This is a genomic window from Bacillus cereus group sp. MYBKT14-1, assembly GCF_051915185.1.
Lineage (GTDB): Bacteria > Bacillota > Bacilli > Bacillales > Bacillaceae_G > Bacillus_A > Bacillus_A cereus.
Genome location: NZ_JBQAEF010000003.1, coordinates 230,687 through 461,372 on the forward strand (window position 1 = coordinate 230,687; position 230,686 = coordinate 461,372).

The window sequence follows — 230,686 nt, forward strand, 5'->3', positions numbered from 1 at the left end:
GAACGTTTAGAGAAGTGCGTGCAAACGACATCTGTAGACAATCTACACTTTTTAGCGTGTGGTCCAATCCCACCAAACCCGGCCGAATTGTTAGGTTCGAAATCAATGAAAGAACTTCTTGGGCAAGCATACAGTATGTATGATTTAGTTATTTTTGATATGCCACCAATTTTAGCTGTTACCGACGCACAAATTATGGCAAATGTATGTGATGCTTCTATTCTTGTAGTTCGCAGTGAATCAACAGAGAAAGAAACCGCAGTAAAAGCAAAAGGTTTATTGGAATCTGCAAAAGGTAAATTGTTAGGTGTTGTTCTAAACGACCGTGAACGTGAACAAGGCTTATATTATTATTATGGCGCAAACTAATTAAAAGGGTGAGATATGTTTCAACCATATCTCCTTTTTTCCCTTGAATATGAGACGTCTCATATTCAAGGGAAAAAAGACTGATAGGAGAGAGGGAGGCTGAAAGAATGATTGATTTACATTGTCACATTTTGCATGGCATCGATGACGGTGCACAAACAGTAACAGATAGTTTAGCGATGGCACAACAAGCCGTTTCAGAAGGAATACATACAATTGTCGCAACGCCGCACCATCAAAATGGCAAATATATAAATGAACGTACCTCAATTATTCATCATGTAAAACAACTAAATGATGAACTACAACAATATAATATTCCGCTTACTATTTTACCTGGGCAAGAGATTAGGCTATATGGCGATTTATTAGAAGACTATGAAGCTGGTAAAATTGTTACTTTAAATGAAACAAATAAATATATATTCATTGAATTTCCGTCGAATCACGTACCTCGTTATGCTGAACAACTATTATATGAACTGCGCGTTAAGGGAATGATTCCAATTATTGTTCATCCGGAACGTAATGCCGAGTTAATCGAGCGGCCAGATAAGTTATATAATCTTGTAAATAAAGGGGTATTAACGCAAGTAACGGCAGGCAGTTTATTAGGGAAATTCGGGAAGAAAATTAAAAAGTTTTCACTACAACTAGTCGAACATAATTTAACCCATATGGTTGCTTCAGATGCACATAACACAACATCAAGAGGATTTCATTTAGCGGAAAGCTATGAACTAATTGAGAAAGAATTTGGAATGAATGTTATGAGTGATTTGAAAGAAAATCCGTACTTATTAATTAGCGGGAAGGCAATTTACAAAGAAGATCCAGAACAAATTCGTCGTAAAAAATTGTTCGGTATTTTTTAAATAAGAATTGGTGATGTCTCCTAACCGTTATCAATGGGGGCACTCGGTCGTGCTGTGGGTAGAAATTTTATTTCATGCCTACCTTAGACGCTTGTCGTCGGGAGTATGACGTGAGGATGGGTTAGATGCCCATAATTTATTTCTAATAGAAACTCTACCTATGGAGTTATAAAAATGACTCTATAGGTAGGGTTTTTGTTATTGTTACATACAAATAAATAGATTTATAGGGGGAGTATAATTGAAAAAAGTAAGAAAAGCAATTATCCCAGCCGCTGGTCTTGGGACAAGATTTTTACCAGCAACGAAGGCGATGCCAAAAGAAATGTTACCTATCGTCGATAAACCGACAATTCAATACATAATAGAAGAAGCAATTGAATCAGGAATTGAAGATATTATTATTGTTACTGGAAAAGGAAAGCGCGCGATTGAAGATCATTTTGATCATTCTTTTGAATTGGAGCAAAGTTTACTAGAAAAAGGGAAGCATGAGATGTTAGAAAAAGTACAAGCTTCTTCAAAAATTAACATTCATTACATAAGACAAAAAGAACCAAAAGGTTTAGGGCATGCAGTATGGTGTGCTCGTAAATTTATTGGAAATGAACCATTTGCAGTACTACTTGGTGATGATATTGTCCAAGCAGAAACGCCTTGTTTACGCCAATTGATGGATCAATATGAAGGTACACAGTCGTCAGTTATTGGTGTACAAACAGTGCCTGAAAACGAAACGCATCGCTACGGTATTATCGATCCGGTTGAACAGAATGATCGCCGTTATCAAGTACGACAATTTGTGGAAAAACCAGCTCAAGGAACGGCACCATCAAATTTAGCAATTATGGGACGTTACGTATTAACACCAGAAATCTTTATGTTTCTTGAGAATCAACAAACAGGCGCTGGTGGCGAAATTCAATTAACAGATGCAATTCAACGTTTAAATGAAATTCAGCGAGTGTTTGCTTATGATTTTGAAGGAACTCGTTATGATGTTGGGGAGAAGTTTGGATTTATTAAGACAACGATTGAAATGGCATTACAGCATGAAGAATTAAAAGAAGACTTGATGAAATATATGAATACAATAGTTGGCAAAGAGAATGTATTCATATAAAAGGGAGGAAGGGAAAAGTTGGAGGAAAGAAATTTAATAAATAAATCTGCAACGGAAACTATCGATACTGTTAGAAAGCAAAATGTTTTGTATTTATTAATGAAAAGGGCAATAGATATTGTAGGTGCAATTATAGGTTTAATTATATTCTCCCCATTTTTTATTATAATCCCTATTCTTTATATGCGTGGAGAGGGAAAAGGGCCGGTATTTTTTAGGCAATCTAGGATAGGACAAAATGGTGAAACTTTTGGAATATATAAATTCCGTTCTATGGTAATTGATGCAGAAAAGAAGTTAAAACAAAATGAAGTGCTTTATAAAAAGTATATAGATAATAACTATAAACTTGAACCGGAAGAAGATCCTCGTATTACGAGTGTAGGGCGTTTTTTAAGGAAAACGAGCTTGGATGAATTACCCCAGTTTATCAATGTTCTTAAGGGCGACATGAGTTTAGTTGGACCAAGACCAGTAGTTCAAGAAGAGCTATTAGAATATGGGGAAAGAAAAAGTGACTTTTTATCTGTGAAACCAGGAATTACAGGATACTGGCAGGTTAGTGGAAGAAGTGATGTTGGATACCCTGAAAGAGTAGATTTAGAATTGCATTATGTATACAATGCATCATTATTTTTCGATATAAAAATTCTGTTTTTAACTGTAGTAAATGTGGTATTAAGAAGAGGAGCTTATTAATTAACTTTATTGTTGTAAAATGGAAAGGGTGTTACAGATGAATGAAAAAATTTGTGTAGTAGGATTAGGTTATATTGGATTACCAACAGCAAGTTTATTGGCCACTAAAGGATTTCAGGTATATGGCGTAGATGTCAATGAATCTGCTGTAGAAATGATTAATAGCGGAAAAGTACATATTTATGAACCGGATTTAGATATTATGGTAAAAGCCGCTGTGCAAAGTGGAAATTTAAAGGCAGGAGTTGTACCAGAAACGTCGGATATTTTCATATTAGCTGTTCCAACACCGTTTAAGGGTGATCATAAGCCAGATTTAACTTATGTTGAACAGGCAACGAAAACAATAGCACCATACATAAAACCAGGTGATTTGGTGATTTTAGAATCTACAAGCCCAGTAGGAACAACAGAAAAAGTGACGGAATGGATTTTAGAAGAACGCGAAGATTTAACTGTGACAGAAGAAATTAACTCGAATAAGGGTGTTTTCTTTGTAGCACACTGTCCTGAAAGGGTATTACCAGGACATATTTTAAGAGAATTAGTAGAAAATGATCGAATAATAGGTGGTATTAATCAGAATTCTACGAAGAAAACAGTAGATTTTTATAAGAAATTTGTCAAAGGTAAAATCCTTGAAACAAATGCTAGAACAGCAGAAATGGCGAAATTAACAGAAAACTCATTCCGAGATGTGAATATTGCATTTGCTAATGAATTATCTATGATTTGTGATGAACTTCATATTAATGTTTGGGAATTAATAAGTTTAGCAAATAGACATCCTCGTGTGAATATTTTACAACCAGGACCGGGAGTGGGTGGACATTGTATTGCTGTAGATCCTTGGTTTATTGTAGACGCAGCACCAGAACAAGCTAAGCTTATCCATACAGCTCGGCAGGTAAATGATTATAAGCCAGGTTATGTTGTAGATAAGATTCGTGAAAAGGCAGACAAATTTAAAAATCCTATAATTGCTTGTTTAGGTTTAGCATTTAAGGCTAATATAGATGATTTACGTGAAAGTCCATCTGTTGAAATTGTAGAATATTTAGCTAGTCAGCAATTAGGAAAAATTATTGTATCTGAACCCAATATTCAACAATTACCTGAGAAATTAAGCAAGTTAGGAATTGAATTAGATTCTACAGTTTCTACTATTTCAAAGGCAGATATAATTGTATTATTGGTAGATCATGACGCCTTTAAAGATATTGACCGTTTAACATTAAATGAAAAGGTTGTTATTGATACTAGAGGCGTATGGAGATGAAAAAGAATAAATATTTTTTAATTGGCCCTTATCCCCCCCCTTTAGGAGGGGTAAGTGTCTATATTTATCGTTCAAAAAAAAGATTAGAATCGATGGGTGTTGAGGCTGAAGTAATAGATTTTTCGAGGATGTCACGTTATGAGAAGATTAAGTTTTTGTTAATCACGAGTTTTCTATCACCGTCGTATCATACATTTCATTTGGACGGATTTAAATTTCCTTTAATGTTAATGTTAATTTTTAGGCCATTTAAATCCCATATCATTTTACATCATCACTCAATTCGAAGATTAGATAACTTAAGTAGGATTCAAAAATGGATTGCTAGAATATTCGTAAGAAAAATAGATGAATGTATTATGGTAGGAGCTCATTTGAAGGATGGTTATGTAAAAAATAACCTTCAATTACCAAAGAAAATAACTATTCAATCACCCTTTGTACCACCCCCAATGGAAGATGAACAAAAAATTATGGATACTTATTCATATGAAACTAAAAAATTTATAGCACAAGCAAATCCTCTTATAGTAGGCAATGCTTCTGTAATTACATTTCATAACGGTTTTGATTTATATGGTTTAGATATAAGTATTAAAATGGTTGATAAATTAAAAGAAAAGTATAAAGATATTGGATTAATTTTTGCGCTTGCAGAAATTGGTGACGAGGGTTATTTTAATGAAATTAAAAAAGAGATAAATTTAAGTGGGCTTGAAAATAATATTCATTTCATTACAGGACAAAAAGAATTATGGCCGCTTTTTAAACATGCAAATTTAATGGTGCGCCCAACATATAGTGATGGATATGGAATTAGTATAGAAGAAGCGTTATATTTAGAATGTCCAGCAGTTGCTAGTGATGTGTGTAAGAGACCGGAAGGAACAGTACTGTTTAAAAATAGAAATTTAGATGATTTTATAACTAAAGTAGAAAATAGCATAGGCCAGATGAATGAGGTATCGAAGGAGAAAGTATAATATGAAGCATCGTTTAATAACCCTTATTAAAAAGATACGTAATAACCTAGTACAGCTAGGTAAAAAGGGTTTTTTTAGTTTGTTACTTACTAAATTCTTGATCCAATTTTTAGGATTCGGGAGTATTATATTAGTTGCTAAATTTATTAATCCTGAAAGTATGGCACAAATAAGAAGCTTACAAACATATTTAACACTAGCTGTTATACTAGGAACTTTCGGTCTAGATACCGCTATATTAAAGTTTTGCGCTGAGAAGAGAGAAGACAACCAAAAAGAGAAAATCCTTTCGCATTCTATTCGGAATAGTTTGTTGTTTTCTTTTTTATCCATTCTGTTATTTAATTTATTTTTAATACTTACCTCTAAACAATATTCGATTCATTGGGGTATATATACTTTATGTGTACCAATATTAGCTTTAACAAATATATTAATTAATTATCTCCTGGCTTTAAAAAGGGTAAATAAAATGGCTAGTATACAAGCGATTATAAAAGTGCAGGGTGCATTGTTTATAATTATTGGTACTTGGTTATTTGGTGTGAAAGGTTTTATTATCTCTACGGTTTTAGGATTGGTTATTGGTTTATACCCTCTATTTAAAGAGGCAAATCTTGTGAAGAGATTAGATAATTCAAACATAGATATACCTAAGCAATTTTGGGGAATTGCTTTTTTTAGTTTTTTGGCTAATTTTGTAAATAACATAGGGAACTATGCAGATATTATTGTTATGGATAACTTTATAACTGATCGTGTTGAAATGGGATATTATTCAATTGCCACAATATTTCTTCTAGGTGCTACTCAAATCACAGCAACTTTACAAAATATATATACACCTTATTTGACAGAAAAAAGCAATGATTATAAGAGCTTAAAAGAGATGGCCTTTAATCTTCAAAAGAAGGCTATTATTTTAAGTGTAATTGCAGGATTAGCTGTGTATATTGGCTCTTTAGTATTTGTTCCTTTCTTTTATGGGGAATCATACAAAAGTACAATCACATATACAGGAATACTTATGATTAAATATGTGTTGTATTCATCTTATGCTATTATGGGTGTTACATTATTAGCGATGGGTAAGATGAAAGAAAATTTTTATGTGACACTTATCTCAGCACCTATTGCCTTATTAATTAATTATGCAGCTTCACAATACTTTGGCATTATAGGAGTTGCATGGGCGCAAATAGCTAATGGTGTCATTATGTTGACTTTACAATATACAATAGTAATCCGTGTATTTAAGAGATTAGATAAGTAAAAAGAACTTTTAAAATTTAGAGAGATCATATAAATAGGAGAAGAATCTTTTATGCCTTATTATTTAAAAAAGGTTAAGGAATTAACCCCTAAAGAAGTAGTAGATAAAGTTAATAAGAAAGTGAAAAATAAAATATTAAAAAAAACAGAAGAGTTAGTAGATAGGCATACTTCTACGTATTCCAGAAACATTAATGGTTATGAAATTGAGAGCCTATTATCCGAGTATGTAATATATAATTTTTCTGATACAGAAATCTTACAAATCCGAGAAATAACATCATTATATCTTAATCATTACTTTGATTTATTAGGGTCTGGTTGGGAGAATATAAAATATAACATGGACTGCAAAGGAATAGAAGAATTTAAATATAAAGCTCCTGTAGTAGATTTAAATAATGATATTACATGTCTCATTAATGAAAAAAATAGGGAATATAGTAAATATTTGAGGAATATGATATCTACTCACTATATTCCAATTGATTGGCGCTTAGATTTTAAGTCAGGTTATTATTGGGATTCACATATACATTATTCGAAAGTTTCCTATGGAAAGGATATAGGAGTAGATGTTAAGGTCCCGTGGGAATTATCACGTATGCAGCATTTAGTTCAATATGTTTGGGCATATTTACTAGCCAAGCAAGGAAAAAGGGGTTTCGAAGAACCTAAAATATATGTGAAAGAATTTCAGGATGAAGTATTAGATTTTATCTCTATGAACCCTCCTAAATTCGGTGTGAATTGGGTTTGTACTATGGACGTTGCAATCCGAGCGGCAAATTGGCTACTGGTTTATGATTTATTTAGGGTACATGGTGTGACTTTTTCTCAAGAATTCCAAAAAGTATTTAGTCTCTCTATATATGATCATGGAAAATTTATTTATAATCATTTAGAACGTGATGGCGAGGTACGCAATAATCATTACTATTCTAATATTGTAGGGCTATTTTTTATTGCAGCATATCTACCGGTAACAGGGGAAACAAAAGAATGGCTGTGTTTCGCATTTCAAGAAAATATTCAAGAGATGCAAGCACAATTCTATAAAGATGGAGCAAATTTTGAGCAGTCAACAGCATATCATCGCTTATCAGGGGAATTAGCACTATATGCGACTTCTTTAGGATATGCATTGTCAGAAACTAAAAAAGATATTTTAAGAAAATATAGTATAGAGAAACATCTTTCAATTTGTAAGAAGAAAGGTTTTAATCATGACACAAAAGATTTTTGGGAAGTACAAGAAGATGTATTGTTTCCTGATTGGTATATAGATAGATTAGAAAAAATTGCAGAATTTACTATGGATATAACTAAGCCTGATAAGGAAATTATCCAATTTGGTGATAATGATAGCGGACGTTTTTTTAAGATACAACCGATATACCAGAAAATGTATGTAAAAAATGCCAAAGAGTTATATTTAAATTTAAAGAATTATAATGCACTTGGTGATCATGAAATCTACTGGGATGAGAAATTCTTAGACCATCGCTATTTAGTAGCTGGAATTAATGCATTTTTTGAAAGAGCTGATTTTTACCAGTATGTAAATGGGGAATCGATAGAATATAAGATAGTAAAAGATTTAATAAAAGGAAGAGTTAAAGGGCAAAATAAACAAAGCCAACATATAAGCTATAAAAATACATCGATAAATCTATTAAATAAAGTAGATGAGAAAAATATACGTTTATTTAAAGAAAAATCACAATTTGTTGAATATGTCTATCCAGCGAATTTGAACCTGATAGATAACCTAAAAATTATTTCTTATCCCGAGTTTGGTATGTATATTTACACTTCAAATAATTTATATTTAGCAATTAAATGTGGACCTCTTGGAAGTAGTGGAAAAGGTAGTCATGATCATAATGATCAACTTAGTATTGAATTGACGATTGATGGGAAAGAAATTATAAAAGATCCTGGAACGTATTTATATACAGCTATTCCTGAAAAAAGAAACTTATTTAGATCTACGGGTGCACATTTTACAATTCAAATGGATAATAAAGAACAAAATGATTATTATCAAGGGTTACCGGGATTATTTATGTTAAAAGAAAATACAGAAAGCAAATGTTTAGAGTTTGATTTAACAAGATTTATAGGATGCCATAGTGGATTTGGAGAAAAAGTATATAGAGTTATAGACATTTTGCATGATAGAGTAGTTATTTCTGATTATGGTTCTAATCAAAAAATTACGGGTTTTAATTATTATTCAAATGGTTATGGGAAAATTACTAGTCTAATAGAAACTTAATTTTGGAGGAAATATGAGGAGAATACATGAGTTAGATTCCTTAAGGGGAATAGCAGCTGTTACGGTTATGTTTAGCCATTATCTTTTAATTTTCCCAGCATTCTTTTCTAGTGAAAGGAATGAAATAGGAGTTAATGTGATGAAATACACCCCTTTGCATATTTTCTGGGCGGGGCATGAAGCTGTTATCTTATTTTTTATACTAAGTGGATTGGTTTTAACAATTCCTTTTATTAATAATGAAAAGATTAATTATGGAAATTATATATTTAAAAGGATTTTCAGAATATATATACCTTATATATTTGCTGTGTTAATAGCTATAATATCTAGAGTTCTTTTTTACACTGGACCAAAAAATGGACTAAGTGACTGGTTTAATAATCTTTGGAGTAATGGTTTTGAGTATAAATTGTTTTTCGAACATGTATTATTTATAGGTAGCTTTAATAATAATGCTTATGATCCAGTACTATGGTCGTTGATACATGAAATGAGAATATCATTGATTTTTCCTTTTATTATTTATATTGTGAAAAGATGCAGTGTACAAAAAAGTCTTTGTATAGCCATGATTTGCTCGATTATGGGTATAAGTCTAACAAAAATATCAAATTCTAGGTTGGATATTGATGTAGATTATTTTATGACGCTACATTATACTGCTATGTTTATCGTGGGCTCACTTTTAGCCATAAACTTAAATAGAATATTACAGAATAAATATGTAAAAAAATCTGGAATCTATTTATTCTTAGGGGGAATATTATTTTACACTTATAGATGGTGGTTTTTCCCAAAAAAAACAATTTTTCATAAAGAAATAATAGGAGATTGGATGATTGTTTTAGGAGTAGTATTAATAATTTGTTGCCTTTTAAGGGATCCTTTCTCAAGTTTTATGAAACATTCTGTGTTTCAATTTTTAGGGAAAATATCATATAGCCTGTATCTTTATCATTCTATAGTAATGTTAACACTGATACATTTACTGTATGAATATCTTAATATTTATATGATACTAATAATTTCTATAATAGGGTCGTTATTAGTCGCATTCTTAGCTCATTATTTTGTTGAAAGAAATTCAATAAAACTAGGGAAAAATCTTAGTTTAATAGAGTATAAATTAAAATATTTTAAAGGTAGTTAGGGTGAATAGGTTGCAAGATTATACTATTATTACAAAAAGCTTGATTATAAAAACATTTATATTTTTAGCGGCTTTTTTAGCTTTTCTAACACTCGAGCCTTTTTTTGTATGGGGAAATAAATTAAAAGAGGTAGTGGGCTGTGTTTATATTACATATTTCTTTTTAATTGCTGCTAAATACAATGTTATTTCAAGGAAAGATATAAAGGTAGCGTTTTTTACAATTTTTTTAATTTTACTATATAGTTTTAGATACGACGAAGTATATAAAATTCTATATAGTTTTTTATTTTTATGTGCTGTACTTGTTCCATTTGTACTATTAATAAATGAAATAAAATTAAAGATATATGATTGGTTTATTAAAATAATAGCTATCTCATATATTCCTGCAATAATTGTTGCATTCTTATTACTATTGGGCATTGATTTAAGTTGGGATAATTTAATTAGTTATTCTGCAAGTAAATCAAATTATCGACAATATTTATGGAGTGCAAACTATGCAGTATACTATGGGTTTTCTGAGCAGTACTTTTTCTCGTATGGAGGAAGTATTGATAGAATATGTGCTATGTTCAATGAACCGGGTGTAGTTGGAACAGTGAGTGCTTTAATTTTAATTTCTAAAAAATTAAAATTAGGTAGGTTATACGAAAAAATAATATTAATAGCAGGAATTTTATCTTTATCTATGGCTTTTTATACTTTAATTGGATTGTACCTGTTAATAAAAAATAAAAAGCACTTAATTTTATTTTTTATTGCTTATATCCTTCTATTTTCTTTTACCCCAAAAGATTCTTATTTATACAATAGAATACTTTATAGATTTGAGATAAATTCAGAAGGTTTGGCTGGAAATAATCGAACTAACGAAGGGTTTGAGTATGTATACAAAGACTTTAAAGCAGGAAATATAAAAGAGCAGTTCTTGGGGATAGGAGAGAAAGAGTATTTTAACAAGGCGTTAAATTATAAGTCAGAAGCACTTTCCTGGAAAACGTTCATGGTTATTAATGGATATTTACTATTTATACTTCATGTGCTATTTTTCCTATATTTATGCCTTAAGGAAAAAAAGAAGGCAAGTATTATTTTTGCAGTTTTTTATTTCATGGCTATATATCAAAGGCCTTTCGACTTTTCACTAGGATATTGGTTAATATTCTTTGCTGGTATTCTATACAGTTTAAATAAAGAAGAAAATACAGTTGATAATAAAAGTTTATCGAGGGGAAATATAAATGAAGAAAAAAGCATTATTTGCAACTAGTAATTATTGGAATTCACCGTTCCAAGTAGGTACTCATCATATTGCGAAAGAATTAGTGGGAAAAGGGTGGGAAATTGCTTATATTTCAGCACCAATATCACCTATTCATCGAATGTTCTCACCTACTAAGGAATTCTATGACCGATATGAGATTTACAAAAAAGGTGGGGAAACTTTTGAGGACGGAAAGATCTGGTCGTACGTACCTGGGGCTTTATTAACACCAAATAATAAACCTATTTTAAGAAGTGAAATTATATATAATCATTGGAATAAACTCGGATACCCTAATATAAAAAAGTTAATAGAACTTAAAAATTTTAGGGAAGTGGACTTACTTTATTTTGATAATGGTCTCCAAAATTACTTGTTAGATTTTATAAATTATAAAAAATCAGTTTTTAGGATGGCAGATAAAAACTCTGGTTTTTCTAATAGTACAAAAGCGCTAGAGAAAGCAGAAACAAAGTTATCTCAAAGTGTAGATCGAGTTTTATATACTGCACATACGTTAGAGGATCATGTAAATGGTTTAAAACCTAAAGATACATTATATTTCCCAAACGGTGTTAACCTAGCGCACTTTTTAGAAAAAAAAGAGCAACCTGTTGAATATAAATCTATCGATAAACCAATTGTTGTTTATGTAGGTGCTATAGAAGAATGGTTTGATTTTAACTTATTTAATGAGATGGCTAAAAAAATGCCAGACTTTGCTTTTGTAGTAATAGGTCCTGATAAATTAGCTAAGCAGCACATTAATGAAATTGAGAATGTTCATATTTTAGGTAGAAGGAGTTATGATCAACTCCCAGCATATCTTCAATATGCTAACGTGGGGATTATACCTTTTAATGTTAAAGAGCACTCTCATTTGTTAGATTATGTAAATCCATTGAAGTTGTATGAATATATGGTTTCAGGTATTCCAGTAGTTAGTAGTAAATGGAAAGAGCTGGAGTTAATAAATAGTCCAGCGCAATTAGCTGAAAACCTAGATCAATTTATAGAAGCAATTAAAGAAGCGGTGAGAGATACGGATAAAGAAAAATATATTAACTTTGCAAAACAACATAGTTGGACTAGTAGGGTAGATAATTTGCTAGCAGAAGTATTAGAATAGGGGATTAATTGTGAAAAAAAAAGTGCTATTAATAACGGTTAGAGCAGATTATGGTGGAGGGCCTGAACATGTATATCGGTTGATAAAGAATATGGATTCCAATATAGAGTATTATGTTGCTTGTCCAGAAGAAGAACCATATTGGGATAGATATACACAGCTATTAGGTGAAGGAGAGTTAATAAAAATTCCTCATAGAAAATTCAAATTGAAATACTATTTGGAAATGCTAAGTTTTGTAAAGAAAAATAATATTGATATTATTCATTCACATGGAAAGGGAGCAGGTATTTACAGTCGATTATTAAAAGTTTTTGCTCCAAAAAATGTAAATATTGTACATACTTTTCATGGTATACACTTAGATTATAAGAATTTTATAAATAAGATTTATATTTTTATAGAGAGATTTTTATCTTATTTCACAGATTCTTTCATTTGTGTGTCAGATGGAGAACGGGATAAAGTAAATAATGTGAAATTAGTTCAAAATAATAAACTCAATGTTATTGTAAATGGTGTGGAAATTCCAAGGGATCATGTAGTTAATAATAATCAAACTTTTAACATCGTTTCAGTAACGAGGTTTGATAATCAAAAAAACTCAAAAAAATCTATAGAGATAATGGAAACTCTCATTAAAAGGCATGGGTATGAAGATTCTACCTTAACTTTTATAGGTCAAGGACCTCAAATGAAAGAATTACAAGATTATGTAAAAATGAGGAAACTGGAGAGGAATATTATATTTTTCGGTCCTACGCAAAATGTAATAAAGGAAATGCAGAAGTATAACATGTATTTATCATCTGCAAAGTGGGAAGGTATGCCTTTAGCGGTATTAGAGGCAATGTCAGTGGGGTTACCTGCAGTATTGTCTAATGTAGTTGGAAACCGAGATATTGTGGAACATGGTAAAGATGGTTATTTATACGAATTAGATGATACGGATAAAATAGTTGACTTAATGGTTCAATTAAAAGATGAAAAATGGATTGATATGTCGACTAAAGCGAGAGAAAAGATTGTTAGTAAATATAGTGTGCAGCAAATGGTAAAAGGTACAAAACAAATATATTCTAAGATTAGTGGTGTTTCTAAATGAAAATAGCAATTGTACATGATTGGTTTGTGACATATGCGGGTGCTGAAAAAGTTGTAGAGCAAATGTTAGATGTTTTTCCAGAAGCGGATTTATTTAGCGTTGTGGATCATCTAGGGGAGAATAGAGGATTTATAAAAAATAAAGAAGTAAAAACTACCTTTATTCAAAAATTACCTTTCTCAAAGAAAAAATATAGAAATTATTTACCATTAATGCCTTTAGCAATTGAACAATTGGATTTATCTCAATATGATGTAATCCTTTCTAGCTCACATGCTGTAGCAAAAGGAGTCTTAACTGGTCCAGATCAGATACATATTTCATATGTACATTCTCCTATTCGTTATGCTTGGGATTTGCAACATCAATATTTAAGAGAGTCTAAATTAGACAAAGGAATTAAAGGATTAATAACAAAATCCATTTTACATAAGGTTAGAAATTGGGATTACCGTACTGCAAATGGCGTTGATTATTTCATTGGTAATTCAAATTTTATTGGGCGTAGAATATGGAAGGTATATAGAAGGGAATCAGAGGTAATATATCCGCCTGTTGATATTTCTGCATTTACATTACATGAACAAAAAGAAGATTTTTATTTAACGGCATCACGTATGGTTCCATATAAAAAAATTGATTTAATTGTAGAAGCCTTTGCAAATATGCCAGATAAAAAGTTGGTTGTTATTGGAGACGGACCAGATTTTGAAAAAGTGAAAGCTAAGGCTAAAGGTAATATTCAAATTTTAGGTTATCAATCATTTGAGGTACTTAAGGATCATATGCAACGTGCAAAAGGCTTTGTATTTGCTGCAGAAGAAGATTTTGGGATTACACCAGTGGAAGCACAGGCTTGTGGTACACCTGTTATTACATATGGTAAGGGTGGTGCTACAGAAACTGTTTTAGATTTAAATCATGAGAAACCGACTGGTCTATTCTTTAAAGAGCAAACTGTTGGAAGTATTGTTGAGAAGATTAATGAATTTGAAAAAAGTTATGATAAGTTTACTCCAACTAATTGTAGGGAGAATGCTATAAGATTTTCTCCGGAGAGATTTAGAGAAGAGATTAGAAGTATTGTAGAGGAAAAATATAATGAAAAATTTCTAGGGTGAGGAGATAATATCTTCACCTTTTTTATTTTTGGTAAGGGAGTGGAAAAATGAAATTAATATTATTATCTGGTGGTTCAGGAAAACGTCTATGGCCATTATCAAATGATTCGCGTTCCAAGCAATTTTTAAAAGTACTTAAAAATGAGAATGATGAAATGCAATCTATGGTTCAAAGGGTATGGGGCCAATTAACAAGCTTAGGTATTGAAAATGATGCAGTTATTGCTACAAGTAAATCTCAAGTAGATATGATTAATAGTCAACTAGGAAATGATGTACCTATTATCATCGAGCCAGAACGTCGTGATACATTCCCGGCAATCGCTCTTGCTGCTTCATATCTATATTCTAAAGAGCACGTTGATTTGGATGAGGTTGTAGGGGTATTACCTGTAGATCCATACGTAGAAAATAGTTTCTTTGAAAGGTTATTGGATTTAGAAAAGGCACTAAACTCTTCAAATGCAGATCTAGGTTTAATGGGGGTTACCCCTACATATCCATCTGAAAAATATGGTTATATTGTTCCTGATATAGAGGAGAGCACACAGGAACTCATTCAGGTAAGTCATTTTAAAGAAAAGCCAGCCGCTACCGAGGCGGAAGAGTTACTAAAACAAAATGCGCTTTGGAACAGCGGTGTATTTGCATTTAAATTAGATAAAATTATCTCCCTATTAGATCAAAAAGGACTTCCTGTTCAATATGATGTTTTAGTTCAACGATATGCAAGTTTACCAAAGATAAGTTTTGACTATGAGGTAGTAGAGAAAACAGAAAATATTATTGCACTTCCTTATAACGGTTCATGGAAAGATCTTGGAACTTGGAATACCCTTACAGAAGAAATGGGGATGAACATCCTTGGTAAGGGGAATATGGGGATTGAATGTGAGCAAAACCATATTATTAATGAGCTAGATATCCCAGTTTCTGTACTAGGTCTTTCTAATATAATTGTAGCTGCTAGTCCAGATGGTATTTTAGTTTCAGAAAAAGATGCAAGTCCTCGAGTGAAAGAATTAGTGGGGGATTGGGATCAAAGGCCAATGTATGAAGAGCGTCGCTGGGGTTGGTACCGTGTACTAGATCATACTAAATATGATGATGGAAACGAAGTATTAACAAAGCGCATTGGTATTACAGCCAGTAAAAATTTAAGCTATCAATATCATCATAATAGAAGTGAAGTTTGGACAATTGTAAAAGGTGAAGGTATTTTTGTATTAGATAATGAAATACGAGTTGTTCGGCCTGGGGATGTGTTAGAAATTCAGCCGAGACAGAGGCATGCAATTAAGGCTGTTACAGATTTAGAGTTTATTGAAGTACAATCAGGTAGCGAATTAGTTGAGGAAGATATTGTTCGGATTTATATGCAATGGAAAGAAATAGAGGAAGTTTGTTATTTGAAAGGTTAAAAATTAGTAGTGAGAGTAGCTAGAGGTGGAGTTATTTTGTATAAAGAACCGTTATTTTTTCAACCCGTGTTGCAGGAAAGGATTTGGGGGGGAGAATCTTTAAAAGAATTTAATTATGATTTACCTTCCCAAACGGTCGGTGAGTGTTGGGGGATTTCTGCTCATTTAAATGGTCCAAGTATTGTAATGGGTGGTAAATATAAAGGCTTAACATTAAAGCAACTGTGGGATGAACATAGAACATTATTTGGAGACCATCAAGCTGAACGATTTCCGTTACTAACTAAAATTTTAGATGCAAAGAAGGATTTGTCTGTACAAGTACATCCAAATGATGAATTTGCAAATATTCATGAAAATGGTGAGTTAGGAAAAACGGAATGCTGGTATATTATTGATTGTGAAGAAAATGCTGAAATTGTTTATGGTCATACTGCTAAAAATAATGATGAATTTAAATATATGGTTGAAAACAGTGACTGGGGTCGTTTATTATGCCGTAGATTAATTAAGCCAGGGGATTTTTTCTACGTACCAAGTGGAACTATCCATGCGTTATGTGAAGGAACATTAGTATTAGAGACACAACAAAGTTCAGATACGACATATCGTGTGTATGATTATGATCGTATTGATAGTGATGGGAATAAGCGAGAACTACATGTTGAAAAATCAGTTGCTGTATCAACAATTCCCCATGAGGATTATAAGGTTTATCCTGAAATTGAAAAAAAGAATGGTGCCATTATTACTAAGTATGTAAGGGAAAAGTACTTTTCAGTTTATAAATGGGAGATTCAAATAGAAGCATCTTTTCAGCAAAATCAACCATTTCAATTAGCCAGTGTAATTGAAGGTGAAGCGACATTAAGAACCGTAAGTGGTGAATTTAGTATAAAAAAAGGAGATCACTTTATTCTTCCTGCTGGAATTGAAAGTTTTGTTATAAAAGGAAATGTGACTTTAATTATCTCTCATCCATAGGATAGGTCAAATTAATTTTGGAATTTAACTTTAATATTTAGTATTATTGCTATAATATAATGAAGAGGTCTTAGTATTTTATTTGTAATTATAAGCAAAGAGGGTATAGAAATGAAAAAGAAAATTTTATTTTGGATTCTCGGTATAATAGGAGTGCTGATTATTGGTGGTGGAGCGTATGCTTACCATGTTTATTCTAATGTATCTAACACGTTAGATGCTGTGCATAAACCGTTAGATCGTGAAAAGTCAGATAAACGATCGGAAAAAGTAGATGTAGCAGATAAAAAACCAATCTCAATTTTGTTAATGGGAAGTGATCAACGAAAAGATGAGGTAGGACGATCAGATTCTCTAATGTTGTTTACTTTAAATCCAAAGACAAAGTCTATGAAAATTACAAGTATACCACGTGATTCTTATACAGAAATTGTTGGGAAAGGTAAAAAAGATAAGATTAACCATGCTTATGCATTTGGTGGTATTGATATGGCTGTGAAAACAGTTGAGAATTTTCTTAATGTACCAGTTGACCATTATATTGAAGTGAATATGGCTGGTTTTAAAGATATTGTGGATGCTGTTGGTGGAGTAGATATTAATAATGATATGGACTTTACAATTGATGGCGTTCATTATGCAAAAGGTGAATTACATTTAAAGGGAGATAAAGCATTACTATATTCTAGAATGAGATATCAAGATCCACGCGGTGACTTTGGTCGTCAGATGCGTCAACGTCAAGTTATTCAAGCTGTAATTAAAAAAGGTGCAAATGTATCTTCTCTAGCAAACTATGGTGACGTGTTAAAAGCAATTGAGAAAAACGTTAAAACAAGTTTAACGCAAGAGCAAATGTTTGATATTCAAAAGAACTATAAAGACTGTATGCAGAACAGTGAAGAAATCCAAATCCCAGGTGACGGCCATAAAGCCGCTGATGGTATTTGGTACTATTATGTTCCAGATGCAGCGAAACAAGATTTAACGAATAAGTTAAGAGCGCACCTTGAATTGACTAAGTAATTATGTAATAACCCAACTCCTTTGGAAGGAGTTGGGTTTATTTTTGCATAGATTTATATTAGTATTATATATTGTGAGATTAATAGATGAGGTGAATCGATGAATAAGAAAGCAGTACTTGTTCTTGTTGTTTTTGTATTGTTTGTTGCTTCGATTGTGAGCGGTAAATTGTACTGGAATAAGAAAGTTGCAAATGCAACGGGACAGAAGAGTGAAGTGACGAAAACAAAGGCTGAAGTGAAAGATAGCGGAGCGAAGAAAGAAGAGAAAAAACAAGATGCGAAGCCATCTTTTAATGAAGCATACGCGAAGAATTTACCAGATGAAGTGAAAGAGAAGTTGAAGAAAGCTTCTGAGGATAAAAAAGCTGTAAATCTTGTTATTGTTGGTGATGAAGCTTCTTCATCTGAAAAAGGTGCTTGGGCAGCCAAGTTAACGGCTAATTTAGAAACTGCTTACGGTAAAGGTTTATGGAATGTAAAGGTAAAGGAATATAAGGGCGAAAGCACAGAAGAATTAATTACGAATAAACGTGATAAAGAGATTGCGAAAGAGAATCCAGATGTGATTTTATTTGAACCGCCATTTATTACTGATAATGGTAAAACTGGTAATGGAAACTCTGTAGTAAATACACAGAAGTTCGTTCAAGCACTTTCTACTAGTGCAAAGGGTGCTACGATTATGATTCAACCATCAAATCCAGTGTATGGTGCGAAGAATTATCCGAAAGCGATTGAAGCATTAAAACAATTTGCTACGCAAAATAATTATACATATGTTGATCATTGGGGGGCATGGCCGGATGCAACAACAAAGGCTATCCTACCATATTTAAAAGAAGAATTTGGTTTCCCAACTGCTAAGGGTCATGAAATTTGGGCGCAATATGTAACGGATTATTTTGTGGCTAAGTAATGAAGAAGATATAAAAGGTATACGAGCGCTCGTATACCTTTTATATTAGTGGATTAATTAAGAAATGCTAGTATATATGTAGGAGGAAAACAATGAATTCAATCTTAATCTGCGGCGGAGCAGGCTATATCGGCTCTCACGCTGTAAAAAAATTAGTAGACGAAGGTTTATCGGTAGTAGTGGTAGATAACTTACAAACTGGTCATGAGGATGCAATTACGGAAGGTGCGAAGTTTTATAATGGCGACCTTCGTGATAAAGCATTTTTAAGAGATGTTTTTAAACAAGAAAATATTGAGGCGATTATGCATTTCGCAGCGGATTCTTTAGTTGGAGTCAGTATGGAGAAGCCTCTTCAATATTATAATAATAATGTGTATGGTGCACTTTGCTTATTAGAGGTAATGGATGAGTTTAAGGTAGATAAGTTTATTTTCTCTTCTACTGCGGCAACGTATGGTGAGGTAGATGTGGATCTTATTACTGAGGAAACGATGACAAATCCAACGAATACGTATGGAGAAACGAAGTTAGCAATCGAAAAGATGCTTCATTGGTATAGCCAAGCTTCTAATTTACGTTATAAGATTTTCAGATACTTTAACGTGGCTGGTGCAACTCCAAATGGTATTATTGGGGAAGATCATCGCCCAGAGACACATTTAATTCCTCTTGTATTACAAGTGGCGTTAGGTCAACGTGAGAAGATTATGATGTTTGGTGACGATTATAATACACCAGATGGTACTTGTATCCGTGATTATATTCATGTTGAAGATTTAGTGGCAGCCCACTTCTTAGGGCTTAAAGACCTAAAGAACGGCGGAGAAAGTGATTTCTATAACTTAGGGAATGGTAATGGTTTCAGTGTAAAAGAAATCGTTGATGCAGTTCGTGAAGTTACAAATCATGAAATTCCTGCAGAGGTAGCACCGCGCCGTGCGGGAGATCCAGCACGTTTAGTTGCTTCTTCTCAGAAAGCGAAAGAGAAGTTAGGATGGGATCCTCAGTATGTAAATGTGAAGACAATCATTGAGCATGCTTGGAATTGGCATCAGAAGAAACCTAATGGTTATGAAAAGTAATAATTTTTTAAACCTCAAAAAGTAGTTTCAACTACTTTTTGAGGTTTTTTGTTTATGTAAAAATGAACAAATTTCAAACAATAAAATCCCGTAATTCACCAACACACCAATGTGTTATGATAAATGCACTATGTTAGTAACATATGGGGTACAAAGGATAGAAGAAACAGGTGAAGCAGATGAATAAAAGACAACAGGAAATTTTACAAGTTTTATTATCTGAGTCTAATGAGTATTTGTTAGTGCAGGAGCTTGCTGATAGGATAGGTTGTTCGGAGAAGACGATTCGTAATGATTTTAAGGTGATTGAGGAATATTTAGAGAAGTATTCAGATGCACTTCTTATTCGGAAACCAGGTTTAGGTGTCTGTTTAGAAATTAAGGATTATGATAGAGCGAGTTTGTTTAATAAATTGTATGCTGTAAAACAGAATGTAAGCTATGCATCAGACGAGGAGAGAGTGTTGCAAATAGCGTATAGTTTGTTGATGAATGTTAAGCCAGTTACGGTGCAGGAGCTTGCCGAGCATTATTTTGTTAATAGAGCTGCAGTTAAGAAAGATTTAGATAGAATTGAAGAGTGGCTCGAGGAACTGGGATTAGAGTTAATTTTAAAGCAGAGGGTAGGCTTAACGGTAGAAGGCGATGAGAGAAATAAGAGAAAAGCATTAGCTAAACTATCAGATTTAATTCATAATCAGGAGTTAATGAATCAATTTATTAAAAAGCAGTTTTTGTATCATGAAATTGAATTTGTAATGACTGAATTGAAAGCGTTACAAAAAAGATACGCTATATTTTTTACAGATGATACGTTAGAAAATCTTTTATTACATACGTTAATTATGGTGCGGAGGATGAAGCTAAAGCAACCAATTTCAATGTCTACAGATGATTTGAACATTGTGCGAGAGACGAAAGAGTATGGGTGGACATTAGATTTTTTAACAAGGTTAGAGTTTGTATTTACTGTTCATTTTACTGAAGAAGAGATAGCGTATTTAGCCATTCATATTTTAGGTGGAAAAATCCGCTATCAAGATGAATGGGAAAGAAATAAGTTAAATATGAGTAGTCCTGTGCTTTCACAAGTTGTATCGCATTTAATAGATCGTATGTCTAAGTTGAATGAAATCGATTTCGATAAGGATACATTTTTAGTAGAGGGACTACAGATGCACTTGTATACGACATTAAATCGTTTGCAATATAATCTTTCTGTCTCGAATCCGATGCTTCATGAAATTAAGCGCATGTATCCGTATATGTTTGATATGTTAATTCATGAGCTGGATGATATGAATCAATCATTAAGTTTACAAATCCCTGAGGAAGAGGCAGCCTATCTTACTTTGCATTTTCAGGCGGCAATGGAGCGCTTGAACGATAAAAAGGTATCAAAAAATGTAATTATTGTTTGTCATATGGGGATAGGGATGTCGCAATTATTACGGACAAAAATTGAAAGGAAATTCCGGCATGTCCATGTGATGGATTGTATCGCAAAGTCCGATTTGGAAGAATACTTAATGAAAAATAAAAAGGTAGAGCTTATTATTTCTACGATAGATCTTCCACAGTTAAAGATTCCTCATTGTGTTGTATCTCCTTTATTAGAGCGGAGTGAAGAAAGTAAGTTAGAGAATTTTATGAAGAAATTAGATGAACTACCATCTAACGAAAATAAGGACTTTGTTTTATTGAATTATACAACTCCTTTTTTAGTTTTTTTACAACAGGAAGTAGAGCATCGTTACGAATTAATTGAAAGATTAGCGAGATCTCTTTATGAAAAGGGATATGTAGAGAAAGAGTATGTTGAAAGTGCGATTGCTAGAGATAGAATGTCAGCAACGACAATTGGTGCAGGAGTCGCCATTCCGCACGGAAGTCCTAAGTTAATTAAACAATCCGCAATTGCAGTGGCTACGCTGAAGGAGCCGCTAGACTGGGGAATAGAGAAAGTATCGCTTGTATTTATGTTAGCAGTTAAGAGTGATGGGAAGGAAGTTACGAAACAGTTATTTCATGAGTTGTCTTTTATAAGTGAACAACCTGTTTTTGTTCAGAAGCTTATAAAGGAAAAGAATATAATGAAGTTTTTATCTTATTTAAGATATGAATAGGTAAGGCGAGAAGCCTTACTTTTTTGTTTGCTCCGGTAAAATAATGTTTTTTCCGGAGGTTACGGTAAAAAAGAAAACTTTTATGAATCGAATATTGATATATAGTATTTGTAGGCGCTTACATAAGGGTGAGGAGGATTAAAATGAAAGTATTAGCGATTACATCGTGTCCAAATGGGATTGCCCATACGTATATGGCTGCAGAAAACTTGCAAAAAGCAGCGGATAAATTAGGGATTCAAATGAAAGTTGAAACACAAGGTGGTATAGGTGTTGAAAATGAACTTACTGAGCAAGAGATTCGTGAAGCTGATGGCATCATTATAGCTGCGGATCGAGTAGTAAATAAAGATAGATTCATAGGTAAAAAGTTATTAGTTGTAGGAGTTAAAGAGGGTATTCGTAAACCAGAGGAACTCATTCGAAAAGTAATAGATGGCAATGTTCCTGTGTATCATTCGGATGTGCAAAAAACAGGAAATGATTCGCAAGGAAAAAAACAAAACCCTATATACCGTCATTTAATGAATGGTGTATCATTCATGGTTCCTTTCATTGTTGTTGGGGGATTATTAATCGCAATTGCATTGACACTTGGCGGCGAAAAAACTCCTGGCGGTTTAGTAATACCAGAAGGATCTTTTTGGAAAACAATTGAGCAAATAGGTGGAGCTTCATTTGCATTCATGGTGCCAATTTTAGCTGGTTATATTGCGTATAGTATAGCTGATAAACCTGGACTAGTTCCTGGTATGATTGGCGGATATATCGCAGCAACGGGAAGTTTTTATGGTAGTGAGAGTGGGGCTGGCTTCCTAGGTGGAATTATCGCAGGTTTCTTAGCTGGTTATGTAGCTCTGGGAATCAAAAAGTTAAAAGTGCCAAAAGCAATTCAACCAATTATGCCAATTATTATTATTCCGGTATTTACATCACTTATTGTAGGTTTAGCGTTTGTGTTTATTATTGGTGCTCCTGTAGCGCAAGTATTTGAATCGTTAACAGCTTGGTTATCTGGTATGCAAGGTTCAAGTTCGATTCTTTTAGCCTTAATTTTAGGTGCAATGATTTCATTTGATATGGGTGGTCCAGTAAATAAGGTGGCATTCTTATTTGGTTCCGCAATGATTGGAGAAGGAAATTATGAAATTATGGGACCGATTGCAGCAGCAATTTGTATTCCGCCAATTGGGATGGGACTTGCTACATTTATAGGAAAGAGAAAGTTCCAAGAGTCGGAAAAGGAAATGGGGAAAGCCTCATTTACGATGGGCTTATTCGGTATTACAGAAGGAGCTATTCCTTTTGCAGCGCAGGATCCATTACGTGTTATTCCAAGTATTATGGCTGGTTCGATGACAGGTGCTGTTATTGCAATGATTGGTAACGTAGGGGATAGAGTAGCGCATGGTGGACCAATTGTTGCGGTACTAGGAGCTGTAGATAACGTGTTGATGTTCTTTATTGCTATTATTGCAGGTTCTCTTGTTACAGCGGTTATTGTGAATGTATTAAAGAAAGATATTTCAAAAGCTGAAGAAACACAGGAATTAAAAGAAATGAAAGAAGTGTCAGCAACAAAGGAAGGAGCAGAATTTCAAGAGCAAGTAATAGAAAAGCAAGCTGAAAAGGTTGAAATTCAGAAATTAGCAGATATAACGAGTCCGGAGCTAATTGATATTAATTTAGCAGGAGAGACACGTGACGATATTATCGATGAAATGATTGAGAAATTAAATGCTGTAGGTGTTTTACATTCTGATTCGGAGTTTAAGCAAGCTATTATGAGTCGAGAAGCAGAGAGTAGTACAGGAATTGGAATGAATATTGCAATCCCTCATGGAAAGTCGGATGCAGTAAAAAAACCAAGTGTTGTATTTGGAATTAAACAATCGGGGGTAGATTGGAAAAGTTTAGACGGAACGGATGCAAAATTAGTATTTATGATTGCAGTTCCGAAAGAGAGTGAAGGAAATGAGCACTTGAAGATTCTTCAAATGCTTTCACGAAAGCTTATGGATGATAGTTATAGAGAGCGGTTAATATCTGTCCAAACGAAAGAGGAAGCATATAAATTATTAGACGACATCGTATAACATGGAGGATTTTAATCATGACAGAACCATTATTTTTTGCACCCATTTTTAAAGAAAGACTTTGGGGTGGTACGAAATTAACTTCTTTCGGATATGAAATACCATCAGAACAAACGGGAGAATGTTGGGCTTTTGCTGCGCATCAAAATGGACAAAGTGTAGTTAAAAATGGAAAGTATAAAGGCTTGTCTTTAGGACAATTGTGGAATAATCATCGAGAATTATTTGGGGATATTGAGGGGGATTGCTTCCCCCTTCTTACAAAAATTTTAGATGCAAATCGTGACTTATCTGTTCAAGTGCATCCAAATGATGAGTATGCACGTATAAATGAAAATGGTGAGCTAGGAAAGACTGAATGCTGGTATATCATTGATTGTAAAGAAGGTGCTGAGATTATTTATGGGCATCACGCAAAGACAAAAGATGAACTAGTAAATATGGTCGAACAAGAAGAATGGGACAAGCTATTACAACGTGTGAGAGTAAAGCCAGGTGATTTCTTCTTTGTTCCAAGCGGAACGGTTCATGCAATTGGTGAAGGTATTTTAATATTAGAAACACAACAAAACTCTGATACTACTTATCGATTATATGATTATAATAGAAGAGATTCAGAGGGGAATTTACGTGAACTTCATCTTGATAAAAGTATGGAAGTAATAGAAACACCATTTGTTTCAAGTCAACAAGCTGTTCAATATGAAGAAATAGAAGATTTATGTGTAACCAAGTTTATTGAGTGCTCTTATTTTTCCGTGAATAAATGGAATTTAGATGGAGTGGTTAATTTAACGCAAAAAAGTCCATTTCTTCTCTTAAGTGTAATAGATGGAGAAGGAGAGTTAATACATGGTAATGAAACGTATCGATTTGAAGAAGGCGATCATTTCATATTACCAAGTAACTTTGGGGAATATAAGATTATAGGGCGTGCTGAAGTTATTGTTGCGAGTGTGTAAGAGAAAATATAACAGGAGAGGGTATCGTCGACAAAATATGTTCGACAATACCCTCTCTTTTTTTATAGGATTTTTGCTATACTAAACTGTACTATAATACATGATGGAAGGAGGAGAATGATGAAAATACTTGTGGTGGATGATGAATCGAGTATTCGTAATTTGATTCGGATGCAGTTGGAGATGGAAGGTTATGAAGTATTGGCAGCGGCTGATGGGAGAGAAGCTTTAGAGAGATGGAATGAAGGGCCGGATGTATTGATTTTGGATGTTATGCTTCCGGATACGGATGGGTATGAGTTGCTTCGTTTGTTCCGTGAGAGGGATAGGGATATTCCGGTGCTTATGTTAACGGCAAAGAGTCAGATGAATGATAAGTTGCTGGGCTTGCAGCTTGGTGCTGATGATTATGTGACGAAGCCGTTTAATTATGCGGAGCTTATTCTTCGGGTTAAGAATATGGCGCGGCGTGTAAAGAAGACGGAGGCGGCTGTAAGTCATGAAGTAATTGAGGCTGGAGAGATCGTGATTTGTCCTAAGGAAAGAAAGGTACATGTGAGTGGACAGGAGATTCAGTTAACGTACCGAGAGTTTAATTTATGTCAGTTATTTGTTTCAAATCCGCAGCGTGTGTTTATGAGGGATGAGTTGCTTGAGAAAGTATGGGGATTTGAGTATATCGGAAATACGAGAGCAGTTGATATTATGGTGCAGAGACTTCGCAAGAAGCTTGGGACGAGCGGAGAATATATTAAGACAATTTATGGCGTTGGCTATAAACTGGATTGTTAAGTGGTGATGGTATGTCTTTAAAGCGAAATATGGTGTTCGGAATAGTTGGGCTGTTAATTCCGATTTTTGTTCTTTTATATGCAGTTGTTTATATTACGTTAGAAAAGAATATGTATCATAACGCAGCAGATTCTTTAGAAAAGTTAAGTGTAGAAGCGCAAATTTATACGATGAATTATTTAGAGAAGGAAGCAGAAGTGGATACGCTTGGTCCGAATTCACTTTTAATTGCGTCGTATTTAGCGAAGCGTATGGATGTCCGTGTGCAGATGATCGGGAAGAATGGCGATGTTGTTGCAGATACACAAAAAGGAGCATTGCTTCACCGTAACATCGACATTGAGAGTTCCTTGAAGGGGAAGAAGTCTTATGTTTTCGAGGAGGCGGATCCCGCTCCCATTCTTTTGTTTTCAAGCCCGGTTTATTATGGAAACGATGTCATTGGAAGTATTCGTTTTATAAATGAGTTAACGGGTGAGAAGGAAGTTTTAACAAATGTGAGCTGGACTTTCTTAATGACGTCTCTTTGCCTAGTAGCTACCGGTATTTTCTTTGCAATTCGTTTGGCGAAGTCTCTTCATAAACCAATTGATCAGTTGAGACAAATGGCACAGAGGCTCGCGAATGGTGATTATAAGAGTAAGATTGAGTTAAATGAGTACGTGGAAATCGCTCAGCTTTCAGCATCTTTTAATGCGATGGCTGATGGAATTGAGCTGCATATTAAGCAATTGCAGGAGGAGAAAGAGAAGCAGAAAGATTTCCTAGACCGCATTACGCATGAGCTAAAAACACCGCTAACGGCAATTATCGGTTATGTTGATTTAATTCCGAAGTTACAATCGAAAGAAGATGTACAGGAAAGTCTTCGTTATGTGGCGGTGGAAAGTGAGCGTTTATTATCACTTGTAGAGGAACTGCTTAAGTCTTCGAAATATGGGACGAGTACGTTTGAGGTGTCTCCTACAGTTGTGAATATAAAGGAATTGGCAGAAGAAGCCGTTTCAATTGTGAAACCTCGTCTAAATCAGTTTGAAATTGAAGTGATAAATGAGTTAACGGATGTACATGTTGTTGCGGATTTTGATAAGACGAAGCAAATTTTCTTAAATGTGCTTGATAATGCAATTAAGTATAGTGATGCTTCGCACATTCGTATGAATGTAATTGTAAATGAGCATGAAGCGAAGGTTTTTGTTCATGATAATGGGATCGGTATAGATGAAATGGTGCTTGCAGAGTGGAATGAGTCTCCGAAAGGAAAGGCACTTCCTTCTAGTTATGGGAATGGTTATGGTTTGTATATTTGTCAGGAGATTATGAATAAGCAGGGCGGAAGCATGCGGATTGAGAGTAGTGAAGAAGTAGGTACTACAATATTCATTACATTTTTGCTTCCGAGAAGGATGGAAGACATAAAAAACTTGAAAGCGGTTAAATGATACATTTATGAAACAATTATGCGGTATTTTCGAAACAACGTTTTTTTATCTTGGAGGTAGGCAGAAATGAAAAGGCTATCATTTCAAATTCTTATGTTTGTCATTTGTATGATTGTTTCTCTTGTTTTGTTTTATGTTATGGAGAAGCAAATCTATAATCGAATCAACATTGTAAATGATAAACAAGCCGTTTTACAAAGGGTGAATGAATCTCTTCCAATTGAAGTGAAAGTAAGACATGAAAAGTGGGGAGAAATTGTTGTAACGGATGAAGTTCGTTTGCATACGATTGTTTCATTCTTTGACCGAATTCGAATAGAGCCTGAGGGCGTTAAGAGCCAAGAACAAGTATTTACTGGAGAAGTAACGTACTTGAATGGACATAAGCGTACTTTTGCAGTAGGTGACTTGTTCCAGTATGGGGAAAATGTATACGGAAAGAATGGCATGGATCCGATGATTTCAGCACTTCAAACGTATTTATTAAGCCTGTATTACACGCCAGAGCGTATTAGTGATTTCTTTGCTTCAGCAAAGGATGTCGTAGTACGTCAAGGTGATGTGGTACGTACTATCAATCTTACGCACATACTTGATTCTATTCGATACGCAAAGCAAATTACAGATTACGGAGAAATTCAGAAGTTATTACAATCGCAGAATGAAGCGATTGCTTATATTACAGCTTATAAAACAGGTAAGCGTGTAAAGAATGATCGTGAAGATATTCTTACGATTTCTGTGTATCCATCGTACTTTGTTGTGCAATATCTCGGTGATAATAACGGAAATGTCATGTATATGAAAAGCTCTCTAGCAGAGTTATTCGTAAAGGAGAATGCGTCATGAGAAAGATAGCCTTTTTCTTCTTTTTGCTAGTAATTGGAGGAGCGATGTCTAGTTGCTCTCGAGATACAACCTCTATTAAATATAGTAAAAATGGTCTCCCTATTTTGGATGATCGTCATATTGTTGCGTATGTAGCGGCTCGTGAGGAAGTTGGTGAAGCGTTACTTTCATCATTTTGTAAGCCGCGCGGATGTACGTATGAATTTATTCGTCTTTCAACAGAAGAACTTCTTCGTAGAGTGGAAGAAGAAGCCGGAAATCCGAAGGCGGATATTATTATTGGCGGTACAGTAGATGCGCATCAAATGATGAAGCAAAAAAATCTTTCTATTCCTGTGATAAGCCAACATGCAAATCGTATTTCAAAAACTGTTAAAGATAAAGATGGTTATTGGTACGGTTATGAAGTGGAGAAGCTGGCAATTGCGATTAATAAAGAGCGGTGGAACGAGGAAATAGCGCCGCTCGGTCTCTCGTATCCGTTAAGATGGAAAGATTTATTGAATCCAGTATATAAAGGAAAGATTGTCATGCCCGATCCAAATGTTTCAGGTACAGCATATACGTTTTTTCAATCACTTATTGATATGTTAGGTGAAGAGGAAGCGAAGGGATATGTGAAGAATCTGGCGGAACAAGTTGGAGAAGTAACAGTGAATGGTTACATCCCAGCAGAACTTGTTGCGAGCGGTGAATATATGATAGGCATCAACTTTATGGGAGATCAGAGAATGCTTCAAAAACAAGGCTTTCCGATTTTAAGTAACGAACCTGAGCAAACAGGGTTATCTGTTAATGCGATTTCGAAACTAAAACGTGCACCGAGTGGTATTATTGCGGATTTATTTATTGATTATTGTTTATCAGAAGAAGCGGGTCATATTTTAGAAAAGGTGTCGTTTGGCGTACCAACGATGTTTGCGAAGAATGAGAAAGAAATAGAAGGACAGCCGGTTAGAAGGACGAACCAAAATATATCAAATAGCGGAATAATCGAGATATGGAATAGACAGCGTCTCTCTCTGAAGTGAGAAAAGGAGACGAAAATATATGTTTAAATGGCTTAAGCCAGCACCTGCAATTGAGAGATTGCCAGCGGATATGATCGATCGTGTATATCGATTACTACGTATTCGTGTGTTAATCGGGATTTCAGTTGGATATGCTGCTTATTATTTAGTTCGTAGTAACTTTACGTTATCAAGTACGTATTTAGTACAAGAATATGGTTTTAGTACAGCTGAAATTGGTCTACTAGGCTCAGTAATGGCAATTGTTTATGGATTTAGTAAGTTCTTTATGGGTAATTTATCAGATAAAGCTTTCGCCCAGCGCTTTATCGCAGTCGGTTTATTCTTATCAGGGCTTGTAAATATTTGTTTCGGTTTTGCATCATCATTTGGGATGATTGTTACATTACTTGTTGTTAACGGTATTGTACAAGGTATGGGAGCACCACCTTGTAGTATTGTTATGACGAAATGGTTCTCGAAGAAAGAACGTGGTACGAAAACAGGCCTTTGGAATATTTCACATAACGTTGGTGGAATGCTTGTACCACCACTTGTCGGAATTGGTGTAGGTATTTTCGGTGAAAATCATTGGCAAGGCGGCGTGTTTATTTTCCCTGCGATTATCGCAATGGTAATTGCAGTACTTGTTTGGATCAATGCGAAGGATACACCAGAATCTGAAGGTCTTCCTCCAATTGATGAGTATCGTAATGACTATGAAAATCTTGAAAAAGCAGATAATGCTAACAAGATGTCACCAAAAGAAATTTTAATGAAGTATGTAGTGAAAAATAAATTTGTATGGTTCTTATGTATTGCGAATGCTTTTGTTTATTTAATTCGTTTCGGTGTTATTAACTGGGTTCCACTTTATTTAACGACAGTTAAAGGATTTTCAAAAGCAGAAGCGCATGCGGCATATGCAATCTTTGAAGGTATGGCAATTCCAAGTTCATTAATCGTTGGCTTTTTAAGTGATAAATTATTTAAAGGAAAACGTATGCCATTATGTATTATTAGTATGGTTGGAGTTGTTATTGGTACGTTTATATATTGGCAAGCAACTAGTGTACTTGTTGTAAGTATTGCAGTTTCTATTATCGGTTGTTTAATTTATGTACCACAGTTCTTAATCGGTTTAAGTGCGATGGAATTAGTACCGAAATTTGCAGTAGGTACGACAGTTGGTATGTGTGGTCTATTCGGTTATGTAGGCGGAAGTCTTGTAGCTAACGCAGCAATTGGTGTTATTGTTGATAGTTCTGGCTGGGATGGTTGTTTCATCTTACTATTAACAGGTGCGGTTTTATCAACAATCTTCTTATTTATTGTTCAACGTGGACATGAGAGAAAAGATCCTAAAGTAGCGTAATATTTTGTTTGAAAAAGCTATCCAATTTTTATATTGGATAGCTTTTATATTTTTATTTAGGAAAAATAAATAGTATGTAAAATTGCAGTTTAATATGTAAATAATTTTTATTACTTAATATAATTTTTTTAGATTCCATAAACCAAATAGATACATGGTTGTACCGAAAAATCCGCCAGCGCAGCTCCAAAGCATAACATCAAATAAAGAAATAGAGATTTCTTCTGAACCTACATAGGGAAGGATATAATTCATAAAAACAAACATTTGAAAGCCCCAAAGCACACCTGCTTTTAAGCCAGCTTTTCTTAATTTTTTCTTGTGTTGTAAATATTCTTCTTTTGTTGCACATTCAGTATCACTTAAACCTTTTTTCTTGAATTTAAAGGCTAAGTAATTAGCATAAATCATATTAGATAGAAAAATGAATATTGTCCCTATAGATATTGTGTGATTCATAGTATCAACAAGTAACATAATAAGCATTACCAACATATTTAACCACCACAAACCAATTCCAGCTACAGATAACTCTTTATTGATTTCTTGTTTTTGGTATTCATCTCTCTCACTTATTGTTCCAACAAAACTATTATAAACTCTTTCTTTCCATTCAATTTTCATCATTTAATCTCCCTCCCAAAATAGACTATTTAAATCTGTTTTTAGTGCTTTTGCTAATTCGATACATAAGGCTAAAGAGGGATTATATTTATTGTTTTCAATTAAATTTATTGTCTGTCTCGCCACGTTAACTTTTTTAGCTAACTCTAGTTGCGATAGCCCTTCAGATTTTCGATATTGTTTAACGTTATTCAAATATAACCCTCCCATTGTTGGTTGTAGACCTCGTGTACCAAAATGTCATTTATATGTGACATTTTATAATTGAATAGATGAAATGTCAAATATATATGACACAATAGCGATGGTGCAATTAGGAAAATGATTTTAATGATTCATTTTGGCAAGAAGTTTGTTAATAAAGAATGGCTTCTATTCAATTAAAATTGCTCTTTTTCCTTTCCTTAAATCTATCTTAAAAGATATAATGTCATATTTCTAATCATTGGAATTTTTGTTACAATATAATTGGATGTGTAAAACTTTGTAAAAATAATGTAATAATATGTAATATATTTTCAGAAAGTTTTATACAATTTTTATATTAAACTATTAAGTTGTAAAAAGGAGAGAGACTATGTTACCAAATACGGTTCGTACTCCAAACAAGAAGAAGAAATGGATTATTATTGGGGTTATTGCACTAATTGTTATTGTAGCGGCAATTAATATTTTTGTTATGCAAGGTAAGAAGAAGGGTGCATCAACAAATGCTGATGCTGTAAGTTTTGAGAAAGTGACAGAGCGTAAGCTGAATAATACGAAGTTAATTTCTGGTCAGGTGAAGCCTGGTAATATTGAAAGCTTCTATGCAGATCCGGCCAAAGGGAAAGTGAAAGATATTGAGGTAAAAGAAGGGCAAGAGGTAGAGAAAGGCACGAAGTTATTCTCTTATGATAATGAAGAGATTAACCTTCAAATGAAGCAAGCTGAGCTTGATCAGAAGATGGCGGATATGCGTTATGATCAAGGAAAAAAGAAGATTGATTCGTTGAAGAAAGAAATTAAGAAGGCGAAAGATAGCGGAGCTGGGAAAGAAGTAACAGATCCGATGGACGAGCAAGTAAACGAGTTAGAGATAGGACAAAAAACAATTGACCTTGAGAAAGAAAAAGGAAAGTTGCAGAAAGAAGAGTTAAGTAAGAAGCAGAAAGAACTTACGATTTATAGCAATTTTGCTGGTGTTGTTCAAAAGTTAGATAAAGATGCGGCACAAAGTTCATCTCAAGCGTTAGGTGGTCAAGGAAAAGCGTTTTTACAAGTAGCTTCTAAAGATCCATTCCAAGTTCAAGGTACGTTAACTGAGCTTCAAAAGTCACAAATTCAAAAAGATCAAACATTCACTGTAACTGCGAAAGCAAATAATAAGAAGAAGTGGACAGGTAAGATTACAGAGGTAAGCGAATTCCCAACGAGCGCAGAGATGGCGCAAGCTGGCGGCGTGGGTGAAGCAACTCAAAATATGTCTCAGTATACATATAAAGCAAGTCTTGATAGTCAAGATGGTTTATCTCCAGGTTATCATGTTTCATTGCAAGTAAACTTAGAGAATAAGAAGATGATTGCTGTCCCAAGTAAGAGCATTGTAGCAAAAGGCGATGATGCATTTGTTTATGTTGAGGATAAAGGGAAGCTTCGTAAACAAAATGTGAAAAAAGGTTCTACTGATGGGGACTGGACAGAGGTTGTAGAAGGCGTAACAGTGGGGCAAAAGGTGGTTAAAAATCCTTCCGACGATGTGTATGACGGAATGGAAGTGAAAGAGAAATGATTACGTTAAATAATATTGCTAAAACGTATTATCAAGGAAAATTGGCGGTGCCGATTTTGCATGGTATTAGTTTAACAATTCAGAGCGGTGAGTTCGTTTCGATTATGGGACCGTCTGGTTCTGGTAAGTCGACGCTTATGAATATTATCGGTTGTTTAGATCGTCCAACAGAAGGCGAATATATGCTGAATGACGTGAATATCTTAACAGCAGACGAGTCAAAGCTTGCTTTAATTCGTAATGAATATATTGGCTTTGTATTCCAGCATTTTAATTTACTGCCTCGTCTTTCCGCAGTGGAAAATGTTGAGCTTCCGCTCGTATATGGTGGCGTGAAGAAAGCGGAGCGTCGCAAGCGTGCTTTGGAGGCGTTAGGTAAAGTTGGATTGGCAGATCGCGTGCATCATTTACCAAATGAGTTATCAGGTGGACAGAAGCAGCGTGTAGCGATTGCAAGAGCGATTGCGAATAATCCAACGTTCATTATGGCCGATGAACCGACTGGTGCACTTGATACGAAGTCTGGTGAGCAAGTTATGGATATTTTCACGAAGCTTAATGCAGAAGGTACGACGATTGTTATGGTTACGCATGAAGAGGAAGTAGCAGCGTATTCTTCCCGCCGCATTGTACTGCGAGACGGGAAAGTTACAGAAGATAGAAGGTGTGCGGTATGAGTTTACTAGATAGTATAAAAATTGCCTTATCTTCTATTTTAGCTCATAAACTACGTTCTGCTCTTACGATGCTCGGTATTATTATCGGGGTAGGTTCGATTATTACTGTCGTTGCAATTGGGCAAGGCGGAGAAGCGATGCTGAAGTCGAAATTCGCAGGTTCTGGTGGTAATAACCTTATGCCAATTCAATTTAAACCAGATATTAATGATGAGTTTGCTATAGGTGGATTTGAAATGCCGAAGTTAACGGAAGAGGATATTTTGGAAGTAAAACAAGTGAAAGATGTTTCACATGTTATTACGACAAACCAGACGACAGAGGTGCTTGATGTAAATGATAAAAAAGCAAATTTGAATGTTATTGGTCTTGATAATGAATATTTTGCGGTTAATAAAGTAAAGGTCGTAAAGGGACGTACTTTAAATGAATCAGATATTTCTCATGCAAATAACGTTGTGATGATTAGTACAAAAACAGAAGAGACGTTATTTAAGGGTGTAAATCCAGTAGGACAAATTATTGAGATGAAAGGACAACCGATGCAAATTGTCGGTGTGTATACATCTGATAATGAATTTATGGGATTTGAAATGGAAGAAGCGTTAATCCCTCTTACGTTATGGCCTGTTTTATACGGAACAGATGAAATTCAAAGTATCGCAATTCAAGCTAAAAATGTAGACGATTTAGAAGCAGCAGGGAAACAAGCTGTGGATGTATTAAATAGCCGTAAGCCAAGTGAAATTCCGGGTAAATATGAACTGGTTAATTTAAAAGAATTCCAAGAAAATGTTTCTAAAGTTACTAACATTATGACAATGATCATCGGTGGTATCGCTGGTATTTCATTAGTCGTTGGTGGTATCGGTGTTATGAACATCATGCTTGTATCTGTAACGGAGCGTACGCGCGAAATTGGGATACGTAAAGCGCTTGGAGCAACGCGTAGTAAAATTTTATTACAGTTTTTAATTGAAGCAGTTATGTTGACGCTTCTAGGTGGTTTAATCGGAATTGGCCTTGGGTATGGCGGAGCATATATCGTTTCTACATTCGCAAAATGGCCACCACTCGTTTCATGGGAAGTTGTCGTTGGAGGCGTACTGTTCTCGATGACACTTGGTATTATTTTCGGATTAATTCCAGCGAACAAAGCTGCGAAATTAGATCCAATTGAAGCATTGCGTTATGAGTAATTAATAGTGTAGTAGAACTACACATTACCGTTCTAGTGGGCGGTTCGTAGCCTCTTGCGTGAGGAAGTGAACCGCCCGTTAGAACGGGTTATATAAATAGAAGGAGGCGTTATAATGGAAGCAAATATTAATACGCAAGATGTAGGTGCGAAGAAGCCATCATTATTAGGAATGATTACTTCTCCAGGTGAGCAATTTGAGAGAATGAAGACGAAAAGTCCAGTATGGGGGGCATTTTTCCTTTTCATTATATTAACAGCTGTAATTGCAGGGATTAGCATGTATCAAGTAATGAATCATCCTGATGTAATGAGTGAGGTGCCTGATGCTGAAACGGCTAAAGTTGTTGGTTACTTCGGAATAGGAGCAGGTATTGTTGGAGGGCTATTTGGTACTGCGATTTGGTTCTTCATTGCGGCAGCTATTTATAAAGTGATTATGATGTTTATGAGTAATGATACTTCATACATGAAATTATTATCTATTTATGTCTACACATATACGATTTCAATTTTAGGTGCAATTGTGAACTTTATTATTAGAATGATTCTTGGTGGAGATATTGAAACTTCTTATACAAGTTTAGCAACTTTATTTGAGCCAGGTACAGTTGCTCATGGTGCTGCTTCATCATTCGAAGTTTTCAATATTTGGACATTAGTTGTAATGGGATTAGGATTACATATTACGGCTGGATTAAGTAAAAAACAAGCAACGATTTTAATTGTTATTTTCTTTATTCTTTCAGTTGGATTTACTAGTTTAAGTGGTCTAGCTCCAAAATTTGGTGCATAATTTATTCTTTTAGAAAAAGGTGGCTCTTCCAAGAGTCACCTTTTTTATTTTTACCCCTATTTCAAATACCACCAACAAAATTTCAAATACTATCTAGTGTAATTTCAAATTCCGTCGGTAGTATTTGAAATTACTCACAGTGAAATCTTTTCTTTATTTTTATATTGTGAAGGTACCGCGGAATACTAGAAAGGTATACCTTTTAGAAACGGGTACTGTGTGAAGCCAGCGACTTTTAAAGAGGCAGTTGTTTTGTATGAAGGGATGATTGTAAATCAAATAAAGAAATTAGGTATTCGTAAAGATTATGAAGAGTATTATCAATGTGGTTTAATCGGTCTTTGGCATGCGTATGAAAGATTTGATGAAAAGAAGGGGTATTTCCCTGCATATGCAGTTGTAACGGTGCGAGGTTATATATTAGAGAGATTGAAGAAAGAGTTCGCAGTGCAGGAGAGATGTGTATGTGTAGGAGAGTATGAGGATATCTTTCATTTTGAGGACGTTGAAATAAGAGTGAAGGATTTTATGAGCGTGTTAGATGAGAAGGAGAAGTATATTATTTTTGAACGTTTTTTTGTAGGGAAGACGATGGGAGAAATCGCTTTAGAGACGGAAATGACATATTATCAAGTAAGATGGATGTATCGGCAAGCACTCGAGAAAATGCGAGATAGTGTAAAAGGATAAAAATAGAAAATAGAATGGAAGGTAAGGAAATACTACCTTCCATTCTATTTGTTATTAAGGTGATGAATCTTGCATGTTCATTTGGGATAATACATATCCAGCTTTCCATAATTGCTGGCTTAACTTATGGGGACTAATTTGTATCGTTACGGTAGCTCCGTTTGAAAAATGAATTTTAGCTCGTTTAGCTTTTTTGAAAAACTCTATTGTATGAACATGTTTGAAGAAAAGCCAAATACAATTTGGAGAAGCAGGAGATTCTGTTGGGAAAGCACAAATATATTCTCTATGATTGATCGGAATTGGAACGTTTTGTTTAAATTTAAATTTTGTTTTTACAGCATTACGTCTCCCTTGATAAGTAGAATGAATATTTGTTAGACAAGATTTCTGTATAAGTTGGAGAGCAGTTTGACAGGAGTAAAGATGGTTTCCGCTACTGTCGATAATTTTTGTGCGGTAATAAGGGTGTTTACATGGTTCAAGCATCATTGTAGAACTAGAAATAAAAATGTTGTTTTCATTATCCATAATTCTATATCCTCCCTTATAATTTTCATTCCGAATATAATTATATATAAATTAAGTAAATTTACTGTTAATATTCTATTTCATATTGTAAATTTTGGCTATTCGTTTACAATCAATAGGTGATAGTCTTTCTAATTTGCATCGCTTGTACATATATATGAAAATAGAAAAGAGTAGGCGGTGATATAGTATGAAGAAAAAGTATATTATTATGGCTTTAGTTGTCGTTCTCCTAGTATATTTAGCAAACAGTAATCCGAGTAAGGGAGAATATACAGAATGGGCAGCGAAGCAGTTTATGAAGCGTAATGATGTGAGTAAGAAGCTAGATGAAGTTCAAAAAGAGAATGAAGAGGGTCTCCTTGGCGACTTGGCATCGGCCGGTAAAAAGTTAGCGAAAAAGTATGTTGAGCCACAAGTTGGGTTATTAATTGATCATTATACGAAGCGAAATGATTATATATTCTTCTCAACATATACGACTGAGTTTGATATAGGTGAAGAACATTATAAGTACGTATGCGTCGGTTTTTCAAAGATTTTTATTCCGATTGAAATGCCGAAGAAAAAAGACGAATCTGCAAAATGATGCAGATTCGTCTTTTTCATTTTATAGAGTAATTGGAACTTCAGATACATTTTTTTCTAAAAGGCGAGCTCCCTTTTTTCGTGTATTTTCATCAATGGATGAAAATACAGATGAGGCGAGGATTGTATCCATTACTTGATTTACGACTTGTGCATCGATTGGTGTGATGGGCGTATCGATAGAAAAAACGACTGTTTTTCCATCTTCTTTTGCGAAAATCAACTCTAGTACTTGCATGTGTTATTCCCTCCTTTGTATTTATCAAGCTATTTATGGGATTCGGGTCTGCCGGTTAAATTGCGGTCTAATAATCAGCGGGGATGAATAAAATCCCCACTGATCCGAGTTTTACTTTATAGTTTAGAAAGATCTGATGTGCTTACAAGTTGTACAGCGTGAAGTGGTGATGCTTGTAAGGAAGCTAGAGCATGAGCTACATTGTGTACTTGATCTAAGCTCGCATTTGTTTTAACACGTTTAAATTGTTTGCTCTTGAAAACTGTTTTTCCGTTCTTATCTAATCCGTTGTTTAAGACAAGACGTAAAGTTAAATCCATTACGATTGTTTCAATTGCCATGTGTATCACCTCCTTTCACTTTATAAATAGGGTACAAATGTCATGTTTTGGCGTGAAATTTTTTCTTTTTTTTGGTACCCTTAAAAGATTAAGAGAGGAGAATTCTGGATAATGAATCGTAAATGGTTATTTTGGATTCCTGTATTACTATGGATGGGGCTGATTTTCTATTCTTCGGCACAACCATATAAAAAGCAGGATATGCGTTCAGATATTGAACAATATGTAAATGTTGAATTTGTGAAAGAGCATTTTTCATGGGTATCTATCGATTATGGTGGAGGAACCCCTGTTAGTATTGCGAATAAAGGTGTAGGCGGATTTATTGAGTTTTTCCTTCGTAAAGGTGCTCATTTTATGGTGTTCTTTATGCTAGGTTCATTGATTTATTACGCTTTTCATCGATCAGGTTATTCGAGGAAAAGATGTTTTATATATGCCCTTCTTTTCGTTGCGGGTTATGCAACATTTGATGAAATTCACCAATGGTATACGGGAGACCGTACACCAATGTGGCAAGATTCATTGCTTGATACGTGCGGCGGATTAACGGGAATTATAATAAGTAATTGGTTTTGGAATAGAAAAAAGCGCTAATCTCAAATGAGATTAGCGCTTTTTTTGCGGGGAGTAAAACCTCCACTGATTAAAGTTTCACTTTATACACCAAGTAATTCTTTTAGTTCGTCTGTTGATAGTTCAGTCATCCAGCTATCGCTTGTGATGACCGCATTGTTTAGAGATTGTTTTCTTTCTAGCATTTCATCAATTTTTTCTTCTAATGTTCCTGTTGTAATAAGTTTGTGAACATGAACAAATCGTTTTTGACCAATGCGATATGCGCGGTCTGTTGCTTGATTTTCCACAGCTGGATTCCACCAACGATCGTAGTGAATGACATGGTTGGCAGCGGTTAAGTTTAATCCTGTTCCGCCAGCTTTTAAGGATAAGATGAAAATGTCATACGTTCCGTTTTGGAACTCCTCAATCATCTTGTCGCGATCTTTTTTCGGCACACTACCGTTTAAGAAGAGGACACGCTGGCCGAATTTTTCTTCTAGCACACGTTTTAGCATGTTCCCCATGCCGATGTATTGAGTGAAGATGAGGCAACTTTCATTTTGATCTTTTATATTTTCGATGAGCTCCATTAACGTTTTTGTTTTCATAGAACGTTCAACGACATTTTGTGGCTCTTCTTCTTTTAAATAAAGAGCTGGATGATTACAAATTTGTTTTAGCTTGTTCAGCATAAGTAATATAAAGCCGCGTCTTTCAATTCCACTTAATCCCGCAACATTTTGCAGTGTATCTTGAACAAGTTGTTCATATAAGGAAGCTTGTTCACCAGTAAGGGGACAGTAAGCCTTTTGTTCTTGTTTATCTGGTAAATTTAATGCGACCGTTTGATCTTTCTTCGTTCGGCGCAGTAAAAATGGTGAGATAAACCGTTGAACTTGCTGGATTTTTCCTTCATCACGATCCTTTTCAATCGGTGTGACGAAGCGGCGTTGGAATTGCCCTAAGCTTCCGAGATATCCATGATTAATAAAGTCGAAAATGGACCAAAGTTCAGCGAGGCGATTTTCCATCGGCGTACCAGTTAAAGCGATTTTGTGATTTGCTTGTAAGTTTCGTACTGCTTTCGACTGTTTCGTATGTGGGTTCTTAATATTTTGTGCTTCATCCAAAATAACAGCATCCCAGCATAATGAAGTTAGTTCTTCCTCATCGAGTTGAGCCAATGCATAAGATGTTAATACAACATCTGCTGATTGAAGGAAATCTTCAAAAGAATTGCCCTTATCTCTATTACTTCCGTAATGTAATTGAACACGTAAATTCGGTGCGAAACGCTCAAATTCTTTTTGCCAATTTCCAAGAACAGATGTCGGCGCTACGATTAATGCAGGGCCTGTTTTGAGATTATTTTCTTTTATATATAGTAAGTAAGAGATTGTTTGAATACTTTTCCCGAGTCCCATATCGTCAGCTAGCAATGCTCCAAATCCAAGCTTTCGTAAATATAACAACCATTCAATGCCGTGTTGTTGATACGGACGAAGTGTTGCGTTTAGTGAAGCAGGGACATCTACTTTTGGAATATCTCCAATATGAAGTAGCTTTTGGAATAGTTCCTCATAATATCCATCTAGTTCGATTTCAATATCAGTAAACGGACTATCATCTTCTACAATTTCTGTTTCAGCCGTATTTGATAAATGTTGCTGCAGGACATCTTTCATCTCTAGTCCGTATTTATCGGCACGGTTCATGAGTTTCCTTACTTCTTCGATAAAGGCTGGATCTAGTCGCATCCATTGACCGTTTATATTAAATAGACGTTTGTTTTGTTCAACGAGTTCGAAAAATTCGCTTTCTGATAAATCAATGCCATTCGTAGAAATGCGCCAGTCAAAATTAACGAGCGTATTCATACCGAAGAACGATTGTGTTTGTACTGTATTTTGCTTCAGTTGAACACGTAATTTCGGTTTTGTTGCTTTTAAATTTTGCCACCATGATGGTAGTAAAATTGTAATGCCGGCTGCAAGTAATTCATTGCTTGCTTCTGTTAAGAAGTTCCAAGCTTCTGTTTCAAAGAGCTCATTTCGGAATGTATCTCCTTCTTTTAACCACGGTATGAGCTTACTAAAACCTTCTTGTGTTTCTGTAATCCGTTCTTCGTAATCGTGCCATCTTTTCGGTAAGGAATCGATGTTTTCATATACATATATGCGATGCGCCCCGCGCTTTGGTGTCACGATTGTTTCAAGTTTCCACATTTCAAATTCTTCTTGTGGTTCTTGCAGTCTTAGCCCGATTGTAAACGGAAGATCATCTTCAATATAACCAATTTTTCGAAGCCAATCTTCTTCATGTAGTGCTGTTTCCAATTGTCTTTTCGTAAAGTCGTAATGTTCATATAGTCTTTTAGCATCTTCCCAGCCGTCATTTGAACGATTATCTTGTAATATGCTTTCATTAACTGCTGCTGAGAAAAGAGATGCTAATGTGTCATCTTCAATTGGCGTATTTTGAACTTTCCAAGATGGTTGTTTGGGCCAGTGCTCCATATCTGGTACGAAGCTACCACTCGTAAAGGCATCCCATAATTCATTTGCATCTTTTGTAAGTGCTGTAATAGGGCCGTTCAGTTGAATATGTGCAAAGGAATTCATCGGTTTGTTTGCAATGTATTCAAAGGCTTGTGCATTTGTTAGCAGCACACCTTGTTTTCCTTCGAAGGTTGCTTCTTTTAGAAACGTACCGTAGAAAGAAGTGGAGTGCCATGTGAATGCATTTCGTTTCCAACTTGTTACGGATAATGGAGTACCGCTGTCATCTTCTCCCCAAAGGAACCAACCTTGACTAACATGCTGGAGCCTAATTGTTACTTCAGTTTGATTGATCATCGATTAATTTTCCTTTCCGTAATTCCTCTTGTAGTGCACGCAGACGTGAATGGAGATTGGCGATGTGAATAATGAAAGCATCCCATTCATCGGTGCGTTTTAATCGTTTATATAATGTACGTAATTTCTTTAAGTAACGAACTGCGCGTCTATATGATTTACGATTTCGTTCTTCAATTGCTTCTACAGCAGCAAGATGATAAAGAGGAAGTGCTGCTTCTGGCGCTTCTTTTTCAATATCTTTCAGTGGTTCTTTTAACAGTTCAATTGCTTCAAACCCATATAAGAGATGAAGCTCTGCCCATGTACGATACTGTTTTTTCGCGAGTACGTACTGTTCATAGTTTGTGAAACTATACGGTAATAGTTCCTGCAAGATCATTTCAAAACCAGCTTGTTCATTTGTATGTGTTGCATATGTTTCATACATGATTACAAATAGCCGAACGATATCTTTTATAAAAATCGTATTTTCGTGATCTTGGATTGTTTTCTTTACTTGTTTATACGTAAAGGAAAGCCAGTTTTTCGCACGATCCCACTGCATGGCACTTAATAGTTCTTCTAACCAATAGAAGTATAGACTCACAACAGAAGCAGGCTGTTTTTTTAGTAAGTCCATCGCTAGTAGATCTTCTTCATTTAAAAAGAGAAGGTGAGAAGACGCTAACGCTTTAGATAGTGGATTAATTTTCGTATCGATTCGTTTTTCTTCCTCTTGTATTTTCTCTTTATTGTTTAAAAGTTCACTCCATATGTGGCGATAAATGAAAAATCGCTCTTGCGTATAAGCGTCGGTAGAGAAGAATACTTCATGAACGAGACGAGCTGTTTCTTGCAAAATTATTTCAGACTCTGAAGGAATCGCTTCTGATTGTAAGTCCCGAACGATGGATTCCACTTTGTCTACAAATAGGCGAACGACATTAACAGGTTGGTGATAAGAATATGTTTTGTTTGCTTCGAATGCCTGGATTTCTTCTAATAATTTTTGAAAGCAGTAAAGTGCTGCATGTAACCTGAATAATTCATGTATGGCGATTACGCGCGGAGCTTTCCGCTCAAGTTTCGTATAGAAATCTGTAAAGATACTCATAAGAAAATACATTTGTTTATAAGTAAGGCGAGCTTGTTCTTTTTTAAATGATTCATATTCTTTTTCAAAATACGATTCCCAACTTTTATAATCCGTTTCTTCAAAAGCTGATGATTGCAATACTTGTCTTGCAGTTCGAATAGGAGGAAGGGAAGGTTTCGTATTATTTTTAAATAAAGTTAATACATCTCCTACTTGCCCGAAACTAGACGCTGCAGATAGTAATACAGCGAGCATATGCTCACATTGTGTTGGTGCGAAGCAATCACAATAACTTTCAGCGACATTACGAATCGGAATATGAACGCTATATACGTTGCCTTCCGCATCTACAGTTCCTGATAGTGTATAACCATCAAAGTCAACGTTGTAGACAACACCACTACGATATAGGTGCCGAGCTGTAGCGACATGTTCCTGATCAGCTGTTTGCTGTGGATCTAGTCCTTGAACGAACTCATTCGCAATCATCATAATTTCATCTTTCGTAATTGAGTGTTGCAGCATAATATTCCTCCGTACACATATTTCTTTCCTTTACCATTATAAACAAAAAATGCTCAAAACAGAAAAAATGAAATTTGGATTACATAACTTGAAAATCATGGTAATATATAAAATGTTAATTTCATATATGAATATATATGTATAGGAGGAGAAATGATTTGTCAGATTTACAGACGAAGTTAGGTAGTGGAATGAATAAGTTACAAGAAGGAATAGAACAAGGGAAAATGAAGTTGCAAGTTGCACAAGAAATTGCTCAATTGAAAAAGGGAATGCAAGTGCAAATGCAGAAAAAAGCAGAGGTTCTATTAGAGGTTGGACAGCAAGTGTATGTTCAATTAAGAGGAAGTGGAGTAAATGAAGCGAGCTTAAAAGAAATGATTGCTCCAGTTCAAGAATTTGATGTAGCTATTTATCAAGCAAGAAAGCGCATTGTTGAATTGCAAAAACAACAAGGTGAAAAAGCTACATGTGAATGTGGTGGACCTTTATCAATAAATGATAAGTTTTGTGGTTCGTGTGGAAAGCCTAACCCGATGTTAACAGTAGAAAATGAAGGTGAAACGGTAAATTGTATTTCATGTAATGAGCATATCGATAAAAACTCTACTTACTGTCCAGTTTGTGGAATTAAGCAAAGTGGGGAGTGAATTAAATGTATTGTCGCACATGTGGAAAACAACATGGTGAAGAAGTAAATTATTGCCCAAATGAAGGTAGTATGGAGATTGCAGGAGCTATAGATGCAGTAACATTAGAAAAAGATACTGCAAAATACTGCAGAGGTTGTGGCAGTGAAAATGCTCAAAAAAATTTATATTGTCAAAAGTGTGGGTATTCTTTATCTGTTGTGAAGAAAAAAGAACAAACTGTAAAATTGCCTACAATGGATGGTGCTCCTAAAGTTGAATTTAAAGCAGATAAAGCCGTTTTACAAAAAGGTTTTATTGGTGGGGCTGTTGCAAGTATTCTCATGTTAATTGCTGGTTGGATTGGTAGTTTATTATTTGCCTCTATGTTAAGTGAGATGTTTAGCAAATTTGCGAAAGAATTAGAAATGTTGCCAAGTTTTTATTCGAGTGCAACTTCTACGATGTTAAGTTATCATTTACTTGGTTTTACAGCTAACGATGATAGTGGATTGATATTTTCTTTATCTTGGCATACTCCATTTACATTACTATTAATCATTCCATTTATTATTTTCGCTGGTACAGGAATTTGGTTAGGGAAACAGCGTGTCGCGAAAACGATTAAAGATCAAATCTTTATGTCAGCAACAGTTGGTATTATTTATGGCGTCTTTTTATTCATTATAAGTTTTATAGCATCACAATCTTTTGCAATTCCATTCTCAGAAGCAGGTAAGATTACGGTTGGCTATTCAGCGATGAAGAGTTTATTGAGTGGTTTTGTATGTGGGACATTATTTACCTTATTAGGATTTATTGCTCATACAAGCAAAAACAATATGGCAGCAGCATTTCAAGAGTTAATGCCATATGGAGCGTCTGTTTATTACGGTGTTTCGGCTATGATAAAAGGACTTTTAGTAACAGCAGTAGCGGTTTGTATTATGGCGTTAGTAAGTAAGGAAGACGGTATTGAACCATTAAAAGAAATAACAACTTTAAAATCTGAAAGTACATTATTAGCATTAGAGTTAACACCTCAATTATGGAGTATGGCTCATTTTGCGCCGTTAGAAGTATCAAGTCCAGCACTTAGTAAGGAATTTACTAGAATTGGTAAGAAATCAAATGCATATGAGAGCACACTATCGTTTTCATTTATATCAGGCGTCTCTGTAAATGGCGTAGAGCTTAGAGAGATATTGATTTCAAAAGGAGCAAATGAGGAAAGCCTTGCAGAATTTGATAGAGTGAATAACGTATTCCATTACGGTTTATTACTGCTTATTATTCCATTGTTCTTTATGTTTAGAGCGGGAAGAAAGTTAGCTAAATTACCGACTGCCAATATATATATTACATTAGCGGTATGCAGTGGTTCTTACACAATTATGATGATTGTAATGAATATGATTTCTAAGTTCCAAATTAATGTTTCAGGAACGGTAACAAGTTTATTTGGAACAAGCGGAACAGTACTATCTATGCAAAATTCATTTACATATTTAATTTTGTTTAGTTTTATTGTGACATATGTAGCAGCATTTGCTGGAATGAAATTAGCTAAAAAATAGGAGGAGAGCACGTTGAAGTTTTGTGGAACATGTAAAAAGAACGTTGCAGACCATTTGAACTTTTGTCCTGAGTGTGGGAGTAAAGTAGAAGTAATCGTTGATAACACTGCTGCTTCATATACAGAATTACAAAGTGAGACAAAATCAGTGAAAAGTAAGAGAAATTTATTTTTAATCATTGGTTTTGCCATTATTGCTGCATTATTATTTGGGGCGTATAAATTTGGCGCATATAAGTTTTCAAAAGAAAAGCAAGTGAATGTAATGATTGAAGCATTCCAAAATAAAGATATTAATGCAATTGATGAGTTTGTAAAAGCGAATGATTCAAGCTTAAAGATTAAGACAGAGGATATTAAAGCGTACATGCGTTATTTAAAAGAGAATCCTTCTTACAACAAACAATTACTGTCTTATTTACAGAAAGAGACAGTAGATCAAAAGTTAACAAAAGATAAATCTTCATTTAAGGACGGGGAAATAGTAGAAGAGGGAAAAGAGTGGTTCTTATATCCAAAGTATAAGTTCAGCATGAAATCTTATTATATGAGCGTTAGTACAACTGCAAAAAATGCAGAAATATATGTGAATGACAAAAAAGAAGCAGAGCTTTCTAGTGATAAAACTTCGAAAGAGTTGGGGCCATACTTCCCAGGTACATATGTTGTAAAGGCAACGGCGAAGACAGAACTTACTGAATTAGAAACAGAGAAAGAAGTAGATTTAGCGGATGAACAGAGCGAGAAGGTGAAAGTGGATTTATCGCTTGAAGGCAAGTATGTAAGCATTTCTTCTGATGAAAGTGATGCAACTGTATTTGTGAATGGGAAAAAACGTGGAAAATTAAATTATGGAAGTTATAAGCTTGGCCCTGTATCCACAGATGAAACAGTAGAAGTACATTTAGAGAAAACTACTGATTTTGGTGTGATGAAATCTGAAAGTGTTAAAATTGGAGACCAAAGCACATATTACTTAAAATTCCCGAAAGAAACATCAAGTTCAGCAGTGGGCGAATTTGTAAGAAATCATATTTATGATAACGTACGTGCAATTTCATTAAATGATTTTAGTTTAATTGAAAATAATTATGATAAGAGCGGGAAATCGTATAAGGAAGACCATGATTATATACAGTATTTACACAAAAAAGGAATTACAGAAGACTTATTAACGATGGAAGTTCGTAATGTAGAGCGTCAAAGTGCTACGAAATATAAAGTAACGACATATGAAGAGTATCATATTCGTTACGGTGATGGATCTGTGAAGTTCAAAAGTTTTAATAACGAACATATTGTAACTGTGAATGGAAATGGAAAGATGTTGTATCATTCTCTTGGTGCAAATAATACGTTGAAATCAGAAGATGTATCTGGTCCAACTCGTTAATATGAGAGAAGCTGTTCAATATTTGAACAGCTTCTTTTTTGTAGCTAAATCGATATTTCGTGTCGAACCGTTGATATATCGTAAGTTATGATAGATATAATCGGAAAATCGTTGATATATTGCGATTTATGATAGATATAATTGAAAAATCGTTGATATATTTTTTTACAATTATGAGTGTGTTTCCTTTAGTATCGCTTGTACATACGAATCATGTAATATTTGCTCTATAATGGGTAACATGTTTTGTTCAAATGGAATGTCGATAGGAAATGGTTTTTGAGAGCCTGGTTTTATTCCATATTGCACAATTTTGTAATGTGTATTGTTTTCAGACTTGAGCACAATTAACTTATAGCGATTATCATCGCCAGCGAGTGAGAAATCAATAGAAGTAGCGTTATATGTTACTTCATCTTTATATATGTACGGTTTTGGCGTACCAATCCAGTCTACTTTTGCTTGTACATTCATGGGCGTAGCCTCCTTATATGTATTATAAATAAATAAAAGCCAGCTCTCAATAAAGAGAACCGGCTTGTAATTTAGCAGTCATTGGTTATTTTAAAATTTTCACTTTAACAGTTTTGCGTCCCCATTTTTGAGCAGCGCTATCTGATCCAAGTAAGATATCAATACGGTTACCTTTAATTGCACCACCAGTATCTCCAGCGATAGCTTCTCCGTAACCTTCTACCCATACTTTAGATCCTAATGGGATTACTTTCGGGTCAACAGCGATCATTTTCATGTTTGGATTCGCAGTTAAATCATGACCCATTGCAGTTAATACACGGCCGCCATATGTGCCACCGTTTTCGCTCGGGTGAGCTGTATATGCTGTAGCTACAACTGTTAACTCACGACCACCAGATGGTGTGTTAGTTTCAGCAGCTTTCACAGCAGGCTTAGCAGCTGGTTTTGCTTGTGCTACAGGTGTTTGAGCCTTAGCTGGTGCTGCAGCTTTAGCAGGAGCAGTTGTTTCTTGTTTCTCAATTACAGGTGCTGTACCTGTTAAGAAAGGAACATGAACATAAGCTGTTTTCCCGTTATATTCAAATTGTAACCACTCATTTTGTACTTGGTTCGTTGTTTCGATTACATCGTCTTTCTTCAACTTTCCAAGAACCTCTGAGTTTGTGTTCGCTTCAGCACGTACGTTTAATACGTTAGCTGTTACGTAGTAGATGCTTTTTGTGAACTCTGCACTTACGAATGCGTCTTTACCGTCTAAAGTAATTTTTGACCATCCGTTCTCTGTATTTTGAACATCTATTTTATTACCGTTTAGTAATTTACCGACAACTTTTGATTCAGTAGTAGGGTTTTCGCGTACGTTTAGTACGTCTGTTGTTACAACAGTTTCTGCATTAGCAGATGATGTGAAAATCCCAAGACCAAAAACTGCTGCTGTTGCTATACCAATTAATTTTTTCATGATAGCCTCCATTGCGTTTGTTTTCGTGTCCTCATTATAGCAACAGATTTTTTCGGATTTGGGGAAAACACACAATTACAAACCATTCGTAATAAGTCGTTAACATCCTGTAATATAACAAAAAATATAGGAAAGCGTTTTTCATTCTATATGACTCATAGGTTTCTAGTTATATTAAAAATATTTAATACAACATGTTTTTTTCGACGAAAATAAGAATATTACAGGAATGTTACATGATGTTTACTAAACGATTACATTCCTTGAGTATTTTACCGTTTTATGGGTAATATAGTTATATAAACATAAACATTTTGTTTGTGAAGCTATAAACACGTGCTATATACTAGCAAAAAAACCGCATAATTGTTACAAAACGAAAGGGTTGCAAGGAAGAACTTTGCCCTTTTTTACATATGTAACACATCCTTTTTTAGGAAAATACATTCCTATCCGCGTTTTTCTCACACAATTTGACAGCAGTATTTCTAACTTGTAGCTCTTGCAGAGTGAAAAGGTTATACGAAAGGTAAGGCTGTCCATAAGAATTCGAATTGGTGAAGGTGAAAGTAAGAAAATCACCGCAAAATTATAGTTTTCTATCCGATTTTACATATCGGAATTTATGTTGTTTACAAAAACGAAACCTACGAAGGGGGATTTGATGAGGAAACTGACAAAAACATTCATCGTTTCATTAACATTATGTATTGCATTTACAATTTGGGGGATTATTCCCGAATCTATTATTGGAAAAGGTAGCTTAGGAAATGTAACAACCGCAATTCAAACTGCATTAGTTAGTAAGTTCGGGTGGTTTTATATTATTTCCGTGTCTATTATTTTAGGTGTGTCTATCTTTTTAATTGTTTCGAAATACGGTTCTATTCGTTTAGGTAAAGATGATGACGAACCTGATTATAGTTATATGACATGGTTTGCTATGTTATTTAGTGCTGGTATGGGTATCGGCTTAGTTTTCTGGGGCGTTGCTGAACCATTAAACCATTTATACGCACCTCCGTTTGGAGATAGTGCAACTGAGGAAAGTGCGCGCCTTGCACTGCGTTTTTCATTTTTCCATTGGGGATTACATCCTTGGGGACTATATGCGTTTGTAGCGTTATGTATTGCTTACTTCACCTTTAGAAAAGGAAAAGCAAGTACGATTAGTGCGACAGTAGGACCGTTATTTAAAGGTGGGGACCACGGACGTATTGCTCATTTATTTGACGTGTTAGCTGTTTTCGCGACTGTGTTTGGTGTTGCAACGTCATTAGGTCTTGGTGCGAAACAAATTGCAGGTGGTGTTAGTTATTTAACATCTATCCCGAACTCATTAACCACTCAGTTAGTTATTATTGCAATCGTAACAGTATTATTTATGTTATCTGCGCAAACAGGTCTTGATAAAGGAATTAAATATTTAAGTAATACGAACATTATTTTTGCGTTTGCACTTATGATTATTGTATTATTTGCGGGTCCAACAAACTTTATTATGAATTACTTCACTTCAACAATCGGTTCTTACATTCAAGAATTGCCAAGCATGAGCTTCCGTTTAAGTCCATTAGACGAAGGTGGAAACCAATGGATTCAATCGTGGACAATCTTCTATTGGGCATGGTGGATTGCATGGTCACCGTTCGTAGGTACGTTTATTGCTCGTGTTTCACGAGGTCGTACGATTCGTGAGTTTGTTATCGGTGTGTTACTTGTGCCGACCGTAATTGGTGCACTTTGGTTCTCTGTTTTCGGCGGAACAGGTATTCATATGGAGCTGTTTGGTGATGCACATATCTTTGAAAAAATTAAAGAGATGGGAACAGAAGTAGGATTATTTGCTATGTTTGATCAGATGGGAAGCTTTGGATCAGCTTTATCTGTTCTAGCGATTCTTCTTATTTCTACATTCTTTATTACATCTGCAGATTCTGCGACATTCGTTTTAGGGATGTTAACGACACATGGTAGTTTAAACCCACCAAATCGTATTAAAATGATTTGGGGTATCGTTCTAGCCGCGCTAGCTTCTATCTTATTATATGTTGGTGGATTAGAAGCCTTACAAACGGCAGCTATCATTGCAGCATTCCCATTCGTCTTTGTTATTTTCTTTATGATGGCAGCATTATTTAAAGAGTTACAAAAAGAAGGACGTAGGAAGCGTCATTAACAATAGAAGGAAAAGAGCTGATTTCATATCAGCTCTTTTTTATTTCTCTATTTGCCTGTAAAAGTACGATTGGTGATGGCTAATGAAAGTTTCACTTTATATAGAAGGAATTTGAAATGCGGGTAGGGGAAATAAAATACTTTACCATATAAGTAGTATGCCTTTTATACGAAGAAAAAACGATAGGTTTCGACAATATTCGATATCTTACGAATTCTATTCGTATTTTTGTCAAAAATATGTCGGAAATGTGTTGTCACGTTTATATATATGTGCTATATTATTTCCTGTAAGCGATTTCAAATAGTTTTAAAGCGCATTCAAGGGGGACATCTAGAATAATGAAACGTTACGAAAGAAAGTGGAAGCATATTTGTTTGAAACGTGTGGCACATCGTAGTGTCCAAGAAAGCACGGAACCTAAGACTGAAACGCGCAAAGAACAGCAAGAGAAGCAATTGGTTCTACAAAAATAGCAATCACTTTTTCGTATATAAATGAAGGTCGATCGTTCGTTGGGGGATGGACGTGAAATTACTTTCAGCTAAGGGGTATTGTCTGATATATAATTTATACGGCAATAAATAAGCACAGAGCATACGGCGCTCTGTGCTTATTGTTATTATTTATCTTTTTTGAATCGAACTGTCTTATCCCAGCCAATGACTTGTTTCTTGCTCTTTGCACGTAAGTATAAGATTAAGCTACGAATAAATAAGTACGTAAAGAGCTGTGCGTACGTAAAGTACATAATAACGCTAATGAAAATATTAGTCGGTGTAAAGGTTCGTTCAACACTCTGGGCACTAAATAATTGAGAAACATATGTAATATATGCGACATACCACATAAATAGTAGCGGAATGCTATATTGAATTTGGAATATCCCGAGTAGCCCAATTACAAACCAAACGTTTGAAATGATTAGGAATAGCCAAAATACAACATACACTAGAACTTGTTGTAAGGAATGAACAAGCAGCTTTCCTTTAAAGAAACTTAATGATGAGAACATTTTTTCTAAAATGTATAAATTCCCTTGTAGCCAACGTGTACGTTGTTTAATAAGAATTTTTAAATGCTCTGGTTCTTGTTCCCAAGTAACTGATTCTGGGACGATTGGTAAGAGGTAACCTTTTTGTGTAATTCGTAATGTTAATTCAGCATCTTCTGCAATTGCGTAAGGGTCATAGCCACCAAGCTCTTCTAGTGCGGAGCGACGAAGAAGCATATTTGTTCCTGTCAGTGAGCCTGTTTGGAATAGTAACCAGCGTCCAGATTGCATAAGGAGCTGGAAGATTTGGAATTCCAGTGAAATCATTCGCGTCAGCCAGTTTCGCTTTTCGTTTACTGTACGAACATGTCCAACAGCTCCAACAGCATCTTCAGTTGTTTCAGCGTGCTCTACAAGCATTCGCAGTGCGTGTGGTTCAGGCTGGTTATCTGCATCGTAAACACAGAAGTATTCACCATCTGAAATACTAAGCCCATAGTTTAGTACACGTGATTTACCCTTCGGTTCACCGGGTGGAACACGAATATGGCGAATATGAGCATAAGCTTTGTCGAAATCATCGCCGATTTCAGGTGTTTCATCTTGAGAGTTATCATTTAATAAATAAATAGTTAGCTTTCCTGGATATTCAATCTTCGCCATCGCCTCTAAAGTATCTTTAATAACGACGCCTTCATTATGGGCAGGTATGAAAATATCGACGCTCGGATAATGTTCTAGCGTACGATCTTTTCGTTTGCTATTTCGGTGAATTAAGCCCGCAATTGTTAAGAAAGAGTAGTAAACGAGTAAGCCAGAGAATAGAAAGGCCGTAAAAATAAGTACATATTTAATTGAAAATGTGATACTAATCCAAAAAACGAGTACGCAAAACAGAAGGAATAAAAGAAGTATAACGAGAGTCATCATAACAGTGTCTGTCCTTTGTTTCCAATGTGCTCGCGTGAAATTTTTATATCTCGGATTGCTTCAGCAGCAAGCCATTGCTCCATTTTTGGCTTTAGGCGGTTCATTACAATGTCAGCACCAGCTTCATTTGTGTTTTGTAATAAAATAACTAGCGTATTATTATCATATTCAGCAGCAAGGTCAAAATCATTCCTTACCGTTTCAACTAATAAGGAAGCTACACGGTCCATAACACTTTCCTTCGTATATTTACTAAAGGAAGTGAAATCAAAGTAAATGATAACGCCTGTTTCATTACGACGATTCATTGCAGTCGTTAATAACGCTTGGCGTCTCTCGAATTCTTGTCTTGTTAGTAATTTGGATTCTCCAATATATTGTTCCAATGTTCTCACACGCTCAGTTAAAGTTTTATTTTCATGAATCACTTTTTTCAATAGGTGAGTTGTTATATATACAATGAAGAAGTTAGCTGCCATCAGGAAGTGGGTAATCATATATTGCCATTGATCTGATGTACTCCATAAGTGAAGCCATGCTTGATAGAACAAATAAAATACGGAAATAATGGTTCCTAGTATGAAGAAAACAAATGCTGTTTTGTCAGCTAAAAATAAGAATAGTACATTTACGATTACGTATATTATTGTAAAAATGAGAGCATGCTCATATTTCGTCACATGTACAGTAGTAAAATAAAATACAATTTGTAAAATCCACATAGAGAGGATTTTATAGAACTTATCTTTCACAAAACTTTCCTCCTTAAAGCTATTTCATCAATAGATACTTGTAGTATGCGCAATTATTAAGAAATTGACTATGTCGTTACATTCTTTTGAAGGGCAACAACAAGTAGTATCTCTATTTTCATAAGAAAAATAAAAAGACTTAAACATTATTGTATCATAATGTACTTATATTTAGGATAAATTGATTAATAGATACATAAAAGACGCTTGGATTGCATGAAAAAAGTCTCCTCTTGTAGAAAGAGAAGACTCTATATAAGTTTATAGGAACATCATACCTGCAACTGCTGCATTTAAGAAGTTCGCTAATGTACCAGCGATAACTGCTTTAATCCCTAATTGTGCAATTTGTTTACGGCGAGTAGGAGCTAGCGTTCCTGTTACACCTAATTGAATTGCGATAGAAGAGAAGTTTGCGAATCCACAGATTGCGAATGTTAAAATTAGATTTGTTTTGTCAGAGAACTCTGCCATGTGTGGTCCTAAGTTTGCGTATGCAACGAATTCGTTGATTGCAAGTTTTTGACCAATAAAGCTTGCTGCTTGTACAGCTTCACCAGGAGAAACCCCGATTAAGATTGCAAATGGTGATAATAAGTAACCGAAGATTAAATCAAGGCTAAGTTTAATATCGAACAGAGAACCAATCAATCCTAATAATCCATTTAATAAAGCGATTAATGCGATGAAAGCCATTAACATTGCTGCTACGTTAATAACAAGTTGCATACCTTCAGATGCACCGCGTGCAGCTGCGTCGATAACGTTTGCGTCTTCACGTTCTGTAGAAAGTTCAACGTTATTATCTACTTTTTCTGTCTCAGGCATAATCAGTTTCGCAATTAATAAGCTTGATGGAGCTGCCATTATTGCAGCCGCTAATAAGTGCTCTAACGGAATACCCATTGCTGCATAACCGACGAGAACAGATCCAGCAACAGCTGTCATACCGCTTACCATAATAGCGAAGAATTCACTATTTGTTAAACGTGCTAAGTAAGGTTTAATTAAAATTGGAGCTTCAGTTTGTCCTAAAAATACAGTCGTTACTGAGTTTAAGCTTTCTGCTTTAGAAGTTCCAAGAAGTTTACTTAATGCGCCACCAACGACGCTAACAAATTTCTGCATAATACCAAAATGATATAAGATGGCTACTAATGAACTAATAAATACGATTGGAAGTAGTGCTTGAATAAAGAATACAAATCCCCAAGGTCCTTTTGCGTTGACTAAATCCCCAGCAACGAACTTAATTCCCTCGTAAGAAAAATTAATTAATCCTTGAACACCGTCAGCAGCGTGTTTTAAACCTGCTTTACCAGCATCCCATCGTAATACGATAAATGAAAATGACATTTGTAATGCTAGCGCGATTAAAATTGTGCGCCAATTAATAGCTTTGCGGTTGGAAGATAGTAAGAATGCAATTGCTAATACTCCAATCACGCCGCCAATTCCCCATAAAAGATTCATGCAGTGTATGCTCCTTCCTCATAGTAAAAACAGTGTATAAACCAGTTGTCTATACGTTTACGAATATAACATCTTAAGTAACTTATCATAATGGACATCGGAGGTCAAACGTCTAATGAAAAGTTTAAATAAAAAGAAAATTCTTCAAAAAAACACATATGAAATAAATAGACATGAAATAGGTTATGTTTTTTATGGGAATATATACATTATGATAACGTTATGGATTGTTTTTGCAGAATAAAGTGTATGAAATGGAAGAATAGATACATTATTTTTGTAGAGGGAAGCTAGGGGAAAGGGAGTAATATGTTGAACTCATAGCAAAAAGCCTTCTAGTAAACTAGAAGGCTTTGAAACTATTAATTAAGGTGCTTTCGTGTATCCTAAGAAGTGGCTCTTCCAATAAGAGTTACTTAATGAAGCGATTGCTACACCTTTATCTCCAGCTTGGATAAATGATCCGCCCCCAAGGTAGATACCCATGTGAGAAGGACCAGATTTATAAGTGTTTTGGAAATAAATTAAGTCACCAGGTTGTGGACTTGAAGTTTTTGGTAGGCTACTCCAATATCCTGCAACACTTTGGCGGCTAATGTTATGACCAAATTTCTTAAATACGTGGTAGATGTAACCACTGCAGTCAACACCGTTAGCAGAAGTTCCGCCCCAAACGTATGGTACACCTTGCATTGATTTTGCGTATGCAAGTACGGAAGAACTGTCGCCGCTATTATTACCTGTATTATTATTGTTGTTATTGTTTTGATTGTTATTTTGGTTATTGTTAGGCTTATTATCTACTGCGCCTCCAACTGGTGTTTTAGATAGGTAACGTGTTCCGATATAACCAGTTTGACCGTTGTAGTTAATTTTGCTCCATCCAGAGTTTTCAGAGATTACTTGAACCTTCTGACCTTGTGGAAGTGCGCCTATGATTCTATAGTTTGTACCTTCGCCGCTACGTACATTTAGTGCAGAAGCATTAATGTAGTAGTCACCAATTGCACCTTGGTTAGGTTTTTCAGGTTGTTTTGGTTGCTCAGGAGTAGTAGTGCCACCTTTAACGAATTTTACAAATTCGCTACTAACAAAGCCTGTTTTTCCTTGGTAATTTACTTTAAACCAACCGTTTTCAGATCCAACTACGTTTAATGTTGTACCGTTTAAAACGCCACCAATTACACTATGGTAAGCGGCAGGGCCTGTACGAACACGTAAAGATGTAGCGTTAACTACGTAAGAACCGCCAGTTTGAATAGTTCCATTATTGTTTTGCTCTTGTTTGTTGCCTTCTGTAACGTTTTCGTTAGAACCGCCTTTTGTTACGTAGTCTTTGCTTATATAAGCAGTTTGTCCTGCGTAATTGATTTTGAACCAATCTTGAACTTCGCCAACAACTTGTACTACTTGTCCTTTTTTGACAGAACCTACAGTTGTGTGAGAAGTGCTAGGACCTGTACGAACGCGAAGGGAAGATACATTTACTGTATAATTTCCGCTTGCTGGTTTTACTTCTTGGTTGTTATTATTCGTATTGTTGTTTGAAGAACCCGCATTAGAAGAAACGCCAGATACGAATTCGCCACTTACATAACCTACTTGTCCATTATGGTTAATTTTCACCCAACCATTTTCTTGTCCAATTACGTTTAATGTTTGTCCTGCATATACACGTCCAGAAACAGAACTAGAAGTGTTAGGAGCTGTACGTACACGTAATACATCAGCGGTAACTTTATTGTTTCCACCTGTGCTTACATTGTTGTTTGCTGCTCCACTTTTTGATACAAATTCGCCACTAACAAAGCCTGTTTTTCCGTTAATGTTAATTTTGAACCAACCATTTTCTTCGCCAATCACGTTTAGTGATTGACCGTTATAAACACGTGAGATGATGTCGTGAGAAGTGCTTGATCCCGCACGAACATGTAAGACGCTCGCGTTTACCGTATAAGATGAGTTGTTTGACGCAGAAGCTTGGACAGTTGTAGCAGCTTTTTGTGTATTTTGTTCAGGTGCAGCTTGAACACTATCAAGTGTAGGTGCTGCTCCTCCTGCTACAGACACTGCCGCAAGACCGGCAAGATACTTTTTCATAATTTGTCGATTCCTTTCTGTCTGTAATGTAGTGAAGAAATATTTACCAACTGTTAAAAATTCTAAAGAGCATGTCGATTACTGTCAAGGCTTATGTGGGAATCTGAATATGACAAAAAGATTACAAGAAAAAATCAAGGTATAAATTTACACCTTGATTTCCATTTAAATGCATATATTGAATATAAAAGGACAGAAATTATTCGTGTTTAAGAAGATGACATATTGGATTGTAACAAGATTTTATTAAAAGATTTTTGCAGTTTTTTGGTGATAGGTCCAACTTGCCCATCTTGAATCGCGGTTCCATCAAGGTGGGTCATTGGTAAAATTTCAATTGTTGTGCCTGTAAAAAAGCATTCATCTGCTTGATAAACGTCACGAACGCTGAAAAGTTCTTCCTGTACAGGTATGTGAAGAGTATTCGCTAAAGAAAGGACATATTGACGAATAATGCCATTTAAAATAAGGTGATTGGCTGGATGTGTGTAAAGAGTTCCATTTTTAATTAAAAAGAAGTTGGAATGGCTTCCTTCCGTTACAATACCATTCCTTACGAGAAGTGCCTCTTTACAACCTTTCCGTTCAGCTTTCGTAGCAGCTAGTACGTTTGGTAATAAATTTAATGATTTAATGTCACAGCGTAGCCATCGAGTATCGGGTTCTGATATAGCGCGTATACCATATTCAATCCATAAGGCTGGTCTTTCTTTTTTTGTAATATAGGCATAAATTGTCGGAGGGGTGTCATATGAAAATACATGTGTGCGAGCTTGTACACCGCGAGATACTTGCAAATAAATTGTGCCATCTTCGTGGAAATGGTTTCGTTCAATTAATTTGTAAAGTAAAGTGATGAGCTCAGCTTTTGAGAAAGGGAGCGATAATTCTACTTCTTCCATGGATCGATATAATCTCGTTATGTGCGGATCTAATAAGTGAAAGTTCCCTTTATATAGGCGAATAACCTCGTAGACACCATCTCCAAACTGCAAACCTCTCTCTTCAAGTTCTATGTACGTTTGTTGTTTTGTTGTATCAATAACTTCATCATTCCAAAGTACAAATTTTTCGTATGCCAATTTCCGTCCCATCCTTTCGTAAGTACGTAAGTAACGTGAAACTTTCATTCATGCGAGATAAAAATCACTATAGTAATTTTTATGTAAGCAATTCTCTACATATGACCGTATATGTATTTGTAAATCATAGAGAAGTAAGGATGGTTTACCCCGCATTAACGGGCAGTAAAACTCCTACTTAAAAATTCGGGTGGAGCAAAGAAGTGAATTGGGCGAATAACTGCCCGTAGCTGCCCGATTGGTGAGGGCTGATTAAAGTTTCACTTTACAGCATTTTGTATATACAAATTCGAAAATAAGAATGAGAATCCTGCTTTTAAATAAAAAAAAGCAACATTCTTATGGAATGCTGCACAAGGAGGGTAGCTATCTTTCATAGGGACATTGTCTCGTTGAATGTTTTGTGTATGGAAACAAAACATGTTGAAAGACAATTATAAGAAAGTAGAAACAAAAGATTTACACACTTCTTTAAGGGATCTTACGAAAGATGAGAGATAAGAAATATGTAGAACCTCGTTTACATATTTTATTATAGAGATTCTTCATTAACACTATGTGAATATTTGGTAAAGGTTATGTAATTTTAAAGTTAATGAATATAAGTAGTTGTATGGAAGAAAATAAAAAAAGAGGCTGAGATTACTCAGCGCTCTTCTTTTCTTCTTTAATAACTGTTTTTACTTCACCAGTTTTGATCTTATTACTTTCAGAGAAGCGAAGTAAGTCACCTTCAATGATTTTATCAGACATGTTCAATTCATTTTGGGCGCGATCAATTAGTGGTTGAGATTCTTCTTTCGGTAATTGTACAACTTCGCCAGTAGCACGGTCATAGAATGTACTGTTTGTGTACATGTATTTATCTGTAACGAAGCTACCGTCACGAAGAACAACGAATCCTTTATTATCAGGTGAGAATACATCATGACCGAATCGAACGTCATTTGTAGAATCTACACCAAGTAAGTTTAGAATAGTTGGTTTAATGTCAATTTCACCAGTTGGTTTCGAAATTGTTTTACCTTCTTTTTGACCTGGAACGTGAATAAACATCGGTGTTTTTTGTAAGTTCATATGGTCAAATGCAGTGATTTCTTCTTTTCCTAAGAACTGTGCCATTGCACGGTTATGGTTTTCAGAAATACCGTAGTGGTCACCGTAGAATACGATTACTGAGTTGTCGTAAATACCTTCTGCTTTTAGACGCTCAATAAAGTGTTTCATTGCTTCGTCTAAGTAACGAGCAGTTACCATGTAACGGTCAAATACTCCATCACCAGAATTGTATTCGTCGATTAATTTTGTACTGTCATCGTAAGTGAATGGGTAGTGATTCGTTAAAGTAAGGAAGCGAGTATAGAATGGTTGCTTCACTTGTTTTAACATATCAATAGATTGATCGAAGTACTCGATATCTTTTAATCCCCAGTTTAATTTTGTTTCTGGGGTAATCTTGTAGTCAAGTTCGTTGTAGTAACGATCATAACCAAGTGCTGGATACATAATGTTACGGTTCCAGAATGTTGCGTTGTTTGCGTGGAATACCGACGTGTGATACCCTTGCTGACGTAAAATTTCTGGAGTTGCTGTATATTCATTGTTACCGTGTGTGAAGAATACAGCACCGCGGTCTAGTGGATATAACGAAGTATCTACTAGGAATTCAGCATCAGATGTTTTACCTTGACCAGTTTGATGGAAGAAGTTATCAAAGTAATAACTTTCTTTCGTAAATTGGTTTAAGAATGGTGTAACTTCTTGTCCGTTAACTGTTGCACCAATTAAGAATGTTTGTAATGACTCAAGAGAGACAACAATTACGTTTTTCCCTTTTGCAGTACCGAACATATTTGGATCTGGTTTACTTTGTGTTGTTTTTACGTAGTTTTCTGTTTCTTGTAATTTACTACCGTCAGCGAACGCTTTTTGTGAACTTGATTTTGCTTGTAAGCCAAGATCGTATACTTGGTGTACATATAATCCTAAGTTTTTAACAAGCATAACGCGGTCGAATGAACGTGTTAATAGTTCTGGGCGTTCAGCTTCTGCAAGTCCTAAGTTTGCGAAGAAAATAGCAACTGTTGATACGAAGTATAGAGAACGCATCGGGCGTGCTACACGCTCTGTAGGTGCAAAGTTCTTCATTTTCTTTAATAGAACGAAGAAAACGATAATGTCTGCAAATGCAAGGATAATTTTGTAGTTAAATAATTCTTTCACACTAGAACCTAAACTTCCGAAGTTAGATGTTTGTCCTAGCACCGGTAATGTAACGAAGTCATTGTAGAATCCGTAGAACATTACGTTACCAACAAGAACGATTGTTAAGACAAAATTAATTCCAAGTGCTATATAGTTACGTTTTTTCCCTTTTGCAAATAATGCAAGACCAACAAGCAGTAATGATGCTGCTAATGGGCTAAGGAATAAAATGAATTCTTGCATGAAAGATTCAAGTTTTAAGTCAAAGCTTGTGCGTGTAATAAGGTAAGTTTTTAGCCATAAGGCTAAAGCTACGAATACAGTGAAACGCACATTTTGAAATTGTGATTTCAAGGTTTCTTTCATTCATTTCCACCCTTTCTCTATCAGGCTTGGTCGATTTTGGAGCGAAAAATGCTAAAATAAAAAATACATAGTTTTCTTGGCCATAATTAAAGGTTCTATATTCACCCATATACGACTATAACTATGCATACCCTTTTGGTTTCTTTTGTTGCTCATAAGCATAACGTCATTTCTGTATTATACAACAAAATTCATTTCTGAGAAACACTATAACATTTTACATTTTTTGTATAAGATTTGTCACTACCAGAGAAAACTTTAACATTCGTTTATATGTCCGTCAACTAGAAAATATAACAAAGGTAGAGCAGAATGTTAAGTAGAAGTGAAAATTTTCTTTGTTGAGAAATAAGAAACGAAGATGGGTAAGGGTTATCTAGAAATCTATTATATGAAGGAAATTGTGTGAAAATTAACGAACACTTGTTCTTTTTTAGTTTGTTTGTTACAATAAAAGTTCATTGATAGGTTTTGTGTAATTTCCATGAACTTTTACTGATAACATATTGTAGCTTATTTCTTTTTAAAAATAGGGAGGCTTTTTACATGAAACAAAAATTTTCAGTTGAAGCGTTTTGGAAGAAAGTAAAACATGTTGCAAAGCAAGCTGGGCAGTCGGTCATTTATGCAAGTTTATTACTGTTTTACGTTTTGCAAAGACCAGATGTTCCAAAACGAGTGAAAATTATTGTAATTGGAGCACTTGCTTATTTTATTGCACCGATTGATGCGATTCCAGATTTCATTGCTGGAATTGGCTATACGGATGATTTAGGGGCGTTAACGGCCGCACTAATACAGGTGTCGTTATACGTCAATGAAGATGTGAAAGATAAGGCACGAGTGAAGTTGGCAGAATGGTTTGGTTCGGATATAGACACAACATTTATCGATCAGAAATTAGGTCAATAGGTGAAACCTGTCATAAGGTGACAGGACGAACGTAAGCGAGGAAGTGCATTATGCCATCAGGAAGAACGCATACGAAAATAAACTTAATATCCCTTCCGGTTGTTTTGTTTTTGCTCTTTTCGTATGGATTAACAAATTTTGATTTTTTATTAACTTTTGCAATTGGTTTTTTAGTAGGTACTTCATTTTTAACACCAGATTTAGATACGTACAGTAATGCTTATAACAAATGGGGTTTCTTACGTATATTTTGGTATCCTTATAAAAAAGTAATGCCGCATCGATCTTTCTTTACGCATACGATTATACTTGGTGATGTGATTCGTATTGCGTACATGTTAATTGTCTTTTCTCCATTTTTATTACTATTAAATGTAATCGCATTGGATGGTAATTTAATAGAAATTGCGCAGAAACATGAGGTTGAAATTGTAACATTCTTAATGGGAATTGTTGTGGCAAGTACGCTCCACATTATAGCGGATAAAGTGAATACGCGCCGAAAGAAAATGATGAGAAAAAAGAAGAAACGCAGAAGATAAAGTAAACGAATTAGGAAAAGGGCCCTTGCAATTTGCAAGGGTCCTTTTTTAAACAAACATTTGTTTAAAATTAAGCTTTCAGTACTTTAATTCCTTTTACAATGTTCCAGATGAAGTAGTATAAGCTGATGATTCCGCAAATAGCTAAGACAATCATTGATCCAATTCCAAGTGTTACATCTGCTTGGTCAGATCCAAGACCCATAATTCCTAAAATAGTTACGCCAATGAATGTAGCGATACTTGGAATGATGTGTGTCCATAGAGCACGTTTTGCATGTGGTTTTGTTTCAGCGTCTCCTACAATCCAAACGATAATAGGGAATAAGATAGGGGCAAATAGTACACTAAAGTATGATAAAGCTGCTAATATTTTATTTCCGTTCATATATATCACCTCATAAATAATTTCTGTTGTTATACTATTATTATGCAATAATTTTGGCAAACTTCCTATCGATGAACATTACAAGAACATGACGATTTTGTAAGATTTTCTGTTAAATAATAAAATTTTCAAAAAAATCTTTTTTAATAGAAATTGTTATGGTACAGTATAAATGAAAGTTGTTGAAAACGTTTTCTTAAACGTTTTTTTATTTTAGACTTAAAGGTATGATGACCTGATAGTCTATTGATGAGGTTATTGTATTTAAAAGGGGATTCTTTAGGGGGAGAGAACAATGAACACATGGACACAAGTTTATGATCCATTCGGAAACATTTGGATTTCGGCAGCGGTCGCACTTATTCCGATTATCTTTTTTTTCTTAGCTTTAGCAGTTTTCCGCATGAAGGGGTATGTAGCAGGATTTATTACAGTTGTACTTACAATTTTAGTAGCGTTATTCGCTTATAAAATGCCGTTCACGATGGCAATGGCAGCGACCGGATATGGTTTCTTATACGGATTATGGCCAATTGCTTGGATTATCATTATGTCGGTATTTTTATATAAAATTTCTGTGAAAACAGGTCAATTCGATGTGATTCGTGCATCGGTATTATCGATTACGAACGATCATCGTCTACTCGTTATTTTAATTGGATTCTCATTTGGAGCATTTTTAGAAGGAGCGGCAGGATTTGGGGCACCAGTAGCGATTACAGCAGCACTTCTTGCGGGGCTTGGCTTAAATCCTTTATACGCAGCAGGTCTTTGTTTGATTGCAAATACTGCACCAGTGGCGTTCGGAGCGATGGGAATTCCGATTACAGTTGCTGGACAAGTAACAGGTATTGATCCACATAAAATTGGACAAATGGCTGGGCATCAATTACCGTTCCTATCATTATTTGTGCCATTCTTTATCGTATTTTTAATGGATGGATTTAAGGGGATACGACAAACGTGGCCTGCGTTATTTGTAGCGGGTAGTTCATTTGCGATTACGCAGTTCATTACAGCGACATTTTTAGGACCAGAACTTCCGGATATTACATCGGCACTTGTAAGTTTAATTAGTTTAGCGCTGTTCTTAAAAGTTTGGCAGCCGAAAGAAACTTATCAATCTGGGCAAGCAAATAGTGAAGTAGCAGCAACAACGACAGCGGCATCGATGCCGAAATTAACGTTTGGAAAAGTAGTGAAGGCATGGTCCCCATTTATCGTATTAACGGTTATGGTAGTCATTTGGAGCCAAAGTTTCTTTAAGGCATTATTCACTCCAGGAGGGGCTTTAGAAAGTCTTGTATTTAAGTTTGAAATTCCAGGTCTGCATAATCTAGTAATGAAAGCAGAGCCAATTGTAAATAAACCAACGCCTTACGAAGCGATTCTGAAGTTTGATGTATTATCGGCAACCGGAACAGCGATTTTAATTGCGTGTATCATTTCCATGTTTATTTTGAAAATGAATGTAAAAGATGCAGTAGTGACATTTAAAGAAACGTTAAGCGAATTAAAAATGCCAATTCTATCTATCGGATTCGTACTAGGGTTTGCATTTATCGCAAACTATTCTGGTCTATCTTCTACGTTAGCGTTAGCATTAGCCGGAACTGGCGGACTATTCCCGTTCTTCTCACCATTCTTAGGCTGGATTGGCGTATTCCTAACAGGGTCTGATACGTCTGCGAATGCACTGTTCTCAAATTTACAAGCCATTACAGCGCAGCAAGTCGGCGTATCTGAAGTGCTTCTCGTTGCAGCAAATACAACAGGCGGTGTAACAGGTAAAATGATTTCCCCACAGTCGATTGCGATCGCTTGTGCAGCGGTTGGTCTTGCTGGAAAAGAATCGGATTTGTTCCGTTTTACAGTGAAGCATAGCTTATTCTTCGTAATTATTGTTGGTATTATGACGTATGTTCAAGCATATTATTTAACGTGGATGATTCCATAAAGAGAAAAAGAAATAACCTTTGCATTTTTCAGATTATCGTGTATGATGGGAAAGTATTGAAAATTAAATCAGTGATAAACTAGGGGTGCCTAACGTATGCGTAGGCTGAGAGAGAAGCGCGTGAACTTCTTAACCCTTTGGACCTGATCTGGCTCGTACCAGCGTAGGGAAGTTAACGGCTTTACATAATGATGTCTTTATGAGCCAGGTCCTTATTTTTTTATGGACCTGGCTCTTTTTATTTTGGCATGCGCTGGCCATATCTCGTCCTTGTCACGAACAGGGGGGCAATAAAATTTATGAAACAATCTGTTTCAGCTGAGCAAATTGAATTGAAATCGAGTTTACCAGGGAGTAAGAAAGTATATGTGGATGGACCACGAGAAGGCATGAAAGTACCGATGCGTGAGATTGAACAAAGCGAAACGAATGGCGTTCCAAATCCGCCAATTCGTGTGTATGATACGAGCGGCCCTTATACGGATCCTGAGTATAAAGTGGAGTTAGAAAAGGGGATTCCAACGCCGCGCCACTCTTGGATTATGGGGCGTGGTGATGTAGAAGCATACGAAGGGCGTGAAGTGAAACCAGAGGATGACGGTGTGAAAGTGGCTTCGAAACATACACCTGTTTTCCCGCAGATGGATCGCAAGCCACTTAGAGCAAAGCAAGGTGCAAACGTTACGCAAATGCACTATGCACGTAATGGCATTATTACTTCTGAGATGGAATATGTTGCGATTCGTGAAGGGGTAGAGCCGGAGTTTGTTCGTAAGGAAATCGCAGAAGGCCGCGCTATTTTACCAGCGAATATTAATCATCCAGAAGCTGAACCGATGATCATCGGGCGTAACTTCCATGTGAAGGTAAACGCGAATATCGGAAACTCAGCTGTATCTTCTTCGATTGCAGAAGAAGTAGAGAAGATGACGTGGGCTACTCGCTGGGGTGCAGATACGATTATGGATTTATCTACAGGTAAAAATATTCATACGACGCGTGAGTGGATTATTCGTAACGCGCCTGTACCAGTTGGAACTGTACCGATCTATCAAGCGCTGGAAAAGGTAAATGGAATTGCAGAAGATTTAACGTGGGAAGTGTATCGTGATACGTTAATTGAGCAGGCGGAGCAAGGCGTTGATTACTTTACGATTCACGCTGGTGTATTGCTTCGATACATTCCAATCACGGCAAAGCGTACGACAGGTATCGTTTCGCGCGGTGGTTCGATTATGGCGCAGTGGTGTCTATTCCATCATAAAGAAAATTTCCTATATACTCACTTTGAAGAGATTTGTGAAATTATGAAGCAGTACGATGTTTCGTTCTCTCTTGGAGATGGATTACGTCCAGGTTCGATTGCAGATGCAAATGACGAAGCACAGTTTTCTGAGCTTGAAACACTTGGTGAATTAACGAAGATTGCTTGGAAACATGATGTGCAAGTTATGATTGAAGGGCCTGGGCATGTACCGATGCATTTAATTAAAGAAAATATGGAGAAAGAGCTTGATATTTGTCAGGGCGCGCCGTTTTACACACTTGGGCCGCTAACGACAGATATTGCACCAGGTTATGACCATATTACATCGGCGATTGGAGCTGCTATGATTGGCTGGTTTGGAACAGCGATGCTTTGTTATGTAACGCCGAAAGAACATTTAGGTTTGCCAAACAAAGATGATGTACGCACGGGTGTTATTACGTATAAAATTGCAGCGCATGCGGCTGATCTTGCGAAAGGACATAAAACGGCTCATCAGCGTGATGATGCACTTTCAAAAGCACGCTTCGAATTCCGTTGGCGCGATCAATTTAATTTATCTTTAGATCCTGAACGTGCGATGGAATATCATGATGAAACGTTGCCTGCAGAAGGGGCAAAGACAGCTCACTTCTGTTCAATGTGTGGACCGAAGTTTTGTAGTATGAGAATTTCGCATGATATTCGTGAGTATGCAAAAGAAAATGATTTAGAAACGACAGAAGCAATTGAAAAAGGAATGAAAGAGAAAGCAGAAGAATTTAAAGAAGCTGGTAGTCATTTATATCAATAATATGTTACACCTCTTTACTTGATTGATCACACTGTAGTACCTAACTTTATTATAGAAGAAGCCCCATTTGCTAAGACGGCAGCAAATGGGGCTTCTGTTGTTTATAAGGCAAAGAAGAGATGTACCCAGTAGAATAAGAGGAATAGTGTGACGACTGTTGTGAGCGGGATAACGATAAGGGATACACTTAAATAGTCTTTCCATTTTACTTTAATTTTGTTTTGTTTCAGAATATACATCCAAATGAGTGAGGCTAGTGTACCAATTGGTAGTAATAGTGAACCGATGTCACTACCAATGATGTTTGCAAGATAGATTGTTTTTAATGTGACTGGATCTAGTCCCATTTCTGTTAATGTGATTGTACCAATCATAAGGGCAGGATGGTTATTGAAGACGTTAGAGAGGATGGATACAAGTCCGCCCATTGCAAAGCTAGCATAGAGTAGATGCTGATTCACAATTGGCTCGAGCCATTGTACAAGTGCAGCTGTTAATCCTGCGTTGTGGAGTCCGTAAATAATGACGTACATAGAGAAGGCGAAAATTAAAATGTGCCACGGTGTCTTTTTCAAAATGTCGACAGGATTTGTTCGTAAGTAGTACCATCTCCAAATGAGAAGAACGAGTGAACCAAGTACTGCAACGATTTCAATTGGGATGGATAAGAAGGATGCAACGAATAGAAGACAGCGCATCAGGAAGACGAAACCTAATACTTTTAACATGAATCTTGTCCGTTTTTGTTTCGTATCAACAGAATTATTTCCTTTTAGTGGATGGAAGTTTTTCGTGAAGAAAATTTCTTCAATATCATATGAAGAAACAGGTAATTTTTTCGGAAGTTTTTTCTTCAAAACTGTATACATGAGCCATGACATAAATAATAAGCCTAATGTTGCAGGTACAAACATCATAGCAGTATGCATATAAAGAGTCATATTAACGATATTTAATGCAATTAAGTTTACGATATTACTTACACCAATTGGTGCACTAGATGCGGTAGCGATTAAAGCTCCGCTTAATAAATAAGGAATTTGTTGATGTGGTTTTAATTGAAGGTTTTTTAGAAGAAGAATTAAAATGGGAGTTGTAATTAAAATACTACCGTCGTTATTAAATAAAAGAGTCATAAGAAAACACAATAATTGAATATACCAGTATAGACGGCGTCCAGAACCTTTCGCTAGATTTGCCAGTTTCGCTGCCGACCAATGGAAGAAGCCGAAGCTTTCTAATATAACTGCCATAACAATAGTGGCTAATATTGTTATGGAGGCTCCTCCTATTTTACTAACAATATCTATGACGTCTGGTTTTGACACAAGTCCAGTAATTAGGATAATGCCAGCACCGATTGCTGCTGGCCATGCCTCATTTAAGCCGTGGGGTCGCCAAAAGATAACGATCATCGTTAAGAAAAATACAATAATAGTAATCCATATTTCAATGCTCATATTTTGCCTACCTTTCTATTTTCCCTTGAACAGATGTAGCTTGTCTCAAGTTTATATTGGTAGTATATTCAGCAAAAATAAGAAGAACTAGACGTATAACGAGATGAAGCGAATATGTGTTTTTCATGCTAAAGGACAAGTGTCACGAATAGTGAAATAACTATTATGAGAGGAGTCTATAAATTATTGGGGCAGTAAGATAGTAAATGAAATTTATATGGGCGATTATGGAGATATATCAGCGCAACTTAAAATATATCAGCGATTTTTAAAATATATCGACTTATCGACAAAACATGAAAAAAGGAGCCCATGCCAAAATGCCTTTTGGAATAGACCCCAATGCTATATTATTTTTCCTTCAAAAAAGTACGATCCTTCAAGAATAAATTCCAGAAGAAAATAAATCCTGGTAATAAAATTGCAATCCCAATTGCGTATAGAATGAGCAGTGCATAGAACGTTTCTTTCGTTGTAAAGCTTGTAAATACAGTTACGTCAGGATAAATAATATAAGGTAAATGCGCGACGCCGTAAGCGTAGCTTGCAAATGCATATTGAGCGACGACAGCTAAAACGGCAATGCGAGGGTATCCTAGTGTATTGTATTTTTTGTTTGTCCACCAAAGGGATGAGTATCCGATAACGAATAAAACAATAGAAACTGTAAACCACGGGAATTGCTTTATTAATCCTTGCATAAGCCAATGTGTTTCTGGATCCATTACAACGAGAGCGATGATCGCTGTAACGAGTGTTGCAGGACCAAGGATGATGGCATTTCTTCTATAAATTCTATACGTATCTTCTGAACTTTGTTCTCTCGCAAAATCAGCGAGAAAGAGAGAGGAGAGAAACAGTTCAGACGTTAGTCCGAAGAGCATATAACAATAGATAACCGGGCTAGAAAGAAGTTTTCCATACAAGAGTACTTCTTTTCCTTCAGACATTGTAATATAGGCCCCCTCTGTAACGGGTAAAACGGTAATTAATAGTGCTGGAATTAAGAGACCAGTAATGCCTGAAATAACCCGAAGAAGGTACTGATATTTTGGTAAGGAGTAAGCAAATACCATAAACGTACTACGTACTGCAACGAGCACTAAAATTAACATAACTGGTACGAACATTACTGTCGCAAGAGTAAAGGCCGCTTTCGGAAAGAAGCCGAGAAATGCGACAACGACGAAAACAAGAAACGTATTTGTTACTTCCCAAGTGGGTGATAAGTACCGATTCGCAAGTTTGGCAGCGAGAGTTGGATGTTTGGCGTATACCATGCCCCAAAAACCAGCTCCAAAATCGATGGACCCTAATATACTGTATACGAAAATAAGGGCCCATAAGATGATGATTGCAATACTTTCCTCATGCATGAGAATCGCCTCCTTGGTGTTGTAAATCATTCTTTAATGGATGTCTTCTAAAGAATGTCCGTAGAACAATGACTGTTAAAATAGCGAGTCCAATATATAAAATGATGAACAAAACAAATAAAGGACCGACGAAATCGGCGCGTGTAGATGCATCGACGGTACGTTGCATACCATAAATTGTCCATGGTTGACGACCGCTACAACTGAAAATCCATCCGAATTCAATACCGAGCATCATAATTGGTCCGCATGCGGCAGCCCCCCAAAGTAGCCACTTCGGTAGTTCTGTTCCCTTTTTTCGGTAAACGAAGTACCAATATAAGAGTGCAATTGCTGCAACTGCAAAGGTAAACGCAGCAGTGCCTACCATTAAGTTGAATAGTGTATGTGTATAAAATGGTGGCCATGTTTCTTGTGGGAATTCATTTAGACCTTTTACGACAGTGCTAGGGTCTAGCCCCACTAGTAGGCTAAGCATGTTAGGAATTTCAAGTGCATAGTTTAGCTCAAGTGTATTAGGATCCACAACGCCGCCAATGGATAGCGGTGCGTGTGATGTCGTTTCAAATAAAGCTTCAGCAGATGCAAGTTTTTCAGGTGAGTGTTTATGTAAGGCAATCGCTGATTCATGTCCTGAAAGCCACATCGTAGCGCCTGTAATAAATGTAACGACAAGCCCTAATAGTAGCCCTTTTTTATGATAAGCAATTTCACGTGTACTTAAATTTTTCTTCAATAATTTAAATCCAGCGATAGAAGCAATGACAGCCGCACCAGTTGCATAAGCTGTAATAACGACATGGAATGCACTTGTGCCAAAGCTTGGATTGAAGAAAGCTTTCCACGGATCAACGTTAAAAACAGATCCATCTGGATTCATTGAAAATCCTGCTGGTGTATTCATCCATGTATTTGCTGATGTAATAAGTACGGCGGATGCAGTGGCACCAAGCATGACGAAAAATAGCGAGATTAATCTCATAAATGGAGGAAGTTTATCGGCTGCATATACGTAAATCGACATGAATAAAGCCTCCAAAAAGAAGGCGAAAATCTCAATTTGGAAGGGAACAGAGATAACTTGCCCAACAATTTTGGCGAAACCAGGCCAAAGAAGTGAGATTTGCACACCAACAATTGTTCCAGTTGGAATTGCTACACCAAGAAGAATAGCAAACGCCTTTGTCCATCTTTTCGCCATAATGGCATAGTCGGAGTCTTTCTTCCAGTGATAGAGTATTTCGCTTATAAAAATCATCAATGAAAGACCGACACCAAGTGTTGCAAAGATAATGTGGAATGCTAATGAAGAACCAAAAAATGCTCTTGCTAATGTTACCGTATCCATATGTAAACTCCTCTTCTTTTTTGCCATTATTTTCTGATTGAATTGGAAGATTTATTCAAAAAAACTACCAAAAATATATATGTATTTAAAAAGTGAATATGATAATATAATGTTGTAGTATTTTGAATAGAAAGAAATAAATGGTTGGTCATGTTTTGTTTGTTTTTTGCTCAGGAATCTTTTATAATCTTTTATGCGAACATAAGTTCTGTTTTCGGAATCAAGAAGTTTATGTGAAATGGAGAGGGTGTTTTATGTATCCTGAAGTCATTAAAAAGATGGCATTTTCAAAAGAGCATAGAGATTTATTATTGAAGCTATATAATAAAGAAATTACACGTCGTGAATATGATCGACTTGTACAATCGCTATATAAACCTTCTAAAGAGGTTTGCGGGGGATAGAAATGCGGGAGACAATCTAATAGATTGTCTTTTTTAAATTTATGTATGTTCTGATAAAATTAAGGTTAGCCTTACTAGGGAGGTGAAAAGATTGCGGAAACGTTTATATATAGGGATTGGAGTTATCTTCTTAATCGCTTTAGGTGGAATTGTATTTTGGTCAGCTTTACAAGGAAACCGTACAGAAAATTTTATTTTAAGACATATGGTGAATGACAATGGAACACTTGCCACGTATCGTTTAGTAGATACTAAGGCAGGTACGGGTGAAGCTAAGGGACGTGAAGCTTTATCAGAATCGGCGGGATTATGGTTACAGTATACACTTGATAAAGATGATCAGGCGTTATTTGATGAGCAAGTAAAGGTTATTCAAGATAATTTCATATATAAGAATCATATCGTTTTATGGAAACTCTCTGAAAAGGGAGAGAGGCAGTCAGCTACAAATGCACTTATAGATGATCTTCGTATTATAGAACAATTATATCGTGCTTATGAAATGTATAAGGAAGAGCGTTATAAAAACCTTGCCGATCAATTAAGTGATGCTGTACTTCGTTATAATAAAAAAGATAATTATTATGTTGATTATTATGATGCAGATGCAGGAAAACAAAATAATTTTGTAACAACATCATACATAAATCCGCGTGCATTTTCCTATATGAAGAAGTACGGAAAAGTTTCTGCTCAGCAATATCAGGAAGTCGTTCAATTTTTAGCAGATTATCCAAGGCATGGCTGGGCATTCCCAAAAGAGTATAAAGAAGATGGTACATTTACGTACGATAAAGAAGTGAATCTTATTGACCAATCATACGTTGCATATCATCGAAGTTTAGGTGGTCTTTCATCAGCTGCTTATTTGGAATTTATAAAGAAGAAGTTTCAGGAGGATGGAAAGCTATACGGTCGTTACAATTTAGAAACGGGAAAACAAACTGTGAATTATGAATCGCCGGCCGCGTACGGACTAACGATTTTGTACGTACTACAAACAGGTGATACAAAGTTTGCGAAGGAATTGTATGATCATATGGCCACATTCCGAAATGACAACGTATTTAGTAGATATTACGGTGGATATGTAACAGGTGAAAATAATAATACGCATATTTTTGATAACGTATTGCCGCTTTTAGCTGAAATGGAATTAAAAAAGAGTGAACAATAAAAGGTGCCACCATATGAGGGTGGCACCTTTTATTTGTTCATATAATTTTATGTCCTAATATTAGAGAAGTAGTCAATCACGAATTCACGGAATTGCCGAGCTGTTTTTGATAAGTAGCGTTTTTTTGACCAACTTAATCCGATGGTTCGCTGACAAGTGGGTTCAATAATACGCAACTTGCTTGATGCTAAAGTAGAGTTTTTTAATAAAGTTAAACTTGGAACAAAAGCGATGCCGAGACCTTGCTTAATGAGGTCGCTAATCACGGTCGGTTCATCGACTTCAAAAGCAATATGTGGAGTGAAACCAGCTTCTTTACAAAATTCATCCGTTAAGTGCCGAAATCCATAGCCAGTGTTCATACTAATGAACGGTTCGTCTTTTACTTCATACAGGTGGATATTTTCTCGGCCTGATAAACGATGGCCTGAAGGGACGACTAAGAAAATTTCTTCTGTAATAAGTGGTTCCCAAACAATTTCTTCTCCTTCAATTGGCACAGAGGAGATACAAAAGTCAATTTCTATATTATCTAGTTGTCGTTTCATAGAAGGAGTGGATGCCAGAAATTGTTGGAACCGAACGTTAGGATGTTCTAGTAAAAAAGAGCCAAGTAGTTCTGGCAATATTCTCGGAATAGAAACGGCTAGTGTAATAGAGCTTTGTTGTAATTCGGCTAAATCTTTAATTTCTCGTTCCCCTTCACTTAATTCATGAAAAATACGCTCTACTCGTTTTAAAAATACTTTTCCGAAAGAATTTAAAGTAATCTGTCGGCCTTGGCGATCAAATAAAGGGACGCCTAAATCCTTTTCGAGTCTAGCGATTGTTTTGCTGAGTGAAGGTTGCGCGATATGCAATTCTTCAGCTGCCTTTGTCATATGTTCTAGTCGTGCAACTGTCTGAAAGTATTTTAACTGGAGCAGTTCCATTTCGAATCTCCTTTCTATAGACCAAAAGGAATGAATTGATAATTAAAGATGTATTATACAGTATGGAAAGTGACGTGTATAGTAAATCTGTTAAACCATTCTAATGGTGTTAAATTCGGAGAAGGAGTATGTTTCATGAAGGGAATTCAACTTATATTTAAAGATTGGAAAGCGATGTGGCACCATAAACATGGACGTATCGCTTTAATTTTTTTATTAATCGTTCCGTTAATTTATTCAGGATTCTTTTTAGCTGGATATTGGGATCCGTACGGAAGATTAGATAAATTACCTGTTGCAGTTGTGAACTTAGATAAGGGTGCTATGATGGATGAAAAAACAATTCATGCAGGAGACGATTTTGTTAAAAATTTAAAAGAGAATAAGGAACTAGCTTTTCATTTCGTATCAGAAAAAAATGCAGATGAAGGGTTAAAAGAAGATAAATATTATATGGTTGTTACGATTCCAGAGAATTTCTCTAAAAAGGTAAGTACACTTATGGATGAGAAACCAGAGCCGGCAAAGTTGCAGTACAAAGTAAATCCAGGTAAAAACTTTGTAGCAGCTCAAATTGGAACGACAGCTGTTGAAAATATGAAAACAAAAATCTCGAATAGTATTACGAAATCTTATACAGAAGGTGTGTTTTCAAAGTTTCAAGACTTAGCACAAGGGTTGAGTGATGCAAGTAATGGTGCTGGGAAGTTACATGAAGGAACGACAGATGCAAGAAATGGGGCAAATCAGCTTGCAGATGGTATTCATCGTTTAAGTGACGGGACATCAAAAGTGAAAGAGGGAAGTGAAAAACTTGCTTCTAGCAAATCAGCCTTAACTGACGGAGCGAATGAGCTAAGTCAAGGAGCAACTTCACTTCATAGCGGTATGGAGTTATTAGCACAAGGTGAAAAAACGTTACAATCTGGGGTTAGTGAATTAAGTGCTGGTACAAATGAATGGATGAGCGGAAGTGAGAAGCTTGCTGAAGGCCAAGTAAAAGCGGATGGTGCAGCTAATAGTATAAAACAACAATTAGAAGAGTACGTGAAAAATCATCCAGAAGTGCAGCAAGATCCCGCTTTTCAAAAACTTGTTGCTACATCTAACGGACTAGCTAAAGCAACAAGTACTTTAAATAATAGCCAACAACAATTGACACAAGGTGCGAAGAAGCTTACTGACGGTCAACATAAGATTGAAGAAGGCATGAATACATTCGGAGTTAAGTTAAATGAAGCTACTGCTGGAACGCAAAAGATAGCAGATGGTGCATCGAATTTGGCTGATGGATTTACGAAGTGGGGAAATGGATTTACATCATTGCAAGAAGGTGTAAACCAGCTTGCGAGTGGTGGAACGGAGCTGAATAACGGTGCTAGTAAATTAACAAATGGACTTGTTAAACTGGATGATGGTGCGAAAGAACTTTCTGCGAAATTGGGAGAGGGTGCAGAGAAGATAGCGAATGTTCGTAATGATGATGCACGTAATACGATGTTCTCAGAGCCAGTTCAGTTAGTGAAGTCAACAGTTTCTGACGTTCCTAACTACGGTTCAGGCATTGCACCATATTTCCTATCGCTTGCATTTTATGTTGGCGGAATTATGGCATCGAATATTTTACCGCTTGGCCGCAGACAAAATATGAAGGTAAGCGGAACGGTACATTTTATTAATAAACTAGGATTGGTATATTTAATTGGACTTATTCAAGCGCTACTCGTAGATGTAGTTGTGCTAGGTGTTATGAAATTAGAAGTCGCAAGTGTGCCACTCTTTGTTTTATCAAGTATTGTTATTTCCTTTACGTTCATGACATTTATTCTTATGCTAGTAACAGTATTTGGTCTTGTTGGAAAGTTCTTAGCGGTAACCCTTCTTGTCCTGCAATTAGCGACGAGCGGAGGTACTTTCCCAGGAGAATTAAATATAGCTGTTCTTAGCAAAATTGGACAATTTCTCCCAATGTCTCATTCTCTTAGAGGATTACAAGATGTTATCTCTTTAGGAGATTGGACACAATTACAAATGCAAATTTTAATATTGTTATGTTACCTCGTTATTGCCGGTGGAATTGCTTGGATCACGAGTCATATACAGCATAGAGAAACGAATGCAGAACAAGTTTCTTAAAATGAAATAAGCTATCCGATTTTTTCGGATAGCTTATTTTTTATTTACGTTCCATTACTGCAAAGTAATTATTTTCATTATCAGCAAAGTTGAATGCTCTACCAGTAGGTAAATCTACAACCTGTCCAACTGTGACATTTTTCTCAGAAAGATCTTTATATAGACGGTCTAAGTCATTTGAGAAGAACATAAGTGAAGGTGTATTTAGGTTTAGTTCAGGTTGCAACTTCGCGATTAACGCTTTATCGTGAAGGACGATGCTTGTTCCTGCTTCTTTCGCCGGTGCAATTTCAATCCAGCGGAATCCGTTTCCGTTATTTTCTTCCCCAATGATTTGGAACCCTACTTTTTCTGTCCAAAATTGTACTGTTTCGTCTTGGTTATTTACATATAGCATAATTTGTCCAACTTGATTAATCATAGGTGTCTCTCGCTTTCTTTTTATATGCGTATCATTATATCAAATATATGGCTTGAATAGTTTTTTATGATTTTTTCGGAATACAACCTTCGTCCATTTCATCTTTGTTGTAGGAGAAGGACCTGTAATCCAAGTATGAAATGGTATTGTGCTACAAATGACCATTGTTGAAATAGAGATAATAGCCGTTAACACAAATAGTAATAGGCTATATAATATAGTATTTTCTTGCAGTGTGAATAAAGAAAGAAACTTTGTGCATAGTTGCAAGAAGAATAAGTGAGCTAAATAAGCACCATACGTGTAATTTCCAATGAAACGTAACGTTTTATATAAGAAACCACGACGCTGTACTATCATAATAGATAACACATACAGTATGATAATTTCGCATACGATATATAAAAACATAGATGGTTTTAAATAGGTAGAAACAGTTAAATGAATAGAGTTTGCTCCGTAAAAACTAAACAACTCATAATTGATGAATAAAAATAAGATGAAAAATAATATTGTTATAAGCGGGATATGTTTCATGACGAATAGCCGCCAAGTTTTTAGTGCTACAGCGGCAATGCCGCCCATAACGAAATAGAATGAGTAGAATAGAAATGATCGATCTGTATAATGTAAAATTGTTGAACTTGTTAATTTTTCTCCATTAAAAATATAGTGAGAAGAGAACCACATTAATAGAAAATATAGGCAAGCGAAAAAGGTCATATATTTATATATGTCTTTTTTATTTTCTGTTCGTTTTTGAAACCAATAAAAAAGTGTGCATAGTAAAGGGAACAATAAGTGAATTTGGAACATCATAATAACGTACCAAAGATGGGGCGCGGCTGTTCCGAGTAATAAACTTTTTATTCCGCCTTGTAATGTAATAAGATCGTTTGTTGTTAATAAGTAAAGAATAGACCAAAAGAAATAAGGAATGAGTAAGTGTGTCGCTTTTTCAGAAATATATTCTTTATATACTAATTGCTTCGTATAGTGACGAATTAAGTGAAATCCAACGATAAATATGAATGCTGGTGCTGAGAATTTTGCAAGATTAAATAGCATACCCATAATGAGGGATTGCTCAAGTAAGACATTTCCTTGATTCATTGTATATAATAACGAACTTTGCAAAACGACAGCGAGAAATGCAATGCTTTGCAAAACTTTAAATTCAGGTGCGCTTTGTGTCATCGTGTTCATCTCCTTTTCCATACATGATTATAGTACGGAGAATGGATAATGGATGTGGAATATTTGTGAAGATTGTAACAAATTTGTGGCGAGAGGAAATATCAACTTATCAACAAATAAAGAAAGAGGATGCTCTAAACGAGCATCCTCTTTCTATTAAGCAAATTTGTTTTTGATCCAATTCTTACCTTCTACAAGGCGAGCTGTCATTACCGCACAAGCGTTATCTGCTGTTACGTTTAACATCGTTGCAGGTGGATCAATGATTGTACTAATTGCCGCGATAATTGGCAGTGCTTCTGGCGGGAAACCGTATAGAGATACGATTAACATTTCACCGATCATACCGCCGCCGGGAATAGCACCCATTACTGTTCCTACTAATAGAGAAACAACAAGCGCGATTGCTAATGTTTTCGGTCCTTCGAATTCCATGTTGAAAATACCGAATAAGAAAGCAATTTTTAATACGCCACCTAAAACAGATCCGTCTTTATGAAGTGTAGAACCAAGAAGGACAACTGTTTCACGAACGTCTGAAGAAATACCCATTTTCTTCGTTGCTTCTAAATTCGCTGGAATACTTGCGGCACTACTACAAGTTGCAAGTGATGTAACTGTAGGAGAGACCATGTTCTTCCAAAATACTTGTACACCTTGTTTGCGACCTGCAAGGTATGCATAGAACGTGAAGAATACAAAGAAGTAGATAAGAGAAGCTGGATAGTATACCATTGCTGCTCGGAAGTAAGTTCCAAGAAGTTGTGGTCCGAATTCGCCAACTAATGCTGCGAAGTAAGCAGCAAGTCCGATTGGAGCGTAGTACATAATGAAGGATACAACCTTCATTGAAATCTCTGCACCAGCCTGTAGGAATGTAGCGAATGGTTTTCCTTTTTCGCCAACTGCTGAAGTTGCAATCCCCATTAAGATAGAGAAGAAAATAAGAGCTAACATATTTTCACGAGATAGTAACTTCGAGAAGTCAGATACTGTTAAAATGCCGACGATTTGATCTGCAACACTAACAGCTTTGCCGGCTTTGTCAGGTTGTGTTAGTTCTAGTACAACACCTTGTGCTGGCGGGAATACTTTCACGACAATAATCATAAAAATAGCAGCTAAAATACTTGTAAATAAGAAAGTCCCAGCCATACTAGACATAATTTTACCGAAACGTTTTAATCCATCCATATTAGCAATAGACGATGCGATGCTAAAGAACACTAGAGGTACAACAATCGTAAACATTAAGTTTAAGAAAATGTCACCAAGCGGCTTTAAAGCAACTGCATCGGCACCCATGAAATAACCAATGAAACCACCAATTAGGATAGAAGATAATAAAATAAGTGGAAAGCGATATGCCTTCATAAATATATCCTCCTATCAATTAAAAAAATCATACTGAATCATTATAGCGAGTTAGAGTCCTCTTTACTAGGAGAATACGGATAAATGGAATAGCGTGAAAACCAAGAAATTTTTGTTTTTAAGCTCGGCATACAGCAGGAAATCTAGACATATATATTTGTAACCTAGTGGTGGCAAGGGATGCACCATAACTTAGGTTTAGAAAAAGGGGGAGGGAAGCGGAATGAATATTTTGCTTTGCTGTGCAGCGGGAATGTCTTCCAGTTTGATTGTTACAAAGATGGAGAAAGCAGCAGAGGCAAGAGGGATAGAAGTGAAAATCTGGGCAGTATCAGGTTCTGAAGTGAATAGTCATATTGATAAAGCTGATGTCCTTTTACTTGGACCGCAAGTCCGTTATTTATTACCGAAAATGAAAGAATTATGTAAGGATAAAGGGATACCTGTTGATGTCATTCAATCCGTTCATTACGGACTTTGTAATGGAGAAGCTATCTTGCAAGCAGCTTTGTCAATGAAACCATGAGGAGAGTGGGATAGATGATACGGTTTTTAGAGAAGTACGTGATGCCGGTAGCAGGGAAGGTTGCAGAGCAGAGACATTTGCAAGCAATTCGAGATGGAATTATTTTAACGATGCCTTTCTTAATTATTGGATCGTTTTTCCTTATTATTAGTGCACTGCCGATACCCGGATATAACGAGTTTATGGCAGGTTTGTTTGGTGAGAATTGGCAGAGAGCTTTAGGGTATCCAGTTAGTGCAACTTTTAATATAATGGCTTTAATAGCTGTTTTTGGAATCGCTTACAGGCTTGGAGAGTATTATAAAGTGGATGCTTTAGCATCCGGGGCATTGTCGCTTGTAACGTTTTTACTTGCGACTCCATTCCAAGTTGCATATATTATACCAAGTACAAAAGAAAGTGTACTTGTAGAAGGTGCTATCCCAGCTGCATTAATGGGAAGCCAAGGGTTATTTGTAGCAATGATTATTGCACTTATATCTACTGAACTTTATCGATTTATTGTACAAAAAAAGATAATTATAAAGATGCCAGAGACAGTTCCACCAGCTGTCACGCGTTCATTTGCGGCACTTGTTCCAGGATTTATTGTTGTAACAGTTATTTGGATTTTACGCTTAATTATAGAAAATACTTCTTTTGGCAGTATCCATAATATTGTAGGACAAATTTTACAGGAACCACTTAGTGTACTTGGTGCTAGTCTTTGGGGCGCAATAATAGCAGTTATTCTCGTTCATGTTCTTTGGTCGTGTGGAATTCATGGTGCTACTATTGTTGGTGGTGTAATGAGCCCCGTTTGGTTGTCGTTAATGGATCAAAACCGAGTTGCTTTTCAAGCTGGGCAAGATGTACCAAATACGATTACGGCACAGTTTTTTGACTTATGGATTTATATGGGCGGTTCTGGTGCAACGCTTGCTCTAGTTGTTGGAATGTTACTATTTGCACGAAGTCAACAATTAAAAAGTTTAGGGAGATTGTCAATTGCACCTGGTATATTTAATATTAATGAGATGGTAACTTTTGGTATGCCGATTGTAATGAACCCACTTTTACTAATTCCATTCATATTAGTTCCAGTTGTGTTAACAATTGTTTCTTACTTTGCAATGGAATGGGGATGGGTCGCACGTCCGAGTGGGGCCGCTGTACCTTGGACGACACCTATTCTTTTTAGTGGATATTTAGGATCGGGCGGGAAAATTTCAGGTGTTATTTTACAACTTGTTAACTTTGCGCTAGCATTCTTCATTTATTTACCGTTCTTAAAAATATGGGATAAACAAAAACTGGCGGAAGAAAAGGGGGAGTAAAGAACTACAATGGATACGATAGAGACGAAAGCTTTTCATTTAATCTTGCATGGGGGAAACGCGAGAAGTTGTTCAATGGAAGCAATTGATTGTGCGAAGCGTGGGGAGTTTACAGAAGCTGAAGCTAAATTACAAGAAGCACTAGAGGAATTAAAAGAGGCGCACCGTGTACAAACGGAGCTTATCCAGAAAGAAGCTGGTGGCGAAAAGACCGAGGTTACTCTTTTAATGGTACACGCGCAAGATCATTTAATGAATGCAATTACGGTGAAAGAATTAGCGAGTGAGTTTGTAGAGTTATATAGGAAGATGTCGGTGGATGAATGAACCTTGCTTATGCAAGGTTTTTTTATCCCGCATTAACGGGCAGTAAAACTCCCACCTCAAAATGTGGATGGAGCAAGGAAGTTAGGAGGGAGCTTAACTGTCCGTAAAGGCCCGATTGGTTCAACTAATAATTAGTGGGAGATGAACAACCCCCCCACTAATTAAAGTTTCACTTTATGTATGTGTCTGTACCATCAGTGGAATGTTCGTTCCACTGATGGTATTTACACTCCTCCTTTTTACAAATGAATAAGAGCGGTATTTAATCAATATTTACAATTTCTCCTATACCACGAATTAATTTTTTTATATGCATCCGCTCCGGTTTTAATATATTTACGATATAATCAATCGCTATTTGCGGTTCAACGGTCGTACCGCAAGTATAACAGTCGATAGCTGCAAAGTTTTTTTCTGGATAAGTGTGAATAGAAAGGTGGCTTTCTGATAGTAAAACTAAAATAGTAACACCATGCGGATCAAATTCTTTTGTACTTACGTTTAAAATGTGGGCACCAGATTGATCAGCAGCGTTAACTAAATGATGTTCTAAAAAGTACATATCATCTAGTAGGGAAAAATCCACCCCCCATAAATCTACTATTATATGCTTGCCAAAAGTAGAATATTCCATAAGGTAGTACTCCTTCCTGTGATATCGTCAAAACTCCATTTCCTTTTTGTAACATTGGTGTAGGATAAGGTTTGATTCTGAGTTTAGAAGAGCGAAATTACGTTGTTCTAGATGTTCTTCTTTAAATTGAAATAAAGGAAAAAGAAGAGAAGGCAATGTTCGAGGAGTTGGTACTACATATAATTGTTCAATTTGATCGAGTACATGTGCAGAATTAGTAGCAATATGAAATCCCCAGTCAGTTCCGAAAGAAGGAACGATTGTATGATAACTTTTCACAGTTAATCCAGCATGTTCAATTGTGTTACCGATACTCCAATATACTAAAGGTGCATCAGCAGGTGAATTAGATTGGCAGACGAATGCGCCATCTTCTGTTAAGAATGTAGCTATACGAGCAAAAAGTTCGCTTGTATATAAAGTACTTAACAACTCTGTCGCTGGGTCTGGAAAATCAATAATGATTACATCGTATAAAGAGGAAGGAGAGCTTAAAAATTCTTTTGCATCACATACGTGTGTATTTACACGATTATCAAAAAATGCACTTTTGTTTAAAGAAACTAATTCAGGAACATTACGAGCCATATCAATCATCAATCCATCTAAGTCAACAAGGTCTACATGTAGTACAGTTTCATATTTTAAAACTTCTCGCAGGGCAAGACCATCGCCACCGCCTAATATGAGAACACGTTTTGGATCAATTACTTTTGACATAATTGGATGTACAAGTGCTTCATGGTAAATTTGCTCATCGACGGAGCTGAATTGTAGTTGCTTGTCCAAGTATAAGCGAACATCGTTTACTTGGACTAAATTAATATTTTGATAATCACTCTTTTCTTTAAATAAATTTGTATGTTCACCAGCTTGTATTTCCTTTAGAGAAATTTCATCCCATACATCTAAGTTGTGTGAACTTGTTTCTATTATGGGTTCCAACTGTTCTTGTTTATTTTGTTTTTCCTGTTTACCATGTTTGTCTTGCTTATTTTCTGTTTCCTGCTGTTCTAGTTTAAATTTGTCAGAGTCTAATTCAGAGCGCTTGTCTTTTTTATAGCTTGTTATTCTATAAATCTTTATTTTGCTTTGTTTTCTATGTTTTGGCATAGGAATCCCCTTTCGAATTTTGTTATTTTATTCTATTCTATGTAATTTAGTAGAGTTTGCTTGGACAATAGAATAGATAGAAGACTGAGCCCAAGAAAATGTTGTTTTTTACTAGATTCCTACGATAAAAAAGTTTTTTTAGTGTTTTTTCATATTAAACACAACTAGACAACTAAACACTAATCTATTTTCATACAGTTATGTGTTAAAAGCGTGTTGTTTTATAACACACTGTGTGTTTTTTGAACGACACACTAATTGAAAGCGCTAACACACAAAGGAAACAGTCGAAAAAGCACTGATTTTAGTGCTTTTAAAAAGTTGGCACGCTAATTGCATTAATAAATAGCGTAAAGAAAAATAAATAAAACATAAATTTTTTATACTACACAAGGGGGATTTTCAAATGAATATTTTATTATGTTGCTCAGCAGGGATGTCTACAAGTTTACTAGTTACAAAAATGGAAGCGGCTGCAAAAGCTCGCGGTCTAGAAGGAAAGATTTGGGCTGTATCTGGGGACGCAGTAAAAACAAATATCGATCAAGCAGATGTATTATTATTAGGACCACAAGTTCGTTACATGCTTTCTTCAATGAAAACGCTTGCTGATGAGAAAAACGTTGGAATCGACGTTATCAATCCAATGCACTACGGCATGATGAATGGAGAAGCAGTTTTAGATCACGCATTAACACTTAAAAAATAATTAGGGGGGAAGCGAAATGCAAAAGTTTATTGCATTTATGGAGAAGTACATGGTTCCGATTGCTGGTAAAATCGGGTCGCAACGTCACTTAGCTGCGATCCGTGACGGATTTATTGCAGTTATGCCACTTATTTTAGTGGGTTCTATGGCAGTACTAGTTAATGGTTTACCAATTCCAGCATTCCAAGATTTTATGAAAGATTTATTCGGTGAAACTTGGACACAAATTGGTGGTGGCATGTGGACAGGATCCTTTGGGGTATTAGCTCTGATGGTTGCGGTTACCACAAGTTATAACTTAGCAAAATCTTACGGTGTTGATGGATTGTCAGCTGGTATTATTTCATTTGGTGCTTTAGTTATTCTTACACCAACAACACCAAAAGAGGGTGGTTTAAACTTAGCTTGGACTGGTGCACAAGGTTTATTCGTATCATTAATTGTTGCAATCTTAGTTACAGAGGTATTTAGATTCTTCGTACAAAGAAACATTACAATTAAAATGCCTGACGGTGTACCACCAGCAGTAATGAAATCTTTCGCTGCGTTAGTTCCAGCATTTGTGATTTTAACAGGTGTTGCAAGTATTCAATTAGCAGTAAAACTAGCAGGTACAAGTGTTCATGAGTATATCTTTAATACGTTACAAGTCCCATTACAAGGTTTAGCGGGTACGTTACCAAGTGCAATTGTTATTGCATTATTAGTACATGTACTTTGGTTCTTTGGTTTACATGGTCCAAATATTGTTGGGGGTATTATTGAGCCACTTTACTTACCGGCATTAGAGAAAAATATTAAGTTATTCCAAGATGGTACATCTGCATTTGATGTTCCAAATATTGTTACAAAACCATTCTTTGATACTTTCGTATATCTTGGTGGTTCTGGTGCAACATTAGCATTCTTAGTTGTTGTATTAATTGTAGCGAAAAGTGCACAATTACGCGGTGTATCTCGTTTATCAATTGGTCCAGGTGCGTTCAACATTAATGAACCAGTAATCTTTGGTACACCAATTGTTTTAAATCCAATTTTATTCATCCCATTCGTATTAACACCTGTTGTGTTAGTTATTACATCTTATACAGCAATTTACTTAGGATGGGTACCAAAAACAGTAGCGATGGTTCCATGGAACGTTCCACCAATTATTAGTGGATATCTTGTAACAGGTTTACATCCTTCTGGTGCGATTTTACAATTATTCAACTTTGTTATTGCAATGGCGATTTACTTCCCATTCGTTGTCGCATGCGATCGCTCAGTTATTCGTACTGAAAAAGCAGCACAAGGAAATAACAATTCTGTACCTATGTAACATAATAATTGTTCTCACAGACAACATGATCTGTGAGAACAATTACCTTTATATCATGTTCAAAAAGATGAAACTCATCTACAAGAACACCAAACTATCATTCATAAAATAATAATGTAATAGAAATGTTCAAACTGAAGGGGTATTTAAATCGGTTGAACCTTATAGAGAGGGCGGTAATTATGATGACTACAGCAGAACAAATTCCATTCCAATTGATTTTAAATAGTGGTAACGCACGAAGCTTTGCGATGGAGGCACTTCAATTTGCCAAACAGGGGAAAATGGTAGAAGCAGATGAAGCGATGGTAAAGGCAAAAGAAGCGATTAATGAAGCGCATCATTTCCAAACAGAGCTCATACAATCAGAAGCAAGAGGAGAAAAAACAGAGGTTAGTGTTCTTTTAATTCACGCACAAGATCATTTAATGAATGCGATTACAGTGAAAGAATTAGCAGCAGAGTTTATCGATCTTTATAAAAAGCTTGAAGCGAAAGGGGAATAAAGCATGACTGGAATTAAAATTGCTACAATCGGCGGTGGATCTAGTTATACACCAGAGTTAATTGAAGGATTTATTAAGCGTTATGATGAGCTTCCTGTTCGTGAAATTTGGTTAGTAGATATTGAGGCAGGAAAAGAGAAGTTAGAAATCGTTGGTAACTTAGCGAAACGTATGGTGAAAAAATCAGGTTTACCAATCGAGGTACATTTAACACTTGATCGTCGCGAGGCATTAAAAGATGCTGACTTCGTAACAACACAACTTCGCGTTGGTTTATTAGAAGCACGTGCAAAAGATGAAGCAATCCCATTAAAATATGATGTAATCGGTCAGGAAACGAATGGTCCTGGTGGTTTATTCAAAGCGTTGAGAACGATTCCTGTTATTTTAGATATTTGTAAAGATATGGAGGAGCTCTGTCCGAATGCATGGTTAATTAACTTTGCAAATCCAGCTGGTATGGTAACAGAAGCTGTTCTTCGTTATACAAATATTCAAAGAGTAGTTGGTCTATGTAACGTTCCAATCGGAATTCGTATGGGTCTTGCAAAATTACTTGAAGTAGATGCGAGTCGTGTTCACGTTGATTTCGCAGGTTTAAATCATATGGTATATGGATTAGACGTATATTTAGATGGCGTGAGTGTAATGGACCGTGTGTTAGAGCTTGTGACAGATCCAGAAAAGCAAATTACGATGGAAAATATCGCAGCGCTTAACTGGGAACCAGACTTTATTCGAGGACTTCGTGCAATTCCATGTCCATACCACCGTTACTACTACAAAACACGTGAAATGTTAGAAGAAGAGAAAGAAGCTTCTGTTGAAAAAGGTACACGTGCAGAAGTAGTAAAACAATTAGAAAATGATTTATTTGAGTTATATAAAGACCCGAACTTAGATATTAAACCACCACAATTAGAAAAACGTGGCGGAGCTTATTATAGTGATGCAGCATGTAGCTTAATTACGTCTATTTACAATAATAAAGGTGATATCCAGCCTGTTAATACACGAAACAACGGAACAATTGCAAGCTTACCACATGATTCAGCTGTTGAAGTGAACTGTATTATTACGAAAGAAGGCCCAAAACCAATTGCAGTTGGAGACCTTCCAGTACCAGTTCGCGGTTTAGTACAACAAATTAAATCATTCGAGCGCACAACAATTGAAGCTGCTGTTACAGGGGATTATCATAAGGCGCTGCTTGCTATGACAATTAATCCACTTGTACCATCAGATAAAGTTGCAAAACAAATTTTAGATGAAATGTTGGAAGCACATAAAGAGTATCTTCCGCAGTTCTTCAAAAAGGTAGAGAAGTAAAAGCGGCGCTATTTAGCCCGCTTTTTTTATTCTATTAGGAGGTATTATGATGATTAAGTTAATTGTAAATGCAGATGATTTCGGTCTTACAGAAGGTACAAATTACGGCATTATTGATGGGCATATAAATGGACTTGTAAATTCAACGACGATGATGATGAATATGCCAGGAACAGAGCATGCGGTACGCTTAGCGAAAGAGTACAACCTACTCGGAGTAGGCGTACATCTCGTATTAACGGCAGGAGAACCACTGTTAAAGGATGTACCGTCACTTGTAGGGGAAAACGGATCGTTTCATAAACAAAGTGTTGTAAGGGAAGGGAATATAAATCCAGAAGAAGTTGAGAGAGAATGGACTGCTCAAATTGAGAAGTTTTTATCTTACGGATTAACACCAACTCATTTTGATAGTCATCATCATGTGCATGGTTTACCGATCTTGCACGATGTTCTTGAGAGATTAGCGGCTAAATATAATGTTCCAATTCGTCGTTGTGAGGAAGATAGAGCGGTGCATCCATTTTCTGATGTGTTTTACAGTGACTTTTACGCAGATGGTGTGACGGAAGATTACTTTGTGAAGTTAAAAGAAAGAGTACAAGGTGAACAAACGGTAGAAATTATGGTTCATCCAGCATATATTGATCCAGAGCTTGTGAAGCGTTCTTCTTACGTAATGGATCGTGTGAAGGAATTGCGTATTTTAACAGAGAGTGAGTTACCAGAAGGGGTAGAGCTTGTAAAGTTTTAATAGAAAAAAAGACGGCTATATCATGCCGTCTTTTTTTCTATTTATAAAATGGACAGAATATATCCGCCAAAGGCTCCGAGTATAACGATAACCCAAGGTGGCGTTTTCCAAAAAGCTAGTAAGCAAAAAAGAAGCGAAGCGAAAACGAAATCTGAAGCATTTATAATTGTACTCGTCCAAATAGGATCATAAAAAGCGGCAATTAAAATACCGACAACAGCGGCATTGACTCCAAGTAGTGCGCCTTGTATGAAAGATATTTTTCTCACACTGTTCCAAAATGGTAAAACACCAATAACGAGTAAGAAAGCAGGGAGGAAAATCGCAATTGTTGCGAGTGTTGCCCCAAGCGTCCCGTTTAACACTGCTCCTATATACGAGGCGAATGTAAATAGTGGTCCTGGTACTGCTTGTGTTAATCCGTATCCAGCTAGGAACTGTTCTTTCGTCATCATCCCGTTTTGTACGAACTCACCTTCAAGAAGGGGCAGCACGACGTGTCCTCCTCCAAATACAAGTGCGCCAGAGCGATAGAAACTATCAAATAAAGCGATGTAGTAAGAGAACGGTCTTAATATTGGTAGCAGTAGTAATAGTCCAAAGAATAAGACGAGACAAGAAACTGCTATTTTTTTTGAAATAGGTACTTTTATATTTTGAGATTGGCTAATTGGTTGGTTGCGATATAAAAACCAGCCGATAAAGCCACATATTATAATGAGGATCACTTGCGTCCAGCTACTTGGCCATAATAAGGCGATTGCGGCAGTTACAATCGCAATCGTCGCACGGTTGCGATCTGGAGTTAACTTTTGCGCCATTCCCCATATGGCATGAGCGACAATAGCGACTGCTACAAGTTTGAGTCCATGAATCCAGCCAGCACTTCCAAGATCGAACTGATTAAGGAATGAGGCGAAGAAAACCAAAACAAGGACAGACGGTAAAGTGAATCCAATCCATGAAATAATAGCTCCTAAAAGCCCGCTCCTTAATAATCCAACGCCCATACCGACTTGACTGCTGGCAGGACCAGGAAGGAATTGACATAATGCTACTAAATCTCCATAGCTTCGTTCATCCATCCATTTTCTTTTTTGCACGTATTCGTGGTGGAAATAACCGAGATGAGCGACAGGACCGCCGAATGAAGTAAGTCCTAATTTAAATGAGACGAGAAAAATCTCTAATAATGTGTGAAAGGTGTGTTTGTTTTTTTTCAAAATAACCTCCTATAATGTTTTTCTATGTGCATTATACAAGAAGTGGTAAAGCAAAAGGAATGATTCTAATGTAAAGATTTTGTGAATCTTTTCTTTGTAATTAAAATTGAAAAAGTCATAAATGATTATGTCTAAACCATAAAGTAGTAGAAGTAGTGCTGGGAAATTTATATAAGGAGAATGCCTTATGACAACACATTTCTTTGCCAGGTTAACAGGTAAGAGGGAAGTGCCTCCTGTAAATACAGAAGCTTTTGGGGTAGCAGAGTTTATTTTTAGTGATGATTTAACGAAATTGCATTACAGAGTAATACTAAAAAATATAGAAAAGGTTACATCGTGTCAAATTCATTTAGGGAAGTCTACTCAAATTGGTCCTGTTGTTTTATATTTGTATGGTCCACTGGAGCAAGGGATTAGCTTGAACGAGGGAAGTGTTACTGGTGTAGTGAATGTAGAGGATTTTGAGGGACCTTTACAAGGGAAATCATTTGTACATTTACTTCAAGAAATTATTCAAGCAAATGTATATGTTAATGTCCATACGAAATCACAAAAAAGGGGAGAAATAAGAGGGCGAGTTAGAAAAGTAAAGAAGTAGAGGGAAAGGCTGTCCATATGTTGGAACAGCCTTTTCTTATTATATAAGGTGCTAGTTTTAGCGATTATTGTCGGTAAATCGATATGTTTTGAAAATCGCCGATATAACTCACGTTACGGTCGATATTTTTTAAAAACGGCCTCAATTAATTTTTAACAGGCTGATTTTTAATAAAGAAGTCCATAACGTAAAATACTTCGTCATCGGGTATTTGTATTTCAAATGTATTTTCAATTGGTTGCAATGCTTTTTTCACTTTCATATACATCCAGTATTCATCTTGTCTTCTTTTCTCTTTATCAGGGTGAGGAAGAAGGTTTTCTCCTTTTTGAAGACGGTCAACCATACAGCTCATATGCAGAATAACACCCATTAAGCTATCAGGAGTTAGCTGTAAGGAAATTAATTCTTGAATTGTATTTAATGCGTAACGAATTGTTTTGATAAGTAATGCTCCATCTTTACGCTGCATTTGTTGTTCAAGAATATCCGCCATTTTTGCATATGTTTCTTCATACGTAATTAATTCTTGAATCGGCTGAATCGCTGTGTAGTTTACAATGTCTTGGAAATGATATGTTAAGCACGGCACTTGCACATCGAAATTCGTGACGATACAAATGATGTTACGCTCTTTTTTTATGTTCTCGATCATTTTCGTCAAATCTTTTTCATGGACGATACTAATCGGAATAATTTCAATTAAGTCTTTATCAAATCGTAAATAGTTCTCTAACATTTTTTGAATAGCTAAAGCACTTCCTTCACCAGTTAAACAAGCTGTTAAAATAACAGATTTCATTGGAGAGAGAGGTTTTTTCTTTTCTTCTTGTACGTTTAAGTAAAACGGTGTTAAATTTTTTACTGTTTCATATAGCGCATCTAATGAATAACCGAGCTGGGCTTTTCGAGCTGCTTCTAGTGCGTGTGGTGTGCTCGTCATCGAGAGAACACGTACAGGGATTTTGAACTCCGTTTCTAATATGTCACCGATATAAGCAAGTGACCCCATATCAACGAGTAAGAGAAGCCCATTTACATTTTGTAGTGTTTTCATATACACTTTCACACGTTCTAAGAAATCTTTCGGTGATTCGTGTAACGGCATATCAATACCGGTTACTTCCTCAATGCCGAGAAGTTCGTTTGCAACGTTTGCCATTTCAGTTGCGATGCCATTACCGTGTGCTAATATTAATACTTTTACTTCTGTTTGTGAGGCAGGAATTGGATCAACAACGAAGAACATTGTTAAAAAGCCAGCTTCATCAATAGGCATTGTTATTTGTAATTCTTCCTCCAGTAGTTGAATGCATTGCATAGCTACGGAAAAAGCTTCTTTATATTTCGTACGAATTTGATTTAATTGTGGGTGATGTATTTGTTTTCCGCTTTGTAAACGTTGTAGAGTTGTCTGTACATGTAAACTTAAAGCAAGAAATACTTTTTCATCAAACGTCTTAGATAAATGCTTTTCAGCAAGTTCCGCTATTTTTTCACATACGGAAACGATATTACGATCCACAATTTTAAAAACATTTTCATGGCTTGTTTTTTTGGATATTTGATTAAAATATTGTACGAAAAAGCTTTGAACATCATTTTCTATTAGTAATTCTAATTCTTCCTCTTCAATACCACGTGCTTGAAGTTCTTCGTATTTATAGTCAATATAATCGTAAATAGAAGAGCGTTTTTCATCTTCTGTTTTATGATTACTCCAACCTTCCTCACCTGTAAATACAAATGTTTCATTTGGTATTTGGTATAAGTGACGGCTCTTCCTTTCAATGAACAACCCTTCTTTCATATACCAAGGTAAATCTGTACTTGAAACATAGACAGAATCACGTTTCTTTGTGACCAAATCAGAATAGGCTTTCGCACAGGCAATTTGAACATCTGTTTTTAATTGACCGATGTTATTGGGACAATTGTAAAAGACGAAAGCACGCATTGCATTTGGGCTAACGTGAATGTCTTTTCGCAGCCGAATTGCTTCATTTGTGAAAAATAGCTGTAGTAAAGCAAAGCGCTCTTTATGTGTACGCTCACGAAGTGGTGGCAGCGTAACAGTCATCGGTATACGTCTTGTAAATGTTTTTAATAAAAATGAATTTGGTTCTTCTGTTGTTGCAGTAATGATTAATACTTGTGCTTTACGTTCGTTCTCTGTTTCTCCAAGGCGGCGGTATACTCCGCGGTCAATAAAGGTGAAAAGCATTTCTTGTCCCTCTGGAGGCAGGCGATGTACTTCATCTAAGAAAAGAATTCCTTCATGTGCTTTTTCAATTAACCCTTTTTGATCACTTGCTCCTGTATAAGCTCCTTTTTTAATCCCAAATAATTGCCCGAGTAGTAACTGGGGATTATTTGCATAATCAGCACAGTTAAAGACGATAAATGGTGCATCTTTGGGAAGCTGTTCAACTTCAATTGCATATTCGTGCATTAAAGAAGCAAACATAGACTTTCCGACCCCTGTTTCTCCCAGTAGTAAAGTATGCATACCGTTTGGAGGATAGAGAATAGAAGCTTTCGCTTTTTCAATTGCAATTTTAAGGCTCGTATTTTCAATTGCAAATGTATCTAATGAAGTTATGTCTTTTGAATGCGTTTCCAACGAAGTGTTCGTTTCTATGTAAAAACGAACAGGTCGCGTATTTGTTTTTAATAAACGTTTATCTTTTACAAGTTTGTTTAAATCGCTACTTACATTGGCGCGATCTAGTTGCAGAAATGTAGCGAGTTCTGATGCGGTTACACCTTCTGTATAATTGCCTTTTTGTATTGCGTTAAAAATGAGATCTATTCGTTTCATTTCTATTCACCTCGAAACTTCATCACTATTTAAAATTTTACACAAAAATGGGAAGGGTGGGAAGAGAAAAATAAAACAGCTTTAGCACATAGGCACTAAAGCTGTTACAATCTTGTGTCTTTCCAAAAATTCACCTTGAGATGAGAAGAAGGATTATAGGGAAGAAGTTTGTATCCTTGTGACTGTAAATAATCAATTACTTTTGGCAGTATTTGTACGGTTACACTCGAATCATGCATTAAAATGACTTCGACTTGTTCATCACTTTGATTACGTACTCTTTCGAGTATGGCAGAAGGATTGTCATAGCTTTTCCAATCGTATGTATCGATCGTCCAATCCCACATTTTATACTGGGCCGATACAAGTGCGTCACGGTAATTCTTTTTTAAGTAAGGCATACTACCATATGGAACGCGAACGAGATGTGTATTTAATTTCGTAACTTGCTGGACAATGCTTTGTGTTTGCTCCATTTCTGCAATTAAAGTGGAGGGGTCACCAGTGTAAAGGCGTTTTACATCATGTGACATACTGTGGAGCCCGATATAATGTCCTTCTTTAATTAATCGTTGCATCGTTTTTGTGTAATGCGGCACTTTTCCGCCAATAACAAAGAAAGTTGCTTTGCCGTTCTTTTCTTTTAAGATGTTTAAAATTTGTGTAGTATATTTGTTTGGCCCGTCATCAAATGTTAAGTACGCAATTTTTTGTGTAGGAGAAGTTGTTTCAGTATTTGGATGATATTCAGCAGGAATAACAGTTGTTGCTTCAGTATTAGATGATGCGTACATAGTAATCGTTAAAAATAAAATAATACATTGAAATATTCGCTTGATCATAACATTCACCCTCAGTTTGACAATCAAGATGTAAAAAAGAAAACTTGATACTTTTCTTATTATGTATATCTTTCTCCAATAGAGGAACTCTCAAACAATCTATATTTTGGAAATATAAAATGAGGAATAAAAAATAGCATCCTCTTATAAGAAAGAGGATGCTATTTGAATATTTCATAATTGAAAAGGTTATACTACAATTAGTCTTCGCGTTTTTTCACTTTTTTATAAAAGGAAATGATTGGTTTGTAGCGTTCATGTACAAGCCCGATTATTTCAGCGATGATTTCTGTGAAGAAAATCAAAGCGAAAAGAAGAATAATGGATAACCATAACGTTGCAGTAGTGAAAATAATGGCATTTACACTAAAGAAAATACCGAATGCGTATATAATTAGTACCGTTTTGCGATGAGAGAATCCCATTGCAAGTAAGCGGTGATGTAAATGCGATTTATCTGGTGCTGAAATAGGTTTTTTATTTACGATACGACGGATAATTGCAAATATCGTATCAAATATAGGTACACCTAAAATGATAATTGGAACGATAAAACTGAATAACGTTACACTTTTGTATAATCCAAGTAACGATATAACAGAAATACAGTATCCTAAAAATAGTGCTCCTGTATCTCCCATGAAAATTTTTGCTGGATGGAAGTTGTAGAATAAAAATCCAATTGTACTTGCTAATATAATTAATGCAAGTGGCAATATAATAGCTGTTCCAGTACCCCATGGGCTAGTGAAGGCCATATATGCTAGCGTTGCAAGTACGATAGATGAAATCCCAGCAGATAATCCATCTAAGCCGTCAATTAAGTTGATTGCATTCGTAATACCTACAAGCCAAAATACTGTAATTGGATAAGCAAGCCATCCAAGTTCAGTATCCCCAATGAATGGGATATATAATACTTGCACTAATAATCCACTTTTTACAATCATAATGGCAACTAACAGTTGTCCACCGAATTTTACTCTCGCAGATAACTCGTACATATCATCTAAAATTCCGATGATTACAATGATAATTGCACCTAGCGTTATCGATAACATTCTTTGCTCATATAAGCCACCGACAACAAATCCTACAGCTACACCAATAAATATTGCTAACCCGCCAAGACGTGGCATAATCTTTTGGTGCACTTTACGTGCGTTTGGCTTATCTGTCGCTCCTATTTTAAAAGCTAATTTAATAACTAAAGGAGTAACGACAAGTACAGTGATGAAAGATGCCAAAATGGCATAAATCACTTGTGAGTCCATTAATACCCCACCCTTTATAGTCTAACGTAATTTTTTTTTTTGAAAATATATTTATCTGAAAATTATGATGTTTGTTTACAGGCTCATAACATATGGTATCACAAAAAGATTAGAATTCAATCTTTTTTTCTTTTTACGGTTAATGGAAGCGAATAAAATATATGACAATTGTATATAGAATGTTGAATCATATAAGAAGGTTAATCGTACTGAACCTTGGAATGTGACATTTTCTTTTTTTCTTCGATAGTGAATACTTTTATTTCAGTATTATAAGTGTTGCACGTAGAAATGAGTAAGTCTCGTGTTAAAATGTGGGAATTTATTACGCGTGAACTGGCAGCTTCATTCTTACTGATTAAGTTTTACTTTATAGTGCATTTAATTTTACAAAAACTTTAAAAAAAATAAGAGAAGTAATTCATATAATGAAAAAGGAAAAGGGTTTTCTCATTTTTAACGTGAGAGGGGGAAGCACAGGGAGAATTCTAATTTTCATATCTTTTCTATTGTAAATTCCTGTGCGAAAAAGAAATGAAAATTACGATAGTAGGTACTGGATATGTTGGATTGATTACAGGAGTGGGATTGGCAAAATTAGGGCATTCAGTTACATGTTTTGATATAGATGATGAAAAAATTGAACGGATAAAACAAGGGGATTTACCTATTTATGAGGTTAGATTACATGAATTAATAAATTATGCATATGAGAATAATGCTTTAATTTTTACATCAAATAAAGAAGAGGCATTTGATGATGTAGAGTTTATATTTATTGCAGTTGGAACACCACCTTTATTAGATGGGACGGCAGATTTAACGTATATTCAGAGTGCTTGTAACGATATTGGATTATATGCGACGAACGATATTATTGTTGTTACGAAAAGTACAGTTCCAGTAGGTACAAATGATGTAATGAAGGGATGGATTGAGGAGAAGTTAAAAGGGAGGCATACAGTACATATCGTATCGAATCCAGAGTTTTTGCGTGAAGGTTCAGGTATTTATGATTTCTTTCATGGAGATCGTATTGTAATTGGAGCGGATAGTGAGGAAGTAGCAAGAAGAGTAGAGAGTTTGTATAGTGAATTATGTTTAGAAACGTATGTTACAGATATTAAAAGTGCAGAGATGATTAAATACGCGTCGAATGCCTTTTTAGCTACAAAGATTAGTTTCATTAATGAAATTTCAAATATATGTGAGAAGGTAGGCGCGAATGTATTAGATGTTGCCAAAGGGATGGGAATGGATAAGAGAATTGGTGCATCTTTTTTAAATGCGGGCATTGGCTACGGAGGGTCGTGTTTTCCGAAAGATACGAAAGCGCTGGTGCAAATTGCGGGAAATGTTGCTCATGATTTTCGTTTGTTAAAAGCGGTTATTGAAGTAAATAATAAGCAACAGCTGCTATTGATTGAAAAAGCGAAAAAAGTTATGAACATGAGTAAAAAGCGGATTGCAGTTCTTGGCGCATCCTTTAAACCGAATACGGATGATATTAGAGAGGCATCATCTCTTATTATAATAGAAGCATTACTTAATATAGGTGCAGAAATTGTCCTTTACGACCCAAAAGCAATTCAATATGTGAAAAATATATTTGGAGATGCTATACAATATAGTAGATGTATAGATGAATCGATTAGAGATGCGAGTGCGGCTTTTATCGTAACAGAATGGAAAGATATTCAAACATATCCGTTAGAAAAGTACGTACAACTTATGAGGGAGCCTATTTTATTTGATGGGAGAAATTGTTATACTGATGAAGATGTTAAGAAACAAAAGATAGATTATTACTCGGTGGGAAGAAAAAGTATTTGTAATAGAAAAGTTTCTGTTATGCTTTAAAAAGGGAAGTACTCATGCATATTTTTATATGTCATAATAGAAGCTGTAATTAGTGAAAGAAAAGAGGCAATCACATGACTGAACGTTTAAAAGTAATGACAATTTTCGGGACACGTCCAGAAGCAATTAAAATGGCACCTCTTGTATTAGAGTTGCAAAAACACCCAGAAAAAATTGAATCGATTGTGACTGTAACAGCACAACATCGCCAAATGTTAGATCAAGTATTAAGTATCTTTGGAATTACGCCAGATTTCGATTTAAATATCATGAAAGACCGCCAAACTTTAATTGATGTTACAACGCGTGGTTTAGAAGGTTTAGATAAAGTAATGAAAGAAGCGAAGCCGGATATTGTACTTGTACATGGTGATACAACAACAACATTTATTGCAAGCTTAGCTGCTTTTTATAATCAAATTCCAGTAGGTCATGTTGAGGCGGGCCTTCGTACGTGGGATAAGTATTCTCCATATCCAGAAGAGATGAATCGTCAATTAACAGGTGTAATGGCGGATCTTCATTTCTCACCAACAGCAAAATCAGCAACGAACTTACAGAAGGAAAATAAAGATGAGTCACGTATTTTCATTACAGGAAATACAGCGATTGACGCGCTACAAACGACTGTAAAAGAAACATATAGTCATCCTGTACTAGAGAAACTTGGAAATGATCGTCTTGTACTTATGACAGCTCACCGTCGTGAAAACTTAGGTGAACCGATGCGTAATATGTTCCGTGCAATTAAGCGTCTTGTAGAAAAGCATGAAGATGTACAAGTTGTGTACCCTGTTCATATGAACCCTGTTGTTCGTGAAATAGCAAATGAAATTTTAGGTGAACATAACCGTATTCATTTAATTGAGCCGCTAGATGTAATTGATTTCCACAATGTTGCAGCTCGTTCATACTTAATGTTAACGGATTCTGGTGGTGTACAAGAAGAAGCTCCATCACTTGGTGTACCAGTTCTTGTTCTTCGTGATACAACAGAGCGCCCTGAAGGTATTGAAGCAGGTACGCTGAAATTAGCAGGAACAGACGAAGAGACAATCTTTGGCCTTGCTGATGAGTTGTTATCAGATAAAGAAGCTCATGATAAGATGGCGAAAGCATCTAACCCTTACGGTGATGGTCGTGCATCAGAGCGCATTGTAGAAGCAATTTTACAACACTTTAATAAGTAAATAAAAAGGGCCCAATCGGATAGATTGGGCCTTTTTGTTACGGCTGATTGCGCATAATCCACTCTGCATGAGCATTTGTAGAAGGTGGTGGATCAGTTGGTGTTTTATTTTGGTTTGTTTCTTTTTTTGTTTGTTCGTTAGAGTTAGAACTTGAATTTGAATCAGGATTTGAGTTGTTTTTTGTAGCTGGATTTTTTGCTTTTTCTCCTAATTCTTTTTCAATTTCGTTACGCACCGTTTCTACACTGATTGGATCTGGAAGGAAGTAATAAATACCGCCTATCTTTTTGTCTTCGCCCTCAAGCTTTAACGTTTGCATTGTAGAAGGATCAAATCCAGAAATTTTATTGTAAAGAGCGAGTCCGTCTGAAATAGGAATGTCGGTTTTTATATATTTTCCAACGACAGCTGTTAAATCTTTAATTTTAAATACAGTAGAGGTGGAGTTTAGTTTATGAGCAACAGCGGCTAGTAATTGTCTTTGTCTAGCAGCTCGACCATAATCGCCATTTGGATCTTGCTTTCGCATACGGACGTAAGCAAGTGCTTCTTCACCGTTTAAATTTTGCTGTCCTTGCTTAAATTGAATTTTTTTGTAGTAATCCACGTCAGAGCGCTCCCAGAAATCGAAGGGTACGTCAACGGTAACGCCGCCAACAGCATCAACGATACCTTTAAAGCCTTGGAAATCAATTTTAAGATAATGGTCTACAGGAACTTTTAGAAAGCCTTCGACAGTTTTGATTGCCATTTCTTCTCCGCCGTAAGCATGGGCAGCGTTAATTTTGTCTTCCTTATTTTTGCCAACAATTTTAACTCGAGAATCACGAGGAATACTCATAAGTGAAATCTTTTGCGTTTTTGGATTGACTGTTGCAAACATTAATGAGTCTGTACGACCATTTTGACCGTCTGTCGCATAATCTTCTATACCCATAATGAGAATTGTAAAAGGTTCTTTTGTAATTTCTACATCTTTGTCTCTTAAATCTGATTTTTCACGAGTAAAACCACTATATATCCCCATAAGAGAAGAGTAAGAATTTAACACATAAACTCCTATACTGCCAAATAAAAATGCGAAAATAAGGAAGAAGAAAAGTTTCCTTCTTCGCTTCTTTTTTATTCTGCTATTTTGGAGATGATAATAACGTTCTTCCATATATAATCTCCTTAGTTCGTTAGTTCATTTGTAGGGAAGTAATTCACTACATTAATCTTTGAAGGTGATAAATAGGGTTATGCTTAGATAACATCTTGTTCTAAGTACAACATATCTCCTTCTGTAATTGTACATTTCCCGTTTGTTAATTCAATCATCCAATCTGTAAATGCTTGTTTGCCGTCTTCTTCTACATACGTATCAAATGTGACATTTTCTAGATAATGAATATCTTTAATGGCATATTTTGAATTGCGTAATTCATTTTCCACTTTGCCAAGTAATGTGTAATCAATCTCGGTTTGCATCACACGCATTAGTTTTCGCTGGACAACACCTACATGATTAATGCCTTCGCTTGTACACTTTCCATATGCACGAATTAATCCACCTGCACCAAGTTTAATGCCACCAAAATAGCGTGTTACGACAACAACGGTATCTTTTAGTCCACGTTTTTTTAGTACTTCCAGCATTGGTACGCCAGCTGTACCGCTAGGCTCGCCGTCATCATTTGCTTTTTGAATATGATCTTGTTCGCCAATTAAATAAGCGGAACAATTATGTGTTGCATTCCAATGTTGTTTTTTTATTTTTTGTATAAATTCTTGAGCCTCTTCCTCAGTCGTTGCTCGGCTAATATAACAAATAAATCTTGATTTTTGAATGACGATTTCGTGTTCGCCGTAGTCTTTGATTGTTAAATATTGTAATAGCACTTGTGTACGCCCCTATCTATCAAAATGACTAGTACTTTCCATTTTAAAAGCGAGCCTTTTTATATTCAAACATTTTTTCTAAATATGCTGAAGTTTTTGGTGAGTATTTTATCTTTTTGTTGTAATTTGTCGAGATGGTAGGTATAATTTCAACCGGCATTTTCATGTATGGATGCACCATTTGTAGTTTTCGTGTAAAATTAGGAAATAAAACTTTTTATAAGGCAGGTACGAAAATGAAAATAGCTATTGTTACTGATAGTACGGCATATATACCGAAGCAAATTCGCGATGAACTCAATATATATATGATTCCATTAAACGTTGTGTTTGGAACAGAATCTTATCAAGAAGAAGCTGAAATTTCAGCAGATGATTTTTATGTGAAAGTACGTGAACAAGAGGAACTTCCAAAAACTTCTCAACCAGCAATCGGAAAGTTTGTTGAGCTATATGAAGAACTAGCTAAAGATTATGATGCAGTTATTAGTATTCACCTATCAAGTGGAATTAGTGGTACATATCAAACATCAACGACAGCTGGACAGATGGTAGAGGGTATTGATGTATACACGTATGACTCTGAAATTAGTTGTGAAGTACAAGGATTTTATGTGCGTGAAGGTGCAAAGTTAGTAAGTGAAGGAAAGAACCCAAAAGAGATTATCGCTCGTTTTGATGAAATGAAGAAAACGATGGACGCCTATTTTGTAGTTGATGATTTACATCATTTACAGCGTGGTGGTCGATTGAATAGCGCGCAAGCTTTCATCGGCAGTCTGTTACAAGTGAAGCCAGTTTTATATTTTAGAGATAAAATCATTATTCCGTTTGAAAAGATTCGTACACGCAAAAAAGCATTAAAACGTATCATTGAAATTTTTGATGAGCAAGCAAGTAAAGGTGTACCTATGGAAGCAGTTATCATTCATGCGCAACGTGAAGAAGAAGCGAATGAATGGAAGAAAGAATTAGAAGCAAAATATCCTCACGTCACAATTCGTACAGGTTATTTTGGAGCTGTAATTGGTACGCACTTAGGTGAAGGTGCATTAGGTCTTGGATGGTATACGAAGTAATAAAGATATAAAAAGCTCTCTTTTTAAGAGGGTTTTTTTACGGGTATGTTACGTTTAGTTGACAAGTTAATATTTGGAAATGGTAAAATGTACGTAAAATAAAATAATGAGGAAAGTTTTATAACTTACTTTTTACAAGAAACTATATTATAATAGAAGAGAGGTGAAACATATGGAGCATAATTCTTGTTTATGTCCAAAGTTTGAGTCAGCTTTTACTCTGCTTAGTAAGAAGTGGACTGGCTTAATTATTAAATCTTTGCTTGAAGAGTCGAAACGTTTTAGAGAAATCGCAGATATTATCCCAAATATGAGCGATCGTATGTTGTCAGAGCGTTTGAAGGAATTGGAAAGCGAGGGCATTGTAGTTCGTAATGTCTATCCAGAAGTACCAGTTCGAATCGAGTATGGCTTAACTGACAAGGGAAAAGCGTTAGAAAGTGTTATGGATGAGGTCCAAAATTGGGCTGAGAAATGGATGAAGTAGCATTTCATTTGTATTCGTATATTTAATAAAACGTAAGGGATTCCTTACGTTTTTTCTTTGTTTATAGAAGTGAGAAAAGTATGTAAATTTCTACACATACATACAAAAATATACGCATTTTGCGCTAGAGCTACATATAATATTACATTTGTTTTACAAAAACGTAACATTAGCAAAAAAAATCCCGAATTATGGTATAAATTTTATAGGTTATATACGGAAAAAGAAAAAAGAAAGCGGTGTAAAAAATAAAATGAAAAAGCTAAAAATGACATCTTGCGCATTAGTTGCAGGGTTAATGTTTTCTGGGCTAACACCAAATGTATTTGCAGAAGATAAAATTTCTGACGTGAAATCACAAATTAATACACAAAATGACACTTTACATAAACAACAACAAGAACGTGATGAATTACAAAAACAAATGAATGACTTAAACAAAACAATTCAAGGTTTAGATAAATCTGTTCAAGAGAATGCTGCAAAGCTTGATGAAACAACGAAAAAAGTTTCTGATACTGAGCAATTAATTGAAAAGAAAAATAAAGATATTGCAGAATTACAAACAAAGATTGCAAAACGTGAAGAGCTATTAAGAAAGCGTTTAGTTGCACTTCAAGAACAACCAAATACGAACGTTGTAACAGAAGTTCTTGTAAACTCTAAAAACGTTGCAGATTTAGTTGATCGTTTAACTTCTGTTTCTAAAATTCTTGAGTCTGATGAAGATATCATGAAAACACAACAAGAAGATCAAGCTAGTGTGAAAAAAGATGTTGCAACGGTAAAAGAGAAACAAAAAGAATTAAAAGAAGCACAAGCTCAAATTGAAACTGCTAAGAAAGAACTTGACGCTGAAAAAGAGAAAAAAGCAGCAGCGGTAAACGATTTAAGCGGTAAAATGGATACAGTTGTAACTTCAATGACAAGTACGGAAGGTCAATTGAAAGAGCTTGAGAAACAAGCACTGCAATTACAACGCATTGCAGAAGAAGAAGCACAAGCAAAAGCTGCACAAGAAGCTGCTGCTCAAAAACAAGCAGAGCAAGCTGCTAAAGCTGCACAAGCTCAGCCAGCACAAGCACCTGCAGAGCAAGCTGCACCAGCAAACAATGGTGGACAAGCTCAAAAAGAAGAGCCTAAAAAAGAAGAACCTAAAAAGGAAGAGCCTAAAAAAGAGGCACCTAAAGCAGAAAAGAAAACACCAGAGCAAAACTCAGCACCAACTCCACCGGATACTGGCGTAATTGGTAAAGCTAAGCAATATTTAGGTAAGCCATATGTTTGGGGAAGTGCATCTCCATCAAACGGTGGTTTTGACTGTAGTGGATTCATTTCTTACATTTTTGGTGTAGGTCGTCAAGACGTTAATGGTTACTGGAATTCTGTTTCAAAAGTAAGTAGCCCGCAACCGGGAGACTTAGTATTCTTCCAAGGTACTTATAAAGCAGGTCCATCTCACATCGGTATTTACGTTGGTAATGGCCAAATGATCCATGCTAGTGATAAAGGAATTGCGTACGGTGATATTAACAGTTCGTATAACAAAAAACATTTCTTAGGATACGGTCGATTCTAGGATTTATAAAAGAATAAAACAAGTGTATAAAGTCGATAGCTTACTATTTTATAAGTAGGTTATCGGCTTTTTTGAGTTTTTACGAGATGATGAGAAAGGTTTATAGTAGTGCTGGAGGTGATTGTTGATGGTAGCGGGGAAACAGTTGCTATTAGAAGAACTTTCTTCAGATTTACAGAGGAAATTAAACGATTTGAAAAAGAAGGGAGAGGTCGTGTGTGTACAAGGTGTAAAAAAGAAGAATTCTAAATATATGTGCCAACGCTGTGGAAATGTAGATCGGCGGCTATTTGCGTCGTTTTTATGTAAAAGGTGCAGTAAAGTGTGCACATATTGCAGGAAGTGTATAACGATGGGGAGAGTAAGTGAATGTACTGTACTTGTTCGCGGGATTGCTGAAAGAAAGAGAGAAAAGAATTCAAATTTGTTACAGTGGAACGGGACGTTGTCTACTGGCCAGAATTTGGCGGCGCAAGGAGTTATAGAGGCTATTAAGCAAAAAGAATCATTTTTTATTTGGGCTGTATGCGGGGCTGGGAAAACAGAGATGTTGTTTTACGGTATTAACGAAGCGCTTCAAAAAGGAGAAAGAGTTTGTATCGCAACGCCAAGAACGGATGTTGTTTTGGAATTAGCACCGAGATTACAAGAAGTATTTCCATATATAAAGGTAGCGGCTTTATATGGAGGGAGTGTAGATAAAGAAAAAGATGCAGTACTAGTCGTTGCGACCACGCATCAATTATTACGTTATTATAGGGCATTTCATGTCATAGTTGTAGATGAGATAGATGCTTTTCCATATTGTGCAGATCAAATGTTACAGTACGCGGTAAAACAAGCGATGAAAGAAGAAGCGGCGCGTATTTATTTAACTGCGACTCCAGATGAAGCGTGGAAGCGAAAATTTAGAAAAGGTGAACAAAAAGGTGTTATTGTTTCTGGACGATATCACCGTCATCCGTTGCCAGTTCCTCTATTTTGCTGGTGCGGAAATTGGAAGAAAAGCCTCAACCGTGAAAGAATTCCTCGAGTTTTACTACAATGGTTAAAGATGTACTTAAACAAAAAGTATCCTGTTTTTTTATTCGTTCCCCATGTACGATATATAGAAGAAATAAGCTCGTTATTGAAATCATTGCATAATAAAGTTGAAGGGGTACATGCAGAAGATCCGATGAGAAAAGAGAAAGTCGCAGCGTTCAGAAAGGGAGAAATCCCATTATTAGTTACAACGACAATTTTAGAGCGAGGCGTAACGGTGAAAAATTTGCAAGTTGCAGTTTTAGGGGCGGAAGAAGAAATATTTTCAGAAAGTGCGCTCGTACAAATTGCGGGCCGAGCAGGGCGGAGCTTTGAAGCACCATATGGAGAGGTCATTTATTTTCACTATGGCAAGACAGAGGCGATGGTGCGCGCGAAAAAACATATTCAAGGTATGAATAAAAATGCGAAAGAACAAGGATTGATCGATTAATGCATTGTTTACTTTGTGATGAGTGTTTTGTAGAAAAGGTTAGTTGGTACACTTTTTTTGTAAAGTGTCATAGAAAATATATATGTGATAGATGTGAGCAGAAACTTTCCTATATTATAGGAGAAATTTGCATGGAGTGCGGGCGACCTTTAGAATTTGTTCCTGCCTCATTTCAAGAAGACGGTATTTGTATAGATTGTATAAGGTGGATGAAAGAGGAGAAGTATCGTTCTTTTAAAAACCGTTCGTTATATATGTATGATGATGAGATGAAAGAAATAGTAGCGCAGTTTAAGTTTCAGGGGGATGCAGAGTTAGTGCACATTTTTTATCGTCCTTTTCGAAGTTTATTTCAAAAGTGTTTTGCCAATGTTTCAACTGTTATCGCTGTTCCGCTTAGTAAGGAAAGGGAAATTGAACGTGGTTTTAATCAAGCTGAGTTATTAGCAACTTGTTTGCCTGTCAAAATTTCTTATCCATCATTAAGAAGAAGGGAAACAGAAAAGCAAAGTAAGAAGACACGTAAAGAAAGGGTGTCAGGAAGCAATCCTTTTTATTTTCAGGGAGAAGAGATGTTTTCTGGGCAACATATTTTACTCGTTGATGACGTGTATACGACAGGGATTACAGTTAGGCAAATCGGAAGTTTGTTATATGAAAGAGGGGCAAGGGAAGTATCTAGTTTGACACTTTGTAGAAGTTAATATGACAGTGTCGAAAGGGATAATAAAAAGGCGATAAGTCTTCTTTGACTTCATATGTTGTCATTCGTTATAGTCAAAATATGGGGCAAATGCCCTGATTTTTAGAGTGAAGGGAATGGAATGAACATGCAAGGAAGAGTGAAATGGTTCAATGCAGAAAAGGGATTTGGGTTTATTGAGCGTGAAGATGGTGACGATGTATTTGTCCATTTTTCTGCTATTCAACAAGATGGGTATAAGTCATTGGAAGAAGGGCAACAAGTAGAGTTTGACATTGTAGATGGAGCACGTGGACCACAAGCAGCTAATGTTGTGAAACTGTAGGGTATATTGTTTTGGGAAGAGAAAGCTGCGTTTGTGGCAACGTTATATATATGTAGTAGAACCTCTTGTTTTTCGCAAGGGGTTTTTGTTATAGGGTAAGTTGTCAAAAAGTTGTTTCTTTTCTGTAACGAATTGTCCACAGAAATATTCGTTATTCACGATGTTAATAGGATAAAATAAAGATAGAAACGATGCATCTTTTCATTTCAACAAAAAACGATAAAAAAATCGCAATTCCACTAATTTTTTTAAAAAAGTTAGAAGGAGTTTTTAAGCCAATGTCGAAATTATAGTACATAGGCTTGAAAGGAGGAATTCATCTATGAAATTCAACATTCGTGGTGAAAATATTGAAGTAACTCCAGCATTAAAGGAATATGTAGAGAAAAAACTAAGTAAGTTAGAGCGTTATTTTGATACATTCCCAGAGATTAAAGTTAATTTAAAAGTATACTCTGACAAGCAACGTGTCGAGGTAACAATTCCATTTACTGATTTATTACTTCGTGCAGAAGAAACTAATAGCGATATGTACGCTGCTATCGATTTAGTAGTTGATAAAATTGAGCGACAAATTCGTAAACATAAAACAAAAGTAAATCGTAAGTTACGTGAGAAAGGTTCTATAAAAACGAACTTTATCCTTCCAGAAGCAGTAGCTGTTTTGGATGAGGTAGAAGAAGATGAATTAGAACTTGTACGTACAAAACGATTCGATTTAAAACCGATGGACGTTGAAGAGGCAATCCTACAAATGGATATGCTAGGACATAATTTCTTCGTCTTCACAAATGCTGATACAAACGAAACTAATGTTGTATATGGCCGTAAAGATGGGAAGTACGGTTTAATCGAAACTAAATAATAATTCGAAAGCGTAGCCGAAATGGCTGCGCTTTTTTTGTATTGAGATTTTGAATGTGATTATCTCCATAAGTATGTACTTGTTAGGAGTATACTAATTTTGTTTAATTTAGCAATATTTTATAATTGTAAATAAAATATTAAGTTTTCTGGAATCAATTGATAGTGTATTTTGCTTTTGTTATCTTAAAATTGCATTATATAGATTTACTTTGTTTCTTTAGTAAAAAAATAAAATCAATATAATGCTACAAATTATCGGAGGTGCTTTTAGTGAGCATTAAGAAAAAAAGTCGTTTTATGTTTGGATCTGTTTTATCGTTAGGTATTTTAGCTAGTACTTTTGCTTTAATCGAACCTGCTAAGGCTGATACAAAGGATGATCATGTAGAATTTACCTTTAGACTTTGGAATGCATATGATTTTACTAATGCACGTCCTAAAGAGACACCTACTTCTATGTATATGCGTGTAAAGAGTAGTGAGAAGGGCGGTGGTTCTTTTAACGTTTGGACAGAAGCTGATAAAAATAAATGAGGTTTCTTTCAAAATATATTTTAGTTTGTTTTTTTATATTGAGTATTAGTTTCTTAGTTTCTTGTCAAAAGAAAGTAGATGAACCGATTGTAAATATTGAAGATACTTTAACGGAAAAAGATAATTTGAAAAGTATTCAGTTACAAGAAATTAAGAAAAATACTATTGTTGAACAAGTGTTTTTGAAAAGTGAAAATGGTGATGATTTCTTTCAAGGTCAAATAGAAAGAAATGATAGCTTAATAGAGGATAAGCTTTCAAATAAAAAATTAAAGTCAGGAGTGATACCAGAAAATTATTATGTTTTTTTAACGGGTGTGACGAATAAGAAAAAACCAACGTATCTTTTGGGACGGATTGAACAAATTGATGGAAAAATAATTCAGTGGAAACAAGAAGTTAAGAGTGTAAAAAGAAAAGGTACAAATGATGTTTATCAGTATGAAGTTGAGTTTCCTAAATTTGAAGGAGAGAGAGCAAATGTTTCTTTTCGTTACATTTGGTTAAATAAAGAAAATAAATGTTATGGTGTTGCGGATCAACTGTTCATATTAAAAAAGATTTAAATTTCATTAATGGTTTATGGAGGAGTTGTAGATGAGTTACTTTTTAGGAAGGATTTTAAAAGGTAGGATGTTTTGGTTGTCTGTATTTATTATGTTAGTAATTGTCATTGCTCAATATATTGCTATGTTTGTGACAACTAAAGGATTTAATGATGCTGGGATTATAAAGGTATCTCCATATTTATCTAACATTTTACATTTTAATAGATTACCATTTTATAGTGAATTTTATCTACTTATATTTCCTATGATTTCTGCAATGGCTGTAGCTGGGATTTATAGAATTGATAAAAATTATGGATTTATTTATCCTGTCATTTCTAAGATGGGAACGCGTCATTATTTTAGATTACTTTATTGTATTAATTTTATAGTATCTTTTTTTATTATAAGTGTCCCTTTACTATTTCATTTTTATTTATATGCGATGACTTATCCGACAGTTGCTCCGCATCCGATATTAAATTATATGGCGGCTACTGTTTCACCAACAGCTCAATTTAATACGGTTTATTATGAGTATCCTACTTTATATTTTCTAATGTATGTATTTTTAAATAGTTTATACGGTGCAGTTTTTTCGAGTTTAGCTTTATCAGTTTCGTTTTTTATAAAACGAGTTTATTTTGTTTATTTAGTTCCATTTATTTTACATATTTTTTGGCTTGGTATTGGAAAAGGGATTCTCAATCCTAAAGATTATTTAATTAAAGATTTTGGCTTTTTTGAATTACAAATTTTTCTTAGTGTACTGTTATGTATTTGGTTTTGTTCTGTAGTTCTTTATTTACGGGGGAGTAGGAAGCATGTTCTTTTATAATGTTATGAAAGAAACTATAAGGATGAAATATGTTTGGTTAAGTATTCTCTTTTTACTTAATGTCAGTATCATTGGTTGTTTGTTCAATTATTTTGAAACCGGAATTATAAAAGAGAAAATGAACGAATTGGAAGTTTTGTATAAGGTTATGTCGTTTTATAATTTATCGACTATATTTATTCCCTTAACTATCGTTTTTTCTGTATATTCTATGTCGAATTTTTTTAGTATTTATGTTGTTTACAGAGTGAATAATGCATTGAAATTAGTTTCCATATATTATTTGAAGCTATTTGTTTTTGTTTACTTTTTTGCTGGGAGTATGATTTTACAGTTGTTTTTGATGTCAAATATGATGGCTGTAACTAGTGTTGATGTAAATTATCCATTATTATTTTGCATTCAATTATTTGCGAGTGTTTTTATATGTATGATAAGTGCTTTATTGCAATTATTTTTACCTAGTTTACTTGTAATAATATGTATGATTACTGCTGTTTTATTAGATAGATTTATATTACATGGATTTTTATTTACAAATGCTTTTTATATAAATGTCTTTGAAGATGCTACTGGTATATGTATACGCTTATTTGTCTGTCTTTTTATCTTTTTTATAAGTGTATGGATTTTATCTAAAAAAAGTTATATTTCTATGAATGATGAGACAGAGGTGATCTAGTTTACATTATGATCTTATATTATTTGTTAAAAAGAGATTTACATGTAAGGTTTCGAGATTCCATCAAGATAATGGCTTTTTTATTCTTAATTTACGCTATTATTGCAATTGCTTTTTTATACAATCAGCCTCTTAGTAATGCTAAAGAATCTGTATTAGTAGATGTTACCTTTTATCGATTTTTTCATGGAGTAGACTTTGTGGATTTATCTTATTTTTATAAGGAGGGGCGATTTTCTATTCCTTTTTATTGGATATTCTTTCAAATCACTCCTTTGTTGCTTGTAGGCAATTTTGCTTTTTCAGATATTCAACAGAATGGTGTTTATTTATTTCCTCGTGTTAAGAAGAAGCATTTTCTGTGGTTAACGAAAATGCTATCTTTGTTTTTTTACATAGTTTGTATTTGGGTTGTTATGTATTTTATTTGGTTTACGGTGTACTATTTGCTTACTTTTGGCGAGAGTTCTTTATATAGTCAATTTTCTTATAAAATATTAGGTACTATGCTAATTCAAATAATTATAAGTTTTTTATTAGCTTTGATTTTTGAGTTTTTAACTTTTTATATACCGATAACTATTGTTTTTGTACTAATGTTGTTGTACCTATTTTTGTCTATTTTCTTTCATAGTATTTATTTTTTAGGCTCTTTTGTTATGCCAAATCGTTGGTATTTTGTTGATCACAGTTCAATTCAATTGACTTTAGGTAATAATCAATCTATTCAATGGAATGATTTACTCCTAATAGGGGTAGTAATTGTTGTTGTAATGATTTTATTAGGTAGTTTTTGTTTTAAAAAACTAGATGTGATAGGTGAATAATTTATGGACAATTATATTAAATGTGAATGTATGACGAAAAGATTAAAAGGAAATGTTGTGTTAGATAATATTAATTTGTCAGTAAAAAAAGGCGAATTTTTAGTTTTGAAGGGGCATAATGGCTCTGGTAAAACGATGATTTTACGCGCTATCTCAGGGTTAATGCGTTTGAAATCTGGAGTTGTTTATATAGATAATGAAATAATTGGAAAACAAAAGCAATTTCCTGATTCTATGGGAATATTGATTGAATATCCAAGTTTTATTCCAGGGTATACTGGTTTTCAGAACTTGAAATTTTTATCATCGATTAACAATAAAATCTCCGATGAGGAGATTTATAATATTATTCAAAGGGTTGGGCTTGATAAAACAGATAAGAGAAAGTATAAAAGATACTCTTTAGGTATGAAACAACGTTTAGGGATGGCGCAAGCTTTAATGGAACAACCCAAATTACTGTTATTAGACGAGCCAACTAATGCTTTAGATAGTGATGGGATAAAAGATGTTTTAGATATTTTGAAAGTAGAAAAAGCCAAGGGAACGACTATTGTTGTAGCCAGTCATGATTTGCATGTTCTAGATAATGAAATGGTAGATCGTATTGTACATGTTAATAATGGAAAGTTGGTAGATTAAGAGTGACGAGAAAACATATCTTAATAAGTATTGGATTGTGTCTGTTGCTATGTATATTTGCTAGTTTATTAAGATTTAAAACATTAAATCTTAATAATGAATCTTATAAAGTGGTAAAAGATGAGTTTTTATCTAATAGAACTTTTGAAGATGGGCAAGGAGTTACGTTTCATGCACTTAATCCTCTTGATCCTACAAAAGTTTATGATCCCTATGAAGACCGTGAAGTAGTGACGTATGTTTTACCTTTAGATATTACAAATACAACAAATCGAGATATTAACTTGCTTAGTAATAAGTCTATTTCCGATACAATGTTTTATTCTAAAATAGGTGAGTTTTATAATTTAATCCCTTATTCAATGGAATTACCTAAAAAATATCAGTTTGATCCTGTAATACCTGCTGGTAAAACAGTACGAGGGTATATAGGGACAAATTATTTTATAGGAGATGACCCTTATAAAAATTATAAAAACTTTTCAAATGAATCAACTAAAGTGAAATTCATTTCGTGTATAAAAGATAAGGAAGGGAAATATCATGAATTAGAAATACCGATAAATTAATAAAATTTATGATTGATACAGCTATATTTTAATGTTGTTTGTAGATCTTGCAACATAACAATATCTTTTAAAGTCGGAGTTTTTTTGTAGGTGTAAGTATCTATGGATGCTACACCTGCGAAGTTTCCGGCTTTTTGTAATTGTTGATTTAGATTTTATTAAGGAATTTTTGGTAGTCATATTCTTTAAAAGGAAACTTGAAAGAATATGACTTAGATTTAATACGAAATTTGTAACGTGAAATTGAAATATCGAGACAGAGAAAAGGAACGTAACAAATGAAATAAAAACTTTTTCTGAATATGAGGCCCGACATCTTGCCGATTGTTGTCATAGTTATAAGACAAGTGTTACAATTATCATTAGGTATATACATTTTAGTTTTTTTAATTAGGAGAAAAATTGGCATAACATACATTTGATTTTTATAACGACTGATTGTAATAGAGAAAAAGAAAAACAATCGGAAGTTTTATTTTAATAAAAAGAGGAGCGTATTTCCTATGATCGGTATTTTAAAAAAGGTGTTTGATGTAAATCAACGCCAAATTAAACGTATGCAAAAGACAGTTGAGCAAATTGATGCATTAGAGTCATCTATTAAGCCACTAACTGATGAACAATTAAAAGGAAAGACGCTTGAATTTAAAGAACGTCTAACAAAAGGTGAAACAGTAGATGATTTACTACCTGAAGCTTTTGCAGTTGTTCGCGAAGCGGCAACTCGTGTTCTTGGAATGCGTCCATATGGCGTACAGTTAATGGGTGGTATTGCCTTACATGAAGGGAATATTTCTGAGATGAAAACGGGTGAAGGTAAAACGTTAACATCTACATTACCTGTATATTTAAATGCTTTAACAGGAAAAGGTGTTCACGTTGTTACAGTCAATGAATATTTAGCACAACGTGATGCGAGCGAAATGGGACAACTTCATGAGTTCCTTGGCTTAACGGTAGGAATTAACTTAAATAGTATGTCACGCGAAGAGAAACAAGAGGCTTATGCTGCTGATATTACGTATAGCACAAATAATGAGCTTGGATTCGATTACTTACGTGATAATATGGTTTTATATAAAGAGCAGTGCGTTCAACGTCCACTTCACTTTGCTATTATCGATGAAGTCGATTCTATTTTAGTCGATGAAGCACGTACGCCGCTTATTATTTCAGGACAAGCTCAAAAATCAACAGAGCTATACATGTTTGCAAATGCATTTGTTCGTACGTTAGAAAATGAAAAAGATTATTCATTTGATGTGAAAACGAAAAATGTAATGCTAACAGAAGATGGTATTACGAAAGCAGAGAAAGCTTTCCATATTGAAAACTTATTCGATTTAAAACATGTAGCACTTCTTCACCATATTAATCAGGGGCTTCGTGCACACGTTGTTATGCATCGTGATACAGATTATGTTGTACAAGAAGGCGAAATCGTAATTGTAGACCAATTCACTGGTCGTCTTATGAAAGGTCGTCGTTATAGCGAAGGATTACACCAAGCGATCGAAGCAAAAGAAGGTGTAGAAATTCAAAATGAAAGCATGACGCTTGCAACAATTACATTCCAGAACTACTTCCGTATGTATGAAAAATTATCTGGTATGACTGGTACAGCGAAAACAGAGGAAGAGGAATTCCGTAACATTTACAATATGAACGTTATTGTAATTCCGACAAACAAACCGATTATTCGTGATGATCGTGCCGATTTAATCTTTAAATCAATGGAAGGTAAGTTCAATGCTGTTGTTGAGGATATTGTAAATCGTCATAAAAAAGGACAACCTGTTCTTGTAGGTACAGTTGCAATTGAAACTTCAGAGCTTATTTCAAAAATGTTAACGCGTAAAGGTGTACGTCATAACATCTTAAATGCGAAAAACCATGCTCGTGAAGCAGATATCATTGCAGAGGCTGGTATTAAAGGTGCTGTAACAATCGCGACGAACATGGCAGGTCGTGGTACAGATATTAAGCTTGGAGACGATGTGAAAAACGTTGGTTTAGCAGTTATCGGTACAGAGCGTCACGAAAGTCGTCGTATTGATAATCAGTTACGTGGTCGTGCTGGTCGTCAAGGGGACCCTGGTGTTACGCAGTTCTACTTATCGATGGAAGATGAATTAATGCGCCGATTTGGTTCAGATAATATGAAAGCAATGATGGACCGCCTTGGTATGGATGATTCTCAGCCGATTGAAAGTAAAATGGTTTCTCGTGCGGTAGAATCTGCACAAAAACGTGTTGAAGGAAATAACTATGATGCACGTAAGCAGTTACTGCAATATGATGATGTACTTCGTCAGCAACGTGAAGTTATTTACAAACAGCGTCAAGAGGTAATGGAGTCTGACAACTTACGCGGCATTATTGAAGGTATGATGAAATCTACAGTAGAACGTGCTGTTGCTCTTCATACACAAGAGGAAATTGAAGAAGATTGGAACATTAAAGGTCTTGTTGACTACTTAAATACAAACCTTCTTCAAGACGGAGATGTAAAAGAAGAAGAATTACGTCGCCTTGCTCCTGAGGAAATGAGCGAGCCAATTATTGCGAAATTAATTGAGCGATACAATGAAAAAGAAAAGCTTATGCCAGAAGAGCAAATGCGTGAGTTTGAGAAGGTTGTTGTATTCCGCGTTGTAGATACGAAATGGACAGAGCATATTGATGCGATGGATCACCTTCGTGAAGGTATTCATTTACGTGCTTACGGTCAAATCGATCCACTTCGTGAGTACCAAATGGAAGGATTCGCGATGTTCGAGTCAATGGTTGCTTCTATTGAAGAGGAAATTTCTCGTTACATTATGAAAGCTGAAATTGAACAAAACTTAGAACGTCAAGAAGTTGTTCAAGGTGAAGCTGTTCATCCTTCTAGCGATGGCGAAGAAGCAAAGAAAAAGCCAGTTGTAAAAGGTGACCAAGTGGGCCGCAACGATTTATGTAAATGTGGTAGCGGTAAAAAATATAAAAACTGCTGTGGTATCGTTCAGTAATATAGGACGGTAGCTTAGGCTGTTTTGCAAACTTTTATATCAAAAATGTATAATTAAGAAGGATTAAACTCTCTCCGTAATAAGTGGAGAGAGTTTCCCTTGTTTTCATACGAAAGTAACAGCAATTACATAGAGGTGAAGGAAATGGAATTAGTAGAAATTAGACAGGAATTAGAGAAAATGGCTAAGCGATTAGCGGCTTTTAGGGGGTCTCTTTGACCTCCCTACTAAGGAGAAACAAATTGCAGAATTAGAAGAGAAAATGATGGGCGCAGGATTTTGGGATGACCAACAAGGCGCACAAGCTGTAATTAATGAAGCGAATGCGTTAAAAGATATGGTTGGAAAGTTCCGTCAGTTAGATGAGACGTTCGAAAATTTAGAAATCACGCATGAGCTTTTAAAAGAAGAGTATGATGAAGATTTACATGAGGAATTAGAATCAGAAGTAAAAGGCTTAATTCAAGAAATGAATGAGTATGAGCTTCAGTTACTATTAAGTGATCCTTATGATAAAAATAATGCGATTTTAGAATTACATCCAGGTGCAGGTGGAACTGAGTCACAAGACTGGGGTTCTATGCTATTACGTATGTACACACGCTGGGCTGAAAAACGCGGATTCAAAGTAGAAACGGTTGACTATTTACCAGGTGATGAAGCTGGTATTAAGAGTGTAACTTTATTAATTAAAGGTCATAACGCTTACGGTTACTTAAAAGCAGAGAAAGGTGTACATCGTCTTGTACGTATTTCACCATTCGATTCTTCAGGGCGTCGTCATACATCATTCGTATCTTGTGAAGTTGTACCAGAGTTCAATGATGAAGTTGAAATCGAAGTACGTACAGAAGATTTAAAAATTGATACGTACCGAGCAAGTGGAGCTGGTGGACAGCACGTAAATACGACAGATTCAGCAGTTCGTATTACACATACACCGACAAATACGGTTGTAACATGTCAGTCGGAGCGTTCTCAAATTAAAAACCGTGAGCATGCGATGAAAATGTTAAAAGCGAAATTATATCAAAAGAAACTAGAAGAGCAACAAGCAGAATTAGATGAAATTCGCGGAGAGCAAAAAGAAATCGGATGGGGTAGCCAAATCCGTTCTTACGTATTCCACCCGTATTCTCTTGTAAAAGACCATCGTACAAATACGGAGGTTGGTAACGTACAAGCTGTTATGGATGGAGAGATTGATCCATTTATTGATGCTTACTTACGTTCTCGCATCTAATAAGCGAAAAAAAGCCAACGAAATTGTTGGCGCATGCTGAGGACAATAGAGGATATAAAGAATTTGATTTTATTTTTATAGATGAAGTAAAGAGGAAGAGAAGTTGGAAACGACAACTTCTCTTTTTGATGGGATTATATGTAGATTACAATGCTGTATATTGTTTTGTAAAAAGTAGAGAATAGTAAAATAGAGCGGTAATATGGTAAAGATTTATATAGAACTTTTCTAATTTTCCTTTTAAAAAGGATGCTTTATAGAAGTTTTTTTAGTTGTTCACAGAATTGAAACAACTTATGAAAGCTTTATTTTATCAAGGTTCTCACTGTATTTTTGAGGAATATGAAATACACCTTAGTTTTTCTATATAAAGATAATGCTTATAATGAAAATGAGTGTGTTAGGAATAAAAAGAATATCAACAATGGGGAGCGATAGAAGTGAAAAAGAAATTGTTGGCTATTGCGCTAGGGACATCGGTTGTTTTTGCTTTAGGAGCATGCGGAAATAAAGAAGAGAGTAAGTCTTCGAAACAGTCTGCAAGCACAGACAGCGCAGAACAAATTTTCCAAAGAAGTTGTGCGGGATGTCACGCAACAGATTTATCAGGGGCAACGGGACCTGATTTAAGAAAAGTAGGCGGTAAGTACGACGCTGCAGATATCGAAGAGATTATTAAAAAAGGCCGCGGTTCAATGTCACCAGGACTTATTCAAGGTGAAGATGCGAAAAAAGTGTCTGAATGGTTAGCTGAACATAAATAAAAAAGGTGAAATGGACGAGTTGATAATATAGTCAACTCGTTTTCCTTTTTTCTGGTATGTAACATAACTGTAACAAAAATGTATCCAAATTGGAAACCGTTTGATGTTACAATGGGGTTTGTAGAATTTTGCTGAAATATATTACATAGAGTGGTATTGCTTATGAGAAAGCATAAGTAAACTATCTTCAACAAGGATGACTAAATGAAAATGAAGGATGTCTTTTGTTTTCAGATGTACAGAAAAGTATTTCGAAAAAAATCATTAAGTATTGGGTGATAAATAATGATAAAAATGACGAATGTTTATAAGGAGTACCCGAATGGTATGAAAGCCATTGCTGGTCTTACAGTTAACATTAAACAAGGTGAATTCGTATACGTAGTTGGACCGAGTGGAGCCGGAAAATCTACATTTATTAAAATGATGTATCGTGAAGAGAAACCATCTACAGGATCTATTAATGTAAATGGACTTACTATCGAAACATTGGCAGAAAGAGATGTTCCGTATTTCCGTCGTCAATTAGGCGTGATTTTCCAAGATTTCAAATTGCTACCTAAATTAACGGTATATGAGAATGTTTCGTTTGCTTTAGAAGTAATTGAAGAAGAACCGGATGCAATTCGTGAGCGTGTAACAGAAGTTCTAGGTCTTGTAGGCCTTGAAGATCGTGCAGACGCACTTCCAAGTGAGCTTTCGGGCGGGGAGCAACAACGTGTGGCTATTGCAAGAGCAATTGTAAATAGACCAAAGGTTGTAATTGCCGATGAGCCAACAGGTAACTTAGATATTGAAACAGCTCTTGATATTATGAATATTTTTACTCGCATTAATGAGCGCGGCACAACGATTGTTATGGCGACGCATAATGCAGATATCGTAAATACAATCCGTCATCGTGTAATCGCGATTGAAGGCGGAAAAATTGTTCGAGATGAGATTGAGGGAGGATACGGATATGAAGGCTAAGACCCTTAGTCGACATTTGCGAGAAGGTGTAAAGAATCTATCACGTAACGGATGGATGACATTTGCTTCTGTTAGTGCAGTAACAGTTACATTATTACTTGTAGGTGTCTTTTTAACAGCGATTATGAATATGAACCATTTTGCGACGAAAGTAGAGCAAGATGTAGAGATTCGTGTACACATTGATCCAGCTGCAAAAGAAGCGGATCAAAAGAAATTAGAAGAAGATATGAGTAAGATTGCAAAAGTAGATTCTATTAAATATTCTTCTAAAGAAGAAGAGTTAAAACGTTTAATTAAAAGCTTAGGTGATAGTGGAAAAACGTTTGAGTTATTTGAACAAGATAACCCACTTAAAAACGTATTCGTTGTAAAAGCGAAAGAACCAACCGATACAGCGACAATCGCGAAGAAGGTTGAAAAAATGCAGTTTGTTAGTAATGTTCAGTACGGAAAAGGGCAAGTTGAACGATTATTTGATACTGTAAAAACTGGTCGTAACATTGGGATTGCGTTAATTGCTGGTCTTTTATTCACAGCGATGTTCTTAATCTCTAATACAATTAAAATTACAATTTATGCTCGTAGTACAGAAATTGAAATTATGAAACTTGTTGGTGCAACAAACTGGTTTATTCGTTGGCCATTCTTGCTAGAGGGATTATTCTTAGGAGTATTAGGATCAATTATTCCAATTGGCCTAATTCTAATTACGTATAATTCGTTGCAAGGTGTGTTTAATGAAAAACTTGGCGGAACAATTTTCGAGCTTCTACCATACAGTCCATTCGTATTCCAATTAGCTGGTTTACTAGTGTTAATCGGTGCTTTAATCGGTATGTGGGGAAGTGTAATGTCAATTCGTCGCTTCTTAAAAGTATAAAAAGTTGCAAACATAATTCGTACAAGCTTATCATATAGTAGAAATAGGTAAAGGCATCACACACTGTGTGATGCCTTTTGCTACACCACCTGTGTGTTTTGGAAAGGGGAATTCCGCATTGAAACGTAGAGTTGCAATTATTGGAATGGTTGTTGCATTTTTAATTGGTGCTGGCGGAATGTTTGCAGGCATGTCTGTATTTGGGGTTAACCCATCAGAAGTAACGCAAACAATTTCGAGTGGGAATACTAGCACTGCGCAAGGGAATTTGGCAAAAATTAATGAGGCGTATGCACTAATTGATTCACGTTATGTGGAAGACGTGAAAGATGAAAAGTTAGTTGAAGGTGCAATACAAGGTATGTTGTCTACGCTGAAGGACCCTTATTCCACGTATATGGATAAAGAAACAGCCAAACAGTTTAGTGAATCGCTTGATCCCGAATTAGAGGGGATTGGGGCTGAGGTGAACAAGACGGACGGTAAGCTTATTATCGTATCGCCAATTAAAGGTTCACCAGCAGAAAAGATAGGAATTAAACCGAATGACCAAATTTTATCTGTAGATGGAAACAGTGTGAAAGACTTATCACGTGAAGAAGCAGTATTAAAAATTCGTGGTAAAAAGGGAACGACTGTCGCAATTGAAATTAAACGTGCGGGAGTAGCTGATCCGATTGTATTTAAAATTAAGCGTGAAAAGATTCCGATCTTTACAGTGTTTAGTTCTGTGAAGCAAGAGAGCGGAAAAGATATCGGTTATATGCAAATCACTTCTTTTGCTGAAAATACAGCGAAAGAATTTAAGGATCAGTTAAAAGAGTTAGAGAAGAAAAATATAAAAGGCTTAGTTATTGACGTGCGTGGTAATCCTGGTGGCTACTTAAATAGTGTAGAAGATATACTAGGGGAAATTATGACGAATAAAAAGCCGATGCTACAAGTAGAGCAGCGAAATGGTGAGAAGAAGAAATTCTCTACGGAACTGAAAGAGAGAAAACCATATCCAATTTCAGTATTAATTGATAATGGCAGTGCTTCTGCTTCAGAGATTTTAGCGGGTGCGCTAAAAGAAGGAGAAGGATACGATTTAATTGGTGAAAAGACATTTGGTAAAGGTACTGTCCAGCAAGCTGTTCCATTTAAAGACGGCAGCAACATTAAATTAACGATGTTTAAATGGTTAACGCCGGATGGGAACTGGATTCATAAAAAAGGAATCGCGCCAACAGTAGAAGTGAAGCAACCAAATTATTATCATGCGACACCAATTCAAATTGAAAAAACACTTTCATACAATTCAAATGATGTACAAGTAAAACATGCTCAGGAAATGCTTAAGAGCTTAGGTTATGTACCAGGTCGTGAAGATGGATACTTTAGTAAAGAGACAGAATCGGCTCTGAAAGCATTCCAAAATGCAAATGAAATGGAAGCGACAGGACAGCTTGATAAAAAGACAGCTGAAGCGATTCAAACTAAAATTATCGAAAAAATCCGTTCTGGAGAAAATGATCTACAATTACAGTCAGCATTAAAATTAATGGCAAAATAAGAAGAAATACAGGCAGTTTGCTGCCTGTATTTTTTTGTGTTAAACAAACGTTTGTTTAGTTATGATAATATAAAAAGAAAGAATGATATAAATGGTGGTGAATGAGTTCGTGGAGGCGTGGATTTTTGAAATAATGCGGGCAGTTGGACGTTTTTTCTTACACCCTGCTGTCTATATATTTGTAATAAGTAGTATCTTCGTTGGATACTTACGTATGTTAAGAGAACGAAAAGATTTTTCTTTTAAAGTTTATGATATTTGGTTTGAACTGCGAACCTCTCTATTTGCAGGGATTGGATACGGATTAGTAGTATCTATTATTACGATTGGGCTTGGACTTGTTGTTTCTAAAGCAAGCTTATGGGCCATTTTAATTTGGACGTTACTATTTGGATTAACGGCTATGTATCGATATTTATCGGCGGCTTATACATTTAGCATTGCGATTGTATGTGTTCTATTATCTTCTAAGCTACCAGTTTCCTTTTTACAGCTTCGAGAAGGTGAAGAGAGTACCATTGTATCCCTTGTTATTTTACTAGGCGTTATGCTTATTGTAGAAGGCTTATTGATTTCTAAAAACGCAGTAGGATATTCGACGCCGAGGATTAGGCAGGGAAAGCGTGGATTAAAGATTGGTTTACACGAATCAAAGCGTTTATGGATCGTTCCTATTTTTATTCTTGTACCGGGTGATGCGGTAACGCAGTTTATTTCATGGTGGCCTGTCGTTTCAATAGGTTCAAATACATATTCTCTATTCCTCATTCCATTTTTAATTGGATTTATGAGAAATATTAAAAGTTATGAGCCGACGGAAGCTTTATTATTTACAGGAAGACGGGTTTATGGGTTAGCAGGACTTGTGCTCGTTTTAGGAATCGCAAGTTACTGGTGGCACGTACTTGCAATTATCGCGATGGGAGTCGCTATGCTTGGGCGTTTCACAATTTCGATGCAAGAAAAAATTGCCGATGAAACAAGACCAGCGTATTTTGCTGCACGCAATGATGGGCTCGTTGTACTAGATACAATTCCAAATACAATTGGAGCAGAGCTGAAATTACTGCCTGGAGAAATTATTACGAAAGTAAATGGAGTCATTCCAAAAAGCGCCGAGGAATTTTATGATGCGCTTCAAACGAAGACGACAGGAGCATTTTGTAAATTAGAAGTATTAGATACAAATGGTGAGCTTCGTCTTGCACAAACTGCATTATATGCTGGTGGACATCACGAATTAGGTATTGTATTCGTTGAACAGGAGCATGAGTGGGATTCAGAAGCGATGTAATAGAAGGAAAGGTATCACCTTGTGGTGGTACCTTTTTTGTTTTTGGGGGATGGGAGAGTAGTTAGTAAATGAAATTTATATCGGCGGTTTTGCAAATATATCAGCGCAACTCGAAATATATCGGCGATTATTCGAATATATCGACTTTCCAGCAAAAAACGACAACTATCGCAAAGCTTATTTTCAGTTTCATAGACGGATAACTTGAATAATTATTTGATAATGGTTATCATTTAGGGAGTCTTTTTAATTTTGGAAAATGGAGGTAAGATATGCTGCGTAAATTTTTCTCGTACTATAAACCGTATAAAGGTTTATTTATACTCGACTTTTCTTGTGCGGTTGTCGCAGGATTATTAGAACTCGGCTTCCCGCTTATCGTAAATCAATTTATTGATAAGTTATTGCCAGGGCAAAACTGGACGCTTATTTTATGGGCTTGTTTCGGTTTACTCGCAGTTTATATGTTAAATGCAGGCTTACAATATGTCGTTACATATTGGGGACATATGCTTGGTGTTAACATTGAAACAGATATGAGGCAGAAATTATTTGATCATATTCAAAAGCTATCATTCAGATTTTTTGATAATAATAAAACAGGTCATTTAATTTCACGCCTTACAAACGATTTAATGGAAATTGGGGAAATTGCTCACCATGGACCAGAAGATTTATTTATCGCCGTAATGACTTTAGTTGGGGCATTCTCATTTATGATGATGATCAACTGGAAGTTAGCGTTATTAACGTTCTTCGTCATTCCATTCCTATTATGGTTAGCGCTGTACTTCAATAAAAAAATGACAGGTACATTTAGACGTTTATTCTCAGATGTTGCTGATTTCAATGCATGTATTGAGAACAACGTTGGTGGTATTCGCGTTGTACAAGCATTCGGAAATGAAAAGTTTGAGAAAGAGCAATTTGCTGTGAACAACGCTCGTTTCCGTACAACGAAATTAATGGCGTATAAAATTATGGCGTTAAATTCGTCGATTAGTTATATGCTCATGCGTCTCGTAACGCTCTTCGTCTTAATATGCGGTACATGGTTTGTTCTGCAAGGAGAATTAACGTACGGTGGATTTATCGGATTCGTTCTATTAACGAATATTTTCTTCCGCCCAATTGAAAAAATTAACGCGGTAATCGAAAGCTATCCAAAAGGAATCGCCGGTTTTAAAAGATATGTAGAGCTTCTTGAAACAGAGCCTGACATTGTAGACTCTAAAGATGCAATGGAAGTGAAGCATGTACACGGTGATATTCAATATAACAACATTACGTTTGGATATGAAAACAAAGAACCGATTTTAAATGACATTAGTTTGAAAATACATGCAGGTGAAACAGTTGCGTTCGTTGGACCATCAGGAGCTGGGAAAACGACGTTATGTAGCCTATTACCACGTTTTTACGAGCAATCATCTGGATCGATTCAAATTGATGGAATTGATACGAAAGATATGACATTATCTTCACTTCGTAAGCAAATTGGAATTGTGCAGCAAGATGTGTTCTTATTCTCAGGAACAATTCGTGAAAATATCGCTTACGGAAATTTAAAAGCATCAGAAGCTGAAATTTGGCAGGCAGTAAAACGTGCGCAGTTAGAAGATTTAATTTACTCACAGCCGGACGGTTTAGATACTGTTATCGGTGAGCGCGGCGTGAAACTTTCAGGTGGGCAAAAGCAGCGTCTAGCGATTGCTCGTATGTTCTTGAAAAACCCGCCAATTTTAATATTGGATGAAGCAACTTCTGCGTTAGATACAGAGACGGAACTTGCGATTCAAAAATCGCTTGCGGAGCTATCTGTTGGTCGTACAACATTAGTTATCGCTCACAGACTAGCAACGATTAAAAATGCAGATCGCATCGTCGTTGTAAATAAAGATGGTATTGCAGAACAAGGTTCACATAATGAATTAATTGAGCAAGGCGGAGGATACAGTAGGTTATACGAAGCTCAGTTTAGTTTGTAAATATAATTTGTACTGAATTAGTGCACCATAAGTAGGTAAAAATCTCATATGGGAGGCTATAAAGTATGATTGTAACAACAACTTCTACAATTCAAGGGAAAGAGATTATTGATTATGTCGATATCGTGAATGGAGAAGCGATTATGGGTGCAAATATCGTTCGTGATCTTTTCGCTTCTGTCCGTGATGTTGTCGGTGGTCGCTCAGGCGCTTACGAAAGCAAATTGAAAGAAGCACGTGACATCGCAATGGAAGAGATGAAAACTCTTGCAAGACAAAAAAATGCGAATGCCATCGTTGGTATCGACGTGGATTACGAAGTAGTTCGCGAAGGGATGCTAATGGTTGCTGTGAGCGGGACTGCTGTCCGTATCTAAAGTGAGAAGCCGTGCTGATGCACGGCTTTTTGTATTCTATGTCGAAGATTCAATATTTCTTGGGAAATGCGGAAGGTCCCGTCGATATATAGGGAAGACATTAGAGTGCTTCTTTACATTTCCGGATTTTAACTAATAATGTTTCGTATTCTTGTTCGAGAGATGAGATATCATTGTGATGATTTGGTATGGAAATTCGGCCGATGACTTCTGTTAATTTTGTTTGTAATCGTAACAACTCTTGCTCAGTAACGTTTACAGAATCTCCGGTGGTTCTTTTTGTGTATTGCTCGTAATTACCGTGGAATACTCTAGGTTCACTCTCATCTACTTGTAGAATATAGTCTGCAACAGAGCGAATAAAGGCACGGTCATGGCTAATGAAAAGTATTGTGCCAGGATATTCTTGTAACATGGTTTCTAATTCTTCTTGCGTTGCTAAGTCTAAATAGTTTGTCAAACTTATTTCAGCTTGTGATTTTTGAATTCGTTATTATAAACTTGTGCCTTAGCTATCGCCTCAGCATCGTTTTTAATTTCATCCAGTCCATTCGCATCTCCAATAACATAACCTTCAAATGAAGAACCAACAAAATCAAAGATATATTGGAATTGAGCAATAAGCGGTAATGCTTTTAGCTTTGGATTATCCCCGCCAACGATGACAACATACATTTTTTTGCCTTTCATTTTTTCTTTGAAATGAAGAGATGTATCGCGCAAGCTTTGTGACCAGCGATCAACAAAGTTTTTCATATGTCCACTCATTCCGTACCAATATAATGGTGTAGCAAAGATAATCGTGTCGTGCTCTAGCATGCGTTTGGTTAACTGCTCATAGTCATCATTTACGGATTGGAATCCTTCTGCATCATGACGTTGGTCTGTAATAGGATAGACGGTATGGTCACGCAAATAAATTTGTTCTGTTTCAATGTCCTCTATCATCATATGTGTTAAAGCTTCTGTATTTCCGTTTTGTCTTGAACTGCCATGTATAACAAACATGTAATCATTCCTTTTCTTTTGCTTGTTTTAGGAGTGAAACGTGTTTTTGCAAATTCGCTTGGATGTTGGAAAGTAATGTGATTTGCTTTGTTACTTCATTGAGTTTATCTTCGTAAAGCGTAAGGATACTGCTACACGGATTGTCGTACAGGTGCGGTTCAATTTCAAGGCAGCGCAGCATCCTTGCCGTCTCTTCTAAATTTAAGCCAATTTGTAAGTACATTTGAATAAGCTCCACTTTTTCGATGGCACTTTCATCAAAATCACGGTAACCATTTGCAAGGCGCTTAGTAGGGAGTAAGCCCTTTTCTTCGTAATGTCTTAGTGATCTTTCACTAACGCCAGTTTCTTTTGATAATTCTCCAATTCGCAATGCGTTTCACCCCTTCTACATGTATTGTAAACCTTCACACTAATGTGAGGGTCAACTCTGTTTTTTCGCAAAAGAATCTACATGATTTAAGAACACTTGAATGGCTTTAGATGGAATGAAATATTTACCGCGTACGATGGAAAACGGACGGATTAGTTGTTCATTTGGAACTTCGACGTGGAATAGTTCTTTTGCTAATAGCTCTTTCCGTACAGTCCAATCAGAAAGGATAGCGATGCCAAGCCCGGCACTAACAGCTTCCTTTACGCTTTGGATACTACTGAATGTAAAGAATCGTTTCATTTTTAAATGGTGTTGATGAATAAAGCGGTCACTATAAGCGCGTGTACCAGAACCACTTTCTCTTAATACCCATACTTGATCTTGGAGTGTACTTTCATTTATTTCATTTGTGCGGAGTAATGGATGATTTGGCGGGACGACGAGCTTCATTTCATCTTGCATAAATGTTTCAACATCTACGTCGGCGTATACGACTTGTCCTTCCACTAGGCCGATATCAATTTGATTAGAGCGAAGGCTTTGCAAAACGTCTTCTGTATTTGAGATGAAAGTATGAACTTCGACGTATGGATTTTCATTCGCATAGTTAGCCAGTATTTTTGGAAGTAAGTATTCGCCAATTGTAAAACTAGCACCAATGCGAAGTGTTCCTGTTACAACGTTATGTAGTTCATTAATTTCTTGTTTAGCATCTTCGTAAAGAGAGAGCATTTGCTTTGCATGTATATATAATATGTTTCCAGCTTCAGTAACTTGGACGTGCTTCGGGGAGCGTTGAATAAGTGTAGTGCCAAATTCGTTTTCTAAGTTGCGTATATGCATACTTACTCCAGGCTGTGAAAGGTTTAATAATTCTGCTGCACGGGAGAAGTGTTTCTGTTCAACGACAGTAACAAAAATTTTTAAAATGTCTACGTTCATATAATAGGCTCCTTTCTTTTCTATCATCTTATCATAAGTATTTCTGATGATAGAGATTCGGTATTGGTATTAAACTTATTATAGAAACTCTCTTATAATGTAAGTAGAAAGAACATGCATGTTCCAATACGATTATTGGGGTGGTACAAGGTGGAACAAACACTTGTTATACAAAAGAAGAAGGGCTTTGGATTTTCGCAAGGAATTGGGATTACATTATTAATCGCAATTGCCGCGAAATATTTAGCAGAGCTTCCATTTTTAAATATTATGGGACAATTAGTAATTGCTATTCTAATTGGGATGGTTTGGCGCGCTGCAATTGGAGTTCCTCATGATGCGATTGCAGGAACGAACTTTGCGAGTAAGAAGTTACTGCGCTTTGGGATCATCTTACTTGGAATGCGATTAAATCTTGTTGATATTGCAAAGGCAGGACCGAAAGTATTGGTTATCGCAGCGGTTGTTATTACATTTACCATTTTCGTTGTATATGGGCTAACGAAAGTGTTTAAAGTAGAGAAAAAACTTGGGATTTTAACAGCATGTGGGACAGCGATTTGCGGGGCGGCCGCGGTCGTGGCAATTGCACCGCAAGTGAAAGCGAAAGATGATGAAACAGCAGTTGGGGCAGCAATTATTGCTATTTTAGGTACGATATTTACGCTTATTTATACGCTATTATATCCAGTGCTTGGCCTATCTCCATACGGTTACGGTGTATTCTCAGGGGCGACGCTGCACGAAATCGCTCATGTCATCGCAGCTGCGGCGCCAGGAGGAAGTACGGCTGTAGACATCGCAGTTATCGTGAAGTTAACGCGCGTAGCAATGCTTGTGCCGGTAGCGATTTTAATTGGAATTTGGTTTGGGAAGAGTGAGGGAAGCAAAGAAAAGAGATCGTGGCGTGAACTTCCAATTCCGTGGTTCATTTTCGGATTTTTAGCGATGAGTGCGGTGCATTCGCTTGGCGTGATTCCAGAAGTTATTGCGGGATATATTGTAGTCATCGCTTACATGCTTATCGCAATGGCGATGGCAGGGCTCGGTTTAAATGTAGAGTTTAAAACGTTCCGTAAATTAGGAAGTAAAGCATTCGTGGCAGGGCTGATTGGCTCGGTTTGCTTATCGGTTCTTGGATACGTTCTTGTATATGCGTTAGGATTTATGTAGTAGAGGAGAAAGCTGTTCCCGAAGGTATTTAGGGGCAGCTTTTTCTTATGCTTATCTTGCTACGGATGTCGGTAAGTCGATATATTTGGAAAATCACTGATATAAATTTAATTTCCTCTGTACTTTGTTAGAAAAGATGTTCAGTGAAATATTTTTCTAAAATTTGTAAAGATATCTTCACTTGCAGCTGGAAAAAATTTATAATTTAAGTAAAGATATCTTTACTTTCGAAGGTGGAGCCTATGGGTGTAAAAAATAAAATTAAAGAATTAAGAAAGCAGCATCATATAACGCAAGTTGAAATGGCAAAGGCGATGCAAGTGACACGGCAGACGATTGTGGCGATTGAAAACCATCATTACAATCCAAGTCTAGAGTTATCCTTAAAAATCGCCAAATATTTTGGAGTGAAGGTGGAAGAAATATTTACGCTAGAGTAAGGGGAGAGAAAAATGAATGATACGAAAAAGTTAGTGATCGGTGCGACTTTTGGATTGTTTTTGGGAGACATTATAGTTCATATTATGAATCCGGCTATACCAATTTTACCGCTCGTAGTTAGTAATATTTTAGCGATTGTATGTCTAGTGTTTTATACAAATTACAAAAAGCGTAAGTACAAAGAAGAGGAACTTCCCGATATAGATGAGCGAGTAAATGAAAATATAAAAAAGCATGTGAACGTCTTATTTGTATTCGCATTTCTGTTGCTTATTATTTATATTGTTGCGAGTAAAGCAATAGGCAGGGCTGTTATACCTATGCAAGAAATATTTCTGATATGCAGTTCCTTATTTGCGGGTAGTCTCATCATAGGAGTGATGATAGGAAAACGAGTATAGCGATAGGAGGAATGAAAAATGCAGGATGAGTTTGAGAGATTTCAGTCAGATAAAGCGTTTAAATATTTAGGGTTGTTTTTAGCGATTAGTTTAGCCATATGGAGTTTGTACAATTTAATTGTTTACGGAAGTGCTGGTATGCCGTTTGTGTTATTTGCACTAGGGCAGTTTGTTTATTCCTTTGTGAACTATTGGCCGAAGTGGAGATATAGAAATAGTAAAGAGGTTGATCGTGTATGAGTAAGCAAGAGGTTATACGGTTCATAGGAAGTTTATTTTTAGCGGGGCTTGTGCTAAATGTGAGCTTAATGATTTTAAATATTTCATGGGGAACAATCTTCATATCAAATGTAGCGTTAGTCATTCTATATGGAATTGCGGAATATAGAGAACAGAAGCGTTTGAAAGAAGAGGGAATACCGTCGATTGATGAGCGAGTTGTGAACAAGATGAAGTCATATTTTACGATTAGTATGACAAGCTTCGTTTTCTTGTTCATTATGTATCTTTGTGTAAATAAGTATTTAGACAGGCCAGTAGTACATGTAAATGAGTTATTATATATTGCTATTTTTGGTCTATTAATAAGTATCGCATCGACGAGCGTGTTAGCAACAAGGAATAGATAGAAAAAGGGGAACTGGGATGGGATTACCGGTATTATGTGTCGCTACGGCTATTTTTGCTTTGTTTTGGGGAATGCAGAACTTCTCTCATAATCGAGTGCCGAGTATTTGTATTATGCTTGGTACTGTAGGTTTATCGTATTATTTATTAGTTTCAGCTCATTATCATAAAACAGCAACGAGCGTTGTTGTCGGAGCACTTATTTTATTTTGTGGTCGTGCTGTGCAAAAGGGGTTATTTCCGTAAAGGCTGTTTATACGAAGCGTATAAACAGCCTTTTGTATTTTTTTTACAAAACACTTGAAAGTTACGTAACGTCATCTTTTATAATGAAGGGGAAGAGGTGATGGTAGTGATTTCAATTCAACAATTGACGAGAGAAACAGGGGTTACGGTACGTACATTACGTTATTATGATCAAATAGATTTATTAAAGCCGAGTGGTAAAACAGAGGGTGGACATCGGTTATATAGTGAAGCTGACGTTATTCGTTTGCAACAAATTTTGTTTTTAAAGGAAATGGGATTTTCATTAAAAGAAACTGCGAATATGTTAGTAAAAGGTGAGCTAGATTTAAAAAATTCGCTTGAAAAACAACTTCGGTTTGTACAAGAAGAACAAAAGAAATTTAATCGAATGGAGAGTGTTTTACAAGCAGTTGTTTATTCGGTAGATGTGGAAGGAGAACTCGATTGGAAAGTTATGTTTGAACTGATTCAGCTTTCGAAGCAGTCTTCTCGTATACGTGAAATATTTCAAAATGAAGTGTTTTCAAAGGAAGAACAAAAATTGCTTCATAATTTACCAAACATGAGTAAGGAAGACCCGAATGTTTTAGAATGGGTAGATTTATTAAAGCAATTTCGTACTTTTATGAAAGACGGTAAAGAAGTAGCTAGTGATGAGGTACAAGGGGCAACAAAGAAATTAATGCAGAAATGTTTAGAAATGGCTAATGGTGATGAAGCGTTTTTAGATAAGTTATGGGAAGTTAGAAAATCGAAGGAAGATTCACAGAAAATGAGCCTGTATCCGATTGAAGAAGAACTTTTACTATATATGGATGAAGCTTTTCGTATTTATGATGAAAAGGAGAGGGATAAATGAGTATGCTCGCAGAATATCGTTGGTATTTTTTAATTGGGGCAGAAATTGTATTTTGGTTATCGGCTATCGGTTTCTTTTTACTCCGTTACGGATTTCGTTTGAAAAAGGCGAGTTTTATTATGGGGATTGTACTACTCGTAAACGAAGTATTCATTTTAACCTTAGGGGTAATGGACTATTATCAAACAGGAAAGTTCTCTAACTTTCAAATCATTACTGTAATCATTTTATTGTATGCAGTCTTTTACGGGAAAAAGGATTTGAAGAAGCTTGATATATTTGCGCAAAAATTAGTTGCGAAATGGCGGAATGAGCCGGCGTCTATTATAGAAGAACAGGTAGAATTAACAGGTATGGCTTATGCGAAGCAGGAAATAAAAAATTGGGTATTGCACCTTAGTTTGTTTGTTGTTGTGCATATTTTCTTTTTCTTTCTGTACGGTTTCGTACCATTTGAACAATGGGGGAATTGGTTAGAATCAGGAATCGTTTTAAATAAAGCAGCAAGTCGCGTTAGCCAAGTTTGGGCGATTATACTTTTAGTGGATACAGCTATTTCATTTTCATATGTTCTTTTTCCGAAGAAGGAGAAAGGTAACAAGAAGCTACTTTCTTAGGGGAAAGTAGCTTTTGCGGTATACAAATAATTTTTATAGGAGAGGATGACAATAGGAAAAAGAACTAGTTTTATATGGATATTTCTCTTTAGTTTAGTAGCATGCTCACAATCTAACACTACAATTGATAAGAAGAATGATGTCATTGTAAGGGGAGCAGGAATTTCCAATCTAAATAAATTTGAACAGTTCGTTTTAAATATTGATCAAGGGAAAGTTGATAAAATAAGAATTGTACAATATACCCATGAAGGTGACCCGATTTTTCAAATGTTAGAACGTAGTAAGAACGATATACTTTATGTGTCAGATAATAGAAAAGACCAATTTGCCGGTGATAATAAAGGGTTATATAAAGATAGTTGTAAAAGTATTGTGAAAGACGAGCGCGAATCAGGAACCACTTATAGGCTAATAGATTGTACGAATGAAGATGGCGCAATGGATATGACGTATTATATGTACCTAAAAAATAGAGTTAGTAGAGGAAGGAAGTATATACTCCTTCCTTTTTCTATGTATATATTGTCGAAAACTTTACCGAATATCTGTTCGTTTTTTTAGGTTTTTTATGGGCATTCGTGGTAAAATAATAATACAGATTTTTATGAGGAACATTAAACAGTATTCAAAAAAGCAAACTATGATAGACAGATGTATAAAAATGTAATTATGAAAGAGTATATATTGAAAGAGTTTTGGGGAATGATTCACATGTCTATTGAAAAGATAGGATAATCCAGATGTTTTAACTACTTATCAAAGTCAAAAAAATAAATGAAAAACAATCTCTACAAGAAGAAATTGTTCAAGATTTGCTATCTATCATTCGTGTATGTAGTTGTAAGATATATGATTGAGAAAATACAAAAAATGTCGAGGGATAAAGAGACATGAGAAGAGCATATTTTATAGAGATAAAACCGACACATGAACAAATAACCAAGATCAATCAAACGATTGGGGTTTGTAGGTACGTTTATAATCTGTATCTCTCCAAAAACAAAGAGATGTATGAATCAGAGGGAAGGTTCCTTAGTGAATATGATTTTTCTAAATGGCTAAACAATGTTTATACAAAAGAATGTAGTCAATGGATTAAAAAGGTATCTAGTAAAGCGGTAAAACAGGCCATTATGAATGGAGATAAAGCTTTTAAAAGATTCTTTCAGGGTTTATCTGGATTTCCACGTTATAAGAAAAAGAAGAATCAAGATGTGAAATGCTATTTTCCTAAAAACAACAAAACAGATTGGACAGTAGAAAGACATAGAGTAAAAGTTCCAACGATTGGTTGGATGAGGTTAAAAGAATATGGGTATATCCCAAAAAATGCGATTGTAAAAAGTGGGACGATAGGTAAAAGAGCAGGAAGATATTTTGTATCTGTGCTTTGCGAATGGAAAGAAGCAGAAATGAAGCCAATACTCAATCAAACAGGTCTAGGTATTGATTTGGGGGTAAAGGATTTCGCTATACGTAGCGATGGTATCGTTCATGAAAATATGAACAAAACAATACAAGTAAAAAAGATAGAAAAACGGTTGAAACGTGAACAACGCTCTTTATCACGCAAATTTGAAAATATAAGAAAGAGAGGTGAACAATCTGCTACTAACAAAAGAGCGAATATAGATAAAAATATTCTTAGGGTGCAAAAACTACATGCCAAGCTAGCAAATATTCGATTAGCGTATGTAAAATCTGTTGTAAATGATGTGGTGAAAACCAAGCCAACGTTTATTACAGTGGAAGATTTGAATGTAAAAGGTATGATGAAGAATAAACATCTATCTAAAGCAGTTGCTAAGCAGTGCTTTTATACATTTAAAACATGGTTATTGACGAAATGTGAGGAATATGGAATTGAATTACGTCAAGTAGACAGGTTCTATCCATCTTCAAAGCTATGTTCATACTGTGGTCAAAAGAAAGTAGACTTAAAGCTATCCGACCGAGTATATACATGTAATTGTGGAAATGTAATGGATAGAGATTTGAACGCGTCAATAAACCTTTTACAAGCAAAAAAATATACAATACTAACGTAAATAGATTGTATATATGTACGGTGGGCTACATCGGAATTTACGCCTGTGGAGTGTTAGATCAAACTGTAGTAGCGAGTGGTTGGCAAGGCAGGACACGTAGAAGCAGGAACACTCTAAGAATATACATTTGTCTATATTTTTTGTAGCAGGTCGGATTTTCTTGGAACGTCAATTTGAAATTGTCTCAGCGTATTCCCCGCAAGGTGATCAGCCGGTAGCTATAGAGAAGCTTGTAGAGGGAATTAATAGTGGAAAGAAAAAGCAAGTGTTGCTTGGAGCAACAGGAACGGGTAAGACATTTACGATTTCAAATGTCATTAAAGAAGTGCAAAAGCCAACACTTGTTATGGCTCATAATAAAACGTTAGCAGGGCAGTTATATAGTGAGTTGAAAGACTTTTTCCCGAATAATGCAGTTGAATATTTTGTTAGTTACTACGATTATTATCAGCCAGAAGCGTATGTACCACAAACAGATACGTTTATTGAAAAAGATGCGCAGATTAATGATGAAATTGATAAATTGCGTCACTCGGCAACGTCTGCATTATTTGAACGGGACGATGTAATTATTGTTGCGAGTGTTTCGTGTATATATGGCTTAGGTTCTCCAGAAGAATACCGCGAGCTAGTTGTTTCGCTTCGAGTTGGTATGGAAAAAGACCGTAATCAATTGCTTCGTGAACTTGTTGATGTACAGTATGGACGTAATGATATTGATTTCAAGCGTGGTACATTCCGTGTGCGAGGAGATGTAGTTGAAATCTTCCCGGCATCACTTGATGAGCATTGTATTCGAATCGAATTTTTCGGTGATGAAATCGATCGTATTCGTGAAGTAAATGCGTTAACAGGTGAAGTATTAGCAGAACGTGATCATGTAGCAATCTTCCCAGCATCTCACTTCGTTACACGTGAAGAAAAGATGAAGGTCGCTATTGAAAATATCGAAAAAGAATTAGAAGAGCGTTTAAAGGAATTAAATGATAACGGCAAGTTGTTAGAAGCGCAGCGTATAGAACAGCGTACACGTTATGATTTAGAAATGATGCGCGAGATGGGATTTTGTTCAGGTATTGAAAACTACTCCCGTCATTTAACACTTCGTCCAGCTGGGGCAACGCCGTATACGCTATTAGACTATTTCCCGAAAGATTTCTTAATCGTTATGGATGAATCGCACGTATCAGTACCGCAAGTAAGAGCGATGTATAACGGGGACCAAGCGCGTAAGCAAGTGCTTGTGGATCATGGATTCCGTCTGCCGTCAGCTTTAGATAATAGACCGCTCACATTCGATGAGTTTGAAGAGAAAACGAATCAAGTTATTTATGTTTCAGCAACGCCAGGACCGTATGAGTTAGAGCAGTCGCCAGAAGTAATAGAACAAATTATTCGTCCAACAGGGCTTTTAGATCCACCAATTGATATACGACCAATTGAAGGGCAAATTGACGATTTATTAGGAGAGATTCAAGATCGTATTGCAAAAAATGAACGTGTATTAATTACGACTTTAACGAAGAAAATGTCAGAGGATTTAACGGATTACTTAAAAGATGTAGGAATTAAAGTTAACTATCTTCACTCTGAAATTAAAACGTTAGAACGTATTGAAATTATCCGCGATCTTCGCCTCGGTAAATTTGATGTACTTGTCGGCATTAACTTATTGCGAGAAGGATTAGATATTCCGGAAGTATCACTTGTAGCTATTTTAGATGCTGATAAGGAAGGGTTCTTGCGTTCAGAACGTTCATTAATTCAAACAATCGGTCGTGCCGCGCGTAATGAAAACGGCCGCGTTATTATGTATGCAGATCGTATAACGAAATCTATGGGAATTGCGATTGAAGAAACGAAGCGTCGTCGTAGTATACAAGAAGCTTACAATGAAGAGCATGGTATTACGCCGAAAACGATTCAAAAAGGTGTGCGTGATGTAATTCGTGCAACGACAGCTGCTGAAGAAACGGAAACGTATGAAGCAACGCCAGCTAAGAAGATGACGAAAAAAGAGCGTGAAAAGACAATTGCGAAGATGGAAGCAGAAATGAAAGAAGCAGCAAAAGCGTTAGACTTCGAGCGTGCAGCTGAACTAAGAGATTTACTATTAGAATTAAAAGCGGAAGGGTGAAAAAAGTGAGTAAGAGCAAGGATTTTATCGTTGTAAAAGGTGCTAGAGCACATAACTTAAAAAATATTGATGTAACCATTCCGAGAAATCAGCTTGTCGTTGTAACGGGATTGTCTGGTTCGGGGAAATCATCATTAGCATTTGATACGATTTATGCAGAAGGGCAGCGCAGATACGTAGAATCGTTATCTGCGTATGCGCGCCAGTTTTTAGGACAAATGGATAAGCCGGATGTGGACACGATTGAAGGATTATCACCAGCAATTTCAATCGATCAAAAAACGACGAGTCGTAACCCACGTTCAACTGTCGGAACGGTAACGGAGATTTATGATTACTTACGTTTATTATTTGCACGAATTGGTACGCCAATTTGTCCGAATCATGGCATTGAAATTACGTCACAAACAGTAGAGCAGATGGTAGACCGTGTTCTTGAATATCCTGAACGTACGAAATTACAAGTGTTAGCGCCTATCGTTTCTGGGCGTAAAGGTGCGCATGTAAAAGTACTTGAAGATATTAAGAAGCAAGGATATGTTCGTGTTCGCGTTGACGGTGAAATGCTTGATGTATCTGAAGATATTACGTTAGATAAAAATAAGAAGCATTCCATTGAAGTTGTAATTGACCGTATTGTTGTAAAAGAAGGAATCGCAAGCCGCCTTGCTGATTCACTTGAAAGTGCATTAAAGCTTGGCGGAGGCCGAGTGTTAATTGATGTAATGGGAGAAGAGGAACTTCTGTTTAGTGAACATCATGCTTGTCCGCATTGTGGTTTTTCAATCGGAGAATTAGAGCCGCGTATGTTCTCATTCAACAGTCCGTTCGGAGCATGTCCTTCTTGTGATGGACTTGGTTCAAAGCTAGAGGTAGATTTAGAGCTTGTTATCCCGAACTGGGATTTATCATTAAATGAACATGCGATTGCACCTTGGGAACCAACAAGTTCACAATATTACCCACAACTTTTACAATCTGTATGTAATCATTACGGCGTTGATATGGATGTGCCTGTAAAAAATATACCGAAAGATTTATTTGATAAAGTGTTGTACGGAAGCGGGGAAGAGAAAGTTTATTTCCGCTATGTAAATGAATTTGGTCAAGTAAAGGAAAATGAGATTTTATTTGAAGGTGTTATTCCAAACATTGAACGTCGTTATCGTGAAACGAGTTCTGATTACATTCGTGAGCAAATGGAAAAGTATATGGCAGAACAAGCTTGTCCAAAGTGTAAAGGTGGACGCTTAAAGCCTGAGAGTTTAGCTGTATTTGTTGGCAATAAAACGATTGCTGACGTAACGAAGTATTCAGTTCAAGAAGTACAAGAATTCTTCTCAAATGTAGAGCTAACGGAGAAGCAACAAAAAATAGCTCATTTAATTTTAAGAGAAATTCAGGAGCGCGTTGGGTTCTTAGTGAACGTTGGTTTAGATTATTTAACGTTAAGCCGTGCCGCAGGAACTTTATCAGGTGGTGAGGCGCAGCGTATTCGTTTAGCGACGCAAATTGGTTCTCGTCTAACTGGCGTACTTTATATTCTAGATGAGCCTTCAATTGGTTTACACCAGCGTGATAACGATCGTCTTATTCGTACATTGCAAGAAATGCGCGATTTAGGCAATACGTTAATCGTTGTTGAACATGATGAAGATACGATGATGGCTGCTGACTATTTACTTGATATAGGGCCTGGTGCAGGTATTCATGGTGGACAGGTCGTTTCAGCGGGGACGCCGGCTGAAGTTATGCAAGATGAGAATTCATTAACAGGGAAGTATTTAAGTGGTAAAGAGTTTATTCCAGTTCCACTTGAAAGACGTAAAGGTGATGGACGTAAAGTAGAGATTGTCGGCGCAAAAGAGAATAACTTAAAGAATGCGAAAATGTCATTCCCACTCGGTACGTTTGTAGCGGTAACAGGGGTATCTGGTTCTGGTAAAAGTACGATGATTAATGAAGTATTATATAAATCGTTAGCTCAAAAGTTATATAAAGCGAAAGCGAAGCCAGGTACTCATAAAGAGATTAAAGGTCTTGAACATTTAGATAAGGTAATTGATATTGATCAATCACCAATTGGTCGTACACCACGTTCTAATCCAGCGACGTACACAGGTGTATTCGATGATATTCGTGATGTGTTTGCACAAACGAATGAAGCGAAAGTGCGCGGATATCAAAAAGGACGTTTCAGCTTTAACGTAAAAGGTGGCCGTTGTGAAGCGTGCCGTGGTGATGGAATTATTAAAATCGAAATGCATTTCCTACCAGATGTGTATGTTCCGTGTGAAGTTTGTCACGGTAAACGATATAATCGTGAAACGTTAGAAGTGAAATATAAAGATAAGAATATTTCTGAAGTGTTAGGGATGACAATTGAAGATGGAGTAGAATTCTTCGCCAATATTCCTAAAATTAAGCGTAAACTTCAAACGCTTGTAGATGTTGGGCTTGGTTATATGAAATTAGGTCAACCAGCAACAACATTATCTGGTGGGGAAGCACAGCGTGTGAAATTAGCTTCTGAATTACACCGTCGTTCTACAGGTCGTACGTTATACATTTTAGATGAGCCAACGACTGGTTTGCATGCGCATGATATTGCACGTCTTCTAGAAGTGCTGCAACGTCTTGTTGAGAGCGGTGAGACGGTACTTGTAATTGAACATAATTTAGATGTAATTAAAACAGCTGATTATATCGTTGACCTTGGACCAGAGGGCGGAGATAAAGGTGGACAAATCGTTGCTTCCGGAACGCCAGAGCAAGTAGTGAAAGAAGAACGCTCATACACAGGTAAGTATTTAAAAGAGATTTTAAATCGTGATAAAGCAAGAATGAAAGAGAAAATAAAAGAAGTAGAGTTATCGCAATAAGTTTATTGATGAAAACCGAGTGGAAATGACGCTCGGTTTTTATTGTATAGGGGGAGAAGATGGAGTTTTTAGAGGTGTTAAGGAAGAAACATATGAAGGTAAGAGAGTTTCAAAGTTGGGGTGTATATTTTCGAAAGCGCTGGGAGGATCACTTTGCAAATCATTTAAGTGATAAAGAAAAAGAAGATATTTTTCTTTATGGAGATAAGTATGCATGTGGTTATCTATGGCACATATTTAGTTATGAGAAAAAGAAGTGTTTAGAGGGTAAAGAAGCGGAAAACGCGTTTCATAATGAAGTGAAAAAGGATTGCTACATCTTCTATCAACACTGTGATGAGATACTGTTAATAAAGGATGCGAGTTTGTTACATATGGATGATATATTGTGTGAGACAGACGATGCGTATAAAGGTGATATCTATATCGTAGATAAAGATTTCACTTGGACCTTTGTAAAAACGCATGAACGTAGGTGGTGTGGTCCTTATTTTGCGAGGAAGTGTTAGTAGGTATACAAGCATGAAAGATAGAATAAGTTGATATAAGTGTTCGTATCATACTTGCGTTTATTATCTATTAGCGTATGATGAAATATATATGTTTAAAAGGATGTGTAACGAAATGAGATGGATTGTATCACTTCTTGTAAATAGCGTTGTGTTAATCGCTGTATCGGGACTTTTAAAAGGGATTGCACCAGATGCATTTTACGTAGCAAATATACAAACTGCAATTATTGCTAGTATTATATTGGCGGTTTTAAATGTGTTCGTAAAGCCGTTTTTAATTTTAATTACGCTACCAATTACTGTTGTAACTTTCGGCTTCTTCTTAATTGTTATTAATGCGATTACGTTAAAAATAGCAGATTCATTATTAGGAGATGCTTTTAATATATCAGGATTTGGTGTAGCGATTGTTGCGGCAATTTGTATTTCAATTTTTAATATGATAATTGAAAAGGCAATTGTTGAACCTCTATATGAAAAAAAGAGAAAGTGACAAAAAGAAAAACATTTCATTATTCGTATGAAATGTTTTTTTCTATTTATTAGAAACCGTATTTCTTGTTTCCAGAAAAAAATGGTACAATATCCGATAGAATGGAATTTTACATCAAACGAGACTGAACCCGCAGCGGAGTGGAGGTTTATACATATGCCGAAAGTAAGGACAAAAGATTTAATTGAACAATTTCAATTGGAGTTAATCAGTGGTGAAGAAGGCATTCATCGTCCGATTGATACAAGTGATTTATCACGACCTGGAATTGAAATGGCAGGATTTTTTACATATTATCCAGCAGATCGTGTGCAGCTTCTTGGAAAGACGGAGCTTACGTTCTTTGACACGTTAACGTCAGAGCAAAAACAAGAGAGAATGAAAGCGCTTTGTACTGAGGAGACGCCATGTATTATTGTAACTCGTAATCAAGATGTACCAGATGAGTTATTACAAGCATCACGTGAATCAGGTATGCCTTTATTACGTTCTTCTCAAACGACAACTAGATTATCAAGTCGTTTAACAAACTATTTAGAAGGTAAGTTAGCACCAACAACTGCTGTTCATGGTGTGTTAGTAGATATTTACGGTGTTGGTGTTTTAATTACAGGTCAAAGTGGTGTTGGTAAAAGTGAGACAGCTCTTGAGCTTGTAAAGCGTGGTCACCGTCTTGTTGCGGATGATAGTGTAGAAATTCGTCAAGAAGATGAAGACATGTTAGTCGGAAGCTCACCAGATTTAATCGAGCATTTATTAGAAATTCGTGGTCTAGGTATTATTAACGTTATGACGTTATTCGGTGCAGGGGCAGTACGAAATTATAAGCGTATTACACTTGTTATTAATCTTGAAATTTGGGATCAAAAGAAAAATTACGATCGCTTAGGTCTTGATGAAGAGAAGATGAAAATTATTGATACAGAGCTTACGAAGATTACACTTCCAGTTCGTCCTGGTCGAAACTTGGCTGTTATTATTGAAGTAGCAGCGATGAACTTCCGTTTAAAACGTATGGGAGTCAATGCAGCACAGCAGTTTTCTGAACGATTAATGAGTGCAATTGAGTTAGGAAATCAGGAGTAAACTTTGGAGAGGGAGGTCATATACATATGCTGTTAGCTTCTGTACCACAGCTTGACCGTGTAGCTATCCAACTTGGGCCGTTTCCTGTGTATTGGTACGGGATTATTATCGGTACAGGTGTGCTATTAGGTCTTTGGCTGGCAACTCGCGAGGGAGAAAGGCTAGGTATTCCAAAAGATACATTTGTTGACCTTGTATTAATTGCAGTACCGATCGCTATTCTTTTTGCGAGAATGTACTATGTTATTTTTGAATGGGAATATTACGCACAAAATCCGAGTCAAATTATTAATATTCGTCAAGGTGGTTTGGCGATTCATGGTGGTTTAATCGGGGCTGTTATTACAGGTGTTCTTTTTGCGAAACGACGCGGACTTTCTTTCTGGAAGTTGGCTGATATTGCTGCACCAAGTATTTTACTAGGACAAGCAATTGGCCGATGGGGAAACTTTATGAACCAAGAGGCGCATGGTGATGAAGTAACGAGACAGTTTTTAGAAGGTCTTCATTTACCGGATTTTATTATTAATCAAATGTATATTGAGGGTGTGTACTATCATCCGACGTTTTTATATGAATCATTATGGAATTTTGCAGGCGTAATTTTACTACTTGCATTAAGAAAAGTGAATTTACGTCGCGGGGAGTTATTCTTCACATATTTAATTTGGTATTCAGTAGGACGCTTCTTCGTAGAAGGCTTACGTACAGATAGTTTAATGCTAGGACCACTTCGTATCGCACAAGTAATGTCAATTGGACTTGTTGTTATTTCTATTATTTTCATTATTGTGAGACGAAAAATGGGGCAAGCTGATAAAAGATATTTAGAAAATTAGAGACAAGTAGCATCTTATTATAAGATGCTGCTTCTTTCATATTCAGGAAGGCGAAAGGACTAAGGCGATGAGAATAAATACAGTTTTATTTGATTTAGATGGAACTTTAATTAATACAAACGAACTTATTATTTCTTCTTTTTTACATACTTTAAATACATATTATCCAAATCAATATAAGCGTGAAGATGTATTGCCATTTATCGGTCCATCTTTGCATGATACTTTCAGTAAGATTGATGAAAGTAAGGTTGAAGAGATGATTACAAGTTATCGCGAATTTAACCATGATCATCATGATGAATTAGTAGAAGAATATGAAACTGTATATGAAACAGTTCGAGAGTTGAAGAAGCAAGGTTATAAAGTTGGTATTGTTACAACGAAAGCGAGACAAACCGTTGAGATGGGATTACAGTTGTCAAAGCTTGATGAATTTTTTGATGTTGTCGTGACAATTGATGATGTAGAGCATGTGAAACCACATCCAGAGCCACTTCAAAAAGCGCTTGAATTATTAGATGCAAAACCAGAAGAAGCATTGATGGTTGGGGATAATCATCATGATATTGTCGGTGGTCAAAATGCGGGGACGAAAACAGCTGCGGTTTCATGGACGTTGAAAGGTAGAGCGTATTTAGAGGCTTACAAGCCGGACTTTATGCTAGATAAAATGAGTGATTTGCTACCGATTTTGTCTAATATGAACCGTTCATAAAGGTCCAAGTAAGTTAGTAGAGGAGCGAGCTAAGTGCGACGGACAACGCGCTATCCTGTTTCAGGAGAAAATTCATTATGGAATGTGTATAAAACAGTGTCTTTTTGGAAGGTAATGAAAAACTTTATTATTATCCAAATTGCACGTTACACGCCATTTTTATCTGTGAAGAATTGGTTGTACCGCACTTTTTTACGGATGAAAGTAGGAAAGAAAACATCATTTGCGCTTATGGTAATGCCGGATATTATGTTCCCAGAAAAGATAACTGTGGGAGAGAATTCGATTATTGGCTATAACACAACGCTTTTAGCACATGAATATTTAATTCGTGAATATCGACTTGGGGAAATCGTCATTGGAAATGAAGTGATGATTGGAGCGAATGTAACAATATTACCAGGTGTGAAAATTGGAGACGGTGCGACTGTCTCAGCTGGCACACTTGTTCATAGAGATGTACCGAGCGGTGCTTTCGTAGGTGGAAATCCAATGCGTATTATTTATACGAAAGAGCAAATGACCGCCAGAGAAGGTTCATGGTGAAAATGTAACATTTCTCCTCTTTTTTTATGAATAAAAAGGAAATAATTGAGTATAATATACTGTTTTGTTTTTTACGGAATCGTTTATACTTATAGATAGAAGAATGTGTGAACGAAGAAAACAAAAAACTGGAGGATATATGGGGAAAAATCAAAGGATATATAAGGAGAACGGACAAGTTATCTCTTTTAATCAATTAGCGGACTTCTTTTATAAAAAAGGGATGAGAGCTTACAAAGGACAAAAATTGCAAGATGCAATTAAATATTTTCGAAGAGCGGCACAAAGTGAGAAGGAGCCGTTTATTTTATGTCAATTAGCATCAGTATTATCTGAGGCTGGTGAATATCAAGAATCGAATCAAATCTTCTTAAAGTTAGTTAGATCTAATCCAGAACTTGAACAGTGCTATTATTTTATTGCAAATAATTATGCATATATGGGGTTATTTCAACAGGCGAAGAAATATGCAGATCGTTATTTAGAAGTTGCAAAAGAGAAGGAATTCGTAGAAGATACATTAGAACTTCTTGAGATTATGGAAGAAGAAGCAATGGGTGCGGAAGAGATTGAAGATGAAGATGATTTAATTGTTATGCAGGAAGAAGCGAATCGTTATATTCGTAATGGACAATTGGAAGAAGCAATTGCTACATTAGAAATTGTTACGAAAGATTATCCGGAATTTTGGTCAGGTCATAATAATTTAGCCATTGCACATTTTCAATCTGGTAATGTAGACAAAGCACTGAAGTTAACAGAAATGATTTTAGAGAAAAATCCTGGTAATATACATGCGCTTTGTAATACGCTTATTTTTCTATATTCAATTGGAGAGCATAAACAAGTAGAAGCGTTAGCGGGACAGCTAGTTTCGGTATATCCGATTTCATTTGAACATCGTTTGAAACTGGGAACTACACTTGCAACAATTGGTTATTTCGAGCATGCATATAAATGGTTCAAACTATTAAAGCGTCAAGGATATGAGGGAGACGTTAGTTTTTATTATTGGTTTGCATATTCTGCTTATATGGTGAAAGATCAGCAACTAGCTGAAAAAATGTGGCAATATGTCGTGGAATTGCATCCTGATAAAAAGGGAAAAGAACCGTGGAATGCGCTGAATTTAGCAGATGAAGGACAAAACGTGTTATTTGAAGAATTACGAAAATCATTTCAGCAAAGTGCGACGCTAGAAGAACAAATGCTAGCTTTATATTTAATGAATGAATTGTCAACGCCGGAGAAGGTGGGATTCTTCTTTGATATAACGCAAGCGAAGAACGGTGTTCCCATCGTATCACAACTTGCAAAGTACTTCTTTTTACTTAATAGTCATAAGAGTATTCCAGCTGATTTACAGCAATTTGAGCAGTGCGCGAGAATCGCGGATGCATTATACAATTATACGAAAAAAGATGATGAATTAATTGAAGAGTGTTTACACTTTTGGTTTTGTACGTTCATACGTTTATATACATCTGGAGACATATTTACAAATGTGTACGGCTGGTCAGCTGCGATTGAATACATTGTACGCGGCGAACAAGGAAATAAAATGACACAGTCGGAGCTTGGAGATGTATATAATGTATCTGTAGCGACTGTCCGAAAGTATGTGCAAGCTGTTAAGCGTACGCACACATAAGATAAGCAAATCATTGGGAAAAAAATGATGCTAACAGTATAATGAGGGTAACTTAATTGTGTAGGAATGGATAGGAGTGAATAGTGTGTCAGAAGAAAAAATTTATGATGTCGTTATTATTGGTGCAGGACCAGCTGGTATGACAGCTGCAGTATATACATCTCGCGCAAATTTAAGCACATTAATGCTTGAGCGTGGTATTCCAGGTGGCCAAATGGCAAACACGGAAGATGTAGAAAACTACCCAGGTTATGAGTCTATTTTAGGACCAGACTTATCAAATAAAATGTTCGAGCATGCAAAGAAATTTGGTTCTGAATATGCATACGGTGATGTAAAAGAAGTCATCGATGGTAAGGAATACAAAACAATTATTGCTGGTAAAAAAGAATATAAAGCACGTGCAATTATCGTTGCAAGCGGTGCAGAGTATAAAAAAATTGGTGTACCGGGTGAAACAGAACTTGGCGGCCGCGGTGTATCATATTGTGCAGTATGTGACGGAGCATTCTTTAAAGGAAAAGAACTTATCGTAATTGGCGGCGGAGATTCTGCTGTTGAAGAGGGTGTGTTCTTAACACGCTTCGCATCAAAAGTAACGATTGTTCACCGTCGTGACACGCTTCGTGCACAGAAAATTTTACAAGACCGTGCTTTCCAAAACGAAAAAGTAGATTTCATTTGGAACCACACGATAAAAGAAATCAACGAAGCAAGTGGTAAAGTAGGAAGTGTAACACTTGTGGACGTAAATAGTGGAGAAGAGAAAGAAGTCAAAACTGACGGCGTATTCGTATACATCGGTATGTTACCTTTATCAAAACCATTTGTTGAACTAGGTATTACAAATGAAAATGGTTACCTTGAAACGAACGAGCGTATGGAAACGAAAATACCTGGTATTTTCGCAGCTGGTGATGTTCGTGAAAAAATGCTTCGTCAAATTGTAACTGCAACAGGTGACGGTAGTATTGCAGCGCAAAGTGCACAACATTACGTAGAAGAATTATTAGAGGAATTAAAAACTGTATCAGAAAAATAAGGGATAATATACCTTGTGAGAAGAAAGCTACCGACAGGAGCTTTCTTCTTTTTTTGTGTGAAAATGTCAAAGTTTTGTCAAAAAATATAAGGATTATAAGCTTTCTTATTGATATACTGGACTTTACGGAAAAAATCACTATAAGAAATGAGGAATTTATTCAGTATGGAATGGCGTAATATATATCGTGGATTTTGTATGGGCGTTAGTGATTTAATTCCTGGTGTGAGCGGCGGTACAATCGCTGTTGTGTTAGGGATTTATGAACAATTGCTTGCGGCAATTAGTGGATTCTTTAGTCGTGAATGGAAAAAACATTTAGGATTTTTAATTCCACTTGCAGCTGGTGTGGCAGCGGCATTTTTAACGTTAAGTCACGTTATTAAATATTTACTTGCAAATCATTATGAACCGACTCAATTTTTCTTCCTCGGTTTAATTATTAGTATATTACCGATGTTAATGAGGGAAGCTGATGCAAAGTCGTCGTTTAAAGGCAGGCACATCGTTTTATTAATAGTTGCAGCAATTCTTGTTGCGATTACAGCTTTCTTTAAACCAGATAAGGCAGCAGATCCAATTACGACATTAACAATTTTAAATGCAATTGGTTTATTTTTCGCAGGATGGATGGCTAGTATGGCCATGCTGCTTCCTGGAATTAGTGGATCGTTTATTTTACTAATTATTGGTGTGTATCCAACAGCAATTAACGCTTTAACTACACTTAACTTACCTTTAATCGTGGTTATCGGTGCTGGTGTTATGGTTGGATTTGTTGTAAGTAGTAAAGGCATTAGTTTTTTATTAGATCGTTATAAAAGTATGACATTTGCGGCAATTATTGGACTTGTAATCGGTTCGATTGTAATTGTATTCCCTGGGATTCCGACTGGCGGATTTTCAATTATAAGTTCAATTATTACCTTTATTTTAGGATTTGCGATTGTTACTTATTTCGGTAAGAAATAAGTACTTTAATCCCCTTGGCGATAAAAATCGTTAAGGGGATTTTTCATGTTATTCATTCAAAGTATAAGCATTTACATTGCTTGTTATAGAAAGCTTTTTTAAAATTGCTGAGTAGCATATGCTTAGCGAAAGAGGACTGGCTCCTTCGTTGTAGCAAACTGTTTTTGATAGTATAATGAAAGAAGTATGCAGTGAGGAATTTTACTGCAAGTAGCTGAGGTGAAGAAACATGCAAAGAGTGACAAACTGTGTGTTAATTAGAGATAATGAAGTACTCTTACTCCAAAAACCTCGCCGAAATTGGTGGGTTGCACCAGGCGGGAAAATGGAGCGTGGTGAGACTGTAAGAGATTCCGTTGTTCGCGAGTATCGTGAAGAAACAGGTATTTATTTGAAAAACCCAGCGTTAAAGGGGGTCTTCACCTTTGTCATCCAAGAAGGTGATAAAGTTGTTTCTGAATGGATGATGTTCTCCTTTTTAGCGACAGATTTTGCAGGAGAAAACAAACTAGAGAGCGAAGAAGGCATCATTGGTTGGCATACATTTGATAAAATTGATGATTTAGCAATGGCGCCAGGAGATTATCACATTATTGATTATTTAATTAAAGGAAATGGCATAATCTACGGTACATTTGTATATACCCCAGATTTTGAGTTGCTTTCATATCGATTAGATCCGAGTTAAACCGTCAAGGAGAGGATACAATGACAGAGAATAATGATATAAAAATGGTAATTATTACAGGGATGTCTGGAGCTGGAAAAACAGTAGCTTTACAAAGTTTTGAAGATTTAGGATATTTTTGTGTGGATAATTTACCACCGATGTTATTGCCAAAGTTTATTGAGCTTATGGCGGATTCAAAAGGGAAAATGAATAAAGTGGCACTTGGTATTGATTTACGTGGCCGCGAGTTTTTTGAACATTTATGGGGAGCACTTGATGATTTATCAGAACGTACATGGATTATTCCTCATATTTTATTTTTAGATGCGAAAGATAGTACGCTTGTAACTCGTTATAAAGAAACGAGACGTTCGCATCCACTTGCACCAACTGGTTTGCCGTTAAAGGGAATCGAAGCAGAGCGTAATTTATTAACAGATATGAAGGCACGAGCGAATATTGTGCTTGATACATCGGATTTAAAACCGAAAGAATTACGTGAAAAAATTGTTCACTTGTTCTCAACAGAAACTGAGCAAGCATTTCGTGTAAATGTTATGTCATTTGGATTTAAGTACGGTATTCCAATTGATGCAGATTTAGTATTTGATGTTCGTTTTTTACCAAATCCATATTACATTCCACATATGAAGCCATTAACAGGACTAGATGAAGAAGTTTCTTCGTATGTACTGAAATTTAATGAGACACATAAGTTTTTAGAGAAGTTGACGGATCTGATTACTTTCATGCTGCCTCATTATAAAAGAGAAGGCAAAAGTCAACTTGTAATTGCAATTGGATGTACAGGTGGACAGCATCGTTCTGTTACGCTTACAGAATACCTTGGGAAACATTTGAAACCAGAGTATAGTGTTCATGTATCTCATCGTGATGTGGAGAAGAGAAAGGGCCATTAAGGGATGAAAAAAGAGAGAAAGCCTAAAATTGTCATCATGGGAGGCGGAACTGGACTCTCTGTTTTATTAAGAGGATTAAAGCAATATCCTGTTGATATTACAGCAGTTGTTACAATTGCTGATGATGGTGGCAGTTCGGGTAGATTACGTGATGAGCTAGAAATTCCACCTCCAGGTGACATCCGTAACGTACTTGTTGCGTTATCGGATGTAGAGCCACTGGTGGAAGCTTTATTTCAGCACCGTTTCACAACAGGAGACGGACTGAAAGGTCATGCGTTAGGAAATCTATTGTTGGCAGGTATGACCTCGATTACAGGAGACTTTTTCCATGCAATTACAGAAACAAGTAAAGTATTAAATGTCAGAGGACGTGTATTACCAGCAGCTAATCAAAGTGCGGTACTTCATGCGGAACTTGAAGATGGGGAAATTGTAACAGGTGAATCAAAGATTCCTTATTACGGAAAGAAGATTAATCGTGTCTTTTTAACTCCAGAAGATGTAGAGCCATTGCATGAAACGTTGGCTGAGATTAAACGAGCTGATTTACTTGTTTTCGGTCCTGGAAGTTTGTATACGAGTATATTGCCTAATTTAGTTGTTAACAAAATTGGAGACGCTGTTCTTGCTGCAAAGGCGAAGAAGGTATATGTATGTAACGTTATGACACAAGCGGGTGAAACGATGGGATATACTGCTTTTGATCATGTGCAGGCGTTACACGATCATTTAGGGCAACCATTTATCAATACTGCAATTGTAAATAACCGTGAGATTCCTTGTGAATTACGCAAGTCATATGAGGAAGAAATGTCTACACCAGTTGTAGTGGATGAAGAACGTTTTGTTGAAAATAATATTGATGTTATTCAAGAGGGATTAGCGAAGTATGATGATCATGTTGTAAGGCATGATACGTTAAAGTTAGCGTCCATTTTATATTCATTGTTATAAATATGCGTTGCCTCGTTTGAGGTAGCGCTCCTCATTCATATAGGACAAGAATTTTGTTCCATAATAATCGTATAAGGAGGTGTTGACTGTGTCATTTGCATCAGAAACAAAGAAAGAGTTGACGAATCTTGAGATGAAGGAATGCTGTGAGAAAGCAGAATTATCAGCGTTACTTCGAATGAACGGGTCGCTTTCTTTTTCAAACCGTCGTCTATCTATCGATATTCAAACGGAAAATGCGGCAATTGCAAGAAGGATTTATACGCTTTTGAAAAAAGGATATGACGTGACGGTAGAATTGCTTGTCCGTAAAAAAATGCGCTTGAAGAAAAATAATGTATATATTGTGCGGCTTGTTGAGAAGTCTCGCGAAATATTAGCTGATCTTCATATCGTTCGAGATGACTTTTCATTTATTCGAAATATATCACAAGAATTGATTGAGAAGAAATGTTGTAAACGATCGTACTTACGTGGCGCATTTTTAGCAGGTGGTTCAGTAAATAACCCAGAAACATCATCTTATCATTTAGAAATCTTTTCGTTATATAAGGAACATAATGATGCTATATGTGAACTGATGAACGGATTTGATTTAAATAGTAAGACGTTGGAAAGAAGAAAAGGGTACATTACGTATTTGAAAGAAGCAGAAAAAATTACAGAGTTTTTAAATATTATAGGTGCTCATAATGCACTTTTAAGATTTGAAGATATTCGAATCGTACGTGATATGCGTAATTCTGTAAATCGTTTAGTGAACTGCGAAACAGCTAATTTAAATAAAACAATTGGTGCAGCACTAAGACAGATTGAAAATATTCGTTATATTGATGAGACAGTTGGTCTTGATATTTTGCCGGATAAATTACAAGAGATTGCACAATTACGAAGAGATTATCAAGATGTAACATTGAAAGAGTTAGGTGAGATGGTATCCGGGGGGAAGATTAGTAAGTCGGGTATTAATCATCGTTTGCGTAAAATCGATGAAATCGCAGAGAAATTACGCGCGGGGGAAACGTTAGTAAAAAAATAAGAGGTTAAAGGGGAAATGGAGCTGTGGTTCAAAAACGAGTTCAGGTTTCATTAAAAAACGGTTTACAAGCACGTCCGGCTGCGTTGTTTGTACAAGAGGCAAATCGCTTTCATGCAGATATCTTCATCGAGAAAGATGGAAAGACAGTAAATGCAAAGAGCATAATGGGGATTATGAGCTTAGCAATTGGAACTGGAAGCATGATAACAATTACAACAGAAGGTTCAGATGCAGAAGAGGCTTTAGAAGCATTAGCTGCATATGTACAATAAGAAGCTATCGCGTATATGCGATAGCTTTTTGTTTTTGCGGTTTACTTAAAGGGAGTTTTCGGGATAGGGGGTATGTAGGTGGTTTGTCCTTGTCGTAGATTGTCGGTAAATCGATATGTTGTGTCGAACCGTTGATATATTAAAAAAATCGTTGATATAATTTAAGTTTTGTTCGATATAATTGAAAAATCGTTGATATATTTAGGTGAATACCAGGGTGGGTATCCAGACGGAGGTGCATGATAATAAAAAAGCGCCCTGTAATAGGGTGCTTTTTTATGTATCTAGCTTCAGCGACTAGAATCTCCGGTCGCTTCGCCCCTTCATTCGAGGCAAAAAGCGCCTCGGAATCAGGCGCTCCATCGCCCTGTGATTCTGAACGAGCCGCTTCCGCTTTTAGTTATTAACGATTTGTAAAGATCTTATCGATTAAACCGTATTCTAAAGCTTTTTCTGCTGTCATGAAGTTGTCGCGGTCTGTGTCGCGTTGTAGTACTTCAAGTGGTTGACCAGTGCGGTCAGCAAGAATTTGGTTTAGTTTTTCACGTAAGAATAGGATACGTTTTGCAGCGATTTCGATTTCAGTCGCTTGACCTTGTGCTCCACCAAGTGGTTGGTGAATCATTACTTCACTGTTTGGAAGTGCGTAACGTTTTCCTTTTTCACCTGCTGCAAGTAAGAATGCACCCATAGATGCAGCCATACCGATACAGATTGTTGATACTTGTGGTTTAATAAACTGCATTGTATCATAGATTGCCATACCCGCTGTGATAGAACCACCAGGGCTGTTGATGTAGATGTGAATATCTTTTTCTGGATCTTGAGATTCCAAGAATAAAAGCTGGGAAACGATTGAGTTAGCTACGTTGTCATCAATTGCACTACCAAGCATAATGATGCGGTCTTTTAATAGTCGAGAGTAAATATCGTAAGCGCGTTCTCCACGATTTGTTTGTTCAATTACTGTAGGAATTAAATTCATCTGTTATTTCCTCCTTATAAAGCTTTCTTAGTCTTATAATACAATTATGGTCAATAAAGGTCAAACGAAACCACTTTAAATCAAAAAAATATGTAGTTGTACCATGAAATATTCGCTATGTTTTCGAAATTCCCTGCTTATGTATCTTCAACATCATAACCGAATTACATAAATTTAAACGTTACGAAAACTGGAGAAAAAAGAAAAGAACGCCTTTTAACTGAAGCGTTCTTTCGATAATTAGTCTTTTAAAAGATAGGTTACTTTATTTAAAATCTTTTCGATTTGTTTCGCGTTTTTACTATACATTTCGCTTGCTGACTTCGACTTTGTTTCTAGGGAAAATAGTTCAAGATCAGCATGACATTTTTTTAAAGATGCTAATAATAAAGGTTTGTTTTGAGGAGAAGGCATTTGGAGTTTGTCATTGTAAATGTCGATAGTAAGTTGTCCGTATGAATCCACTTGACCGAGGAAGACATTTTCAATAACAACACCGATTTTTTCTAATTCTGAATGTAGCCAAGCGCGGTTATGTCCGCTTGCTGAAAGAGGTTCATCTAGTACATTTCCATCCATAATAACAGTTTGTGGTTCTTTTTCATTTGGCACTTTTAAACCTAGATCTTTTGCTGTAAGTGGCTGAGAATCTTTCTTTAATAATACATTTAATTCTCCACTCGGTTCTAAGACAGCAAATTCGACTTCAGCTATACTGAATGCACCATTTCCTCTAAGAAGTTCAAGTAACTCATCACTTGTATATTTCTCTTTCTTTAAATTATCCTCAAGTACTTTGCCATCTTTTATTAACACTGTAGACTTCCCTTCAAAAAAATCTCTAGCCGTTTTGTTTTTTAGGGAGAGAATTCCGACAAAGAAGGGTACTGAGGCGAAAATAAGTATGGCAAAGACACCGTGGAAAAACTTTTGATCAAGCCCTGTAGCTATTTGAGCGGCGATATCGCCAATTGTCATTCCTGCTATGTATTCAAAAAAGGAAAGCTGAGAGATTTGCCTTTTTCCTAAGCACTTTGTAATAGTGAATAAAATGATTAATATGAATACAGAGCGAAGGATAACAAGTGTCCATTCCGGCAGGTGAGACATAGTCATTTCCTCCAGTCTACTTAAAACCCTTTATATTGAGGTTCTTCACGTTCTAATAATGAAACCCTATCCTGTAAATCAGCGATGATGCTGTCCATTTCTAACATACATTCATGAAATACGCGTTTTGCTTCATCGTCTGTAGAGTTTAGCGAAAGGGAACTTAAGCTTGCTTGAGCTCCCCTTACACTAGCGAGGCAAGTTTTTACGCTAGCAATAACAGTCATATAAACACCTCTTATCCTTTCGGTTTGAATAACAATGCTCCAATGAAGCCGAAAATAATAGCTGCTGATACACCGGCGCTCGTTACTTTAAACATGCCGGTAATAACGCCAACGATGCCATGTTTTGCAGCTTCTTCCATTGCGCCATGAACGAGGGCATTACCGAAGCTTGTAATAGGTACGGTTGCCCCAGCTCCAGCGAAATCAATTAATGGTTCATACAAATTGAATCCATCTAATATAGCTCCGGCAACGACGAGTGTTGCCATTGTATGGGCGGGTGTTAGTTTGCCGACATCAAACATAAGTTGGCCGATTACACATATGAGTCCGCCAATGACGAAAGCCCAGAAAAAAATCATTGCGTTGCACCTCCAAATTCAATCGAAACGGCATGAGCGATACACGGAATCGTTTCTTCTTGTTGGAATGTAAGTGGAGATAGTAAAGCGCCTGTCGCAACGACAAGTATTTTTTTGAACTCTCCTCTTTTCATTCGGTTTAATAAATGACCGTACACGACCGTTGCAGAACATCCTGGTCCGCTAGCACCAGCGATAACAGGTTGCCCTTCTCTATAAATGAGTAACCCGCAATCTTGAAACTGTTCGCTCGTTACTTTCGTTCCGTGTTTATGTAGTAAGTCATAAGCAATTTCGCGACCGACATGTCCGAGGTCACCCGTTACGATTAAATCGTAGTAAGAGGCATCAATTTGGCGTTCGCGTAAGTGGGCTTCAATTGTATCAACGGCAGCTGGAGCCATTGCACCTCCCATATTAAACGGATCTGTTAATCCCATATCAACCACTCGTCCGATTGTGGCAGATGTTACCCTAGGACCGTGTCCAGTATCGCTTAAAATAGCGGCTCCTGCTCCGGTTACTGTCCACTGCGCGGTAGGTGGTTTTTGCCCGCCATATTCGGTAGGATAGCGGAATTGTTTTTCTACAGCGGTGTTATGGCTTGATGCCCCGGTTAATAAATATTTTGCGCCTTTTGCATTTACGATACTTGCTCCAAGTGCTAAACCTTCCATAGAAGTAGAACAAGCGCCAAATAGTCCGAGATAAGGAGTGCCCAGTGTACGGCAAGCAAAGCTTGTAGGGGTAATTTGATTAATTAAATCGCCTGCCAGTACAAATTGAATATCATCTTTACGAAGTTTTGCTTTTTCGGTGGCGCGGCTACAAGCTTCTTCAAATAAAATTTTATGTGCTTTTTCATAGGAATCTTGTCCGAGCCATAAATCTTCATGGAGGGTATCGAAATCTTCTGGGATTTTCCCTTTTGCTTCAAACGGTCCGCCAACGACTCCCGTCGAAATAATAACTGGTTTGTTTTCAAATACCCACGTTCGGTGTCCTTTTAACATTTATAGCCCTCCCCATTGAACGAGAATCGTTTTGATAAGTGCGATGACGAAAGCGGAAAATACACCAAATAAAATAACAGAACCAGCTAGTTTAAACATATTGCCGCCAACGCCAAGGACAAATCCTTCCGTTCGATGCTCAATACATGCGGCAATAACAGAGTTACCAAATCCAGTAACAGGTACAGCTGTACCTGCTCCAGCAAACTGTCCAAAACGATCGTATATACCAAATCCAGTTAGCAACATGGAGATGAAAATGAGAGTTGCGACTGTTGGATTGCCTGCTGAGCGTTCAGTGAAATCAAAATATGTGATGTAAAAAGTAGAAATGAGTTGTCCGATGAAGCAAATAAAACCACCGACGAAAAAGGCTTTTATACAATTTTTTAAGACAGGTCGTTTCGGTTCGCGTTCTTGTTCGAATTTTTTATACTCCTGTTGTACAGGGGTTAAGTTTTTATCTTTACTAGCCATTGCAATCCTTCCTTTTCTTTTAAAAAGCGTTAAGTGTTAGACTCCATTTTTTTACCAATGAATTTTAATTGTTTATTAATTTCATCTTTAGATACTTCTTTTTCCTTAATTTTTCTTTCGAGTTTTTCGAGTAACATAAAGATTTTTTTATCTGTACTGACACGAACATCGAAAGTAGGATGCTCATCACTTAGCTGCTTTTGAAGCTTCTTACGAAGAGGTTTTAATCCAAACCTTTCGTGATGCTCCGGTATAACTGCTATGTAGAGATCTAAATTTGAATTCACTGCTGTGCTTTTTATAATTTCATCCATAGCGAGAGCTCTTTTCTTCGCTCCTTGTGATATAGATTGATTAAAGGATTCCGTACTCGTCTTTGTTAACTTTGGACCTTTTTCTTTCTCCGTTCGTTTTGCTTCTTCTTTCACTTTTTTATCTAAAGGACTATTATCACATCCGGTAAAAGAGCTAAATAGAAGTGCAAATAATGCGGTTATGAGGCCGAGTTTTCGCATAATTATCATTCCATTTCTATTGCAATATGTAATGTGATAGAAAAAGGATGACTGCATATCATCCTTTTTCTATTTCACAGCAAGACTGATTCGTTATTGCTGTGAGTATTGTGGTTCTTCTTGCTGGACTTCTTCAACGCGTGGGTTTAAAGAATCGATAATCGTTTGTGTTTGCTGCGCAGCTGTTTGGAAAAGTTGCTTCGCTTGTTGGTTATCCGTATCAAGAGCGAATCCCTCTAAGCTGGCTTGTGCACTTTTTAATCCAGAAACAGTTTGCTTTAATTTTGTAATTACAGTCATTGAATGAAGCCCCCTTTGGAATATCAATTCAAAGATTATAATTTGTGAGTTGGGGTGAATTTATGATTGGAAAATTTAGGGGTGAAATAGATTTTATATGCTTTTAGCTAAGATGCATAAGGTATTACGGGGATATTTTTATTGATTTAGATGGATTTTATTGCTATTATTATGAGAAGAAAATGAAGTGTTTTCTATAATCATGCGCCCATAGCTCAGTCGGATAGAGCGGTGGTTTCCGGTACCACGTCTGCCGGGGGTTCGAATCCCTCTGGGCGCGTCAAAAAGTCCTAACTTACGTTTTGTAGGTTAGGACTTTTTTTATTTCCCTCTTGTTATATCTAGTGATAAGATTTACTATTAGTACTTGATAATAATTTTTAACTTTATTATTTTCTTTCAATATTATTCAAATTTCGGTTGTAAGTTGTAAATCTCATTAATACATATAAATTAATAATATTTTGGAATGGGTGTCTGCGTGAGGATTCTCCTTTTACCAAACTTATTGTACAATAGAAACAAGGGGGAGATTAGTTTGAAGGCAAGTCTTTTACAAGAACAAAGCTTACGTTTGGCAATGACACAAGAGTTAAGGCAAGCGATTACAATGCTCCAGTATAATGTACAAGAATTATCGGAGTTTTTGTATGAGCAATCGTTAGAGAATCCCCTTATTGAGTTAGGTGGTTTTGAGAGGGAGAAGAAAAAGAGCTCTAACAACAGTAAAAGTACCAGCAAACAAGTCGAGAATCAGATGGAGATCTACAGTGTGGATTCTACAACGATTCAGCAACATTTATTAAATCAAATACAGTATTATAAAATAGATGAAGAAGAGCGAAAAGTAGCTTCTTTCATTATTATGAACATGGATGGAAATGGATATTTACAAGAAACGAATGAAGAGTTAGCAGAGCTCCTTTCTGCGCCCATTCATGTAGTCGACCGCTCTGTAGAGCTTGTCCAATCACTGGAACCAGCAGGGGTAGGGGCGCGTAATATTCAGGAATGTTTAACTTTGCAATTGAAGCGCTTACAAAGACGTAATGGATTAGCAGAAGAGGTTGTAGAAGATCATTTCGCTTATTTCGTGAAGAAAGATTGGCGAAAGCTCGTTCAAGTGTTGAAGTGTAGTAATGAGGAATTGCAGAGTGCGGTAAATTGTATAACGTCATTACAACCAAAACCAGGTCTTGCGTTTTCTTCAGATAAACCACTTTACATTGTACCTGATATGGCGGTGAAAAAAGATGGCGATCGCCTCGTTTTACAAATGAATGAGAGAAATATGCCGAGAATTGAAATTCATTCTGAATATAGTGCGCTTCTTAATAATAGTGAAAGTGAAGTAGCATCTTACGTATCAGAAAAGTATCAGCATGTGCAGTGGATTATGCGTAGTTTGAAGCAGAGAAAACAGACATTGCTGCAAGTAATGACTATTATTATGGAAAAACAACGTGATTTCTTCTGGAAAGGTCCAGAGTATTTAAGACCTCTCGCTTTAAAAGAGGTAGCGGAAGAGTTAAGTGTGCATGAATCGACAATTAGTCGTGCGACGCGAAATAAATATGTTCAAACACCACACGGTTTATTTGAGATGAAATCGTTCTTTAGCAATGCCGTTTCGACGACTGAAGATGAAGCAGTTTCTACAAAACGTGTAAAACAATTTATTCAAACGCTAATTGGGGCAGAGGATAAGAAAAAGCCACTTTCAGATCAAAAGATTTCAAAATTATTAGAAGAAGAGCATGAAATTGTTATTTCTCGAAGAACAGTGGCGAAGTATAGAGAACAAATGCATATCCCAGCTTCGTCATTACGAAAAACGATCGGATAGGTGAAGAAGATGAAAGTTGTACTGTATACTAAAAAAGATTGTGGCCTTTGCGTGAAGGCGAAACAAGTTTTAAAGGAAGTACAATGTGAATATTCTTTTCAAATCGAGGAAATAGATATATATGAAGATAATGACCTTTTAGAAAAATATCACTTAATGATTCCGGTTGTAGAAATGGACGGAAAACAAGTAGAATATGGTAACATTCACAAAGGTGTCATAATAAACTATATAAAGAATGCAGTTAAGAGTTGAATAAGTTTCTATCTCCTGTTACAATAATACACGTAGCAGGGATTATTTTTTTAACCTATGTGGGACACAAAATGTCACTACGGGACGTAAAGTGACCACGAAGGAAAAATGAACCGATGTAGTGAGGAGAAAAGATATGCGCTCATGGATTCAGAACACAAAAAAATTATTACCTGATCTGCTACCTGTTATGCAAACGAGAATGCAAATTCTTCAATACATTAGGCTCATGCAGCCGATTGGAAGAAGAAACTTATCAGCAAGTCTCGGTATGACAGAACGAGTATTGCGAAGTGAAGTTCAAGTTTTGAAAGAACAAAACTTAGTTCACGTCGCTTCTTCTGGAATGACTTTGACAGAAGAAGGAACAGCTTTAGTTCTTGCTTTGGAAGACTTTATGAAAGAAATTTCCGGGTTAAAGGTTTTAGAAAAGCAACTTAAGGAAACATTAGACTTGGATGAAGTTTTCGTTGTCCCTGGTGATAGTGATGAATCACCTTGGGTCAAACTGGAGATGGGCCGTGCTTGTGTGACTTGTATAAAAGACCGTCTGACAGCGAATAATATCGTTGCTGTGGCTGGAGGAACTACGCTAGCTGCTGCTGCGGACATGATGCAACTTGATTGCAAAGATTTACATATGCTATTTGTCCCAGCACGTGGTGGAATTGGAGAAGGCGTCGAATTAGAAGCCAATACCATTTGTGCCAAGATGGCGCAAAATACGATGAGTAATTATCGCTTATTGTATGTTCCAGACCATGTTAGTAGCGAAGCATATGCGTCTATTGTGACAGAGCCTTCCGTGAAAGAAGTTCTTGAGTTGATTCGATCTTCCAATATCGTCATTCATGGAATAGGTGATGCGTTAACAATGGCACGTCGCAGAAGTACTTCAGAAGCAGATTGGTTAAAGATTCAGGCAAGCGAAGCAGTTGGCGAAGCTTTCGGTTACTACTTTAATGAAGAAGGAAATGTTGTTCATAAAGTAAGAACAGTTGGTATGCAACTAGAGGATTTACAAAATGTATCTCACGTTGTTGCAGTCGCTGGAGGTTCTTCAAAGGCAAAAGCAATACAGGCTGTAATTAAACAAGGGCACACTTCAATTCTAATTACAGATGAAGGTGCAGCAAAACAGTTAACAAAGGGTTTTACCCTTTAATATAATCCCCCAAGGAGGAAATTCAAATGACTAAAATTGGTATTAATGGATTTGGACGTATCGGACGTAACGTATTCCGCGCAGCTCTTAACAACTCTGAGGTAGAAGTAGTAGCAATCAACGACTTAACAGATGCTAAAACATTAGCTCACCTTTTAAAATATGACACAGTTCACGGAACTTTAAATGCAGAAGTATCTGCTAACGAAAACAGCATCGTTGTTAACGGTAAAGAAATTAAAGTTATCGCTGAGCGTGACCCAGCTCAATTACCATGGAGCGACTACGGAGTAGAAGTAGTAGTAGAATCTACTGGCCGTTTCACTAAAAAATCAGACGCTGAGAAACACTTAGGTGGATCAGTTAAGAAAGTTATCATCTCAGCTCCAGCTTCTGACGAAGATATCACTGTAGTTATGGGTGTTAACCACGAACAATACGATGCAGCTAACCACAACGTAGTATCTAACGCTTCTTGTACTACAAACTGTCTAGCTCCATTCGCTAAAGTATTAAACGAAAAATTCGGCGTAAAACGCGGAATGATGACAACAATTCACTCTTACACTAACGACCAACAAATCTTAGACTTACCACACAAAGATTTACGTCGTGCTCGTGCAGCAGCTGAAAACATGATCCCAACATCTACTGGTGCAGCTAAAGCTGTAGCATTAGTATTACCAGAACTTAAAGGTAAATTAAACGGTGGCGCTGTACGTGTTCCAACTGCTAACGTTTCTCTAGTTGACCTAGTTGTTGAACTTGACAAAGAAGTAACAGTTGAAGAAGTAAATGCAGCATTCAAAGCAGCAGCTGAAGGCGAATTAAAAGGTATCCTTGGATACAGCGAAGAGCCATTAGTATCTATCGACTATAACGGATGTACAGCTTCTTCTACAATCGATGCATTATCTACAATGGTAATGGAAGGTAACATGGTTAAAGTACTTTCTTGGTACGATAACGAAACTGGTTACTCTAACCGCGTAGTAGACCTAGCAGCTTACATGACTTCAAAAGGTCTTTAATTCTTAATTATATAAGTTATCAATGACAAAACGAGGGAGAGGGTTTGTTCCCTCTCTCTCTTCTTTCGTTTTAAAAGCAAATGTGTTAAGCTTTTGAGTGGGTTTTGTCAATCCTAACTAGTAGTCGGAGGGAAATCCAATGAACAAAAAATCAATTCGTGACGTAGATTTAAAAGGTAAGCGTGTATTTTGCCGCGTTGATTTCAACGTACCTATGAAAGAAGGCAAAATTACAGATGAAACTCGTATCCGTGCAGCTCTTCCTACAATTCAATATTTAGTAGAGCAAGGTGCGAAAGTTATTTTAGCAAGTCACTTAGGCCGTCCAAAAGGTCAAGTAGTAGAAGAAATGCGTTTAACTCCAGTAGCAGCACGTTTAGGTGAGCTTCTTGGTAAAGACGTTAAAAAAGCGGACGAAGCATTCGGACCAGTTGCACAAGAAATGGTTGCAGCAATGAACGAAGGCGACGTATTAGTTCTTGAAAACGTACGTTTCTATGCGGGCGAAGAAAAGAACGATGCAGAACTTGCGAAAGAATTTGCAGCACTTGCTGACATCTTCGTAAACGATGCATTCGGTGCAGCTCACCGTGCTCACGCTTCTACAGCAGGTATCGCAGACTACCTACCAGCAGTATCTGGTCTATTAATGGAAAAAGAGTTAGATGTACTTGGTAAAGCACTTTCTAACCCAGAACGTCCATTTACAGCTATTATCGGTGGTGCGAAAGTAAAAGATAAAATCGGTGTAATTCGTCATCTATTAGACAAAGTAGATAACTTAATCATCGGTGGTGGACTTGCTTACACATTCGTTAAAGCTTTAGGTCATGAAATTGGTCTATCTCTATGTGAAGACGACAAGATCGAACTAGCTAAAGAATTTATGCAACTTGCAAAAGAAAAAGGCGTAAACTTCTACATGCCAGTTGATGTTGTAATCACTGAGGAATTCTCTGAAACTGCAACAACTAAAATCGTTGGTATCGACTCTATCCCTTCTAACTGGGAAGGCGTGGACATCGGTCCTAAAACACGTGAAATTTATGCAGATGTAATTAAAAATTCTAAGCTTGTTGTATGGAATGGACCAATGGGTGTATTCGAAATGACTCCATTCGCAGAAGGTACAAAAGCAGTAGGACAAGCATTAGCAGATGCAGAAGATACATACTCTGTTATCGGCGGTGGTGACTCTGCAGCAGCTGTTGAAAAATTCGGTATGGCTGATAAAATGAGCCACATTTCTACTGGCGGCGGTGCGTCATTAGAATTCATGGAAGGTAAAGAGCTTCCAGGTGTAGTTTGTCTTAACGACAAATAAGTAGCAGCCAAAGAAAAAGGACGGTGCAAAGCATGCGTAAACCAATTATCGCAGGTAACTGGAAAATGAATAAAACTCTATCTGAAGCAGTTAGCTTCGTAGAGGAAGTTAAAGGTCAAATCCCAGCAGCTTCAGCTGTTGATGCAGTAGTTTGCTCTCCAGCTCTATTCTTAGAGCGCCTTGTAGCAGCAACTGAAGGAACTGACTTACAAGTAGGTGCACAAAACATGCACTTCGAAAAAAATGGTGCATTCACTGGCGAAATTAGCCCAGTAGCACTTAGCGACTTAAAAGTTGGCTATGTAGTACTTGGCCACTCTGAGCGTCGTGAAATGTTTGCTGAAACAGATGAGTCAGTAAACAAAAAGACTATCGCAGCATTTGAACATGGTTTAACACCAATCGTATGTTGTGGTGAGACTTTAGAAGAGCGCGAAAGCGGAAAAACATTTGATCTAGTAGCAGGTCAAGTGACAAAAGCACTTGCAGGTTTAACAGAAGAGCAAGTTAAAGCAACTGTTATCGCTTATGAGCCAATCTGGGCTATCGGTACAGGTAAATCTTCTTCTTCTGCAGATGCAAACGAAGTATGTGCGCACATCCGTAAAGTTGTTGCAGAAGCTGTTTCTCCAGAAGCTGCAGAAGCTGTTCGTATCCAATACGGCGGTAGCGTAAAACCAGAAAACATTAAAGAGTATATGGCACAATCTGACATCGACGGCGCTTTAGTTGGCGGTGCTAGCTTAGAGCCTGCTTCGTTCTTAGGTCTTCTGGGGGCGGTAAAATGAGAAAGCCAACAGCTTTAATCATTCTTGACGGTTTCGGACTTCGTGAAGAAACTTACGGGAATGCTGTAGCACAAGCTAAGAAACCTAATTTTGATGGTTACTGGAACAAATTCCCTCACACAACGCTTACAGCTTGTGGCGAGGCAGTAGGTCTTCCAGAAGGTCAAATGGGTAACTCTGAGGTTGGTCACTTAAATATCGGTGCTGGCCGCATTGTATATCAAAGCTTAACACGCGTTAACGTTGCAATTCGTGAAGGTGAGTTCGATAAGAACGAAACGTTCCAAAGTGCAATTAAAAGCGTAAAAGAAAAAGGTACTGCACTTCATTTATTCGGTTTACTTTCTGACGGTGGTGTGCACAGTCACATGAACCATATGTTTGCTCTTCTTCGCTTAGCAGCTAAAGAAGGCGTTGAGAAAGTATACATTCATGCATTCTTAGATGGCCGCGATGTTGGACCAAAAACAGCACAAAGCTATATCGATGCAACAAATGAAGTAATTAAAGAAACAGGAGTAGGACAATTCGCGACTATCTCTGGTCGTTATTACTCCATGGACCGTGACAAGCGTTGGGATCGCGTAGAAAAATGTTACCGTGCTATGGTGAATGGTGAAGGCCCTACTTATAAATCAGCAGAAGAGTGTGTAGAAGACTCTTATGCGAACGGTATCTATGATGAATTCGTATTGCCGTCTGTAATTGTTAACGAAGATAACACGCCAGTTGCAACAATCAATGATGATGATGCAGTTATCTTCTATAACTTCCGTCCAGACCGTGCAATTCAAATTGCTCGTGTATTTACAAACGAAGACTTCCGTGAGTTCGATCGTGGTGAAAAAGTACCTCACATTCCAGAATTCGTATGTATGACACACTTCAGTGAAACTGTAGATGGTTACGTGGCATTCAAGCCAATGAACCTTGATAACACTTTAGGTGAAGTTGTTGCGCAAGCGGGATTAAAGCAACTTCGCATCGCGGAAACTGAAAAGTATCCGCACGTTACATTCTTCTTTAGCGGTGGTCGTGAGGCTGAATTCCCAGGAGAAGAGCGTATCTTAATTAACTCACCAAAGGTTGCAACGTATGACTTGAAACCTGAAATGAGCATTTACGAAGTAACGGACGCTTTAGTAAATGAAATCGAAAATGATAAACATGATGTTATCATTCTTAACTTTGCGAACTGTGATATGGTTGGCCATTCTGGGATGATGGAACCAACAATTAAAGCAGTAGAAGCAACTGACGAATGTTTAGGAAAAGTTGTAGAAGCGATTCTTGCAAAAGATGGTGTAGCACTTATTACTGCTGACCATGGTAATGCGGATGAAGAATTAACTTCTGAAGGAGAGCCAATGACAGCTCATACAACTAACCCGGTTCCTTTCATCGTTACTAAGAACGACGTAGAATTACGTGAAGATGGTATCTTAGGTGATATCGCTCCAACAATGCTTACACTTCTTGGTGTTGAGCAACCGAAAGAAATGACAGGTAAAACAATTATTAAATAATTTGCTTATATAAAAAGGAGAGAATTTATTATGTCAACAATTATTGATGTTTATGCTCGCGAAGTCCTTGACTCTCGTGGTAACCCAACTGTAGAAGTAGAAGTTTACACAGAAAGCGGCGCTTTCGGACGCGCTATCGTACCAAGTGGTGCATCTACTGGTGAGCACGAAGCAGTAGAATTACGTGACGGTGACAAATCTCGTTACCTTGGTAAAGGTGTTGTTAACGCAGTAAACAACGTTAACGAAATTATCGCTCCAGAAATCGCTGGTTTCGATGTAACTGACCAAGCTGGTATTGACCGTGCTATGATCGAATTAGATGGCACTCCAAACAAAGGTAAACTAGGCGCTAACGCTATCCTTGGTGTATCTATGGCAGTAGCTCACGCAGCAGCTGACTTCGTAGGTCTTCCATTATACCGTTACCTTGGTGGATTCAATGCAAAACAATTACCAACTCCAATGATGAACATCATCAACGGTGGTTCTCACGCTGATAACAACGTTGACTTCCAAGAGTTCATGATCTTACCAGTTGGTGCTCCAACATTCAAAGAATCAATCCGTATGGGTGCTGAAGTATTCCATGCACTTAAAGCTGTATTACATGACAAAGGTCTTAACACTGCAGTAGGTGACGAAGGTGGATTCGCTCCAAACCTTGGTTCTAACCGTGAAGCTCTAGAAGTAATCATCGAAGCTATCGAAAAAGCTGGTTACAAAGCTGGCGAGAACGTATTCTTAGGAATGGACGTTGCTTCTTCTGAGTTCTACAACAAAGAAACTGGTAAATATGACCTTGCAGGCGAAGGCCGTACTGGCTTAACTTCTGCAGAAATGGTTGATTTCTATGAAGAGCTTTGCAAAGACTTCCCAATCATCTCTATCGAAGATGGTTTAGACGAAAACGACTGGGATGGTCACAAATTATTAACTGAGCGTATCGGTGATAAAGTACAATTAGTTGGTGACGATTTATTCGTAACTAACACTCAAAAACTTGCTGAAGGTATCGAAAAAGGTATCTCTAACTCAATCTTAATTAAAGTTAACCAAATCGGTACTTTAACTGAGACTTTCGAAGCTATCGAAATGGCTAAACGTGCTGGTTACACAGCAGTTGTATCTCACCGTTCTGGTGAAACTGAAGATGCTACAATCGCTGACATCGCAGTTGCAACTAACGCTGGCCAAATCAAAACTGGTTCTATGAGCCGTACTGACCGTATTGCTAAGTACAACCAATTATTACGTATCGAAGACGAGCTAGGCGAAGTAGCTGTTTACGATGGTGTAAAATCTTTCTATAACATCAAACGATAATTGTAGAAAATAAACGACAGACCGTGAGAAATTACGGTCTGTTTTTTTATGCTAAAATTGTTCACCCGTCATAAGTGACATGAAATGTTTGAAGAAGCGGTTATAATCAAAATCAATTGCTATTTGATGACTCGGCCAATCAATAAATGGTTTAGATTCTCCTAAAGAGCGAAATTCTCCAATGCTTGCCCCCTGTGCATAAGATTCTGTCATGACAACGATAGGTGATTTGTGATAGGTAAACATAGAGTTATCAAGTAAAGCGAGTATTGGTATTGTGTCATGGAAGGGGCTCCCCTTTAAATGTGGTAGGGCGTCTTTATAATATCCGTAGTAATAATGATCAAATAACGGTTTGACAAGTGGAGCTTTTCCTTTTGCCTCAATGTATTCTGCCATTTCTGGTGTAATGATGGAGTATTGAGTGACGTTTAATGGGTATATGTACATGCTAGCTGTGGATTGAAGGACTATATTAGCGGCAGTAGGATCGCCATAAAAGTTTGCTTCGGAAATAGGGGTAACATTACCAGGATGTAAAAAGGCACCGCCCATTACGTAGTAAGATTTAACTTGCTTCATTAACTGTTTACATACGATGAATAAAATTGCTAGGGAGGTAAGTCTTCCTAAACTTACAATGATTAATTCATCTTTATACTGTTCAATAAGAGGAATGACTTCAAAAAAATTCTCCATTTCTCCGTTAGTCACATTCACCTTTGGAATAATTGGACCGAGCCCCTGTTTCCCATGTACATCCGTAAAAAACGCAGGTGGGGCACCAGTAAGGGGACGTTCTGAACCACCGAATATCTTGATATTTCTATTCTTTGTTTCGTTATTAAAAAAATGAGCATTTTCTACGGCCATTTTTTTTGGAACATTGCCGTAATCAGCAACGATACCGACAATTTCTATTTCATCGATAAAGAATGCTAAGAGGAGAGCCATCGTATCATCAATCCCAGGATCACAAAAAATGAGAACTTTTTTGGGCATATGGTTCACCACCTATCTTGTTTATCCCGTACAAACCAGCTTGGTGAGGGCTAATAATCAATAAGGATGAGGGGAATCTCATTGATTAAAGTTTCACTTTATATATATGTAAGTTTAAGAATAAAAAGATTATTTTATTGAAATAATAGTCTTTTAAATTCAGAAAATAAAAACTTTTTATATTAGGTCAAGGTTTTTGACGTAATTTTCGTTTAGAAATGCAGTCATATCAAGGTTGTAAGCGTATAACATAGGCTGTTTTTGCTGTCAAGTTGATAAATTGCAGCTTTTTACAATTTATACTATGATAAAGATATTAACAGAAGATCGTATAAACATGAGGGATGATGAACATGAAATTTACAAAGATTCTTGTCCAAATTGCTGCTCTTTACGTTTTTTATATGGTTGGAACTTGGGTACAAGAAATGTTAAATATTCCGATCCCAGGAAGTTTGATTGGAATGTTCCTCTTACTTGTTTTACTTAGCCTAAAAGTTCTTCCAGTGAAATGGTTCGATTTAGGAGCAGAAACACTCGTTGCTATTATGCCGTTTTTATTAATTCCGCCAACGCTTGGCCTAATGAATTACGGTGCTTTTTTTATGAGTAAAGGAATTTCTCTTTTCATTACAGTTGTAGCGAGTACATTTTTAATTATTATTGTCGCAGGACATACAGGACAATATCTTGCGAATAGGAAGGAAAGAGAGTCGCGATGAGCCAAATATTAATCGGAATCGGTTGGGTTCTTTTTACGGTGCTATTATATCAATTATCTAAAAAAATCTATAAATTATTTCCAACACCATTCACCATTCCAATGCTTGTAGCAACTGGATTAATGGCTTTCCTATTTATCGTGCTTGATATACCATATCAACATTATATGGAAAGTGGTGGTGGCTGGATTGCAAAGCTACTTGGACCCGGTGTTGTAGCATTTGCAATTCCTCTTTATAAACAACGTCATGTTCTGCAAAAATATGTTGTACCGATTGCTGGTGGCGTATTAGTAGGTACAACAGTTGCAATCGCTAGTGATTTTGCGATTGCTTCACTTATGGGAACGGATAAAAGCTTAATCTTATCGTCTTTACCAAAATCGGTGACAATGCCAGTTGCGATGAGTGTTTCAGAGCAAGTCGGTGGTGTACCTTCCTTAACAGCAGCTTTCGTTGTTATTGCAGGTATTACTGGAACGATTACAGGACCCCTTTTATTAAAATGGAGTCGTGTTACAAACTCAGTTGGTAAAGGTATCGGATTTGGATGTGCTTCTCATATTATGGGTGTTATGAGAGCGATGAAAAATAACGAACATGAAGGTGTTATTGGATCGGTAACAATGACATTAACAGCAATTTTGACATGTTTACTTGGACCGTTATTTGCGATGATGTTTATGTAATAGAAGAAAAGCGAGAGCGCCTCTATAGCTCTCGCTTTTCTATAGAATTTATGCTACAGTTACAATAACTGAATCTTTGTAGGAGGTACGCCAAGTGCATACGTTATTATCAGTTTTACTTATTATTGTATCGATTTTAATGATTGTTATGGTACTTATGCAGTCTAGTAATAGCTCAGGCCTTTCAGGTGCAATTTCAGGCGGTGCAGAGCAATTATTTGGTAAGCAAAAAGCACGTGGGATTGAAGCGGTATTAAACCGCATTACAATTGTTTTAGCTGTATTGTTCTTCGCATTAACAATTGGTGTTACGTACTTGAACTTATAGAATTGAAAGAAGAAGCGTTAGTAAAATGTACTAATGGTTCTTCTTTTTTTGTTTTGCCATTTGAAAGATGTTTCTAATTAGATTATAGAAATATAAATATGGTACACTAAGACATAGAAAGAATACGACTAGATTACAGAAGAGAAAGAGGAGAAGTACATGATGAAATTAGCATCTCCGAAACCATTTACATTTGAGGGTGGAGACCGCGCTGTTTTATTACTACATGGATTCACAGGGAACTCAGCTGATGTACGTATGTTAGGGCGTTTCTTAGAAAAGAAAGGCTACACTTGTCATGCGCCAATTTATAAAGGGCACGGTGTACCACCAGAAGAGCTTGTTCATACAGGGCCTACAGATTGGTGGCAAGATGTAACGGAGGCATATCAGCTTTTAAAAGATAAAGGTTTTGAGAAAATTGCTGTTGTTGGATTGTCACTTGGCGGCGTATTTTCTTTAAAATTGGGTTATACAGTACCGGTTTTAGGTGTAGTACCAATGTGTGCACCTATGTATATTAAGAGCGAAGAAACGATGTACCAAGGTATATTGGCATATGCCCGCGAATATAAAAAACGTGAGCAAAAATCACCAGAACAAATTGAACAAGAAATGTTGGAATTCCAAAAGACACCGATGAATACATTAAAAGCATTACAACAATTAATTGCTGACGTACGTAACAATGTGGATATGATTTATGCGCCAACATTTGTTGTACAAGCACGTCATGACGAAATGATTAATACAGATAGTGCTAACATTATTTATAACGGTGTAGAATCTACGTTAAAAGACATTAAATGGTACGAAGACTCTACGCATGTCATTACACTTGATAAACAACGTGACGAGCTACATGAGGATGTATATAACTTCTTGGAGCAACTAGATTGGTAAGATCTAGTTGCCTCTTTTTTTCATAAGGAATTTTTTGTGAAAACTGTAAAAATCATAAGGGGAGTATTGAAGTTTCACTTTATACATCCTCTATCTTTCGGATACACTAAATAATATAAGGTTTTAAAGGAGGTATTTTTGCTTGGAAGAAATCATACAAGAACATATTGATAAGTTGTTATTATTTATGAGAGAAGAAGCGTATAAACCGCTAACGATACAAGAGTTAGAAGAGGCATTTGGAATTGAAGGTTCTGAGGGCTTTAAAGATTTCGTAAAGGCACTTGTAACGATGGAAGAGAAGGGACTTGTTATTCGTACTCGTAGCAACCGTTACGGTCTTCCTGAAAAGATGAATTTAATACGCGGTAAGTTAATTGGACATGCACGTGGTTTTGCATTCGTTGTACCAGATGAGAAGAAAACGGGAGACGATGACCTTTTCATACCGCCTACAGAATTAAACGGTGCGCTTCATGGCGATACAGTATTAGCACGCCTTAGTTCCCAATCGAGTGGTTCGCGTCAAGAAGGTTCAATTGTACGCATTTTAGAACGCGGAACGAAAGAGTTAGTTGGTACATATACAGAATCGAAAAACTTTGGGTTCGTTATACCTGACAATAAGCGCTGGACAAGTGACATTTTCGTATTGAAAAGTGCATCTATGGGCGCTGTAGAAGGTCATAAAGTAGTTGTGAAAATTACGAGCTATCCAGAGAATCGTTTAAGTGCAGAAGGTGAAGTTATTCAAATTCTAGGTCATAAAAATGATCCAGGAGTAGATATTTTATCTGTCATTCATAAACATCACTTGCCTTTAGCGTTCCCTGAAGAAGTGATGGAACATGCAAACAGTGTACCAGAAACGATTTCAGAAGAAGATTTAAAAGATCGCCGTGATCTACGTGACCAAATGATCGTAACGATTGATGGTGCAGATGCGAAAGACTTAGATGATGCTGTTACAGTAACGAAGCTCGAGAACGGTAACTACAAGCTTGGCGTTCACATTGCGGACGTAAGTCATTACGTTCAAGAAGGTTCTCCAATTGATGTTGAAGCAGCGGAAAGAGCGACGAGTGTGTATCTTGTTGACCGTGTAATTCCGATGATTCCACACCGTCTATCTAACGGGATTTGTTCATTAAATCCGAAAGTAGACCGTCTGACATTATCTTGTGAAATGGAAATCAACAACTTAGGTGATGTTGTTAAACACGAGATTTTCCAAAGTGTGATTAAAACAACAGAGCGTATGACGTATGCTGACGTAAGAAGCATTTTAGAAGATGAGGACGAAGAGTTAATTAAGCGTTATGAGCCATTAGTACCGATGTTTAAAGAGATGGGCCAATTGGCACAAATTTTACGTGAAAAACGTATGCGCCGTGGTGCAATTGACTTTGACTTTAAAGAAGCGAAAGTATTAGTGGATGAAGAAGGAAAACCGACAGACGTTGTCATGCGCGATCGTTCTGTATCAGAGAAGTTAATTGAAGAATTTATGCTTGTTGCGAATGAAACAGTAGCAGAGCACTTCCACTGGATGAACGTACCATTCATGTACCGTGTCCATGAAGATCCGAAAGAAGATAAGCTTGAGCGTTTCTTCGAGTTTGTAACGAACTTCGGATATGCAGTAAAAGGACGTGCGAATGAAGTGCATCCTCGCGCGCTACAACAAATTCTTGAAATGGTTCAAGGACAGCCAGAAGAAGTAGTTATTTCAACAGTTATGCTTCGTTCTATGAAGCAAGCTCGTTACGATGCGGATAGTTTAGGACATTTCGGTTTATCAACTGAGTTCTACACACATTTCACATCACCAATTCGTCGTTACCCAGATACAATTGTTCATAGATTAATTCGTGAATACATTATTAATGGTAAAGTCGACAATGAAACGCAAGCAAAATGGCGTGAAAAATTACCTGAGATTGCAGAGCACTCTTCTAATATGGAACGCCGTGCTGTTGAAGCAGAGCGTGAAACAGATGAGATGAAAAAAGCAGAGTATATGGTTGATAAGATCGGTGAAGAGTATGACGGTATGATTAGCTCTGTAACAAACTTCGGTTTATTCGTAGAGCTTCCAAATACAATTGAAGGTCTTGTACACGTTAGTTATTTAACGGATGATTACTACCGTTATGACGAGCAACATTTCGCTATGATCGGAGAACGTACAGGAAACGTATTCCGCATCGGTGACGAAATTACAATTCGCGTTATTAACGTAAACAAAGACGAGCGTGCAATCGACTTTGAAATCGTTGGTATGAAAGGCACACCTCGCCGTAAGTTCAAAGATCGTCCAGTCGTTATCGAGCAGCCAAGAACAGGCAGAAAGAAACGCGGTGGACGTAGCGAGCGCAGTAATGAGCGCGGCGGTGAACGTGGCACAGGTAGAAAATTTGACCGTGGTGGTAAAGGAAAAGGAAGAGGATCTGCATCTGCATCCGCTTCTGCTAGCCAGCCGGGAAAAAAAGATGGTAACGGTAAGAAGAAAAAAGCATTCTTCGAAAACGTACCAGGATTCAAGAAGAAAAAGAAAAAGCGTAAGTAAGAAAAGAGTGGCTTCGCTTTGATGAAAAGCGGGGCCGTTTTCTTTTTTCTTCGTGGCTTGAGAGCGAGCCACTTTCGCTTTTTATCGGAATCCAGCTACAGTGGCTAGAATGTTTGGCGGCTTCGCTTCTTCCCCAGAGGCAAAGAGCGCCTCAAGGTCAGAAGCTCCATCCATCTCACATTCTGAGCGAGCCACTTTCGCTTTTTGATGGAATCCAGCTACAGTGGCTAGAATGTTTGGCGGCTTCGCTTCTTCCCGAGAGGCAAAGAGCGCCTCAAGGTCAGAAGCTCCATCCATCTCACATTCTGAACGAGCCACTTTCGCTTTTTATTAACATTTGTTACAATAGTAAAAATAGAGGAGGGACGTTCTATGCCAAAGGGTACAGGTAAGGTTATTGCACAGAATAAAAAAGCATTTCATGATTATTTCATCGAAGAAACATACGAAGCAGGGCTTGTCCTTCAAGGAACGGAAATTAAGTCGATTCGCGCTGGACGCGTAAACTTGAAAGATGCGTTTGCACGTGTACATAATGGTGAAGTATGGGTTCATAATATGCACATTAATACGTACGAACAAGGGAATCGTTTCAACCATGATCCACTTCGTACGAGAAAATTACTTCTGCATAAAAAAGAAATTGATAAACTAGCGGGCGCTGCGAAAGAAACAGGTTACGCATTAGTTCCACTTAGAATTTATTTGAAAAATGGATTTGCAAAGATGGCACTTGGTTTAGCAAAAGGTAAGAAGCAATATGATAAACGTCACGATTTAAAAGAGAAAGAAGCTAAACGTGAAATTGCACGCGCGTTCCGTGATCGCCAAAAGATGTAATACAGATATTTACATTTGTAAAATGGAGCGCGTATGTTATAATAACTTATGTAAGGTTGTTGCACATTGAAAAACAGCTCTTAGTAGCTATCACGATATTTTCTTCGTATGCTCCATTTTTATCATGGGGACGTTACGGATTCGACAGGGATAGTTCGAGCTTAGGTTGCGAGTCGAGGGGATCGGCCTCGTTAAAACGTCAAAGCCTATAATTGGCAAACAAAACAATCTTTCTTTAGCTGCTTAATTGCACTAAAGGTTCCTCCCTCCATCGTCCATGTGGTAGGGTAAGGGACTCAAACTAAGTGGACTACGCCGGAGTTCGCCGTCTGAGGACAAAGGAAGAGAACAACCAGACTAGCAACTTGGAAGCCTGTCGATAGGCCGAAGAGTTCGCGAAATGCTAATATATCGACTACACTCGTAGAAGCTTAAGTGCCGATATTTTTGGACGTGGGTTCGACTCCCACCGTCTCCACCAATACATATTTGGTGGTTTTTTTATTTTGTATGTGATATGAACCATAACTTTGCCAGGTTGGCGAGGTTATGGTTCTTTTTGTTTGTGGTTTTATAGAATGCTGAAGTTGATGGGACGATATCCCTGAAATAGAAAATGAAGAAATGGTTATTGACGATAAGCAGGTAGATAATATAGCTGCTAGTAAACGCCCAATTGTTGAGTTCTTATTATTTTTTCACTTTATTCGAATCTTCACATGTTTTGTGTTTTTATCCATACCTATTGTAAGATTATATAGAGTTCTCCTAATAAACTGTTTTAATGGATTATTTAGGGGGTTTAAATTTATAAATCTTAAATTATTTTTTCGAGATAATTTTTTATCTAAATAATTTATATTGAAGTAGAGGTGAACCATCGGTGAAGCAGGTGTTGGTGATTAAAAATGAACGGTCTTCAGCAAAGAAAATCGTAAGCGGTTTAACGCAAGAAGGCTACTTCATTTTAAAACTTCACAATGAAAACGAAGGTTTAAATATAATATATGAACAAGATTGGGATATTATCATATTGGATTGGGATTCATTAAGTATATCTGGACCAGAAATTTGCAGACAAATACGACTTGTTAAAACGACACCGATCATTATTGTGACTGACAATATTTCTAGTAAGGATTGCGTAGCAGGGTTACAAGCAGGAGCAGATGATTATATAAGAAAACCATTTGCGAAAGAAGAATTAGTAGCAAGGGTTCAAGCTATTTTAAGGAGAAGCGACTGTAACCAGCAAAATGAGACAACCTTTTATCAGTTTAAAGATCTCTTTGTTGATGCATCTAGCAATATTGTGAAAAAAGGTGGTAAAAATCTCTCGCTTACGAAGCGCGAGTACGATTTACTTGTATTTTTAATCAAAAACAAAAACACAATATTGAGCCGTGAAATGCTTTTGAATCAAGTTTGGGGATATAACGTAGTAGTAAATCCAAATGTAGTAGATTTATATATTGGTTATGTAAGAAAAAAGTTAAAGTGTGAGAAGAAAGACAGATATATTCAAACGATACACGGCAGAGGCTATTCAATGATTGAATAATAAAAAACGAGTAAAACTATTTCATTTAGTTTTACTCGTTTTTTTATTAAATATGATGATTAAATAGTTCGTGAGAAGTATTAAAAGATGTAAAAAATATTTCTATCAGGTAATGGATTATGAAAACATTAGCTATTAATGAGCATTTTTTGCAGGGGAAATTATGGTTTATAAGGTGCTCATCTTTTGGGTATTGTGTAGGGGACGATTCTAGCGCGCATTAGTTGAGACCGGATCTAATGAAAGTGTCTACTCGAAAAAAATCGACACGCTCTGAAGAATAAAGGTTAATCAACACGCCCGACTTCATATATTACTTTGTGTGTCTGATTTTATGAATTCACACCATTCACAAGATTTTCACAGAATTAATGACTATACTAATTAACAGGATGTTCAAATGAAAATGATTATCAATAGCGATTCAATTGAATGAAAATTACTTTCTAATTCAATCTATGGATGTCATCATTTTCGAAATAAATCACACTATAAGGAGTATACATATGAAAAAATCTATGCTTTTAAAATTAGTGAGTATTCTAGCAATTTTTACTTTAATGTTAGTGGCTTGCTCAGATTCAAGTAAAGAAACTTCGAAGGCTAATAATAAAGATAATGGTAGTGATAAGCCAAAAACGGTTGAAATCACTGATGCTCATGGAACTGTTAAAGTCCCTGTAAACCCAAAGAATGTAGTTGCTTTGGATAACAGAACGTTTGAAACTTTATCTGATTGGGGAATTAAATTAGCGGCTGCTCCAAAGGATATCATGCCTGCTGATTCAGCATATAAAAAGGATGAAAAAGTTCAAAATATTGGGAATCACCGTGAACCAAATCTAGAAATTATTGCAGCGGCAAATCCTGAACTTGTAATTGTTGGTCAAAGATTTGCTGACCATTACGAAGAAATCAAAAAATTAGTACCAAATGCAGCAGTTATTGATCTTAATTTTGATGTTTCTGAGAAAGCTACTAAGCCTGGCGAAAACTTAGTAAAAGGACTTAAAGATTCTACAATTACTTTAGGAAAAATCTTTAATAAAGATAAAGAAGCTAAACAATTAGTAGCTGATTTTGATAAATCTATTGAAAAAGCAAAATCTGCTTATAACGGAAAAGATAAAGTTATGAGTGTTATCGTTACTGGTGGTAATATTGGTTTTGCTGCTCCGCATTCTGGTCGCGTTTGGGGACCAATGTATGAAATTTTCGGTTGGACTCCAGCGTTAGAAGTTTCAAATTCTACTGCAGGTCATAAAGGTGATGACGTTTCTGTTGAAGCTATTGCACAAACAAATCCTGATTGGATTTTCGTATTAGATCGTGATGCTGCAACATCTGATGCAGCTAAGTCAACACCTGCTAAGGATGTTATTTCTAAATCACCTGCTCTTCAAAACACAACTGCTGTTTCTAAAAAACAAGTTATTTATGCACCAGAAGATACTTACACAAATGAATCAATTCAAACTTATATAGAGTTATTTGGAAATATGGCAAAAACTTTAGCTAAGTAGTGTAAAGGAGTACGAAACAGTGTCAAAAAATATAATTTCTAGGGTTGAGAATATTTCTCAACCCCAGTTTTATAATCACAATAAATTATGGACAAAACCTTTTATAATAGCGATTATAGTTGTTATAATTTTAGGGATTATATCACTGTTTACTGGAGTTTATGATATACGTGGACAAGAGGACGGGACAGAGATGTTTTTCATAACTCGTGTTCCGAGAACAGCTGCATTAATGCTTACTGGAGCTGCGATGGCGATGGCAGGGCTCGTAATGCAACTCATTACACAGAATCGCTTTGTTGAACCTACTACAACGGGGACTATTGAATGGTCAGGCTTAGGCCTGCTTTTTGTGTATTTATTATTTCCTGCCCCGACTTTAGTTCAAAGAATGACTGGTGCAATCATTTTTTCTTTTATAGGAACTATGATTTTCTTTCTATTTTTAAGAAGAGTTAAGCTTCGTTCGTCTTTAATTGTTCCGATTATTGGATTGATGCTTGGAGCAGTAATTTCTGCAGTGTCTACTTTTTTAGGACTCCTTTTTCAAAAGACGCAAAGTATTGAAACTTGGTTTGTAGGTTCATTTGCTAACGTTCAGGTCGGAAGATATGAATATTTATGGCTGATTGTTATCATTACTTTTCTTATTTTTATGTATGCTAACAGATTGACTTTAGCTGGACTAGGAGAAGATGTCGCAACAAGTCTTGGAGTTAATTACAATAGAATTGTTCTTTTTGGGACTGCTCTTATCTCGGTTGCAATTGGAATTGTTGCAGCTGTTATTGGACACTTACCTTTCTTGGGATTAATTGTGCCAAATATCGTTTCAATGTTTAGAGGTGATGACCTTAGGAGTAATTTACCTTGGGTTTGTGTGATCGGAATGGGATCAATAACTGCCTGTGACATCATTTCTCGAACAATTATACAGCCTTTTGAATTACCTGTTTCTTTAATACTTGCAACAGTGGGAGCAGTCGTGTTTATTACTATTTTATTGAGAAAAAGAAAACCAAGGAGGCTACGATGATCACATTAGAATATAGAAAAAAAGAAAATGTCGAAATCGATTCTAGCCTTCATAATGAAAGTAGATCAGCTAGTGCTTTTCGGTCTAAGAAGGAAGCAAGACGTTATTGGATTTTACTGATAACATTGATTGCTTTAGGTCTTCTTTCTTCATATGGCCTTTTAGTTTATAACAATCCAGTTCCGATAGATTCACCTTCTTTTATCCCAGTTGTTAAGAGAAGGATAGTAGCTATTGTTGCAATGATTATTGCTGCGGTTTGCCATAGCTTGTCGACAGTTGCCTTCCAATCTATTACGAATAATAAAATTATTACTCCATCGCTTTTAGGTTTCGAATCACTTTATTCAGCAATTCAAACGAGTACAGTATTCTTCTTTGGTGCTAGTGCGTTAATAAATTTTAATGGAATTGGATCATTTTTATTCCAAGTTGTTGTTATGGTCTTCATGAGTTTGATACTTTATGGATGGTTACTTTCCGGCAAATACGGGAATTTACAACTTATGCTTTTAGTTGGAATTATTATTGGTACCGGGCTAAATTCTGTGTCAACTTTCATGAGAAAACTACTTGCGCCTTCAGAATTTGATATTTTACAAGCAAGATTATTTGGTTCTGTTAATCATGCAGATCCTGCATATTTTCCTATTGTAATTCCTATGATCATAATTGTAGCAGTATTAATTTTTGCTCATTCTAAGAATTTGAACGTTTTGTCACTAGGAAAGGATGTTGCTACTTCTTTTGGAGTTAAATACCAACCTAGTGTAATTTATACGCTTGTATTAGTAGCTATTTTAATGTCCATTTCAACAGCTCTAATTGGGCCACTTACTTTCTACGGCTTTTTAGTGGCAACTTTGAGTTATCAGGCAGCGTCAACTTATGATCATAGATATATTTTTCCGATGGCTTTTGCTATAGGATTTTTAATAATGACGAGCGCATACTTTTTAATGTATCATGTATTCCATGCTCAAGGTGTAGTTTCAGTTATTATTGAATTATTTGGTGGAATCATATTCTTAATTATAGTTTTAAGGAAGAGGGCTTTATGATAAAAATTGATAATGTTAAAAAGTTCTATACTGATAAGGTAAAAATAGGACCTTTGGATATTGAAATACCAAAAGCAGGCTTTACTTCTTTAATTGGACCAAATGGTGCTGGAAAGTCAACGACACTTTTGATGATTGGCAGACTTTTAGATATGGATGAAGGCCAAATTCAGGTAGCAAATATGGATGTTTCTGAATCCAAATCAAAAGACTTAGCAAAAGTTTTGACTATATTGCGACAAGAAAATCATTTTGTAACTAGGCTTACAGTTAGACAATTAGTTGGATTTGGGCGCTTTCCTTATTCAAAGGGAAGGTTGACTAAAGAAGATGAGGTTATCATTTCTAAATATATCGATTTCTTAGATTTAACTAGTTTAGAGAATAGATATTTAGATGAGCTTTCTGGTGGTCAAAGACAAAGGGCATATGTAGCGATGGTACTGTGCCAAGAGACGGAATATGTACTTTTGGACGAACCTTTGAACAACCTTGATGTTGCTCGTTCTGTTCAAATGATGGAGCATTTAAGACGTGCAGCTAATGAATTTGGAAGAACAATTTTGACGGTTATGCATGACATAAATTTTGCAGCTAAATACTCGGATAAAATTTGTGCTATGAAAGATGGACAAATTGCTGCTTTTGGAACAGTAGAAGAGGTTATGGACTCAACACTTTTGACAGATATTTTTGAAACAAAAATAGAAATTATTAATGGTCCTTATGGGCCAATAGCAGTTTATTAGTTATAAAATGTCTTGCGTAGATTATGCAAGACACTCTAGTTGAAGTTGCTGTCTGTATTTTATAGGCAGCAGCTTTTTTTATGTGATTACTCATAAAATGCAAAAGAATGCTTCACCTTTTCAAGTATGTACCAAGTGGAAAAAATATCTCTGTATAATTTTTCAAAAGAATTCAGCTTGTTTTTTTATATGTAATATTGCATATCAGAGTGTATTGATAAAAGTGTAAGGGGTCACTATAATGAGGGCATAAAGATAAATCATATTTTCGTAGCAATAAAAAGGAGGAAATAATATGGAAATCGCAATGGCAGTTTTAAAATTTGTAGGTGGCGTAATCCCGTTAATTCAAGAACTTTTAAAAGCATTTATGTAAATTTATTAGTTAGCAATCATTTATCAATCATTATCATATTTTACTAAAAAAAGAACGGGGTGATTTTTCTGAATATTAAGAAAAACACTAAAAGAAGAAAGTTCCTTGCATGTTTATTAGTTAGTCTATGCACTATTAATTATTCATCTATTTCCTTCGCAGAAACACAAGCAAGTAATGCAACTGATGTAACCAAAAATGCTAGTGGCATTGATACTGGTATAGCAAATCTTAAATATAATAATCAAGAGGTTTTAGCTGTAAATGGTGATAAAGTAGAGAGTTTTGTTCCGAAAGAAAGTATCAATTCAAATGGTAAATTTGTAGTAGTAGAACGCGAAAAAAAATCACTTACAACGTCACCAGTCGATATTTCAATTATTGATTCTGTAGTGAATCGCACGTATCCAGGAGCTGTACAACTTGCAAATAAAGCTTTTGCAGACAATCAACCGAGTTTATTAGTGGCTAAGAGAAAGCCTTTGAATATTAGTATAGACTTACCGGGCATGAGAAAAGAAAATACAATCACTGTCCAAAATCCGACATATGGTAATGTAGCTGGAGCAGTAGACGATTTAGTATCTACTTGGAATGAAAAGTATTCTACAACACATACGTTGCCTGCAAGAATGCAGTATACGGAATCCATGGTTTATAGTAAATCGCAAATCGCAAGCGCTCTTAATGTTAACGCTAAATATCTTGATAACAGTCTAAACATTGATTTTAATGCGGTTGCAAATGGAGAGAAAAAAGTGATGGTAGCGGCGTATAAGCAAATATTTTATACGGTAAGTGCTGAACTACCTAACAATCCATCCGACCTTTTTGATAATAGCGTTACTTTTGATGAGTTAACTCGAAAAGGCGTAAGTAATTCGGCTCCACCTGTTATGGTTTCAAATGTAGCTTATGGTAGAACGATTTATGTAAAATTAGAAACAACATCTAAGAGCAAAGATGTACAAGCTGCTTTTAAAGCCTTACTTAAGGATAACAGCGTTGAAACAAGTGGACAGTATAAAGATATTTTTGAAGAAAGTACCTTTACTGCTGTAGTATTAGGCGGAGATGCGAAAGAGCATAACAAGGTTGTTACTAAAGATTTCAATGAAATCCGAAATATTATTAAAGATAATGCTGAATTAAGTCTTAAAAATCCAGCATACCCAATTTCATATACAAGTACTTTCTTAAAAGATAATGCAACTGCTGCTGTTCATAATAATACAGATTATATTGAGACGACAACTACAGAATATTCAAGTGCTAAAATGACACTTGATCATTACGGTGCTTACGTTGCTCAATTTGATGTATCTTGGGATGAATTCACATTTGACCAAAAGGGTAACGAAGTACTAACACATAAAACATGGGATGGTAGCGGAAAAGACAAAACGGCTCATTACTCTACAGTTATCCCTCTTCCACCGAACTCAAAAAATATAAAAATTGTAGCAAGAGAATGTACAGGTCTTGCATGGGAATGGTGGAGAACAATTATTAATGAACAAAACGTTCCATTAACAAATGAAATAAAAGTTTCAATTGGAGGAACAACATTATATCCAACAGCTAGTATTAGTCATTAAGTATAAAAAAAGCGCCCTATAAGTAGGGCGCTTTTTTACTTAGTCACAAATTTTATTTTGTATCGGTATGTTTTTAGGTTTTGTAAATCATCAACTATAAGGTGGGGATATTGTGAAGACGAAAAGCTACATGTTTTTCGTCTTTTTGTTCTCTTGCTTAATAAGAAAGATCCTGCAACTCAGTACAGGATCTTTAATCAAACGTATTTAAAAACTAAATTGTGGTTTCATATCACCTTTATAAGGTTCATGTTCAACGAATATAGTTATATCCTTACCAGCTTGGTCTTTACCAGTTCTTTTATACGTAAATTTATTCTTATTTAGTTCAGTAAGTTCAAGAGCAGCACCGTATTTGTTATTTCCAATTGAAACATGGGCTCTTATTTTATTTTCGTGTACAACATCGAAGTAGCCATAATCACCGCGGCTTTGACCTGTTTCGCTATTGAAAAACTCATATTTATTAGATTTGTCATCAAATTTTGCTAAACTTATAAAATTCGAATTAAACTGTGTTACATCGTTACCAGCTTCGTCTAATACCTTTGTTCCGTGCCAAAGGGTGCCGCCTAAAATTTTATCTCCATCAACGTTTTTAACAATATCTCCTGTAGTCGTGTTCAGCTGCTTGTCCGGATCAGTGAAAGAAAGTTCTTTTTCTTTATATGGGACATGTTCAACGAAAACTTCTACATCTTTACCGTTAGCGTCTTTCCCCATTCGTTTATAAGTAAATACATTTTTATTTAGTTTTGTCATGTCAACGACAGCTTGATACTTCATTGATTCTGAAATTAATATTCTCTTCTTCCCATCATTTGTGACAAAGAAAGTTCCTTTATCACCACGACTTGCACCTGTTTTAGCATCAAAAAATTCATATCTGCCGGACTTCGCATCATATTTTGCAAGACCAATGAAGTTTGCATTCTCTTTTGTTAAGTCATTCTTATCTTTGTCATACACTCGTGTACCTTGCCAATTTGTCTCGCTAAGAATATTAGCCATTTTTTGCCCTTTAGTTAATTTATTTTCCTTTTTTGTTTCTTTAGCAACTTGTTCTTGTTTTTGTTTCCCATGATTTTCTTCAGCTTTAGTACCAGCACACCCTGTTAATGCTAATGTGAATCCGAGCAGTACGGATGATAGTGCTTTTGCTTTTTTGTTCATGTTTTATCGTCTCCTTATTTTATGATTTCAAGTAGTACGGTTAGCGATTATAGTAGCAGTGCGTCATATATGAACTTAGTTGCTACGTTTCTTATGTTAATACCCGACTATAAACTGCCTCTAAATAAAACATTAAAAAAAGATAAACTAATTCCTAAAATTTGTTCATATTTATAAAAAGGTCTTTTACATGGGGTGAATGTAAATTTGTCATTTTGAAAATGGCGTAATCACATTGGGGTATACACATTATGCTTACATTGCGATTTTTGCTGTGATGTTATACTGTATATAAGATTTTATGTGTGTATGTTTTGTCGGTTTTTGTCGGTAAGTCGATATATTTCGAAAATCGCTGATATATTTGGAGTTGCGCTGATATATTTCGAAAATCGCCGATATATTTGGAGTTGCGCTGATATATTTGAAAAATCGCTGATATATTTTGAAGGGGGATAAAAATGATTGTGAAAGAGCGGAAAATTCCCGTATATTTGCTGCAATTAGAAGCTTTACTTAGAAGATTGCCTGCTCATCATCCAAAAAGGAATGTGGTGGTTGAAAGTCTAGCGAAATTTATGGCCGGCTATAAAGGAGAGCAGGCGATTGAGTATCCACTTAGTTTTTTACCCGAAACAGAATACAGTATTTTACATGATATTAGGTTATTTGATCAAAAACATTATTTCCAAATTGATACCCTCATAGTTTCATCCTATTTTCTTCTTTTTCTTGAAATAAAAAATATTATTGGTACATTAATTTTTGATGCAAAGTTCAATCAGCTTATTCGAATAGTAGATGGTAATACAGAAGAAGGATTCCCAGATCCGCTTTTACAACTAAAACGGCAAGAGATGCAACTGAGAAAATGGCTGAATCTACATGGTTTACATAATATTCCGATTGAATCCCTCGTTGTAATTAGTTCCCCTCGTACAATTATTAAAACTTCAGATGAAATACTGTCTAGTAAAATTATCCACAGTGCAAATTTACCTAATAGAATAAAACAGATTAAAAATCAATATAAAGAAAAAGTGATTGATAATATAAATGGACTTATAGGCCAGATTATGAATGAGCACATTCCGCAACGTCAAAATGTTCTTGCACAATATAAAATTAAAAAAGAGGAATTGCTAAAGGGTGTACAGTGTGAGGAATGTTTTACAATGGCAATGTTAAAAGAAAAGCAGGGATGGCGTTGTTCAAACTGCAATAGTATGTCTAAACATGCTCATTTACGTGCTGTACAAGATTACACACTTCTGTTTAGTATGATAACTACTAATAGCGAATTGAGGGAATTTCTTAATATGGAATCTAGTTCTGCGGTTAAAAGACTCCTCCAAACAATGAACATCACCTACACTGGCAACAACAAAGGACGAATATATGATTTAACTTCTTTCCAATCGTAATTTTGCTATAATAAATAAGTACTTATACGAAGGGGAGTCTAAAGAGAATATGAAGTCATTTAATATCGATCATGTTATAGCTAGTGTTTTGCAATGGATATTAAATATAGCTTTAATTATATTATCCATTGTGTTATCGATTTTCTTAGTGAATGAGACAATTACGTTTGTGCAGTATATTTTTTCAGCAAAAGAGTATACGTCTTATAAATTGGTTGAAAGTATCATCGTCTATTTCTTATACTTCGAGTTCATTGCATTAATTATTAAGTATTTTAAATCGAACTATCATTTCCCGTTACGTTATTTTATTTATATCGGAATTACGGCCTTAATTCGATTGATTATTGTGTCTCATGAGGAACCGATGGAGACGTTATTATACGCAGGAGCAATTCTTGTTTTAGTTATTGCTTTATACATATCGAATATGAGAGATTTGAGAAAAGAGTAGTAGTGCAGACGTAAGTTTGCACTACTTTTTTACGTCTTGACCTTCAAGTTGCTTGAAAGTTTACAATGAAATTAGGGCGTTTGAAATCGAAAAAAATTGAGAAATTAAGTGAAGAGGTTTCTTTTACTTGGAGGTTATAGGAATGAATCAGGAATTGAAGTTACGTCCATTGGAACGAGAAGATTTAAAGTTCGTACACGAACTGAATAATAATGCGCATATTATGTCGTATTGGTTTGAAGAGCCATATGAGGCATTTGTGGAGCTGCAAGACTTATACGATAAACATATACATGATCAAAGCGAACGCCGATTTATCGTTGAGAAAGACAATGAAATGGTTGGATTAGTTGAGTTAGTAGAAATCGATTATATTCATCGTAGAACAGAATTCCAAATCATTATTGATCCGAATTATCAAGGATATGGTTATGCAGTGGATGCGACGCGTTTAGCGATGGATTACGCTTTTTCCGTACTAAATATGCATAAGATTTATTTAGTTGTGGATAAGGAAAATGAAAAGGCAGTACATGTTTATAAAAAAGTTGGGTTTATGGTAGAAGGTGAGCTTATCGATGAGTTTTTCGTTGATGGTAACTATCATAATGCGATAAGAATGTGTATGTTTCAGAAGCAATATTTTGAAAACAAGTAGTTGAAAGATTCGGAAGTAATGTTGACGTTTCGTAAAACCGTATGCTAAAATCCCTTTTAAGTATTAAGGAAGGTGCAGAATATGCTTTATATAAAATTTGTAAAACTCATTAGAAAACTTTGCTCCGCACAAATGTATACGGTGAAGCGTTGTACGGAGCTTAATCAAGGGGTATAAATCCCCTATATTCATCGGCTGAATAACTTTTCTAAAAAAGTATAGTTTATCTATGCTTATTTCGTTATGGTTTTTCAGCTGGTGTATAAAATAGATTAAGGGGCCATAGACAATGCTTTGTCTATGGCCCTTTGTGTATATTATTCCGATGAGTCTTTACTGTAAATTGGAGTAGTATAGGAAAAACCACGAAGCAGAGGGCTAGTGTCGAATGACGCTATCTCTCTGCTTTTTTTAATTTGAGGAAAAGAGGAATAAAAATGAGTTTACTTAAAGTGGAAAGTTTATCACATAGTTTTATAGATAAAGTATTATACGAAAATGCTTCTTTTGATTTGCATAAAGGGGAGCATATGGGAATTGTTGGACAGAATGGTGCAGGAAAAAGCACATTAATGAAAATATTGGTGGGGGAAATTATTTCTGATAAGGGAGACATAAAGTGGCAACCAAATATTCAAATTGGACATCTTGATCAATACGCAGAAATTGATGAGGGTTATACCATTTCTCAATATTTAAAGAGAGCCTTTTATGATTTGTATGAAATGGAAAAGAGAATGAACAAGTTATATGAAGAAATTGCGATGACCGGAGATGAAAATCAACTATTGAAAGCGGCAGAAATTCAAGGACTGCTCGAGGCTCATGATTTTTATTCAGTAGATAGTATTACGAATAAGGTGGCATCCGGCTTAGGTATTGATGTGATTGGGATGGATCGTGTTATTGGTGAATTAAGCGGAGGGCAGCGTGCAAAGGTAATTTTAGCGAAGCTCTTATTAGAAGAGCCTAATATTTTATTACTAGATGAACCGACGAATTTTCTCGATAAGGAGCATGTGGAGTGGCTTGCTAATTATTTAATGAATTTTGAAGGAGCGTTTATTGTCGTATCACATGATTTTGATTTTCTGGAAAAGGTAACTTCTTGCATATGTGATGTAGAGTTCGGAACAGTTAAGAAGTATTACGGCAAATACTCAGATTTTGTAAGACAAAAGGAGCATTTGCGAAAAGATTATATTCGCCAATATTATGCACAGCAAAAGAAAATTGAAAAAACGGAAGAGTATATTCGTAGAAATATTGCTGGGGTGAATTCAAAAATAGCGCAAGGTCGTAGAAAACAATTACAGCGTATGGAAAGAATTGCGCCACCAAGTTTTACTCATAAACCGTCTATTCATTTTCAGGAACTTCCCATTTCAGTTCAGACAGTTCTTGAAGTAAATAACCTTGAAGTTGGTTACGACTTCGCTCTCTTACCAAAGTTGAATTTTTCAGTAATGGGTAGGCAAAAACTTGTTATTACAGGTTTCAATGGAGTAGGAAAATCTACTTTATTAAAAACAATCGTTGGAAATATTGATAGTATTTCTGGAGAGTTTCACTTTTCAGAGCAAATAAAGATTGGATATTATGAGCAAGATTTAAATTGGAGCAATGATTCTTTAACGCCGCTTCAAATTATTTCAGAACAGTTTCCTAAACTGAATATGAAGGAAATACGCCATCATTTAGCTGCGTGTGGAGTGAAGGATACGCACGTTTCGCAAGAAATTCGTACGTTAAGTGGTGGTGAACAATCGAAGGTGAAACTGTGCGGATTATTATTATCACCTTGTAACTTATTAATTTTAGATGAGCCGACAAATCATTTAGATGCAGAAGCGAAGGAAGCTTTGCAAAAGGCGCTAATTAAGTTTAAGGGCAGCATTATACTCGTATCTCACGAAGCGAGTTTTTATCTTGATTGGGCAGATAGCATCTTTCATATAGAGACAGGATTAGTTAAGGGGGTGTGAAACATATGAGTGAAAACAATTGGAAAACGAAAATTATATTATTTTTGACCGCTCAAACTATTTCGTTGTTCGGTTCCTCTCTCGTACAATACGCGATTATATGGTATATCACCCTTACAACATCATCAGGAGTGATGTTGACTATTTCAACTGTTTGCGGTTTTCTACCACAAATTGCGATATCTTTGTTTGCAGGTGTTTGGATTGATCGTTATGACCGTAAAAAGATGATTATGTTATCGGATGGAATTATAGCGATTGCGACGTTAGTTTTAGCAATTTTATTTTTAACAGGATATAAAAGTATTTGGTTACTTTTTATTGTGTTACTCATTCGTTCAGCTGGAACAGGAGTACAAACGCCAGCTGTGAATGCATTAATTCCGCAAATCGTTCCGAAAGAGTATCTTATGAAAGTAAATGGAATAAATAGCAGTATTACATCTTTAATTATGTTTCTTTCTCCAGCAGCAAGTGCGGCGATTCTTTCTATTGCCAGCATTGAAACAACATTTTTTATTGATGTTATTACGGCTATGATTGGAATTAGTATTATGCTTATCATTCAAGTAGAGGGACATGTGAATGCAGAGAATAAGCAAAAATCTAATCTACAAGGAATTAAAGAAGGATTCTCTTATTTAAAAGAAAATGTATTTATTAAAAGGCTAATCGTTTTATTGATTATCATCATGATTTTAATAAGTCCAGCTGCTTTTTTAACACCTTTAATGGTAACTCGTTCTTTCGGGGCCGAAATGTGGAGACTTACTGCTAGTGAGATGACCTTTAGTGCTGGTGCGGCAGCTGGTGGCGTATTGATTGCCGCGTGGGGTGGTTTTCGTAATCGTATGCATACAACAGCGCTAGCTTGTGCATTATATGGACTGCTTATGATTGGACTCGGAATAGCACCGATATTTATTATGTATTTAGTATTTAATTTTTTAATTGGTATAACGATGCCGTGCTTCAATACACCAGTTACTGTGTTATTGCAGGAAAAAGTAGAACCATCAATGCACGGACGGATGTTCAGTCTTGTACAAATTGCGAATTCATGCGCGCTTCCTCTAGGAATGATAATATTTGGGCCATTGTCGGATATGTTTAGTGTAGAGATTTTGTTAATTTATGCTGGGATATTCGTGCTATTTTGCGCAATGTATATTGTATTAAGCAAGAGGTTTGAAGTGTAAATATTTATAATACAGAGGGTTTGCGAAGTGATTTAATATGCTTCGTAAACCTTTTTGTTATTATTCTATTCAATAATTATTTATTGTTAAACGATAAATAAATATTGACTGTTAATGATTTTTTGGGTAATATGATGTTAAGAATCTAAGGAGAATTACATGAGTAGAGGAGAATGTGAAATGAAAAATAAATACGTAGTAGCTATTTCTTTCATGATTTTAGCGATTATTTCTTTAACTATACATGCTTCAAACAGTAAAGTAGGAGCGGATGGATTCCTTGAAGAACCTTTCTTTTTCCTAGTACCGATAAGTTATGTATTGTTCCTTAGTGGTATTGGCGTATTATTATTTGGATTTATTACTTCAAAGCTGAAAAAGGGCAATAAATAGGAGTTACCAATAGGGACAAAATACTCACTATGAAATAGAAACATACCATATGGAAGAAAAAGAATAAGTGAGATGAATCATGATGAACCATCATTTTTATAATGGAAGACAAGTAGGAGCAGCTATTACGCTGGCTGGGGCACAAGGAACAATTCACGCTATGAATCAAGCTATTCAAATGCAACAACAAGCATATTTTGCACAAATGATGCAAAGTCAGTATATGCCGTATTCACAGCTTCCGATGCAAATTGTACATTACGATGTACATCCAGCTGGTTTATTTTCTATTCCATATGGCGGGACATATTTCTTATGAAAGAAAGCGACTCAATAGAGTCGCTTTTTTTCATATTCCGCCTAGCTTCATTCCAAGGAATGCGAAGAGGATACCAATTATGTACGTAGCGCTTAAGTATAAAAGGAAAGTGCTAATATTTTTTCGATTGAGAAGTTGAACGGCTTCTAGTTTAAACGTAGAAAATGTAGTGAATGCACCCATAAATCCAGTACCTAATAATAGTTGCCAGCCTGTAGTAACTCCGTTGCCGATTATATATCCAAGTAAAAACGCCCCTGTTATATTAATAAGGAATGTAGCAAGTGGAAATTGTGTTTTATTTCTTTTCTTAAACCAATTGCTAATTGCAAATCGTGTAATCGCACCGAAAAATCCTCCTGTTGCGACTAATAAGGCTTCTATCATGAGTAATCACCTTCCGTAAGAGATTTCTTAATTAAGAAATCTCCAAGTGTATAGCCAAGGCCAGACATAATGAGGCCACCAAGTATGCTACATGATACATATAAGAAGGCTATGCTCCACTCAGAATGATTGATCAATTGCACAGTTTCTACACTAAATGTTGAAAAAGTCGTAAAGGAACCGATGAATCCAGTTCCGATGCCTGTGATGACCTCTGAAGGTAAGATGTTTAGCCGGGCGATATAAGTAGTTAGCCACGCTAAGAAGAAGCAACCGATTAAGTTAATGAGTAATGTTGCTAATGGAAATGAATGATGCCAAAATGTGGTGATATTAAGACCTAAATAATAACGAGAAAGAGCTCCTAATATACCGGCAATGCCGACGATAATATAAATCAATTTTCTCACCTCTTTAAATAGATTGCTCAAAAAAATAGACTCCTACCAGTATGTATACTGGTAGGAGTCATTAGCTAAGCAGCGTTTATGGCGAACTCCATCGCCTAGGATTATTACATATAGTGTACTAAATATACCGTTTAAATTCCAGTGAGGAGGTGGGTGTAACGTTTCTTTTTTTGATGTCTGAAGGTTTTTCAAGTAATTAAAATGGGATCAATTACTTATCAACTAAATATAGTGATATACGGTTTTAATTATGATAAAATGTTTCTTATGTGTGTCGTTTTGTTTTATTTGACTGAAAATAAAGAAAAATAAATTCGCGTGAAAAGGAGTCATTTATTTGAAGAAATTTTTAAAAATCGTATTTACATGTGTTTTAGTAGTAGCGGGCATTGTAGGAGGATTTCTAGCGTATATGACACTTACTAAAGAACAGCCTGCTGATGTTATAAGCTTGAAGGTGGAGAATAATAAGGAGCGCGTATTAGCGACTGGAAATGAGTTTAAAGTTACAACATTTAATATTGGATATGCTGGGTTAGATAAGGATCAAGATTTCTTTATGGATGGTGGAAAGGGATCTGGTTCAAGTAGTAAAGAGCAAACGGAAACTAATTTAAAGAATATGCTTTCGTTTTTACAAAATGAGAATAGTGATTTTGCACTATTACAAGAAGTTGATATAAAGTCACTTCGTTCATTTGATGTAAATGAACATGAATTTTTGAAAAAAGGATTACCTGATTATGTTTCGTCATTTGGCAAGAACTACGATACGAAATGGGTTCCAGTGCCAATAATAAATCCAATGGGATATGCGGAGGCTGGATTAAGTACGTTTTCTAAATACACTGTTCAAGAAGCGAAGAGGTTCCAGCTTCCTGGAATGGAGCCTTGGCCAAAGCGTTTGTTTGATTTAGATCGAGCAATTGTGGAATATAAAATTCCTGTTAATAATGGGAAACATGTTAGACTCGTAAATTTACATTTGTCTGCTTATGATGAAGGCGGGAAAATTAGAAAACAGCAAGTAGAGTACTTAAAAGAATATATGAACAAGCATTATGAAAATGGTGATTACGTAATAATGGGCGGAGATTGGAATCAATTAGTTTCAAACGCTCAATTAAGTGATCCGAAGTTCGTGAAAGAGCGCCCTGAGTGGTTAGTAGAGTTACCGAAGAACTTTACAGACGGTGGCTTTAAGTGGGCTGTAGATCCGTCTGTTATGACTGTGAGAGATGATGTAAAGAAATATGTAGAAGGTGAAAATTTCGTCACTATTATTGATGGCTTTATCGTTTCACCGAATGTAGAGATTGTAAATGTACAAGGGAAAGATTTAAAGTTTGAAAATAGCGATCATAACCCAGTAAGTGCGGTATTTAAACTGAAGTAATTGATATGTATAAGTAGAAGGTGGGGCTTCATATGGAGTGGTTAAAGAGGACTTGTTTTTCTAACCTTGAGAAAGAATCACAGAAAAATCATTTATTACTGTTTATAACGATTTGTAGTTTCTTTCTTGGGATAATCGCAATTGGGTATTATGGATATATTTTTACAGAGAGAGCAATAGCGTTTTGGATTTGTGGTATTTCTGTCGTTGCATTTGGAACGCTTTTTACTTTTATAAAAAGTATGGAATCAGCGTATAAATATATCATGACATTTATGTTGCTTACAATGTCTTACATTATGGTACAAGCCTTTAATGAAAGCCCGGCTGTATTTCAAATGGTCTATTTTACATTAGCTGTTTCACTTATTTACTTAAGTGAGCGCCTCATTTTAATTCTTGGCGGGGTAGCTGTTGTGATCACATTTATCCTTTGTAGCTATTGGCCGGAGCAATTTTTTGCTTATACAGCCTCGTCTGAAGCTGCTAATTTCGCAAGTTTGTTAGCGATTGTAACAATCGCTATGTGGGGCGTCACGAAAATCGGTTCTAATCTGCTCCTTCGTTTAAGTGATGAGAAGCAAGAAGTAATGAGAAAAGCTCAGGAGTTAGAAGAGACGCAAAGACTTATTGAAGAAACAGTTGTGAAACTAGATAGTAATTTCAATCATTTAAGACAAAATATGAACACGTCGATGGAATCGATGAGTGAAATTAATTTTGCCTTTGAAGAGGTGGCAGTTGGTACGCAATCACAATCAGAGATGATGTATCGTTCGGTAGAAGTATTGAATGATATGGAGGGAAATATTGAACAAATCATCTCTCAAGTAAGAACTGCATCGGCTCGTGTGGATGAAAGCTTAGAAATTTCAAAAGGTAGTGTACATACTCTAAGAAATTTTGAAACTAACATGAGAAGTTTAAATGATGTTGTTTCACAGTCTGGAATTATATTTAGAGATTTAATGATGCAATCGAAACAAATTAATGAAATTGTAGATGTAATAACGAATATTTCAAGTCAGACGAGTTTGCTAGCTTTAAATGCAAATATTGAAGCTGCGAGGGCAGGCGAGCATGGAAAAGGTTTTGCTATTGTAGCGAGTGAAGTGTTAAAGCTTGCTGAAGAATCAAATCGTTCTGCGGGAAGAATTCAAGGGATTTTGAAGGAGTTTAGTAATCAAGCAAGTAAGGTAGAAGTGCAAGTAGAAAAGTCAGAAAGAGTACAAGAAGAATGTAACGAGATGTTAGCAAGCGTTTTAACAAATGTAACTGATTTAGGGAAGTTTATTTATGCGATTAATGAAGTAATGCGAGAGGTTGTTGTTCATCAAGAAAGTTTCCAAGTTAAAACGACGAATATCGTAAAGGATGTTACGCATGCTTCTAACGTAATTCAGCAAACTTCTACAGCTACAGAAGAAGTGCTAGCGAGTGTGGAAGAAGAAAAACATCGAAATGATACGTCAGTGAAGACGTTACAAACTGTTAGCGAGCAAGTGAAGTTGTTAGAAGATATTTTAGAAAAGTAATATTGCTTGGAAAGAGCACGAATGATGTGCTCTTTTTTCATTGAAACGAATACTTGATAGGAATTTAATTGCTTTTCTGCGCGTTTTCTGCCAAGCTTAAGGAGATAAAATTCAGCTAATAGCGGAATTAAAATACTTCAAAGAAAGAATTAAATAGGTGACGCATATGATCGAAGTTAAGACTTCTGAACTTAGTGATGGAGAATTTAATAGAGGTGTATTTGCAACTCGTGATATTAAAAAAGGTGAGTTGATACACGCAGCACCAGTTATCTCTTATCCGAATGAACAGCATGAACATATTGAGAAAACATTACTTGCTGACTACGCATTTGAGTATGGAATCAATCATACGGCAATCCTTTTAGGATACGGTATGTTATTTAATCATTCATATACACCGAATGCAACGTATGATATTGTCTTCGAGAACCATACGTTTAACTTCTATGCTTATAAGGATATAAAAGCAGGAGAAGAAATTTTAATCAATTATAATGGTGAAGTTGATAACGATGAGCTGTTATGGTTTGATAAAGAAAAAGAAGAGAACGAAAAGTAATATAAAGAGTATAGAAAGAGCACATTCTGTCGGATGTGCTCTTTTTTTATTGATGTAAATAAAGTAAAAAGTACAAAAAAATACCACTTTCTTTTTGTGTGGTATAGTAAGATACTGAGGGATAGTGTTTTGAAAAAGTCACATATTTTACAAATTGTTGTCTTTCTGATGACATGTCAAGTTTAGTAGTCCATTTGGGTTGCTTTATTATGCAATATATATTTTAATATGAGTGGCACCTCTTATAATTTAAGAGGTTTATAGGTGTCTCGAATTGATTTTGGGTACACTGTATCCACCACTTTAGGTTCTTTCATGTACGTGGGGATATTATGGGCCCGTATAACGGGATAAAATGAATATAGAAATAGAGGAATCGTAAAATGAATATGCAAGAGGTTTATAAATATTTAAGTACGGTATTGCCTGAAGGACATGTTAAACAAGATGAAATGTTAAAGAATCATACGCATATTAAAGTTGGCGGAAAAGCAGATGTTTTTGTTGCGCCTACAAATTATGATGAAATTCAAGAAGTTATTAAATATGCGAACGAATATAATATTCCAGTTACGTTTTTAGGAAATGGATCGAATGTCATTATTAAAGATGGTGGAATTCGCGGGATTACAGTAAGTTTAATTCATATTACAGGTGTTACTGTAACAGGAACGACGATTGTAGCACAGTGTGGTGCAGCAATTATTGACGTATCACGTATTGCCTTAGACCATAACTTAACGGGTCTTGAGTTTGCTTGTGGTATTCCAGGTTCAGTTGGCGGAGCATTATATATGAATGCTGGTGCATACGGCGGTGAAATTTCGTTTGTATTAACAGAAGCTGTCGTAATGACAGGTGATGGAGAGCTACGTACTTTGACGAAAGAAGCATTTGAATTTGGATATCGTAAGAGTGTATTTGCGAACAACCATTACATTATTCTTGAAGCGAGATTTGAACTTGAAGAAGGTGTACATGAAGAAATTAAAGCAAAAATGGATGATTTAACGTTTAAACGTGAGTCAAAACAGCCTCTAGAATATCCTTCATGTGGTAGCGTATTTAAGCGCCCACCAAATAACTTTGCTGGTAAGTTAATTCAAGACTCAGGACTACAAGGTAAGCGAATTGGTGGAGTAGAAGTTTCTTTAAAACACGCTGGGTTTATGGTGAATGTTGATAACGGAACAGCACAAGATTACATCGATTTAATTCACTTCGTACAAAAGACAGTTGAAGAGAAATTTGGCGTGAAGTTGGAGCGAGAAGTAAGGATTATTGGAGAAGATAAGGAATAAAGAAATACGTATGAAGATATGAATTATTTTAAAATAATATTTGGGTATTGTTGACAATTTGTTTTCAATTCAATATAATGGCTAATAATTTAACAAATAACATACGTTGAAAGAGCCCAGTAGCAGTTTGTCACTGTTAACGAGAGAGCTAGGGGTTGCTGGAACCTAGCACAAACAAACTTGTGAATTACACTCTGGAGTATCTTAGGTAATGCTAAGCGGACTAGCAATCGATATTATTGCTAAGAGTGGTATGAGTAGCTATGCTATTTATACAAACTGGGTGGTAACACGGTGAATAATCGTCCCTATGTCTATCGTAGACATAGGGGCTTTTTTGTTTTTAAAAAATAAAGGGGATGACAAAAGATGAATATTATTGATGAATTAGAATGGCGCGGCGCCGTTAATCAACAGACTGACGAAGAAGGCTTACGTAAGCTAGTAGAAGAGAAAAAGATTTCACTATACTGCGGAGTTGATCCGACTGGTGATAGTATGCATATCGGACATTTGATTCCGTTTATGATGATGAAGAGATTCCAATTAGCTGGTCATCATCCTGTTATTTTAATTGGCGGGGCAACAGGAACAATTGGTGATCCGAGTGGACGACAATCAGAGCGTCAACTTCAAACGTTAGAAGTGGTTCAGCATAATGTAGATGCGTTAACAGCACAAATGAAAAAGCTATTTGATTTTGGTGGAAATAGCGAAGTGAAGATGGTAAATAACTATGATTGGACACATGAAATAAATATTATTGAGTTTTTACGTGATTACGGGAAAAACTTTAGCATCAATAGCATGTTAGCAAAGGACATCGTAGCGAGTCGTTTAGATACAGGGATCTCTTTCACAGAATTCACGTACCAAATTTTGCAAGCGATGGACTTCCATCATTTATACACGAAAGAGGATGTTCAACTGCAAATTGGTGGTAGTGACCAATGGGGAAATATTACGAGTGGTTTAGATTTAATTCGTAAGTTAGAAGGTCATGAGGCGAAAGTATTCGGATTAACGATTCCGTTATTATTAAAATCGGACGGTACGAAGTTTGGTAAATCAGCAGGCGGCGCTGTTTGGCTTGATCCTGAAAAAACGACACCGTTTGAATTTTATCAGTTCTGGGTGAATACGGATGATCGTGATGTCGTTAAATACTTGAAATACTTTACATTCTTAACGAAAGAACGCATTGATGAATTAGCGGTTAAGGTGGAAACAGAGCCTCATAAACGTGAAGCACAAAAAGTACTAGCAGAAGAAATGACGAAATTCGTTCATGGAGAAGAAGCATTCCTGCAAGCTGTGAAAATTACAGCAGCGTTATTTAGCGGAGATATTAAATCGTTAACAGCTGATGAAATTGAACAAGGTTTTAAAGAAATGCCAACATTTCAGTCTTCAAAAGAGACGAAAAACATCGTAGAATGGCTAGTTGATTTAGGAATTGAACCATCTAGACGACAAGCGCGTGAAGATATTAATAACGGAGCGATTTCTATGAATGGTGAGAAAGTAACAGATGTGGGTACAGATGTTACTGTAGAAAATTCATTTGATGGACGATTTATTATTATCCGTAAAGGGAAGAAGAATTACAGTCTTGTGAAGTTAGGCGAATAGTTTGTGTGAAAGGATGGGAGTAGGAAGAATACTTCCATCTTTTCGTATACACAATTTGGACATAAAATAATCAGTAAATTTAGATAATTAAAAGGGTTATATTATTCTTCTGACGAATAAATAAGTTAGAGAAAATTACGGATAAAGTGAAACTTTAATCAGTGGGGGGGTGTTCCTCCCCACTGATTATTAGTTGAACCAATCGGGCTTTTACGAGCAGTTAATCTTCCAACTTCATCCCTGCATTCACTGTATTTTAAGGTGGAGGTTTTACTGCCCGTTAATGCGGGATAAAAATAGCCCGAACCATGCAGGGCATGATTCGGGCTTATATTCAGATTAGTAAGCTAAGCTGAATAGACCTTTAATGTGTGATAAGTAACGAACGTTACTTGCTTCTTTCATTAATGATGCTGGTAAGCCTTTAAGTGGAGTATTGCTTGCTCCAATTGTAGCAACCGCATCTTTACGTCCTAGACTAGCAAGTGTTCCAGAGTTTACAGGTGCGAACTCTTCGAATGCTTTGCCTTCTAGTGCTGCGTATAAGTTGTATCCAATTAACTCACCCATTTGCCAAGCGATTTGTGCAGTTGGTGGGTATGGACGTCCGTCTGGAGCGAAGACAACAGCGCTGTCTCCAGCAACGAATACGTCTTTGTGAGAAGTAGATTGTAGGTATGCATCAACTGTTGCACGTCCACGGTTAACTTCAAGACCTGATTCACCGATTAATGGGTTACCTTGTACGCCGCCCGTCCAAACGAATGTGTTAGCAACAAGTTTTTGACCGTCTTTTAAGTCGATTTCGTTGCCAGCAACGTTTGTTACAGGAAGACCAGTTAAGAATGTAACGCCGCGCGCTTCTAGGCTAGTAGTTGCACGTTCGATTAAGTGGTCTGGTAATACTGGAAGGATTTTTGGACCTGCTTCAACAAGAAGAAGTTTCACTTCTTTTGGATTTACGCCGTGGCTTTTTGCAAGTTTAGGCATAATGTCAGCAAGCTCACCAACTAGCTCAACGCCAGTTAATCCGCCACCACCGATTACGATTGTAGCATCAGCTTCGTTTTTCGTTTTCGCGTATTCACGAATACGGTCTTCAACGTGTTTGTAGATTTTATTTGCATCAGCAGCAGATTTTAATACCATGCTGTTTTCTTCTAGTCCTGGAATACCGAAGTAAGCAGTTTTACTTCCTAAAGCAACTACAAGTGCATCGTAAGATAAAGTAGTGCCGCCAGCTAATTTGATTTCTTTGCTATCAACTGAGAATGACTCAACTGTTGCAATTTTAAGATCGATATCTTTACCTTTGAAAAGCTTTGTAAGTGGCATTGCAATTGCTTGCTCAGACACGTTACCAGCTGCAAGGCGGTGTAATTCAGTGATGATTTGGTGTGTTGGGTATTGGTTAATCACTGTAACTTGTGCTTCTGATTTGCTGTAATATTTACGTACGTTTAAAGCGGCAAGAAGACCGCCATAACCAGCGCCTAAGATGACAATTTGTTTTGACATAGTATGATATCCCCCGTCTTTACTAATTGTTGTTATAAGTTAAATTATTTATTGTTACGTTCTGCACTAATTTGAAGATATGCGTTCACAAAGCGGAACATTTTTTGTGCTTGTGGATCTTTTAGTAATTTTAACAGACCGAATAGGCCGATAACTTCGTTGCTTTCGTCAGCACGATCTTTCGCTTCGATTGCAGTTGCAGCCATGCTTTTCACTGTATCTTTTACAGGTTCTACAAGCTCTGTAATTGCACCAACAGTGTCGCTTTTTAATACTTCATCAGTAGCAACAGTTTGAGCGAAGTCATAAGACTTAGTTAAAATGTTAACAAGCTCAGTTAATTTTGGAAGCTGTTCTACTAGTGTTGTTAATGATTCTTGTACCTCAGGTTTTAACAACTGATCAAGTACATCAAGTTGTCCTTGGCTAGCAGAAATTTGTACAGTTTCTTGTTCTGGCTTTGTTTGAGTCATAGTTTCTGGCATCTCCAATTCTCCTTTACGATAGCAATACTCTTATTTTTGATAAGTAAGATAGTAAACGGTTACGAAACTTTATACAAAGTTTCACAAAACACAATAAAATGCCTTTAAATTTATGACAGCAAGTAAGCTGCAAACATAAATCTAAAACCATAACGTCTTACTTATTATTTATGAACTGTCCGATACATGGCTTGTCCGCATAATGGAAAAGCTCCGTTACCGGAAAGTGTATATAATATATATCCTATATTATATACTATATACACCTATGTTAACATAAAAATGATTCCTAATTATTTGATATTGAGTGTATAACGTAGTGCTGACAAGGTATGAAAGCGTATAAAATATTTTGTTCCAGTTAGAAATGTACATATATATAAAGAAAAAAAGGAAAAAATGAACCAATTCATGTTCGTTTTTTCCTTTTTCCTATTATTCACCTTCTGCAATTAGCATCGATGTGTTACCTTCTTTTTCAAGATGGCATTCGCCCCAAGAACAAAGAGAATCAAGAATGGATTCTAAAGACCAACCGTAGTCGGTAAGAGAATATTCTACTTTCGGTGGGACTTGGTTGTATACTTTTCTTTGAATGACGCCGTCGTCTTCTAATTCACGTAATTGCTGTGTTAACATTTTTTGTGTAATACCAGGCATGGAACGTTTTAGTTCACTCGTTCTCTTTGTACCTTTCGTTAAGTGACAAAGGATAACAACCTTCCATTTTCCGCCGATAACTTCTAAAGTCGCCTCTACAGGAATATTGTATTTCTTCATATGAAATCCTCCCTTTGTAAGTAAAATAAGTTAAATCATACAAATGTTACTTTTTAGTACCTATAGCACTTTAAAGTACGTACTTTTTATCATGTTAAATATGTTTCATAATAGCACATGTAAGAGGCAAATGAGTAGTACGGTACCAAAAAGTGACTATGTTACTTTTTAGTGCCTATAGTACTTTAAAGTGCGTTCTTCAAAAAAAGAATGAAACCATTCATAATAGCATTTGTAGAGATTAAATATATTTTTTAGAAGATAAAAGGGCCTTTTTATCACACTATTATGATTGGATTTCTTGTAATAAGGAGGGATTCAATTGAGTTCATATACAGTACCATCTTCGGAAGTTCAGACAAATCGAAGAAGTATGTTTGCTTTATTAGCACTAGCAATTAGTGCGTTTGGGATTGGTACGACCGAGTTTATTAGTGTCGGTTTACTACCATCTATTTCAAAAGATTTAAATGTTTCGGTTACAACAGCCGGTTTAACGGTTTCCTTATATGCGTTAGGAGCGGCAGTAGGAGCTCCTGTTTTAACAGCGTTAACGGCTAGTATGTCGCGAAAGACATTATTAATGTGGATTATGGTTATTTTCATTATTGGTAATGGTATTGCGGCATTAGCAACAAGCTTCACTGTATTAATTATCGCAAGGATTGTATCTGCGTTTGCACATGGTGTGTTTATGTCAATTGGATCTACAATTGCAGCTGCGATCGTAACAGAGAATAAACGTGCTAGCGCAATTGCGATTATGTTTACTGGATTAACAGTTGCGACTATTACAGGTGTGCCGATTGGAACGTTTATCGGTCAAGAGTTTGGCTGGAGAGCGTCATTTATGGCGATTGTTGTAATTGGAATTATTGCTTTCATCGCAAACAGTATACTCGTCCCATCTAATTTAAAAAATGGTGTACCTGTATCGTTTCGTGATCAATTTAAATTAATTAAAAATGGAAGACTATTACTTGTTTTCATTATTACTGCACTTGGATACGGCGGTACATTCGTAACATTTACGTATTTATCTCCGTTATTACAAGAAGTAACAGGATTTGAAGCAAGTACTGTTACTATCATTTTATTAGAGTATGGAATCGCAATTGCGATAGGGAATATGGTCGGCGGAAAATTATCGAATCATAATCCGATTCGAGCGCTATTTTACATGTTCTTGATTCAAGCGATTATATTATTTGTTTTAACATTTACAGCGCCATTTAAAGTAGCTGGATTAATCACAATTATTTTCATGGGACTATTCGCATTTATGAATGTTCCGGGGCTACAAGTATATGTAGTTATATTGGCAGAGCGCTTTGTTCCGAGTGCGGTTGATGTTGCTTCAGCAATTAATATTGCCGCATTTAACGGAGGGATTGCTTTAGGTTCTTATATAGGTGGCCTTGTAACGAATTCATTAGGATTAATCCATACTGCTTGGGTAGGTGGCCTTATGGTAGTAGCCGCTGTTATTTTAACAGCGTGGAGCATGACATTAGAAAAAAGAGATCAAGTAAAATAAAAGGAGAGAAAATAAAATGAAAAACTTACAAAGTAAAGCAGTATTAAATAATGGTGTAGAAATGCCTTGGTTCGGTTTAGGTGTATTTAAAGTAGAAGAAGGACCAGAACTTGTAGAAGCAATTAAATCAGCAATTAAAGCAGGATACCGCAGCATCGATACAGCTGCAATTTACGGAAATGAAAAAGCTGTAGGTGAAGGAATTCGTGCAGGTATTGAAGCGACTGGTATTGCAAGAGAAGAATTATTTATTACTTCAAAAGTATGGAACGCAGATCAAGGGTATGAAACAACAATCGCTGCATACGAAGAGAGTCTAAAAAAATTAGGACTAGATTATTTAGATTTATATCTTGTTCACTGGCCTTCAGAAGGAAAATATAAAGATACATGGAGAGCGCTAGAAACACTTTATAAAGAAAAGCGCGTACGTGCAATTGGTGTAAGTAACTTCCAAATTCATCACTTACAAGATGTAATGAAAGATGCAGAAATTAAACCAATGATTAACCAAGTAGAATACCACCCTCGTTTAACACAAAAAGAACTACAAGCTTTCTGTAAAGAACAAGGTATTCAAATGGAAGCATGGTCACCACTAATGCAAGGTCAATTATTAGATAATGAAACATTACAAGAGATTGCTGAGAAACACGGTAAAACAACAGCGCAAGTTATTTTACGTTGGGATCTTCAAAATGGAGTAATCACAATTCCAAAATCAACGAAAGAACACCGTATTATTGCAAACGCTGATGTATTTAACTTTGAATTAACGAAAGAAGATATGGAAAAAATCGATGCGTTAAATCAAAATCACCGCGTTGGTCCAGATCCTGATAACTTCGATTTCTAAGATTAAGGTAAGAAAAAAGAGTGCGTAAAAGCACTCTTTTTTTGTGCATAAAAACAGTTTCTAAATAAATACTACTTAGTATTAAGTTTGTTATTAAGGGGCTGTAAACATGAATATAAAGCAATCGTTCAAACTTTTAGCTATGTTTTTAAGTGTTTTATTTGTGTTATTCCCACTTCAAAAAGCATTCGCAGAAGTGATGGACCATACAAAGTATCAAATGGATTGGAGTTATAGTAAGTCCAAGAAGAAACCAATCCGAACAGAGCTTATTAAAACGGCAGATGGCAAAATTGCTTTTTGCTTAAATGTAGATTTGAAATCTCCAAGCGGTCAAGATTTACCGGAAATGGGGAAAGTGGATATTAACGTATACCGTGTATTATTAAATGGATATCCACAAAAGAGTCCACAAGAATTAGGGGTATCTGATTGGAGAGAGGCGCATTACGCAACGCAGCTTGCAGTGTGGAATGCGTTAAAACAAATCGATGTTAATGATTTAGATTTCCGTAATAAAAATGTAGAAAAGGTAACGAAAGATATCGTTGCAAAAGCAAGCGCTAGTGAAGAACTACAAGAAATTACGATGAGTGTAACTCCTACAGAAGAACAACAAGCAGTATTGAAAAATGATTTCTTTGAAACAGGCTTATATACAGTAGAAACAAATGCAAAAAGTGGAACGTATAAAGTGCAAGCAACAGGTGCACCAGCGGGCGTGAAATTTGCAAATGAAAAAGGCGAAACAAAAACAGAATTTAATGTAGGAGAAAAGTTCCGCATTTTAATTCCGAAACAAACACCAGCGGGTGGATTTAGCTTTAAAGTATCAGGAAATTTAACGAAATTACAAGGGATTGCGCATAAAGGTACACCGACTATTCAAAATGCAGTAGTATTACTTGAGCGTAGTGAAGAAAAAACAAGTCCAGAGTTAGCGGTAAGTTGGAAAAAGGCTGAGGCTCCAAATAAGCCATATACTCCAAATGAACCGCATAAACCGAATCAAAAGAGATAATGAGAAAGCATTGGTATATGCCAATGCTTTTTCATATGAATTCTTTAAAGATATATCAAGATAATAATTAATCGAGTGAAACACTATTTTAACGTTTGAAGAAGTATTTAAAAATAATAAAATATGGAGAAATCTAAACGTTACAATAAATGGATTTTATTCACGAAATTGTAACATTATTCTAATTAGAGAGGCTATCAAACAAAGTGTAAAGCGTGTACAATTCAGTTGGAAAAACTACCTATAGATGGTAATATATGAAGAAAATGTAAAAATCTATTGTTGTTCACATTTTTAGATGTATAGATGACAATACTGAAAAATATCTTTTACTATTCTCTTTTTTATGTAGCAAGAGAACTCATCACAAATAGAGAGAAGTGAGGAGGGGATATTACATAAAAATTGTACAATGTAAGAAAGCGAATACATGGAGGGAAATGCGGTAGTAATAGATACAGGTGCGCGAGGTGTTAGTCTATTCATTAAATATTTTTATAAAAATAATAGGATTTTTGATTAGATGAATATATAGAGTGGTTTGCCTAAAAAAAGGACAGGGGACACAGATTATGTCAAAGCAAAAAAAGAGTAGGGTATTAGTTGCTGGTATATGCATATCTACATTATTATCGCCAGTAGCTTTCGAAGCATCGAAAGGATATGCGGCGCCTTTGGAAGAGAATAAGGGCGGGCAGTTGGAAGAGAGTAAAGAGAATCGTTTGGAGCAGAGAACGTTTCATTTGCCTGGGAAAGGTAGTATTGAAGAAGAGCAAAAACGCTTAAAAGTACGTTATGTACTTTCAGCGAATGAACCAACTGGAATTTATGCTGGTCCAAATGAAGAAATTAAAATTGAAATAAAAGGAACGCAACCTATTAAAGCGTTCATAGGAACGAATTCATATGTTGAAAAAGGGTTTGAAGAATTTGAGTTAAAACCTGGTGAAAATAATATTTCATCTTCAAGAGGTGGAATACTATATTTTTATAATATGAATAATGATGGTGAAGTAACAGCTTCAGTTATTCATGGAGGAAGTCATTTTCCGTTATTTATCTTAGGGAAACACACAAAAAAAGATTGGGATGCAATGTTAAAGAAGTATGAAAACCCTTATGCAGTTGAATTGAAGGGTGAGAGAAGTTTAATTACTGCAAGTCCTGAAGCAGTGAAAAACTATATGGGAGAAACGGATCCAGTAGAATTAATGAGGCTACATGATAAGATTATTCGCTTTGAAAATTCTGTAGCAGGATTATATGAAGATGGTGTAGGGGTGTCAAAAGCTCCAAATCATTATATCCAATTTGTCGAAAAGAGAAAACCAGGTAAAGGTGATTGGATGTTTGCTACTCATTATCATACAGGGTATGTTCCAGAGACTATGGATAGGGTTTTAAATATAAAGAGATTACAAGGAGATGGCTGGGGACCGTGGCATGAAGTAGGACATTTACATCAGCAAGCTCCTTGGTTTTGGTCAGGTGTAGGAGAAGTAACAGTAAATATATATTCATTGTCAGTTCAAAGGATGTTAGGAAATAAATCAAGTTTAGAAGAAGATGGTCATTATAAAAAAGCTTTTGCTTACCTAGATAATCCTGATGCTCAAAAAAAGATGGAAGAATTCGAGAAACTAGTAATGTTTTGGCAACTCGATTTAGCTTATGGGGATCATTTTTATCCTAATCTACATCAAATGTATCGCTTGTTACCAGAATCTGAAATGCCTACTTTAGATGAAGATAAAAAACAAATGTTTATTTATATGGCATCGAAAGTGGCTAAACAAAACTTAGTACCATTTTTTGAGAAATGGGGATTGAGTCCAAATAATGAGGTTAGAGAAAAAATTAAAAATTTAAATTTACCTAAATTAGAAAAGGAAATATGGAAAGCAACAGATAGTAATATTATTCGTGAAAAACAAGTGAAACCATACGGCGGGCTTCCTTATGGTGAAGCGTCTAATATGGTACAAAATCTTATCGTTGGTACGGATTTTGATGAAAATCTAGCAAGTAGCCTTGTTCAAAATTTAGGTGAGAATGTAAAAGTAACGGGTAGAATTATGTGGTCGGATTTAGAGGTTGGAAAAAGAACGGTATTTGTAGAAATTGAGGATGAGAAAGGACAGAGAAACTTCATTTCTGTTCCAGTTAACAGTCTTTATGGAGATACTATGGTATTTAAAGGTTACGGTGATGAGGTAAATTCTGTTATAACACTCCTTCATGATGAAAAGAAAATCAATGTTTCTTTTGTTGGTAATGAGTTCCATGAGCGTTTTAAAAATGAAAAGTATGTAGGGATTACCTTATATGATAAGGATGGAAATGAAAAGAAAAATATTTCTATAGAAGGGCAAGAAAATTCTAAGAAAGTTGCTTTGCAACTCGAAGGTGTTGAACTTCAATATGGCGATATTATGAAAGTATATCATGCAGAACCAAGTCGTTTCGATTGGTATCAAAGTAATAAACTTGTAGAGCAAGGTGGAGCTAAGAATAAAAAAGAAAAGTTCTTTAAGATTACTCCACAAGGATACGAACTAATAGAAGGTATACAGGAAGTAGAAGCAGTACCACAAAAAGTAGTAATCGGGGCAGACGCTGAAAAATTAGAAGCGAAAAACTTTGTTCAAGTAAAAGGTGGAGAAGTAATTGGTTTTGTAGAAAAACCGAATACAATGAAAATCGGTGAACAAAAAGTAAAAGTGGAAACGAAAGATCGTTTTGGAAATAAGAAAGTGACGGAAGTTCCATTAGAAGTGACATATGGAGACAGTTTAGTATTTAAAGGGCTTAAATATAATACAGATATTAAATCAATTGTAACATTGCAACATAATGAGAAAAAATTTAGTGCGACAGCTGATTTAAATCAAGTGCACCACTATTTTAAAGAAGAGACGTATTTTGAATTTACATTACTAAATCAAAATGGGATTGAGAAAAAGAAAGCAACTGTACAAGGTATTGAAAAGGCGAAAGAATTTGCGAATGCCATTAATGGGCTAGAATTCGAGTATGGTGATGTTGTTAAAGTATATCATGCAGAATCAGATCGCTTTAATTGGTATCAAAATAATAACTTTGTTGGTGAAGGTAAGGCGAAGGTAGAGAAGGAATTACTATTTAAAGTTACAGAGCAAGGTTACGAGAGAATGGAAGCTCAACAAGAAGTAACGGCAGTACCACAAAAAGTGACAATCGGAACAGATGTTGAGAAATTAGATGCAAAAAACTTTGTTCAAGTGAAAGATGGAGAAGTAGTTGGATTTGTAGAAAAGCCAAATACAACGAAAATTGGTGAACAAAAAGTAAAAGTAGAAACGAAAGATCGCTTTGGTAATAAAAAAGTAACAGAAGTACCGCTAGAAATAATATACGGAGATAGCATTATGTTCTTTGGTACATGGCATAGCGGAACCAATATTAAATCGATTGTTACATTAAATCATGAAGAAAAGAAATTTAGCACAACAGATTCAGAAGGTGCAATGCATACTTCATTTGCAGATGAGAAGTATATGGGAATGACTGTATATGATAAAGATGGAAAAGAGAAGAAAGCTTTATCAGTAAAAGCATCTGAAAATACAAAAGGATTTGCGGAACAATTTAATGGAATGGTCTTTGAATACGGCGATATAGTAAAGGTTTATCAGAGAGAATTCGATCGTTTTAAAGTATATAAAAAGAATGAGTTTGTAGATACAAAGTATGGTGTAAATGAAGTATTCTTTAAAATTACAGAGCAAGGTTTCGAGAGAATGGAAGCTCAGCAACAAGTAACGGCAGTGCCGCAAAAAGTAGTGATTGGAACAGACGCTGAAAAATTAGAAGCGAAAAACTTTGTTCAAGTGAAAGACGGAGAAGTAGTTGGATTTGTAGAAAAACCGAATACAACGAAAATCGGTGAACAAAAAGTAAAAGTAGAAACGAAGGATCGTTTAGGTAATAAAAAAGTGACAGAAGTTCCTGTAGAAGTAATTTACGGAGATAGTATTATGTTCTTCGGTACATGGCATGGCGGAACGAATATTAAATCGATTGTTACATTAAATCATGAAGAAAAGAAATTCAGTACAACCGATTCAGAAGGTCCAATGCATACTTCGTTTGCGGATGAGAAATATATGGCGATGACTGTATATGATAAAGATGGAAAAGAGAAGAAAGCTTTATCGGTAAAAGCATCTGAAAATACAAAAGGATTTGCGGAACAATTTAATGGAATGGTCTTTGAATACGGCGATATAGTGAAGGTTTATCAGAGAGAATTCGATCGTTTTAAAGTATATAAAAAGAATGAGTTTGTAGATACAAAGTATGGTGTAAATGAAATATTCTTTAAAATTACAGAGCAAGGCTTTGAGAGAGTGGAAGCTCAACAAGAAGTAACAGCAATGCCGCAAAAAGTAGTAATCGGAACAGATGCCGGAAAATTAGAAGCGAAAAACTTTGTTCAAGTGAAAGATGGAGAAGTGCTGGGATTTGTAGAAAAACCAGATACAACAAAAATTGGTGAACGAAAAGTAAAAGTAGAAACGAAAGATCGCTTTGGGAATAAGAAATTGACAGAAGTTCTTATGGAAGTAACGTATGGGGATAGCGTAGTATATCAAGGTGTGTCTAATGTAACACGTTCAATCGTTACGTTAAATCATGAAGAAAAGAAATTACATGCGACATTTACCGATGATGAAATACATTATCGTTTTGTAAATGAACAGTATATAGGACTTACGATTTATGATAAAAATGGAAAAGAGAAAAAGCATGTAACGGCAGAAGGACAGGAGACTTCAAAGAATTTTGCTGAGCAAGTAAATGGAACGGCATTTGAGTATGGAGACGTGTTGAAAGTATACCATGCGGAACCGAGTCGTTTGAATTGGTACAAAAAGAATGTGCTAGATAAAAAAGAGGGTGCAATGAAGGGTGAAGAAATTTCCTTTAAGGTTACTCCAAATGGTTTAGAACAAGTGTAACAATAAAAAAATCTCGTAAAACATTATGTTTTACGAGATTTTTTTATTATTCAGCTTCAGAAACTACTGTGAAGCGTTCGTTTACATGTTTTGGGTTTTCAATTTCATCAAGTGCTGCAACTGCGAAGTCTTCGTAACTTACGTAGCTATCACCTTTTGCGTTCACAAGAAGGTTGTCTTTACCAGCTTTATAAGAACCAGTACGTTTTCCTAATGCGAATAGTGCAGAAGGGCTGATGAATGTCCAAGTGATGTCATTTGTTTGTTGCAAGATTTCTAAGTTTTTACCTTGGTTTTGAGCTGTTGCAAGATATTCTTTCGGGAAACCTGGTGTCTCAAATACACGTGTTGTTTTCTCTTCGTCTACAAATAAGCTTCCAGCGCCACCAACTACAAGTAATTTTGTGTTAGGTGCACCTTTCATCGCTTCAATTAGTACGTTTCCTGCATCTACGTGAAGGTGTTCTTGTCCTGCTGGAGCACCGAATGCATTTACAACTACATCGAATGCTTGCAAGTCGTTAGATGTAAGAGAAAATACGTCTTTTTCTAAAACTTTTACGTTTTCTTCTGTAATTTTTGCAGCGTTTCTTACGATTGCAGTTACTTCATGTCCGCGATCCAATGCTTCTTTTAAAATACGACTTCCTGCTTTACCAGTTGCTCCGATAATTCCGATTTTCATAATAAATCCCTCCAAAGTGTTTTGTTAAAGTGTATATCTGAAAGTAAATGGATTTGTTGTAATTAGGTTTGTTACAACCTGTTGTAATCATTATAGTTACATGTTGGTATTTTTGTCAATAGGGTTGTTTGTGAATTTATTTTTTGTTTTAGTATGCACAGTTAGAGGGAGGGTAGTCAGTCATAAAGACATTGTTACTGTGAACCTGGCTAATATTTGGAAATTGCAAATTGTCGAAAAATGTTGATTTTTGAATGTTTTTTAAATATAATTCGTTTTATGGAGAAAAGGAGGGGTTAATTGTATGAATATTTTAGAGCAATTTATTTCATCAACAAATACAATTCTTTGGTCATATATTCTTATTGCAATGTTAATTGGTTTAGGTCTTTATTTTTCTATTAAATTGAAATTCGTACAAATTACTCATTTAGGGGAAATGGTTCGACTAATGAGTGATGGATTAACTGGAAAGACGCGTAAAAAAGGTAGTGTATCTTCTTTCCAAGCGTTTTGTATGAGTTCAGCAGCTCGTATTGGTATCGGTAACTTAGCTGGTGTAGCATTAGCTATATCTATGGGAGGACCTGGAGCTGTATTTTGGATGTGGGTTATTGCGATTATCGGGGCTTCTTCAAGTTTCGTAGAAAGTACGCTTGCCCAAATTTATAAAGTAAAAGATGGCAGTGGCTTCCGTGGTGGTCCTGCTTATTATATGGAAAAAGGTTTAAATAAACGTTGGATGGGAATTTGGTTTTCTATCCTTATTACAGTTAGTTACGGTTTAATTTTTAACTCAGTACAAGCGAATACAGTAACATTAGCGTTTGAAAATGCATTTGGTTTAGAGCGTTATATTGTTGGTATTGTATTAGCTGCATTAGTTGCGGTTATTATTTTTGGTGGTGTAAAAAGTATTGCACGTATGTCGGAAATGATTGTTCCGCCAATGGCGCTTGTTTATATTGCGGTAGCTATTTTTGTTGTCATTAAAAACTTCTATTTAATACCAGATGTGTTTACGGAAATCTTTAAAGGTGCATTCGGTTTAGATTCAGCTGTAGGTGGCGGTATCGGTGCTGCGATGAAATATGGTATTCAGCGCGGATTATTTGCGAACGAAGCAGGTATGGGTAGTGCGCCGAACGCGGCAGCAACAGCTGATGTAACGCATCCAGCAAAACAAGGTTTTATTCAAACGATTGGCGTTTTAGTAGATACATTCTTAGTATGTACATCAACAGCATTTATCGTACTATGTTCTGGTGCATATAAAGCAACGAATTTAGAAGGTATTGAATTAACGCAAAATGCATTAAGCTCACAAATCGGCCCATGGGCAAGTAGCTTCTTAGCGATTATTATTTTCTTATTTGCATTTAGTTCTCTTTTAGGAAACTACTATTATGGTGAAACAAATATTGAATTTATTAAGCAAAGCAAAACGTGGTTAACAATTTACCGTATTGCGGTAGTTGGAATGGTATTATTCGGTTCTGTTGCGACGCTTCAAGTTGTATGGAATATGGCAGACTTATTTATGGGTCTAATGGTAATCACGAACTTAATTGCGATTACACTTCTTGGTCGATTTGCGTACGCAGCATTAGCAGACTATGTAAGGCAAAAGAAACAAGGGAAAGATCCAGTCTTCAGTGCAGATTCTATTCCTGGTTTAACGAATACAGAGTGCTGGGATAAGCCAGTGGTAACAGATAAAGAAAAAGCAGTGTAATTGAAAAGGCGAGCATCGAGGTAAATTCGATGCTCGCCTTTTTTGTTGTAGTAAATGATGAAAAGGATGAGGGGTAATTATTAATATAACTTTTTTGTTTGTTTCTCTCGTTATTTGTGGGGAACGTACTGTTTTAAAAGTATGGCTGGTCGAATAGGATAAGTTATTAAGTATTGGATAAATGCATGTAATGGCTATATTTTCATGAAAAAAACACGTATGTTAAAAGAATTAACGTACTCATGTTATAAAACCTAACATAAAGTTCTTGATTACTAAAAGTTTTTAGAATATAATTTTCTTATTGTTAGGAAGAGGGGGCAATGCAATTATGGATTTTTTAGCTAAGGTAATTGGGGATATAAATAATATCCTTTGGTCATATATCATTATTGCGATGTTAATTGGGTTAGGGCTCTATTTTTCATTTCGTGTGAAATTTGTCCAAGTTCGTTACTTCGGTGAAATGATTCGTTTGCTTGGGGATGGGGCAAGCTCGAAAACGAGGAAAGCGCAAAAAGAGAAGAGCGGTGTATCATCATTTCAAGCATTTTGTATGAGTACAGCTTCTCGTGTAGGTACTGGTAACTTAGCTGGTGTAGCTATTGCGATCTCAGCAGGTGGTCCAGGAGCAGTATTTTGGATGTGGTTAATCGCGGTAATTGGGGGTGCTTCTGCATTTGTAGAGAGCACATTAGCGCAAATTTATAAAGTAAAAGATGGGAATGCATTCCGTGGGGGCCCAGCGTATTATATGGAAAAGGGTTTAAAGAAACGCTGGTTAGGTGTTGTGTTCTCTGTTCTAATAACAGTAAGTTTCGGATTGATTTTTAACGCTGTACAGTCTAATACTGTAGCGGCTGCCTTTGATGGGGCGTTCAAAACAGATAGTAGATTAGTAGGCCTTGTTATGGCTGGTTTACTTGCAGTTATTATTTTCGGCGGAGTAAAACGAATTGCTCGCGCGGTTGAAATGATTGTTCCAGTAATGGCAATTATTTATGTAGCAGTGGCATTATTCGTTGTTGTAACAAACATTACGGCAATTCCATATGTATTTAAAGAAATTTTCTTACATGCTTTCGGAATTAAAGAAGTAGTAGGCGGAGGATTAGGAGCTGCGATTTTATTAGGGGTAAAACGTGGGTTATTCTCAAATGAAGCAGGTATGGGTAGTGCGCCGAACGCAGCAGCGACTGCAAACGTAACGCACCCAGTTAAACAAGGTTTCATTCAAACTTTAGGGGTATTTACTGATACATTATTAATTTGTAGTTGTACAGCATTTATTATTCTTTTATCAGATGTGCATAATGCAGCTGATTTAAATGGAATTCAATTAACGCAGCAGGCGTTAAGTCAACATATCGGTCCATGGGCTTCTATATTTGTAGCAGTTGCGATCTTCTTGTTTGCATTTAGTTCATTAGTAGGTAACTACTACTATGGTGAAACAAATATTGAGTTCTTAAATGGAAGTAAAGTGTTATTAAATGCATACCGCATTGCTGTACTTGGTATGGTTATGCTAGGATCTGTAGCAACAATTCAAATCGTTTGGGACTTAGCAGATTTATTTATGGGAATTATGGCTGTTATTAACTTAGTAGCAATTGTATTCCTTTCTAAGTATGCTTTCGCAGCGTTATCAGATTATATTAAGCAAAAGAAACAAGGGAAAGATCCAGTCTTTTATGCGGAGTCTATTCCAGGTTTGAGCAATACAGAGTGTTGGGATGAGTCAGCGGTAGCTGATAAAGAAAAAGCGGTATAATGAAAAGGCATCAAGTGAAACTTGATGCTCTTTTTTTGTTTTATTCAACTATTTGCAGATAGTAAAAGACGAACATTAATAGACGTTTTATAATAAAATGTAATTTTTTAAAGAAAAGTGCGGATATGATTTGTGATTTGTGTTAGAATGGAAAATGCCTTTGAAATAAGAGGTTTTATGATCTTTCCTATCCGATTGAAGATTTTGGAGGAGAAATGGAAAGTTCGGATTATTTCTTGTTTTGAATGGTCAGACGTTCAACGTTAATGAAGAGTTAAATGGAGGATTTTATTAATGAAGTTTGTTATGTTCCTTGTAGGATTACTCGTTGTATTTGTACTCGGTTTTCTTATAAGTGCCGATCGAAAGAAGATTAAGTATAAACCAATCGCAATTATGCTTATTATTCAGCTAGCATTATCTTATTTCTTATTAAATACGCAAGTTGGTTATATTTTAGTAAAAGGAATTTCAGATGGATTTGGCGCACTTCTTGGATATGCGGAAGCTGGAATCGTTTTCGTATTTGGTGGTCTTGTTAATAAAGGAGAGGTTTCATTCTTCTTAACAGCGTTATTACCAATCGTATTCTTTGCGGTTTTAATCGGAATTCTGCAACACTTTAAAATTTTACCGATATTTATTCGTGCTATTGGTACGTTGTTAAGTAAAGTAAATGGTCTAGGAAAACTAGAATCATATAACGCAGTAGCAGCTGCCATTGTTGGACAAGCAGAAGTATTTATTACAGTAAAAGATCAATTAAGTAAAATCCCAAAACATCGTTTATATACATTATGTGCATCTTCTATGTCGACAGTGTCGATGTCAATCGTTGGTTCTTATATGAAAATGATCGAACCGAAATATGTAGTAACAGCACTTGTATTAAATTTATTTAGTGGTTTCATTATCATTCATATTATTAACCCGTACGATATTACAGAAGAAGAAGATACACTGAAATTAGAAAATAAGAAAAAACAATCATTCTTTGAAATGCTGAGCGAGTACATTATGCTTGGTTTCACAATCGCGATAACAGTAGCAGCGATGTTACTTGGTTTCGTAGCATTAATTACAGCAATTAATAGCTTGTTTGATTCAATGTTCGGTATTACATTCCAAGCTATTTTAGGATATATTTTCTCACCATTAGCATTCGTAATGGGTATCCCACAAGCTGAGATGGTAACAGCGGGACAAATTATGGCAACAAAATTAGTATCAAACGAGTTTGTTGCGATGCTTGATCTTGGAAAAGTAGCTGGTGATTTATCGGCTCGTACAGTTGGTATTCTTTCTGTATTCCTTGTATCATTTGCGAACTTCTCATCTATCGGAATTATTGCAGGTGCAACAAAAGGTATCGATGAAAATCAATCAAATGTTGTATCATCATTCGGTCTACGCCTTGTGTACGGTGCGACATTAGTAAGTATTCTATCAGCGATTATCGTTGGTGTTATGTTATAAAAAAAGGATGGCTCTAGCTCATAGCTAGGGCTATTTTTATGGTAAATTTGCATGAAAAAACCAATTAATTAGGAATATATTAACATATAAAAATCTTTTAAAATTTATATTGCATTTCGTCTAGATAACGCTTACAATTTGATTTGTAGGTGGTATCAATTTCAGACTTTCAAGTATGGTAGGAGAGAAGAAGCTACCTTTTATAAATTGCAATTTATGTAAACGCTTACTGATTTTAGATGACAGTTGAATAGTTTTAGGGGTTTTAAATTTTTTTAACAACAATGGTCAGACGTCATTCGTTATACGTTATACGACCAATAACTTGTGGGAGAAGTGGAGGATTCACATATGAAGTTCGTAATGTTTCTAGTCGGTTTACTTGTAGTGTTTGTACTAGGTTTCCTTATTAGTTCAGATCGTAAGAAAATTAAATATAAACCAATTGCACTTATGCTTGTCATTCAATTGGTACTTGCGTATTTCTTACTAAATACAAAGGTCGGATTTGTATTAGTAAAAGGGATCGCAGATGGATTTGGCGCTATTTTAAAATTTGCGGAAGCTGGGGTTAATTTCGTATTTGGTGGTCTAGCAAACGATGGACAAGCACCATTCTTCTTAACAGTATTATTACCGATTATTTTCTTAGCAGTATTAATCGGGATTCTGCAACATATTAAAGTTTTACCGATTATCATTCGTGCAGTCGGTTTCCTATTAAGTAAAGTTAACGGTTTAGGAAAACTAGAATCATATAATGCGGTAGCAGCTGCAATCGTTGGTCAAGGGGAAGTATTCATTACAGTAAAAGATCAACTAAGCAAATTACCGAAAAATCGTTTATACACACTTTGTGCATCTTCAATGTCTACAGTATCGATGTCAATTGTCGGTTCTTATATGAAAATGATTGATCCAAAATATGTAGTAACAGCACTTGTATTAAACTTATTCAGTGGATTCATTATCGTTCATATCATTAATCCATATGAAGTAAAAGAAGAAGACGATATTTTAGAATTACAAGAAGACAAGAAACAAACATTCTTTGAAATGTTAGGCGAATATATTATGCTTGGTTTCTCAATCGCTGTAACAGTAGCGGCGATGTTAATCGGTTTCGTGGCATTAATTACAGCAATTAATGGTGTATTCGATTCAATTTTTGGAATCACATTCCAAAGCATTTTAGGATATATCTTCTCACCATTAGCATTCGTAATGGGTATTCCAACATCAGAGATGTTACAAGCAGGACAAATTATGGCAACAAAATTAGTAACGAACGAATTCGTTGCAATGCTTGATCTTGGTAAAGTAGCTGGTGATTTATCAGCTCGTACAGTAGGTATTTTATCTATCTTCCTTGTATCATTTGCGAACTTCTCATCTATCGGAATTATCGCAGGTGCAACGAAGAGTATCGATGGCAAACAAGCAAACGTTGTATCATCATTCGGTTTAAAACTTGTATACGGTGCAACGTTAGTAAGTATATTATCAGCGATTATCGTTGGGGTTATGCTTTAATAAATTAAGAAAAGCAATGAGCGTAGGCTCATTGCTTTTTTTGTTTAACTTGCTTTATCCAAGTCTCTTTTAAAACGTGGTTTCTCTAAATAAGTTCCCAGTCTCCACACATATTCCACTGGCCCCATTCGGTATTTCTGGAGCCAATAGGTGCTAACGAATAATTGAATCGTATAAATTCCGATGGTTAAAAGAATACCGAAGAAATAGCCGATTTTCCCGTATAAGCCAAATCCATATGCGTAAAAAATGGTTGTTGCGATAATAGATTGCGCTAAGTAATTACTAACGGACATTTTCCCCATGTTCGCCATGTATGTTAGTAGACGGGTTGCTTTTTTGTAATGGAATAATAAAATGATTGTGCTTCCGTAAAAGAAGGTCATAGTTACTGGTGTAAGGCCATCTTGTAACATAATTAAAACCGGGTGTTTTATGAACATAGCTAAGATTTTAATTGTAAAAGAGAAGAGACCGGTGGCAAACCATATTTTTTTGACAGCAGGTATATGTTTACTGACCTCAAATAGCCAGCCTTTTTTCCCTACATACATTCCGAGTAGGAACAGTGGAGACATAAAAATTATTGCGAAAACTGATATGAAAAATAATCCGAATGCACCGTCAATTCCCATGTAATCAAAAGGATTTTCAGTCAATCTAAAGTTGACGTGATCCATATAGCTTCCAGTTTGATGGACTTTATGTTCTTTTTCAGTATAAGGTGCGAAATCATTTATATTTGTAGATGGATCAGTTTGATAAGACATAAGTGTAATAAGTGCGAGTAGAATAATCGCCCAAATAAGCAAAGTTTTCGGTTTTCGATTGATGAATATCATTAAAAAAATCCCGATTATTCCGTATGCAAATAAAATATCTCCCTCCCAAACAAAAGTGCCGTGAATGTAGCCGAGTAGTAAAAGAATGATAATACGTCTTATGTATGTGGGGAAGAATTTTTTTCCTTTTGCCATAATACTTTTTTGTAACAAAATAATGCTAAGCCCAAATAGAAAAGAAAATAGGGATATAAAGTTATGTGTGCCGAAAAATTGAATAAACCAATTAGCACCTTTATCAAGATCGCCAAATAGATAAGTTGGTTTTTCACTGGTGAAGAACCCAAATTGAATTAATGTCATATTGACTAGTAAAATGCCAAACAAAGCAAAACCACGAATTGCATCAACAGCTTCTACACGTTGATTCATTTTTCCTCTCCTCGTATATTCGTTTTTATATTGAAAATAATACCATTTTATATCTGGCACTATGTCAAATATGAGGAAATTTAAGGTGATTTTAAGATAGAGAGCAAACAAAAAAATCACCTTAATACATGTATTAAGGTGATTGAAATATTACTCAGCTGGAGGCGTAAATGTACGTTTCTCTAATTCAGCATCTAGCATAAACAGTGCGTTTGAATCGCTTGTAATACGTTTTAATTTTTGAATGATGCTATCGAATGAAGCTTCTTCTTCAACTTGTTCGTCAACGAACCATTTTAAGAATGTAATTGTTGCATGTTCACGCTCGTCCCAAGCGATATCAGATAAGTTGTAAATACGTTTCGTTACTTCACGCTCGTGCTCAAGTGCGACTTCAAAAGCGTTTAATACAGATTCGTATTCGTTATTCGGATTATCAAATCCAGTAATAATAGCGCGCTCTCCGCGGTCATTAATATAGTTGTAAAGCTTCATTGCGTGGAAACGTTCTTCTTCAGCTTGTACAAGGAAAAAGTTAGCAAATCCATCATAGCTCTCAGCTGTACAGTAAGCAGCCATTGCCATATAAGCATGGGCAGAGTAAAATTCAAAGTTCATTTGTTCATTTAATGCGTCGTGCAATTTTTTTGATAACATAAAATCCCCCTTAGTATTGTGACAAGAATATTATACCATAATTGATAATATTCTCATTTAGATACTTCGAACCTTTTTGAAAGCTTTGCGACGTGTGCGTCCATAATGTCTTGTAAGTCTAAATCATATTTTTGCGAAAGAATAATAAGGTTAGATAGTACATCGCCAAGTTCTTCTTTTAGTTCTTGTTTTAGCTCTTCTTCTGTTTTCGCATCTTCATCAGGGCGATCGCGGCCAATTTCAATAGCACGAACGACTCGTGAAACTTCCCCAACTTCCTCGGTTAAGAAATTTAAGCGAATAAAGGCATTATACTGTGACCAGCTTCGTTTTTCGTAAAATTCCTCAACCCATCTTTGAAATGCAACGATATCCATTTCTTCCTCATCTCCTCAATATGTTGTACAATGTCAATTGTATCATAACAATATATAGTTTCGGGGTGTAGGAATGAGAAAGATTTGTGTGTTTGCAGGTTCTAATTTAGGGGAGAGACCAGAATTCAAAGAGCAGGCAATTCAGTTAGGTAAAATGTTTGTTGAGAACGAGTATGAGCTTGTATACGGTGGTTCATGCGTTGGATTAATGGGAGAAGTAGCAAACGAAGTTCTTCGTTTAGGTGGACGTGTAACAGGTGTTATGCCGCGCGGTCTATTTCGAGGAGAAATTGTGCATACAGGATTAACAGAATTAATTGAAGTAGAGACGATGCATGAACGTAAAGCGAAAATGGCAGAGCTTGCGGATGCTTTTATCGCGCTTCCAGGCGGATACGGAACGTTTGAAGAACTATTTGAAGTTGTATGTTGGTCGCAAATTGGTATACATAATAAGCCAGTTGGTTTATTAAACATAAAAGATTTTTACGGACCAATTTTGCAAATGGTTGAACGTGCAGCAGAAGAAGGATTTATGAATCCATCAAATAAAGAATTGATCGTTTCAGCTGAGACAGCAGATAAACTAATTCATGCAATCCAAAATTATGAGCGTCCTGTTTTGGGAACGAAGTGGAAGCAACTATCATAGCAAATACGGAAACACGGAAACACATGTCGTTTTAATTTAAGATGGCATGTGTTTTTAATTTGGTTAAATATGTTAATGTTTAGATGTAATGTTTTGGGGAAAGGAGAAATAGATGGAGGAGTTCGTATATTTACGTCCGGTTTTTAAAAGTATTTTAGCAGCGTCTATTCTTGTTATGCTAATTGTTTTGAGACAGAAGAAAGAGTTGATTAATGAATTTTCGCTTTGGTTTATCTCGGTATTGTGTATCGGTGTTTCAGCGATAACGTTGTTTATGTCCGGATTTATCGTTGATGAGTATAATCTAGGTGGAGATCCACAATCGTTTTGTATGTTTATTGCGATTGGTTGTATTAGTGGTCTGAATTTCATTATTTATTACAGAAGGCAATAAAAGAGGCATTCCATATTACTTTGGAATGCCTTTATCATTTTGATTGCTTTGTTTTTTATACAGGTACCAGCCACCCCAGCCGCCACCAATTGCTACGACAACGAGGAAAGCATAGTCCTTAACCTCGACACGTATATTGAAAATATTAGCTATAAGTAAGAGAATCCCAACTGTTATTAACGCAAAAAATGCTCTAATTAAGTAGTCTTTCAACTGAACCACTCCCGTCATTTAAGTAGTAAATGATGAATTTGGAAAAGCTAAAGGGTGTTTCCTATATTTTAACATAGATGAGATTGTAATATATTGATAAAAGTAGGGGAGAGGGGCGCTGATATTGTCGTGATTTGTCGACAAATTGATATCCTTTGTCAAATCGTTGATATATTGCGGGTAATGATCGATATAATGAAAAAATCGTTGATATATTGCGAGTTATGATCGATATATTTGAAAAATCGTTGATATAATTTCGTGTACCGTTAAGTGCGACCATTACATAAAAAAGCGACTCTAAACGAGCCGCTTCCGCTTTTAATTATTATTGATTCAAGAACGCACGTAGCATCCAAGCGTGTTTTTCTAGTTCTGTGTAGATGCCTAGTAGTAGGTCAGATGTCATTTCATCGTCAGAGTCTTGAGCGATTTCCATGCCTTTTTTCAGTTCGACTAGCATCATTTCGTAGTCTTTCATGATTGCTTCGACCATCCCTTCTGCAGTTTCTCCGTATGCTGCTTCTTGAATAGAAGATAGTTCTAAGTATTCTTTCATTGTTGCTACTGGTTTGCCGCCAATTGCTAAAATACGTTCTGCAATTTCATCGATGTGAGTAGCTGATTCTGTGTAAAGTTCTTCGAATTTCTCGTGTAATGTGAAGAATTGAGGTCCTTTTACGTACCAATGGAAGTTGTGAAGTTTTGTGAATAAAACGCTCCAGTCTGCTACTTGTTTGTTTAATACTTCGATTACTTGTTTGTTCATTATGATCAATCTCCTTTTGAGTTGTTATGTGATATCAATTACTAATTTATAATCATTATAATATAGTAATCTCTATAAATCAACCCTTTTGCTGGAATTAATTTGAACAAATTATGAACTGTTGTAAATAAAAGGCCCTATTACGGTGAAGTAATAGGGCCTTTGTTTGAGATATGGCTCTTGTTCTAAACGAGCCGCTTGTGCTTTTAGTGATATCCAGCTCCGGTGACTAGACCAGTCGGTCATTTCGCTCTCTCGCTCGAAGCAAAAAGCGCTTCAAGGTCGAGAGCTTGAAGTGTCCTGCGATTCTGAACGAGCCGCTTCCGCTTTAAATGATATCCAGCTCCAGCGGCTAGAACAGTCGGTTGTTTCACTCCTTCATTCGAGGCAAAAAGCGCCTCGTAATCAGGAGTTCCAACACCCTCCTGTTCTGAACGAGCCACTTCCGCTTTTATTTGTTAAACGGCCTTTTGTTTTTCTTCTACATCCTGCCCATCCCAGCACTCTGTATTCTTTAAGTCAGGGATAGAGTTTGCAACGAAGACAGGATCTTTTCCTTGTTTCTTTTGCTTCAAATAGTCTACTAATGCAGCGTAAGCAAATTTGCTAAGGAATGAGATGGCAATTAAGTTTGTGAATACCATTAGTCCCATGAATAAATCAGCTAAACTCCAAACTGTTTTAAGAGCAGCGATTGATCCGAAGAATACCATTCCGACAACTGCAACACGATAAATCATTAACCATGTTTTACTTTCTTTAATGAATGCGATATTTGTTTCACCATAATAGTAGTTTCCTAGAAGTGAACTGAAAGCGAATAGGAAAATAATAATCGCTAAGAAAGTGCTTGCCCACGGTCCAATTTGTGAACTTAATGCGTTTTGTGTTAATTCGATACCTTCTAAATTTGATCCTTTGTAAAGTCCAGAACATAATACGATAAATGCTGTTGATGTACATACTAAGAATGTATCTACGAAAACGCCTAACGCTTGAACAAGCCCTTGTTTTACAGGGTGAGATACATCAGATGTTGCTGCTGCATTAGGAGAGCTACCCATTCCCGCTTCTGTAGCGAATAAACCGCGCTGAATTCCGAACTTGATTGCTGCTCCAATACCACCAGCGATGGCTTGGTCTAAACCGAATGCACCGTTAAAGATTTCCATGAAAATGCTTGGTAACATACTGAAGTTGTTAATAACGACAAAAATAGCCACGCCGATATAAACGATTGCCATTGGCGGAACAATCATTTCTGTAATACGTGAAATGCTCTTAATACCACCAAAAATAATAACTGCAACTAATAAGGCTAATAGAGCTCCTACGATTGTTCGCTCTAGTCCAAAAGCATTTTCAAACGCTATTGTTACTGTATTTGCTTGCACTGAATTGAAAATTAATCCGTACGCAACTGTAATAAGAAGTGAAAACCAGACGCCCATCCAGCGTTTGTTTAACCCTTTTTCCATGTAATATGCTGGTCCACCACGGAACCTACTTCCATCTTTTACTTTATAAATTTGCGCAAGTGTACATTCTACAAAACTAGTAGCTGCTCCGATAATTGCGATAAACCACATCCAAAATATTGCGCCAGGTCCACCCATTGAAATTGCTAATGCTACACCAGCTAAGTTTCCGATACCGATACGTGCTGCTGCACTTAAGCAAAATGCTTGGAATGGTGAGATGCTATCTTTCTTTTTTTCTTTTCGATTAAACCCTTTACTAATTAAGCTGACCATCTCACTGAAATGAGTAATTTGGACAAATTTTAATTTAAAAGAGAAGTAAAGACCGAAGCCGATTAGCATTGCAATAAGAATATATGACCATAAAATATTATTCGTTACCTCAAGGAATCTGCTAAAGATATCAACCATATAATACACTTCCTTTTTTTCGTAATAAGAAAATTATATGCAAAAAATATACGAGAATCAATTTTTCTAAAAAATTATGTTACTTAAATCATTTTTGTGTTATGATTATGTTACATCGTAATATTTTTAGAATTATTTACATTTTAAAAAACTAAATTTAAAGCGAGAAGGTGGGGATAATTTGAAAGAAAATTCTTTATGGAAAGTAAGCCTTGAGAGTTTGAAAATGAGAAGTAATATATTTTTTATCATTACATCTTTAAGTATCTTTTTAGGGTCCACTTATTATTACAATAAAAGATTTCCAAATCACAAATATCCTGAGTGGTTAGAATTTCTAAAGTTGATTGGATGAATAAAAGACAGAAAAACAGAAAATTAAAATAAATAAGTTATGGAGGAGCTAAAAATGAATATTAGAGAAAGTGAACTTCCAGGTATTGGTTATAAGTTTCAAATCGTTACGAAAGGTAACGAAAAGATGGTAATTGTCATTCATGATGATGGTCGTAGAGAAATGTATCATTTTGATTCAGATCATGAAGAAAGCATCTCAAGTATTTCGCTACGTGACTCAGAGGCGAGACAAATCGCTGCAATATTAGGTGGAATGGTATATAAGCCTAGGGCGTTAGAAAATGTTGAGATGGTTTTTGAAGGTTTAGCGATTGAGTGGTTCAAAGTGGAGAATACAGCTCCAGCAATCGGAAAAACAATTGGCGATCTTGAAATAAGAAAAACATATAGTGTAACAATAATCGCGGTTATGAAGAAGAACATGAAGAAGCTATTTAATCCAGGACCAGAAACAATAATTGAAGAAGGAGATATGCTTGTAGTTTCAGGTGAGAGAGAAGAAATTAAAAAAATCATTAATGAATTACTTTCAAATAGGGGGGACTGATTAGATGGATACGTTAATTTTTGAAGTTGGTACAGCTTTAGTTTTAGTGGCAATTGCAGCAGTAATTGCTGGAAAATTTAAATTCTCAGTAATTCCTTTTCTAATCGTTCTTGGAATGTTAGTAGGACCGCATGCACCGACAATAGGTGTTATCGATCTCAAATTTATTGAAAGTGCAAGTGTAATTTCCTTCCTTGGACGGATTGGGGTTTTATTCCTTCTATTCTATCTAGGATTAGAATTTTCAATGAAAAAACTAATTAAATCTGGACGCTCTATTGCGATTGGCGGAACGATTTATATTTTAATTAACTTTTCACTTGGTTTGTTATACGGATTTATAATGGGATTCCCATTACTAGAAATCTTAATTATTGCGGGTATTATTACGATTTCTTCTAGCGCTATCGTTGCTAAAGTGTTAGTGGACTTAAGAAGAACTGGTAATAATGAAACCGAATTAATTTTAGGAATTATTATGTTTGAAGATATATTCCTTGCTGTATATTTATCAGTTGTTTCTGGTTTAGTACTTGGAGATCACGCTTCCTTCTTAGGTGCTCTTACTTCAATTGGAATTGCTTTAGGATATATGCTTCTATTCTTTATAGTAGCTAGAAAGGCTACGCCGTTATTAAATAAATTGCTCAATATTAGCTCAGATGAAATCTTTATTATTGTAGTATTTGCTTCATTATTCTTCATTGCTGGTTTTTCAGAAACAATTCACGTTGCAGAAGCAATTGGAGCACTTCTTCTAGGATTAGTTTTCTCTGAGACAGAGCATAGTGACCGAATTGAACATCTTGTTGTTCCATTTAGAGACTTTTTCGGAGCTATTTTCTTCTTCAGCTTCGGGTTAAGTATTGATCCGTTCTCATTAGGCGGAGCGATATGGTTAACGTTAGGTGCTGTCCTTCTTACGATAATCGGTAACTTTGTAGCAGGAATGATTGCAGGAAGACAAGCTGGATTATCTCATAAAGCATCAACAAATATCGGATTAACAATCGTTTCAAGAGGAGAGTTCTCCATCATTATGGCTAATATCGGTATCGCCGGTGGTTTAATGTCAGTACTGAAACCATTCTCAGCACTATACGTGCTTATACTATCCATTTTAGGCCCACTTTTGACAAAAGAGTCGAAGAATGTATATAAATTCTTAAATAAAATCTTTAAGTGGGATATGAAGAAGAGCTGAATTTTTTTAAAGCAAAGTACAAGATATTTATGAAAAAGGGAGCTATGTCGACATAGATTCCTTTTTTATTGGTATTTTTTCAAGGATGAAAGAATACGTTTAATATTTACCATATTGTGGCATACATATAGAAAAAGGGTGCTTGGAAAGGGGAATAAATAGAAATGGAACTCCAGTTTCAAAATGTATATCAACAGGTAGAGAATTGGTATGTGTTGGATTCGGAGCTTCCTTGGGATGTCAAAAAGTTGAGAGAGGATTTGTTTTCTCTTATTGGAGTATGTAAAACGCCCGTTATTTTTTGTGATACGTGTGATGCAAATGATGTGCTTCTATCATTAGGGGAAGAGGAAGAAGAGTTCCTATTCCCAGTAGGTGGTTTTTATCATAAAGAAAAGCAGTTAATTTTCGTTTGTATGTGGGAAGAGTATGATCAAGTTCTCAAAACGCTACTGCATGAATTCCGCCATGCGATGCAGCATGAGAGAGATATATTGTATGTGGGAAGTGAACGGTACGAAGAGCGGTGGATTGAAAAAGATGCGAGGAAGTTCGCGGAGAGGAAATTAGATGAATATAAGAGTAGAAAGTTAATGTAAAGCATAGTGGAGAAATAGCGCTGTGCTTTTTGTACTTATTAAAAATAAGTATTTGACTTTTATTAAGTTTAGTTCTAAACTAATGATATGAAACAAGCGAGGTGATGAAATGAAAACAGAAGATAGACTAGGGCTACTATTATGGTTTCGTTTGTCACGCTTTTATAATAAGAGTATTCGTGAGACGAATCAGCATTTGAAAAAATGGAATATATCTGCCGCCCAGTTTGATGTGTTAGCTCAAGTTGGAGGACATAATCGTTTAACGCAGCAAGAACTTGGAAATAAGCTATTTGTTACGAAAGGAAATGTAACGCAGCTTTTAAATAAAATGGAGCAGCTTGAGTGGATTTTGCGTGAACAAGAGGGTACTACGAAATATATTTCTTTAACAGAAAAGGGAAGAGCTTTATATGAGGAAATCGTCCCACCTCAAGAAACGTTCCAAGCAGAGAAGTTTCATAATTTAAACATAGAGGAACAAAAGCAATTATTAACACTACTAAAAAAGTTACAGTAAGAAAAAATTTTAAAATAAATCTCGAATTCGAGATAGTATGAGGTGAAGGATATGTTTAGAAAAGTTGATCATAAAAATATGGGCAGAGCAAATCATGGTTGGTTAAATACACATTTTCATTTTTCTTTTGCCAATTACTATAATCCAAATAACATGAACTTCGGAGCGTTACGTGTTATTAATGATGATCTAGTAGCGGCGCAAACTGGTTTTGATATGCATCCGCACCGTGATATGGAGATTATTTCTTACGTTGTAGATGGTGCTTTAACACATGAAGACAGCATGGGAAATCGCGGAACAATTGAGCGTGGACATGTTCAATATATGAGTGCTGGCACGGGTGTATTTCATAGCGAGCATAATTTAGGCGATGAAACGCTGCGTTTATTACAAATTTGGATTTTACCAGACCGCGCAGATCATAAACCAAACTATGGTGAGTTTAAATTTGATTGGAGCAAGCGTGAAAATGAATGGTTCCATATGGTATCTTCAGTAGAAGGAAATGCACCAATTCAAATTCACCAAGATGCGAATTTATATTCTTTATCATTAGAGGCTGGAAAAGAAATTCATTTTCCAGTGAAAGAAGGCCGTCAATTGTACCTTGTACAAATTGAAGGAAGCAGTGTAATAAATGGTGAAACGTTTGTTATGCGGGATGCAGCAGAATCTGTAGAAGAAGATATTCACATTCAAGCGAAAGAGCAATCACACCATTTAGTAATTGAATTGAAAAAACAATAAAATGCGTAAAAGAAGAGGACATCCGATAGGATGTCCTCTTTTTTTGATTGGAATTGTCTAAAAAATGTTTCTCAAATTTTCGGTAGAGGTATGAGCTGTAAAAATCAGAATTGTATAAAAGTGTCAAAAATCTTTATGGGAATGGGGAATGTTATAGTGAAAAAGCAAGTCATTTCATCAGCATTAGCGTTAACTGTTATGGCCGGGGGATTTGGAGCGTTTGGGGCAACGACAACGAAAGCGGAAGAACAAAAAATTCAATATCATCAAGAATTTAAAACACCTGCATACATAGGTGAAGAGTGGAAAGCACCGGAAGGATTAGATAAAAAAGAGACGGTCTTTCAATACTTAGAGAGTAAGAAAGATATGTTTAAATTAGCAGGAAATATTGAAAAGCATTTTAATATCGTTGGAGAAGAAAAAGACGCTGAATCTGATACGACACATGTGAAGCTAGTTGAGAAACATAATAACATCCCTGTGTACGGTTCTGATCAAACTGTTACACTTGATAAAGAGAATAATGTAAAAGCATTCTTCGGACAAGTTATTCCGAATTTAGATGATAAAAATATTCCTGCAGCTGCAAGCATTACTGCGGAACAAGCAGAAACAATTGCAAAGGCAGATATTGAGAAAGAAATTGGTAAAGTAAAGAGTTATGATGGTGTGAAAAAAGATTTATTTGTATATGAAAAAGACGGTAATTACTACCTTGCATACTTAGTTAAGGCATCGATTTCAAAACCAGCTCCAGGGTATTGGCATTATTTTGTTGATGCAACGAATGGAAATGTTATTGAGAAATATAACGCTGTAGATAACATTACTGGATTTGGTTACGGAGTATTAGGTGCTAGACAATCATTTGAAATTGCTCAAGATACGAAAACAGGACAATTCAACTTGTTTGATGGTAAACGAGGACAAGGTGTTCATACATTTGATGCAGAAAATATGGACGAGAACTGGTTTAATTTATTCTCACAATGGCTTGGATATACAGGAGAAGAAGTTGAAAGTAAATCTAAGTTCTTCGAAGATAAAGCTGCAGTTGATGCGCATGTAAATGCAGGAAAAGTATATGATTACTACAAAAAGACATTTAATCGTAACTCTTTCGATGATAAAGGTGCGAAGCTTATTTCAACTGTTCACGTAGGGGAGAGCTGGAATAACGCAGCTTGGAATGGTGTGCAAATGATGTACGGTGATGGCGATGGAAAAACGTTCATTCCATTATCTGCTGGACTTGATGTTATCGGTCACGAATTAACGCATGCTGTAACTGAACATACAGCAAACCTTGTTTACAAAAATGAGTCAGGGGCGTTAAATGAATCGTTATCTGATATTATGGGTGTTATGGTTGAGAAGAAGAGCTGGGATTTAGGTGCTGATATTTATACACCTGATAAACCTGGTGATGCACTTCGCTCTCTTAAAGACCCAGCGTCTATTCCAAATCCATTAAAACCAAGTGAGGGTTACCCAGATCACTATAGTAAACGTTATACTGGAACAGCTGATAATGGCGGTGTTCATATTAACAGCAGTATTAACAATAAAGCTGCATATTTAGTGTCTGAAGGCGGAGATCATTACGGCGTGAAAGTAACTGGTGTGGGCCGTGAAGCGACAGAAAAAATTTACTACCGTGCTCTTACGAAATATTTAACTGCAAACTCTGACTTCAAAATGATGCGTCAAGCTGCTCTTCAGTCAGCTGAAGATTTATATGGTAAAAACTCTAAAGCTGTACAAGCTGTAACGAAAGCTTATGATGCAGTAGGTGTAAAATAATAAGAGAAAAGACCTGACATCCTAGTCAGGTCTTTTCTTTATCCCGCTATCCGCAAATGATGAAATTTCCACTTTATTTAGTCGCGAATACCTAATGCGATTTTCGCCATACGTGACATACGTTCTTTCGACCACGGTGGATTCCAAACGACATTTACTTCTATTTCATTAACTTCAGGTACGTTTGTTGATAATACTTTTTTAACGTCTGATACGATTTGCCCAGCCATTGGACAACCGATAGAAGTCATAGTCATCGTAATGACAGCATTATTATTTTCATCTGCTGTAACATCATAAACTAATCCAAGATTAACGATATCAACACCTAGTTCAGGGTCAATAACAGCCTCTAAATTGGCAAGTAATTTATTTTCAAATGCTTCTTGTGACATAAGCAGCCCCTCCTACACTTTAATGATATCGATTCTCATTATAACGGAAATGAGCATAATGTGCAGGAAATGAGCTCAAAAAAATATCCCTCTTTCAAAGAAGGGATATTTTTTGAACATCTATTCTGTTTTAAAATGAGATACGAGTTGATCTAACTCTTCAACTGTTTGTTTCATTTTTCCAGCAGTTACTGCCATTTCATTCATAACAATAACTTTCTGTTCAGCAGATTGTGCCGTTGCGGCAGTTTCGCTCGATACTTCAGTAGAGATAGAAGCGATGTTATTAAGTGAAGCGTTCATTTCTTCAGCACTTGCAGCCATTTCTTCAGCAGTTGCTGATATATCTTGCATTTGAGTAGATACTTTATTTACTTGTTCTACAATTGTTGTGAAAGAAGTACCAGCTTCACGAATAACATTGATACCTTCAAATGCTTCAGAACGGCCTTGAGACATCATAGAGCTAGCAGTTTCTGTATCATTTTGAATTTGATGTAGTAATTGATTAATGTCTGTTGCAGCTGTTTTAGATTGTTCAGCAAGCTTTCGAACTTCGTCAGCTACGACAGCAAATCCTTTTCCTTGCTCACCAGCACGAGCTGCCTCAATAGAAGCATTTAAAGCAAGTAAGTTTGTTTGCTCAGCAATATTAGAAATAGATTGTACAGCAGTATCAATATATTTCGTATGAGTGATTAGACGTTCAACCACTTCTGACGTAGCATTTACAGCTTCGTGTATTGTTGTCATTTGTGAAACAGATTTTTGGATAACGGTACTTCCATCGCTAGCATGTTCAGATGTGGCAACAGCAAGTTCCGCTACAGATGAAGCAGATTCGGCAATGCGCTGAACACTTACTGCCATATCATCCATTGCAGTTGAACTTTCTTCCATACTAGAAGTTTGTGATTGAATACTTGCATTTAAGTTGGACATCGAGCTTTGGACTCTTAATGTCGCCTCACGTGATGTATTCGTTTTTTCTAGCATATTTTCAGAAGCGGTTTGTACTTCCACTGATGTTTTTTGAACACGATTAATAATATGTTGTAGGTTTTCTAACATTTTATTAAATGATGTTGCGATAGCACCTATTTCATCGTTGCTATTTACTTGTAGACGTGCCGTTAAGTCACCTTCTTGAGAGGCCAATTCTTTTAGTTTCGTGTCAATTTGTTGAATTGGTTTCACCAGTTTACCAGAGAACCACCATGCAAGAATAATTGCAACGATAATACATACAACAAGTGATAAGAAAATAACATATTCGATTAAGAGTGCAGATTGATCAATTTTTTCAATAGATTGTTCACGTAATTTAGCTTGTTCATTACTGTAATTTGTGAAGTCACCAATTACTTTATAGACCGTTCCGTTTTCTGAAGAAGCTACTTGTAAAGCTTCTTCCCATTTTTGGTCTTTTGCAAGAGTGAATACTTTTTCTTCAATGAACTTTCTCCAAGTAGACCCTAATTCCATTGTGCTTTTTACGGACGAAGAAAGATTTGGATTAGAAAGAAGTTTATCTTTTGAATCCTCAAGACGTTTACTCATCTCATTAAACTTGTCTAATTCGACTTGATCATGTTGTAGTAAATAACCTCTTAAAGCAGAGAGCTGTACTTGATAAGCGTCTCCACGCTCTTTCAATTCTGTTGCCAGTGGAGAAATTTCTTTTTGTAATGTTTCAGCTTTACGAGATTGGTCGATAGCAAAAAATAAAATAAATGCTAAGGCGACACCAAATAAAGCGCAAATCGTTCCCATCATGAACATAAGTTTTTTTCTGATACTTACAAAATTCATATAATTAAAAGCCTCCTTTGTGAAATCTTAGTATTAGAATTAATAAATGTAAAAAATTGAAAGAAAGCTTTACTCCAGTTGGAATAAAGCTTTCTTATTTCCTTTAGGAATTATAGCAGACGGAATGAGAGATAGAAAGAGATATTTTAAAGTGAAAAAAGAGAGACTGTAAAACTTTCATTCCTATACCTTTGAGCTCGTGTCATTTTCACTTTAAGCGTTTGTTTTGAAATGAGAGACGAGAACTTCAAGTTCTTGTACGATTGTTTTCATTTTAGATGATTTTTTAGCCACGATACTCATTTTGTTTACTTGATCACCAGCCGAATGCGCTGTTTGTGATGTTTCTGCAGCAACTTCGTTTGAAATAGAAGCGATATTATTTAAAGCTGCGTTCATTTCTTCAGAGCTTGCAGCCATCTCTTCAGCAGTTGCAGACATTTCTTGCATTTGTGTAGAGACTTTGTTAATGTGGTTAACAATTTCTGAGAATGAAGATCCGGCGGTACGAATAACCGTAATTCCTTCAGAAGCTTCTGCTTGACCTTGTGTCATCATATCATTTGCTATTTTTGTATCAGCTTGAATTTGATGAAGTAAATGGTTAATGTCAGTTGCGGCTAGTTGAGATTGTTCAGCAAGTTTTCGAACTTCATCGGCGACAACAGCGAATCCTTTGCCGTGTTCACCAGCACGAGCTGCTTCAATAGAAGCATTTAAAGCAAGTAAATTTGTTTGGTCGGCGATATTTGAAATAGATTGAAGTGCAGTATCTATATGATTTGTATGTGTAATGAGTCGCTCAACTACTTGTGATGTAGCGTTAACGGCTTCGTTAATTGTATGCATTTGTGTAATAGATTTCTCAATGACTTTATTCCCATTATCTGCTTTTTCTGAAGTTGTGACAGCTAAACTAGTAACAGAAGAGGCGGACTCAGCGATACGCTGAACACTCGTTGCCATGTCATCCATTGCGGTTGAACTTTCTTCAATGCTAGAAACTTGTGAACGAATATTGTGTTCAAGAGCATTCATAGTTTCTTGGGTCCTTGCGGTATTTTCCATAGAAGCGGTTGTTTCAATAAATACATTTTCGGAAGCTTCTTTTACACTTGTTGATGTTTGTTGAACTTGTTTTATTATATGCTGTAAGTTAGTGAGCATTTGATTAAAGGAATTTGCAATGTCACCAATTTCATCTTTACTCGTTACGTGTAATCTAGCCGTTAAATCTCCATCTTGAGAAGCTAATTCTTTTAACTTCTCATCAATTTGTCGAATTGGTTTAACGAGTTTACCAGAGAACCACCATGCTAATAAAATAGACGTTAATGTACATGTAATGAGTGAGAAGAAAATAATATATTGAATAAGTGATGAAGAAGACTCGACATCAGCAATTAATGCGTCACGTTTCTCATTTTCTTCATTTGTATATTTATTAAAACGACCTAAAAGATCATTTACATAATCTGTTTGTGATAAAGCAATTTTGGATGCTTCGTCCCATTTTCCTTCACGCGCAAGAGGGAGTACCTCATTATCTATGACGCTACGCCATTTTCCTCCCATTAAAATGGCTTCTTTCATTCCTTCTGGGAGCTTTTTGTCACTTGTTACTTTCTCTCTAGTATCAGCTAATTTTTTCCCTTCTCGGTTGAACTTATCTAATCCTTTTTGATCATGTGATAGCAAATATTCTTGTAAACCAGCAACTTGTCCTTGGAACCAATCGCCACGTTCTTTTAAAATCGTCGCTCTTTTTGATACATCATTTTTTAACGTTTCGATTTCACTTGCTTGATTCATGGCGAATGAAAGAATAACAATAAGAGCAATGCTAAATAAAGAAGAAATGCTTAAGAGTGTGAACAGTAGTTTTTTTCGAATACTAACATATTTCATCGTTACCCCTACCCTCATTTAAACTGTTTATTATGATTTATAGATATTTAAAACAAAATTAATAAAAACATTATTATGAAGTTATTAATCTGTTCAATGAAAATTATAGCAGATAATGGAAGGAGTCAGATTAGTATTAGAAAAAGTTCTTAAAATGTATACATTTGCATATCATAAAATTCATAAATAAATATTAGAAATGCTATTGAAATTTGAAATGACATCATGTATACTTCTAATTAGTTGATAACGATTATCAGTATCAACTAAAAACATTACTCTTCGTTATGTTGGTCATACCCCTTTTTGACGACGTAAGTCAGAGACGAAATGTTGAAATATCTTGTGTCCTATTCTACAGAATTATGGTAATCTCCAACCTCAACTTATATGCGTGAGCATGCAAAAAGGATCCTATCCGTGAAGGGATCCTTTTTTGCATGCTGTCGCAATTATTGTATATAGACCAGGGATACGTTCTTCGATTCCTTCTGGTGCAGTAGAAGGAAAGACCCATCTTTGATGAGATCCATGTTCTTCAACTAGTTTTTCGATTTTAAAACGTTCTTCCGCAAGTGTTGTAATGATTTCTCCTAGCGTCCAGCGACGGATGGTTGTTTTAGGTAGCGATTCTTTCTGTGCTTCTGTAAGAAGGATGCTATAAGCAACATCATCTTCAATTAATTTTTCATCGAAATAATTTCCATTGGCCTTAAATGATGGGTGGTCGACTCCTAATAATTTTGTGTAAACAGGATGATAGTCACGAAGTATAAGCATTCCATCTCGCTTAAGTAAAGTAGCAATTTTTTGAAAGAGTGGTTTTAAATCTAGAAAGTAATGGAGTACACCAAGTTCCAGCAATACGATATCAAATGATTCGGAGAGCTGCACATTTAATACATCAGAAACGACATACTGGATAGAGACACCTGCTGCGTCCGCAAGTTCATTTGCATATTTTGCATTACTTGCTGAAATATCAACAACTGTTACGTCAGAGCCTAAAAGGGCAAGTGCGACAGCTTTATTTCCTTTTGAGCCGAGTAAGTTAATAATACGTTTTCCTTTTGGAGATTGTATGTAAGGTAAATAATGTGCTACTTCGCGTGTGGGATCTTCCATAATTTTTTTTGCATAATCCTCTGGCGCCCCATGGCGATTCGTCCAAGCTTCATAAGCAGCTGTATTCCAGCTTTTTTCATTTATAGTGCTTAGTTGTTTTTGGTTCAATGTTATCACTCCTTTTGTGAACGTATAGGTATTCGGCGGGAGGATGGGATTTCCTTTTCGTTCTGGATAAAAGTTTGATTTTTCTGTGATTAAGTCGTACAATACTTGTTATACGTAAAAGCGTTGAAAAGGAAAAGTAGGATGAACACATTCTTTCCAGAGAGCTTCGGTAGCTGAGAAGAAGCAAGAATATTCATTTGAACAATGGCCTTTGAGCTTCGTCCTGAACTTATCAAATGATAATAGTAGGCGGCGACGAGAGTTGGTACTCGTTATCAAAACCACAGTATAAGAGCATATAGCTCCGTACTTGTTAAGGCTAATTATGTGAGTAATTGGCGAAATAAGGTGGTACCGCGACTGTTTATACAGCCCCGCCCTTATCTTTTTTAAGATAGGGGTGGGGCTTTTTATATTTTAAAGGAGGAATGTAAGATGAGTATTTTTATTGGGGGCGCTTGGCCGTATGCGAATGGTTCATTACATCTTGGTCATATTGCGAGTTTATTACCTGGAGATATTTTAGCACGTTATTACCGGTCAAAAGGTGAGAATGTGCTGTATGTTTCGGGAAGTGATTGTAATGGAACACCGATTGCAATTAGGGCAAAACAAGAAGGTGTGACGGCGAAGGAAATTGCTGATCAGTATCATGAAGAGTTCCAGCGATGTTTTCGTAGCCTTGGTTTTACTTATGATTGCTATACACGTACAGATAGTGAGCACCATCATGAAACGGTTCAAAATGTTTTTTTACGTTTATTAGAAGAAGGACATATTTATAAAAAAATAGTGGAACAAGCGTATTGTGAAACGTGTACGCAGTTTTTACCGGATCGTTATGTAGAAGGAATATGTCCACATTGCCATGAAGCAGCAAGAGGAGATCAATGCGATGCGTGTTCTGCTATTTTAGATCCACTCGATTTGTTAGAAAAGAAATGTAAGTTATGTGGTAGTACACCATCTGTACAGGAAACAGAGCATTTCTATTTCGCATTGCATACATTTCAGGAGCAAATTAAAAGGGCTGTAGAAATTACCAAACAAACAGGGACATGGCGCGACAATGCGATTCAACTAACAGAGAGATATGTAAAGGAAGGATTACTAGATAGGGCCGTATCACGTGATTTACCAATTGGGGTACCAATTCCAGTAGAAGGGTATGAAGATAAGAAAATTTACGTATGGATTGAAGCAGTGACAGGCTATTATTCAGCGAGTAAATATTGGGCTGAAGAAACAGGGAAAGATGATCAAGAGTTTTGGGATAGCGAAGCGAAAACATATTATGTGCACGGAAAGGATAATATTCCGTTTCATTCCGTCATTTGGCCAGCGGTATTACTTGGAATAGGGGAGGAAGCAATCCCGCGTCATATCGTTTCGAATGAATATTTAACAGTTGAAAAAAGAAAATTATCTACAAGTAAAAACTGGGCAGTATGGGTGCCTGACATATTAGAACGCTATGATCCAGATTCTATTCGTTACTTTTTAACCGTCAACGCACCAGAAAATCGCGATACTGATTTTTCATGGCGGGAATTTATTTACAGTCATAATAGTGAATTATTAGGTGCATACGGGAACTTTGTGAACCGGACATTAAAGTTTATCGAAAAATATTATGGTGGTATCGTGCCGAAGCGAAGTATTGAGGTAGAGCTGAAAGATAAAGTAGAAGGATTATATAAGCGTGTAGGAGAGGCGATTGAGCAAACTAAATTTAAGGTGGCGCTAGAAACAATATTTGATGCAGTACGTTTTGCAAATAAATACTTTGATGAAAAGCAGCCTTGGAAACAAAGAGAAGATGATCCAGTTTCATGTGAAGAAACGATTTATAACTGTGTGTATCTTATCGCTAATTTTGCAAATCTCCTTGAACCGTTTTTACCATTTTCAAGTGAAAGGGTTAGAAACACATTGTCGATTGTGAAACGAAATTGGGAACCGCAAAATACGTTGCCAAGTAGAATTGATAGCGTACAGCCATTATTTGAGCGAATCGATGTAAAACAAATTGAGCATGAGATAGAGAAGCTGTATGGAGCAGTAAAATGAGATAGAGAAAAAGACCTTTCAAGTAAATGAAAGGTCTTTTGTTATGCAGTATGATTCTCTTTCTTATCTTTCAAAAAGAAAAGTACAGCAAGGATTACAAGAATAATAGCTGCAATATCATACGTTATTTTAAATGTAGTATTAAAGTTTAAGTACTCTACGAAAGGAGTTTTCACTGCTCCTGCATATATACAAACGGGAATGAGAAGTAAATCGTAAAATTTCTTTTCTTTCATATATCTTATTAGGAAGAAGATACACATAATAGCAAAAAATACGATGCTTAAAATAGTCATTTATACCTCCAGATAAATTTACTTATTTTAATTGCAGTTATATCTTTTATATAAATTCTGTATTTTTTCAAGCGCTATGCACGCGATTTTGTTTCCTTTCTTTCCTAGCCGTAAGCAGCTGAGGAATGAAGATCCCAACTAATATGAAAATAATTCCAATCCACTGCATGAACGTTACGACTTCATGTACAAGTGTAATAGAAGCAATAATAGCAGTTGGTAATTCAGCTGCACCTAATATCGTACCAAGCCCTGTTCCAACCTTTGGTACACCGATTGAAAAACAAATGACAGGTACAACAACGCCGAATAATCCGAGGAAGAAAGCATATTTCCATAGACCGGCTTGCAAAGCACCGTCTGTTAAAAAGGTTGGCGGAAAGAATAGGCATACGATAAGAGTAGCGCTTGTTGTCATAAGGAAGCTTTTCGTATAAGGCGGAACATCCGTAGCGACGCGCCCGCTTGCAAAAACATAGAATGAAAAAGAGACTGCAGCTAATAGTCCAAAGATAATCCCTTTCGTAGAAAAACTTTGTCCGAGGCCTTCAAATACACCACCTGCAAACAATGTACCAGCAAATAAAATAAGGATAGATATGATCTTATCGCGGCTTGGAAATGTTCGATTTGCAATCGCTTCGATAATGACACCAATCCAAGTGAACTGAAAGAGTAGGACGACAGCGATAGATGCGGGTAGTTCTTCTACAGAAATAGCGTAGAAAATCCCAGTCATACTCATTGTTGTTCCGACGGTTAGTAATGAAAAGAATTGTTTTTTTGTTACTTTATGACGTGAAAAGAAAAGAACGAGTAGAAATAGTCCAATCCATCCGAAGACATATTGTCCTCCTAATAGTTGATGTGCTGAAAATCCATTTATGAATCCGAGTTTGAAAATAGTTGAAAGTATGCCATAGCTGCAAGCACCGAATAAAACGAGCAATGAATATTTAAACTTCTCCATAAAAAATCCTCCTTTTAAGTAATAAAAAACGCCCGCTATCCAAATAAGGATAACGGGCGAACGAAACAGAGTAAGACACTCTACAAAATTCCGCCACTCATACGAAGTATGAAATTTGGGGTATGAAATTGTAGTAGGTTTTTACATTGCTTTTGGGAATACAATAGAACATTTTACACCTTGAGGCGTGTTTTGTATCCCATAAGGAAATTGATGTTTATCTAATATTTGTTTCACGATATATAATCCAAGACCACTACCTTGTACTAAACCGTGTTTATCAGGGTTTGCGCGATAGAAAGGCTCAAATAAATGAGCAAGTTTATCTTCATCAATTTGTGAACCTGTATTTAATACTTCTAATGCGTAACCATTTGGTTTTTCATAAAGCTTTATATATACGTGCTGATGGTCAATTGTATAATGAATTGCATTTGAAATAATGTTAAAAATAGCAGTTTGAATAAATTTAGGATCAGCTAAAATTTGTACGTCGTGTTTAATATTAGATTGTACATTTAATTGTTTTACAGATACAAAGTAATCTACTTTCTTCATAACATCCTCAATAATATTAGATAAAGAAATGACTTCTAAATTAGGTTTAAATTGAGGGTTTTGTATTTTGGATAATTCCGACATTTTT

At 36.0% G+C, this 230,686-nt stretch carries 216 protein-coding genes, 1 tRNA gene, 1 other RNA gene, 3 pseudogenes, 2 riboswitches and 2 other annotated features (2 of these 225 cut by a window edge); of the genes and pseudogenes, 155 read left to right on the forward strand and 66 right to left on the reverse strand.

Features of this window, described 5'->3' with window-relative positions; genetic code table 11:
• From ACTFO4_RS11120 to ACTFO4_RS11245, 26 genes are all read left to right on the forward strand, one after another.
• A protein-coding gene (locus ACTFO4_RS11120; protein WP_001207174.1) for a CpsD/CapB family tyrosine-protein kinase crosses the window boundary here: on the forward strand, positions 1–369 show its 3' portion. 333 nt of this gene lie to the left of the window's left edge; 369 of the gene's 702 nt are visible here — the last part of the coding sequence; its start codon lies beyond the left edge, outside the window; its stop codon occupies positions 367–369.
• 107 nt (positions 370–476) lie between these two features.
• The gene (locus ACTFO4_RS11125) at positions 477–1,244 is read left to right on the forward strand and encodes a tyrosine-protein phosphatase (RefSeq protein WP_047792179.1); all 768 of its coding nucleotides are present in this window, start codon (positions 477–479) and stop codon (positions 1,242–1,244) included.
• Between the two features lie 241 nt (positions 1,245–1,485).
• Positions 1,486–2,367 (forward strand): UTP--glucose-1-phosphate uridylyltransferase BpsC, encoded by an 882-nt coding sequence (gene bpsC, locus ACTFO4_RS11130; RefSeq protein ID WP_098214002.1) that lies wholly within the window; start codon positions 1,486–1,488, stop codon positions 2,365–2,367.
• 18 nt (positions 2,368–2,385) lie between these two features.
• The gene (locus ACTFO4_RS11135) at positions 2,386–3,066 is read left to right on the forward strand and encodes a sugar transferase (protein WP_000392722.1); all 681 of its coding nucleotides are present in this window, start codon (positions 2,386–2,388) and stop codon (positions 3,064–3,066) included.
• A gap of 37 nt (positions 3,067–3,103) precedes the next feature.
• Positions 3,104–4,345 (forward strand): UDP-N-acetyl-D-mannosamine dehydrogenase, encoded by a 1,242-nt coding sequence (gene wecC / locus ACTFO4_RS11140; protein ID WP_047792189.1) that lies wholly within the window; start codon positions 3,104–3,106, stop codon positions 4,343–4,345.
• Positions 4,342–5,328 carry a glycosyltransferase family 4 protein gene (locus tag ACTFO4_RS11145; protein ID WP_047792178.1) on the forward strand — a complete coding sequence of 329 codons (987 nt, stop codon included), beginning with the start codon at positions 4,342–4,344 and terminating at the stop codon, positions 5,326–5,328. The genes wecC and ACTFO4_RS11145 overlap by 4 nt, the downstream gene beginning before the upstream one ends.
• A 1-nt stretch (position 5,329) precedes the next feature.
• Complete coding sequence (locus ACTFO4_RS11150) at positions 5,330–6,601, forward strand: lipopolysaccharide biosynthesis protein (protein ID WP_047792177.1); 1,272 nt, start codon at positions 5,330–5,332, stop codon at positions 6,599–6,601.
• 51 nt (positions 6,602–6,652) lie between these two features.
• The gene (locus ACTFO4_RS11155; RefSeq protein WP_326234507.1) at positions 6,653–8,881 is read left to right on the forward strand and encodes an alginate lyase family protein; all 2,229 of its coding nucleotides are present in this window, start codon (positions 6,653–6,655) and stop codon (positions 8,879–8,881) included.
• Positions 8,882–8,894: 13 nt separating this feature from the next.
• On the forward strand, positions 8,895–10,034 hold the full coding sequence (locus ACTFO4_RS11160; protein ID WP_047792175.1) for an acyltransferase family protein: 1,140 nt from the start codon (positions 8,895–8,897) through the stop codon (positions 10,032–10,034).
• Position 10,035: 1 nt separating this feature from the next.
• Positions 10,036–11,310: a polymerase gene (locus ACTFO4_RS11165; RefSeq protein ID WP_440013667.1), complete on the forward strand. Its 1,275-nt coding sequence runs from the start codon at positions 10,036–10,038 to the stop codon at positions 11,308–11,310.
• Positions 11,282–12,433 carry a GumK N-terminal domain-containing glycosyltransferase gene (locus tag ACTFO4_RS11170; protein WP_047792173.1) on the forward strand — a complete coding sequence of 384 codons (1,152 nt, stop codon included), beginning with the start codon at positions 11,282–11,284 and terminating at the stop codon, positions 12,431–12,433. The genes ACTFO4_RS11165 and ACTFO4_RS11170 overlap by 29 nt, the downstream gene beginning before the upstream one ends.
• 10 nt (positions 12,434–12,443) lie before the next feature.
• A complete protein-coding gene (locus tag ACTFO4_RS11175; RefSeq protein WP_000731029.1) occupies positions 12,444–13,538 on the forward strand; it encodes a glycosyltransferase in 1,095 nt (364 codons plus the stop codon).
• Positions 13,535–14,659 (forward strand): glycosyltransferase family 4 protein, encoded by a 1,125-nt coding sequence (locus tag ACTFO4_RS11180; RefSeq protein ID WP_000684573.1) that lies wholly within the window; start codon positions 13,535–13,537, stop codon positions 14,657–14,659. The genes ACTFO4_RS11175 and ACTFO4_RS11180 overlap by 4 nt, the downstream gene beginning before the upstream one ends.
• Positions 14,660–14,706: 47 nt before the next feature.
• Entirely contained in the window at positions 14,707–16,080 is a 1,374-nt protein-coding gene (locus tag ACTFO4_RS11185; RefSeq protein ID WP_000767078.1) for a sugar phosphate nucleotidyltransferase, read from the forward strand.
• 36 nt (positions 16,081–16,116) lie between these two features.
• Positions 16,117–17,064 (forward strand): mannose-6-phosphate isomerase, class I, encoded by a 948-nt coding sequence (gene manA, locus ACTFO4_RS11190; protein ID WP_000276318.1) that lies wholly within the window; start codon positions 16,117–16,119, stop codon positions 17,062–17,064.
• A 111-nt stretch (positions 17,065–17,175) separates the two neighbouring features.
• Entirely contained in the window at positions 17,176–18,090 is a 915-nt protein-coding gene (gene tagU, locus ACTFO4_RS11195) for a polyisoprenyl-teichoic acid--peptidoglycan teichoic acid transferase TagU (protein ID WP_000727049.1), read from the forward strand.
• A 99-nt stretch (positions 18,091–18,189) separates the two neighbouring features.
• The gene (locus ACTFO4_RS11200; RefSeq protein ID WP_001034211.1) at positions 18,190–19,008 is read left to right on the forward strand and encodes an SGNH/GDSL hydrolase family protein; all 819 of its coding nucleotides are present in this window, start codon (positions 18,190–18,192) and stop codon (positions 19,006–19,008) included.
• Between the two features lie 92 nt (positions 19,009–19,100).
• The gene (gene galE / locus ACTFO4_RS11205) at positions 19,101–20,093 is read left to right on the forward strand and encodes a UDP-glucose 4-epimerase GalE (RefSeq protein ID WP_047792172.1); all 993 of its coding nucleotides are present in this window, start codon (positions 19,101–19,103) and stop codon (positions 20,091–20,093) included.
• Between the two features lie 179 nt (positions 20,094–20,272).
• Complete coding sequence (locus ACTFO4_RS11210) at positions 20,273–22,219, forward strand: BglG family transcription antiterminator (RefSeq protein WP_047792171.1); 1,947 nt, start codon at positions 20,273–20,275, stop codon at positions 22,217–22,219.
• Between the two features lie 143 nt (positions 22,220–22,362).
• Positions 22,363–24,315 carry a fructose-specific PTS transporter subunit EIIC gene (locus ACTFO4_RS11215; RefSeq protein WP_440013670.1) on the forward strand — a complete coding sequence of 651 codons (1,953 nt, stop codon included), beginning with the start codon at positions 22,363–22,365 and terminating at the stop codon, positions 24,313–24,315.
• A 17-nt stretch (positions 24,316–24,332) separates the two neighbouring features.
• Positions 24,333–25,277, forward strand: a complete 945-nt coding sequence (gene manA / locus ACTFO4_RS11220; protein WP_098214000.1) for a mannose-6-phosphate isomerase, class I — start codon at positions 24,333–24,335, stop codon at positions 25,275–25,277.
• A gap of 120 nt (positions 25,278–25,397) precedes the next feature.
• A complete protein-coding gene (locus tag ACTFO4_RS11225; RefSeq protein ID WP_000699553.1) occupies positions 25,398–26,069 on the forward strand; it encodes a response regulator transcription factor in 672 nt (223 codons plus the stop codon).
• A gap of 11 nt (positions 26,070–26,080) precedes the next feature.
• Positions 26,081–27,511 (forward strand): HAMP domain-containing sensor histidine kinase, encoded by a 1,431-nt coding sequence (locus tag ACTFO4_RS11230; protein ID WP_326234972.1) that lies wholly within the window; start codon positions 26,081–26,083, stop codon positions 27,509–27,511.
• Between the two features lie 66 nt (positions 27,512–27,577).
• The gene (locus ACTFO4_RS11235) at positions 27,578–28,360 is read left to right on the forward strand and encodes a DUF3919 family protein (RefSeq protein ID WP_098583143.1); all 783 of its coding nucleotides are present in this window, start codon (positions 27,578–27,580) and stop codon (positions 28,358–28,360) included.
• Positions 28,357–29,391 (forward strand): ABC transporter substrate-binding protein, encoded by a 1,035-nt coding sequence (locus ACTFO4_RS11240; RefSeq protein ID WP_048655547.1) that lies wholly within the window; start codon positions 28,357–28,359, stop codon positions 29,389–29,391. Before ACTFO4_RS11235 ends, ACTFO4_RS11240 begins: the two co-directional genes overlap by 4 nt.
• A gap of 19 nt (positions 29,392–29,410) precedes the next feature.
• Positions 29,411–30,745 (forward strand): MFS transporter, encoded by a 1,335-nt coding sequence (locus ACTFO4_RS11245; RefSeq protein WP_000477602.1) that lies wholly within the window; start codon positions 29,411–29,413, stop codon positions 30,743–30,745.
• Positions 30,746–30,859: 114 nt separating this feature from the next.
• Here ACTFO4_RS11245 and ACTFO4_RS11250 read toward each other — a convergent pair whose 3' ends face one another.
• The gene (locus ACTFO4_RS11250; RefSeq protein WP_326234971.1) at positions 30,860–31,372 is read right to left on the reverse strand and encodes a DUF3278 domain-containing protein; all 513 of its coding nucleotides are present in this window, start codon (positions 31,370–31,372) and stop codon (positions 30,860–30,862) included.
• Entirely contained in the window at positions 31,373–31,564 is a 192-nt protein-coding gene (locus ACTFO4_RS11255) for a helix-turn-helix transcriptional regulator (RefSeq protein ID WP_001067016.1), read from the reverse strand.
• Positions 31,565–31,946: 382 nt separating this feature from the next.
• On the opposite strand from ACTFO4_RS11255, the gene ACTFO4_RS11260 reads away from it, so the two are divergent.
• The 5 genes from ACTFO4_RS11260 (at position 31,947) to ACTFO4_RS11280 (ending at position 36,501) form a co-directional block, all read left to right on the forward strand.
• Positions 31,947–33,140 carry an efflux RND transporter periplasmic adaptor subunit gene (locus ACTFO4_RS11260; protein ID WP_044306710.1) on the forward strand — a complete coding sequence of 398 codons (1,194 nt, stop codon included), beginning with the start codon at positions 31,947–31,949 and terminating at the stop codon, positions 33,138–33,140.
• A complete protein-coding gene (locus ACTFO4_RS11265; protein ID WP_000631624.1) occupies positions 33,137–33,817 on the forward strand; it encodes an ABC transporter ATP-binding protein in 681 nt (226 codons plus the stop codon). Before ACTFO4_RS11260 ends, ACTFO4_RS11265 begins: the two co-directional genes overlap by 4 nt.
• Positions 33,814–35,016, forward strand: coding sequence for an ABC transporter permease (locus ACTFO4_RS11270; protein ID WP_000054365.1), 1,203 nt, complete (start codon positions 33,814–33,816; stop codon positions 35,014–35,016). The genes ACTFO4_RS11265 and ACTFO4_RS11270 overlap by 4 nt, the downstream gene beginning before the upstream one ends.
• Positions 35,017–35,130: 114 nt before the next feature.
• Entirely contained in the window at positions 35,131–35,811 is a 681-nt protein-coding gene (locus tag ACTFO4_RS11275; RefSeq protein ID WP_000387922.1) for a Yip1 family protein, read from the forward strand.
• Between the two features lie 219 nt (positions 35,812–36,030).
• Entirely contained in the window at positions 36,031–36,501 is a 471-nt protein-coding gene (locus ACTFO4_RS11280; protein WP_002025078.1) for a sigma-70 family RNA polymerase sigma factor, read from the forward strand.
• A gap of 54 nt (positions 36,502–36,555) precedes the next feature.
• Here ACTFO4_RS11280 and ACTFO4_RS11285 read toward each other — a convergent pair whose 3' ends face one another.
• The gene (locus tag ACTFO4_RS11285) at positions 36,556–37,032 is read right to left on the reverse strand and encodes a competence protein ComK (RefSeq protein WP_000368312.1); all 477 of its coding nucleotides are present in this window, start codon (positions 37,030–37,032) and stop codon (positions 36,556–36,558) included.
• Positions 37,033–37,222: 190 nt separating this feature from the next.
• Between ACTFO4_RS11285 and ACTFO4_RS11290 the strand changes: the two genes are divergently transcribed.
• A complete protein-coding gene (locus ACTFO4_RS11290) occupies positions 37,223–37,621 on the forward strand; it encodes a DUF4359 domain-containing protein (RefSeq protein ID WP_000731405.1) in 399 nt (132 codons plus the stop codon).
• A gap of 21 nt (positions 37,622–37,642) precedes the next feature.
• On the opposite strand, the gene ACTFO4_RS11295 is transcribed toward ACTFO4_RS11290, so the two are convergent.
• The gene (locus ACTFO4_RS11295) at positions 37,643–37,858 is read right to left on the reverse strand and encodes a DUF2922 domain-containing protein (RefSeq protein ID WP_088859674.1); all 216 of its coding nucleotides are present in this window, start codon (positions 37,856–37,858) and stop codon (positions 37,643–37,645) included.
• A gap of 116 nt (positions 37,859–37,974) precedes the next feature.
• Positions 37,975–38,199: a DUF1659 domain-containing protein gene (locus ACTFO4_RS11300; RefSeq protein WP_000963861.1), complete on the reverse strand. Its 225-nt coding sequence runs from the start codon at positions 38,197–38,199 to the stop codon at positions 37,975–37,977.
• Positions 38,200–38,310: 111 nt separating this feature from the next.
• Between ACTFO4_RS11300 and ACTFO4_RS11305 the strand changes: the two genes are divergently transcribed.
• The gene (locus ACTFO4_RS11305; RefSeq protein WP_001080709.1) at positions 38,311–38,796 is read left to right on the forward strand and encodes a VanZ family protein; all 486 of its coding nucleotides are present in this window, start codon (positions 38,311–38,313) and stop codon (positions 38,794–38,796) included.
• Between the two features lie 62 nt (positions 38,797–38,858).
• On the opposite strand, the gene ACTFO4_RS11310 is transcribed toward ACTFO4_RS11305, so the two are convergent.
• The gene (locus ACTFO4_RS11310) at positions 38,859–41,615 is read right to left on the reverse strand and encodes a DEAD/DEAH box helicase (RefSeq protein ID WP_440013674.1); all 2,757 of its coding nucleotides are present in this window, start codon (positions 41,613–41,615) and stop codon (positions 38,859–38,861) included.
• Positions 41,599–43,218: an SWIM zinc finger family protein gene (locus ACTFO4_RS11315; RefSeq protein ID WP_000939139.1), complete on the reverse strand. Its 1,620-nt coding sequence runs from the start codon at positions 43,216–43,218 to the stop codon at positions 41,599–41,601. The genes ACTFO4_RS11310 and ACTFO4_RS11315 overlap by 17 nt, the downstream gene beginning before the upstream one ends.
• A 158-nt stretch (positions 43,219–43,376) precedes the next feature.
• On the opposite strand from ACTFO4_RS11315, the gene ACTFO4_RS11320 reads away from it, so the two are divergent.
• From ACTFO4_RS11320 to ACTFO4_RS11330, 3 genes are read left to right on the forward strand one after another with little or no spacing between them, the layout of a single operon-like run.
• Positions 43,377–43,868, forward strand: a complete 492-nt coding sequence (locus tag ACTFO4_RS11320) for a zinc ribbon domain-containing protein (protein WP_001281754.1) — start codon at positions 43,377–43,379, stop codon at positions 43,866–43,868.
• 5 nt (positions 43,869–43,873) lie between these two features.
• Positions 43,874–45,424, forward strand: coding sequence for a zinc ribbon domain-containing protein (locus ACTFO4_RS11325; protein ID WP_326234970.1), 1,551 nt, complete (start codon positions 43,874–43,876; stop codon positions 45,422–45,424).
• A gap of 12 nt (positions 45,425–45,436) precedes the next feature.
• A complete protein-coding gene (locus ACTFO4_RS11330; protein WP_440013676.1) occupies positions 45,437–46,816 on the forward strand; it encodes a zinc ribbon domain-containing protein in 1,380 nt (459 codons plus the stop codon).
• Between the two features lie 171 nt (positions 46,817–46,987).
• Here the strand turns inward: ACTFO4_RS11330 and ACTFO4_RS11335 are convergent, their stop codons facing one another.
• Positions 46,988–47,290: a DUF3910 family protein gene (locus tag ACTFO4_RS11335; RefSeq protein WP_001102541.1), complete on the reverse strand. Its 303-nt coding sequence runs from the start codon at positions 47,288–47,290 to the stop codon at positions 46,988–46,990.
• 85 nt (positions 47,291–47,375) lie between these two features.
• Positions 47,376–48,254 carry a cell wall-binding protein EntA gene (locus tag ACTFO4_RS11340; protein ID WP_326234968.1) on the reverse strand — a complete coding sequence of 293 codons (879 nt, stop codon included), beginning with the start codon at positions 48,252–48,254 and terminating at the stop codon, positions 47,376–47,378.
• 664 nt (positions 48,255–48,918) lie between these two features.
• On the opposite strand from ACTFO4_RS11340, the gene opuD reads away from it, so the two are divergent.
• The gene (gene opuD, locus ACTFO4_RS11345) at positions 48,919–50,433 is read left to right on the forward strand and encodes a glycine betaine transporter OpuD (protein ID WP_001229101.1); all 1,515 of its coding nucleotides are present in this window, start codon (positions 48,919–48,921) and stop codon (positions 50,431–50,433) included.
• A 622-nt stretch (positions 50,434–51,055) separates the two neighbouring features.
• Here opuD and ACTFO4_RS11350 read toward each other — a convergent pair.
• From ACTFO4_RS11350 to ACTFO4_RS11375, 6 genes are all read right to left on the reverse strand, one after another.
• Positions 51,056–52,357 carry a glycosyltransferase family 2 protein gene (locus ACTFO4_RS11350; protein WP_000988751.1) on the reverse strand — a complete coding sequence of 434 codons (1,302 nt, stop codon included), beginning with the start codon at positions 52,355–52,357 and terminating at the stop codon, positions 51,056–51,058.
• Positions 52,354–53,109, reverse strand: a complete 756-nt coding sequence (locus tag ACTFO4_RS11355) for a diguanylate cyclase domain-containing protein (RefSeq protein ID WP_000653222.1) — start codon at positions 53,107–53,109, stop codon at positions 52,354–52,356. The genes ACTFO4_RS11350 and ACTFO4_RS11355 overlap by 4 nt, the downstream gene beginning before the upstream one ends.
• 261 nt (positions 53,110–53,370) lie before the next feature.
• Positions 53,371–54,582, reverse strand: a complete 1,212-nt coding sequence (locus ACTFO4_RS11360) for a NupC/NupG family nucleoside CNT transporter (protein WP_001051015.1) — start codon at positions 54,580–54,582, stop codon at positions 53,371–53,373.
• 366 nt (positions 54,583–54,948) lie between these two features.
• On the reverse strand, positions 54,949–56,682 hold the full coding sequence (locus ACTFO4_RS11365; protein ID WP_000760266.1) for a C40 family peptidase: 1,734 nt from the start codon (positions 56,680–56,682) through the stop codon (positions 54,949–54,951).
• Positions 56,683–56,891: 209 nt separating this feature from the next.
• Positions 56,892–57,776, reverse strand: a complete 885-nt coding sequence (locus ACTFO4_RS11370; RefSeq protein ID WP_078420886.1) for a D-amino-acid transaminase — start codon at positions 57,774–57,776, stop codon at positions 56,892–56,894.
• 630 nt (positions 57,777–58,406) lie between these two features.
• On the reverse strand, positions 58,407–60,335 hold the full coding sequence (locus ACTFO4_RS11375; protein WP_000665358.1) for an LTA synthase family protein: 1,929 nt from the start codon (positions 60,333–60,335) through the stop codon (positions 58,407–58,409).
• 546 nt (positions 60,336–60,881) lie between these two features.
• Between ACTFO4_RS11375 and ACTFO4_RS11380 the strand changes: the two genes are divergently transcribed.
• A complete protein-coding gene (locus ACTFO4_RS11380; RefSeq protein WP_000810369.1) occupies positions 60,882–61,247 on the forward strand; it encodes a YkvA family protein in 366 nt (121 codons plus the stop codon).
• Positions 61,248–61,297: 50 nt separating this feature from the next.
• Complete coding sequence (locus ACTFO4_RS11385; protein ID WP_001139061.1) at positions 61,298–61,789, forward strand: metal-binding protein; 492 nt, start codon at positions 61,298–61,300, stop codon at positions 61,787–61,789.
• Positions 61,790–61,859: 70 nt separating this feature from the next.
• On the opposite strand, the gene ACTFO4_RS11390 is transcribed toward ACTFO4_RS11385, so the two are convergent.
• A complete protein-coding gene (locus tag ACTFO4_RS11390) occupies positions 61,860–62,177 on the reverse strand; it encodes a DUF4870 domain-containing protein (protein ID WP_001014098.1) in 318 nt (105 codons plus the stop codon).
• 295 nt (positions 62,178–62,472) lie between these two features.
• Here ACTFO4_RS11390 and lldP point away from each other — a divergent pair, with 295 nt between their 5' ends.
• Both lldP and thiC read left to right on the forward strand, forming a co-directional pair.
• Positions 62,473–64,134 carry an L-lactate permease gene (gene lldP, locus ACTFO4_RS11395; protein WP_135277910.1) on the forward strand — a complete coding sequence of 554 codons (1,662 nt, stop codon included), beginning with the start codon at positions 62,473–62,475 and terminating at the stop codon, positions 64,132–64,134.
• A 71-nt stretch (positions 64,135–64,205) separates the two neighbouring features.
• Positions 64,206–64,321, forward strand: a riboswitch (TPP riboswitch).
• A 112-nt stretch (positions 64,322–64,433) separates the two neighbouring features.
• On the forward strand, positions 64,434–66,194 hold the full coding sequence (gene thiC / locus ACTFO4_RS11400) for a phosphomethylpyrimidine synthase ThiC (protein ID WP_000814484.1): 1,761 nt from the start codon (positions 64,434–64,436) through the stop codon (positions 66,192–66,194).
• A gap of 101 nt (positions 66,195–66,295) precedes the next feature.
• On the opposite strand, the gene ACTFO4_RS11405 is transcribed toward thiC, so the two are convergent.
• The 3 genes from ACTFO4_RS11405 to cydA form a co-directional block, all read right to left on the reverse strand.
• Positions 66,296–67,654 carry an arsenic transporter gene (locus ACTFO4_RS11405; RefSeq protein WP_061457889.1) on the reverse strand — a complete coding sequence of 453 codons (1,359 nt, stop codon included), beginning with the start codon at positions 67,652–67,654 and terminating at the stop codon, positions 66,296–66,298.
• Positions 67,655–68,004: 350 nt separating this feature from the next.
• On the reverse strand, positions 68,005–69,030 hold the full coding sequence (locus tag ACTFO4_RS11410; RefSeq protein WP_000544186.1) for a cytochrome d ubiquinol oxidase subunit II: 1,026 nt from the start codon (positions 69,028–69,030) through the stop codon (positions 68,005–68,007).
• Positions 69,023–70,378, reverse strand: coding sequence for a cytochrome ubiquinol oxidase subunit I (gene cydA / locus ACTFO4_RS11415; protein ID WP_000381985.1), 1,356 nt, complete (start codon positions 70,376–70,378; stop codon positions 69,023–69,025). Before cydA ends, ACTFO4_RS11410 begins: the two co-directional genes overlap by 8 nt.
• A gap of 254 nt (positions 70,379–70,632) precedes the next feature.
• Here cydA and ACTFO4_RS11420 point away from each other — a divergent pair, with 254 nt between their 5' ends.
• Together ACTFO4_RS11420 and ACTFO4_RS11425 are read left to right on the forward strand one after the other, a co-directional pair.
• Complete coding sequence (locus ACTFO4_RS11420; protein ID WP_000283180.1) at positions 70,633–70,782, forward strand: hypothetical protein; 150 nt, start codon at positions 70,633–70,635, stop codon at positions 70,780–70,782.
• A gap of 91 nt (positions 70,783–70,873) precedes the next feature.
• Positions 70,874–71,959: a hypothetical protein gene (locus tag ACTFO4_RS11425; protein WP_001231662.1), complete on the forward strand. Its 1,086-nt coding sequence runs from the start codon at positions 70,874–70,876 to the stop codon at positions 71,957–71,959.
• 47 nt (positions 71,960–72,006) lie between these two features.
• Here the strand turns inward: ACTFO4_RS11425 and ACTFO4_RS11430 are convergent, their stop codons facing one another.
• Entirely contained in the window at positions 72,007–72,891 is an 885-nt protein-coding gene (locus ACTFO4_RS11430; protein WP_326234967.1) for a LysR family transcriptional regulator, read from the reverse strand.
• A 135-nt stretch (positions 72,892–73,026) separates the two neighbouring features.
• On the opposite strand from ACTFO4_RS11430, the gene ACTFO4_RS11435 reads away from it, so the two are divergent.
• The gene (locus tag ACTFO4_RS11435; protein WP_326234966.1) at positions 73,027–75,027 is read left to right on the forward strand and encodes a YhgE/Pip domain-containing protein; all 2,001 of its coding nucleotides are present in this window, start codon (positions 73,027–73,029) and stop codon (positions 75,025–75,027) included.
• Positions 75,028–75,067: 40 nt separating this feature from the next.
• On the opposite strand, the gene ACTFO4_RS11440 is transcribed toward ACTFO4_RS11435, so the two are convergent.
• The 3 genes from ACTFO4_RS11440 to ACTFO4_RS11450 form a co-directional block, all read right to left on the reverse strand.
• Positions 75,068–75,448 (reverse strand): VOC family protein, encoded by a 381-nt coding sequence (locus ACTFO4_RS11440; RefSeq protein ID WP_017674316.1) that lies wholly within the window; start codon positions 75,446–75,448, stop codon positions 75,068–75,070.
• Between the two features lie 39 nt (positions 75,449–75,487).
• Positions 75,488–76,645 (reverse strand): acyltransferase, encoded by a 1,158-nt coding sequence (locus ACTFO4_RS11445; protein ID WP_000194332.1) that lies wholly within the window; start codon positions 76,643–76,645, stop codon positions 75,488–75,490.
• A 156-nt stretch (positions 76,646–76,801) separates the two neighbouring features.
• On the reverse strand, positions 76,802–78,019 hold the full coding sequence (locus ACTFO4_RS11450; RefSeq protein ID WP_000649376.1) for a dicarboxylate/amino acid:cation symporter: 1,218 nt from the start codon (positions 78,017–78,019) through the stop codon (positions 76,802–76,804).
• A 223-nt stretch (positions 78,020–78,242) separates the two neighbouring features.
• Between ACTFO4_RS11450 and ACTFO4_RS11455 the strand changes: the two genes are divergently transcribed.
• From ACTFO4_RS11455 to ACTFO4_RS11465, 3 genes are read left to right on the forward strand one after another with little or no spacing between them, the layout of a single operon-like run.
• A complete protein-coding gene (locus tag ACTFO4_RS11455) occupies positions 78,243–78,545 on the forward strand; it encodes a PTS sugar transporter subunit IIB (RefSeq protein ID WP_001023543.1) in 303 nt (100 codons plus the stop codon).
• Between the two features lie 14 nt (positions 78,546–78,559).
• Positions 78,560–79,861, forward strand: a complete 1,302-nt coding sequence (celB, locus tag ACTFO4_RS11460; RefSeq protein WP_000617789.1) for a PTS cellobiose transporter subunit IIC — start codon at positions 78,560–78,562, stop codon at positions 79,859–79,861.
• Positions 79,862–79,870: 9 nt separating this feature from the next.
• Positions 79,871–80,188: a PTS lactose/cellobiose transporter subunit IIA gene (locus tag ACTFO4_RS11465; protein WP_000379645.1), complete on the forward strand. Its 318-nt coding sequence runs from the start codon at positions 79,871–79,873 to the stop codon at positions 80,186–80,188.
• Between the two features lie 262 nt (positions 80,189–80,450).
• Here ACTFO4_RS11465 and speD read toward each other — a convergent pair whose 3' ends face one another.
• Both speD and ACTFO4_RS11475 read right to left on the reverse strand, forming a co-directional pair.
• The gene (speD, locus tag ACTFO4_RS11470) at positions 80,451–80,822 is read right to left on the reverse strand and encodes an adenosylmethionine decarboxylase (protein WP_000456836.1); all 372 of its coding nucleotides are present in this window, start codon (positions 80,820–80,822) and stop codon (positions 80,451–80,453) included.
• Between the two features lie 27 nt (positions 80,823–80,849).
• Positions 80,850–81,935, reverse strand: a complete 1,086-nt coding sequence (locus ACTFO4_RS11475; RefSeq protein WP_326234965.1) for a polyamine aminopropyltransferase — start codon at positions 81,933–81,935, stop codon at positions 80,850–80,852.
• Between the two features lie 406 nt (positions 81,936–82,341).
• On the opposite strand from ACTFO4_RS11475, the gene ACTFO4_RS11480 reads away from it, so the two are divergent.
• The 5 genes from ACTFO4_RS11480 (at position 82,342) to chbG (ending at position 86,554) form a co-directional block, all read left to right on the forward strand.
• Positions 82,342–82,644 carry a PTS sugar transporter subunit IIB gene (locus ACTFO4_RS11480; protein ID WP_001023567.1) on the forward strand — a complete coding sequence of 101 codons (303 nt, stop codon included), beginning with the start codon at positions 82,342–82,344 and terminating at the stop codon, positions 82,642–82,644.
• Positions 82,645–82,660: 16 nt separating this feature from the next.
• Positions 82,661–83,965, forward strand: coding sequence for a PTS cellobiose transporter subunit IIC (gene celB, locus ACTFO4_RS11485; RefSeq protein ID WP_001168855.1), 1,305 nt, complete (start codon positions 82,661–82,663; stop codon positions 83,963–83,965).
• A 182-nt stretch (positions 83,966–84,147) separates the two neighbouring features.
• Complete coding sequence (locus tag ACTFO4_RS11490) at positions 84,148–84,471, forward strand: PTS lactose/cellobiose transporter subunit IIA (RefSeq protein WP_000989059.1); 324 nt, start codon at positions 84,148–84,150, stop codon at positions 84,469–84,471.
• A 3-nt stretch (positions 84,472–84,474) separates the two neighbouring features.
• Positions 84,475–85,800: a 6-phospho-beta-glucosidase gene (gene celF, locus ACTFO4_RS11495; protein WP_000145750.1), complete on the forward strand. Its 1,326-nt coding sequence runs from the start codon at positions 84,475–84,477 to the stop codon at positions 85,798–85,800.
• A 49-nt stretch (positions 85,801–85,849) separates the two neighbouring features.
• The gene (gene chbG, locus ACTFO4_RS11500) at positions 85,850–86,554 is read left to right on the forward strand and encodes a chitin disaccharide deacetylase (protein ID WP_061457884.1); all 705 of its coding nucleotides are present in this window, start codon (positions 85,850–85,852) and stop codon (positions 86,552–86,554) included.
• Positions 86,555–86,595: 41 nt separating this feature from the next.
• On the opposite strand, the gene ACTFO4_RS11505 is transcribed toward chbG, so the two are convergent.
• Positions 86,596–87,777: a chromate transporter gene (locus ACTFO4_RS11505; RefSeq protein WP_061457881.1), complete on the reverse strand. Its 1,182-nt coding sequence runs from the start codon at positions 87,775–87,777 to the stop codon at positions 86,596–86,598.
• Between the two features lie 187 nt (positions 87,778–87,964).
• Here ACTFO4_RS11505 and exsM point away from each other — a divergent pair, with 187 nt between their 5' ends.
• Entirely contained in the window at positions 87,965–88,378 is a 414-nt protein-coding gene (gene exsM, locus ACTFO4_RS11510; RefSeq protein WP_000207047.1) for an exosporium regulatory protein ExsM, read from the forward strand.
• A 145-nt stretch (positions 88,379–88,523) separates the two neighbouring features.
• Here the strand turns inward: exsM and ACTFO4_RS11515 are convergent, their stop codons facing one another.
• The 3 genes from ACTFO4_RS11515 to ACTFO4_RS11525 form a co-directional block, all read right to left on the reverse strand.
• Positions 88,524–91,199 (reverse strand): PRD domain-containing protein, encoded by a 2,676-nt coding sequence (locus ACTFO4_RS11515; RefSeq protein ID WP_440013685.1) that lies wholly within the window; start codon positions 91,197–91,199, stop codon positions 88,524–88,526.
• Positions 91,200–91,303: 104 nt separating this feature from the next.
• Entirely contained in the window at positions 91,304–92,041 is a 738-nt protein-coding gene (locus tag ACTFO4_RS11520; RefSeq protein WP_017674311.1) for a polysaccharide deacetylase family protein, read from the reverse strand.
• 200 nt (positions 92,042–92,241) lie between these two features.
• A complete protein-coding gene (locus ACTFO4_RS11525; protein ID WP_000378318.1) occupies positions 92,242–93,315 on the reverse strand; it encodes a glycosyltransferase family 4 protein in 1,074 nt (357 codons plus the stop codon).
• 534 nt (positions 93,316–93,849) lie between these two features.
• Between ACTFO4_RS11525 and ACTFO4_RS11530 the strand changes: the two genes are divergently transcribed.
• Entirely contained in the window at positions 93,850–95,175 is a 1,326-nt protein-coding gene (locus tag ACTFO4_RS11530) for a UDP-glucose/GDP-mannose dehydrogenase family protein (protein WP_326234964.1), read from the forward strand.
• Between the two features lie 74 nt (positions 95,176–95,249).
• Positions 95,250–96,365, forward strand: a complete 1,116-nt coding sequence (gene wecB, locus ACTFO4_RS11535; RefSeq protein ID WP_000140147.1) for a non-hydrolyzing UDP-N-acetylglucosamine 2-epimerase — start codon at positions 95,250–95,252, stop codon at positions 96,363–96,365.
• 37 nt (positions 96,366–96,402) lie between these two features.
• Here the strand turns inward: wecB and ACTFO4_RS11540 are convergent, their stop codons facing one another.
• Positions 96,403–97,527 (reverse strand): LCP family protein, encoded by a 1,125-nt coding sequence (locus tag ACTFO4_RS11540; RefSeq protein ID WP_061457878.1) that lies wholly within the window; start codon positions 97,525–97,527, stop codon positions 96,403–96,405.
• Between the two features lie 83 nt (positions 97,528–97,610).
• Entirely contained in the window at positions 97,611–98,246 is a 636-nt protein-coding gene (locus tag ACTFO4_RS11545; protein ID WP_000926669.1) for a YigZ family protein, read from the reverse strand.
• A gap of 236 nt (positions 98,247–98,482) precedes the next feature.
• Between ACTFO4_RS11545 and ACTFO4_RS11550 the strand changes: the two genes are divergently transcribed.
• The 14 genes and pseudogenes from ACTFO4_RS11550 (at position 98,483) to ACTFO4_RS11615 (ending at position 109,403) form a co-directional block, all read left to right on the forward strand.
• Positions 98,483–99,325, forward strand: a complete 843-nt coding sequence (locus ACTFO4_RS11550; RefSeq protein ID WP_025921785.1) for a DegV family protein — start codon at positions 98,483–98,485, stop codon at positions 99,323–99,325.
• Positions 99,326–99,497: 172 nt separating this feature from the next.
• A complete protein-coding gene (locus ACTFO4_RS11555) occupies positions 99,498–99,812 on the forward strand; it encodes a winged helix-turn-helix transcriptional regulator (protein WP_000400857.1) in 315 nt (104 codons plus the stop codon).
• Between the two features lie 148 nt (positions 99,813–99,960).
• Positions 99,961–101,391, forward strand: a complete 1,431-nt coding sequence (locus ACTFO4_RS11560) for a C40 family peptidase (RefSeq protein WP_326234963.1) — start codon at positions 99,961–99,963, stop codon at positions 101,389–101,391.
• A 127-nt stretch (positions 101,392–101,518) separates the two neighbouring features.
• Positions 101,519–102,868: an ATP-dependent helicase ComFA gene (comFA, locus tag ACTFO4_RS11565; RefSeq protein ID WP_061457876.1), complete on the forward strand. Its 1,350-nt coding sequence runs from the start codon at positions 101,519–101,521 to the stop codon at positions 102,866–102,868.
• Entirely contained in the window at positions 102,868–103,572 is a 705-nt protein-coding gene (locus ACTFO4_RS11570; RefSeq protein ID WP_080447024.1) for a ComF family protein, read from the forward strand. Before comFA ends, ACTFO4_RS11570 begins: the two co-directional genes overlap by 1 nt.
• A 126-nt stretch (positions 103,573–103,698) precedes the next feature.
• A complete protein-coding gene (gene cspC / locus ACTFO4_RS11575; protein ID WP_001990088.1) occupies positions 103,699–103,896 on the forward strand; it encodes a cold shock protein CspC in 198 nt (65 codons plus the stop codon).
• Between the two features lie 322 nt (positions 103,897–104,218).
• On the forward strand, positions 104,219–104,761 hold the full coding sequence (gene hpf, locus ACTFO4_RS11580; RefSeq protein ID WP_000671185.1) for a ribosome hibernation-promoting factor, HPF/YfiA family: 543 nt from the start codon (positions 104,219–104,221) through the stop codon (positions 104,759–104,761).
• A 272-nt stretch (positions 104,762–105,033) separates the two neighbouring features.
• A pseudogene (locus ACTFO4_RS11585) lies at positions 105,034–105,294 on the forward strand (hypothetical protein); the annotation flags it as partial.
• The gene (locus ACTFO4_RS11590; protein WP_048655519.1) at positions 105,294–105,863 is read left to right on the forward strand and encodes a hypothetical protein; all 570 of its coding nucleotides are present in this window, start codon (positions 105,294–105,296) and stop codon (positions 105,861–105,863) included. The pseudogene ACTFO4_RS11585 and the gene ACTFO4_RS11590, both read left to right, overlap by 1 nt.
• A 31-nt stretch (positions 105,864–105,894) precedes the next feature.
• Positions 105,895–106,683 (forward strand): hypothetical protein, encoded by a 789-nt coding sequence (locus ACTFO4_RS11595; protein ID WP_000120052.1) that lies wholly within the window; start codon positions 105,895–105,897, stop codon positions 106,681–106,683.
• Entirely contained in the window at positions 106,670–107,365 is a 696-nt protein-coding gene (locus ACTFO4_RS11600) for a hypothetical protein (protein WP_000466505.1), read from the forward strand. The genes ACTFO4_RS11595 and ACTFO4_RS11600 overlap by 14 nt, the downstream gene beginning before the upstream one ends.
• Positions 107,366–107,436: 71 nt before the next feature.
• A complete protein-coding gene (locus ACTFO4_RS11605; protein WP_078420904.1) occupies positions 107,437–108,192 on the forward strand; it encodes a hypothetical protein in 756 nt (251 codons plus the stop codon).
• A gap of 3 nt (positions 108,193–108,195) precedes the next feature.
• Positions 108,196–108,834 carry an ATP-binding cassette domain-containing protein gene (locus ACTFO4_RS11610; protein ID WP_078420893.1) on the forward strand — a complete coding sequence of 213 codons (639 nt, stop codon included), beginning with the start codon at positions 108,196–108,198 and terminating at the stop codon, positions 108,832–108,834.
• A gap of 41 nt (positions 108,835–108,875) precedes the next feature.
• Positions 108,876–109,403, forward strand: a complete 528-nt coding sequence (locus ACTFO4_RS11615; protein ID WP_033671094.1) for a hypothetical protein — start codon at positions 108,876–108,878, stop codon at positions 109,401–109,403.
• On the opposite strand, the pseudogene ACTFO4_RS11620 reads toward ACTFO4_RS11615, so the two are convergent.
• Positions 109,400–109,549 (reverse strand): annotated as a pseudogene (locus ACTFO4_RS11620) (tyrosine-type recombinase/integrase); the annotation flags it as partial. The gene ACTFO4_RS11615 and the pseudogene ACTFO4_RS11620 overlap by 4 nt on opposite strands.
• 357 nt (positions 109,550–109,906) lie before the next feature.
• Here ACTFO4_RS11620 and secA point away from each other — a divergent pair.
• From secA to ACTFO4_RS11665, 9 genes are all read left to right on the forward strand, one after another.
• Positions 109,907–112,414, forward strand: a complete 2,508-nt coding sequence (secA, locus tag ACTFO4_RS11625; protein ID WP_000579385.1) for a preprotein translocase subunit SecA — start codon at positions 109,907–109,909, stop codon at positions 112,412–112,414.
• 144 nt (positions 112,415–112,558) lie between these two features.
• A protein-coding gene (gene prfB / locus ACTFO4_RS11630) for a peptide chain release factor 2 (protein WP_096001716.1) occupies positions 112,559–113,657 on the forward strand; the annotation gives its coding sequence in 2 pieces (ribosomal slippage) (positions 112,559–112,630 and positions 112,632–113,657; 1,098 coding nt in all).
• Positions 113,658–114,097: 440 nt separating this feature from the next.
• Complete coding sequence (gene cccB, locus ACTFO4_RS11635) at positions 114,098–114,421, forward strand: cytochrome c551 (protein ID WP_000727971.1); 324 nt, start codon at positions 114,098–114,100, stop codon at positions 114,419–114,421.
• Positions 114,422–114,706: 285 nt separating this feature from the next.
• Positions 114,707–115,393 (forward strand): cell division ATP-binding protein FtsE, encoded by a 687-nt coding sequence (gene ftsE, locus ACTFO4_RS11640; RefSeq protein WP_000594321.1) that lies wholly within the window; start codon positions 114,707–114,709, stop codon positions 115,391–115,393.
• Entirely contained in the window at positions 115,383–116,276 is an 894-nt protein-coding gene (ftsX, locus tag ACTFO4_RS11645) for a permease-like cell division protein FtsX (protein ID WP_000645027.1), read from the forward strand. The genes ftsE and ftsX overlap by 11 nt, the downstream gene beginning before the upstream one ends.
• Before the next feature lie 118 nt (positions 116,277–116,394).
• The gene (locus ACTFO4_RS11650) at positions 116,395–117,831 is read left to right on the forward strand and encodes a S41 family peptidase (protein ID WP_440013693.1); all 1,437 of its coding nucleotides are present in this window, start codon (positions 116,395–116,397) and stop codon (positions 117,829–117,831) included.
• Between the two features lie 91 nt (positions 117,832–117,922).
• Positions 117,923–119,125: a PDZ domain-containing protein gene (locus ACTFO4_RS11655; protein ID WP_017674302.1), complete on the forward strand. Its 1,203-nt coding sequence runs from the start codon at positions 117,923–117,925 to the stop codon at positions 119,123–119,125.
• 272 nt (positions 119,126–119,397) lie between these two features.
• Complete coding sequence (locus ACTFO4_RS11660) at positions 119,398–121,113, forward strand: ABC transporter ATP-binding protein (RefSeq protein ID WP_070757697.1); 1,716 nt, start codon at positions 119,398–119,400, stop codon at positions 121,111–121,113.
• A gap of 65 nt (positions 121,114–121,178) precedes the next feature.
• A complete protein-coding gene (locus ACTFO4_RS11665; RefSeq protein WP_000637521.1) occupies positions 121,179–121,490 on the forward strand; it encodes a YbjQ family protein in 312 nt (103 codons plus the stop codon).
• 100 nt (positions 121,491–121,590) lie between these two features.
• On the opposite strand, the gene ACTFO4_RS11670 is transcribed toward ACTFO4_RS11665, so the two are convergent.
• From ACTFO4_RS11670 to ACTFO4_RS11685, 4 genes are read right to left on the reverse strand one after another with little or no spacing between them, the layout of a single operon-like run.
• Complete coding sequence (locus ACTFO4_RS11670) at positions 121,591–121,950, reverse strand: macrolide transporter (protein ID WP_440013695.1); 360 nt, start codon at positions 121,948–121,950, stop codon at positions 121,591–121,593.
• A gap of 2 nt (positions 121,951–121,952) precedes the next feature.
• Positions 121,953–122,498 carry a flavodoxin family protein gene (locus tag ACTFO4_RS11675; RefSeq protein ID WP_134207525.1) on the reverse strand — a complete coding sequence of 182 codons (546 nt, stop codon included), beginning with the start codon at positions 122,496–122,498 and terminating at the stop codon, positions 121,953–121,955.
• A 4-nt stretch (positions 122,499–122,502) separates the two neighbouring features.
• Positions 122,503–122,871, reverse strand: coding sequence for a MerR family transcriptional regulator (locus ACTFO4_RS11680; protein ID WP_001219225.1), 369 nt, complete (start codon positions 122,869–122,871; stop codon positions 122,503–122,505).
• 51 nt (positions 122,872–122,922) lie between these two features.
• Positions 122,923–123,816 carry a LysR family transcriptional regulator gene (locus ACTFO4_RS11685; protein WP_063538056.1) on the reverse strand — a complete coding sequence of 298 codons (894 nt, stop codon included), beginning with the start codon at positions 123,814–123,816 and terminating at the stop codon, positions 122,923–122,925.
• Between the two features lie 150 nt (positions 123,817–123,966).
• Here ACTFO4_RS11685 and ACTFO4_RS11690 point away from each other — a divergent pair, with 150 nt between their 5' ends.
• From ACTFO4_RS11690 to ACTFO4_RS11815, 26 genes and pseudogenes are all read left to right on the forward strand, one after another.
• Positions 123,967–124,989 (forward strand): YeiH family protein, encoded by a 1,023-nt coding sequence (locus ACTFO4_RS11690; protein WP_326234962.1) that lies wholly within the window; start codon positions 123,967–123,969, stop codon positions 124,987–124,989.
• Between the two features lie 242 nt (positions 124,990–125,231).
• The gene (locus ACTFO4_RS11695; protein ID WP_000538359.1) at positions 125,232–125,429 is read left to right on the forward strand and encodes a helix-turn-helix transcriptional regulator; all 198 of its coding nucleotides are present in this window, start codon (positions 125,232–125,234) and stop codon (positions 125,427–125,429) included.
• A gap of 12 nt (positions 125,430–125,441) precedes the next feature.
• Complete coding sequence (locus ACTFO4_RS11700; protein WP_001000178.1) at positions 125,442–125,831, forward strand: hypothetical protein; 390 nt, start codon at positions 125,442–125,444, stop codon at positions 125,829–125,831.
• A gap of 18 nt (positions 125,832–125,849) precedes the next feature.
• On the forward strand, positions 125,850–126,071 hold the full coding sequence (locus ACTFO4_RS11705) for a hypothetical protein (RefSeq protein WP_326234961.1): 222 nt from the start codon (positions 125,850–125,852) through the stop codon (positions 126,069–126,071).
• On the forward strand, positions 126,068–126,460 hold the full coding sequence (locus ACTFO4_RS11710) for an ATPase (protein ID WP_326234960.1): 393 nt from the start codon (positions 126,068–126,070) through the stop codon (positions 126,458–126,460). The genes ACTFO4_RS11705 and ACTFO4_RS11710 overlap by 4 nt, the downstream gene beginning before the upstream one ends.
• 16 nt (positions 126,461–126,476) lie before the next feature.
• Positions 126,477–126,704 (forward strand): hypothetical protein, encoded by a 228-nt coding sequence (locus ACTFO4_RS11715; protein ID WP_326234959.1) that lies wholly within the window; start codon positions 126,477–126,479, stop codon positions 126,702–126,704.
• 100 nt (positions 126,705–126,804) lie between these two features.
• The gene (locus ACTFO4_RS11720) at positions 126,805–127,566 is read left to right on the forward strand and encodes a MerR family transcriptional regulator (protein ID WP_000260365.1); all 762 of its coding nucleotides are present in this window, start codon (positions 126,805–126,807) and stop codon (positions 127,564–127,566) included.
• Positions 127,563–128,183, forward strand: coding sequence for a hypothetical protein (locus ACTFO4_RS11725; protein ID WP_326234958.1), 621 nt, complete (start codon positions 127,563–127,565; stop codon positions 128,181–128,183). The genes ACTFO4_RS11720 and ACTFO4_RS11725 overlap by 4 nt, the downstream gene beginning before the upstream one ends.
• Positions 128,184–128,228: 45 nt before the next feature.
• Positions 128,229–128,659: pseudogene (locus ACTFO4_RS11730) on the forward strand (DUF4362 domain-containing protein).
• A gap of 417 nt (positions 128,660–129,076) precedes the next feature.
• Complete coding sequence (locus ACTFO4_RS11735) at positions 129,077–130,234, forward strand: transposase (RefSeq protein ID WP_326234957.1); 1,158 nt, start codon at positions 129,077–129,079, stop codon at positions 130,232–130,234.
• 160 nt (positions 130,235–130,394) lie between these two features.
• Positions 130,395–132,371 carry an excinuclease ABC subunit B gene (uvrB, locus tag ACTFO4_RS11740; RefSeq protein ID WP_000441059.1) on the forward strand — a complete coding sequence of 659 codons (1,977 nt, stop codon included), beginning with the start codon at positions 130,395–130,397 and terminating at the stop codon, positions 132,369–132,371.
• 5 nt (positions 132,372–132,376) lie between these two features.
• On the forward strand, positions 132,377–135,253 hold the full coding sequence (gene uvrA / locus ACTFO4_RS11745) for an excinuclease ABC subunit UvrA (RefSeq protein ID WP_061457871.1): 2,877 nt from the start codon (positions 132,377–132,379) through the stop codon (positions 135,251–135,253).
• A 59-nt stretch (positions 135,254–135,312) separates the two neighbouring features.
• The gene (locus tag ACTFO4_RS11750; protein WP_242259331.1) at positions 135,313–135,762 is read left to right on the forward strand and encodes a DUF4275 family protein; all 450 of its coding nucleotides are present in this window, start codon (positions 135,313–135,315) and stop codon (positions 135,760–135,762) included.
• A 115-nt stretch (positions 135,763–135,877) separates the two neighbouring features.
• Positions 135,878–136,258, forward strand: a complete 381-nt coding sequence (locus ACTFO4_RS11755) for a phage holin family protein (protein WP_001267308.1) — start codon at positions 135,878–135,880, stop codon at positions 136,256–136,258.
• 156 nt (positions 136,259–136,414) lie between these two features.
• Entirely contained in the window at positions 136,415–137,344 is a 930-nt protein-coding gene (gene hprK / locus ACTFO4_RS11760; RefSeq protein ID WP_001127250.1) for an HPr(Ser) kinase/phosphatase, read from the forward strand.
• A 26-nt stretch (positions 137,345–137,370) separates the two neighbouring features.
• Positions 137,371–138,183, forward strand: coding sequence for a prolipoprotein diacylglyceryl transferase (lgt, locus tag ACTFO4_RS11765; RefSeq protein WP_000922849.1), 813 nt, complete (start codon positions 137,371–137,373; stop codon positions 138,181–138,183).
• 67 nt (positions 138,184–138,250) lie between these two features.
• Positions 138,251–138,901: a pyrophosphatase PpaX gene (ppaX, locus tag ACTFO4_RS11770; protein WP_001222403.1), complete on the forward strand. Its 651-nt coding sequence runs from the start codon at positions 138,251–138,253 to the stop codon at positions 138,899–138,901.
• Positions 138,902–138,934: 33 nt separating this feature from the next.
• On the forward strand, positions 138,935–139,447 hold the full coding sequence (locus ACTFO4_RS11775) for an acyltransferase (RefSeq protein ID WP_001255070.1): 513 nt from the start codon (positions 138,935–138,937) through the stop codon (positions 139,445–139,447).
• Positions 139,448–139,586: 139 nt separating this feature from the next.
• Positions 139,587–141,098, forward strand: a complete 1,512-nt coding sequence (locus ACTFO4_RS11780; protein WP_000517720.1) for a tetratricopeptide repeat protein — start codon at positions 139,587–139,589, stop codon at positions 141,096–141,098.
• Positions 141,099–141,183: 85 nt separating this feature from the next.
• Positions 141,184–142,140 (forward strand): thioredoxin-disulfide reductase, encoded by a 957-nt coding sequence (gene trxB, locus ACTFO4_RS11785; RefSeq protein ID WP_326234956.1) that lies wholly within the window; start codon positions 141,184–141,186, stop codon positions 142,138–142,140.
• A gap of 165 nt (positions 142,141–142,305) precedes the next feature.
• Positions 142,306–143,112 (forward strand): undecaprenyl phosphate translocase family protein, encoded by an 807-nt coding sequence (locus tag ACTFO4_RS11790; RefSeq protein WP_326234955.1) that lies wholly within the window; start codon positions 142,306–142,308, stop codon positions 143,110–143,112.
• Positions 143,113–143,341: 229 nt separating this feature from the next.
• The gene (locus ACTFO4_RS11795; RefSeq protein ID WP_001190080.1) at positions 143,342–143,800 is read left to right on the forward strand and encodes an NUDIX hydrolase; all 459 of its coding nucleotides are present in this window, start codon (positions 143,342–143,344) and stop codon (positions 143,798–143,800) included.
• A gap of 20 nt (positions 143,801–143,820) precedes the next feature.
• On the forward strand, positions 143,821–144,702 hold the full coding sequence (gene rapZ, locus ACTFO4_RS11800; RefSeq protein ID WP_000138459.1) for an RNase adapter RapZ: 882 nt from the start codon (positions 143,821–143,823) through the stop codon (positions 144,700–144,702).
• A 3-nt stretch (positions 144,703–144,705) separates the two neighbouring features.
• Positions 144,706–145,659 (forward strand): gluconeogenesis factor YvcK family protein, encoded by a 954-nt coding sequence (locus tag ACTFO4_RS11805; protein ID WP_000712188.1) that lies wholly within the window; start codon positions 144,706–144,708, stop codon positions 145,657–145,659.
• An 88-nt stretch (positions 145,660–145,747) separates the two neighbouring features.
• On the forward strand, positions 145,748–146,698 hold the full coding sequence (gene whiA, locus ACTFO4_RS11810; RefSeq protein ID WP_000006558.1) for a DNA-binding protein WhiA: 951 nt from the start codon (positions 145,748–145,750) through the stop codon (positions 146,696–146,698).
• Positions 146,699–146,721: 23 nt separating this feature from the next.
• Positions 146,722–146,970: an HPr family phosphocarrier protein gene (locus ACTFO4_RS11815; RefSeq protein WP_000250307.1), complete on the forward strand. Its 249-nt coding sequence runs from the start codon at positions 146,722–146,724 to the stop codon at positions 146,968–146,970.
• Between the two features lie 403 nt (positions 146,971–147,373).
• Here the strand turns inward: ACTFO4_RS11815 and clpP are convergent, their stop codons facing one another.
• The 8 genes from clpP to ACTFO4_RS11855 all read right to left on the reverse strand — a co-directional run bounded on the left by clpP (position 147,374) and on the right by ACTFO4_RS11855 (position 151,959).
• Positions 147,374–147,955 carry an ATP-dependent Clp endopeptidase proteolytic subunit ClpP gene (clpP, locus tag ACTFO4_RS11820; protein WP_001049162.1) on the reverse strand — a complete coding sequence of 194 codons (582 nt, stop codon included), beginning with the start codon at positions 147,953–147,955 and terminating at the stop codon, positions 147,374–147,376.
• A 240-nt stretch (positions 147,956–148,195) separates the two neighbouring features.
• Positions 148,196–149,065, reverse strand: a complete 870-nt coding sequence (locus ACTFO4_RS11825) for a DUF421 domain-containing protein (protein ID WP_000018930.1) — start codon at positions 149,063–149,065, stop codon at positions 148,196–148,198.
• A gap of 20 nt (positions 149,066–149,085) precedes the next feature.
• Complete coding sequence (locus ACTFO4_RS11830; protein ID WP_000215913.1) at positions 149,086–149,292, reverse strand: DUF1657 domain-containing protein; 207 nt, start codon at positions 149,290–149,292, stop codon at positions 149,086–149,088.
• Positions 149,293–149,303: 11 nt separating this feature from the next.
• Complete coding sequence (gene spoVAE / locus ACTFO4_RS11835) at positions 149,304–149,654, reverse strand: stage V sporulation protein AE (RefSeq protein WP_000575919.1); 351 nt, start codon at positions 149,652–149,654, stop codon at positions 149,304–149,306.
• Positions 149,651–150,667: a stage V sporulation protein AD gene (gene spoVAD / locus ACTFO4_RS11840; RefSeq protein WP_078420896.1), complete on the reverse strand. Its 1,017-nt coding sequence runs from the start codon at positions 150,665–150,667 to the stop codon at positions 149,651–149,653. The genes spoVAE and spoVAD overlap by 4 nt, the downstream gene beginning before the upstream one ends.
• The gene (gene spoVAC / locus ACTFO4_RS11845) at positions 150,668–151,144 is read right to left on the reverse strand and encodes a stage V sporulation protein AC (protein WP_000146953.1); all 477 of its coding nucleotides are present in this window, start codon (positions 151,142–151,144) and stop codon (positions 150,668–150,670) included.
• Positions 151,145–151,173: 29 nt separating this feature from the next.
• On the reverse strand, positions 151,174–151,659 hold the full coding sequence (locus ACTFO4_RS11850; RefSeq protein ID WP_001228543.1) for a YhcN/YlaJ family sporulation lipoprotein: 486 nt from the start codon (positions 151,657–151,659) through the stop codon (positions 151,174–151,176).
• A gap of 93 nt (positions 151,660–151,752) precedes the next feature.
• Positions 151,753–151,959, reverse strand: coding sequence for a DUF1657 domain-containing protein (locus ACTFO4_RS11855; protein WP_000216166.1), 207 nt, complete (start codon positions 151,957–151,959; stop codon positions 151,753–151,755).
• A 204-nt stretch (positions 151,960–152,163) separates the two neighbouring features.
• Here ACTFO4_RS11855 and ACTFO4_RS11860 point away from each other — a divergent pair.
• From ACTFO4_RS11860 to eno, 9 genes are all read left to right on the forward strand, one after another.
• A tRNA-Arg gene (locus ACTFO4_RS11860) sits at positions 152,164–152,239 on the forward strand.
• Positions 152,240–152,497: 258 nt separating this feature from the next.
• On the forward strand, positions 152,498–153,805 hold the full coding sequence (gene rpoN / locus ACTFO4_RS11865) for an RNA polymerase factor sigma-54 (protein ID WP_000647959.1): 1,308 nt from the start codon (positions 152,498–152,500) through the stop codon (positions 153,803–153,805).
• A 9-nt stretch (positions 153,806–153,814) separates the two neighbouring features.
• Positions 153,815–154,060, forward strand: coding sequence for a glutaredoxin family protein (locus ACTFO4_RS11870; protein ID WP_000869726.1), 246 nt, complete (start codon positions 153,815–153,817; stop codon positions 154,058–154,060).
• A 136-nt stretch (positions 154,061–154,196) separates the two neighbouring features.
• Positions 154,197–155,225 (forward strand): gapA transcriptional regulator CggR, encoded by a 1,029-nt coding sequence (gene cggR, locus ACTFO4_RS11875; RefSeq protein WP_001258185.1) that lies wholly within the window; start codon positions 154,197–154,199, stop codon positions 155,223–155,225.
• A 26-nt stretch (positions 155,226–155,251) separates the two neighbouring features.
• Positions 155,252–156,256, forward strand: a complete 1,005-nt coding sequence (gene gap / locus ACTFO4_RS11880; RefSeq protein WP_000161236.1) for a type I glyceraldehyde-3-phosphate dehydrogenase — start codon at positions 155,252–155,254, stop codon at positions 156,254–156,256.
• 139 nt (positions 156,257–156,395) lie between these two features.
• Positions 156,396–157,580 carry a phosphoglycerate kinase gene (locus ACTFO4_RS11885; protein WP_001036350.1) on the forward strand — a complete coding sequence of 395 codons (1,185 nt, stop codon included), beginning with the start codon at positions 156,396–156,398 and terminating at the stop codon, positions 157,578–157,580.
• Positions 157,581–157,612: 32 nt separating this feature from the next.
• Positions 157,613–158,368: a triose-phosphate isomerase gene (gene tpiA, locus ACTFO4_RS11890; protein ID WP_001231038.1), complete on the forward strand. Its 756-nt coding sequence runs from the start codon at positions 157,613–157,615 to the stop codon at positions 158,366–158,368.
• Positions 158,365–159,894, forward strand: a complete 1,530-nt coding sequence (gene gpmI / locus ACTFO4_RS11895; RefSeq protein ID WP_001231152.1) for a 2,3-bisphosphoglycerate-independent phosphoglycerate mutase — start codon at positions 158,365–158,367, stop codon at positions 159,892–159,894. Before tpiA ends, gpmI begins: the two co-directional genes overlap by 4 nt.
• Before the next feature lie 30 nt (positions 159,895–159,924).
• The gene (gene eno / locus ACTFO4_RS11900) at positions 159,925–161,220 is read left to right on the forward strand and encodes a phosphopyruvate hydratase (RefSeq protein ID WP_000103955.1); all 1,296 of its coding nucleotides are present in this window, start codon (positions 159,925–159,927) and stop codon (positions 161,218–161,220) included.
• Positions 161,221–161,271: 51 nt separating this feature from the next.
• Here the strand turns inward: eno and ACTFO4_RS11905 are convergent, their stop codons facing one another.
• On the reverse strand, positions 161,272–162,222 hold the full coding sequence (locus ACTFO4_RS11905; RefSeq protein ID WP_224201254.1) for a nucleoside hydrolase: 951 nt from the start codon (positions 162,220–162,222) through the stop codon (positions 161,272–161,274).
• A 353-nt stretch (positions 162,223–162,575) separates the two neighbouring features.
• Between ACTFO4_RS11905 and ACTFO4_RS11910 the strand changes: the two genes are divergently transcribed.
• From ACTFO4_RS11910 to rnr, 5 genes are all read left to right on the forward strand, one after another.
• A complete protein-coding gene (locus tag ACTFO4_RS11910) occupies positions 162,576–162,944 on the forward strand; it encodes a CidA/LrgA family holin-like protein (RefSeq protein ID WP_000673222.1) in 369 nt (122 codons plus the stop codon).
• Positions 162,941–163,633 carry an LrgB family protein gene (locus ACTFO4_RS11915; RefSeq protein ID WP_000078304.1) on the forward strand — a complete coding sequence of 231 codons (693 nt, stop codon included), beginning with the start codon at positions 162,941–162,943 and terminating at the stop codon, positions 163,631–163,633. Before ACTFO4_RS11910 ends, ACTFO4_RS11915 begins: the two co-directional genes overlap by 4 nt.
• 94 nt (positions 163,634–163,727) lie before the next feature.
• Positions 163,728–163,961, forward strand: a complete 234-nt coding sequence (gene secG / locus ACTFO4_RS11920) for a preprotein translocase subunit SecG (protein ID WP_000557262.1) — start codon at positions 163,728–163,730, stop codon at positions 163,959–163,961.
• Between the two features lie 162 nt (positions 163,962–164,123).
• Positions 164,124–164,864 (forward strand): carboxylesterase, encoded by a 741-nt coding sequence (gene estA, locus ACTFO4_RS11925; RefSeq protein ID WP_000761986.1) that lies wholly within the window; start codon positions 164,124–164,126, stop codon positions 164,862–164,864.
• Positions 164,865–165,006: 142 nt separating this feature from the next.
• Complete coding sequence (gene rnr, locus ACTFO4_RS11930; RefSeq protein WP_000391087.1) at positions 165,007–167,433, forward strand: ribonuclease R; 2,427 nt, start codon at positions 165,007–165,009, stop codon at positions 167,431–167,433.
• 81 nt (positions 167,434–167,514) lie between these two features.
• Here rnr and ACTFO4_RS11935 read toward each other — a convergent pair whose 3' ends face one another.
• The gene (locus ACTFO4_RS11935; RefSeq protein ID WP_326234954.1) at positions 167,515–167,751 is read right to left on the reverse strand and encodes a hypothetical protein; all 237 of its coding nucleotides are present in this window, start codon (positions 167,749–167,751) and stop codon (positions 167,515–167,517) included.
• A 54-nt stretch (positions 167,752–167,805) separates the two neighbouring features.
• Here ACTFO4_RS11935 and smpB point away from each other — a divergent pair, with 54 nt between their 5' ends.
• From smpB to alo, 8 genes are all read left to right on the forward strand, one after another.
• Entirely contained in the window at positions 167,806–168,273 is a 468-nt protein-coding gene (smpB, locus tag ACTFO4_RS11940) for an SsrA-binding protein (RefSeq protein ID WP_001123919.1), read from the forward strand.
• 126 nt (positions 168,274–168,399) lie between these two features.
• Positions 168,400–168,754: a transfer-messenger RNA gene (gene ssrA, locus ACTFO4_RS11945) on the forward strand.
• A gap of 402 nt (positions 168,755–169,156) precedes the next feature.
• Positions 169,157–169,834 carry a response regulator transcription factor gene (locus tag ACTFO4_RS11950; RefSeq protein WP_025686663.1) on the forward strand — a complete coding sequence of 226 codons (678 nt, stop codon included), beginning with the start codon at positions 169,157–169,159 and terminating at the stop codon, positions 169,832–169,834.
• 506 nt (positions 169,835–170,340) lie between these two features.
• Positions 170,341–171,357: a siderophore ABC transporter substrate-binding protein gene (locus ACTFO4_RS11955; RefSeq protein WP_063246369.1), complete on the forward strand. Its 1,017-nt coding sequence runs from the start codon at positions 170,341–170,343 to the stop codon at positions 171,355–171,357.
• A gap of 19 nt (positions 171,358–171,376) precedes the next feature.
• Complete coding sequence (locus ACTFO4_RS11960) at positions 171,377–172,393, forward strand: ABC transporter permease (RefSeq protein ID WP_440013703.1); 1,017 nt, start codon at positions 171,377–171,379, stop codon at positions 172,391–172,393.
• Positions 172,390–173,454: an iron chelate uptake ABC transporter family permease subunit gene (locus ACTFO4_RS11965; protein ID WP_326234952.1), complete on the forward strand. Its 1,065-nt coding sequence runs from the start codon at positions 172,390–172,392 to the stop codon at positions 173,452–173,454. The genes ACTFO4_RS11960 and ACTFO4_RS11965 overlap by 4 nt, the downstream gene beginning before the upstream one ends.
• Entirely contained in the window at positions 173,451–174,203 is a 753-nt protein-coding gene (locus ACTFO4_RS11970; protein WP_000590071.1) for an iron ABC transporter ATP-binding protein, read from the forward strand. Before ACTFO4_RS11965 ends, ACTFO4_RS11970 begins: the two co-directional genes overlap by 4 nt.
• A 435-nt stretch (positions 174,204–174,638) precedes the next feature.
• Entirely contained in the window at positions 174,639–176,177 is a 1,539-nt protein-coding gene (gene alo, locus ACTFO4_RS11975; RefSeq protein WP_000576727.1) for an anthrolysin O/cereolysin O family cholesterol-dependent cytolysin Alo, read from the forward strand.
• 207 nt (positions 176,178–176,384) lie between these two features.
• Here alo and ACTFO4_RS11980 read toward each other — a convergent pair whose 3' ends face one another.
• The gene (locus ACTFO4_RS11980; RefSeq protein ID WP_001034143.1) at positions 176,385–177,350 is read right to left on the reverse strand and encodes a DUF4822 domain-containing protein; all 966 of its coding nucleotides are present in this window, start codon (positions 177,348–177,350) and stop codon (positions 176,385–176,387) included.
• Positions 177,351–177,811: 461 nt separating this feature from the next.
• Between ACTFO4_RS11980 and ACTFO4_RS11985 the strand changes: the two genes are divergently transcribed.
• The 7 genes from ACTFO4_RS11985 to ACTFO4_RS12015 all read left to right on the forward strand — a co-directional run bounded on the left by ACTFO4_RS11985 (position 177,812) and on the right by ACTFO4_RS12015 (position 183,782).
• Positions 177,812–178,774, forward strand: a complete 963-nt coding sequence (locus ACTFO4_RS11985) for a nuclease-related domain-containing protein (protein ID WP_224201256.1) — start codon at positions 177,812–177,814, stop codon at positions 178,772–178,774.
• A 49-nt stretch (positions 178,775–178,823) separates the two neighbouring features.
• Complete coding sequence (gene psiE, locus ACTFO4_RS11990; RefSeq protein WP_000834708.1) at positions 178,824–179,228, forward strand: phosphate-starvation-inducible protein PsiE; 405 nt, start codon at positions 178,824–178,826, stop codon at positions 179,226–179,228.
• Between the two features lie 142 nt (positions 179,229–179,370).
• Positions 179,371–179,886 (forward strand): spermidine N1-acetyltransferase, encoded by a 516-nt coding sequence (gene speG / locus ACTFO4_RS11995; RefSeq protein WP_001071092.1) that lies wholly within the window; start codon positions 179,371–179,373, stop codon positions 179,884–179,886.
• 437 nt (positions 179,887–180,323) lie between these two features.
• A complete protein-coding gene (locus tag ACTFO4_RS12000) occupies positions 180,324–181,871 on the forward strand; it encodes an ABC-F family ATP-binding cassette domain-containing protein (RefSeq protein WP_224201257.1) in 1,548 nt (515 codons plus the stop codon).
• 5 nt (positions 181,872–181,876) lie between these two features.
• Positions 181,877–183,070, forward strand: coding sequence for an MFS transporter (locus tag ACTFO4_RS12005; protein ID WP_001293752.1), 1,194 nt, complete (start codon positions 181,877–181,879; stop codon positions 183,068–183,070).
• A gap of 180 nt (positions 183,071–183,250) precedes the next feature.
• Positions 183,251–183,463 (forward strand): DUF3955 domain-containing protein, encoded by a 213-nt coding sequence (locus ACTFO4_RS12010; RefSeq protein WP_025118109.1) that lies wholly within the window; start codon positions 183,251–183,253, stop codon positions 183,461–183,463.
• A gap of 79 nt (positions 183,464–183,542) precedes the next feature.
• Positions 183,543–183,782: a DUF3947 family protein gene (locus ACTFO4_RS12015; protein ID WP_000980930.1), complete on the forward strand. Its 240-nt coding sequence runs from the start codon at positions 183,543–183,545 to the stop codon at positions 183,780–183,782.
• Positions 183,783–183,812: 30 nt separating this feature from the next.
• On the opposite strand, the gene crcB (ACTFO4_RS12020) is transcribed toward ACTFO4_RS12015, so the two are convergent.
• Together crcB (ACTFO4_RS12020) and crcB (ACTFO4_RS12025) are read right to left on the reverse strand one after the other, a co-directional pair.
• Complete coding sequence (gene crcB, locus ACTFO4_RS12020) at positions 183,813–184,169, reverse strand: fluoride efflux transporter CrcB (RefSeq protein WP_000568587.1); 357 nt, start codon at positions 184,167–184,169, stop codon at positions 183,813–183,815.
• Positions 184,166–184,570, reverse strand: coding sequence for a fluoride efflux transporter CrcB (gene crcB / locus ACTFO4_RS12025; RefSeq protein WP_000639315.1), 405 nt, complete (start codon positions 184,568–184,570; stop codon positions 184,166–184,168). The genes crcB (ACTFO4_RS12020) and crcB (ACTFO4_RS12025) overlap by 4 nt, the downstream gene beginning before the upstream one ends.
• Before the next feature lie 54 nt (positions 184,571–184,624).
• Positions 184,625–184,684: riboswitch (Fluoride riboswitch) on the reverse strand.
• Between the two features lie 232 nt (positions 184,685–184,916).
• Between crcB (ACTFO4_RS12025) and ACTFO4_RS12030 the strand changes: the two genes are divergently transcribed.
• From ACTFO4_RS12030 to tyrS, 5 genes are all read left to right on the forward strand, one after another.
• Entirely contained in the window at positions 184,917–185,975 is a 1,059-nt protein-coding gene (locus ACTFO4_RS12030; RefSeq protein WP_224201258.1) for an endonuclease/exonuclease/phosphatase family protein, read from the forward strand.
• Between the two features lie 32 nt (positions 185,976–186,007).
• Positions 186,008–187,510: a DUF4077 domain-containing protein gene (locus ACTFO4_RS12035; protein WP_025686654.1), complete on the forward strand. Its 1,503-nt coding sequence runs from the start codon at positions 186,008–186,010 to the stop codon at positions 187,508–187,510.
• A gap of 166 nt (positions 187,511–187,676) precedes the next feature.
• Positions 187,677–188,072 (forward strand): SET domain-containing protein, encoded by a 396-nt coding sequence (locus ACTFO4_RS12040; protein ID WP_000573649.1) that lies wholly within the window; start codon positions 187,677–187,679, stop codon positions 188,070–188,072.
• Positions 188,073–188,455: 383 nt separating this feature from the next.
• A complete protein-coding gene (murB, locus tag ACTFO4_RS12045; protein ID WP_001057102.1) occupies positions 188,456–189,373 on the forward strand; it encodes a UDP-N-acetylmuramate dehydrogenase in 918 nt (305 codons plus the stop codon).
• Positions 189,374–189,470: 97 nt separating this feature from the next.
• Positions 189,471–189,686: a binding site (T-box leader), on the forward strand.
• Between the two features lie 56 nt (positions 189,687–189,742).
• Positions 189,743–191,005, forward strand: a complete 1,263-nt coding sequence (gene tyrS, locus ACTFO4_RS12050) for a tyrosine--tRNA ligase (RefSeq protein ID WP_001021108.1) — start codon at positions 189,743–189,745, stop codon at positions 191,003–191,005.
• Positions 191,006–191,344: 339 nt separating this feature from the next.
• Here the strand turns inward: tyrS and ACTFO4_RS12055 are convergent, their stop codons facing one another.
• From ACTFO4_RS12055 to ACTFO4_RS12065, 3 genes are all read right to left on the reverse strand, one after another.
• Complete coding sequence (locus ACTFO4_RS12055) at positions 191,345–192,523, reverse strand: NAD(P)/FAD-dependent oxidoreductase (RefSeq protein WP_000043198.1); 1,179 nt, start codon at positions 192,521–192,523, stop codon at positions 191,345–191,347.
• Positions 192,524–192,567: 44 nt separating this feature from the next.
• Positions 192,568–193,008 carry a DUF1641 domain-containing protein gene (locus ACTFO4_RS12060; RefSeq protein WP_001115309.1) on the reverse strand — a complete coding sequence of 147 codons (441 nt, stop codon included), beginning with the start codon at positions 193,006–193,008 and terminating at the stop codon, positions 192,568–192,570.
• Positions 193,009–193,443: 435 nt separating this feature from the next.
• Entirely contained in the window at positions 193,444–193,788 is a 345-nt protein-coding gene (locus ACTFO4_RS12065) for a winged helix-turn-helix transcriptional regulator (protein ID WP_000760481.1), read from the reverse strand.
• Positions 193,789–194,161: 373 nt separating this feature from the next.
• Here ACTFO4_RS12065 and ACTFO4_RS12070 point away from each other — a divergent pair, with 373 nt between their 5' ends.
• The 4 genes from ACTFO4_RS12070 to ACTFO4_RS12085 all read left to right on the forward strand — a co-directional run bounded on the left by ACTFO4_RS12070 (position 194,162) and on the right by ACTFO4_RS12085 (position 202,202).
• Positions 194,162–195,325 carry an MFS transporter gene (locus ACTFO4_RS12070; protein WP_440013719.1) on the forward strand — a complete coding sequence of 388 codons (1,164 nt, stop codon included), beginning with the start codon at positions 194,162–194,164 and terminating at the stop codon, positions 195,323–195,325.
• Between the two features lie 16 nt (positions 195,326–195,341).
• Positions 195,342–196,181, forward strand: a complete 840-nt coding sequence (locus tag ACTFO4_RS12075; RefSeq protein ID WP_000793526.1) for an aldo/keto reductase — start codon at positions 195,342–195,344, stop codon at positions 196,179–196,181.
• Positions 196,182–196,290: 109 nt separating this feature from the next.
• Positions 196,291–197,202, forward strand: coding sequence for a thioester domain-containing protein (locus ACTFO4_RS12080; protein ID WP_103621776.1), 912 nt, complete (start codon positions 196,291–196,293; stop codon positions 197,200–197,202).
• Positions 197,203–197,774: 572 nt separating this feature from the next.
• A complete protein-coding gene (locus tag ACTFO4_RS12085) occupies positions 197,775–202,202 on the forward strand; it encodes a putative mucin/carbohydrate-binding domain-containing protein (RefSeq protein WP_440013708.1) in 4,428 nt (1,475 codons plus the stop codon).
• A gap of 46 nt (positions 202,203–202,248) precedes the next feature.
• Here the strand turns inward: ACTFO4_RS12085 and ACTFO4_RS12090 are convergent, their stop codons facing one another.
• The gene (locus ACTFO4_RS12090) at positions 202,249–202,887 is read right to left on the reverse strand and encodes an NAD(P)-dependent oxidoreductase (protein WP_000689907.1); all 639 of its coding nucleotides are present in this window, start codon (positions 202,885–202,887) and stop codon (positions 202,249–202,251) included.
• A 304-nt stretch (positions 202,888–203,191) separates the two neighbouring features.
• Between ACTFO4_RS12090 and ACTFO4_RS12095 the strand changes: the two genes are divergently transcribed.
• The 4 genes from ACTFO4_RS12095 to ACTFO4_RS12110 all read left to right on the forward strand — a co-directional run bounded on the left by ACTFO4_RS12095 (position 203,192) and on the right by ACTFO4_RS12110 (position 209,405).
• Positions 203,192–204,622, forward strand: coding sequence for an alanine/glycine:cation symporter family protein (locus ACTFO4_RS12095; RefSeq protein WP_001022929.1), 1,431 nt, complete (start codon positions 203,192–203,194; stop codon positions 204,620–204,622).
• A gap of 331 nt (positions 204,623–204,953) precedes the next feature.
• Positions 204,954–206,396, forward strand: a complete 1,443-nt coding sequence (locus ACTFO4_RS12100) for an alanine/glycine:cation symporter family protein (RefSeq protein ID WP_000346375.1) — start codon at positions 204,954–204,956, stop codon at positions 206,394–206,396.
• 294 nt (positions 206,397–206,690) lie between these two features.
• Positions 206,691–207,872 (forward strand): NupC/NupG family nucleoside CNT transporter, encoded by a 1,182-nt coding sequence (locus ACTFO4_RS12105; RefSeq protein WP_000673839.1) that lies wholly within the window; start codon positions 206,691–206,693, stop codon positions 207,870–207,872.
• 351 nt (positions 207,873–208,223) lie between these two features.
• Positions 208,224–209,405, forward strand: a complete 1,182-nt coding sequence (locus ACTFO4_RS12110; protein WP_000673874.1) for a NupC/NupG family nucleoside CNT transporter — start codon at positions 208,224–208,226, stop codon at positions 209,403–209,405.
• A gap of 44 nt (positions 209,406–209,449) precedes the next feature.
• Here the strand turns inward: ACTFO4_RS12110 and ACTFO4_RS12115 are convergent, their stop codons facing one another.
• The 3 genes from ACTFO4_RS12115 to ACTFO4_RS12125 form a co-directional block, all read right to left on the reverse strand.
• The gene (locus ACTFO4_RS12115; protein ID WP_326235361.1) at positions 209,450–210,619 is read right to left on the reverse strand and encodes a DUF418 domain-containing protein; all 1,170 of its coding nucleotides are present in this window, start codon (positions 210,617–210,619) and stop codon (positions 209,450–209,452) included.
• Between the two features lie 150 nt (positions 210,620–210,769).
• Positions 210,770–211,276: a ferritin gene (locus ACTFO4_RS12120; protein WP_000949403.1), complete on the reverse strand. Its 507-nt coding sequence runs from the start codon at positions 211,274–211,276 to the stop codon at positions 210,770–210,772.
• 53 nt (positions 211,277–211,329) lie between these two features.
• The gene (locus ACTFO4_RS12125; RefSeq protein WP_000355744.1) at positions 211,330–211,653 is read right to left on the reverse strand and encodes a MazG nucleotide pyrophosphohydrolase domain-containing protein; all 324 of its coding nucleotides are present in this window, start codon (positions 211,651–211,653) and stop codon (positions 211,330–211,332) included.
• Between the two features lie 88 nt (positions 211,654–211,741).
• On the opposite strand from ACTFO4_RS12125, the gene ACTFO4_RS12130 reads away from it, so the two are divergent.
• Entirely contained in the window at positions 211,742–212,305 is a 564-nt protein-coding gene (locus ACTFO4_RS12130; protein WP_002180113.1) for a TIGR00730 family Rossman fold protein, read from the forward strand.
• A 112-nt stretch (positions 212,306–212,417) separates the two neighbouring features.
• Positions 212,418–212,699: a hypothetical protein gene (locus ACTFO4_RS12135; RefSeq protein ID WP_000390910.1), complete on the forward strand. Its 282-nt coding sequence runs from the start codon at positions 212,418–212,420 to the stop codon at positions 212,697–212,699.
• A 15-nt stretch (positions 212,700–212,714) separates the two neighbouring features.
• Here the strand turns inward: ACTFO4_RS12135 and ACTFO4_RS12140 are convergent, their stop codons facing one another.
• The 3 genes from ACTFO4_RS12140 to ACTFO4_RS12150 form a co-directional block, all read right to left on the reverse strand.
• On the reverse strand, positions 212,715–212,912 hold the full coding sequence (locus ACTFO4_RS12140; RefSeq protein WP_000656312.1) for a hypothetical protein: 198 nt from the start codon (positions 212,910–212,912) through the stop codon (positions 212,715–212,717).
• Between the two features lie 328 nt (positions 212,913–213,240).
• Positions 213,241–213,681, reverse strand: coding sequence for a Dps family protein (locus tag ACTFO4_RS12145; protein ID WP_001041895.1), 441 nt, complete (start codon positions 213,679–213,681; stop codon positions 213,241–213,243).
• A gap of 458 nt (positions 213,682–214,139) precedes the next feature.
• Entirely contained in the window at positions 214,140–215,573 is a 1,434-nt protein-coding gene (locus tag ACTFO4_RS12150) for an alanine/glycine:cation symporter family protein (RefSeq protein WP_000227590.1), read from the reverse strand.
• A gap of 409 nt (positions 215,574–215,982) precedes the next feature.
• Between ACTFO4_RS12150 and ACTFO4_RS12155 the strand changes: the two genes are divergently transcribed.
• From ACTFO4_RS12155 to ACTFO4_RS12180, 6 genes are all read left to right on the forward strand, one after another.
• Positions 215,983–216,477 carry a cation:proton antiporter regulatory subunit gene (locus ACTFO4_RS12155; protein WP_001026073.1) on the forward strand — a complete coding sequence of 165 codons (495 nt, stop codon included), beginning with the start codon at positions 215,983–215,985 and terminating at the stop codon, positions 216,475–216,477.
• 4 nt (positions 216,478–216,481) lie between these two features.
• Positions 216,482–217,681, forward strand: a complete 1,200-nt coding sequence (locus tag ACTFO4_RS12160; RefSeq protein ID WP_000380222.1) for a cation:proton antiporter — start codon at positions 216,482–216,484, stop codon at positions 217,679–217,681.
• A 164-nt stretch (positions 217,682–217,845) separates the two neighbouring features.
• Positions 217,846–218,280 carry a DUF3920 family protein gene (locus ACTFO4_RS12165; RefSeq protein WP_224201263.1) on the forward strand — a complete coding sequence of 145 codons (435 nt, stop codon included), beginning with the start codon at positions 217,846–217,848 and terminating at the stop codon, positions 218,278–218,280.
• A gap of 109 nt (positions 218,281–218,389) precedes the next feature.
• Positions 218,390–218,800 (forward strand): MarR family winged helix-turn-helix transcriptional regulator, encoded by a 411-nt coding sequence (locus ACTFO4_RS12170; protein WP_000845467.1) that lies wholly within the window; start codon positions 218,390–218,392, stop codon positions 218,798–218,800.
• Positions 218,801–218,851: 51 nt separating this feature from the next.
• A complete protein-coding gene (locus ACTFO4_RS12175) occupies positions 218,852–219,550 on the forward strand; it encodes a pirin family protein (protein WP_017674535.1) in 699 nt (232 codons plus the stop codon).
• Between the two features lie 156 nt (positions 219,551–219,706).
• Positions 219,707–221,356 (forward strand): M4 family metallopeptidase, encoded by a 1,650-nt coding sequence (locus ACTFO4_RS12180; protein ID WP_224201264.1) that lies wholly within the window; start codon positions 219,707–219,709, stop codon positions 221,354–221,356.
• A gap of 77 nt (positions 221,357–221,433) precedes the next feature.
• Here ACTFO4_RS12180 and ACTFO4_RS12185 read toward each other — a convergent pair whose 3' ends face one another.
• The 4 genes from ACTFO4_RS12185 to ACTFO4_RS12200 all read right to left on the reverse strand — a co-directional run bounded on the left by ACTFO4_RS12185 (position 221,434) and on the right by ACTFO4_RS12200 (position 226,704).
• Entirely contained in the window at positions 221,434–221,751 is a 318-nt protein-coding gene (locus ACTFO4_RS12185) for a metal-sulfur cluster assembly factor (RefSeq protein WP_000076422.1), read from the reverse strand.
• Positions 221,752–221,871: 120 nt separating this feature from the next.
• Positions 221,872–223,563, reverse strand: a complete 1,692-nt coding sequence (locus ACTFO4_RS12190; protein ID WP_001012207.1) for a methyl-accepting chemotaxis protein — start codon at positions 223,561–223,563, stop codon at positions 221,872–221,874.
• 213 nt (positions 223,564–223,776) lie between these two features.
• A complete protein-coding gene (locus tag ACTFO4_RS12195) occupies positions 223,777–225,471 on the reverse strand; it encodes a methyl-accepting chemotaxis protein (RefSeq protein ID WP_224201265.1) in 1,695 nt (564 codons plus the stop codon).
• Positions 225,472–225,885: 414 nt separating this feature from the next.
• Entirely contained in the window at positions 225,886–226,704 is an 819-nt protein-coding gene (locus ACTFO4_RS12200) for a class I SAM-dependent methyltransferase (RefSeq protein WP_326235362.1), read from the reverse strand.
• A 114-nt stretch (positions 226,705–226,818) separates the two neighbouring features.
• Positions 226,819–227,089, forward strand: a binding site (T-box leader).
• Positions 227,090–227,139: 50 nt separating this feature from the next.
• Here ACTFO4_RS12200 and metG point away from each other — a divergent pair.
• On the forward strand, positions 227,140–228,774 hold the full coding sequence (metG, locus tag ACTFO4_RS12205) for a methionine--tRNA ligase (protein WP_440013710.1): 1,635 nt from the start codon (positions 227,140–227,142) through the stop codon (positions 228,772–228,774).
• 41 nt (positions 228,775–228,815) lie between these two features.
• On the opposite strand, the gene ACTFO4_RS12210 is transcribed toward metG, so the two are convergent.
• The 3 genes from ACTFO4_RS12210 to ACTFO4_RS12220 all read right to left on the reverse strand — a co-directional run.
• Positions 228,816–229,070, reverse strand: a complete 255-nt coding sequence (locus ACTFO4_RS12210; protein ID WP_000154129.1) for a hypothetical protein — start codon at positions 229,068–229,070, stop codon at positions 228,816–228,818.
• A gap of 67 nt (positions 229,071–229,137) precedes the next feature.
• Positions 229,138–230,040, reverse strand: a complete 903-nt coding sequence (locus ACTFO4_RS12215) for an EamA family transporter (protein ID WP_000410481.1) — start codon at positions 230,038–230,040, stop codon at positions 229,138–229,140.
• Between the two features lie 141 nt (positions 230,041–230,181).
• On the reverse strand, positions 230,182–230,686 hold the 3' portion of the coding sequence (locus ACTFO4_RS12220; RefSeq protein WP_078420907.1) for a sensor histidine kinase. 938 nt of this gene lie beyond the right edge of the window; the window shows 505 of its 1,443 coding nt (coding positions 939–1,443); its start codon lies beyond the right edge, outside the window; the stop codon is at positions 230,182–230,184.

Coding starts and splice junctions, on each gene's coding strand:
- ACTFO4_RS11125 (WP_047792179.1), top strand. CDS start 477: ATGATTGATTTACATTGTCACATTTTGCATGGCATCGATGACGGTGCA.
- wecC (WP_047792189.1), top strand. CDS start 3,104: ATGAATGAAAAAATTTGTGTAGTAGGATTAGGTTATATTGGATTACCA.
- ACTFO4_RS11145 (WP_047792178.1), top strand. CDS start 4,342: ATGAAAAAGAATAAATATTTTTTAATTGGCCCTTATCCCCCCCCTTTA.
- ACTFO4_RS11150 (WP_047792177.1), top strand. CDS start 5,330: ATGAAGCATCGTTTAATAACCCTTATTAAAAAGATACGTAATAACCTA.
- ACTFO4_RS11155 (WP_326234507.1), top strand. CDS start 6,653: ATGCCTTATTATTTAAAAAAGGTTAAGGAATTAACCCCTAAAGAAGTA.
- ACTFO4_RS11160 (WP_047792175.1), top strand. CDS start 8,895: ATGAGGAGAATACATGAGTTAGATTCCTTAAGGGGAATAGCAGCTGTT.
- ACTFO4_RS11170 (WP_047792173.1), top strand. CDS start 11,282: ATGAAGAAAAAAGCATTATTTGCAACTAGTAATTATTGGAATTCACCG.
- ACTFO4_RS11180 (WP_000684573.1), top strand. CDS start 13,535: ATGAAAATAGCAATTGTACATGATTGGTTTGTGACATATGCGGGTGCT.
- ACTFO4_RS11185 (WP_000767078.1), top strand. CDS start 14,707: ATGAAATTAATATTATTATCTGGTGGTTCAGGAAAACGTCTATGGCCA.
- tagU (WP_000727049.1), top strand. CDS start 17,176: ATGAAAAAGAAAATTTTATTTTGGATTCTCGGTATAATAGGAGTGCTG.
- ACTFO4_RS11200 (WP_001034211.1), top strand. CDS start 18,190: ATGAATAAGAAAGCAGTACTTGTTCTTGTTGTTTTTGTATTGTTTGTT.
- galE (WP_047792172.1), top strand. CDS start 19,101: ATGAATTCAATCTTAATCTGCGGCGGAGCAGGCTATATCGGCTCTCAC.
- ACTFO4_RS11210 (WP_047792171.1), top strand. CDS start 20,273: ATGAATAAAAGACAACAGGAAATTTTACAAGTTTTATTATCTGAGTCT.
- ACTFO4_RS11215 (WP_440013670.1), top strand. CDS start 22,363: ATGAAAGTATTAGCGATTACATCGTGTCCAAATGGGATTGCCCATACG.
- manA (WP_098214000.1), top strand. CDS start 24,333: ATGACAGAACCATTATTTTTTGCACCCATTTTTAAAGAAAGACTTTGG.
- ACTFO4_RS11225 (WP_000699553.1), top strand. CDS start 25,398: ATGAAAATACTTGTGGTGGATGATGAATCGAGTATTCGTAATTTGATT.
- ACTFO4_RS11230 (WP_326234972.1), top strand. CDS start 26,081: ATGTCTTTAAAGCGAAATATGGTGTTCGGAATAGTTGGGCTGTTAATT.
- ACTFO4_RS11235 (WP_098583143.1), top strand. CDS start 27,578: ATGAAAAGGCTATCATTTCAAATTCTTATGTTTGTCATTTGTATGATT.
- ACTFO4_RS11240 (WP_048655547.1), top strand. CDS start 28,357: ATGAGAAAGATAGCCTTTTTCTTCTTTTTGCTAGTAATTGGAGGAGCG.
- ACTFO4_RS11245 (WP_000477602.1), top strand. CDS start 29,411: ATGTTTAAATGGCTTAAGCCAGCACCTGCAATTGAGAGATTGCCAGCG.
- ACTFO4_RS11250 (WP_326234971.1), bottom strand. CDS start 31,372: ATGATGAAAATTGAATGGAAAGAAAGAGTTTATAATAGTTTTGTTGGA.
- ACTFO4_RS11260 (WP_044306710.1), top strand. CDS start 31,947: ATGTTACCAAATACGGTTCGTACTCCAAACAAGAAGAAGAAATGGATT.
- ACTFO4_RS11265 (WP_000631624.1), top strand. CDS start 33,137: ATGATTACGTTAAATAATATTGCTAAAACGTATTATCAAGGAAAATTG.
- ACTFO4_RS11270 (WP_000054365.1), top strand. CDS start 33,814: ATGAGTTTACTAGATAGTATAAAAATTGCCTTATCTTCTATTTTAGCT.
- ACTFO4_RS11275 (WP_000387922.1), top strand. CDS start 35,131: ATGGAAGCAAATATTAATACGCAAGATGTAGGTGCGAAGAAGCCATCA.
- ACTFO4_RS11285 (WP_000368312.1), bottom strand. CDS start 37,032: ATGGATAATGAAAACAACATTTTTATTTCTAGTTCTACAATGATGCTT.
- ACTFO4_RS11290 (WP_000731405.1), top strand. CDS start 37,223: ATGAAGAAAAAGTATATTATTATGGCTTTAGTTGTCGTTCTCCTAGTA.
- ACTFO4_RS11295 (WP_088859674.1), bottom strand. CDS start 37,858: ATGCAAGTACTAGAGTTGATTTTCGCAAAAGAAGATGGAAAAACAGTC.
- ACTFO4_RS11300 (WP_000963861.1), bottom strand. CDS start 38,199: ATGGCAATTGAAACAATCGTAATGGATTTAACTTTACGTCTTGTCTTA.
- ACTFO4_RS11305 (WP_001080709.1), top strand. CDS start 38,311: ATGAATCGTAAATGGTTATTTTGGATTCCTGTATTACTATGGATGGGG.
- ACTFO4_RS11310 (WP_440013674.1), bottom strand. CDS start 41,615: ATGATCAATCAAACTGAAGTAACAATTAGGCTCCAGCATGTTAGTCAA.
- ACTFO4_RS11315 (WP_000939139.1), bottom strand. CDS start 43,218: ATGCTGCAACACTCAATTACGAAAGATGAAATTATGATGATTGCGAAT.
- ACTFO4_RS11325 (WP_326234970.1), top strand. CDS start 43,874: ATGTATTGTCGCACATGTGGAAAACAACATGGTGAAGAAGTAAATTAT.
- ACTFO4_RS11335 (WP_001102541.1), bottom strand. CDS start 47,290: ATGAATGTACAAGCAAAAGTAGACTGGATTGGTACGCCAAAACCGTAC.
- ACTFO4_RS11340 (WP_326234968.1), bottom strand. CDS start 48,254: ATGAAAAAATTAATTGGTATAGCAACAGCAGCAGTTTTTGGTCTTGGG.
- opuD (WP_001229101.1), top strand. CDS start 48,919: ATGAGGAAACTGACAAAAACATTCATCGTTTCATTAACATTATGTATT.
- ACTFO4_RS11350 (WP_000988751.1), bottom strand. CDS start 52,357: ATGATGACTCTCGTTATACTTCTTTTATTCCTTCTGTTTTGCGTACTC.
- ACTFO4_RS11360 (WP_001051015.1), bottom strand. CDS start 54,582: ATGAATCTTTTATGGGGAATTGGCGGCGTGATTGGAGTATTAGCAATT.
- ACTFO4_RS11365 (WP_000760266.1), bottom strand. CDS start 56,682: ATGAAAAAGTATCTTGCCGGTCTTGCGGCAGTGTCTGTAGCAGGAGGA.
- ACTFO4_RS11370 (WP_078420886.1), bottom strand. CDS start 57,776: ATGGGACGGAAATTGGCATACGAAAAATTTGTACTTTGGAATGATGAA.
- ACTFO4_RS11375 (WP_000665358.1), bottom strand. CDS start 60,335: ATGAAAGAAACCTTGAAATCACAATTTCAAAATGTGCGTTTCACTGTA.
- ACTFO4_RS11380 (WP_000810369.1), top strand. CDS start 60,882: ATGAAACAAAAATTTTCAGTTGAAGCGTTTTGGAAGAAAGTAAAACAT.
- ACTFO4_RS11385 (WP_001139061.1), top strand. CDS start 61,298: ATGCCATCAGGAAGAACGCATACGAAAATAAACTTAATATCCCTTCCG.
- ACTFO4_RS11390 (WP_001014098.1), bottom strand. CDS start 62,177: ATGAACGGAAATAAAATATTAGCAGCTTTATCATACTTTAGTGTACTA.
- lldP (WP_135277910.1), top strand. CDS start 62,473: ATGAACACATGGACACAAGTTTATGATCCATTCGGAAACATTTGGATT.
- thiC (WP_000814484.1), top strand. CDS start 64,434: ATGAAACAATCTGTTTCAGCTGAGCAAATTGAATTGAAATCGAGTTTA.
- ACTFO4_RS11405 (WP_061457889.1), bottom strand. CDS start 67,654: ATGAGCATTGAAATATGGATTACTATTATTGTATTTTTCTTAACGATG.
- ACTFO4_RS11410 (WP_000544186.1), bottom strand. CDS start 69,030: ATGCATGAGGAAAGTATTGCAATCATCATCTTATGGGCCCTTATTTTC.
- cydA (WP_000381985.1), bottom strand. CDS start 70,378: ATGGATACGGTAACATTAGCAAGAGCATTTTTTGGTTCTTCATTAGCA.
- ACTFO4_RS11420 (WP_000283180.1), top strand. CDS start 70,633: ATGTATCCTGAAGTCATTAAAAAGATGGCATTTTCAAAAGAGCATAGA.
- ACTFO4_RS11430 (WP_326234967.1), bottom strand. CDS start 72,891: ATGGAACTGCTCCAGTTAAAATACTTTCAGACAGTTGCACGACTAGAA.
- ACTFO4_RS11435 (WP_326234966.1), top strand. CDS start 73,027: ATGAAGGGAATTCAACTTATATTTAAAGATTGGAAAGCGATGTGGCAC.
- ACTFO4_RS11440 (WP_017674316.1), bottom strand. CDS start 75,448: ATGATTAATCAAGTTGGACAAATTATGCTATATGTAAATAACCAAGAC.
- ACTFO4_RS11445 (WP_000194332.1), bottom strand. CDS start 76,645: ATGACACAAAGCGCACCTGAATTTAAAGTTTTGCAAAGCATTGCATTT.
- ACTFO4_RS11450 (WP_000649376.1), bottom strand. CDS start 78,019: ATGAAGGCATATCGCTTTCCACTTATTTTATTATCTTCTATCCTAATT.
- ACTFO4_RS11455 (WP_001023543.1), top strand. CDS start 78,243: ATGAATATTTTGCTTTGCTGTGCAGCGGGAATGTCTTCCAGTTTGATT.
- celB (WP_000617789.1), top strand. CDS start 78,560: ATGATACGGTTTTTAGAGAAGTACGTGATGCCGGTAGCAGGGAAGGTT.
- ACTFO4_RS11465 (WP_000379645.1), top strand. CDS start 79,871: ATGGATACGATAGAGACGAAAGCTTTTCATTTAATCTTGCATGGGGGA.
- speD (WP_000456836.1), bottom strand. CDS start 80,822: ATGGAATATTCTACTTTTGGCAAGCATATAATAGTAGATTTATGGGGG.
- ACTFO4_RS11475 (WP_326234965.1), bottom strand. CDS start 81,935: ATGCCAAAACATAGAAAACAAAGCAAAATAAAGATTTATAGAATAACA.
- ACTFO4_RS11480 (WP_001023567.1), top strand. CDS start 82,342: ATGAATATTTTATTATGTTGCTCAGCAGGGATGTCTACAAGTTTACTA.
- celB (WP_001168855.1), top strand. CDS start 82,661: ATGCAAAAGTTTATTGCATTTATGGAGAAGTACATGGTTCCGATTGCT.
- ACTFO4_RS11490 (WP_000989059.1), top strand. CDS start 84,148: ATGATGACTACAGCAGAACAAATTCCATTCCAATTGATTTTAAATAGT.
- celF (WP_000145750.1), top strand. CDS start 84,475: ATGACTGGAATTAAAATTGCTACAATCGGCGGTGGATCTAGTTATACA.
- chbG (WP_061457884.1), top strand. CDS start 85,850: ATGATTAAGTTAATTGTAAATGCAGATGATTTCGGTCTTACAGAAGGT.
- exsM (WP_000207047.1), top strand. CDS start 87,965: ATGACAACACATTTCTTTGCCAGGTTAACAGGTAAGAGGGAAGTGCCT.
- ACTFO4_RS11515 (WP_440013685.1), bottom strand. CDS start 91,199: ATGAAACGAATAGATCTCATTTTTAACGCAATACAAAAAGGCAATTAT.
- ACTFO4_RS11520 (WP_017674311.1), bottom strand. CDS start 92,041: ATGATCAAGCGAATATTTCAATGTATTATTTTATTTTTAACGATTACT.
- ACTFO4_RS11525 (WP_000378318.1), bottom strand. CDS start 93,315: ATGGACTCACAAGTGATTTATGCCATTTTGGCATCTTTCATCACTGTA.
- ACTFO4_RS11530 (WP_326234964.1), top strand. CDS start 93,850: ATGAAAATTACGATAGTAGGTACTGGATATGTTGGATTGATTACAGGA.
- wecB (WP_000140147.1), top strand. CDS start 95,250: ATGACTGAACGTTTAAAAGTAATGACAATTTTCGGGACACGTCCAGAA.
- ACTFO4_RS11540 (WP_061457878.1), bottom strand. CDS start 97,527: ATGGAAGAACGTTATTATCATCTCCAAAATAGCAGAATAAAAAAGAAG.
- ACTFO4_RS11550 (WP_025921785.1), top strand. CDS start 98,483: ATGAAAATAGCTATTGTTACTGATAGTACGGCATATATACCGAAGCAA.
- ACTFO4_RS11555 (WP_000400857.1), top strand. CDS start 99,498: ATGGAGCATAATTCTTGTTTATGTCCAAAGTTTGAGTCAGCTTTTACT.
- comFA (WP_061457876.1), top strand. CDS start 101,519: ATGGTAGCGGGGAAACAGTTGCTATTAGAAGAACTTTCTTCAGATTTA.
- ACTFO4_RS11570 (WP_080447024.1), top strand. CDS start 102,868: ATGCATTGTTTACTTTGTGATGAGTGTTTTGTAGAAAAGGTTAGTTGG.
- cspC (WP_001990088.1), top strand. CDS start 103,699: ATGCAAGGAAGAGTGAAATGGTTCAATGCAGAAAAGGGATTTGGGTTT.
- hpf (WP_000671185.1), top strand. CDS start 104,219: ATGAAATTCAACATTCGTGGTGAAAATATTGAAGTAACTCCAGCATTA.
- ACTFO4_RS11590 (WP_048655519.1), top strand. CDS start 105,294: ATGAGGTTTCTTTCAAAATATATTTTAGTTTGTTTTTTTATATTGAGT.
- ACTFO4_RS11595 (WP_000120052.1), top strand. CDS start 105,895: ATGAGTTACTTTTTAGGAAGGATTTTAAAAGGTAGGATGTTTTGGTTG.
- ACTFO4_RS11600 (WP_000466505.1), top strand. CDS start 106,670: ATGTTCTTTTATAATGTTATGAAAGAAACTATAAGGATGAAATATGTT.
- ACTFO4_RS11605 (WP_078420904.1), top strand. CDS start 107,437: ATGGCTTTTTTATTCTTAATTTACGCTATTATTGCAATTGCTTTTTTA.
- ACTFO4_RS11610 (WP_078420893.1), top strand. CDS start 108,196: ATGGACAATTATATTAAATGTGAATGTATGACGAAAAGATTAAAAGGA.
- secA (WP_000579385.1), top strand. CDS start 109,907: ATGATCGGTATTTTAAAAAAGGTGTTTGATGTAAATCAACGCCAAATT.
- ftsE (WP_000594321.1), top strand. CDS start 114,707: ATGATAAAAATGACGAATGTTTATAAGGAGTACCCGAATGGTATGAAA.
- ftsX (WP_000645027.1), top strand. CDS start 115,383: ATGAAGGCTAAGACCCTTAGTCGACATTTGCGAGAAGGTGTAAAGAAT.
- ACTFO4_RS11655 (WP_017674302.1), top strand. CDS start 117,923: ATGGTGGTGAATGAGTTCGTGGAGGCGTGGATTTTTGAAATAATGCGG.
- ACTFO4_RS11660 (WP_070757697.1), top strand. CDS start 119,398: ATGCTGCGTAAATTTTTCTCGTACTATAAACCGTATAAAGGTTTATTT.
- ACTFO4_RS11665 (WP_000637521.1), top strand. CDS start 121,179: ATGATTGTAACAACAACTTCTACAATTCAAGGGAAAGAGATTATTGAT.
- ACTFO4_RS11675 (WP_134207525.1), bottom strand. CDS start 122,498: ATGTTTGTTATACATGGCAGTTCAAGACAAAACGGAAATACAGAAGCT.
- ACTFO4_RS11685 (WP_063538056.1), bottom strand. CDS start 123,816: ATGAACGTAGACATTTTAAAAATTTTTGTTACTGTCGTTGAACAGAAA.
- ACTFO4_RS11695 (WP_000538359.1), top strand. CDS start 125,232: ATGGGTGTAAAAAATAAAATTAAAGAATTAAGAAAGCAGCATCATATA.
- ACTFO4_RS11700 (WP_001000178.1), top strand. CDS start 125,442: ATGAATGATACGAAAAAGTTAGTGATCGGTGCGACTTTTGGATTGTTT.
- ACTFO4_RS11705 (WP_326234961.1), top strand. CDS start 125,850: ATGCAGGATGAGTTTGAGAGATTTCAGTCAGATAAAGCGTTTAAATAT.
- ACTFO4_RS11710 (WP_326234960.1), top strand. CDS start 126,068: ATGAGTAAGCAAGAGGTTATACGGTTCATAGGAAGTTTATTTTTAGCG.
- ACTFO4_RS11715 (WP_326234959.1), top strand. CDS start 126,477: ATGGGATTACCGGTATTATGTGTCGCTACGGCTATTTTTGCTTTGTTT.
- ACTFO4_RS11720 (WP_000260365.1), top strand. CDS start 126,805: ATGGTAGTGATTTCAATTCAACAATTGACGAGAGAAACAGGGGTTACG.
- ACTFO4_RS11725 (WP_326234958.1), top strand. CDS start 127,563: ATGAGTATGCTCGCAGAATATCGTTGGTATTTTTTAATTGGGGCAGAA.
- ACTFO4_RS11735 (WP_326234957.1), top strand. CDS start 129,077: ATGAGAAGAGCATATTTTATAGAGATAAAACCGACACATGAACAAATA.
- ACTFO4_RS11750 (WP_242259331.1), top strand. CDS start 135,313: ATGGAGTTTTTAGAGGTGTTAAGGAAGAAACATATGAAGGTAAGAGAG.
- ACTFO4_RS11755 (WP_001267308.1), top strand. CDS start 135,878: ATGAGATGGATTGTATCACTTCTTGTAAATAGCGTTGTGTTAATCGCT.
- hprK (WP_001127250.1), top strand. CDS start 136,415: ATGCCGAAAGTAAGGACAAAAGATTTAATTGAACAATTTCAATTGGAG.
- lgt (WP_000922849.1), top strand. CDS start 137,371: ATGCTGTTAGCTTCTGTACCACAGCTTGACCGTGTAGCTATCCAACTT.
- ppaX (WP_001222403.1), top strand. CDS start 138,251: ATGAGAATAAATACAGTTTTATTTGATTTAGATGGAACTTTAATTAAT.
- ACTFO4_RS11780 (WP_000517720.1), top strand. CDS start 139,587: ATGGGGAAAAATCAAAGGATATATAAGGAGAACGGACAAGTTATCTCT.
- ACTFO4_RS11790 (WP_326234955.1), top strand. CDS start 142,306: ATGGAATGGCGTAATATATATCGTGGATTTTGTATGGGCGTTAGTGAT.
- ACTFO4_RS11795 (WP_001190080.1), top strand. CDS start 143,342: ATGCAAAGAGTGACAAACTGTGTGTTAATTAGAGATAATGAAGTACTC.
- rapZ (WP_000138459.1), top strand. CDS start 143,821: ATGACAGAGAATAATGATATAAAAATGGTAATTATTACAGGGATGTCT.
- ACTFO4_RS11805 (WP_000712188.1), top strand. CDS start 144,706: ATGAAAAAAGAGAGAAAGCCTAAAATTGTCATCATGGGAGGCGGAACT.
- clpP (WP_001049162.1), bottom strand. CDS start 147,955: ATGAATTTAATTCCTACAGTAATTGAACAAACAAATCGTGGAGAACGC.
- ACTFO4_RS11825 (WP_000018930.1), bottom strand. CDS start 149,065: ATGTCTCACCTGCCGGAATGGACACTTGTTATCCTTCGCTCTGTATTC.
- ACTFO4_RS11830 (WP_000215913.1), bottom strand. CDS start 149,292: ATGACTGTTATTGCTAGCGTAAAAACTTGCCTCGCTAGTGTAAGGGGA.
- spoVAE (WP_000575919.1), bottom strand. CDS start 149,654: ATGATTTTTTTCTGGGCTTTCGTCATTGGCGGACTCATATGTGTAATC.
- spoVAD (WP_078420896.1), bottom strand. CDS start 150,667: ATGTTAAAAGGACACCGAACGTGGGTATTTGAAAACAAACCAGTTATT.
- spoVAC (WP_000146953.1), bottom strand. CDS start 151,144: ATGGCTAGTAAAGATAAAAACTTAACCCCTGTACAACAGGAGTATAAA.
- ACTFO4_RS11850 (WP_001228543.1), bottom strand. CDS start 151,659: ATGCGAAAACTCGGCCTCATAACCGCATTATTTGCACTTCTATTTAGC.
- ACTFO4_RS11855 (WP_000216166.1), bottom strand. CDS start 151,959: ATGACTGTAATTACAAAATTAAAGCAAACTGTTTCTGGATTAAAAAGT.
- ACTFO4_RS11870 (WP_000869726.1), top strand. CDS start 153,815: ATGAAAGTTGTACTGTATACTAAAAAAGATTGTGGCCTTTGCGTGAAG.
- cggR (WP_001258185.1), top strand. CDS start 154,197: ATGCGCTCATGGATTCAGAACACAAAAAAATTATTACCTGATCTGCTA.
- gap (WP_000161236.1), top strand. CDS start 155,252: ATGACTAAAATTGGTATTAATGGATTTGGACGTATCGGACGTAACGTA.
- ACTFO4_RS11885 (WP_001036350.1), top strand. CDS start 156,396: ATGAACAAAAAATCAATTCGTGACGTAGATTTAAAAGGTAAGCGTGTA.
- tpiA (WP_001231038.1), top strand. CDS start 157,613: ATGCGTAAACCAATTATCGCAGGTAACTGGAAAATGAATAAAACTCTA.
- gpmI (WP_001231152.1), top strand. CDS start 158,365: ATGAGAAAGCCAACAGCTTTAATCATTCTTGACGGTTTCGGACTTCGT.
- eno (WP_000103955.1), top strand. CDS start 159,925: ATGTCAACAATTATTGATGTTTATGCTCGCGAAGTCCTTGACTCTCGT.
- ACTFO4_RS11905 (WP_224201254.1), bottom strand. CDS start 162,222: ATGCCCAAAAAAGTTCTCATTTTTTGTGATCCTGGGATTGATGATACG.
- ACTFO4_RS11910 (WP_000673222.1), top strand. CDS start 162,576: ATGAAATTTACAAAGATTCTTGTCCAAATTGCTGCTCTTTACGTTTTT.
- ACTFO4_RS11915 (WP_000078304.1), top strand. CDS start 162,941: ATGAGCCAAATATTAATCGGAATCGGTTGGGTTCTTTTTACGGTGCTA.
- estA (WP_000761986.1), top strand. CDS start 164,124: ATGAAATTAGCATCTCCGAAACCATTTACATTTGAGGGTGGAGACCGC.
- smpB (WP_001123919.1), top strand. CDS start 167,806: ATGCCAAAGGGTACAGGTAAGGTTATTGCACAGAATAAAAAAGCATTT.
- ACTFO4_RS11955 (WP_063246369.1), top strand. CDS start 170,341: ATGAAAAAATCTATGCTTTTAAAATTAGTGAGTATTCTAGCAATTTTT.
- ACTFO4_RS11965 (WP_326234952.1), top strand. CDS start 172,390: ATGATCACATTAGAATATAGAAAAAAAGAAAATGTCGAAATCGATTCT.
- ACTFO4_RS11970 (WP_000590071.1), top strand. CDS start 173,451: ATGATAAAAATTGATAATGTTAAAAAGTTCTATACTGATAAGGTAAAA.
- ACTFO4_RS11980 (WP_001034143.1), bottom strand. CDS start 177,350: ATGAACAAAAAAGCAAAAGCACTATCATCCGTACTGCTCGGATTCACA.
- ACTFO4_RS11985 (WP_224201256.1), top strand. CDS start 177,812: ATGATTGTGAAAGAGCGGAAAATTCCCGTATATTTGCTGCAATTAGAA.
- psiE (WP_000834708.1), top strand. CDS start 178,824: ATGAAGTCATTTAATATCGATCATGTTATAGCTAGTGTTTTGCAATGG.
- speG (WP_001071092.1), top strand. CDS start 179,371: ATGAATCAGGAATTGAAGTTACGTCCATTGGAACGAGAAGATTTAAAG.
- ACTFO4_RS12000 (WP_224201257.1), top strand. CDS start 180,324: ATGAGTTTACTTAAAGTGGAAAGTTTATCACATAGTTTTATAGATAAA.
- ACTFO4_RS12005 (WP_001293752.1), top strand. CDS start 181,877: ATGAGTGAAAACAATTGGAAAACGAAAATTATATTATTTTTGACCGCT.
- ACTFO4_RS12010 (WP_025118109.1), top strand. CDS start 183,251: ATGAAAAATAAATACGTAGTAGCTATTTCTTTCATGATTTTAGCGATT.
- ACTFO4_RS12015 (WP_000980930.1), top strand. CDS start 183,543: ATGATGAACCATCATTTTTATAATGGAAGACAAGTAGGAGCAGCTATT.
- crcB (WP_000568587.1), bottom strand. CDS start 184,169: ATGATAGAAGCCTTATTAGTCGCAACAGGAGGATTTTTCGGTGCGATT.
- ACTFO4_RS12035 (WP_025686654.1), top strand. CDS start 186,008: ATGGAGTGGTTAAAGAGGACTTGTTTTTCTAACCTTGAGAAAGAATCA.
- ACTFO4_RS12040 (WP_000573649.1), top strand. CDS start 187,677: ATGATCGAAGTTAAGACTTCTGAACTTAGTGATGGAGAATTTAATAGA.
- murB (WP_001057102.1), top strand. CDS start 188,456: ATGAATATGCAAGAGGTTTATAAATATTTAAGTACGGTATTGCCTGAA.
- tyrS (WP_001021108.1), top strand. CDS start 189,743: ATGAATATTATTGATGAATTAGAATGGCGCGGCGCCGTTAATCAACAG.
- ACTFO4_RS12055 (WP_000043198.1), bottom strand. CDS start 192,523: ATGTCAAAACAAATTGTCATCTTAGGCGCTGGTTATGGCGGTCTTCTT.
- ACTFO4_RS12060 (WP_001115309.1), bottom strand. CDS start 193,008: ATGCCAGAAACTATGACTCAAACAAAGCCAGAACAAGAAACTGTACAA.
- ACTFO4_RS12065 (WP_000760481.1), bottom strand. CDS start 193,788: ATGAAGAAATACAATATTCCTGTAGAGGCGACTTTAGAAGTTATCGGC.
- ACTFO4_RS12070 (WP_440013719.1), top strand. CDS start 194,162: ATGTTTGCTTTATTAGCACTAGCAATTAGTGCGTTTGGGATTGGTACG.
- ACTFO4_RS12075 (WP_000793526.1), top strand. CDS start 195,342: ATGAAAAACTTACAAAGTAAAGCAGTATTAAATAATGGTGTAGAAATG.
- ACTFO4_RS12080 (WP_103621776.1), top strand. CDS start 196,291: ATGAATATAAAGCAATCGTTCAAACTTTTAGCTATGTTTTTAAGTGTT.
- ACTFO4_RS12085 (WP_440013708.1), top strand. CDS start 197,775: ATGTCAAAGCAAAAAAAGAGTAGGGTATTAGTTGCTGGTATATGCATA.
- ACTFO4_RS12090 (WP_000689907.1), bottom strand. CDS start 202,887: ATGAAAATCGGAATTATCGGAGCAACTGGTAAAGCAGGAAGTCGTATT.
- ACTFO4_RS12095 (WP_001022929.1), top strand. CDS start 203,192: ATGAATATTTTAGAGCAATTTATTTCATCAACAAATACAATTCTTTGG.
- ACTFO4_RS12100 (WP_000346375.1), top strand. CDS start 204,954: ATGGATTTTTTAGCTAAGGTAATTGGGGATATAAATAATATCCTTTGG.
- ACTFO4_RS12105 (WP_000673839.1), top strand. CDS start 206,691: ATGAAGTTTGTTATGTTCCTTGTAGGATTACTCGTTGTATTTGTACTC.
- ACTFO4_RS12110 (WP_000673874.1), top strand. CDS start 208,224: ATGAAGTTCGTAATGTTTCTAGTCGGTTTACTTGTAGTGTTTGTACTA.
- ACTFO4_RS12115 (WP_326235361.1), bottom strand. CDS start 210,619: ATGAATCAACGTGTAGAAGCTGTTGATGCAATTCGTGGTTTTGCTTTG.
- ACTFO4_RS12120 (WP_000949403.1), bottom strand. CDS start 211,276: ATGTTATCAAAAAAATTGCACGACGCATTAAATGAACAAATGAACTTT.
- ACTFO4_RS12125 (WP_000355744.1), bottom strand. CDS start 211,653: ATGGATATCGTTGCATTTCAAAGATGGGTTGAGGAATTTTACGAAAAA.
- ACTFO4_RS12135 (WP_000390910.1), top strand. CDS start 212,418: ATGGAGGAGTTCGTATATTTACGTCCGGTTTTTAAAAGTATTTTAGCA.
- ACTFO4_RS12145 (WP_001041895.1), bottom strand. CDS start 213,681: ATGAACAAACAAGTAATCGAAGTATTAAACAAACAAGTAGCAGACTGG.
- ACTFO4_RS12150 (WP_000227590.1), bottom strand. CDS start 215,573: ATGGTTGATATCTTTAGCAGATTCCTTGAGGTAACGAATAATATTTTA.
- ACTFO4_RS12155 (WP_001026073.1), top strand. CDS start 215,983: ATGAATATTAGAGAAAGTGAACTTCCAGGTATTGGTTATAAGTTTCAA.
- ACTFO4_RS12160 (WP_000380222.1), top strand. CDS start 216,482: ATGGATACGTTAATTTTTGAAGTTGGTACAGCTTTAGTTTTAGTGGCA.
- ACTFO4_RS12165 (WP_224201263.1), top strand. CDS start 217,846: ATGGAACTCCAGTTTCAAAATGTATATCAACAGGTAGAGAATTGGTAT.
- ACTFO4_RS12170 (WP_000845467.1), top strand. CDS start 218,390: ATGAAAACAGAAGATAGACTAGGGCTACTATTATGGTTTCGTTTGTCA.
- ACTFO4_RS12175 (WP_017674535.1), top strand. CDS start 218,852: ATGTTTAGAAAAGTTGATCATAAAAATATGGGCAGAGCAAATCATGGT.
- ACTFO4_RS12185 (WP_000076422.1), bottom strand. CDS start 221,751: ATGTCACAAGAAGCATTTGAAAATAAATTACTTGCCAATTTAGAGGCT.
- ACTFO4_RS12190 (WP_001012207.1), bottom strand. CDS start 223,563: ATGAATTTTGTAAGTATCAGAAAAAAACTTATGTTCATGATGGGAACG.
- ACTFO4_RS12195 (WP_224201265.1), bottom strand. CDS start 225,471: ATGAAATATGTTAGTATTCGAAAAAAACTACTGTTCACACTCTTAAGC.
- metG (WP_440013710.1), top strand. CDS start 227,140: ATGAGTATTTTTATTGGGGGCGCTTGGCCGTATGCGAATGGTTCATTA.
- ACTFO4_RS12210 (WP_000154129.1), bottom strand. CDS start 229,070: ATGACTATTTTAAGCATCGTATTTTTTGCTATTATGTGTATCTTCTTC.
- ACTFO4_RS12215 (WP_000410481.1), bottom strand. CDS start 230,040: ATGGAGAAGTTTAAATATTCATTGCTCGTTTTATTCGGTGCTTGCAGC.